Below are 230686 nucleotides of genomic sequence, written 5' to 3' on the forward strand. Positions count from 1 at the left end.
ACTCGCGAAGGTGTGCACGACCGGACGCATCCCGGTCAGGGCGAGTCCCGCGCCCGCCCCGACGAGGAGCTGCTCGCGGATGCCGACGTTGATCACCCGGTCGGGGTGCCGGAGCCGGGCGTCCGCGAAGCCGTCCTTGCCGATCTCGGCGAGCACGACCGCGACCCGCGGGTCCTCGTCGAGCAGCCGGGAGACGACCGGGGCGAGACGGTCACGCATGGTGTCCATGGAGAGCCTTTCTCGATGCGCTGGTGATGGGGAGGGACGATCAGGCGGACTTCGGCTCCACCCGGGCCACGACCACATGCGGTCGGCCGGGGTGCGGCGCGGTGAAGGCGGCGTGCAGCGCTTCGTGGTCGCGGCCGTCGACCGTCACCGCGGACCAGCCCGCGGCCTCGAAACGGGCGGCGATACCGCCGGGCCGGGCATGGCTGGCGGAGGAGTTGTCGACGACGACGGTGTGCAGCCGGTCCAGTCCGGACGGCCCGGCGAAGGCGATGGCCTCGTGGTTGCTGCCCTCGTCCAGTTCGGCGTCCCCGACCAGCACCCAGACCCGCGGTTCGATACGCCCCTGGGCACGCAGCCCGAGTGCCGTCCCGACGGCGATCGGCAGCCCGTGCCCCAGCGACCCGCTGCCGATCTCGGCGCCCGGCACCAGCACCCGGTCAGGATGGTGCCCGAGCGGCGAGTCGTAGGAGCCGAAGTCCGGGAGCCACTCCACCGGGACGAATCCCTTGGCGGCCAGCACGGCGTAGTAGGCCATGGGCCCGTGCCCCTTGGACAGCAGGAACCGGTCCCGCTCGGGGTCGTCCATCCGCTCCGGGCCGACCCGTAGCACCCGGTCGTAGAGCACCCACAGCACGTCCAGCGTCGAGGTCGCCGCCGGGCCGTGCTTCTCGTCGCCGGTCATCAGCCCCATGAGTCGGGGCAGGTCGCCGTGCGTGTACAGGCGGCTGTGTTCCGTGGTGGTCGTCGTCATGCGGACGATCGTGCAACCTCAACCAAACTTCAGGTCAAGCGGCGCGGGGGGAGTCGGGCGGAGGCGACCCAGGGCCCCGAATAAAGGCGTGCGCGATCACCGACGCGAGTGCGGTATTGTTTCCATGCGCGTTCAACCAGGGGAAACCCCAGGTCAGACGGGCAGCGGGACGTGGCGCAGCTTGGTAGCGCACTTGACTGGGGGTCAAGGGGTCGCAGGTTCAAATCCTGTCGTCCCGACTTTTCGAAGTCGCAGGTCAGAGGCCGTTTCAGAGGAGATCTGAAGCGGCCTCTTGGTCATTCCTGGGGGCCGTTTGGGGATCAGGGCGCTTGACGGGGGCTGTGGCGCGCCTCGACCCGGTCAAGGCGCGCCACAGCGCGGTCGGTAAGGCGCACAGCGGGCGGTTCGTGGAGGCGTCGCTGTCTTTCCGATGACGCACCATGCGGAGTGCGTTGCCATTCTTGAACCGGTCGTGAAGAGTTCCCTACCCCGATCTGATGGAGCGCCTGTCGTACTACTCGGAGCCTGGAGGAAGGCGGACGAGCGGGTGGCCGTGCTGATGCTGGCATGTGCGCCGGAGTCATTGCAGCGGGTCCTGCAAATGACCGGCGTCGATCAGGTCCTGCGGTCTGCGCGACCGTCACGGATGCAGAAGCCGTCTCCGGCTGAGCCACCCCATCCACAGCACGTTCAACGAGGTCGGGGGGTGACGAGGCTGGCTGGTGCTCCACCGGGTGCTGGACGGCCGGTTGAGGCTGAGGGCGTGGTCGCGCCGTCCGTCCGGTTGCCGCTGCGGATGGCCTGTGCCGCACCAGGGGCCGGTTTGCGTAACAGTTCCGGAATGCCGGCAGTTTATCCGGTGTCAGCGTCCTAGGCTGAGAACAGCCCTTCGGTATTCCTGGATGCGCCGAGAGGGATCATCCCGCAGCGGAGCGAGCCTGCGGCGCACCCACAAGCGCCGGGCTTGCCTTCCTCTCCCGCGGGGAAGTCGCCGACAGCCCGGCCTGTGCCTCCGGGCAACTTCGAGGCCGGACTGGTCCACGCCTCCGGCCGCCTGGATGGAGTGCTCCAGCGGCTTCGGGGCAGCCGCCTGGAAGAGGCACGCGGGCCGCCGTCCGAACGGCGGCCCGCCGACCGTTCAGTCGCAACGCCTCGTAGTACGGAACTCCGTACGTGCCACAACAGGACGTACACCGACCGCACCACGCGGCCGACTGGCCCATTCTCGATCGTGATGGCCGGCCGACCGTGGTCACAGTGGCTGTGACGTCCACGGGCAAGCGGCCATTTCATCTGAGGGCTCCACAGGTCACGGGTTCGATGGTGCACGAGTTGCCCCCCACCTGTGCCCGAGAAGCAGTCAGCGGCAGGGCCCGTCATTGTCGGCTCCTTTCCCGGGCCGGTGCTTAAGAAAAGCGGTGAACACGCTGGCCGTATAGTCCCTGCCGCAGTAGAGGATGACGGAGGCTTCCGGTCGGCCAGGGGCTGCGGGAAGCCCTGGTGTCACGACGTGCCGAATCCTGACCATGAGGAGTGACGATCCGCATGCCGCACGCGACGACGCCCGATGGGGTCGGTATCGCCTATCAGGTCCAAGGCGAGGGGGCGCCACCGCTGGTCCTGCTGGCGGGCCAGGCGAACAACCACCACTGGTGGGACGGGGTCCGCGATGATTTCCACGTCGACCGCAGCACCATCACGCTCGATTACCGCGGCACGGGGGAGAGTGACAAGCCCGACGAGCCCTACAGCACCGAGCTCTTTGCCCTGGACGTGATCGCGGTGCTCGACCACCTCGGTGTCGACCGGGCCGATGTGTATGGCACGTCCATGGGAGGTCGCGTGGCCCAGCAGCTCGCAGCCTGCCATCCTGACCGGGTGCGCGCTCTGGTGCTGGGGTGCACGTCGCCCGGCGGGCCGCACGCCGTCGAACGCACCAACGACGTGCGCAGGTCGCTGGTGCAGCCGCAACCGGGTGCGGCGCGGCAGGCTCTGCTGGAGCTGATGTACACCCCCGCCTGGCTGGCGGCGAACCCCGGCCCGTTCCAGACGCTCGGTGACCCGGGGATGCCCGCCCATGCGCAACGACGCCACCTGGCGGCCGGCAACCGGCACGACGCGTGGCAGCTCCTGCCGAGCATCGGCGCACCCACCCTGGTCGTCCATGGCACCGACGACCTGCTCAATCCCGCAGCCAACGCTCCCCTGCTCACGGACCGTATCCCCGGCGCGCGGCAGCACATGATCCCGGGAGCGCGGCACGCCTATTTCGAGGAGTACCGCGCTGTCGCGAGCCCGCTCGTCCTGGATTTCCTCACCACGAGCCGGACCACCTCCTGAGGATCGCCGCAACCGGCCTCGCGGCCTTGCCGTCCGATTGCGGAGCGCCGCCTGTCCACCTGGTCTGACATGGTGTCAAATGCCATGCGACGAGTGCGTGGAGTGCTGTCTCAGGCCCTCAGGTCGGGGGATCCGCGTGTCTCGTTCTACCGGGGGTGCCGGATGGGGGATCGGGCAGGTCGTTGGCCGTTGGTGGGACGCGGGCCGGAGCTGGACGCTTTCGCCGCAGCGTTGACGGACGGGGAATGCCGGGGGTTCGTGGTGGGCGGGCCGGCCGGGGTGGGCAAGTCCCGGCTGGGTGAGGAGTGCCTGGGCCGGGCCGCGGGGAAGGGTTTGCGGGTGGGTCGGGCCGCGGCGAGTGCCGCGGCGGGTGCGGTGCCGCTGGGGGCGATCGCGCATCTGCTGCCCGCGGGGGTGGACCTGTCCGACCCGGTGGCAGGGTTCGCTGCGGTTGCCAGGGGGCTGGCCGCGGAGCCGGGGCGGCAGTGGGTGCTGTTCGTCGACGACATGCATCTGCTGGACGCCTCCTCGGCCGTACTGCTGCGGCAGTTGATGGACACCGGCGCGCTCCTGCTGATCGGCACCGTGCGCACCGGTGAGCCGTACGGGGACGCTGTCGCGGCGCTGCGGGGAGGGGACTCGGTGTACCGGGTCGATCTGACCGTACTGAGCCCGCAGCAGGTCGATGCGCTGTTGCAGGCTGCGCTCGGCAGACCGGTCGCGCGAAGAACCCTGCACGAGTTGTCGGCCGCGAGCGGAGGAAACGTGCTGTACCTGCGCGAACTCGTCCTCGGTGCCCTCGCCACCGGGAATCTGACCGAGGACGGGGAGATCTGGCACCTGGTCGACGAACGGTTACCCGGCACCGCACGGCTGACCGAGATGATCTCGACGCGGCTGGCCGCCGCCGACCCCGCGGGACGCCCCGTACTCGAACTGCTGGCGCTGTGCGAGCCGTTGTCCCTGACGTACGCCGAAGCCCTCGCCCCACCGCAGGTGATCGCGGCCCTGGAGCAGGCGGGGCTGATCCGGGTCGCCCAGGACCGTCGGCGTACGACGGTGTCGCTGGCCCATCCCCTGTACGGCGAGGTGCTGCGCGCCGGACTGCCGCTGCTGCGGCGCCGTGCCCTGCTCCTGGACCAGGCCGCCCGCGTCCAGGCGCGCGGCGCCCGCCGACGTGGCGATCTGCTGCACATCGCCACCTGGCAACTGGCCGCCACCGGCACCGCCGACCCGACGCTTCTCGCCCAGGCCGCCGTACTGGCCCGGCACGCCCACGACTTACCCCAGACCGTCGCCCTCCTGAAAGCCCTGCCGGAAGAGCACCGGACCACCGCCACTGATCTGCGGCTCGGCGAGGCCCTGTTCGAGTTGGGCCGCTGGCAGCAGGCCGAGGCGACGCTCGCCGAGGCCAACGCCCTGGCCGTGGACGATCAGGACAAGCTCGCGGTCGCCCTGGTCCGGACGACGAGCCTGTTGTGGAGCAACGCCCCCGTCGCCGAGGCGCTCGCGGTCAACGACGCCGCCCGCGCCCAGCTCAGCAGCCCGGCCGACCGCCGCAAGCTCACGATCAACGAGGGCTTCCTGCGGGTCGTGGGCGGGCGACCGTCTGAGGGGCTGGCCCTGCTGGAGGATCTGGAGACCGACGTCGGCGACGCCCCCGACCTCAACGCCTGGCTGCGCGGCGCCTGGATGAAACCCGCCGCGCTGGCCCTGGTGGGCCGTACCGCCGAGGCCACCACCTGGGCCCGGCGCGCCCACGACGCGCACCGGCGGGTCCAAGAACACGCCCTCGCCGCCCACCCCGCCTTCCAGCGCATCCCGCTCGTCCTCGCGCTCACCGAAGCCGGTGCTCCGGCGGCCGAGATCTGCCGGGTGGGCGAGCCGGCCTACGCCGAACTCACCGCGGCCGGTTCCCGGGTGCGGATCTGGCTGGCCGTCCTCCTCGGCCGCGCCCACTGGCTGGCCGGACACCCCGTGACCGCCCGCCGCTGGTGGGCCGAGGCCGCCACCGTGTCCCGCGGCATCGACCATGCGATGGCGTTGCGGCCGGTGCTCGGCGGGCTCGCCGCGTGTGCGGCCGTACTGGGAGATCTCGACGCGGCCGAGGCGACGCTCACCGAGCACCGCGCGCTGCCGCCCGTGGAACCGGGTCTGTTGTCCGCAGGGGAGGAATTCCTGGGTGAAGCATGGCTGTTGGCCGCCCGTGGACACCTGAGGCGGGCCTGTTCCGTGCTCGTGGGTGCCGCGGCCACCGCCCGCGGGACCGGTCATGTCACCGGTGAGGCGCTGCTGCTGACCGATGTCGCCCGGCTCGGCGGAGCCGAACAGGTCACGGGTCGGCTCACCGCGCTCGCCCGGAGCTGCGACGGGGAACTCGCCCCCGCCCGCGTTCAGTTGGTGACGGCGCTGGCCGTCGACGACCCCGAGCGGCTCCTCCGGGCCGCCGACGCGTGCCAGGCCGTCGGTGCGGATCTGCTCGCCGCCGAGGCGTCCACCGCCGCCGCCGCGGCCGCCTGGCGCAGGGTGGGCCGGCCCCGCCGTGCCTCAGCAGCCGCCCACCGGGCCGCCACAGCCGGGGCCCGCTGCGAAGGCGCCCGTACGCCTCTGCTTGCCGTCGCCCAGGTCACCGCTGTGCTCACCACCCGCGAACGTGAGATCGCCTTGCTCGCCGCGGGCGGCAACACCAGCCAGGACATCGCCCGATCCCTGACCCTGTCCGTGCGCACCGTCGACAACCACCTCCAGCACGCCTATACGAAACTCGGCGTCACCACCCGGCGCGAACTGGCCCAGACCTTCGGGACTTCGTCACCCGGCGCACGTCCGCATCGTCCGTTGTAGACCACGACGCGTACCCTCCCACGCCCGTTCGGGCTCGATCTTCATCGCTCCTCGTCACGGACCACCGCGCCCCTCCCGCGGCTCTGCGCTGTGCCGAGACACATCAGGCCACGGCAGCGCCGCCCTCCGACACGACGACGCACGGCAGTGGCCGCGTCCGGGCAGCAGGGCCGGCCCGGCGGCTCGATGACCTGGGCGCGACGGACCGACGGCCTCCGGACACGGATGAGTACCGGTTACTCATGCCATGCCACGGTGGCACGGGCAATCTCTCGCATGGCGGCAACCTCGGTCTCCACGACGTTCGTTCAACGCTCCGGGGGCAGGGGCACGGGTCACCGGCCGCCGCGCTGACGGCAGCCGTATCGCGGGGTTCGCAGGGCACAGCGGTCCGGTGGCGTGCCTACTCAAATGAAGGAGACGCAATGGGGAATTCCCGCAGAGGCATACTCGCGGCGGCCGGGGCCGGAGTGATGGCAGCCGCCATCGACGTGGCCGGGCTGCGCAGCCCCGCCGGCGCCGCGACTCGGTCGGCCACCGGCGCCGCGCCCGATACCGCGCTCGCTTCCGCACCGCTGCTCGGCCCTAGGACCACGCCGATCACCGCGTTCGCCACCAGCTCCGATCGCATCGACGTGCTCGCCGTCGCCTCCGACGGGCGGATCGTGTCGACGTACTGGTCCGATGCGGGGGGTTGGGCCGGTGGTTGGTTCGGTATTTCCGGGGGTGTCGCGTCGCCCGGGTCGACGGTCACGGCGGTCTCGCGTGTCAGCACCCATCTGGACTTGTTCTCGGTGGGTACGGACAACGGGGTCTACAGCGCGTACTGGGACGAATCAACCGGCTGGTCCGGCTGGTTCGGCTTGTCCTCGGCGGCTTTTCCAGGTGGTCAGATCGGCGTCGTCAACCGCCTTCCCGACCATCTCGACCTGTTCACCGCCAGCGGCGAATCCCGCGACTACGGGTTGGTGGACACACTGCGGTGGGACGCGGCCGACAGCTGGCTGCTGCCCTGGTCTCCAGTGACAGGTCCTGACCCGCCGCTGACCGTCGGCATCGGCAGGAGCTCCGGGCCGTGTCGGCGACCACACCGGATGGCGACCAGCGCGAGGGCGCCCGGCTCCGCGCGCAGACAGAGGGGGAACCAACGTGATGAATTCCCGGTCCAAACGACGCAGCATGCTCGCGCTCGTCACCGCCGCACTGGCGGTGCTGACCATCACACTGACCGGCACACCCGCGCAGGCCACAAGCGGCGTCTCGATACACGTCTGGCACTCGAGCCACTGCCTCGACAACGACACCAGCAACTACGCGAGACTCGTCATGTACTCGTGCACCGGTAACCCTCAGCAGGTTTGGTACGAGGGGTACAACAGCCAGACCGGCCAGTTCACGTTCCTCAACCAGAACACGGGACGGTGCATCACCGCGCCGACCTCTGGGGGCGGGACGGTCACGATGGCGTACTGCGATGCGTCCGCGGTCAACCAGCAGTGGAACCTTTACGCCGTAGGCCCCGTCTCGGATTGGTACGCCGTCTGGCAGAGCGCGTCGACCGGGCTCTGCCTCACAACGGACAGCGTGGCAAACGGCACCCTCCCGTATGTGGGCACCTGCGATCCCTCCCACCAGTACGACGACTGGGCGGAGGGATAGCCATCGCTCCTGCCAAGCCGGGTGTGCCCACGGTCTTCGGGCACACCCGGAACCATCCGGGGGACCGTCACTGTGACGGCTCCCCGGACCGTTTCTCAGCTCATTGGTCGGCGAAGTCGCGCTTGAGACACCAGTGTTGGGGCGGGTGGAGAGTGAGGCGGTGAAGCCGCCGAAGGAGTGGCCGAACATGCCGACCTTGTCGAGACTCCACCCGCGCCTTCCCAGCTCGTCGAGGACGAACCGGGCATCGCCGAGGCGCGCTTCGGCCGCCTTGCAAGTGGGGTGCCGGGTATGAAGCGCACTGCACGAGGGTCATTCAGAGGTGTCGGAGCCTTGCGCATCACGCTGAATCTCTGGAGGATCTGGAGAGTTGACGCTCCATCAGATAGTTCCGGCCGGGCATCTTCCTGGGAGGAGTTCCATGGTGCCGGACACCACCGAGACAACCAGCGGCGAGGCCACGTTCCCGTTCCCGCCGGGACCTCATGGCAGTCCGCCCGGCGCGTACGAGAGCAGACGACGTGGCTGCCCACTGGCACCCGTGGTATTGCCCAGCGGCGACGAAGTCCTCCTGGCCACCACTTATGACGATGTGCGAGAGGTCTACGCGGACCCGCGCTTCAGCCGGAACCTGCGTTACGCCGGCGCTCCGCGCATGCTGCCTGACGCCGACTTCTCCGACGATCCGAACGCACTGGTCAACATGGACCCGCCGGATCATGCCCGGCTTCGGCGCATAGTGCAGGCGGCGTTCACTCCCCGGAGATCGGAGAGTTGGCGGCCCCGGATCCAAGCTGTCGCAGACCAACTGCTCACGGAGACGCATGGCGGGTCGCGTCCGGCGGACCTGATGGCCGTCTTCGCCTTTCCGCTACCGATCAACATCATCTGCGAATTGCTCGGTGTCCCGGCTGAGGACAGTCCTTACTTCCGCAGCTGGTCGGACACATTCCTGTCCACCAGCACCGCTTCCGCACCGGAGCGTTCGAAGACCGCCGCGGAGTTCATCACCTACATCGATGACCTCATCGCCGCGCGCCGCAGAAACCCAGGCGAAGATCTGCTGGACGACCTCATCAACGCACACGACGAGAACGACCGGCTCAGCTCGGACGAACTGGCCCGCATGGTACGGGGGTTGATTGTTGCGGGCCACGAGACCACCGGCAACGTCATCGGCCGCGGCATCCTCGCTCTCCTGCGGCATCCGAACCAACTTGCCGCAGTTCGCCACGATCCAGGACTCGTGCCTATCGCCGTAGAAGAGATCCTTCGCATGGAAGTCCCAGGCCACGGAGGGCTGTTGCGAGTGGCAACCGAAACCGTGTCGCTTCCCTCAGGGGCCACCGTTGAACAAGGCCAAGGTGTTCTCGCCCCTGTCGTGGCCGCGAACTTCGATCCGCGGCATTTTCCTGACCCCGATACGTTCGATATCCGCCGCGCCGACGACAAGCACCTCGCCTTCGGGCATGGCCCTCATTACTGCCTCGGAGCCAACCTTGCTCGTGTTGAGTTGCAAGTGGCCATCAGTTCGGTGATTCGGGAATTTCCTACCCTCGCACTCGCGGGTGCAGCGCAGGATCTCGCCTGGACCAACGGAAGTCGGGTGTGCGGTCTTTTGAGCCTCCCTGTCACCTGGTAGCGGAGAACTTGTGGGTCAGATTTGAAGGCCCGTCGGTGCAGAACTGACGGGCCTTCTCGGCTTGAGCGTGGGCTGAAAGAGCAGTTCCGGGCTGGGCGGCTGCAGCGGTGGTGATGTGCGTATTCGGTGCGCGTGAGGGATTTCCGTTCGACGTTGCATATGCGGCTGTCCATGTCGACATCTTTTTCTTCCTGTCCATTTTCTCGCCACCGAAGCGCCGACAGGCCCGCAAGCCGGATGGCGTCGCTGTCGTCGGGACGGACCCGAGAAGTAGCCTTCACTCCGCAGTACTGAGCGATCCGCTGGTGCTGCTCCAGGATCCAGGCCACGTCGAAGGCAAGTGGTGTTCCACCAGATCGCGAGCGCACCACCCTGACGCAGGACCCGCAGCGCCTCCGGGACCGAGCGGGTGGTGTCGGTCCACTGCCAGGACTGTGCGTAGGCGAGGAGGTCCTGGGAGGCGTCCGCGAGGGGGAGGGCGTTGCCGTCACCTCTGACGATCGGTACATCCGGGAGCACAGTGTGGAACTTGGCGGCCATGGTGTCGCCGGGCTCAACAGCGGTCACGTCAGCCCCGCGCCTGATCCAGCAGAGCAGTGGCGATTCCGGTGCCCGCGCCGATATCGGTGTCACGGGCACGCGCCAGGGGACGGCTCGCGAGCTGTTCGATGCAATCGAAGAGCGCGGGAGGATACGAAGGCCGGCTGGCCGCGTACTGGTCAGCCGCCGCGTTGAACGAATGGGCGCGTGAGCTGGTGGTCATCCGACATCATCCCCCAGCCCCACCAGCTACCCGCCACGGTGATCGTTTCCGGTCAGAGCACTGGAGAAGGTGCTCGCGGGATCGCCCGTGCGTCGTTCATGATCTACCACGAGGAGGCGAGCGGAGACAGCGACGGTCCCCCGTGCAGTGGTGCCGGGCCGGTCGCGAGTTCGCCGTCTCGCTGCGCTGCTGCGACCCGGCACAGGTTGCTCGGACGGCTTCCCCATGTGCCGGGGACGGCCGTGCGGCCGTCCCCGGCACCGAGATGGTCACGGCTTGCGCGCGACCGCCCCGTACATCGCGATGTCCTCATCGCGTATGTTCTGTTCGCCCGTGCCGTCCGGGTGCCACTTGTGGACCTGGACGATGCCGGGTTCGACCAGCTCCAGCCCGGCGAAGAACTCGTGGGCCTCGTCGATGGTGCGCAGCCGCATCGGCATGTCGCGGGCCGCGTACTCGCGGGCGACGCGGCCCACTTCCTGCGGCGCGAACTCGGCGGTGCCGATCGACATCGCGAGGTAACTGCCCGAGGGGAGAGGCTCCAGCAGGCGCCGTACGACGCCCACCGCGTCGTCCGCGTCGAGCATGAAGTGCACGATGGCGATCACCGTCAGCGCCACCGGCCGGGAGAGGTCCAGGGTCTCGCGCAGCTCCGGCGCGTCGAGGATCGTGGACGGTTCACGGAAGTCGGCCTCGATGTACGACGTCCTGCCCTCGGCCGTGCTGGAGAGCAGCCCCTGGGAGAGGGTGAGGACGATGGGGTCGTTGTCGACGTAGACCACCCGTGACTCCGGAGCCACCTGCTGGGCGATCTCGTGCAGGTTCGGGGAGGTGGGGATGCCGGTGCCGACGTCCAGGAACTGGCGCACGCCCGCCTCCTCGGCGAGCCAGCGCACGGCCCTGTTCATCCAGTCCCGGTTGGCGCGCATGTGGATCGGGAGCGCGGGCCACTCCCGGGACATGGCGTCGCCCGCCTCCTTGTCGGCGGGGTAGTAGTCCTTCCCGCCCATGATGTAGTCGTAGATCCGCGCGGAGTGCGCGTGTTCGGTGTCGATGCGGTCGGCCGGCCATCCGTTGTCGGGCAACGCCGTGTCTCCCATGCGAGTTGAAGGTTCGGGATGAACGCTCAGTAAAAACAATGGGGGTTCACAGAAGGAAGTCGGCGTCACCCGCCTTCACGCCCGTGACGAAGCTCGTCATCTCGCGGGGTGTGAAAACCAGCGCCGGGCCGTCGGGGTCGGTCGACTGACGTACGGCGACGCGTCCGTCGGCGAGCTTCTTCACTTCCACGCAGGCGCCCCCGGCGTCGTCGCTCCACGGCTTGGTCCAGCCGCGTGCGCCCAGGTTCCGGGACGGTATGCCGTTGCGTATGTGGTGGTGCACGTCAGAGCTCCTTGCGAATCGCACCGAGGAGGGCCTCGGTCTTGCGGGCGGGCGCCGCCTGGGCACCCAGCCGGTCCAGAGCCTCGCGATACACCACGACGTCGTCGCCCTTGTCCAGATAGACAGCGCCCACCAGGCCGTTGAGATAGACGACGTCGGGCAGTTCGGGCGCCCGGAACCGGAAGAGGTGGAACGCCCCGGCTCGCATGGCCGGGTGCGGGCCGTTGGCGAACGGCATGATCTGCAGAGTCACATGAGGCAGCCGGTTGACCTCGATCAAGTGGTCGATCTGGGCGCGCATCACAGCGGCACCCCCGACCGGCCACCTCAGCACCGTCTCGTCCATCACGACCCACACCCGCGGCGGCGCTTCGCGGGTCAGCAGTTCCTGGCGGCGCATGCGAAGGGCGACCCGGCGCTCCGTGGCCTCGGTGGGGGCGTGCGGGTTGCCCGCGCCGAGCAGGGCCCGTGCGTACTCCTCGGTCTGCAGCAGCCCGTGGACGAACTCGTTCTCGTAGGCGCGGACCTGCAGCGCTGCCTGCTCCAGGCTCAGATACGCGGCGAACCAGTCCGGCATGACGTCGCGGTACGTGTGCCACCAGCCGCGCTTGCTGGCCTCGCGGACCGACTTCAGGAAGGTGTCGATCTCCTGACGGTCCGTCACCCCATAGACCTGCAGCAGCTTTTCAGCGTCCGCCAGGCGCAGCCGGGCCACCTTGGCGGCCTCCATCCGGCGGATCGTGGAGTGGCTGACACCGATGGCCGCGCCCGCCTCCTCGTACGTGAGTCCTGCGCGGGTCCGCAGTTCCTCCAGCTGGCGGCCGAGGATCATGCGCAGGACGGAGGGGACGCCGCCCCAGTCGGTCTCTGCGGTCACGGTCTACCTCCCTTGCGCCTCCAGCTCCGGGCGGCAGTCTGGCAGGGTTTCGCTCTTCACCGACTCTTTCGATCACTTCCTGGCGGAAGCAGCATGCACTTCGCGACATGCAATTTTCAACTTGCCGGTTGCGATGGGTTGTTGGCAGGTGCCACAGTGAGCATGTCGTCACAGCTCGTCGAAGAGCGAGACGGCGCAGCCCAGTTGGGGGAAACAGGGTTGTGACCTGCGTTGGCCCGGCAGGGTCGCCATCCGCGCCTCGTGCGCGGCCGGTCGATGCGATACCGGCACCGCCCAGGGTGCGAAGGCACACGAAAGGCGTACGGCGATGGCTCCGCCCTCTGTCCCCCAGCCGTTGGACCGACCTCCCGGAGGCGAGCGCCCTGGCCGACTCCCTGGGCCCCAAGGCCCCGGCCGGCTCGTCTCCGGGAACCAACACCCCCGCCACAGCCATCTGTTCGGCCTGCCGGCGACCCCGGCGTCGGTCGGTCTGGCCCGCAGAACCGTGGAGGAACTGCTCATCGCGTGGGGCGTCCGCGAAGTCGTCCGGGACAACGCTGTCGTCGTGACCTCCGAACTCGTCACCAACGCGCTCACACACTCCGCGAGTGACTGGATCGTCTGCGAGGTGCGGAGCACGGACGGAGTCCTCCGGATCGAGGTCGAGGACCAGAACCGCGGTTCCACGCTCCCGGTACCCGGTCGGCCCGGCCCCGACGACCAGGGCGGGCGCGGTCTCCTGCTCGTCGCGGAGCTCAGCAGCGACTGGGGAACGGCGGACATCCCGCACCGGTCCGGGCGGATCGTCTGGGCCGAACTGGCCACGGACGCCGACGAACCTGTCCCGCCCTGACGCCCGCCTGGCCGGCCCCAGCTCCCCGCCCGGCCCATCCCCCCACTCGGCCGAAGGGTCCCTCCCATGTACCGATCGCGCAGCCGCGACCCGATCCCGTCCCCCTCCGAGCCGTTGGCTCACAGCTTCACTCCGCCCCCGAATCCCGCCGAGCCGCCGACGCACGACCGCATCCGGTCCGGACGCCTGGTGATCCCCGCGCCGTTACGCGCGAGCCTCGGATACGACGCCGTGGGCATGCCCCGGGAACACGGGGAACGCATCCTGGACCATCTGCGGCGTGTTGGCTGCGTCTTCGCCGACGCCCGGCGCTGGTGGTGGATCGTGCCGGCCGGCTCGCACATCGGCGTCATCTGGCCGCCGTCCATCAGCTATGCCATCGGCGCCCGGGTGGCCGACCCCTCCTGGACGAGCACCCGCCCGAAACCGGGCCTGGAGCATCCCCGCCTGATCCATTCCCCCGAGACCGGGCAGCCCTACACACCGCCGATACCCCTGTACTTCCTCACCTGCCGCGTCGCCGGCAGCACTCCGCTCTGGTCACTGGACGCGGCGAACTGACCAGCCGCATCCGGCAGTCGCGGCGATACGACTGAGGGGGGGTGCGGTATTCCTTGTTGTGCGAGAGGTGTGACCAGCGGCCCAGGGGAATTGACGTTGTTTCACATTCCCTTGGTTGGCAAGGTTTTGCATTCTTTTTCTTGGCCGTTGGCTGGCCGGGTGCGGGTTGAAATCGCGGACATCGATGGTTTATGAAATGGCCGGGGTGAGGGTGACGGTCTTGTACTCCACGTACTGTGCGAGCCCAACTGCCCCGTACTCGCGGCCGATTCCGCTGGCCTTGTAACCGCCGAAGGGGCCGTCGAAGGCGATGGGCGCCCCGTTCACGGTGACCGTGCCGGTGCGCAGGCGGCGGGCGACGGCGAGGGCGCGGGCCTGGTCGGCGGACCACACCCCGCCGGAGAGGCCGTACTCCGAGTCGTTGGCGATCCGGACGGCGTCGTCCTCGTCGTCGTAGGGGATGACGACGAGGACCGGTCCAAAGATCTCCTCCTGCGCGATCCGCATCGAGTTGTCCACGTCGGCGAAGACGGTCGGGGTGACGTAGTTGCCGCCTTCGAGGCCGGGCGGGACCTTGGGGCCGCCGGTGACGAGGCGGGCGCCCTCCTTGATGCCGAGTTCGATGTAGTCGCGTACACGCTGCTGTTGGTCGGGGCGGACCATCGGGCCGATGAACGTGTCGGGGTCGTTCGGGTCGCCGACCTTGAGGGACTCGACGAGGTTCTTGAGGGCGGTGACGATCTCGTCGTAGCGGCTGCGCGGTGCGAGGACGCGGGTCTGTGCGATACAGGCCTCGCCGTTGTTGAGCAGGGAGGCGAACTTCAGTCCCTGTACGGCCTGTTGGACGTCGGCGTCGTCCAGGATGACGGCGGCAGACTTGCCGCCCAACTCCAGGCTGACCCGCTTCAGTTGCTCGCCCGCGATGGACGCGATCCTGCGGCCGGCCCCGGTCGAGCCGGTGAACGCGATCTTGTCCACGTCGGGGTGCGACACGAGGTACTCGCTGGTCTCGCGGTCGGCGGGAAGGACGCTGATCACGCCCTCCGGCAGGCCGGACCGCTCCAGCAGTTCGGCGAGGAAGCCCATGCTGAGCGAGTTCTCGGGGGACACCTTGAGGACGACCGTGTTTCCGGCCAGCAGTGCGGGGATGACCTTGGCCAGGGCCGCGGAGAACGGGGAGTTCCACGGGATGACGGCGGCCACTACGCCGATGGGTTCGCGGCGCAGCACGCTTCGGGTGGGGGAGTCGGGGTCGGACGGCGTCAGGGTCTCCTCCCAGTCCAGTTCCTCGGCGGCCTTGAGGTAGGCGCCCGCCTGTCGGCCGAGCCCCGGTTGCCCGGCCAGCGTGAACCAGCCGGCCGAACCGTTCTCCGCCGAGATCAGCGCCGCGATCTTCTCGGCGTCGGCCTCGCGCAGGGCGTTCAGTCGTCGGATGACGGCGATGCGTTCCGCGGGTGCCGTGCGCGGCCAGGGGCCCTCGTCGAAGGCGGCGCGGGCGGCGGCCACCGCCCGGTCCACGTCGGCAGGGCGGGCCTGCGCGGCACGGCCGATCACCGTTCGGTCGTGCGGCGAGCGGATGTCGAGGAGTTCGGGGCTGCTTGGAGCGGTCCACGAACCCGCGATGAAGAGTCGGTCGTAGGTGATCATGTGCTCTCTCCTGGGGAGTTCAAGGGCGACCGGGTGCGACCATTTCCAGTAACTGTCACTTCAATGTAACACTTACCTGTGGCATCGCCCCAGGCGTGTGGTGATAGCGGGCTATACTTCGCTGCGTGAGAGCCGACGCCGTACGCAATCTCGAAGCCGTCCTGACGACCGGAGCGCGCATGCTCGCCGCCGATCCGGGCGCGAGCATCGCCGCCATCGCGGCCGAGGCCGGTGTCGACCGGCGGACCGTCTATCGGCGGTTCGCCTCCCGCGAGGAACTGCTGGCGGCCATCTATGAGGCTCGCGTCGAGGCCATCGAGCGGGCCGTCGAGGAGTCGAGGCTGCGCGAGGCTCCCGTCGCTGTCGCCCTGCACCGGTACGTCGAAGGGATCATCGGCGTCAATCGCAAGTGGCCCGTGGAGCTCACCCGGATGAAGGCCGACGAGACGATCCGCGGGAGGCGTGACGCCCTGATCCGCGAGGTTGACACCTTCCTGGAACGGTCCATCGGCGAGGGGCTGCTGTGCGCCAACACCCCTACCGCATGGGCGAGTTCACTGCTGCCGCAGCTCATGCACCTGGCCTCGCAGCAACTGCCCGAACTCACCGATGCCCAGGCCGCCGACATGGTCGTCGACACCTTTCTGCGGGGGCTCGGCGGCCGGTGACGTCAGCGGTGTGCGCCGGCCCGAATCCTTGACCCCCGTTCCGCCCTCCGTGATGCTGTGTTGCGGCACGCGCGAAGCGTGCCGTAATGAGCAACATTCTGCTCAGGTCTCCTACCAGCGGAGGAGTGGCCATGACGCATCAGGTCCGTGCTGTCGTCGCACGAGGCAAGGGTGCCCCCGTCAGCCTGGAGACGATCGTCGTCCCCGACCCAGGCCCGGGCGAGGCGCTGGTGAAGGTCGAGGCGTGCGGGGTCTGCCACACCGATCTGCACTATCGCGAGGGCGGTATCAACGACGACTTTCCGTTCCTGCTCGGGCACGAGGCCGCGGGCGTCGTGGAATCGGTGGGCGAGGGCGTCACCGATGTGGCCCCCGGCGACTTCGTGATCCTCAACTGGCGTGCCGTGTGCGGGAATTGCCGGGCCTGTCGACGCGGACGGCCGCAGTACTGCTTCAACACCCACAACGCCAAGCAGAAGATGACCCTCGCCTCGACCGGCCAGGAACTCTCCCCGGCCCTGGGCATCGGCGCCTTCGCCGACAAGACCCTGGTCGCCGCCGGACAGTGCACCAAGGTCGACCCGTCCGTCTCCCCGGCCGTCGCCGGGCTGTTGGGCTGTGGCGTCATGGCCGGCATTGGTGCGGCCATCAACACCGGCAACGTCGGACGCGGTGACACGGTCGCGGTGATCGGGTGCGGTGGTGTCGGTGACGCGGCGATCGCCGGGTCCCAACTCGCTGGTGCGGCGCGGATCATCGCCGTGGACATCGACGACCGCAAGCTGGAGAAGGCCCGCTCCATGGGGGCCACGCACACCGTCAACTCCAAGGCGAGCGACCCCGTCGAGGCCATCCGTGAACTCACCGGCGGCTTCGGTGCCGACGTCGTCATCGAGGCGGTCGGCCGCCCGGAGACGTACAAACAGGCCTTCTACGCGCGGGACTTGGCGGGCACGGTCGTCCTCGTAGGTGTCCCGACTCCGGAGATGAAGCTCGAACTCCCGCTCCTGGACGTCTTCGGGCGGGGCGGTTCACTCAAGTCGTCCTGGTACGGCGACTGCCTGCCCTCCCGTGACTTCCCGATGCTCATCGATCTGCATCAGCAAGGGCGCCTGGATCTGGACGCGTTCGTCACGGAGACCATCGCGCTGGAGGACGTCGAGAAGGCCTTCGAGCGGATGCACGGCGGCGACGTTCTGCGTTCGGTGGTGGAGCTGTGATGGCCGCCCGTATCGAACACCTCGTCACGGCAGGGCAGTTCACGCTCGACGGCGGCACCTGGGACGTCGACAACAACGTCTGGATCATCGGTGACGACCACGAGGTCGTCGTCATCGACGCCGCGCATGATGCCGACGTCATCGCGGAGGCGGTCGGCGACCGTCGACTCGTCGCCGTCATCTGTACCCACGCCCACAACGACCACATCGACGCGGCGCCCGACCTCGCCGACCGCACCGGCGCTCCGGTCCTGCTGCATGCCGACGACCTGCCTCTGTGGAAGCAGACCCACCCGGACCGGGCGCCCGACGGTGAACTGGCCGACGGGCAGGTCGTGGAGGTGGCGGGTGTCGAGGTGACCGTGCTGCACACGCCCGGGCACGCGCCCGGCGCCGTCTGTCTGTACCTGCCCGCGCTGAACGCCCTCTTCAGCGGGGACACGCTCTTCGCGGGCGGGCCGGGGGCCACGGGGCGGTCGTACTCCCACTTCCCGACCATCGTCGACTCGATCCGGGACCGGCTGCTCGGCCTGCCGGGGGACACCGTCGTATACACCGGGCATGGGGACACGACGACCGTCGGTGCCGAGGCTCCGCATCTTCAGGAGTGGATCGACCGCGGGTTCTGAGCTCTGCCGGGTGTTGCTGATGGCGCGCGATGTTGCGTGAAAAGCAACACTGGGTAAGGCCCTCGCGTGGCCTCTGAACACCTTGACAACGGTTTGGGGCCGCCCTCAAACTGACGTTGCGCTTACCGCAATCCGTTTCGCTATACGCACCGAGGTGTCATGATGATTCCCGCGTGCCTTCTCGTGGATCTGCCGCGAGGCGAGGCCTACCGGCTCGACATCGATCCGCCGGTTTCGGTGTTCCACACCGACGACGGCGAGGTCTTCGCCATCGACGACACGTGCACCCACCAGGACGCCTCGCTCGCGGACGGCTGGCTGGAGGGCTGCGAGGTGGAATGCCCGCTGCACGCTTCGAAGTTCGACCTGCGGACGGGTGCCGTGGACGCTCCGCCGGCCAAGCGCCCGGTGCGTACGCACGAGGTTCTGGTCCAGGACGGCATGATCTACGTCGTGCCGTCCACGGACGCCCCGAACCTGCCGCCCTGCGTCGCGGCCCGGCTCGCCGGAGGCCCCGCGTGAGGACCGTGGCCGTGGTGGGCGCCTCGCTGGCCGGGCTGTCGGCGGCGCGCTCGCTGCGGAAGCAGGGCTTCGAGGGGCGGCTCGTCGTCATCGGGGACGAGCCCCATCGCCCGTACGACAGACCGCCGTTGTCCAAGGAGTTCCTCGCCGGGACCGTCACCGAAGACGATCTCCTGCTGGAGATGGACGACGAGGACCTGCGGGCGGAGTGGCTGCTCGGTGCCCGTGCCGTCGGGCTCCAAGTCGATGGTACGGAGCGGGTGTTGCTCCTCGACGGCGGGCGGGAGGTCCGGGCCGACGGCGTCGTCGTCGCGACCGGCGCGGTGGCGCGGAACCTGCCCGGCACGGACGGACTGGCCGGGGTGCACACCCTGCGCACCCTGGACGACGCCCGCGCCCTGCGCGACGAACTCGCCCTGGGCGGACGGCTGGTGGTGATCGGCGGCGGGTTCATCGGCGCCGAGGTCGCTTCCACGGCGTACGCCCTCGGACTCGACGTGACGGTGATCGAGGCGGCACCGACCCCCCTCGCGGGCCCGCTCGGCGAGACCATGGGCCAGATCGTCTCCGCCCTCCACGAGGCCCACGGCGTACGGCTGTTGTGCGGAGTCGGGGTCAAAGGGCTGAGCGGGGAGGCCCGCGTCGACGCCGTGCTGCTGGAGGACGGGCGAACTGTCCCCGCCGACATGGTCGTTGTCGGTGTCGGTGCGCGGCCGTGCGTCGAGTGGCTGGAGGGTTCGGGGGTCGAGCTCGACAACGGCGTCAAGTGCGGCGCCGACGGCCGGACCAGTCTCGCCGGCGTGGTCGCCGTAGGAGACTGTGCCAACTGGTACGACCCGCGGGCGGGTTCGCACCGGCGGGTCGAGCACTGGACCGGGGCGCGGGAGCGGCCCGAGGCGGCCGTGGCCACGTTGTTGTCGTGGGGTGCGGTGGAGGCGGGGGCGTCGCGGCCGCCGTACTTCTGGTCGGACCAGTACGGCGTGAAGATCCAGTTCGCCGGTCATGCGGCCGGTGCCGACAGTGTGACCGTCGAGGAGGGCGCCACCGGCGACCGCAGTTTCCTCGCCGTCTACCGGTGTGCCGGGCAGCCGGTCGCCGTGCTCGCGATGAACCAGCCGCGGCTGTTCATGCGGTGGCGCAAACAGCTTGCCGCCACGGTGAGTTGACCGTAACTACGCCGTCCGGAGTCGTTCGTCCCGGCGCGTGAATGACCGACCCACGACGTTCTCCGAGGAGTGCTCTGTGACCTCGACCAGTCTGCCGGACAGCCTGATCGCCACCCTGCCCGGCTCCTCCTACACGGACCCGGACATCTTCGCCCAGGAGCAGGAGCGCATCTTCGAGACGATGTGGTTCTGCGCCGTGCGCTCCTCCGAACTCGCCAAGCCCGGCGCCTTCCGGACCGTCGACGTGGGCCGCGAGAGCATTCTCATCACACGCGCCCGCGACAGCTCGATACGCGCTTATTTCAACGTCTGCCGGCACCGCGGCGCCAAGCTCTGCACCGAGGAGGCCGGCGAGGTCAAACGCGCCTTCCAATGCCCGTACCACGCCTGGACGTACGACCTGAACGGCAAGCTCGTCGCGGCGCCCAACCTGACGAAGATGCCCGACGTCGGCCGCACCGAGTTCGGCCTGGTGAGCGTCGCCGTCCGCGAATGGCTCGGCTATGTGTGGGTCAACCTGGCGGAGAATCCACCGTCGTTCGACGAGGACGTCATCAGCGAGGTCGTCGCCCGGCTCGGCGACGTGGAGTCCCTCGACCACTACGACATCGACCACCTCTCGGTGGGCCGGCGCATCGTCTACGACGTCAGGGCCAACTGGAAACTCATCATCGAGAACTTCATGGAGTGCTACCACTGCGCCACGATCCACCCCGAACTCACCGAGGTGCTACCGGAGTTCGCCGACGGCTATGCCGCGCAGTACTACGTCGGCCACGGCGCCGAGTTCGGCGAGGAGGTCCAGGGATTCACCGTCGACGGCTCGGAAGGCCTCGACCGCATCCCCGGGGTGAGCGACGACCAGGACCGCCGCTACTACGCGATCACCGTCAAGCCGCAGGTGTTCATCAACCTCGTCCCCGACCACGTGATCTTCCACCGGATGTACCCGGTGGCCGTCGACCGCACGATCGTCGAGTGCGACTGGCTCTATCTCCCGCACGTCGTCGAGAGCGGCAAGGACGTCAGCCGGTCCGTGGAACTCTTCGACCGGGTCAACCGCCAGGACTTCGAGGCGTGCGAGCGCACGCAGCCCGGGATGAGCTCCCGGATGTACGCCAAGGGCGGGGTGCTGGTGCCGAGCGAGCACCACATTGGAGCGTTCCACGACTGGGTGAACGAGCGCCTGGGGATCAACCAGGGGTGAGCCAGGGGCATTTCAGCCCAGGTAACCCATACGGTGGCTGATCTCCTCGGCGCCCTTGACCAGGACCGGGGCGAGTTCGTGCAGGCGCTCCTCGGTGAACCGGTACGCCGGTCCCGAGGCGCTGACCGCCGCGATGACCTCGCCGTCGCGGTTGCGGACCGGGGCGGCCACGGCGTGCAGGCCGAGCTCCAACTCCTCCAGCGTCCAGGCGTATCCGCGCTCCCGGGCCTCGGCGAGGTTCTTCTCCAGCTTCGCCTTCGAGGTGATGGTGTGCGGGGTCACCTTCTTCAGGCCGGCCTCCGTCAACAGCGCGGTGCGCTCCTTGGCGGGCAGGTGGGCCAGCAGGGCCTTGCCGCTGGAGGTGGCGTGCAACGGGGTGAGTTCTCCTACCCAGTTGTGCGCGGTGACGGCGCCGGGGCCGCGGACCTCGTACAGGTTGATCGCGTACTGCTCCTGCATGACCGCGATGTTGACGGTCTCGCCGATCTCCTCGGCGAGGCGCTCGCAGACCGGGCGGCCCTGCTGGGTGATGTCGATGCGCCCGGTGACCGCGCCGGCCAGCCGCACGATCCCGAACCCGAGCCGGTACTTGCCGCGTTCGCCCGCCTGCTCCACCAACCCGCGCGCCTCCAGCGCCCCGAGCAGCCGGAACGCGGTCGACTTGTGAACCTCGATCTCGCCGGCCACCTCACTGACACCGGCCTCGCCACGCTGGGCCAGGATCTCCAGCACGCTGATGGCACGGTCCACGGACTGCACTCCGCCGGACTGCGAACCTGTCGTTTCAGTATCTGGACTGTAGTTGCTCACAGCGAAACTATACGCGTAGTGCGGTACAACCTGTTTACGATGCGGACTCTGATCAGGTCTTTTCGCCTGGTAGCTGCCGGTTCACGCGACGGGGGCATACCGCTTCCACCTGCGGGTTCCCGGGAGTTCCAGCGGATCTGTGCACAGGTTGTGCGCCAAGTGGATGCGCCGGCCCGGCCGGTGCTACGGCGAGGTGGGCGGGTGCGGGGAGCGGAGCACGAGCAGGGTGATCTCGCTGGGGGCGAAGACGCGGAACGGCGGGCCCCAGAAGCCGGTGCCGCGGCTGGTGTAGAGGAGCGTGCGGGTGCCGTGCCGGCTGAGACCGGCGAGGGCGGGCTGGTCGATGCGGACCAGGTGGTGGAAGGGTCAGATCTGACCGCCGTGGGTGTGGCCGGAGAGCTGGAGGTCGATGCCGGCGGCTGCCGCCCGGTCGACGAACTTGGGCTGGTGAGCGAGGAGCAGGACGGGCAGGTCGGGGTCCGCGCCGGTCAGGGCTCCGGCGAGGTGGGCGCGGTGGCCCGCCAGGCCTGAGGACTCGGCGGTTACGTCGTCCACGCCCGCGACCACGAGGGTGTCGCCGCCGCGTTCGAGCAGCAGATGGCGGTTACGCAGCGGCTCCCAGCCCAGCTCGCCCATCAGGTCGACCCAGCCCTGGGCCTCGCTGTAGTACTCGTGGTTGCCGGTGACGTACACCCGGGCCTGGGTGGCACGCACGGTACCGAGCGGGGCGGCCTGCGCGCGGCGGCGTTCGGCCGTGCCGTCCGCGATGTCGCCGGTGTGGCAGACCAAGTCGGCCTCCAGCGTGCTCACCGTCTCGCACACCCGCTCCGACCAGCGGACGCGGTCGAGCGGGCCGTAGTGGGTGTCGGTGATGAGGGCGACGCGGGTGCCGTCCAACCCGGCGCCCAGCCGCGGGAGTTGGACGTCGAGGCGGCGCACGCGGGGCACGCGGCGGGCTTCGGCGTACCCCCAGGCGAGCAGCACGGCGGTGGTGCCGAGGACGGCCCAGGTGACGATCCGGGCCCGGTCCTGGCCGTCGCCGACACCGGCCACGGTCAGGGCGAGCCGCAGCAGGACGCCGAGCAGCACGGACCAGGTGAACAGCACCCAGCTGCTGCCCAGGAGGGTGTCCCCGACGATCGCTGCCCAGTCCTGCTGACGTCGGCCGTGGCCACGCCCCATCGCGAGCGGCATGGTGACGAGGCCGAGGACGAACAGAGCGGTGCCGGCCAGCGCGACGGGCAACGGCCAGTGCTGGCCGGTGTACAGGAGCACCCAGCAGGGCACGGCCCACAGCAGCACGGGGGCGATCAGGGGGAGGTAGCGCATCAGGCGCTGCAGTCGGCTCCGCCGCGGAGCCTGCACTTCGCCGTCGGCGGAGCGGGTGTCGCTGGTGTCGGTCACGCTTCCCCTATCTGACCGGGCTGCCGTCTCGCGCACTGTATCCGGTCGTCCTCGGGCCGGCCGGACGGGTCATGGGCTGGCCGGGCGGGTGCTCATGGGTGCGACCCCATGGGGCGAAGGTTTCTCTGTGGGAGGGCAGGGCGACGCCGTAGACGTAAGACACCGCGAAGCGCTCCGGGTCTGCCGGCAGTGCCACTTGGTCGGCGTCCCGGGATGTTCAGCGCCGGCGGTCCGCCATGGTCGGCGCGTTCCTCTGCCTCACGCCTGAGGGTTCGACGCCCTGCGGGAGGACGGTAGTTGACCGACCGCCTGCTGCCAGGCGGACTCAACTGCCGTGCGCGCGTGCGCGGTTGCCTCGTCGATGTCGCCGGTGAGGTGGACGGGTTCGCCGACGTGGACGTGGAGGTCCGGGCGGCGCAGCGGCGCGGTGATGACACCGGCGATCTGCTTGACCCGCCCGCCGGAGACGATCCGGCGGGCACCGGCGTGTCCGAGCGGGACGACCGGCGCGCCGGTGGTGAGCGCGAGGCGGGCCAGACCGGTGCGGAAGGTACCGGGTCCGCGGTCGGCGGAGTCCCGGCGGCGGGGGAGTCCGCCTTCGGGGTAGATCACCACGATCCGGCCGGCGGCGAGGGCCTCGGCCGCCAGGTCCAGGGCCGCCGCCGCGCTACGGCTGCCCCGGTGCACCGGTATGTGGCCCTCGCGGGTGAGACGGCGGCCGAGTATGGGGACCTTCCACAGTCCCGCGGTGGCGAGGACGACCGGCTCGACGTCCAGCCGGTGCAGCGCGGCCAGGACGAGTCCGGGATCGGCGAGAGCGGTGTGGTTGGGCGCGACGATGCTGCCGGGCGCGATGGTGCGGACAGTCCCGGTGGTGGTCACCGTCAGACGGCCGAGGAGGGGGACGACGGTACGGGCGAAGGCGCTGAGCACGTGCTGCTGACTCTCTGATCTGCCGGTGATGCCCGGTGTGCGGACGATCTGTATCGTCACGCAGCCGGGTGGCAGGGGTCATGAGTACGCGTACTCACAACACCGGCAGCCCGCCGCCCCCGACTCGGCGCCTTGCTCCTGACCTGGTCAACCCCTAGGGTGAATGCGCTTACATCACTTGCTCACATCGCCTGCTTGCATCCCGTGCGGACATCGCGCGCCCACGCCGCTGTGCGCACCGACCACATGAGGGTTCCGTCCACATGAGCACCGTCCCCACCGTGTACGACGTGGCCAACCGGTCAGGCGTCTCGATCGCCACGGTGTCTCGCGTCTACCGCAACCCCGACTCGGTGCGGGCCCAGACCCGGGAGCGGGTTCTCGCCGCCGCGCGGGAACTCGGCTACGTACCTAGTGGCAACGCGCGCGGGCTAGCCAGCCGTACCACCGGTGTCCTGGGGCTGTGCTTCCCCGACTACTCCGATCCGGACGCGGAGGACACCGACGCCGAGGACGACGACGCGGCCATGCTCTACTCCGACCAGATCATCCGCGGCATGGAACGCACCGCCCGTCGGCACGGCTACGCGCTGCTGATCGCCGCCTCGCTGAAGGGCGGGCCGGAGAGTCTGGTGGCCAAGGTGGCGGGACGCGTCGACGGGTTCGCCGTCATGGCGCGCACCGTGCCGACCGAGGAGCTTGAGGTGATCTCCCGACGGCAGCCCGTGGTGATGCTCGCCGGACCCCGCGAGGGCGGCGACCACCTCGACCACCTGGACCACCTGGAGGTCGCCAACTCCGACGGCCAGCGCGAACTGACCCGGCACCTCATCGAGGACCACGGGCTGCGGCGCCTCGCGTACATCGGCTCGGTCGAGGAGTCGCCGGACGTGGAGGCTCGCTTCCGGGGCTTCTTGGAGGCGTGCGCCGCAGCGGACGTAGAAATAGCCGATGGACCGGTCCTACGGATGCCGATGATGAGGCAGGCCGACGGGGCCGACGCGGTGGACGCCCTGGCCGACCGCGACGGCCCGCTGCCCGAGGCGCTCGTCTTCGCCAACGACCAGATGGCCGTCGGTGCCCTGCACGCGTTGCAACGGCGGGGGCTGCGCGTCCCCGAGGACGTGGTGGTGACGGGCTTCGACGGCATCCCGCTCGGCCGGCTCGTGCGGCCGTCCCTGACGACGGTGCGTCAGCCCATGCTGCGGCTGGGGGAGCAGGCGGCGGAGCTTCTCGTGCAGCGACTCAGCGGAGCGCCCGACAAGGAACCGGTGTCGCTGATGCTTCCGGTCACCGTCGTACGCCGTGCGAGCTGTGGATGCGGCGAGGTTGAGGGAAGCGGAACTCAAGTGGGTTAGGTTCTGGACGAGTTGGCGAGATCTCCTGACGGATAGTCAGATGTTCGCGGGTGTGGCAGGCGGGTCGGAACGGGATCGGTTCACTGCCTTGTGAGCGGGAGTCCGAGAACTCCGCGGTCGTGTCCGACGATCACGTCGGAACCTGCGATGGCCAAGCAGGTGATGGTCACTTCCAGGGATATCTGCCGGACGGCGCCGGTCGCCGGTTCCCAGATCCGCAGGTCGTGCCCGCGCTTGGTGCCGGTGACCAGGACGGTGCGCCCGTCGTGCAGGGCGGCGGCCGTCATGACCGGTGGGCCTGCGGTGCCCGTCGCGGGAGAGAGGCCCTCGCCGACCGGCGTTCCGGTGGCCGGGTCCCACAGCATGACTACGCCGCGATCGTCGGCGGTGGCCAACAGGGGTCCGTCGGGCGTGGGCACCGCCGTGACAACTGCCACCCGGTGTCCGCCATCGCTGAGCGCGCGGTCCTTCAACTGCACGGCCGCACCCGGGTCCCAGGGGTCGTCGACGGCCGGGTCCCACATGTGGACGCCGCCCTGGGTGTCCGCGGCCGCGATCATGGTCCGGCCGCCGGCGACCGGGACGGTGGCGAGCGACCGGATCGGACGGCCGGAGGGGTTGAGCCGCCCGACAGGTTCACCCGTGGCCGGGTCCCTCAACCGGACCGCGCCTCGGGAGGTGGCGGTGACGAGCAGGGTCCGGCCGTCGGCGAGGGGCGCGGTGCACATCCCGGTCATCTCGCCGAGCCAGTTGGCGACGGGCTCGCGAACCGGCCGTCCGGTGACGGCGTCCCACAGGCCGATCGCCCCGCTGTCACCTCCGCTCGCCAGAAGGACGCGGCCATCGGCGAGGGGCAAGGCCGTCAACGCGCGGACCCGGTCGGGATGTCCTGCGAGCGGCCCATGGACGAGTCGACCGTCGGCCGCATCCCACAGACACACCACGCCCTTGTCTCCGGCGCCTGCACCGGCACCGGCCACGAGCGTCGTCCCACCGGCGAGGGACACCACCGTCAGTGAGTCGACGCCGCTGGACGAACCCGGCGCGGAATCGGAGACAGGGAACGCGGAATCGGAGAACGCTGTCATACGGCCCCAGGGCGTGCCGTCGGCCGCGAGCAGAGCGTTCCTGTCCTGCCGGAGACGGGTGGTTGCTTCGCTTGTTACGTCAGCTGTTGCTTTTCCTGTTGCTTCCCCTGTTGGTTCGAGTGCCGTGGGCTGAGCCGTCGTAGCCGAGTTGTCGGCGGCGTCCGTCGATGCCCGCGCGGGGCCGCTCTGGGGGTGGGCGCCGGCCGGGTTCTCGACCAGGCCGTCGGCGATCGTCCAGCTCTGTTCGCAGTTCCAGCAGCGGAAGTGCCCGGTGAGCAAGGCCAGTTGACGGGCCCATTCGCTGCCGGCCCATTGCGGGGTGCCCTTGGCCGCGACCATCCCGGCGACCAGGCACAGGACGGCAGGCCCCGGTGTTCCGACGGGCACCCCGGCCGCCGCGACCTCGCGTGCCACCCGAAGGAAGGGCTGCCACTCCTGCCCCAGTGTCTCCGCCTGCAAGGCGTCGGCGATTTCGCCCCAGGGGTGCTGCCCCTGACGGGCACGGTCCGGATCAGGCAACTCCGGTGCCTCGAACGGCGGATGCACCGGGTCCACGAAGAACTTGAGGATCTCGGTGTCGTTCCCGCACTCGGGACACACCAACTGAAGGTAACTTTCCCCGGGTTCGAGATCCCACAGTGCCGCGCCGATGTGGTGACCGGCGAAGGCGACGCAGCTCAGGGCGAGTTGGCCGCAGACCTTCGCGGGAGCACCGGCGTCCAGGAAGCTCCGTGCGGCCGCCTGCTCGGCCAGCCGGAGCGCGGCACTGAACCCCGCCTCCAGATCGGCCGGGACGGGAGGCCTGTCCTCCGCCGTCACGATGAAGCCCATGTCCACCCAGAAGTCCACCGACTGCTCCGGTGGCAACTCCGCTGCCGCCTCGACGAGATGGGGCAGGACCGCGTAGGCGCTGTTGGAGACGGTTCCGTCGGCAAGCAGGTCGTCGGTCATGTACGTCCAGGTCTGCCGCCAGTCAACGTCGGCGCCCGTGACGGCAGTTGAGGCCATGTGCTCCAGGAGCACTTGCACCTCCTCGGCCGTCACGCCATCAAGGTCACGCCAACGCGGGCTGTTCAGGGGCAACGTCTGAATCATGGAATGAGTCTCGCAGTCAGCAGTGACAAGGAGCGGAAGGAGAAGGAACGGAGGGAGGCATCGGGTCTTGGGTGTGGGGCGGGCACGTCACGCCTCGTCGCGCAGCAGCGCGTCGGCCTGATCGGCGACGGTCACCACCGCCCGGGGCGCGACCCGTTCCAGCAGGGGCAGGGCAGCCGGCCAGTCGTCGAGGACCATGACCTGTACGGCAAGCCTCCGGGCGCGAGGCGGATCGGACAGCTCCGCGAGTACGGCCAGTGCGCGGGCCCGTGTCGCGCGGTAGGCGATCGAGTGGGCGAGGGCTTCGGCGCGTTCCGGATCGCCGCGCCGGGCCAGTTCCCGCACCACTTCGATCAGCGCCCTGGTCTGCGCCTGGCGGTCGGTGATCCCGTACGCGAGGGCCTCGGCCCGGCCCGTGTCGCCGTAGCGGGCCAACTGCCCGACGATCTCCGCCTGTCGCCCCGCGCGCCACTCGGGGACGATCCGGTCGACGAGCGCGATGGCCCGCTCGACCTGCCCGCGCCGGGCCAGCAGAAGGGTCACGGTGCTCAGCAGAAGGTCGTGGTCAAAGCCGACGGCGGTGTCGAGCAGCGCCTCCGCCCGGTCTGCCAGGCCGAGGACCACGTCCTGGGCGCCGGTCTCGGCGACCGCGTCCAGCACGTAGGCCAGGTCCGAGGCGCGGAGGGGGGAACTGGGCACCGGCAGGTACTTGATGAGCATGTCCGGGTCCGGGTCACCATGGCGGGCCGTGTCCTGGCCGACGGGTTCGTCGCCGTCCAATGACCTCTCCGCGCTGCGGGCGCTGCTTGCAGCTCCGCTCCCGCTCCCGCTCCCGCTCCCGGTCCCGCTCCCGGTCCCGTTCCCGGCTCCGCTCCCGCCCCCGGTGCCGAGCCGCCCGCCCGCCCGGCAGGGCATCCACGCTGCCGGTTCCGCTCCCGCTGCCGGCTCCGGTCCCAGCTCCGGTCCGACCCCCGGCGCCGAGTGTCCGGCCCAGCAGAGCATCCACCCGGTCCAAGTCCCCCCTCAACGCCTCCCAGGCCAACACCACCGCCAGCGGCCCGTGTTGAGTCCACGGGCTCCGCTTGTGAGACCGCGCGAAGTCCTCGACGCGGTCGGCGAGCATGGCCGCCCGGACCTGGTCACCGGCGGCGTCGGCCACCTCCATGAGACGGGCGAGCACCTCTCCCGTCCCGTCGAAGCCGGCGGAACTCGCCTCGGCGTCGGCGCGATCGGCGAACTTGAGCGCGTCGAGGGTGTCACCGTCGTCCGCCGCCTTCCCGCCCGCCGGACTCCCCACCCCGGACGAGGAGACCACCCACGCGGTGATCGCCGCCCACCGGGCCGCCGTCAAGGCGGTGCGCTCGATCGACCCAGCCATCCAGGTCGGCTGGACGATCGCCAACCAGGTCTACCAGGCGCTGCCGGGCGCCGAGGACGTCACCGCCGCCTACCGTCACCCCCGCGAGGACGTCTTCATCGAGGCCGCCCGCGACGACGACTGGATCGGCGTCCAGTCCTACACGCGCACCAAGATCGGCGCCGACGGCCCGATCCCCGCGCCCGAGGATGCCGAACGCACTCCCACGCAATGGGAGTTCTACCCGGAGGCCGTCGGCCACGCCCTGCGCCACACCGCCGACGTCGTCGGCCCCGGCGTCCCGCTGATCGTCACCGAGAACGGCATCGCCACCGCCGACGACCACCGCCGTATCGACTACTACGCCGGAGCCCTGGACGCGGTCGCCGCCGCCCTCGAAGACGGCCTGAACATCGCCGGATACCTCGCCTGGAGCGCCCTCGACAACTACGAATGGGGCTCCTACCGGCCGACGTTCGGCCTGATCGCCGTGGACCCGGTCACCTTCGCCCGCACCGCCAAGCCATCCGCCGCCTGGCTCGGCGCCCTGGGCCGCACCCGCGAACTGCCGCGCACCACAGGCCGGAACGCGTAGGACCGCCCCAAGTCCCGGGAGCCGACGGGCCCCTGACATCCCGTCGGCTCCCGCCCCACCGCTGTCCCGCACGGGACACGACGACGCACGTACCCGTCCCTTGCTCGTCCCGCCCGCATTCCCCTGGGAGTTGGACCCGCATGAACCGTCGTACGTTCCTCACCACCGCCACGGCGGGAGCCGCAGCCCTCACCGCCGCGTCACCCCTCGCCTCCGCGTCGACCCGCGGCCGCCCCGCCCCCGACAGCGTGCCGCTGCGGACCTGGTTCGAGGCGACCTACCGCTCGATGACCGCCATGACCACCGAACTCGGTCTGACCGCCGACACGATGGACGTCTCCGGCACCGGCGCCCCCGTGCCCTCGACCCAGACCTCATCGACCAACATCGGCTGCGGCCTGTGGTCGACCGTCGCCGCGGCCGGCCTCGGTGTGATCTCCGGGTCCGTCATGCACCAGCGCCTGTCTCGCACGCTCGCGGCCGTCGAGAAGCTGGAGCGGGCGCACGGCTTCTGGTTCAACTGGTACGACGCGTACGACGGTTCGGTCCTCACCAGCTGGCCGGGGACGGGCGACCCGGTGCGCCCCTTCCTCTCCACCGTCGACAACGCCTGGCTGGTCACGGGACTGAAGATCGCCGCCGACGCCGACCCGGAACTGCGTCCGCGCGTCGCCCGGCTCCTCGCCGATGCCGACTGGTCGTACTACTACACCCCCTACGACCCGGCCGACCCGGTCGCCGGACCCGGTCAACTGCGCGGCGGCTTCTGGCCGGACAAACCCGGCAAGGGCGAACCCACCGGCCACCACTACGGCGCCTCAACACCGAACCCAGGATGGCGAGTTACCTCGGCATCGCCGACAACTCGCTGCCCACGGAGCACTACTGGCACCTGTTCCGCACCCTCCTGCCCGGCATGGGACAGGAACAGGAACCCGAGGGCTCCTACGTCACGATCGACGGCGTACGGGTGTGGGAGGGCCACTACACCTACCGCGGCCGCACGCTCGTGCCCACCTGGGGCGGTTCGATGTTCGAGGCGCTGATGGTCCCGCTGTTCGTGCCCGAGGCCGCCTGGTCGCCGTACTCGTGGGGCACCACCCACCAGTGCTATGTCCGCAGCCAGATCGAACACGGCCTGGACGAGGCGAAGTACGGCTACTGGGGCTTCTCGCCCGCCAACATCCCCGAGGGCGGCTACCGCGAGTACGGCGTGGACGCGATCGGCATGCAGGAGGACGGCTACAACTCCCTCGGCGTCGTCACCCCGCACGCCTCCTTCCTCGCGCTGCCGTTCGCCGCGCCCGAGGCTCTCGCCAACCTCACCGCACTGGCACGGGACTTCGGCGCCTACGACGACCGCTACGGCTTCCGAGACTCCGTCGACACCGCGAACGGCCGCGTCAGCGACTCCGTCCTCGCCCTCGATCAGGGAATGATCGCCGCCGCACTCGCCCAGCACCTGCGCCCCGGCCTCCTCCAGCAGCCCTTCCACACGGGCGGTTTCCGCACCCGGGTGCGCCCCCTGCTCGGCAGGGAGCGCTTCAGCATCTGAGGAACGGGCCGAACCGATCGGGACTCGGGCTGGGAAACAGGGACCCGGGCTGGGAAACAGTGCGGAAACCTGCGGCCCTCAGGTTGCGTGGCGCGCAACCTAGTGCGTATAGCGGTACTCGTATTAGCATGCCTCGCGTATCTACGGCGCGAGCGAGACGAGAGATCATGGCTCCCCTGCAATACGACTTCGTCATCGTCGGCGGTGGATCCGCCGGCAGCGCACTGGCGAACCGGCTCTCCGCGGACGCGGCCCACCAGGTGCTGGTCCTGGAGGCCGGACGGCCCGACTACCCGTGGGACGTCTTCATCCACATGCCGGCCGCGCTGACCTATCCCATCGGCAGCCGGTTCTACGACTGGAAGTACGAGTCGGAACCCGAGCCGCACATGGGGGACCGGCGCGTCTACCACGCCCGCGGCAAGGTGCTCGGCGGCTCCAGCAGTATCAACGGCATGATCTTCCAGCGCGGCAACCCCATGGACTACGAGCGCTGGGCCGCCGACGCCGGCATGGAGAGCTGGGACTACGCGCACTGTCTGCCGTACTTCCGGCGGATGGAGAACTGCCTCGCGGCCGATCCCGACGACGAGTTCCGGGGCCACGACGGCCCGCTCGTCCTCGAACGCGGGCCCGCCTCCAACCCGTTGTTCGGCGCGTTCCTCAACGCCGTGCAGGAAGCGGGCTATCCGCGCACCGACGACGTCAACGGCTACCAGCAGGAGGGCTTCGCGCCCTTCGACCGCAACGTCAGCCGGGGCCGCCGACTGTCCGCTTCCAAGGCCTACTTGAAGCCCGTGCGGAAGCGGCCCAATCTCACCGTCACCACCCGCGCGATGGTCACCCGTGTCCTCTTCGAGGGCAAGAAGGCCGTCGGCGTCGAGTACCGGCACCGCGGCAAGGTCCACCAGGTGCGTGCCCGCGAGGTCATCCTCTGCGGCGGCGCGATCAACTCCCCCCAGCTGCTTCAGCTTTCGGGCGTCGGCAAGGCGGAGGAGCTGACCGCGCTCGGCATCGACGTCGTCCACGACCTGCCGGGCGTCGGCGAGAACATGCAGGACCACCTGGAGGTGTACATCCAGTACGCCTGCAAGCAACCCGTCTCCATGCAGCCGTACATGGCGAAGTGGCGCGCCCCCTTCATCGGCCTGCAATGGCTCTTCCGCAAGGGGCCCGCCGCCACCAACCACTTCGAGGCCGGCGGCTTCGCCCGCAGCAACGAGGACGTCGACTACCCCAACCTGATGTTCCACTTCCTGCCGATCGCGGTCCGCTACGACGGCTCGTCGCCGGCCGGGGGCCATGGGTACCAGGTGCATGTCGGGCCCATGTACTCCGACGCGATCGGGTCGGTGAAGGTCAAGAGCAAGGATCCGCTGGAGCATCCCGCGCTGCGCTTCAACTACCTGTCCACGGAACAGGATCGGCGCGAGTGGGTCGAGTCGATCCGGGTCGCCCGCAAGCTCCTCAACCAGCCGGCGCTCGCTCCGTACAACGACGGGGAGATCTCGCCCGGGCCGTCCGTGGAGAGCGACGAGGAGATCCTCGCGTGGGTGGCCAAGGAGGGGGAGACGGCTCTGCATCCGTCGTGCACGTGCAAGATGGGCACGGATGAGATGGCCGTTGTCGACCCCGGCAGCATGCGGGTGCACGGGGTGGAGGGGCTGCGGGTCGTGGACGCGTCGGTGATGCCGTACGTGACCAACGGGAACATTTACGCGCCGGTGATGATGATCGCGGAGAAGGCGGCCGACCTCATCCTGGGCAAGGAGCCGCTGGCTCCGTCCTCGGCGGTGTATTACCGGCACCGAGGTGCGCAGCAGAAGCAGGCGGGGTAAGCGCGCCGGGCGTTGAGAGGCTGAGGGTGCCGGGGGTTCTGGGGGCGGCCGCCCCCAGGCCCCCGCTTCGGCCTGAACGGCCTCGTCCTCAAACGCCGGACGGGCTGATGGTGCGGGCCTGTGCTTCCAAGTCCCGCTACCGGAAGCCGTATACAGCGTGCCCCGCACCCATCCCCACCCTCACCGGAACACCACCGTCCGATTCCCGTACACCATCACCCTGCTCTCGCTGTGCCACTTCACCGCGTGCGCCAGCACCTGCGCCTCCACGTCCCGCCCCACCGTCACCAGCTCCTCCGGGTCGAGCGAGTGGTCGACCCGGACCACGTCCTGGTCGATGATCTGGCCCTCGTCCAGTTCCGGTGTCACATAGTGCGCCGTGGCGCCCACGAGCTTCACCCCTCGGTCGTACGCCTGCTGGTAGGGGCGGGCGCCCTTGAAGCTGGGGAGGAAGGAGTGGTGGATGTTGATGGCGTGGCCCTCCAACTGCTTGCAGAGGTCGTCGGAGAGGATCTGCATGTAGCGGGCCAGTACCACCAGGTCGATGTTCAAGTCCCGTACCAGTTCCAGGAGTTGGGCCTCCGCTTCGGCCTTCGTGTCCCTGGTCACCGGAATGTGGTGGAAGGGGATGCCGTACGTCTCCGCGAGGCCCTCGAAGTCCCGGTGGTTGGAGACGATCGCCGGGATCTCGATGTTGAGGGCGCCGGTGCGCTTGCGGAACAGCAGGTCGTTCAGGCAGTGGCCGAACTTGGACACCATGATCAGGGTCCGCGTCGGGGTGGCGGCGTCCCGGAGGGTCCAGGAGATGCGATATGCCTCGGCCACCGGGCCGAATCGGTAACGCAGTGTTTTCAGGTCGGCGTTTGGATCGGAAACGTCGAAGTGGACCCTCATGAAGAAGCGGCCCTTGAGCCGATCATCGAATTGCTGGCTCTCCAGGATGTTGCCGGAGTTCCGGACGAGAAAGCCGCTCACGGCATGGACCAGTCCGGCGCTGTCCGGACACGAGAGAGTGAGGACGAATTCGCGGCCAGGGTGCGGTCGAGGGGACATGAACGGCCTCCGTCGGTGCGTGTTGCGCAACATGGTGAGCGATACGCAACATGGTTGGGCCGGGCGCCGCTCGCGGTCAAGAGGCGGCCGGGCAATGGGAGGCATGGCGAAATCGTCATCTGCCAACCCCTTGACGTATGTCTGCACATTCGCCAGGGTGTTCCACCACAAGCAATACGGTGCACGATGCGCAACGGAATTCGCTCGAAGGGCTCCACACGTGGCAGACCTGTATGTGGACGGAGAATGGCGCGATGCGGTGGCCGGCGGTCACCGTGACATCCGCTGTCCCGCCGACGGCACGCTCACCGCGACCGTGTCCGAGGGAACGCGTCCCGACACCGAGGCCGCGATCGCCGCCGCCCGACGCGCCTTCGACGAAGGACCCTGGCCGCGTACCCCCGAGCGGGAGCGCGGCGCGCTGTTGCTGCGGACCGCCGATCTCATCGAGCGCGACGCCAAGGAGTTCGCCCGCGCCGAGTCGCTGGACACCGGCAAGCGGCTGGTGGAGAGCGAGTACGACATCGCCGATGTCGTCTCCTGCTTCCGTTACTACGGCGGGATCGGTGGCACCGACGCCGGACGGGTCATCGACACCGGACGCGACGACGCCGTAAGCCGGGTCGTCTACGAGCCCGTTGGCGTGTGCGGGCTGATCACGCCCTGGAACTACCCGCTGCTGCAGGCCAGTTGGAAGGTCGCTCCGGCGCTCCTCGCCGGGAACACGATCGTCCTCAAGCCGAGCGAGCTGACGCCCTCCACGTCCATCCTGCTGATGCGCGCGCTGGAAGAGGCCGGACTTCCCGCCGGTGCCGCCAATCTCGTGCTCGGCGCCGGGCCCGAGGCGGGCGCGCCGCTCTCCGAGGACCCCGCCGTCGACATGGTCTCCTTCACCGGGGGCCTGGAGACCGGCAAACGCATCATGGCCACCGCCTCCGCGACCGTGAAAAAGGTGGCGCTGGAGCTGGGCGGCAAGAACCCCAACGTCATCTTCGCCGACGCCGACTTCGAGACGGCCGTGGACTTCGCGCTCACGGCCGTCTTCCTGCACTCCGGCCAAGTCTGCTCCGCCGGCGCCCGGTTGATCGTCGAGGACTCGCTGCACGACCGGTTCGTCGACGAAGTCGTGCGCCGCGCACGGCAGATACGGCTCGGCGGGCCCTTCGATCCCGAGGCCGAGACTGGGGCGCTGATCTCCGCGCAGCACCTGGAGAAGGTCGAGGCGTACGTCGCGGCCGGCATCGCCGAGGGGGCCGTGCTGCGGTGCGGTGGTGAGCGGCCTGCCGAACTCGCCCTCGCCGACGGGCACTTCTACCCGCCGACCGTGCTCGACGCGTGCACGCAGGCCATGCGGGTGGTGCACGAGGAGTCCTTTGGACCGGTCCTGACCGTCGAGCGCTTCACCGACGAGGACGACGCCGTACGCATCGCCAACGACACCGAGTACGGACTCGCCGGCGCCGTCTGGACCCAGGACGCGGGGAAGGCCCAGCGGGTCGCCCGGCGGCTGCGGCACGGCACGGTGTGGATCAACGACTACCACCCCTACGTGCCGCAAGCGGAATGGGGTGGCTTCGGACACTCGGGCGTGGGCCGGGAGCTGGGACCGACCGGCCTGGACGAGTACCGAGAGCCCAAGCACATCTGGCAGAACATCCAACCCCGGCCGCAACACTGGTTCCGCGGCTGAACGCCGAAAAGAGGTCGATCGTGACCCCAGCACAGACCGAGGTGCCGCAGCGGCGCGGCACTCCCCAGGACTCGGCCCCCACCCCGGTCATATCCGTGCGCAAGCTGTGGAAGGTGTTCGGGCCGAAGGCAGAGCAGGTACCCGATTCCGAGGAACTGTGCGGGCTCACGCGCCGTGAGCTGATGGACCGCACCGGCTGCACGGCCGCCGTACGCGATGTGAACTTCGAGGTCTCGCCCGGCGAGGTCTTCGTCGTCATGGGGCTGTCCGGCTCCGGGAAGTCCACCCTGGTGCGATGTCTGACCCGGCTGATCGAACCCACCGCCGGTGAGATCGTCTTCGAGGGCGAGGACATCCGGGACGCGGACGCCAAGCGGCTGCGCGAGCTGCGGCGCCGTAAGTTCTCCATGGTCTTCCAGCACTTCGGGCTGCTGCCGCACCGCAGGGTCGTCGACAACGTGTCGTTCGGCCTGGAGATCCGCGGCATGAGCAAGGCCGAGCGCACCAAACGGGCCCTGGAAGTCGTCGAGTTGGTCGGACTCTCCGGGTACGAGAACTCCTACCCCGACCAACTCTCCGGCGGAATGCAGCAACGCGTCGGGCTCGCAAGGGCGTTGGCCGGCGACCCGGACGTGCTCCTCTTCGACGAACCGTTCTCCGCGCTCGACCCGCTGATCCGGCGTGACATGCAGAACGAGGTCATCCGGCTGCACCACGAGGTCGGCAAGACCATGGTGTTCATCACCCACGACCTGTCCGAGGCCCTCAAGTTGGGCGACCGTATCCTCATCATGCGCGACGGCAAGATGGTGCAGTGCGGTACGGGCGACGAACTGGTCGGCGCCCCCGCCGACGACTACGTACGCGAGTTCGTGAAGGACGTGCCGCGCGGTGACGTCCTCACCCTGCGCTGGATCATGCGCCCCGCCGTGGACGGAGACGCCCTGGACGGGCCCGAGTTGGGCCCGGACGTCGTGGTGCGGGAAGCCACCCGCGCCGTACTCGCGGCCGACAAGCCGGTCAAGGTCGTCGAGAACGGCAAGCTGCTCGGCATCGTCGGCGACGAGGAGATCCTCGCGGTCGTCGCCGGGCAGGAAGGCGACGCGTGATGACCGTCGCCGTGGAGAAACCGGAGCCCGCGCAGCAAGTCGCGGACGCCGCACCGGAGTTGAAGAACCCGCGACGCAAGATCACCCGGCCCATGATGGTCGGCGCGATCCTCGTCGTCTGGCTGGTGCTGTTCGCCGTGCTGCGCGGCAAGCAGACGCTGACGCTCGCGGCGGCCGATCTCACCGGACTGCACCGGTGGTTCAACGACCTCAACGACTCGGTCGGCGCCAACCGCAACTCCAACCCGCTCTTCCTCTACTTCTTCAACGAGATCCGCCTGGTCATCAACAACCTGGTGACCTTCGTCCAGGACCTGATCTCGCAGCCGAGCGGCGACCGCCCGCTGCCGCAGATCGGATGGCTCGGTGTCGTCGGCATCGCCGGCTTCGTCTCCTGGGCCGTGGGCAACTGGCGGGTCGCGCTTCTCGCCATGGCCGGCTTCGCCTTCTTCGGGCTGCAGGGGCTGTGGCAGGAGAGCATGGACACCCTGGCGCTCACCCTCTCCGCGGTCCTCGTCGCGCTGCTGTTCGCGATCCCGCTGGGGGTGTGGGCGGGGCTGTCCGACCGGTTCAACCGGATCATCACGCCCTTCCTGGACTTCATGCAGACGATGCCGACCTTCGTCTACCTGGCCCCGCTGACCCTGATCTTCCTCATCGGCCCGGCCTCCGCCGTGATCGCCACGGTGATCTACGCCGCCCCGCCCGCGATCCGCATCACCGCGCACGGCATCCGCAACGTCCCGGAGACGACCGTCGAGGCGGCCGACTCGATGGGCTCGACCCGCTGGCAGTCGCTGCTGAAGGTGCTGCTGCCGATGGCCAAGCGCACCGTGGTGATGGGCGTCAACCAGACCATCATGGCCGCCCTCGCGATGGTCACCATCGCGGCCCTGATCGACGCACCCGGCCTCGGCAAGACCGTCATGCAGGCACTGCAGACGCTCGACGTGGGTACGGCCTTCAACGCCGGCCTGGCCATCGTGATCATGGCCATCGTCCTCGACCGCGTCACGACGGCGTCGAGCACCCGCACGGAACAGGCCCGGAACTCGACCGGCCGCTTCCTCACGTGGCGCCGACCGCTGCTCGGAGCGGGCGCGGTGGGCGTCGTGGTCCTGATCTACCTCTCGCACACCTACCTGTGGGCGGCGCAGTTCCCCGGCGACGGCAGCACCGGCACCCACATCACGAGCGCCGCGAACAGCGTGACGACGTGGGTGCAGGACAACCTGTCGGGCGTCACCAACGCCTTCCGCAACGCACTCACCAACGGCCTGCTCAACCCGTTCCAGTCGCTCCTCACCGACTCCCCGTGGTGGCTCGTCGGAGCGGCGCTCGTCGGGATCGGTGTCGTGGTCGGCGGCTGGCGCTCCGGGGTCACAACTGCCGTGTGCGTAGGCCTACTTGTCGGCACCGGTGTGTGGTCGGACGCCATGACGACACTTGCCTCGACCGTCGTGGCGACCGTGATCGTGATGCTGTTCGGCATCGCCTTCGGCGTGTGGATGGGGCGCAGCGCGATGGTGGACCGGTTGCTGCGGCCCACGCTGGACGCGGCGCAGGTCATGCCGCCGTTCGTCTATCTCGTGCCGTTCCTCGCGCTGTTCGGCGCGACGCGCTTCACCGCGATCGTGGCTGCCGTCGTGTACGCGGTACCGGTCGCGATCAAGATCACCGCGGACGGGGTGCGGGCCGTGCCCGAGACCACCGTCGAGGCGGCCACCGCGGCCGGGTGCAACACCTGGCAGATCATCACCAAGGTTCAACTCCCGATGGCACGCAGCGCCTTGACCCTCGCGACCAACCAGGGCCTGATCTACGTGCTGTCGATGGTTGTTGTGGGCGGCCTGGTGGGAGCCGGCGCCCTCGGCTACGACGTCGTGGCCGGATTCTCGCAGGGCGAGCTGTACGGCAAGGGGCTGGCGGCGGGGCTCGCCATCGTCCTGCTCGGAGTCATGTTCGACCGGATCACTCAGGCGGCCGCGCGCCGAACCAGCGCTTAAAGGAGCACGACACCATGGCAAGACACTGGCGAACCGGCGCGGCCGGCCTGGCCGTCCTCGGCCTCACCCTCACCGCGTGCGGCGGGGCGAAGGTCGGCGACACCTCCTCGGGATCGAGCAGCAGCTCGGGCAAGTGCGGCACCTTCAACCTCGCGGTCAACCCGTGGGTGGGCTACGAGGCGGACGCGGCGGTCGTCGCGTACGTCGCGCAGCACCAACTCGGCTGTACGGTCGAGAAGAAGGACCTGAAGGAAGAGATCGCCTGGCAGGGCTTCGGCACCGGCGAGGTCGACGCGGTCCTGGAGAACTGGGGCCACGACGACCTGAAGAAGAAGTACATCACCGGCCAGAAGACAGCCGTCGAGGCAGGCCAGACCGGCAACAAAGGCATCATCGGCTGGTACGTACCGCCGTGGCTCGCGAAAGCCCACCCCGACATCCTCAACTACAAGAACCTCAACAAGTACGCGTCCAAGTTCAAGACCTCCGAGTCGGGCGGCAAGGGCCAACTCCTCGACGGCGACCCGTCGTACGTCACCAACGACGCCGCGCTGGTGAAGAACCTGAAGCTGGACTTCAAGGTGGTGTACGCGGGCAGCGAGACCGCGCTCATCCAGGCCTTCCGCACCGCCGAGAAGAACAAGCAGTGGGTCATCGGCTACTTCTACGAGCCGCAGTGGTTCCTGTCCGAGGTCGCGCTCAAGAAGGTCACCCTGCCCACGTACACGACGGGTTGTGACGCCGTCGCGTCGAAGATCGCCTGCGACTATCCGGTCTACGACCTCGACAAGATCGTCAGTGCGAAGCTCGCCAAGTCGGGCAGCCCCGCCTACAACCTGGTGAAGAACTTCAACTGGACGAACGACGACCAGAACACCGTGGCCAAGTACATAGCGCAGGACAAGCTGTCCGACGACGCCGCGGCGAAGAAGTGGGTCGACGCCAACCAGGCCAAGGTCGACGCCTGGCTCAAGTAGGCGGCGGACGAACCCGGTTGACCATGCCCGGTGGGCGGTGCGCGCAGATGCGTACCGCCCGTCGGGCATTGCCGTGTTCCGGCCGGTGACAGGGGCGTCGTCCGACGTCACGGGACCCCTTGACACCCGCTCCTCGCGCCGGGCACATTGAGTTGCGCAACCTGAAGCATGTTGCGCAGACAGCAACCGGATTGCTTTCTAGCCGGAGGTGCGGCGATGGCGGGACCCCGAGTGGTCATCATCGGAGCGGGCGTCGTGGGGGCGGCGCTCGCGGACGAGATCTCCGCGCGAGGCTGGACCGAAGTGACCGTGGTCGACCAGGGGCCGCTGCCCGCCACCGGCGGCTCGTCCTCGCACGCCCCGGGGTTGGTCTTCCAGACCAACTCCTCGAAGACCATGACCGAGTTGGCCCGCTACACGGTCGAGAAGTTCTGCTCCCTCGACGTCGACGGCAAGCCCTGCTTCCTCCAGGTCGGCGGCCTCGAAGTCGCCACCACCCCCGAGCGCGTCGCCGAGCTCCACCGCCGCCACGGCTGGATCACCGCCTGGGGCATCGAGGCCCGCCTCCTCACCCCCGAGGAGTGCGTCGAGCACCACCCGCTGGTGAACCCGGAGCGGGTCCTCGGCGGCCTCCTGGTCCCCACCGACGGCCTCGCGAAAGCCGTCCTCGCCGTCGAGGCGCAGATCCGCCGGGCGACCGAACGCGGCGTGACCTTCCTCGCCCGCCACGAAGTCCTCGACGTCCAGCGCGCCGACGGCCGCGTCACCGGCGTCCTCACCGACCAGGGCGAGATCCCGGCCGACATCGTCGTGTGCTGCGCCGGCATCTGGGGCCCGAAGATCGCCGGCATGGTCGGCATGAACCTCCCGCTGACCCCGCTCGGCCACCAACTCGCCTGGACCGGTCCAGTACCCGCCCTCGCAGGCCAGACCGAGGAGGCCGTCCGCCCGATCCTGCGCCACCAGGACGCCGACCTCTACTACCGCGACCGCTTCGACACCATCGGCATCGGCTACTACGGACACCGCCCCATGCCCATCTCGGCCGACGACATCCTCTCGGTCGGCGAGGCCGACGACATGCCCTCCGTCCTCAAGTTCACGGAGGACGACTTCGCGCCCGCCTGGACGGAGACGCAGTCCCTGCTCCCCGCGACACGGGACACGAAGGTCGAGGAGGGCATCAACGGTCTCTTCTCCTTCACCACCGACAACTTCCCGCTCCTCGGGGAGAGTTCGGAGGTCAAGGGCTTCTGGGTCGCCGAGGCGGTCTGGGTCACGCACTCGGCGGGCGTCGGCCGCGCGATGGCGGAGTGGCTGGTCGACGGCTACTGCTCGTCCTTCGACCTCCACGAGTGCGACGTCAACCGCTTCGAACAGCACCAGCTCGCCCCCGAGTACGTCCTGGCCCGCGACTGCCAGAACTTCGTCGAGGTCTATGACATCCTCCACCCCCTCCAGCCGTCCGGTGAGCCGCGTCCGATCCGCACCAGCCCCTTCCACACCCGCCAGCAGGAGCACGGCGCGGTCTTCCTGGAGGCCAACGGCTGGGAGCGCCCGCAGTGGTACGAGGCCAACTCGGCCCTGCTGGAAGGCCGTTCGATCCCCACCCCGAACGACTGGGCGGCGCAGTACTGGTCGCCCATCGTGGGCGCCGAGGCACAGGCCACCCGCGAGACCGTCGCGATGTACGACATGACGGCCCTCAAACGCCTGGAGGTGACCGGCCCCGGTGCCGCCGACTTCCTGGAGGCCCTGGTCACCGGCAAGGTGGCCAAGTCGGTCGGCTCGGTGACGTACACCCTCCTGCTGGACGAGGACGGCGGCATCCGCAGCGACGTCACCGTCGCCCGCCTGGCCCGCGACCGCTTCCAGGTCGGCGCCAACGGCAACCTGGACCTGGACTGGTTCACCCGCCACCTGCCCGCCGATGGAACGGTCCAGGTCCGCGACATCACCCCCGGCACCTGCTGCATAGGCCTGTGGGGCCCACTGGCCCGCAAGGTCCTCCAGCCCCTGACGGACGAGGACTTCACCAACGAAGGTCTCAAATACTTCCGCGCCAAAAACGCCTACATTGGCACGGTCCCGGTAACCGCCATGCGCCTGTCCTACGTCGGCGAACTCGGCTGGGAGCTGTACACCACCGCCGACCAGGGCCAGAAACTCTGGGACACTCTGTGGCAGGCGGCCAAGCCCCTCGGCGGTGTCATCGCGGGCCGCGGCGCCTTCAACAGCCTCCGCCTGGAGAAGGGCTACCGCTCCTTCGGCACCGACATGACCTACGAGCACGACCCCTACGAAGCTGGCGTCGGGTTCGCCGTCAAACTCGACAAGGGCGACTTCATCGGCAAGGCGGCACTGGAACGCCGAAAGACCGACGTACAAAGGCAGTTGACCTGCCTCACCATCGACAACCCGCGCTCCGTCGTCATGGGCAAGGAACCGGTCTACGACGGCGACCGCGCCGTCGGCTACGTCACCAGCGCCGCCTACGGCTACACGATCGGCAAGGGCATCGCCTACGCCTGGCTCCCGGCCGAACTAGCCACCCCCGGCACCCAGTTGCACATCGGCTACTTTGACCAGCGCGTCGAGGCGGTCGTGGCTGAGGAGCCGTTGTTCGACCCGACGATGTCCCGCCTCCGAGGCTAGCCGGAAGGACGAGAACTCCACATGAACGCGCTGAACACCCCGTTGGCGGAACTGGATCCCGAGGTCCACGCCGCGCTCCGCGCCGAACTGCACCGCCAGCAGTCCACGTTGGAGATGATCGCCTCCGAGAACTTCGCGCCCTCCGCCGTGCTGGAGGCGCAGGGCTCGGTCCTCACCAACAAATACGCGGAGGGCTACCCCGGCCGTCGCTACTACGGCGGCTGCGAACACGTCGACGTCACCGAGCGGTTGGCCATCGAGCGGGTCAAGTCGCTCTTCGGCGCGGGCTACGCGAACGTCCAGCCGCACTCGGGCGCACAGGCCAACACGGCGGTGTTCTTCGCCCTGTTGAAGCCCGGCGACACGATCCTCGGCCTCGACCTCGCGCACGGCGGACACCTCACCCACGGCATGCGCCTCAACTACAGCGGCAAGATGCTGAACGTGGTGCCGTACCACGTCTCCGAGACCGACAACCTGGTCGACATGGACGAGGTGGAGCGCCTCGCGAAGGAACACGGCCCCAAGATGATCATCGCGGGCTGGTCGGCGTATCCACGGCAGTTGGACTTCGCGGAGTTCCGGCGGATCGCCGACGAAGTGGGCGCGCTGCTGATGGTCGACATGGCGCACTTCGCGGGCCTGGTAGCCGCCGGGCTCCACCCGAACCCGGTCCCGCACGCACACGTGACCACGACGACGACACACAAAACCCTCGGCGGCCCACGCGGCGGAGTCATCCTCACCAACGAGGCCGACCTCGCCAAGAAGATCAACTCAGCGGTGTTTCCTGGGATGCAGGGCGGCCCCCTGGAGCATGTCATCGCCGCGAAGGCGGTGTCGTTCAAGGTCGCGGCGTCACCGGAGTTCGCGGAACGCCAGTCCCGCACGCTGGCCGGCTCCCGCATCCTCGCGGAACGCCTGACCCGAGCCGATGTAGCCGCGACCGGCGTGAAGGTCCTGACCGGCGGTACGGATGTGCACCTGGTCCTGGTGGACCTGCGCGACTCGGAGTTGGACGGCAGGCAGGCGGAAGACCTCCTCCACGAGATCGGCATCACCGTCAACCGCAATGCCGTGCCCTTCGACCCGCGCCCGCCCATGGTCACGTCGGGCCTGCGCATCGGCACACCGGCGCTGGCCACGCGAGGCCTCACGGAGGAGGACTTCGCGGAGGTTGCGGACGTGATCGCGCTGGCCCTCCAACCGGCCCCGAATATCGGCGACTTGCGCACCCGCACAGAGGCCCTGGCCGCGAAGCACCCGCTCTACCCGCACCTGTCCGAGGAGGACGCCCCCCGATGACCCCCCGCACCCCGGGCGCCGATCTCCCCGAACACCCCGACTGGCTCTGGCGCACACCCGAGCCGAAACGCTCGTACGACGTCGTCATCGTGGGCGGCGGCGGCCACGGCCTGGCGACCGCCCACTACTTGGCGAAGAACCACGGCATCACTAACGTCGCGGTGCTGGAGAAGGGTTGGCTGGCGGGCGGCAACATGGCCCGCAACACCACGATCATCCGTTCCAACTACCTGTGGGACGAGAGCGCGGGCATCTACGAGCACGCGCTCAAACTCTGGGAGGGACTGGAGGAGGAGCTGGACTACCCGATCCTCTTCTCCCAGCGCGGAGTCCTCAACCTCGCCCACAGCCTCCAGGACGTCCGCGACAGCGTGCGCCGAGTCGAGGCGAACCGCCTCAACGGCGTGGACGCGGAATGGCTCGACGAACGGCAGGTCAAGGAGGTCTGCCCGATCGTCAACACCTCACCGGACGTGCGCTATCCGGTGATGGGCGGCACCTACCAACCACGTGCTGGCATCGCCAAACACGACCACGTGGCGTGGGGCCTGGCCCGCTCCGCCGACGCGGCGGGCATCGACCTCATCCAGAACTGCGAGGTCACGGGCCTGGACGTAGTCGACGGCAGGGTGGTGGGCGTACAGACCACACTCGGCCCGATAGCGGCGGGCAAGGTGGCACTCTGCTCGGCAGGCCACACGTCGGTCCTGGCGGCGATGGCGGGCATCCAACTCCCGCTACAGAGCCACCCGTTGCAGGCACTGGTGTCAGAGCTCCTCGAACCCGTCCACCCCACGGTGGTCATGTCCAACGCGGTCCATGTGTACGTGAGCCAGGCGCACAAGGGCGAGTTGGTGATGGGCGCGGGCATCGACTCGTACAACTCCTACACCCAGCGTGGAGCGTTCCACATCATCGAGGAACAGATGGCGGCGGCCCTGGAGCTGTTCCCGGTCTTCGCCCGCGCGCATGTGCTGCGCACGTGGGGCGGCATCGTGGACGTGACCCCGGACGCGTCACCGATCGTAGGCCTGACTCCGGTGGACAACCTGTACCTCAACTGCGGCTGGGGAACCGGCGGTTTCAAGGCCACCCCGGGCGTCGGCTCGGTCTACGCCCACACCATCGCCCACGACACGCCTCACCACCTCAACGCCCCCTTCTCGCTCGACCGTTTCACCACCGGCGCGCTCGTCGACGAGCACGGCGCTGCCGCGGTGGCCCACTAGGGAGCCGAACCATGCTGCTGATCCCCTGCCCCTGGTGCGGGCCCCGCGACGAAGCCGAGTACCACTACGGCGGCCAGGCCCACGTCGCCTACCCGGAGACCCCGGCCGACCTGACCGACGAGGAGTGGGCACGCTACCTGTTCTTCCGCGACAACCCCAAGGGCCCCTTCGTGGAACGGTGGAACCATGCGGCGGGATGCCGCCGGTGGTTCAACGCGGTACGGGACACGGCGACGAACGAGATTCTGGGGGTGTACAGGGCGGGGGAGGAGCGGCCAACGCTGAGTGGGCGGGGGGCAGTTGCTGATTCGCCGGTGCTTTCTGAGCCACTTCCGACGTCCACTGTTCAGCGCGGGCCCGCAATTTCAGCCCGTCCGGCGTTTGAGGACGAGGCCCTTTCGGGGCCGACGGGGGTCCAGGGGGCGGAGCCCCCTGGGAACGGGGTCGAAGGGGCAGAGCCCCTGGAGGATGGGACGGGTAGGGGCGGCGGGGGCGCTGCATCCATCAGCGGCTCTGCCGCGGGCCAACCGTTCCGCCACCCCACCCGAGGCCGAATCCACCGAGACACCCCCCTCACCTTCACCTTCGACGGCACCGAATACCAGGGCTACAAAGGCGACACCCTCGCCTCCGCCCTCCTCGCAAACGGCGTCATCCAAACCGGCACCAGCATCAAACTCGGCCGCCCCCGAGGCATCTTCACGGCAGGCGTCGAAGAACCCAACGCCGTCATCCAGATCGAGGCCCCGTTCCCCGAGCCGATGCTCCCCGCGACAACGGTCGAGCTCTACGACGGCCTGGTCGCCACCGGCCTCCCCGGCCAGGGCCGCCTGGCCACGGAACCCGACCCGGCCCGCTACGACGCCGCCCACGCCCACTGCGACCTGCTCGTGGTCGGCGCAGGCCCAGCCGGTCTAGCAGCCGCGGCCGCCGCCGCCCGCACCGGAGCCCGCGTCATCCTCGCCGACGACCGCCCCGAACCAGGCGGCAGCCTCCTGGACACGGCCCAACACCTCGACTGGGTAAACGAGTTGAGCGAAGTGCTCACCGCCGCCCCCGACGTCCGCATCCTCCGCCGCACCACCGTCTTCGGCCACTACGACGACAACCACCTCCTGGCCGTGGAACGCCGCACCAACCACCTGGGCGCAGATGCCCCCACCCACGTCTCCCGAGAACGTGTCTGGCGCATCCGAGCCCGCCGAGTCGTCCTGGCAACCGGCGCCCACGAACGCTCTCTCGCCTTCCCGGACAACGACCGCCCCGGGGTAATGCTCGCCGCGTCGACCCGCGCGTACGTCAACCGTCAAGGCGTGCTCCCCGGTCGTAGGGCTGTCGTCTTCACCACCAACGACAGTGCGTACGCAGCCGCGTTGGACCTGGCGGCGGCAGGCGTGGAGATCGTGGCGATCGTGGACACCCGCCCGTCGGAGCCGGAGGAGTGGGCGAGCCGAGCCCGCGAGGCAGGCATCGAGGTACTGCCCGGACACGCAGTCGTAGGCACCGAGGGCGCCCCACGCCTGACCGCCGTAACTGTCGCCCCGTACGGCGAAACCCGTTACACGACAAGGCAGTTCACCGCAGACCTCCTCATGGTCTCCGGCGGCTGGAACCCGGTCGCCCACCTGTTCAGCCAGGCAGGCGGCAAGCTCCGCTACGACGACACCCTCGGCACCTTCGTCCCCGACACCTGCCGCCAGCTGGTGGAGGTCGCGGGCGGCGTGAACGGTGAATTCGACCTGGCCGGAGCCCTGTTGCAGGGCGCAGCCGCAGGCGCCCGAGCGATAGAGGCCGAGGGCTACACGGCCGAGACGCCTTCACTGCCCCAGGTGACCGCGGAACCGCACACCCCCGCGATGCAGGTCTTCGTCGTCCCCGGCCCCACCGACGCCCCCAGCTTCGTGGACCTCCAACGAGACGTCACCGTGGCCGACTTGACCCGCGCCACCGCCGCCGGCCTCAACTCGGTCGAACACACCAAGCGCTACACGACGGCCGGTACGGCCAACGACCAGGGCAAGACGTCAGGCGTCCTGGCGAGCGGAGTGGTCGCCGAACTCCTCGGCGTGGACGTGTCGTTGCTGGGCACGACGACATTCCGCCCGCCCTACACGCCCGTTTCCTTCGCCACCCTCGCCGGCCGCGACCGGGGCGCGCTGCACGACCCGATCCGTACGACCGCGCTGCACGACTGGCACGTCATGCAGGGCGCGTTGTTCGAGAACGTCGGCCAGTGGAAACGGCCTTGGTACTACCCGCGCGACGGCGAGGACATGGAGAGCGCCGTCCTGCGCGAGTGCGCGGCGGCCCGCGAGGGCGTCGCCTTCATGGACGGTTCCACCCTCGGAAAGATCGACGTACAGGGCCCGGACGCACCCGTCTTCCTCGACCGCCTCTACACCAACATGATGAGCAACCTGAAGGTCGGCATGATCCGTTACGGCGTCATGTGCCGCCCGGACGGCATGGTCTTCGACGACGGCACGGCCATCCGCCTCGCCCCGGACCGCTACCTGGTCACCACGACCACGGGCAACGCGGCCGCCGTACTGGACTGGATGGAGGAGTGGCACCAGACCGAGTGGCCCGAACTCCGCGTGCACTGCGCCTCGGTGACCGAGCAGTGGGCGACCGTCGCCCTGGTCGGCCCCCTCTCCCGCGAGGTGCTCGGCTCGCTCGCACCCCAACTCGCCGTAGGCCAGGACGACTTCCCGTTCATGGCCTGGCGGGACACGACCGTCGCCGGCATCGAGGCCAGGGTGTGCCGGATCAGCTTCTCCGGCGAACTCGCCTACGAGATCAACGTGTCACCGTGGGAGGCCCTCGCCCTGTGGGAGGCGCTGTACGAGGCCGGTTCCCCCTTCGGCATCACCCCGTACGGCACCGAGACCATGCACGTCCTGCGTGCCGAGAAGGGCTACCCGATCATCGGCCAGGACACCGACGGCACGGTAACTCCCCAGGATCTCGGCATGAGTTGGGCGGTCTCGAAGAAGAAGCCCGACTTCATCGGCAAGCGCTCCTACGCCCGCGCCGACGCCGTCCGCCCCGACCGCAAACACCTCGTCGGCCTGCTCCCCGACGACCCCGCCGCGTTCCTCCCCGAGGGCACCCAACTGATCGCGGACAGCGTGCTCCCCGCCCCGCCCGTCCCGATGCTCGGACACGTCACCTCCAGCTACCGCAGCGCCGCCCTCGGCCGCACCTTCGCCCTCGCCCTCATCAAGGGCGGCCGCGACCGCATCGGCGAACGCCTCTACGCCCCCGTGGGCGACCAGTTGATCCCGGTCACCGTCGCAAGCCCCGTCCTCTACGACCCCGAGGGAGCCCGCCGCGATGGCTGACACCGCCCTTTCCGTCCCGCGCCGCAGCCCCCTCGCGGGCGCCGCCGACCGGCTGGCGGCCACGACCCGCTCCTCCGGCGGCACGGTCCGGCTGGCCGAACTGCCCTTCCTGGCCCAGGTGAACCTCCGGCTCGACGCGAAGGGCGCGGCGGCGGACGCCGTAGGACTCGCGCTCGGTCTGTCCCTGCCCCTTGAGCCCAACACGGTCGTGCGGGCAGGGGAGTTGACGGTGCTGTGGCTCGGCCCGGACGAGTGGCTGGTGGTCGGACCGCCGGACACGCAGCGGGACGTGGAGCACCGGATCCGGGCGGCGGCCGGTGACGAACACATCGCCGTCACCGATGTCTCCGCCCAGCGCACCACCCTCCTCGTCTCCGGTGCCCGCGCCCGCGAACTGCTGGCCCACGGCTGCCCGTTGGACCTGCACCCGCGAGCCTTCGGCCCCGGACGCTGCGCCCAGACCACCCTGGCCCGCGCCCAGGTCGTCCTGGTCGCCCGGGACGAACCCGCCGCCGGATTCTGGGTGTTGGTCCGTTCGTCCTTCGCCGGGTATCTGACGGACTGGCTCCTGGACGCGGCGGCGGAGTACGTGCGGAACGACTGAACCGGCCGTACGCCGAAGGCCGTTCGCCCGTCACAGGCAGAACGGCCTTCCGCATGTCACTGGTTGTGCCGGTGGTGTCAGGCGACGGCCTGGCCGACCTCCACCTCGTCGAGGCGCTTGCTCCTGGGGATCAGAGCGACGAGCAGCGCGCCCGCGGCGACGCAACCGACCACCAGCCAGAGCCCGTTGGTGAAGCCGGCGTCGAGGTAGAACTGGGTGCCCTTGAGGACCGCCCCGTGCTGTGCCATCACGACGAAGGCCAGCTGGGAGACGACGATCTGGGCGACGCCCTGGCCGAGGGTCTGGACGCCGTTGGCGAGTGCCTGTTCCTCGGGGGTGACCACCTCGATGATCATGATGGGCACGATCGCCATCACGATGCCCGTACCCAGTCCCGCGATGACGCCCATCTCGATGATCTGCGGGGCGCTGTGGTGCAGATGGGTGCCGATGCCGTAGCCGAGGACCGCGAGCGCGGCTCCGGTACCCAGGAGGATGCGTGCGTCGACCCGGCGGGAGAGCAGGCCGGTACCGACGGCCCCCGCGATGATCATGGCGCTGATCGGGCTGGTGACGATGGCGTTGTGGGTTCCCGACCAGCCGAGGCCCGCCGAGATGGTGGGGATGTTGGGCATCAGGATCAGGAGCTGGATCACCACGCCGACGGCGCTGAGCGAGCCGGCCGCGATGGAGGTGGCGAGGAGAACGGTCCACACCGGGCGTCGTCGGGTCATGGAGAGCGGGAACAGGGGCTCCGCGACCCGGCGCTCCACGAGGACGAAGACGATCAGCGCGATCACCGCTCCGACGACGTAGCCGATGAACTTGGCGCTGCCCCAGCCCCAGTGCGTGCCCTGGCCGACGGCGTACACGATCGCCGTGACCCCGCCGCCGAGGAGGATTCCGCCGACCCAGTCCATCCGGCCGGCCGCCGCACGGATCGGGCTCTCCGGCACGAAGGCCGCCACCAGAGCGAAGCTGACGGCGGTGCTGATGGCCATGAACCACAGGACACCGCGGAAGCCGTAGTCGTCCAGCAGCCAGCCGGACAGGAACGGTCCACCGAACGCGACGAGACCGACACCCCCGGCCAGGATCCCGCTGGCGACCCCGACCCACTTGCGCGGGAACACGTCACGGGTGATGGCGTAGGCGAGCGGGGCGCTGGCGGCGTAGATGCCGGCGATGCCGCGGCCGATCAGCAGGGTGCGGTAGTCGGTGGCGACGGCGGCGAGCAGGTCGCCCACGAAGCCGAGGCCGATGGCGACGAGCAGGACGCGCTTCTTGCCGAAGATGGCCGCGGATTTGACCACGAACGGCAGGAAGAACGTCCCGGTCAGCAGGGTCATCAGGGTGAACCACGCGATCTCGGTGGTTCTGAAGTGGATCGCCACGTCGGCCTGCGCGATGCCGGACAACGCGGCGATGAGCGCGACCAGTTGGACGGTCCAAACGAGTGCGACGATCACGAGGACATTGCGTGATGTCGGTGGGGGACTCTCGTCGTCCAGCGGGGGAGTGAGCTGGGTCTGGGACATCGGCGGCCTTCCGTAAGTGAGCGGAGCGAAGGTCCAGAGAGCCGATAAATTAGACCTAACGGTCGGTACAATCAATGAGTTGCGCAAAAAGAAAGTTGACGTTGTGGCGGGCGTCGGCTCCGGGCCTGGTCAGCGATATCGGGCCAAAGTCTTCGACTAAATCGTCAACAATAGCGTCGACGCTATTGCTCACGGATCAACGGGCAGCTACGTTCCTCGCCGTGCCTGCACGACCCCGATCCGGCGATCGAACGGAGTACCCAGCATGCCCAAGCTGTTCAGATGGTGTCGGTGGAACTCGGCCACCTTCATGGCCACCCTCGCCGCAGCCGTCGCGCTGGTCACCGGTGCGGGCGTGGCGCTGGCCAACAGCACGACCGGCAGTGCGCAGGCCGCCAACTCGGCCTCGGCGAAGGCCGTTTCGGCGAGCACCACGACCTCGGGCATCGCACCGGCCATCTCGTGTTCCGCCGTCGCACAACTGGACCTGGCCGCCGCCGTCCCCGGCGTGCCCTTCGAGATCACCTCGGCCACCGAACTCGCCGCGAGCGCCAACACCCTGGGAAACTGGGCCGCTTGTGACGTCAAGGGCGTGATCGCCCCGCAACTCCACTTCGAGATCAAACTCCCCGAAACCGGCTGGCAGGCCAACTACCTCCAGGTCGGCTGCGGTGGCCTCTGCGGCAACACCAGCGTCACCAGCGCCCCCGCCTCGACCGGCTGCGTCCCGCTGACCACCGGCGCCTTCGCCGTCGCCTCCAGCGACGAGGGCCACTACCAGGGCGGCGGCCTCTTCTCCACCGACCCGACCCTGCGTGCCGACTTCGGCTACAAGTCCGACCACGAACTGGTCCAGGCGGCCAAGGCCGTCATCAAGCAGTACTACGGCCAGCCGGCCACCCACTCCTACTTCGACGGCTGCTCCCAGGGCGGCCACCAGGCCCTCACCGAGGCCCAGCGCTTCCCGACCGACTTCGACGGCATCATCGCCGGCGCCCCGGCCAACAACTTCACGGCGCTGAACACCTTCTCGCACGCCTGGACCGCCCAGTCCGTCTACCTCGACGGCGGCCCGGCCACGATCACCAACGCGGACCTCGCCGGCCTCCACAAGGCCGTGCTCAAGGGCTGCGACGCCCCCGCCGACGGCATCATCGCCGACCCGCTGAGCTGTACCTGGGACCCCGGCACCATCCAGTGCGAGTCCGGCCGGACCTCGACGCCCGACGCGTACTGCCTCACCGCGGACCAGGTCACCACCCTGCGCCGCATCTACGCCGGACCCACCGACGAACACGGCCAACTCCTCTACCCCGGCTACCAGTTGCGCGGCTCCGAGCTGAACTGGGCCGGGATCATCACCCCGGCCACCGCCACCGGCGCCAGCGGCGACATCAGCTTCGTTCGGGAGACCCTGCGCTATCAGATCTTCGACAGCCCGCAGCCGACCCTGACGTACAAGGACATCCAGTTCACGGCCGCCTACTACAAGAAGGTCATGAGGCTGGGCGAGGGCATGTACGACGCCACCGACCCCGACCTCACCGCGTTCAGGAAGGCAGGCGGCAAGCTGATCCTCTGGCACGGCCTGGGCGACCAGCACATCCCGGCCGTGGGAACGATGGCCTACTACAAGGCAGTTGAGAAGATCACGGGCGGCGAGACGGCCACCAAGACCTTCGCCCGCCTCTTCCTGCTCCCCGGCGTCGCACACTGCGGCGGCGGCCAGGGCCCGGACACCTTCGACGCGCTGACCGCGATCACCGACTGGGTCACGAAGGGCGACGCACCGGCAAGCCTGACGACCAAGTCGGTCGACAGCAGCGGGAACACCACCACCACCTCCCGCCCGGTCTACCCCTTCCCGTACTACGCCAAGAACACCACCGGCGGTTCGGCCACGGACGCGAGCAGCTACACCCCCGTCAAGTCCACCGCCGAGGCCACCCTCAAGCTCAACTGGCTCGGCTCCTTCCGCTCCGGCTACGAGACGGTCGGGAACTGGATGGGCGGCAAGTGGGTCGTCACCAAGGGCAGGAACTGACGTACAGCGAGGGTTGATTGAGATGGCGAGGCCCCCGGTTTCGAGCCGGGGGCCGCGTCGCCGGGATCAGAGTTCCGCAGCAGTTCCACGTGACGCGCCGTGACGGTCTCTGCGGCGCCCTTCGCGTACCGGGAGTTCATCGCCTCGTAGGTGATCCGCTCGTAACTCCCGGCGTCCGCCATGTACTTGGCGGCGCCGTTCACCATGGTGACCACGCAGGTGGCGGGGAACGGCGACGCGGCCTTGAGGTCGAGACCGGTGCCGGCGTTCAACTCGGCCTGGAGGCCCGCGAATACGGTGTTGCCGATGCGGGCCACGACGACCGCGGCCTCGGAGAATCCGTCGGGAGTGAAGTCGTAGTGGGTGGTGGGGCGGAGCGCGTGCAGGCTGCCCGCTTCATCGTCTCCATGACGTCCTGGCCGGCGATCCCCTGGATCCTCGTCCCGTTCTGGCTGCTGGTCGTCAACTCCCTCAAGACGGAGGGCGATGCGAGCGTCCTGCCGATGAGCTGGCAAGAGCGCTGGAGCGACGGGGCGAATTACCGCACGGTGATCGACAAGGACTCGTACCTCACCGGCCTGGGCGTACGCCCGTTCCGACTCGCGGACGCTGCGGTTCGCGTACTGCACGTCCGCGCTGTCGATCGTGCTGCCCCCGGCGATCATCCCGACGATCTACGTCCTCACCCAGCTCGGCCTCAACGGATCGCGTCTCGGCTACATACTGGTGATCGTCGGCACCCGGCTCGGGGTGGTGATCTTCCTGGCCACCGGCTTCGTACGGACCCTTCCGCACGACTTCGAGGAGGCCGCCCAGTTGGACGGGGCGAACAAGTGGCAGATCTACTGGCGGATCGTGCTGCCCGTGCTCACCCCGGTGCTCTTCACCGGCGCGGTCATGCTGATCATCTCGGTCTGGAAGGACTCCTACTTCGCCCTGTTCCCGCTGCGCGGCTCCCAAACGGCCACGCTGCCGCTGACGTTGTACTCCTTCGCCTCCTCGTCCACGCACGGTGTCAGCTGGAACCTGGTGTTCGCCCATGTGGTGCCGACCAGCCTGCCGCTCGTCCTCGTCCACCTCGTCCTGCAACGCCGCGTCCTCGCGGGCCTCACGGAAGGAGGTGTCACGGGCTGAGCACCCCCGTCAGGACACACAACCCACGTGCGCCAGCGCCTGCTTGAGCAACACCCCGTGCCCGCCCGGCATTTCGCTGCGCAGCGCCTCCGAGGCGGCCTCCTCGGGGCTGAACCAGACGAGGTCCAGGGCGTCTTGGCGGGGCCGGCAGTCGCCGGTGACCGGTACGACGTAAGCGAGGGACACCGCGTGCTGGCGGGGGTCGTGGTACGGCGTGACGCCGTGCGTCGGGAAGTACTCGGCGACGGTGAACGGCTGCAGCGAGGTCGGGATCCGGGGCAGCGCGACCGGGCCGAGGTCCTTCTCCAGATGACGCAGGAGGGCGTCGCGGACCCGCTCGTGGTGCAGTACGCGGCCGGAGACGAGGGTGCGGTTCACGGTGCCGTCGGGGCCGATGCGCAGCAGCAGTCCGATGCTGGTCACCTCCCCGTTGTCGTCGACGCGGACGGGCACCGCTTCGACGTAGAGGATCGGCATGCGGGCGCGTGCCTGTTCGAGGTCGTCGGCGGACAGCCAACCGGGCGTGGTATCGGTCATGTCAGACATTGCTTGATCATACTTTCAGTGTCCGTCGGATAGCCGGTAGACCCGGCGGGCATTGTCGGCCCCCGCCCAGCGTGCCAGCCGCAGCGCGTCGGGCAGGCCCAGTTCGTCGGCGTCCACCCGGTCCTGGAGCAGATCCCCAAGACCCCGGCGGAACGCCAGTGCTCCGAGCCCATAGAACTCCGCAAGACCATAGGCGTCAGAGCTGTACAAAAGTTTGCGGAACGGTGTGATCTCCATCGCCTCCGCCAGCACCGCCCGCGCCCGGACCGGTCCAACATGGTGCAGGGTGAGCCCCACGTCCAGGTACACCTGTTCGAAGACGGCCGCCAGGTATCCGGCCTGACGCTGATACGGCCAGCAGTGCAGAAGCAGCACCGGGATCGTGCCGGCGGTCAGGTGCAGCCAGTCCGTGAGCAGGGCCGGGTCGGTGCGGTGCAGCCGGATGTCGTTGTCGCCGAACCCCGTGTGGAGTTGGAGCGGGAGCCCCAGGTCGACCGCGGTCCACAGCAACTGCCGTACCAGGACCGGGTCTTCGAGCCGACCGCCACGGGCCAGCCAGACGCGGGCCGCCCGGGTCACCTCCGCGTCCGAGGGCCTGGCCGGGTCGAGATCGAACCCCGTCCGGTATGCGGCCACCGACTTCACCGCCACCACCCCCGGCCGCCGCACCGCGTCCAGCGCGGCGGTCCGGAACGCGTCCGCGTACCCGTCCGGCTCGACGCCCCGCGCGGCCACGGACTCCGCGACCGTCTCAAGCCGTACGACCTCATGCGCGACCGCGCCCGCCGCCTCCGCGAGTTCGGTGGGCGAGGTGATGTGGTGCGGCGCGAACCCCGTGTCGACGCAGAAGACACCGGTGCCTGCGACGGCCAGGAAGCGCCGGTTCACCTCGTGCGGGCCCAACTCGGTGCGCCGGGCGAGGTATTCGTCGGCTGGCGAGTGCCGCTCCAGGTCCAACATCGGTGCGCAGTAACGGCGTACGGCGATCCCGACCGGGCTGTCGAACGGCGAGATCCCGCTGCCGGGCCAGACGTCCCCCTCGGTGAGCAGCGACTCGAAGGCCGCCCGGTCCAGGTCCTCGGTGACGACTCCGTGGCAGTGGTGGTCCACCAACTCCAGCGCGGCGAGCGCCTCGTGGACCGGTCCAGTGGCCATCGTCAGTACTTCCAGCGGTACACGGCAGCCACTTGCTCGTCGTCCAGCTCCGCCACGGCCGCGATCTCGCCCTGTCGTACGGCGATCACCGCGTCGGCGAGGACCGGTCCAAGCGCGGCCCGTAGTTGCGCGTCCTTGCGGAACTCCGTGACGGCCTCGGCGAGGGAGGTCGGCAGTCGTCGTACGCCCCGGGCCTCGGCTTCCGAAGCGCCCAAGTGCGCGGGGTCGCCGGTGGTCTCCTCGGGCAGGGCGGCGGATGACGTCAGGCCGTCGAGGCCGGCGGCGATCAGGCAGCCGAGGGCGAGGTACGGATTGGCGGCCAGGTCGACCGGTTTGACCTCCAGGTTCGCCGCCTGGGCGCGTTGGCCCGCCGTGCCGGTGACGACGCGTACCGCGGCCTCGCGGGTCTCGCGGCCCCAGGCCGTGAACACCCCTGCCCACTGGGAGGGTTGGAGACGGAAGTAGCTCGCCGGGCTGGGCGCGGTGACGGCAGTGAGGGCCGGGAGGTGAGTGAGGACACCGGCCGCGAAGGACTCGGCGTCGGCCGTCATGCCGTAGCGACGGTCGCCCCCGGTGTGCAGGTTGGCGCCGTCGCGCCAGGCCGAGAGGTGGATGTGGCCGCCGTTGCCGACGCCCTGGGCGAAGACGGACGGTGTGAACGAGGCGCGCAGACCGTGCCGTCCGGACACCGCTCGGATCGTCTGCCGTACGAGGACGCTGCGGTCGGCCGCCGCGACCGGGTCGAGCGCGCCGATCGACAGCTCGAACTGCCCGGCCGCGTACTCGGGGTGGAACTGGTCCACATCGACACCCTGGGTCGCCAGGGCCGACAGCAACTCAGCGCCGTAGTCGCTGAGTTCGACCTGTCGGGTCGCGCCGTACGCCGGACCGGTAGTGGCGGGGACGAACGCGCCGTCGGGTGCCGTGGCCAGGCCGAGTGCCCACTCGATCTCGATGCCGGCCCGGAAAGTGAGCCCGTGGAGCCGCTGCGCGTCAACGACCGTACGGCGCAGGAAGGTTCGGCTGCAGCCGGGGTGCCGCTCGCCCTCCTGGGTGACGCGGTCGACCGGGGCCCAGGCCCAGCCTGGCTGCCCGGACAGGATGGCCAGGTGGTCGAGGTCGGGGTAGAGGCGCAGATCGCCGTCCGGGGAGCCGAGGACGTCGGTGGTGACGATGGAGTCGTTCGCGAGGAACGTGTCGAACACCGGGGACATGCCGACGCCCCAGGCCGCCGCCGAGGCGAGCTTCGAGGTCGGGACCGTCTTCACCCGGCCCACGCCCGCCGTGTCGACGTAGGCCAGGACGATCCCGTGCACACCCCGCCCGGTCAGCTCCGCGGCCAGCGCGATGGCGCGCTCGACCTCGCCGGGGCGGCCGCCGGGCAGGGGGTCGGCAAGGGTGGTCATACGTCCTCCACGGTGGCGTCCTGCACGGTCGGCGTCGCCGTCAGGGTTTCACGGCCACCGCGCCGAACTGCGGTACCACGGCCGGGGAGTCGGAGTCCGGGCGCCACCGCGAGCACGGCACCAGGCCCGGGTCGAGGAGGTCGAGCCCCTCGAAGAACGCGGCGACGTCCGCGCGGCTGCGGGCGGTGATCGGGGGAGTGGCGTTCTCGTTCCAGAACTCCATGGCCGGGACGTTGCCCTCACCGCCGAGGTCGGCGTCGAAGGTCGGGTGCGTCAGCACCAGGAAACTGCCCGAGGGGACCGCCGCCATGACCTTGCGTACGACCTCCCGGGCGTCCTCGGTGTCGAGGATGAAGTTGAGGATGCCCAGCATCATCACCGCGACGGGACGGTCGAAGTCCAGTGTGTCGGCGGCCTGTTGGACGATCGCCGCCGGATCGTGCACGTCCGCGTCGATGTAGTCGGTGACGCCCTCGGGCGTGCTGGTGAGCAGGGTGCGGGCGTGGATCAGCACCAGCGGGTCGTTGTCGACGTAGACGATACGGGCGTCGGGTGCGACGCGCTGGGCGATCTCGTGGGTGTTGTCGACCGTCGGCAGTCCGGTGCCGATGTCGAGGAACTGCCGTACTCCGCGCTCGGTGGCGAGGAAGCGCACCGCGCGGCCGAGGAAGTCCCGGTCGGCGCGCGCCACTTCACGGATCACCGGGAACATTCCGGCGACGTGCTCGCCGACCTGCTGGTCGATCTCGTAGTTGTCCTTGCCGCCGATCCAGTAGTTCCACACGCGGGCGTTGTGCGCCACACCGGTGTTGAGCCGGGTAGGTCCCTCTGCCGGGGTGTCGCTGTCACTCACGCTGTGGCTCCTTGTTCGCCCGTCTGGCCCGTCAACTCCATTGTGCCGCCAGGTGATCACTCGGCCCAAGGGTTCGCGACGATCGGGGCGAATGTTCTGGCGCGTGTTCTTCGGTAGCGGCGGACCCGGTGAACTGTCAGTCCAGGTTGTTGGGTTGGGCCGGAGGCGTCCGTCCCGCCAGGACGTCCTTCAGGTGTGAGGTGCCGTCCTGTACGGCGGCCTTGGTCGTGTCGGTCTCCGTGCCGTCGAGGCCGCCGGACGTTACCGTGATCGCGTCGGTGCCGACCCGGACGACGGCCAACTGCAGGGTGAGCGTGGTGGGTTCGTTGCCGCTCGTGCCCGTGACGGTGACCTGGAGACCCTGGCGGGCGTCGCCCACAGAGGACACCGGGTCCTCGATGACCTGAACCGTCCTATGACCGCCCTTGGAGTCGGTCGCGGTGAACTGGTCGCACTTCACCGGCAGCGTCTTCAGCCAGTTCAGGGAGGCACCGAGTTTGGCCCGGTCGTAGGCGGCGACCTGGTACAGCAGCCGGGAGTCGCCCTGCTCGAACCCGGTCAGCGCGGACGCGCCGGACGGCTTGCCGAGGAGGGTGTCGTCGTAGAGCGCGTCGAGCAGTTTCTGACAGTCGGCGGCGTTCGTCTTCGCGGTGAGGAAGTCGGCGACGTCGACCTTCCCGATGACCAGCTTGTCGCCCCAGCCGGCGGCGCCCTTGACCTGCGTCCAGTCGTCCTCAAGATCGGCCTCGGTGATGAGCGCGGACTTGGCTCCGGCCGGGGTGAGAGCGGGGGCGGCGGATTTCATGGCGCGGGGCGAGGCGGATTTCCCGGTACGGGGTGAGGCGAGCGGTGACTCGGCGGCGAGCGGAGAGGCGGCGACGTCCGAGGCGCTCCCGCGGTCCGCACCACTGCCCTCGCTGTCGCCTCCGCCGGAGCAGGCCGCGCAGGTCAACAGGGCGCCCGCCGCGAGGACCGAGGCGAGGACACGGACAGGACGGGCGGGTCGGGAGGGCGGGCGACGGTGCATGGCGGGGCCTCCGGGGGAGTGACAGGTGTGTCCCCAGCGCACCACCGGGGCGCCGGGGCCTCCAGTGCAGGGGGCCGTTCGGGTGAGTCACGCGGGGTAGGGGCGTGTCCTCGCAGGCGGGAGGCAGGTCAGGGTGGCGCACCCTTGCGGGTGGGAGACGGGTCGGGGTGGCCCGTCCTCCGGGTGGGGGAGTGTGCCTGGGCGCGCCGTCCACTGGAGTAGTGCTGGTGATTCGGGTGCCCGGCGCGTCAGCGTGTCTCGTCCTCCGGCGGGCCGGAATGCCGGTGCGGCAGATGCAGACGGTGCTCATGGGGCTCGTGCGGTGGCCGGGGTTCGTGTTCCGCGCGGCGAGCCCGCGCCGCGAGTCCCGCCTCCAGCACATGGACCGTGCGCCCGCCGCACTTGGGGCAGATCGCGTCGGCGAGGGGTGACCTGAGGGCCTTCCCCTCCTCGTCGACGTACTCCTGCGTGGTCAGGCCGGAGGCGTCCGTCGGGTTGGTGAAGAACATCACCTGGAAGGTGGCCTCCCAGCAGTGGCCGCAGTCACCACAGGTGAAGGCGAAGGTCTCCGGCACGGTTCGGGGTTCCGCGGTCATGGCAGGGGCCTCCGTCGTGTGGGGCGGTCGGGTCGAGCGGCGAAGCAGTGCCCCCAGCGCACAACGCCGCAGGTCGTACGGCAACTCGAACGCCCCGTCCGGCATGCCCGCACCCCCGCCCGCCCCGACACTGGCCCCAGGCCGGGACGAGCTCCGGCCGCCGGCCCGGCACCCTGACGCGAAGGAGTGACCATGCTGCCCGGATTCCTCACCAGGGCGGTCGAGTTGCTGCTCGGCAGGCAGGGCCGCTCGCTCCACCTGAAGGCGGCGGGCGGCGCGACGGCGGTCCTCGGCGTGGTGATGCTGGTCGGTTCCTGGGCGGTGGTCGCCGCCGAACAGGGAGCGCGCGGCGCCAATCTGACGACGTACCCGAAGGCCCTGTGGTGGTCGATCGAGACGGCGACCACCGTCGGATACGGCGACTTCTACCCCGTGACGCTGTGGGGCCGCGTCGTCGGCTCGGTGGTCATGGTCACCGGCATCACCACCTACGGACTTGTCACCGCGGCCCTGGCCACCTGGTTCGTCGGGCGGGAACAGCGGCGCCGGCATCATCTCGCGCACGGGGCCGAGGAGTTGGGCGAGGAGACCGTGCGGGCTCTGCATGAGCGCTTCGACCGGTTGGAGCGGATGGTGGCCGGGAAGGGCGAGGACCTGGGGGCGTGAGGTGACGGGGGAGGCGGGTGTACCGCCAGGCTCTCCGGGAAGAGGGACTGCGCATGCCCGCGCGACGCCGCCGACCGCAGCACCTCACCTCGCCGATCGAGGCCGCTTACTCGGATTACCCGGTCTGCTCGGCCAACGTCACCGCACCGAAGGCATACCCCTCCCACAGCCGCCGCGAGGCCTCCTCCGGATACGCCGTGACCACGGGCTCCGCGTCGAGCACCTGCACCGATCGCCGCTCGGTGTCGTACGCGGGCCACCCGGGGTCACCCGTCCGCGCGAACGCCGTCCAGGACGCCCGGAAACGGGACGACAGCGCCAACGCCTCGGGCGAGGGCACGACATCGGCGAACAGCAGATTGCCCAGGTCGGCGGTGAACGTGCCGAACAACAGCGGGATGTCGAGACCATGGCAGGCACCCAGTACTCCGCCCAACCCCGGCGCGGACCAGGTGAGTTCGTAGACGTGCACCCGTCCGCCCGCGGCGACCTGCGCGTCCGCCAGGTGCACGCAGGGCATGCGGAACACCCGGTCGGAGTGGACGAGTTCGTACAGCTCGCCCGGGGAGGCGTCCGGGAAGGCGGTGCGGTAGGACTGTTCGGCGTCGGGGCCCGGGCCGAACCAGCGCAGCGCGGATGCCGCGTCCTCCTCGGTGATCTTCCCGAGCTGGCCACCGAGCGCGGTGAACAGGCGGAACTCGTCCCGGTTGTGACCCAGGATCAGCTCCACGTCCCGGGCCGCGCCCGCCGCGACTCCCTGCCAGGGTGTGGTGGGCAGCACCTCGCCGTCGACGACGGGTGCGAAGGGGCTCAGCGTGTGGGCGAGGCCGCCCCACCGGTCCTCGTACTGGTGCATCTTGGTGGTCAACATCTCGCCCGCTGCGGGCAGTTGACGCGGGTCCACGGTCGCGAGGTCGGCGGCCGTGGGACGCAGTCCCGCCTCGGCGGCGATGGCGGACGCGATGTCCTTGGCCAGCGGGTCGGAGAAGATCGGGCTCGGCACGCTCTGCGCGATGGCCCGGCGGAACAGTCCGACGGCGCTCGGCATGACCAGCAGCGAGGCCACCGATCCGGCACCGGCCGACTCGCCGAAGACGGTGACCTGTTCGGGGTCGCCGCCGAACGCGGTGATGTTCTCCCGCACCCACTCCAGCGCGGCTACCTGGTCGAGCAGCCCGCGGTTGGCGGGGGCGCCGTCGATCCGGGCGAACCCCTCGATCCCGACACGGTAGTTGAAGGTCACGACCACCAAGTCGCCTTCCCGGGCGATGTGTTGGGCGTCGTATCCGGGGCTGCCCGCGTGTCCCAACTTGTAGGCGCCGCCGTAGATCCAGACCATGACCGGTCGGCGGGCCGCCGGATCGGGAGCGGGTGTCCACACGTTGACGGTCAGCCAGTCGTCGCCCGTCGCCGCCTCCAACACGCCCCGGCGGCCCTGGAATCCGGACTCCTGCGGGGGCGGCGGCCCGAAGTCATGGGCCTTGCGCACGCCGTCCCAGCCGCGCACCGGTCGCGGTGCCTGGAACCGGGCCTCCCCGACGGGCGGTTCGGCGAACGGGATGCCGCGGAAGACCGCCAGCCCGTCCTCCAGCCGCCCGCGCACCGCACCGGCGCCGCATCGCACCACGGGCGCGTCGGCCGAACCGGCCGCCGTGTCACGGGAGTTGGCTGTCGTCATCGTGGACTCCTCGCTGGGTGCCGGGGAAGTGCGGGTACGCGGAGGACGGTCGCCGTCCCGCATGACGCGGGACGGCGACCGCCGTGTGCTCGATGGCCAGAATGCCTTACGCCTTGGCCTCGGCGACCTCGGGAGCCGGGGTCGGCTCCCCGTCGGCCGGTGCCTCAACTGCCTTACGGGCCTTGGGGATCAGGCTCGCGAGGAAGAAGGCCAGCAACGCGGCTCCGGCACCGATCGCCATGACCACCTTGAAGCCGTTCTCCGAGGGGAGTGCGGAGCCGCCGAAGTCCGTGGTCATCTGGGCCAGGATCACACCGGCGATGGCGCTGGCGAAGGAGGTGCCCAGGGACCGCATCAGGGTGTTGAGGCTGTTCGCCGCGCCGGTCTGGGACGGGTCGACCGCGCCCATGATCAGGGCGGGCAGGGCGCCGTAGGTGAAGCCGACACCGGCACCGATGATGCAGGACACCAGGACGAGGTGCCAGACCTCGGACATCAGCAGGATGTTGAGGGCGTAGCCGGAGGACACGATCAGCGCGCCGATCATCAGGGTGACCTTCGGGCCCTTGGCCTTGGTGACGCGGGCGGACACGGCGGACATCGCCATCATGACCAGGCCCTGCGGGGCGAGCACCAGGCCGACCGCCAGCATCGACTTGCCCAGGCCGTAGCCGGTCTGCGTGGGCAGTTGCAGCAGCTGGGGGAGGACCAGGGACATCGCGAACATCGAGAAGCCGAGGGCGATCGAGGCCAGGTTGGTGAACAGCACCTGCGGCTTCGCGGTCGTCCGCAGGTCGACCAGCGGCTGCGGGCTGCGCAGCTCGTACCAGCCCCAGGAGAGCAGGATCGTCACGGCGGCGACGCCGAGGATCAGGGTCGTCGCGCTGGTCCAGCCCCAGTCGGAGCCCTTGGAGATCGCGAGCAGCAGGGAGATCAGTCCGGCGGACAGTCCGAGCGAGCCGACCAGGTCGAAGCGGCCGCCGGTGCGGACCTTGGACTCGGGCACGATCAGCAGGACCAGCAGGAAGGCGACGGCGCCGAGGACGGCGGAGACCCAGAAGAGGAGGTGCCAGTTGTAGTGGTCGGCGATGAAGGCGGCCGAGGGCAGACCCAGGGCGCCGCCGACGCCGAGCGAGGCGCTCATCAGGGCGGTGGAGCCGGCCAGCCGGTCGCTGGGCAGCACATCACGCATGATGCTGATGCCGAGCGGGACGACCGCGGCGGCCAGACCCTGCAGCGCGCGGCCGATGACCATCGGGACCAGCGAGTCGGCCAGGGCGCAGACGATCGAGCCCGCCACCAGCAGGATGATGCTGGTCAGCAGCATGCGGCGCTTGCCGAACATGTCGCCGAGGCGGCCCACGACCGGGGTGGCCACGGCGGCGGCCAGCAGCGTGGCGGTCACCGCCCACGCCGTGTTCGACGCGGAGGCGTTCAGGTACTTCGGCAGCTCCGGGATGATCGGGATGACCAGGGTCTGCATGAGCGAGACGACGATTCCGGCGAGGGCCAGCACCGCGACGACGGCGTTCGACCTCGGCGGAGCGGAGGAACCCGCTTCGGCGGGTCGGGCAAGGGCGTCGGACATGGCAGTGCCTCCATCTGGAACGAGCGTGACGATCTGGACGAGCCGACTTGCTTGACTCACTCAACCATAATGAGATTGATTGACTTACGCAAGTGAATTTTGGGTGTGGGGCAGCAGCGGCAGTTCGGTGACGACCTCGAAGCCGCCCTCGGGCCGATGCCCGGCCCGGAGCCGCCCGCCCGCGGACAGGGCGCGCTCGCGCATGCCGATCACGCCGTAGCCGTCGGCCGGAGCGGGGGAGGAAGGCGTCGCGGGGGAGGCGGGAGCCGTCGTGCCGCCGTGGTCGGTGACGGTGATGCCCAGCCGGTCGTGCGCGTAGCTGAGCCGTACCTCGGCCGAGCCGGTGCCCGCGTGCTTGGTCACGTTGGTGAGTGCTTCCTGCACGATCCGGTACGCCGTGAGATCTGCACCGGCGGACAACGGCCGTGGCCTGCCTTCGGTGTTGACGGTGACGGACAGCCCGGCGGGCTCGAACGAGGCGGCCAGCTCGGCGAGTTGGGCCAGTCCGGGCGCGGGCCCCGACGGAGTCTCGGAGTCGTCGGCGTGGCGCAACAGGCCGACGGTGGCCTTGAGTTCGCGTACGGCCGACAGGGTGGTGCCCGCGAGTTCGCCGGCGATCCGCTCGGCCTCCTCGGGCCGGCTGCGCATCAGCCGTACGACCGTGCCTGCCTGGAGGTTGGCCAGGACGAGGTGATGGGCGACGACGTCGTGGAGGTCTCGGGCGATCCGCATGCGTTCCTCGGTGACGCGGTGCCGTGCCTCCTTCTCCCGGGTCCGTTCCGCGTGGTCTGCGCGTGCCTGCACCGCATCCAGGTAGGCGGCGCGGAGTCGGGTCGTGGTGCCGAGGGAGGTCGGCAGCAGCAGCCAGAAGACCGACCCGGCCAGCTTCAGGACCAGCGGTTCGGTGGCGGGTCCCACGAGCAGGGACGTGCCCAGGAGCAGGGCGATGCCGGAGACGGTGAAGAGGTTCGCGGTGGTCCGGTCGGATCCGCGGGCCAGGGTGTAGAGCGCCATCATCAGCGGTCCGATCACCAGGACCGTGACGAGGTAGCCGAGCGCGGCCACGGCCATGGCACAGCCGAGGGTGACCACCACCGTGGTGCGGGGCAGGGTGCGCCGCCACAGCAGCGCGAAGGACGCGACACCCGCGGCCAACACGCCTGGCCACCAAGGGACTTCGAGGTCGCGGCCCGGGAGTGTCAGCACACTGCCCGGGAAGGAACAGGCGAAGAGCGCGGCGGCGATGACCAGGTCGACGGTGCGGGGATGGCAGCGCAGCAGCCGCTGCAGACGGTGGATCATGGCGTGGGGATCATGAGGTGGGGGTTCCTGTCCGAGAAGGCCGGCCGCGGTTCCCGCCGTCGACCGTGGCCGACGGCGGGAACCCGCGCGCCCGCGACTACTCGTCGAAGGTGACGACGATCTTCTCCGCCGCGCCCGGCGTCAGCGCCAGCTCGAAGGCCTGTCCGACCTCGGCGAAGGGCACACGGTGGCTGATCAGCTTGGCGAACCGCTCGTGGTGCTCGGCGATCTCCCGCGTGACCTCGAAGATCTCGGTGGGGTAGCCCTGCGAGGCGATCAGCGTCAGCTCGCTGCGCAGCATCCCGCCGAGGTCGATGTCGGCGCCCTTCTTCTGTACGGCGACCATCACCAGCTTCGCGCCCCACTTCGCGGAGTCGACCGTGGTGTTGACGACCGCGGCGACACCGGCGGCGTCGAAGTAGATGTCGGTGCCGGGGCGGGGCTGGCCGAGCGCGTTGGCGGCGTGGCCGTGCAGCTCGGTCAGCCGGGCGGTCACGTCCTCCTCGGCGGAGTTGATCACGGCGTCCGCGCCGACGGCGAGCGCCGTCTCCAGGCGCGAGGCGATGACGTCCGCGACGACGACGTGCTCGACCCCGCGCAGCTTCAGCCAGATCGCCGCGCCCAGCCCGATGGGCCCGGCGCCGAAGATGACGACCTTGTCGCCGGGCTTCGCCTCCGAACGGTTGACGGCGTGCCGGGCCACGGCCATCGGCTCGTTGAGCGCGGCGACGTCGAACGGCACGGTGTCGGGGAAGACGGTGACGCTCTTGCCGATCTCGCAGTCCTCAAGGATCAGGTAGTCGCTCATGGCGCCGTGCTTGCCGCCGCAGCCGATGATCCCGGTGGGCGAGCCCTGCGGGTTGACGACCACCCGGTCGCCGGCCTTCAGGCCCTCGACCTCGGCGCCGACCTCGACGATCTCGCCGGCCGGCTCGTGGCCCAGGGGGACCGGGGTCATGGCGCCGCCGGGCCCGAAGGGGCCGCCGCCGATGTGCAGGAAGAAGGTGTCGGTGCCGCAGATCCCGCAGGCGCGGATCTTCATGAGGGCGTCCTTGGGCCCGGGCACCGGACGCTCGACGTCCACCACGTCGATCTTGTCTACGGCGCCGGTCTGCACGGACTTCATCGTGGCCATGAGGGGACTCGCTTTCCATGTGCGTGAGGGGGTGTCACCGGCCCGGCGGCGGACGGGGGAGTACTCCGGTCGCCGGGCCGGTGACCGCGCCGTACTCCGTCCCCACGGCGTACGGCGCGACGGGGACACCTCCGCTCAGGCGGCCCCAGCTCTTGACTTGCTTGAGTTAGGCAACCATAAATGCGTTACTTAAGTCAAGCAACCGTTTCCGACCTTGCTTAACTCAGGCAAGTAGCTGTTACGGTGGACGCATGTCCACACTGCCACCCGTAACAGCGCCCGTTCCGGAGGACGTAGCCGAGATCGAGCGGGTCCTCACCCGTATCGCCTACCTGGCCGGACGGGCCCGGCAGCACGAGCGTCTGATGGCGCTGGCAGGGCTGCCGCTGGACCGGGCCGCCGTGGCGATCCTCCGCTACATCGCCGAGAGCGAGCCGCTGCGCCCCGGTGTGCTGGCGGTCCGGATGTCCGTGGAGGCATCCCATGTCACGCGCCAGCTAAGGCAGTTGGAGCAGCTCGGCCATGTGGTCCGCATCCCGGACCCCGACGACGGCCGCGCCCAGCGCGTCCAGCTCACCGACAGCGGCCTGGCCGCGGTCAACCGCATCCGGGACGCGAGCCGCCGCGGCATGGAGATGGCCCTGATCCACTGGTCCGCCGAGGACCTGCGGGAACTCGCGGGCCTCTTCCACCGGCTGGTCGACGACTTCGTCACCCATGCCGAGGCGGCCGTGGACATCGAGCCGTCCGCCTGACGGCTCGGGAACCCGGCCGTACCCGGGACAGCAGCCCCGTCGCGCAATCGATGTCCAGGACCCGCAGCCCGGCCACCTCTCCGGCCAGGTCCAGGATCGCGGGCCTGTCGTGCAGAGTGTTGAACGGGCTGACGGCACTGTGCTCGGCCTACGCCTCACCGAAGGTTTCGTAGTCGGACGACTTCATGCGCCGGTCCTCGCGCCGGGAGCGGGTGTCGGGACGACCGCTCGGCTTGGCCTCTCAGGCCTCTCACGCCTCTCAGGCCTTGAAGCCGACCCCGCCGTACAACGAGACCGGTCTCTCGCCGAGCGGGGTCTCGCCCTCCGCGAGTTCGGGATGCCACTCGGACACGGACACGATGCCGGGGTCCATCGGCTCAAGTCCCTTGAAGACGCTGCTCACTTCGGCGTGCGAGCGGGCCACCAGGGTCACCCCGCCCGCCGCGTAGGCGGCGATGCCCCGCTCGACCTTCTCCCGTTCGAGGTCGGCCGTCATCGCGGACAGGACGAGGCAACTGCCCGGCGCCAGCGCGTCGATGAGGGTCGCCATCAGCTCGTGGGCGCCGTCCTCGTCCGGGATGAAGTGCAGCAGGGCGATCAGGGACAGCGCGATCGGGCGGTCGAAGTCGAGGACGCGGGAAGCCTGTTGGAGGATGGTGAGCGGTTCGCGGGCGTCGGCCTGGATGTACTCCGTCGCACCCTCGGGCGTATCGCGCAGCAGCGCCGCCGCGTGGGCGAGGACGATCGGGTCGTTGTCGACGTACACGACCCGCGCGTCCGGCGCCGTGGACTGGGCGATCTGGTGGAGGTTGGGCGCGGTCGGTATGCCGGTGCCGACGTCCAGGAACTGGCGGATGCCCGACTCCCGGACGAGCATCCGCGTCGCCCGCTGCATGAACCAGCGGTTGGCACGCGCGGTCCGCGGGGCGCCGGGGTCAAGTGACGTGATCTGCCTGCCGAGTTGCTCGTCGACCGGGTAGTTGTCCTTGCCGCCGAGGAACCAGTCGTACACCCGCGCCGGATGCGGCTTCGACGTGTCGATCCGCTGGACGGCCGGCTCTGTCCCGGTCACGCGATGCTCCTCTGCTCGACTGTGCGCTACGACGACACCCACTGGGTGTGCGAGAAGTTTGGCACGGTCATGTCGACCGGGTGGTGGCGTTTTGGGTGGCGCTGTTCAACACCCCGTCCAGGAAACGGATCAGGTCCGCGAAGACCTCCGCCCGGTTCGTCTCGTGGAACACCTCGTGCCGGGCGCCCGGATACACGCACTCGGTCAACTCGCCGCCGCTCAACCGCTCCACGCCGACCCGGCTGCCGGCGAGCGGGACGAGCCGGTCCTCGCCGCCGTGCAGCCAGAGCAGGGGGAGTCCGCCGATGTCGCCCAACTCGCCTACGGTCTTGAGGGTTTGGGCGAAGGCCTCCAGCGTCGGCCGCTTCATCGGACCGTGCCAGACCAGCGGATCCGCCGCGTACGCCGTACCGACGCCGGGGTCGCGGGACAGCGAGGCCGGGCTGATCGGGATGTCAGGGATCTCGGGAAGGGCGAGCAGTCGGCCCGGCAGTTCCCAGGTGCCGATCACCGGTCCGGACAGCACGAGCGCGGCCAACTCGTCGTCGTAGCGCTGCGCGAAGCGGGATGCGATCAGGCCGCCCATGGAGTGGCCGATCAGGACGAGGGGGACGCCCGGGTGCGTGGCGCGGGCCAGGTCGGCGACGGCGTGCAGGTCGGTGACCACGTCCTCGAAGTCCTCGATCAGCACGCGCTCGCCGGCCGACGTGCCGTGGCCCTGGTGGTCGGGGCCGAAGACCGCCGCGCCGTTCGTCAGCAGTACGGCGGCCAACTCGGCGTAGCGGCCGATATGTTCGCCGTATCCGTGCGCGACGAGGGCGACGTACCGCGGGTGTTCGTGCGGCCACTCGTGTGCGGTGATCGTGCCCCGGGTGCCTGTGAGGGGGTGCTCGCGGGTGTCGGCCATGTGTCCTCCGGCGGTGTCGGGAAGGTCCTGGTCCCGGGTGATCTTCCCAGGTGGCCCCGCGGGTCGTCAGCACCGGGACGCGGCCGGCAGGGGCCATCTGACGAGACACTCCTTACGCTGCCAGATGTAAGGACATACCATCGGTCCTCGCATGAACACGATGACTCTCTGGCACATATCCGGCTGGGAATTCGCCGCCCTCGCCGCCGCGGCCCTGCTCGTCGGCTTCTCGAAGACCGCCGTGAGCGGGGCCAACACGGTCAGTCTGGCGATCTTCGCGGCCGTCCTGCCCGCCCGCGCCTCCACCGGCGTCCTGCTCCCGATCCTGATCGTCGGCGACGTCCTCGCCGTCCTCACCTACCGGCGGCACGCCCACTGGCCCACCCTGTGGCGGCTGTTCCCGGCGGTCGCGGCGGGAGTCGTGATCGGGACGCTGTTCCTGGTGTGGGCCGACGACGCGGTCGTACGGACGTCGATCGGGGCGATTCTGCTGTTCATGGCGGGGGTCACCCTGTGGCGCCGACGCAAGGCGGAGGCGGTGGCTGGGGATTCGGCAGGGGCTGCTGACGAGCCGGACTCCGTCACCACCAGGTCCGGGCGGGCGAAGGCGCGCTCGTACGGTGTGCTCGGCGGTTTCACCACGATGGTCGCCAACGCGGGCGGCCCGGTGATGTCGATGTACCTGCTCTCCGCGGGCTTCCGGAAACTGGGCTTTCTCGGCACGTCGGCGTTCTTCTTCCTGATCGTCAACGTGACCAAGGTGCCCTTCAGCGTGGGCCTCGGTCTGATCGACGGGCACTCGCTCCTGCTTGACGCGGCGCTCGCGGCGTTCGTCGTGCCCGGTGCGTTGATCGGCAAATGGGCTGTGAACCGAATCAACCAGCGATTGTTCGAGCAACTCGTGATCGCGGCGACGATCATCGGCGGCCTGCAACTGCTCCTCCGCTGACCCCTCCGCCCCGTGACCTCGTACGCTCGCCGCATGTCCCCGCACATCCTGATCCTCGGCGGCACCACCGAGGCACGTGAACTGGCCGCCGAGCTGACGGCACTTCCCGAGGTGAAGGTGACCACGTCCCTCGCCGGGCGGGTGTCACGGCCGGGCGCGCTGGCAGGGGACGTACGGATCGGCGGGTTCGGCGGAGCCGAGGGGCTGGCCGCATGGCTGCGGGAGCACCACGTGGACGCCGTCGTCGACGCCACCCACCCCTTCGCCGAGACGATCACCGCGAACGCGGCGCGGGCCGGTGCGGCGACCGGGCTGCCGGTGGTCGTGCTGCGCAGGCCGGGCTGGCAGCCGGGGCCCGGGGACCACTGGCACCCGGTCGCTTCCTTGAGCGAGGCCGCCGAGGCACTGCCCGCACTCGGGCGCCGGGTACTGCTCACCACCGGCCGCCTCGGACTGGCCGCCTTCGCCCATCTCGCCCAACTGCGCTTCGTCGTACGGTCGGTGGAGCCGCCCGAGCCTCCGATGCCGCCGGACGTCGAGGTGCTGCTGGCGCGCGGGCCCTTCACCGTCGCCGACGAGGCGGCGCTGCTCCGCGAACACCGGATCGACGTGGTCGTGACGAAGGACAGCGGGGGAGCGGCGACGGCGGCGAAACTCACGGCCGCGCGGGAGGCGGGCGTCCCGGTCGTGGTCGTACGACGGCCGCCGTTGCCGGACGGGGTGGGCGCGGTGCCTGATGTGGCCGGGGTGCTGGAGCGGCTGGGGCTCAGCCCGGGGCGATGACCGTGGCGCGGAGACGGTCCACCGCGCGCAGTATCTCGTCACGGTTCTTGGCGCTCTTCATCCAGGCCGGGAGGCGGGCGACCAGCGTCATCTTCTGCCCGGTGTCGTACCAGGGTGCGCGTTCGCGCAGGTCGGCGGCGACGAATCGCCTGATCGGATCGAGGTGCTCAAGGTTGTACGCCCAGAGGTGGCCGTGCCTGGTCTCGGTCTGCAGCCACAAGGGCGGTCGGAAGTACCGGTGCATGTCGATCCGGCACAGGCCGCAGGACCGGCAGATCACGCGGGACTCCCGGCACCTGCCGCCCTCCCCGTCGGCGGTGGTGCAGGGCCCTCGCCCGAAGTGCGCGATCCGCTCGCAGCGCGGGCAGCGGACCAGTATCGACGACGCGAAGTCGGCGAGCGTGGCGCGCGGGTCGTGGAAGCGCACGGGCGTCGGGGTCATGCCGCGAGTATGACCACCGTCCCTCTCACCGGGCACCCGGTTTTCACGGCGCCGAGCTCGACTCCAACTCCGCCGCGCGCTGTGGCAGTCCGGAGCTCAGGTCCTCCACGAGGAGCCGCTTGGCGATGGAGTCGACCGCGGCGCGCAGGTCCGTACCCGAGGGGCGGCCGATGTCCTGCTGGACGCGGTCCTCCAGCCAGCTGCCCCACGCCCTGCCGATGACCTCGGCCTCGCGTTCGCCGGCCGCGGTGTGGGAGAGGAGGTAGCCGTCGCGGGTCAGATAGCCCTCCTGGACCATGCGGTCGAAGACCGGGAGGAGCACCTCCGGAGGCATGTGGCGGCGGGCGGCGATCAGGCCGAGGCTCGCGTGGCCGACCATCCTGCCGAACAGTTCGACCTGCATCACGGCCCAGGCGCCGGCGACGTCCAGCCGGGTGTCGGAGTCCGTGATGATCCGCCGGGCGGTGTCCAGGTCCGTGCTGCCGATGACCTTGCCCACGGCCGTTTCGAGGAGCCGTTGCGAGTCGCCGCCGCGCGGTGACGCGAAGCCCTCGCCCATGTCGGTGGAGCCCTTCCGCGCGCTGTCGCGCAGTTCGACCTGCTTGAGGAAGAGGGCCACGACGAAGCCGATCACCGCGACCGGGACCGTCCACCGGAACACCGTGTGGATGGTGTCGGCGTACGCGTTGATGATCGGCGCGGCGGCGGCGTGCGGCAGCTTGTGCAGGCCCTCGGGGCTGGTCGCCGCCTTGGTGATCACGGCCGGGTTCAGCGCGCTGCTCTTCGCGGCGGAGGCGATCCCGTCCTTGAGGTTGGGGCCCAGGCTGTTGGCGTAGATCGTGCCGAAGACGGCCGTACCGAACGAACTGCCCAGCGTACGGAAGAAGGTGACGCCGGAGGTCGCGGTGCCGAGGTCGGTGTACTCGACGGTGTTCTGCACGGCGATCGTCAGCACCTGCATGCACAGGCCGATGCCGGTGCCGAGCACGAACATGTACACCGATTCCAGGAACGCGCCGGTGCCCGGGCCCATGAGGGACATCAGATACAGCCCGACGCCCATCACCGCGGAGCCGATGATCGGGAAGATGCGGTACTGGCCGGTCTTGCTGACCACGTTGCCGCTGAAGACGGACGCGATCAGCAGCCCGATCACCATGGGCAGCGTCCGCACCCCGGAGACGGTGGCCGAGTCGCCGTCGACGTACTGCAGATAGGTCGGCAGATACGTCAGCGCGCCGAGCATCGCGAAACCGACGATGAAGCTGAGGATCGAGCAGACCGTGAACACCGGGTTGGTGAACAGCCGCATGGGCAGCATGGGTTGTGCCGCCCGGGTCTCCACCCAGCAGAACAGGCCGAGCGCGATCACACCGCCCACGAACAGGCCGATGATGGTCGACGAACCCCACGCGTACTCGTTGCCGCCCCAACTCGTCGCCAGGATGAGCGAGCTCGCGCCGACCGCGACGAGCGCGATGCCCAGGTAGTCGATCACGGGCCGCATCGCCGACTTGACCACGGGGATGGTGCGGGCCGCCGCGATGACGACGACGATCGCGATGGGCACGTTGACGTAGAACGCCCAGCGCCAGGTGAGGTGGTCGGTGAACAGGCCGCCCAGGAGCGGTCCGATGACCGTGGCCACGCCGAACACCGCGCCGATCGCGCCCTGGTACTTGCCGCGTTCCCGCAGCGGGATGACGTCGGCGATCAGCGCCATCGCCGTCACCATCAGGCCGCCCGCGCCGATGCCCTGCACCGCGCGCCAGGCGATCAGCAGCGTCATGTTGGTGGAGAGACCGCACAGGAACGAGCCCGTGATGAACACGATCGCCGAGACCTGGAAGACCACCTTGCGGCCGAACAGGTCGCCGAACTTGCCGACCAGCACGGTCGCGACGGTCTCCGCGAGCAGATAGGCGGTGACCACCCATGACATGTGCTCGGCACCGCCCAGGTCGGACACGATCGTCGGCAGGGCCGTACCGACGATCGTCTGGTCGAGGGCCGCCAGCAGCATGCCCAGCATGATCGTCACGAAGACGACGTTGCGGCGGCGGGAGTCCAGCACAGGGGGCTGCTGCGCGGAAGGCAGCGCGGTTTCCTCGGCGACTGTCACGGGGTCACTTTCACACCGGTAGGCCCCTCCTGCATACGGGGCGGTCCACTCGGGTGCCCCGCCGCCCCCGCCCGCTACTCGTTCTTCGGGTGCCGGCGCAGCAGATACGTGTCCATGATCCAGCCCTTGCGCTCACGGGCCTCCGCGCGCAGCCGCTCGATGCGCGGGGCGGCCTCGGCTATCGGACCGGAGGCGAGGATCTCGTCCGGGGTGCCCAGGTACGCGCCCCAGTAGATGTCGATGTCCTGGTCGGCGTACCGCCGGAACGCCTGGTGCGCGTCCAGCATCACGACCACGTCGTCCACGTCTTCCGGGAACCCCTCGGACAGCCGTCGGCCCGTGGTGATCTGCACCGGGCGCGCGACCCGGTTCAACCCCGTGCGGTGCCGGGCGACGAGCGCCGAGACACTGCTGATGCCGGGCACGACGTCGTACTCGAACTCCACCGCACCCCGCTCCAGGATCTCCTCCAGGATGCCGAGCGTGCTGTCGTACAGCGAAGGATCGCCCCACACCAGGAACGCGCCGCTCTCGTCCTCGCCCAACTCCTCGGCGATGAGCCGCTCATAGATCTCCGCGCGGGCACTGCGCCAGTCCCCGACCGCGGGCGAGTACGCGGCACCCCCCGCCTTCCGGTCCCGCTCCGGGTCCCGCGCCTCGACCAGGCGGTACGTCCCCTCCGGTATGTGCGCGTCCAGCATGTCCCGGCGGAGCTGGGTGAGGTCCGACTTCACCTCGCCCTTGTCGAGGATGAAGAACACGTCCGTGCTCCGTAGCACCCTGACAGCCTGCAGGGTCAGCTGCTCGGGGTCGCCCGCGCCGATACCGATGACATGAATCTTTCGCACACCCCCGAGTCTGCCCCACGCCACTGACAGTCCGTACACCGCACCGGCACGCACCGATACAGAGCGGGTCAATCAGGGTCGAACCAAACATCGCTTCGGCTACGACGTCCCGCGCAGCCGAGGCGCCCGCGCCTCCGCGTCGACACTCCCGCCGCCGCGCTCCACGTCGTCCCCGAGCTCCCGCGCCCAGACCGCGACCCCCGCGAGATCCATCCCGTACGGTCGCTCCCGCCCCGACCGGGACGCCCACTCCTCGACGCCCCCGGCGCCGCGCCGCAGCAGCCGGGCCCCGCCGGTGACATTGCCCCGGGCCGCGTGCGTGAGACCCACGGCGAGCTGGGCGAGACCGCGCCACAGGGCACGTTCCTGGTCCGGCCCCGACTTCCAGGCGTCCTCGAAGACCTCGTGCGCGTGGAACGGCTTCCCCTCGTCGAGCAGCGCCTGCGCCTCGACGACGGTGTCCTCCGGCGCCCGCACGACCCCCTCGGGCTGCCGCGCCACACCGTCCGCGTCGTACGGCAACGGTCGCCCGAGCCCGTCCCGAGGCCGGGCATTGCGCGCCCGCCCCTCGCCGTCCCGGTCCCGCGCGCCGGCCGTACCGCCTGAGGTTGTGTCGCTCATACGACGATTGTCCCGCGCCCGGCACCGGCTTCGGCACACCCCTGGGCGTGGGGTAAAGTGCTGTTCGCGCGATCACACGGTTCTCCGTGGGAAGCGCACCGGGACGTGGCGCAGCTTGGTAGCGCACTTGACTGGGGGTCAAGGGGTCGCAGGTTCAAATCCTGTCGTCCCGACGGTGTGAAGGGTCTTCGCAGGCGAGAGCTTGCGGGGGCCCTTTTCGTATGGGGCGTTTCCCGTCCTCGGGGTGGAGCGCGCCGCCTGCCGCGCGGGCCGCGCCCACCAGTGCGGCGTCCCCCGCAGAGCTGGCAGGTCTGATCGCACGGGCTCCGGGAGGCAGCGGATCCGCGCAGGCGCGCGGGTCGTCCGGTGTCCAGCCCCCGGTCACGAGACCCGTGGACAGGGCGGGGGCGACGAGGTCCCAGGAGCGGGCCATGGAGCCTCCGACGACCAGGGCGGTCGCGCCGAAGCCCACCATGCGCGGGGCCAGCGCGATGCCCAGTCCGGTGAAGGCGTCGTCCAGTACCCGCCGGGCTCGCTCTTCCCCCGCTCTGGCACGTCCGGCGATGTCGTGCACATCGGCGGCGGGGTCGCCGTAGCGGGCGAGGATCGCCCTGCGGGAGACGGTGTCCTCCAGTGGTCGGCCGTCGATCTCGGTGAGGTCCATCCGGCCCTCGGGCGGTATGCCGGGACCGGTGTCGCAGATGCGGCCGTCGGCGAGGAACGCCGAGCCGACACCGGTGCCGAGCGTGATGCCCACGGCGCGGCGGTGCCCGCGGACGGTGCCTGCCGACCACTCGCCGGTCAGGAAGGCGTGGGCGTCGTTGAGGAACACGATGTCGCCGGGGCGCTGTCGCAGTCCGTGGAGGAGCGCTCGCCGCACGTCCATCCCGTAGAGGGCCTCGAACTTGCCCACGCCCCTGAAGAGGGCGATCCCCCTTGCGTAGTCGAACGGCCCGGGCACCGCCACGCCCCACCGCGCGCCAGGCGGCACCGGCAGTCCGTCGGCGCAGTCGCGTACGCGGCCGAGTATGGCTTCGGCGTCGCCGTCCGCGTCGAGCGGCGTGCGCGTACGGCTGGTGACGCGTCCGTCGCGCAGGTCGACGAGCGCCGCGGTGACGTGGCTGCCGCCGATCTCCAGGACAGGGATCAACGGACCAACGCCTTCACGACACACACCGGGCCGCCGGCTGCTGCTCGCAGGGTGTAGCGGCCGACCGCGGCCGGCACGGTGAGTGTTTCCGCGTAGGCCAGTTCGTGCCGGTCTCCGGCCGCCGTGTGCACCGTGACGCCTTCCCCTTCCACCACGTTCAGGATGTGGAACCGTCCCTGCGTGTCGTCGACCGCCTCGGCCCCGGCGTCGAGGACGAACCTCCTGACCTCGTAGAACATCTCGGGCAGCGCGCCGATGACCTCCTCCCGCCAACCGGCGCCCTCGCGCAGGGTGCGCGGTTCTTGGACCAGGTCACGGGCGACGGCCTCCCCGCGTCGTCCGGTCTCCAGGTTGGCGAATCCGTGCTCGTAAGGGAGGGGGCGCGGGTTGCCGTCGGCGCCGGGCCGCAGCCAGTCGTAGAACCTCAGGCTGTACAGATAGGGGGTGGCGCTGATCTCCAGGACGAGGTTGCCCGCGCCGCTGGCGTGCGGGGTGCCCGCCGGGATCATGAACAACTGGCCCTGTTCGGCGGGGAAGGCGAGGACGTGGTCCTCGGGGTCCATGGGTACTCCGTCGGTGATGGACCGTTCCACCTCCTTGCGGAAGACGTCCACGTCGGCGTCCTCGCGCAGGCCGAGAAACACCTTGGTGTCGGTGCTGCCGAGGGTCAGGTAGTACGTCTCGTGCTGGGTGTACGCCCAGCCGAAACGCTCGCGCATGTACGGCTCCTTCGGGTGGCAGTGCACGGAGAGGCTGCCGCCGCCGACGGTGTCCAGGTAGTCGAAGCGGATCGGGAAGGACGTGCCGAAGCGGGCGTGCACCTCTGCCCCCAGCACGCTCAACGGTTCCAGCACGCACAGGAGTTGGAACGGCACCTCGGCCTGGGCCTCCGGTCCGGTGCCGATGAGGATGCCGGCCTCGGGTGCGATCAGTTCGTAACCGAGGGCCGTATTACGAGAGTCGGGGTTGAAGCCGAGCTCGCGCTGGGCCCAATGGCCGCCCCAGGGAGTGGAGTTGAAGTACGGGCGGGTGCGGACCGGCTTGTGGGCCAGGGCTGCGTACGTGGCGCGCAGGCCCGCTCCGTCGATCCATGCGGGCTGGTCGGGGTGCTGTACGTCGAGCCAGGCGTCGAAGCGGTGGGCGAGCGCGTCGCGGTGCCGGTCGAGCATCGGCCAGTCGATGTAGAACAACCGCCTGAAGTCGGGCTTCTCGCCCGGCAGTCCGAGGTTGGCGCCCGGCTCACCCGCTCCGACGGCGGCCTCCGCGTAGCGCTTGGGCACATCGGCGTACCAGAGCAGGTCGTGCTCCACGAGGGCGGCGCCGGGGCCGTAGACGAGGAGGAGTCCTGCCTGTGGTGGTGCCGGTACCGGGAGGGTTTCGAAGAGGTCGTCGAGGGGGTTGTCGGCGAGCTTGCGGAAGTAGGGGTCGTCGGCGTCCGCCAGGCGTTCGGTACGACTCCTGATGTGTGTCGGCGGTGCGTAGTGGCTCCGGATGTCGAGCAGGGTGACGGGGGTGCCGCGGTCGGTCAGCTCGTGTTCGAGGCGGTCGGCGAGGAGGGGCCAGTCGACCGACGGGGGGCCGTCGATGGCCAACACCGTGGGGCCGGTGGGGAGTTGGGAGGCCACTGCCTGCCATCCGGTGTGGAGGACGGCCTGTGGGGCGGGGGCGTAGCGCGGATCGAGCTGGTACACGGGGTTTCCTTTCGCGGACAGGGCGCCGCTCATTCCTTGCTCGATCCGGCGAGCATCCCGGACACCAGGGTGCGCTGCGAGAAGAGGAAGAGCACCAGCACGGGCAGGATGGCGATGATGATGGCCAGGGCGAGTTCGGGGATGGTGATGTTCAGTCCCGCGCCGGCGACGGGGTTGAACGACGGTGTGGAGGTGAGCAGTTGGTTCAGGCCCACCTGGACGGGGAACTGCTCGCTGTTCGGCAACACGAGATACGGCAGGAAGAAGTTGTTCCAGTTGCCCACGAAGCTGAAGAACGCGACCAGTCCGACCACCGGCTTGGCGAGCGGGAGCGCGATGCGAGCGAAGAGCTGCCACTCCGTGCAGCCGTCGATGCGCGCGGCGGACAGCAGGTCCTTGGGGAGGCTGCTCCCGAAGTAGATGTAGACCAGGTACACGCCGAACGGATAGAAGGAGAAGGGGAGGATCAACGACCAGACGGTGCCGATGAGATGGAAGCGGTTGAGCTCCAGGAAGATCGGCAGCACCAGGGTGGCCTGCGGCATGATCATGGTGACCAGAGTGATCACGAGGAGCGTCTTGCGTCCCCGGAACTTCGTCAGCGCCAGCGCGTAGCCGGCCGGAACGCTGACGGCCAGCGTCAGGACGAGTGAACCGCCCGAGTAGATGGCCGAGTTGAGCAGCCACCTCGTCATGGCGCCGTCCTGGAAGGCGAACAAGTGCCGCCAGGCGGTGCCTATTTGATGGAACGAACCGAAGGAGAGCGGATTGTCCCGCACCACTTCGCCGGCGGTCTTCGACGGGGCCAGCAGCAGCCAGATCACCGGCAGCACGAAGAACACCAGGAGAAAGGCCAGGAGGAGTCCGACTACCAGGAAGGGGAGGCTCTTTGACAGGCGGACGCGTCGCCTCATGGCCGTCAGGGACAGAGTCGTCTGTGTCATTTCTCGTCCAACGTGAACAGGTTCGAGCGGGCGACCAGGAGACCGGCGGCGAGGAGGCCCACGGCGAGGAGGACGACGGAGATGGCGGCGGCGCCGTTGAAGTCGCCCTGCTGGAAGGCGTAGACGTACGCGAGTTGGTTCGGCGACCAGGTGGGACTGACCCTGCCGAGGCTGGCCGTCTGGAGGAGCTGGGGCTCCACGAACAACTGGGTGCCCGTCGCGAAGGCCATGATCGCCATGTAGACGATCCACTGCCGGATCATCGGGATCTGGATGTGCCAGGCGGTGCGCCACGGGCCCGCGCCGTCCATGCGGGCCGCTTCCAGCACCTCGTCGGGGATGTTGTTCAACGCCCCGTACATCACGACCATCCAGCCTCCGGCGCCGGTCCAGAAGGCGATCAGCATGAGGATCAGCGGCAGGTTGCCGGGCGCCAGGACGGCGGCGAACGTCTTGAACCCCAGGGCGGTGAGCAGCCGTGACACCGGGCTCACGTCGGGGTCCAGCATGAACAGCCAGACCAGCACGCTCGCCACTCCGGCGAGGGCGCCGGGGATGTAGTAGAGGAACCGGAAGAGCGCCGAGGTGCCCGGCCGCACGCGGCTGCGCAGGACCACGGCGGTCAGCACGACCAGGACGACGAGCGTCACCAGCCACATGACCAGATAGATCAGCATGTGGGTGAAGGCCGGGGCGAAGCGGTAGTCCTGGACGACCTTCGTGAACTGGTTGAGCCCGGTGAACTGGCCCCGGTCGTTGGTGAGTGACAGGTAGAACGCGTACCCGGTGGGGAAGACGCCGAACGCGAGCAGCAGGAGCGCGTAGCCGGCGACGAAGAAGTAGCCCGCGCGACCGCGGCCCGTGCGCCGCGGCGTGGTGCGGCGGCGCACGGGGGAGACGGCGACGCGCTCGGTCTCCAGCAGGGTCACTGATCGACCACCTTGTAGCCCTGGGTCTTCGCCTCGCCGGCGATCTCCTGCTGCCAGGCCGGCAGCGTCTCCAGCAGGCTCTTTCCGGCGGTCAGGGCCGGGAGCACGACGCTGGACCAGGCGGTGGAGTCCGAGAACCTGGTGTTCGACCAGCCGGTCCACACCTCGTTCGCGGCCTGCTCGAACGGCCCGCTCACGTCATTGGCGAAGTAGTCCTTGTTGGCCGGGTTCGCCAGCCATGCCTTCGCGGCCTGGGTGTACGCCGGGTAGGTGGGCGCGGTCGCCTGGTTCGCGTCGGAGGTGGTCAGCCAAGTCACCAGATCCGAGGACGCCTTGAGGTTGGCGCTGTGCGAGGACACCATCCACACGCCGCCGCCGACGTTGCCCGTGGCGGCCGTGCTCTCTCCCTTCCATGTCAGCGGAGGCGCCGCGGCGATCTGCTTGGCCGGAGTCTTGAAGCCGGCCTTGAAGAGGTACTGGCCGTACCACGAAGGGCCGTATGCCATAAGGACTTTGGAGCCGCTGTCCTTGGCGAAGCCCTGGCTGAAGAAGCCCTGGGTGGCGACGGCCTTGGCGCTGATCAGGTTGTCCAGCAGCTTCGCCATCCGGGTGCACTTCGGGTCCTGCAGATCGGTGCGCAGGGTGTCCGGCTTCGTCACGCTGAACGCCGGGCACTGGCCCGACCAGAAGTACGACTCATGGGAGTTGGTGTCACCGACCGAACCGACGAGGTAGCCGGGGTGCTCCTTGGCGACCTTCGTGCCGAGGGCCTCGTAGTCCTCCCAAGTGGTGGGGACCTGGTAACCCCACTTGTCCATGAGGGACTTGTTGTACCAGAGGACGACCTGCGCGATGTCGTTGCGCATGCAGTAGGTGTGGCCGTTGAACTGACAGGGCGTCAGGGAGCCCTTGGCGAAGCCGTCGAGCGTGCTCTGCGGGACGAGCTTCTCGTCCAGGGGCGCGGCGAACGGCTGCGCGCCGGGCTTGGTGGCCTCCGACGCCCAGGTCACGTCGGTCGGATTGCCGAACACCACGTCCGGCCAGCCGCTGCCGGTCCGGTCGAAGAGCTGCACCTTCGACTGGAGATACGTCGAACCGTCGGCGCCGCCGTCGTACGTGACGATCTTCATCTTCACGTCCGGGTGAGACTTCTGGTAGGCCTGCACCGACGGCAGCCGGGTCGAGTCGGCCCACACCGTGATCTGCGAACTCGCCTTCTGCGCAACCGGCTTGAACGCCGACTGCTTGGCGGAGGAAGGGGTGGTGTCGGCGCTGGCGCAGCCGGCCAGGGCGGCCGCGGTGGCCAGGGACAGCGTGACGGCCGCCGCGCGGAGCAGCGAGTGACGCCGGCCGGTTCTCCGAGATCGGGAAGACTCCATCGTCTTGCCTTGCCTTTCTGTTCTTGTGCCGCTCAGCGCGGTTGCTCGACGAACGGCAGGAGTTGGCTGCCGTAGCCGAAATCGAGGGGAAGGGCTATGCCGGGCCCCGTGGGGGCGTGCACCAGGCCCTGGTCGTCCACGTGGCGCTCCCGGACGACGTTCACCGAGGTCACCAGGGACTCGTAGTAGGTGGTGTTGGAGATGGCCATGCACAGGTGGTGGTTGGGGATGTCCGAACCGTGCACCTCGGCCCGCAGCCGGTAGGCGTCGGCGAGATGCGCGGTGCGCATGGCGCCGGTGACACCGCCCCGGAGCGTGGTGCCGGCCCGGACACCGAAGGTGGCGGCACCGGCCCGGATGAAGTCCGCCGCGTTCATGTGCGCACCGTCGGACGTCTCGGCCACCAGCAGCGGTACGTCCACGACCTCCGCCAGCTTCTGGTACGCGGAGATGCTGAACTCCCGCATCGGCTCCTCGTACCAGAGGTAGTCGGCCTCGGAGAGCGCCCGCCCCAGCCGGATCGCGTCGGGCAGGTCGAAGCCCGCCGAACCGTCGTACATCAGCGGGACGTCGGGACCGACGTGCTCGCGCAGGGCCAGGCACAGTTCCGCGTCACGGCGGGCGTCGCCCCAGGCGTGCAGCTTGATGCCTCGGTAGCCCAACTCCAGGCACTGGTCCGCCACGTCGAGGAACTCCGCGATACCGGCGAACGTCGAGGTGGAGGCGTAGGCGGGGATGGCGTCCCGGAAACCGCCGAGCAGGCGCCAGACCGGTTCGCCGTGGTAGCGGCCGGCCAGGTCCCACAGGGCGATGTCGATCAGGCCCAGGGCGGGGAGCGGGAGTTCGTGGATACGGTCCAGCTCCCACACCCGGTGCCACAGCCACTCCCGCTGGAACGGGTCGGCTCCCACCAGTTCCGCACGGAAGACCCGGTCCACCAGGTCCCGCAGCATGGAGTGGGCGCCGGGACGGGCGAACACCGCCACGCCCTCGGCTCCCTCGTCGGTCCCGATGTGCAGGACCGCGCCGTCGCCCACCGGAGCGCTGCCGCTCAGCCCGTCGCGCCAGCGGAAGGGCGGACTGGCTGCCGGAACATCGATCCGGTGCACTTCGACATGGGTGATCTTCATCCTGGCTTTCGTCTTCTGTAGGGAGAAAGGTTTCGGCTCGGACGCGGAGTATCCGGAATCCGAGTACTCCGCATCGGAGTGCTCAGAAGCCGCCGTACGCCTGGAGGGCGTAGATGCTGCCGCCGTTGCCGCTGGAACCGGTGACGGTCAGGCGCAGGAAGCGTGCGGTGACGGGGGTGCCGGCGAAGGCGTAGTTGGTCCGCGCAGTGGTGTTGTCGGCTGTGTGGTCCTCGAACGTCGACCAGTTCTGGCCGTCGGTGGAGTACTCCAGGCGGTACTTGTAGCCGCTCGTCAACTCGAAGGTGGTGACCACGGCGGAGACGGCGGTGTCCTTGCCGAGGTCGACCTGGAGCCAGGACGGGTCGGGCAGTCCCAGGCCCTGCGCCCAGCGGGTCGTCAGATCGCCGTCGACCGCCTTCGCCGGGGCGTAGCCCTCCGACTCGGAGGACGCGGTCGCCGTCCTGTTCAGGGCCAGGTCGTTGTCGGCCGGGGTGGTCACCACCGCCGCCGGGCTGGGCGCGGAGGCGTTGAGTTCGGCGTCGCGTGCCACGACGGTGAAGGTGTACTGGGTGGCGGCGGTCAGGCCGGAGACCCGCAGGGTCGTGGCGTCGGTGACAGCGATCCGCTTGCCGTCCTGGTAGACGACATAGCTGGTCACGCCGGTGTCGTCGGTGGACGCGGGCCAGCTCACATCCACCAGGCTGGGCAGCAGTGGCTTGACCGTGGGCTGTCCGGGGGCGGTCGGGGCCGTGTGGTCCGTGACGGTCCTCGGGGTGCCGTAGACCTGGAAGTCGTAGATGCTGCCGCCGTTCCAGCTGGAGCCGGTGACGGTCAGTCGTACGAAACGGCCCGCGACCGGGGTGTCCGTGTGGGCGTAGTCGGTCGCCGCCGTGGTGTTCGCGGCGGTGCGGTCCGCGAGGGTCTTCCAGTGGACCTCGTCGGGGGACACCTCGATGCGGTACTTGTAGCCGCTGGCCTTCTCGAAGGTCGTGATCGCGCCGTTCACGTCGTACGACGCACCGAGATCGACCTGGATCCAGGACGGATCGGGCAGGCCCAGGCCCTGGGCCCAGCGGGTGGAGAGGTCTCCGTCGACCGCCTTCTCCGGGGTGTTGGCCTCCGAGTACGACGAGGCGGTGATCGGCTTCTTCAGCGCGAGGTCGGAGCCGGACGGCATGGTGACCTTGAGCGCCTGGCTGGGCTGGGACTCGTTGCCGGCGGCGTCGCGGGCGGTGATCTTGAAGGTGTACGTCTTTCCGGCGGTCAGGCCCGGGAGGCGCACCGAGGTGCTGCCCGTGGCGCTGACGAGCTTGCCGTCGCGATAGACGGAGTAGCCGGTGACGGCGGTGTCGTCGGTGGACGCGGGCCAGGTGAGGTCCGCGATCGTCGGGAAGTCAGTAACCGCGCTCGGAGTGCCGGGGCTGCTGGGTGCCTGGTGGTCGGTGACGGCGGGGTCCGGGTCCAGGTGGCGGTAACTCGGTTGCAGGCCAGCGTTGTTGACGATGGATGCCGGCAGCTGGGCGCAGGAACCCACGGTGGTGTTGCCGCTGATCGTGCTGCCCGTGCTGTTGGCCTGGGTGGAGTAGGCGGGCTGGGTGGTGAAGTTGCCCGTGGCGTCGATGTCCATGCCGTGGTTGAGGAACAGCCACTGGTAGGCCACGTCGCACAGGGCGTTGCCGGTGTTCGTCCAGTACCGGCTGCCCTCGTCGTGGTAGATCGCGCCGTAGGCGGGCGGTGGTGTGCCGTGGATGTAGTTGCCGGACACCACACCGCCGGGGTTGGAGCTCAGCGTGTAGATGGCACCGCCGTCGGCCTGCGACTTCATGATGTCGTAGATCTCGTTGTCGGTGACCTCGGTGTCGCGGCTGGTCGTGGGGGTGTCCCAGATCGGAACGCCCAGGTTTCCCGGGTAGTTGGTGTCGCCGCCCTGGTCGGTCAGGCCCCAGCCCCAGCCGACGGAGATGCCGGTGTAGGGCAGGTCGTAGACCTTGTTGTGGGTGATGGTGGTGTGGTCGGTGTAGCCGGCCAGGATGCCGATGGAGCCGTTGTACTGGTCGGCGACCTTGGTGACCACGTTGTTGTCGACCCTGGTGTCCTTGGTGATGTCCCGGGGGTCGTCGGGGTGGGCGTCGATCACCTCGACCCCGCCTATCTGGATGCCGGTGGCGGCGATCTGGCGGAAGACGTTGCCCGTGATGTCGGTGCCCTGGGTACCGGTGTTCAAGTTCAGCCCGACCGCGCCGAGATGGGTGAAGGTGTTGCCCTCGAAGCCGATGCCGTGGCCGTAGCTGACATTGACCGCGCCGGGCGTCTTCTGCCACTTCAGGCGGGTCGCGTCAAAGGTCGGGTCGTTGCCGACCATCCGGAAACCGGCCTGGCCCTCGATGAGGCCCTCGGACGAACTGGGCGCGAGCCAGGTGGAGTTGGAGAAGGTGATGCCGCGGAAGGACACGTTGCTGACCGGGGCGGTCCTGGTGCCGTCGAGGTCGACCAGGTCCTGCACCAGCGGCACGGTGACGTTCGCGGTGGAGAGGTTCTGGCCGGCCTTGGGCATGTAGTAGATCTCGCCCGCGCCCTTGTCCAGGTACCACTCACCGGGGGTGTCCAGCAGCTCGCGGGCGTTCTCCAGCCAGGTGGGGTTCTGGATCTCCTGGCCCTGCTGGAGATGGGCGTTGTGCCAACAGGGCTGCTGCATCGTCATCTTGTTGTCGGCGATCGACTGCACGGGGCAGCGCATCAGCTTCCAGCCCCAGGAGCTGACGACCTCCAGGTCCGAGGGACGCTTGTACGCGTTGAGACTGGAGTCCGTGAAGGCGTAGCCGGTGGACGTCTGGCTGAACCCGGCGGGGTTCTTGCCGCTGCGCGCCCGGGTCTCCAACTCGCCGTCCACGTACAGCTGTCGGGTGTCGATGTCACCCACCTTGGCCTTGTAGACCTTCCCCGCCGAGTCGGCCGGGGTCCAGCCGGTGACCTGCTTGCCCCCGCTGATCACCGGGTGCGCGCCGGGCGCGGCCTCGTAGAAGATCCGGTGTCCGTCACGGCCGGAGTCCCGGGCGGTCAGGGCGAAGGTGCGGCTGAGCTGGTAGGTGCCGGACAGGAGCCGGACATGGATGTCGCCCTTGGCCTTCTGCTTGACGTCGCGTACGTAGTCCCGCGCGTGGTCGAGGGTCTTGAAGGGGTGGGCGGCGGTACCGGAGCCCACGTCCCGGCCGGTCGGGGAGACATAGACGTTCAGGTCCGGCGGTGGGGGAGCCGCCTGGGCCGGCACGGCGTTCAGCAGAGCGGCCACAACGGCGACCGAGCAGACGGCCGTGAAACTTCTTCGCAGCGGCACGGAGGCGCCCCTGCGCGCAGACGGATGAGACACACCTATCCAATCGCCTGAGGGAGGTTGATACCTGCAAGTCCCGGTCGTCCACCGGGACTTCAGGGCGTCGGGCGGCCCGATCGCTGTGCCGCGGCACATGCGGGGCCGGCCGGTCCACGGGGCTGCCGCCTTCGCGGACGGCGGTGGAGCCCCGGTGCTGCCACCTACTGAGAGGGCCCCGGAGGTCCCTCGGGGGCCGCGTGAGTGTCGGTACTGAACAGCCGGCCGCGAATCTTGTTCTCGAACTGGCTCTGGGTGGTGCCGATGTGCTCCACCATCAGCCGCTCGGCGAGATCGGCCGCCCCCGCGGCGACCGCCTCCGCTATGGCCACATGCTGGTGTGCGGCGACCTCCAGCGATCCGGGCACGTCACCGTGGAAGAGCAGCACGTCGGACTGGGACGCCAGGCGCCGCACGCCGGCGACGCTCGCCCTGAGGAACACGTTGTGCGCGGCGGCGCCCACCGAGTCGTGGAAGGCCGCGTCCGCCTTGGCGAAGGTGTCCACGTCGTTCATCGTGGCCGCCGTCAGGGAACTCTCCGCGCTCTCCCGGATGGCCCGGACCTCGATCGGGGTCGCGTGGGAGGCGGCACGGCGTGCTGTCTCCGACTCGATCACCTTGCGGTAGTCCAGGAGCATGCGGACGTCTTCCATGCTGGTCGGCCGGAAGTGCGAGAGTTCGTCGTCCAGCAGTCCGCCGACCGAGGCGGCGACGAAGATGCCGGCGCCCCGCCGCACGGTGAGCCGGCCGATGGCGGCCAGGACCTTCACGGCCTCGCGGGTGACGTTACGGGACGCTCCCAGGATCTGGGCCAGGCCCTGCTCCGTGGGGAGACGGTCGCCGGGTCGCAGGTTCTGCTGAGCGATGTACTCCAGCAGTTGTTCCGCGACCAGTTCGTACCCCGGACGGTAGGCCGGTGTTGAGTCACCCAAGGCGAACCCCTCTTGCGTCACGAATGAATCAGGTTCATTTTCCGTGGCCAATATGGCACTGCCGTTGCGAGTTGGGAAGAGATCGGACGGATCTCGGTATGCAGCCCTGCAAAGACGCTGACAAAAATGAATGAACTACGCATATCTGTCGAGGTGTTGCGTGAGATGGATCCCATCCTTAAGGTCCTGCCTGCCAGATGAAGCAGATCCTTCTCGATGCGGCGAGGGCCGTGGAAGCGGGAATCCCGTGAGGGCACGCCCACTCGGTCGTACGAGCGTCCAGGTCAGCACGCTGGGATTCGGTGCCGCCCCCATCGGCAATCTCCACAGCCCGATCGGCGACTCCCAGGCTCAGGCCACCCTCGATGCCGCCTGGGACGCAGGGGTGCGCTACTACGACACCGCCCCGCACTACGGCCTCGGCCTGTCCGAACGGCGGCTCGGCGACGCCCTCGCGCACCGCACACGGGCGGAGTTCACCATCTCCACCAAAGTCGGCCGGCTGCTGGAACCCCACCCGGCACCCACCGGATCCGACCTGACGGCGGGCGGCTTCGCCGTACCCGACACGCTGGTCCGCCGCCCCGACTACTCACGGGACGGCGTACTGCGAAGCCTCGAAGCCAGCCTGAAACGCCTGCGGTTGGACCATGTGGACATCGTCTACGTCCATGATCCCGACGATCATCTGGCCGCTGCCCTTGACCATGCGCTGCCGGCGTTGACCGCTCTGCGCGACCAAGGTGTCATCGGCGCCGTCGGTGTCGGCGCGAACACGGTCGCCCCGCTGCTGCGCGTAGTCGAGGAGGCGGAGGTCGACGCCGTGATGGTGGCCGGGCGGTGGACCCTCCTCGACCGCACCGCCCGCCCCTTGCTGGACGCGTGCGCCGGGCGGGGGGTCGCGGTGGTGGCCGCCGCCCCGTTCAACTCCGGTCTGCTCAGCCGTCCTTACCCTCCGAGTGACGCCACCTTCGACTACGGCCCCGCCTCGGAATCGGCACTGCGTCGTGCCCGGCTTCTTGCCGAGGCGTCCGGTCGACACGGCACCGTACTCCCGCACGCCGCCCTGCGGTTTCCGCTGCGCGACCCCGGCGTGGCCTGCGTGGTCGCGGGTTTCCGTACCCCGGAGGAGGTCGTGTCCGCTGCCCGCTGGACCGCCACCGAACTGACCGAGGAAGCCTGGCTGGACCTCGACACGGCAGCCGCGCGGGCGGCGGAGGTCCCGCCCGCGTAACGTCAGTGAGTTACGTACTTATGCAATAAATTTGCAGTGGCTTGCGTATTTAATTCTTTACTTCGTCGGAATCTAGCGGGGTCGATGGGGTCTCTGTACGGTCGGGGCGCCGGTCTCCCCCCACTCCGTGAAGGAGCCTCACATGCTGACGATCCTCAGACCCCGGCGACTGGCGGTGGCCGTCGTCGCCGCGGTCGGTGCGCTGTGCGTGTCCGCCTTACCGGCCGCCGCCACACAGCAGGCGCCGCCGACCAAGGCCGTCGCGAGCGCCGCGGTGGGTGCGACGACGCCGTTCTCGGTCTATGAGGCCGAGGGGGGAACTCCCGGCGCCGGCGCGGCAGTTCGGTCGCTGACCTCGGCGCCGACGACGCAGTACTCCAGCGCGGTCTTGGAGGCGTCCGGCCATTCCTATGTGCACCTGGGCGACACGGGCCAGTCGGTGCAGTGGACGAACACCACCGGGCAGCCGATCTCCTTCCTCAACGTCCGTGCCAGCATTCCGGATTCGGCGTCCGGCGGCGGTGTTACCGGCACCCTGGACCTGTACGTCAACGGAGTGTTCCGGCAGGCGCTGAACCTCAACTCCCGGCAGACCTGGGTGTACGAGGGCAGCGGCAACTACAACACGAGCGACGACCAGAACCCGGCCGACGGTGACCCGAGGGTCTTCTGGGACGAGTCGCACGCCTTCGTCACCGGGGCCCCGATCCCGGCGGGCGCCACGTTCTCGCTGCGGAAGGGCGCCGACAACAGCGCGTCCTTCTACGACGTGGACTCCGTCGACATCGAGAACCCGCCGGCCCCGCAGGCACAGCCCGCGAACTCGATCTCGATCACGAGCTGCGGCGCGGTGGCGGACGACACCCCGACCAACGGCGCGGCCGACAGCCAGGCCGTGGACAGCCGGGCCGCCATCCAGAGCTGCATCGACCAGGCCGAGCAGCAGGGAAAGATCCTCTGGATCCCGCAGGGCACCTTCTACGTGAAGGGCACCACGGGACTGGACGCACAGGGGATCACCATCGCGGGCGCGGGCCTCTGGTACAGCACGGTCTACCGTGACGTTCCCGTCCCCAACTCCACACCGCTGGCAGCCCTGTTCGACCTGACGTCCTGCACGGTGCGCAACTTCCACATCGACGCCAACGCCGTCAGCCGGAGCACCATCGGCGGGGACGGCGGCGCGATGGACACCACCGGCACCGGCTGGGTGGCCGACGGCATCTGGACCCAGCACACCATGTCCGGCTTCTGGGCCTCCGGCACCGGCGGGACGGTGAAGAACAGCAGGCTGACGTCGATCTGGGCCGACGGGATCAACGTCAACAACGTGTCGCTGAACGCGGACACCGGGAACGACCTGACGGTCACGAACAACTTCGTGCGCGGCACCGGGGACGACGCGATCGCCATCAACTCGGTGGCGTACAACACCAACAGCGACGGTTCCCAGACCCACTACAACCCGATGACCGATGTCACCGTCAGCAACAACACCTCGATCGCGCCCTGGGGCGGCAAGGGCATCGGGATCTACGGCGGCAGCGGCCACCAGGTCAAGGACAACTACATCAGCGACACGGCCCGTTACATCGGTCTGGGCGCCGGGCGCTTCGGTGTCAACGGGAGCGACCTGCTGTCCGCGACCGTCACCGGCAACACCGTGGTCCGCGCCGGCGGCAACGCCTACAGCCAGGGCCAGCCCGCCCTGCACATCGGCAACGGCGGCGACGGACAGAACACCGGGACCGTCGACAAGGTCACCGTGACCGGCAACACCGTCACCGACTCCCTCTACGACGGCATCGCCTTCTCCACCTCGACCAACACCCTGCTGCAGGACAACACCATCAGCAGTCCCGGCCGTAACGGCATCGCGATCTCGCCGCCCTTCTATCCCGCGCCCACCGGCTCCGCGACGATAACCGGCAACACCGTCACGGGACTTGGCTCCGGCACCTTGGCCTTCGTCAACAACTCCACCGGATTCGTGGCCACGTTGAGCGACAACCACTGGCCGCCACCCGCTCCCGAGGGCCCCTACGGCGGCACCCCGGCCGCCGTGCCTGGAACGGTCCAGGCGGAGGACTACGACACCGGTGGCCAGGGCGTCGCGTACAACGTCACCTCCGTCAACGGCAACGCCAACTCCTACCGCGCCGACGGCGTCGACCTGGACAACACCTCGGACACCGGCGGCGGTTACAACCTCGGCTGGACCGGCGCCGGACAGTGGTTCCGCTACACCGTGGACGTCGCCACGGCCGGCACCTACACCCTCGACCTCCGCGTCGCGGCCCCGTCCGCGGTGCCCGGCGCGCTGCACCTGTCGGACGCCTCCGGCACGAACCTCACCGGAGCCGTCGACCTGCCCGCCACCGGCGACTGGCAGGCCTGGGGCACCGCGACCACGCAGGTGACCCTGCCCGCAGGCCGACAGGTTCTGACGCTCGACCAGGACAGCGGCGGCTGGAACATCAACAACTTCGTCTTCGCTACGGGGAGTAGCGCACCGTCGGCCACCCTGACCGCGACTCCGGGATCACTGACCTTCGCCGACCAGACGGTGAACACGACCAGCGCCGCACAGACCGTCACGGTCACCAACTCCGGTACCGCCGCTGCCTCGTTGACCGGAATCACCGCCGGCGGTGACTTCGCCCAGACCGATACCTGCGGCAACTCCCTTGCCGTCGGGGCGAATTGCACGGTCTCCGTCACCTTCACTCCCACCGCCTCCGGCACTCGCACCGGCACCCTCACCCTGGCCGGCAACCATTCCAACAGCCCCACCACGGTGGCCCTTTCGGGCACCGGCACCGAGACCGTGAACTCCAACCTCGCCGCCAACAAGCCCACCGGCGAGTCCAGCCACACCGACGTGTACCCGTCGTCGAACGTGACGGACAGCAACCAGAACTCCTACTGGGAAAGTGCCAACAACGCGTTCCCGCAGTGGGTCCAGGTCGACCTCGGCTCGGCCCGCAGCGCCTCCTGCGTGGTGCTGCAACTGCCCGCCGCCTGGGGTGCCCGCACCCAGACCCTGACCCTGAGCGGCAGCACCGATGGCACCACCTTCACCACCCTGAAGTCCTCGGCGGCCCACACCTTCGACCCGGGCACCAAGAACACCGTGACGCTCACCTTCCCCGCCGCCGTCGAGCGCTACTACCGCGTCACCATCACCGCCAACACCGGCTGGCCCGCGGGCCAGTTGTCCGAATTCCAGGTCTGGAACGCCTGACCCCGCCCTCCTCCTGACCCCACCCTCCCCAAGGTGCCGCCGGACATCCCGTCCGGCGGCACCTTCGTGTTGTGCGGACACCTGAGATCTTGCGGGATACAAATTTGTTTGTTGCAAAGCCCTGTCGAGATATTGCGTGATCATGTCAACGATATTACGGTCCCCCATGCATCGCCACCGCCCCCTGTCTCCCCTCCCTCTCCGGCGGCACCAGCGCGACAGTTCCGGCATTTCATTACGTAAGGAGTGGCACGTGTTCCATTCCATCCGAGATCTGAGACGAGCCCTCGTCTGGGTGGTCAGCACCGTGATGCTGGCCGCCGTAGGCGTCTTCGCTCTGGCTGTCCCACCCGCCGCGGCGGCGTCCACCGCCACCGGCGGCAGCGGCGCGAGCCTGCCGTACGTCGAGGTGCAGGCGGAGAACTCCGCCACCAACGGCTCGGCCATCGGCCCGAGTTACACCGCGGGCCAGCTGGCCGACGAGGCGTCGTACCGCAAGGCGACGACGCTGCAGGGCACCGGCCAGTACGTCACGTTCACCACGCCGGTGGCGACCAACTCGATCAACTTCCGCTACAGCATCCCTGACACCTCGGGCGGCTCGGTCTACACCGCCGCGCTGTCGCTGTACGTCAACGGCGTCAAGCAGCCCGACTTCACCCTGACCAACGCCTACAGCTGGTACTACGGAAGCTACCCCTTCACCAACACCCCGGGCAGCAACCCGCACCACTTCTACGACGAGGCCCACCGCCTGTTCACCACCACCTATCCGGCGGGAACGACCTTCAAGCTCCAGGTCGACGCGGGCGACACCGCCTCCTCGTACACGATCGACTTCGCCGACTTCGAGCAGGTCGGCGCCGCCCTGACCGCACCCTCGGGCGCGGTGTCGGTGACCAGCAAGGGCGCCGACGCGACCGGAGTGGCTGACGCGACCAGCGCGTTCAACGCCGCGATCAGCTCCGCGGGCCCCGGCGGCACCGTGTGGATCCCGCCGGGCACCTTCAACATCCCCGGCCACATCAGCGTCAACAACGTCACGATCGCCGGCGCCGGCATGTGGTACTCGACCGTCACCGGCACGGCCCCCGGCTTCTACGGCAACTCCGCGCCCAACGCGAGCACCGACGTCCACCTGCAGAACTTCGCGATCTTCGGCAACGTGCAGGAACGCGACGACAGCGCGCAGGTCAACGGCATCGGCGGTGCGCTGAGCGACTCGACCGTCTCCAATCTGTGGATCGACCACATGAAGGTCGGCGCCTGGATGGACGGACCGATGGACGGCCTGACGTTCACCGGCATGCGTATCCGTGACACCACCGCCGACGGCATCAACTTCCATGGCGGGGTCACCAACTCGAAGGTGACCAACAGCGACATCCGCAACACCGGCGACGACGGCATCGCCACCTGGGCGGACTCCGGCATCGGCGCCGACGCCAACGACACGATCTCCAACAACACCGTGTCCCTGCAGATCCTCGCCAACGCCATCGCGATCTACGGCGGCCACGACAACACCGTCAGCGGCAACCGCGTGGTGGACACCGGCATCGCCCAGGGCGGCGGCATCCACGTGGGGCAGCGCTTCACGTCGACGCCGGTCGGCACCACCACGATCTCCGACAACACCATGGTCCGGGCCGGCAGCCTCGACCCCAACTGGCAGTTCGGCGTGGGTGCGTTGTGGTTCGACGGCAGCCAGGGCGCGATCACCGGCCCGATCAACGTGACCAACGCGCTGATCCAGCAGAGCCCTTACGAAGCGGTCCAGTGGGTCGAGGGCACCATCAGCGGGGTCAACCTCAACAACGTGACCATCGCCGGCACCGGCACCTTCGCCCTCCAGGAACAGACCGGCGGCGCCGCCAAGTTCACCAACGTCACGGCGACCGGTGTCGGTTACTCGTCCCCGGTGTACAACTGCTCGGGCGGCAACTTCGTCATCACCGACGGCGGCGGCAACTCCGGCATCAGCGGCACGCCGTACTGCGGCGGCTGGCCCGCTCCGGTCTACCCGCCCTACCCGTCCGAGGGCGTGACGGCCACGCCCGGCGCGCTCAACTTCGGTTCGGTGGCGACCGGTTCGACGAGCGCCGCGCAGACCGTGACGGTCTCCAACCCGACCAGCACCGCCGCGTCCGTCTCCTCGATCTCCACCAGCGGCGACTACGCCCAGACCAACACCTGCGGTTCGTCGATCGCGGCGAACGGCTCGTGCACCGTCAGCGTGAAGTTCTCGCCGACGGCGACCGGGAGCCGTAACGGCGCGCTCACCGTCAACGCGGGCGGGACCACCAGCACGGTCAGCCTCTCCGGTACCGGCACCGCTCCGGGCCCGGTGCTGAACACCGACCCGGCGAGCCTGTCCTTCCCCGCCACGGTGGTCGGCTCGTCGGCCACCGCGCAGACGGTGACGGTGACCAACTCGGGCACCGCGCCGGCGACCGTCTCGGCCGTCGCGGCGACCGGTGACTTCAGCCAGACCAACAACTGCTCCACCCTCGCGGTCGGCGCGTCCTGCACGGTGACCGTCGGCTTCAAGCCCACCACGGGCGGATCGCGCGCGGGCACCCTGACCGTCACCAGCAACGCCAACAACAGCCCAACTGCCGTATCCCTGACCGGCAGTGGCATCGACAGCACCACCAACATCGCCGCCGGGCGTCCCGCGTCGGCGAGTTCGAGCACGAGTCCCTACGTCGCCTCGAACCTCACCGACACGGACGCGTCGACGTACTGGGAGGGCACGGACGGTTCGTTCCCGCAGTGGGCCCAGGTCGACCTCGGCCAGAACTACGGCGTCGGCAAGGTCGTGCTCAAACTCCCGCCGGCGACGGCGTGGTCGGCCCGTACGCAGACCCTGTCGGTGCAGGGGTCCACGGACGGCTCCACCTTCTCCACCATCAAGGCCTCGGCCGGGTACACCTTCGACCCGAGCGCCAACGGCAACACCGTGACCATCACGTTCAGTTCGGCCACGGCGAGATACGTGCGGGTCAACATCACCGCCAACACGGGCTGGGACGCTGCCCAGTTGTCGGACTTCGAGGTGTTCCCGAGCAGCGGCGGCTCCTCACCGGCGACCCTGTCGGCCGACCCGACGTCATTGTCGTACGCCACTCAGGCGCTCAACACCTCCAGCGGCGCGAAGACGGTCACGGTGACCAACTCCGGTACGGCGGCGGCCACCGTCTCCGGTATCACCGTCACGGGCGACTTCGCGCAGACCAACACCTGCGGTTCGTCGATCGCGGCGGGCGCCTCCTGCACCGTGAGCGTCACGTTCACACCCACCGCGTCCGGCACCCGCGCCGGTGATCTCAGCATCGCCAGCAACGCGTCGAACGGCACAACCACGGTCGCGCTGACCGGAGTCGGCGCCGGCACGGTGAGCAGGAACCTGGCGGCCGGCGCGGCCACCACCGAGTCCAGCCACACCGACGTGTACGCGTCGTCGAACGTCACGGACGGCAACCAGGGCACCTACTGGGAGAGCGCCAACAACGCCTTCCCGCAGTGGGTCCAGGTGGACCTCGGTTCGGCACAGAGCGCGAGCTGGGTCGTCCTCCAGCTCCCCGCGACCTGGGGCGCCCGCAACCAGACGCTGTCCCTGTCGGGCAGCACCGACGGCTCCTCCTTCAGCACCCTCAAGTCGTCGGCGACGTACACCTTCGATCCCACCACCAACAACACGGTCACCCTCACGTTCAGCGCGACCACCCAGCGGTACCTCCGCGTGAACATTACGGCGAACAACGGCTGGCCGGCGGGTCAGATCTCGGAGTTCCAGGTCTGGAACACCTGATCCGACCCGAAGGTGCCGCCGAGCGCGAGCGTGAGCGCGCTCGGCGGCACCGCCCACCGAAGCGGAGCAAGCAGGCGTCAACAGGAGTCCGGAGGAGTCCAGATGGGTGTCACACGCAGAGTCTTCCTGAGAGCCGCGATCGCGACCACGGCCGTAGGAACGGTGGGAGCGACCGAGGCCGTGCTCGCCCCCGCCGCGTCGGCGGCCAGCGCGCCGGGCGACGTCGTCGGCAAGATCACCGTGGGCTACCAGGGCTGGTTCGCCTGCATCGGTGACAGCGCGCCCATCAACGGCTGGTGGCACTGGACCCAGAACTGGAGCCAGCCACCGTCCCCGACCAACACCGGCATCAGCTGCTGGCCCGACGTGCGGGAGTACACCAACACCTACCAGACGTCGTACGCCGCCCTGGGCAACGGCCAGCCCGCCAAGCTGTTCTCCTCCTACGACCAGCAGACGGTCAACACCCACTTCCTGTGGATGCAGCAGAACAACATCGACACGGCGGCCCTGCAACGCTTCAACCCCACCGGGGGAGAGGGCCCCACCCGCGACGCCATGGCGACCAAAGTACGCGCCGCCGCCGAGTCGTACGGGCGGAAGTTCTACGTCATGTACGACGTCTCCAACTGGACGAACATGCAGTCCGAGATCAAGACGGACTGGACGAACAAGATGTCCGCGCACACGGCGAGTTCGGCCTACGCGAAGCAGAACGGCAAGCCGGTCGTCTGCATCTGGGGCTTCGGCTTCAACGACCCCAACCACCCCTTCACCCCCGACGCCTGCCTCGACGTCGTCAACTGGTTCAAGAATCAGGGCTGTTACGTCATCGGCGGCGTCCCGCGCGAATGGCGGACGGGCACCGGGGGTTCACAACCCGGCTTCTCGGGCGTCTACCACGCCTTCAACATGATCTCGCCGTGGATGGTCGGCGCCATCGGCAACGTGACCGAGGCCGACAACGCCTACACCACCTACACCGTCCCCGACCAGGCCGACTGCAACGCCAACGGCATCGACTTCCAGCCCTGCGTCCTGCCCGGCGACGTCTCCGGCCGGCAGCGCGCGCACGGCGACTTCATGTGGCGGCAGTTCTACAACATGGTGCGGGCCGGGGTGCAGGGCATCTACATCTCCATGTTCGACGAGTTCAACGAGGGCAACCAGATCGCCAAGACGGCCGAGACCCAGGCCTGGGTGCCCACCAACTCCGGGTTCCTCGCCCTCGACGAGGACGGCACCGCCTGCTCCTCCGACTACTACCTGCGCCTCACCGGCGACGGCGGCCGCATGCTCAAGGGGCAGCTCGCACTGACCTCAACTCGCCCCACCCAGCCCGTAGTTCCGAACGGCGGCGACACCACACCGCCCGCCGCGCCGGGTGGGCTGACCGTCACCGGGCACACCAGCGACTCCGTCTCGCTGAGCTGGAACACGGCCACCGACAACGTCGGCGTGAGCGGCTACCGAGTCCTGCGGGTCTCCGGCTCGACCAGCACCCAGGTGGGTACGACCGGCTCAACCTCCTTCACCGTCAGCGGACTTGGCGCTTCCACCGCTTACACCTTCGACGTCGTCGCCTACGACGCTGCGGGCAACGTCTCGCAGCCCTCCAACCAGGTCACCGTCACGACCGACCCACCGTCCAGCACCACCAACCTGGCGCTCCACCAAGCGACTTCGGAGAGCAGTCACACCCAGACGTACGCCTCGGGCAACGCGACCGACGGCGACGCCAACACCTACTGGGAGTCCGCCAACAACGCCTTCCCGCAGTGGATCCAGGTCGACCTGGGCGCCGCGACCGGCGTCAAGCGGATCGTCCTGAAACTTCCCCCGGCCACCGCCTGGACCACCCGTACCCAGACGATCTCCGTCCAGGGCGGCACGGACGCCGGCACCTCCACCCTGCTGCTCGCCTCGGCGGGCTACACCTTCGACCCGGCGACCGGGAACACCGCGACCCTGACGCTTCCCTCCACCGTCACCACCCGCTACGTACGGCTCAACATCACCGCGAACAACGGCTGGCCGGCCGGGCAGGTATCGGAGTTCCAGGTCTTCGGCGCCTGACTCCCGCACGTCCGGTGGGGGTGTCGCCAGGACCACCCCCGATCCGGTCCTCAGGCCCAGGGACCGTGAGCGCCGTCGGCGGCAGGATTCAAGACGTACCGAATCCACCACACGGAACTCCGGGGGACCCCATGAACGAAATGTCGGCCAGGCGTCTGGCGGGCGGTGCGGGCATCGCCGCCGCCGTCGCTCTCATCGTCGAAGTGCCCCTGTACTTCGTCTACTCGGGCCCGCCGCCGGATGCCAACGTGCTGGCCCGGCTGCTGATCGGGATCGTCGCGCTGGCGTTCCTGCTCGTGTTCGTGACCGCGTTCCGCGAGCTGGTGAAGCGCGTGAATCCCGACTACGAGTGGGCCGGTTCGATGGCCTTCACGGCAGGGCTGGTCTACACGACGATCACGCTGGTCTCCAGCGGACTGGAGGCCGGCGCCGTCATCGCCGCCGACCACCCGATCGACCCGACGATCGACGTCAGCGGCACCTACATCCTCTACGGGTCGATCTCCCGGCTGATGCTGGCGTTCTTCCTGACCGCGCTGGGCTTCGCCGTCTCCCGCACGCGACTGCTGCCGCGCTGGACCAGCAGGTCGGCGTACGTGCTGGCCGGGATCAACCTCGCCTTCGTGCCGTCCCTGTTCTTCGGGAACACTCCCGCGCACTTCTACGCGGCGAACGGCTGGGGCACCACCGCCCTGATGGGCGCGATCCTCAGCTACTGGCTGCTGGCCCTGGGCATCTCCACCTACCGCAGCGCGAAGGCACCCGCGGTGGGGGCACTCACCTAGGTGCCCGGTGCGGGCCGGATACCCAGGGTGGGTATGGTGGCTCCATGGCCCGTCCCGAGCAGCCCGTAGGACCGCACCCTCGCGTGCGGTCCTACGGGCTGCTCGTCGCCGCCCTGCTGTTCGGCCTGCTCGGGATGCACGGGCTCGGGCCCGTTCCCATGGCCGAGCCCGCTCACGGGCACTCCATGGCGGCTACGACCGTAGCGACGGGCGAGAGGGCGTCGACGCCGGACGCCTGTGATCACGGCGCGGGCGACTGCGGCAGCCACATGGAACACGCCGACGCGACCTGCGCCTCCGCGTCCGTCGCCGGGGCACCGGCCGTGGTTCCGGTGCTGCAACCCGATGTGGCGGCCTGCGCCCAGGCGCCGGACGGTCGTACGTCCAGGACGGGCAGCGGTCCCGACGGGGGCCGGGCCCCGCCCTCCCTCGCCGAACTCCAACTCCTGCGGATCTAGAGCGGCCCGCGCGACACGTCACCGTGCGCGCACCGGGATGCCCTGAACGGATCCACACACCAGGAGTTCCCCCATGACCGCACAGCGCAGGTTCGTCCGTCGTACCGTTCTCGCCGTCACCGCCTCGGTGGCCGCCCTCATGCTCGCTGCGTGCGGCAACGACGGCGACAGCAAGGCGAGCGGCGGAACCGCGACCGCGTCCAGTACCGCGACCGGCGGCCACAACGCCGCGGACGTCTCGTTCTCGAAGGAGATGATCCAGCACCACCGCCAGGCCGTGGAGATGGCCGGACTGGCCGCCGGCCACGCCTCCTCGGCGCAGGTCAAGACCCTCGCCACGAAGATCGAGGGCGCCCAGGCCCCGGAGATCAAGACCATGTCCGGCTGGCTCACCTCGTGGGGCGAGCAGGTCCCCCAGGACATGTCCGGCATGGACTCCGGCATGAACCACGACATGTCGTCGTCCGCCACGCCCGGCATGATGAGCGACGCAGACATGGGCAAGCTGGAGAAGGCATCCGGCGCCGCCTTCGACACCATGTTCCTCAGCATGATGGTCGAGCACCATGAGGGCGCCATCTCCATGGCCAAGACCGAGAAGGCGGACGGGAGTTACGCCCCCGCCACCGAACTCGCGGCCGACGTGATCACGGCTCAGAGCGCCGAGATCACGCAGATGGACAAGATGCTCGGCAAGAGCTGACGCCAGAGGTGGAGGGTTGGGCCGACCGGTCCCACCCTCCACCCGGGCTCAGCCTTCTTCAGCGGCCTCGCGCCGTTTCCGCTGCTCCTCGAACAGCCGTAGGAACTCCTTCGCCTGTTCCTCCGCCACGCGGCGCTGCTCGGTCTCCTCCTCGTTCAGCACCCGGTACTCGTCGAACACGCCCTCCTCGCGGAGCTGCTTCTCCTGGACGGCGGTGGGGAGTTCGGGGTCGGGGTCGGAGGGGCGCGGGCCCTCGGGACCGTCCGGGCCGACGCGCACGAGGCGTTCTACGCGCACGATGCGCGTCCGGCAGCCGTCGATCACGATCTCGTCGCAGCGTTCGGCGTCGATCCGGTCGGCCAGCCGCCCGTACTCCGCCTTGGTCTCCTCGTCGAGCTGCTCCATGACCGGCGCCATCACGCGCAGATAGGAGGTGAGCGTGTCCCGTGATCCCTGCGGGCTGGCGTTCGTCATCTGCGTCGGCGCCCAGTGGCCGTCCGAGAACTCGGCCGCGGTGAACTCGGCGGGCAGCAGCACGCCCCCGGGATGCGTCTTCAGGGCGCGCCGCGAGTCCTTCCGTACGGCGGCGGGAGCCGTGCCCGGAGCGTGGACCAGTGCCAGCAGCTCCATCCGCAGGATGCCCTCGGACATCCCCGTCGGGGTGTACGGATCGATCACGAAACCCTTGGTACGGCCGCGGTATTCGTGACCGTGCCCCACCTTCGCCGGGTCGGGGTCGGACGGCCGGGGCGGTTCCGGCCCCGTCGGTCCCATCCGGATGAACTGGTCGCCCCGCACGATCCGGAACCGGCGCCCCAGCACCGTGAGTTCGTCCAGGGCCTCCCAGTCCAGCCGCTCCGCGTTCCGCAGCCACTCCTGCTGTGTCTCCGTGTCGCCCGCGTCCTCGGCGGCCCGCGCCCGTTCGCGGAAGGTCATGGCCATGGTGTCGCGTGCGCCCTGCGGATAGGGGGTGGAGAAGAGGGAGACGATTTTCCAGCCGCCGGTCTCGATCTCCTCGGCCACACCGAATATCGCGCCACCACCGCCGAGGACGTTCGGATAGGCCTTTCGGGCCTGCCACGCCTCCACGTCCGCGAGGGCCGCCGCCGGGGCGTCCGGCTGGGCCTCCATCCTGATCATCCGGTATCCGGGTACCTGATCACCGTGCTCAGACATGCTTCCAGCATGCCCGGGGCGGGGGACGGTTCGCGACGAATCAACGCAACCGGCCCACCAGTTGAACTCGCGGGGCACCGCTTTCGGCCATGCGCCCCCGACCCCGGGGTGATAGACGTCGGACATGAACAACTCGATCATCCCCACCCGCCCGGCCGGTGTCCGATGACCGCGGGCGCCGACACCCCCGACCGCCGGGGCCGCACCGGCCTGGACCGCACCGGCCTCGACCTGACCGGCAACCCGCGCGTCAAGGTCCGCGACGTGACCCTGCTGTCCAGTCACTGGTACGTCGAGCGCACCACGACCTTCGACTTCCAGCACGGCGACGGCACCTGGACCAGCCAGGAACGCGAGACCCACGACCGCGGCAACGGCGCGACCCTGCTCCTCTACGACGCCGAGCGTGAAATGGTCCTGCTCACCCGCCAGTTCCGCTTCCCCGTGTACGTCAACGGCCACCCTGACGGCATGCTCGTCGAGACCCCGGGCGGACTCCTCGACGACGATGACGAGCACCCGGAGGAGGCCGTACGCCGCGAGGTGGTGGAGGAGACGGGGCACACCGTGGGGGAGGTGGAGCACGTCTTCGACGTCTACATGAGCCCCGGCTCGGTCACCGAACGCATCGGCTTCTACGCCGCGTCCTACGGCCCCTCGACCCGCACCCACGAGGGCGGCGGTCTCCAGGAGGAGGGCGAGGACATCGAGATCCTCGAACTGCCCTTCCGCAGAGCCCTGGAGATGATCCGCACCGGCGAGATCGCCGACGCCAAGACCATCATGCTGCTCCAATGGGCCGCGCTGGACGGGCCGTTCGCCAAGTAGCCGCGCGGGGGCTTGACTTGAAGTGCGCTTCAAGAGGGAGACTCCCGTTCGTGCCCGGCCGACCCGGGTGCCAACGGGAGGGACCACTATGAAGTACCGCACGATAGGGGCCGATCCGGCGCACCGCCGTGAGGTGAGCGTGCTCGCGCTCGGCGCGATGCTGTTCGGCTCCCGCACCGACGAAGCGACCTCCTTCGCCGTGCTCGACCGCTATGTCGAGGCCGGCGGGAACTTCATCGACACGTCCGACAACTACGCGTTCTGGGTCGACGGAAGCCAGGGCGGCCAGAGCGAGAAACTGCTCGGCCGGTGGCGGCGCAGCCGCGGCATCGGCGACGAGATCGTGATCGCGACCAAGCTCGGCGCCCGCCCGCTGGCACCGGGCACGGGGTTCGTCGACAACCCGGAGGGCCTGTCCGCGAAGGTCATCCGCGAGTCGGCCGAGCGCAGCCGCGAACGCCTCGGTGTGGACAAGCTCGATGTGCTGTACGCGCACATCGAGGACCAGAGCGTTCCGCTGCAGGAGACCGTCGAGGGGTTCGCCGAGCTGGTCGCCGAGGGCACCGTCGGTCTCCTGGGCGTCAGCAACCACGCCGCCTGGCGCGTGGAACGGTCCCGCGCGCTCGCCGCCGCGGCCGGACTGCCCGGTTACGAGGTCCTCCAGTACCAGCACAGCTATCTGCGCCCCCGGACCGACGTACCCTCCGAGCTCTTCCCCGACGGCAGCCTCGGCAGTGCCGGCCCGGACCTGCTCGGTTATCTGCGCGCGGAGCCCGCCCTCACCCTGGTCGCCTACTCACCCCTGCTGGCCGGCGCCTACACGCGCAAGGACAAGCCCCTGGGCGCCGAGTACGACCACCCGGGCACCCCGGCCCGCCTCGCCGCGCTGCGGGAGGTGGCGAAGGAGACCGGGGCGAGTGTCAACCAGGTGGTGCTGGCCTGGCAGTTGGGCGGGCCGCTGCCGATCGTCCCGCTCGCGGGGGCGTCGTCGGTGGCCCAGTTGGAGGAGAACCTTGCTGCCGTGGACCTGGAGTTGACGGCGGAGCAGCGGGAACACCTCGACTCCGCCGTGTAGTTCAGGGCCTGACCAGCAGCTGGAAGTCGAACGCGTACCGCGACGCCCGGTAGATGTGCGTGCCGTACTCGACCGCCCGCCCCGTGTCGTCGTAGGCCGTGCGCTGCATGGTGAGCAGGGCGGCGCCCTCCTTCTCGTCGAGGCGGGTGGCCTCCGCGGGGGTGGCCGAGCGGGCGCCTATCGTCTGGCGGGCGCTGTGCAGGGTGATGCCGGCGGTGCGCAGCATCCGGTACAGGCCCGTCGACTCCAGCCGGGCGGTGTCGAGTTGGAGCAGGTTCGCCGGGAGGTAGTTGCAGAGGAACGCCACCGGCTGGCCGTGGGTGGAGCGCAGCCGTTCCAGGAGGGTGACCTCGCTGCCCTCCGGGACACCGAGGGCGGCCGCGACATCCGCGGTCGCGGGCACGCCCTCGTTGCGCAGCACCTCCGTGGTCGGGCCCTGTCCGGCCGACTCCAGGTCGTCGTAGAGGCTGCTGAGTTCCAGCGGTCTCTTGACCTGGCTGTGCACCACTTGCGTGCCGACCCCGCGCCGCCGGACCAACAGCCCCTTGTCCACGAGGGATTGGATGGCCTGGCGGACGGTGGGGCGGGACAGGCCGAGGCGTACGGACAGGTCGATCTCGTTGCCCAGGAGGTTGCCCGGCGCCAGAGTCCCGTGCTCGATCGCCGACTCCAGCTGCTGTGCGAGCTGGTAGTACAGCGGCACCGGACTGTTGCGGTCCAGGGCGAAATGCAGGGCATCGAGCGGGGACCCGTTCGCGGCACGCGCGTAGTCACCGGTCTTCGCCACAGGGGCACCTCCTCACGGATCGTGACGGACAGTCAGGAGTTGCTGGGGAAGCCGAGGTTGATGCCACCGTCGGCAGGGTCCGGCCAGCGGGTGGTGATGACCTTGCCCTGGGTGTAGAAGGCGACGCCGTCGTTGCCGTAGACGTGGAGGTCCCCGAAGAGGGAGTCCTTCCAGCCGCCGAAGGAGTGGTAGCCGACGGGCACCGGGATCGGCACGTTCACGCCGACCATGCCCGCCTTGACCTCCATCTGGAAGCGGCGGGCGGCGCCGCCGTCCCGGGTGAAGATGGCGGTGCCGTTGCCCCAACGGGAGCTGTTGATCAGGGTGATGGCCTCGTCGTACGACTCGGCGCGGACGACGACCAGGACCGGGCCGAAGATCTCGTCCTTGTACGCGTCCGCCGTCAGCGGCACCTTGTCGAGGAGGGAGACGCCGAGGAAGAAGCCGTCCTCGTGGCCCTCGACCGAGAGGCCGGTGCCGTCGACGACGACCTCGGCGCCCTGGGCCGCGGCCGAGGCGACGTACGACGCCACCTTGTCGCGGTGCTCGCGGGTGATGAGCGGGCCCATCTCGGACGCCGGGTCGTTGCCCGGGCCGATGCGCAGGTTGCCGGCGCGCTCGGCGATCTTGGCGACCAGCTCGTCGCCGGTGTCGCCGACCGCGACCACGACGGAGACGGCCATGCAGCGCTCGCCGGCCGAACCGTAGGCCGCGTTGATCGCCTGGTCGGCCGCGAAGTCCAGGTCGGCGTCGGGGAGGACGAGCATGTGGTTCTTGGCGCCGCCCAGGGCCTGCACGCGCTTGCCGTGCTCAACCGCCTTGAGCTGGATGTACTTCGCGATCGGCGTCGAGCCGACGAAGGAGACGGCCTCGACGTCCGGGTGCTCCAGGATGCGGTCGACGGCCACCTTGTCGCCCTGCACGACGTTCAGGACACCCTGGGGGAGGCCTGCCTCGGAGGCGAGTTCGGCCAGGCGGTACGACGCCGACGGGTCCTTCTCGCTGGGCTTGAGGACGAAGGTGTTGCCCGTCGCGATGGCCAGCGGGAACATCCACATCGGCACCATGGCGGGGAAGTTGAAGGGCGTGATACCCGCAACTACGCCCAGGGGCTGCCGAATTGAGGCCACGTCGACGCGCGTGGAGACCTGCGTCGACAGCTCGCCCTTCAGCTGCACGCTGATGCCGCAGGCGAGTTCGACGATCTCCATGCCGCGCGCGACCTCGCCGAGCGCGTCCGAGTGGACCTTGCCGTGCTCGGCGGTGATCAGCTCGGCGATCTCGTCGCGGTGCGCGTCCAGCAGCTCGCGGTACTTGAACAGGATCGCGGTGCGCTTGGCGAGCGAGGCGACGCCCCAGCTCTCGAACGCGGCCTTGGCGGAGGCGACGGCGGCGTCCACCTCGTCGACGGTCGCGAAGCCGACCTGCTTCTCCTGGGCGCCGGTCGCCGGGTTGTACACGGGGCCGAAGCGGCCCGAGGTGCTCTCGACGGGCTTGCCGTCGATCCAGTGGGTGATCGTCTTCATGGTGCAAAGGCCTTTCGGGGGAGGGGAGTTCAGAGGTGACGGCGACGGTCGGCGACCTGGCGGTCGTACTCCTCGCGGGCCTGTACGGCCGACTCGCGCGAGGCGGTCTCGGCGACCGGCACGTCCCACCAGGCCTCGGCCGGGGGAGCGGTCGGGGTGGCGGTGTCGGTCTCGACGTAGACGCAGGTCGGGCGGTCGGAGGCGCGGGCCGTGGCGAACGCCTCGCGCAGTTCGCGGACCGTCTTGGCGCGCAGGACGTCCATGCCGAGGCTGGCCGCGTTGGCGGCGAGGTCGACCGGGAGCGGGGCGCCGGAGAAGGTGCCGTCGGCGGCGCGGTAGCGGTAGGCGGTGCCGAAGCGCTCGCTGCCGACCGACTCGGAGAGGCCGCCGATGGAGGCGTATCCGTGGTTCTGGATCAGGACCAGGTTGACCGGGAGGCACTCCTGGACCGCCGTGACGATCTCGGTCGGCATCATCAGGTAGGTGCCGTCGCCGACCAGCGACCAGACGGGGGTGTCGGGGGCGGCCTGCTGGACGCCGATGCCGGCCGGGATCTCGTAGCCCATGCAGGAGTAGCCGTATTCGAGGTGGTACTGGCGCGGGCTGCGCGCTCGCCAGAGCTTGTGCAGGTCGCCGGGGAGGGAACCGGCCGCGTTGATCACTACGTCGTCGTCGCCCACTACCGCGTCGAGGGCGCCGAGGAGCTGGGTCTGGGTCGGTACGGCGTTCTCGTCGGGGGCGGTGAACGCGGTGTCAACAACCCGCTCCCAGCGCTCCTTGCCCTCGCGGTACTCGGCCTCGTAAACCGAGTTCACACGGTGATCGGCGAGTGCCTCGGTCAACGCGGTGAGTCCCGCCCTCGCGTCGCACACCAGGGTGCGCGCGGCCAGCTTGTGGGCGTCGAACGCGGTGATGTTGAGGTTGACGAACCGCACGTCCGGGTTCTGGAAGAGCGTGTTGGAGGCTGTCGTGAAGTCCGTGTAGCGGGTGCCGACGCCGATCACCAGGTCCGCGGTGCGCGCGATGTCGTCGCTGACCGCCGTGCCGGTGTGGCCGATGCCGCCCAGGTCCGCCGGGTGGTCGTAGCGGAGCGAGCCCTTGCCCGCCTGGGTGGAGGCGACCGGGATGCCGGTGGCGTCCACCAGCGCCTTCAGCGCCTCCTCGGCGCGGCTGTGGTGGATGCCGCCGCCCGCGACGATCAGCGGACGCTCGGCGGACCGGATGGCCTCGACGGCCTCCGCCAGCTCGAAGGGATCGGCCGCGGGACGCCGTACGTGCCACACGCGGTCGGCGAAGAACTCCTCCGGCCAGTCGTACGCCTCGGCCTGAACGTCCTGCGGCAGCGCGAGAGTTACGGCTCCCGTCTCCACCGGGTCGGCGAGGACGCGCATCGCGTTCAGCGCGGCCGGGATCAGGGCCTCGGGGCGCATGACGCGGTCGAAGTAGCGGGAGACCGGGCGCAGCGTGTCGTTGACCGAGAGGTCGGCCTCGACGGGGTGCTCCAGCTGCTGGAGCAGCGGGTCGGCGGCGCGGGTCGCGAAGTAGTCGCCGGGGAGGAGAAGCACCGGAAGGCGGTTGACCGTGGCCAGGGCGGCGCCCGTGACCAGGTTGGTGGCGCCCGGTCCGATGGACGTCGTGACGGCCTGCGCGGAGAGCCGGTCGAGCTGGCGCGCGTAACCGACTGCCGCGTGCACCATGGCCTGTTCGTTGCGGCCCTGGTGGAACGGCATCGTGTCCTCGCCCGCCTCAAGGAGCGCCTGGCCGAGTCCGGCGACGTTGCCGTGGCCGAAGATGCCCCAGGTGCCGGCGATCAGCCGGTGCCGTACGCCGTCGCGCTCGCTGTACTGGACCGACAGGAACTGCACCAGGGCCTGGGCGACGGTCAGGCGGCGGGTGGGGGTGCTCATCAGGACTTCTCCGGTGCCGTGTAGAGGGGGAGGCGGGGGTCGACGGGCTGCTCGGGCCACGTGCCGCGGACCCAGGCGTGATCGGGGTGGTCGCAGATCAGCCAGGAGCGGTCGTCCTCGGGACCCGCCATGACGTTGAGGTAGTACATGTGGTGACCGGGCACCGCCATCGAGGGCCCGTGCCAGCCGTCCGGGATCAACACGACGTCCCCGCCCCGCACTTCGGCCAGCACGTCCGTGTTACGGCCCTGCCCGGACGGGGAGACGCGCTGGTAGCCGAGACCGGGGGTGCCCTCGTGGTCGGCGAACTCGAAGTAGTAGACCTCTTCGAGGACGGACTCCTCGCCGGGCCGGTGCTCGTCGTGCTTGTGCGGCGGGAAGGACGACCAGTTCCCGCCGGGCGTGATCACCTCTACGGCGATGAGCTTGTCGCACTCGAAGACGCCGGCCGCGCCGAAGTTGTTGACCTGGCGTGAGCTGTTGCCGGTGCCGCGCAGCTCCACCGGCACCGACGAGGCCGGGCCGTAGCGGGCGGGCAGGCGGCGGGTGCAGCGGGCGCCGGTCAGCGCGAAGCGGCCACCGCCGGGCGACAAGATCGTCGTACGGGAATCGCGGGGCACGTACGCGAAGTCGCTCACGGCGGTGAACACGCTCTCGCGGCCGTGGAGCTCGAAGGTGTCGTGGCCGAAGTCGTCGGCGGCGGAGACCGTGCAGGCGCCGCTCAGCGGGACGACGATCCACTCGCTGTCGTCGGTGTCGAAGGTGTGGGTGCCGCCCGGCGGCAGCTCCAGGACCCGCAGGCTGGAGTAGCCCCAGGCCGCCGACTCGGGGGTGACGTCCACGACGTAGGGGCCGCCGAGGGCCTTGCCCGCGGGAAGGTGGTACGCGCTCGTCATGGTGTGCCTCCGGTTCACAACAGACCTACAGCGGTGTCCACCGCCGTCTCCACGCCGCCGTCGGCGGGGTAGAGCAGGGAGCGGCCCACGACCAGGCCCTGGACGGTGGGCAGGCGCAGCGTCTTGCGCCACTTCTCGTACGCGCCCTCCTGGTCGTCGCCGACCTCGCCGCCGAGCAGGACGACGGGCAGGGTCGACGTCTCCAGGACCTCGGCCATGTCGTCCGGGTCGTCGGTGACGGGCAGTTTCAGCCAGGTGTAGGCGGAGGTGCCGCCCAGACCCGAGGAGATCGCGATCGAACGGGTCACGGCCTCGGCGGACAGGTCGTTGCGGACCTTGCCGTCGACGCGGCGCGATATGAACGGCTCTACGAACAGGGGGAGTTGGCGCGCCGCCATGTCGTCTATCGCCCGCGCGGTGGACTCCAGGGTGGTGAGCGAGCCCGGGTCGTCGTAGTCGATGCGGAGCAGCAGTTTGCCCGCGTCGAGGCGGAGGCGGGCGATGTCCTCGGCGCGGTGGCCGGTGAACCGGTCGTCCATCTCGAAGGCAGCGCCGGACAGGCCGCCGCGGTTCATCGAGCCCATCACGACCTTGCCGTCCAGGACGCCGAGGAGGAGCAGGTCCTCCAGGATGTCGGCGGTGGCCAGCACCCCGTCGACGCCCGGCCGGGACAGCGCTATGCAGAGGCGTTCCAGCAGGTCGGCGCGGTTGGCCATGGCCGTGCGGCGGTCGCCGACGCCCAGGGCGCCGCGGGCCGGGTGGTCGGCGGCCACGATCATCAGGCGGCCGCTGTCGCCCAGCAGCGGGCGGCGCACCCGGCGGGCGGCCGCCTCGGCGATCGCCTCCGGATGCCGGGCTCTGACCGTGACCAGGTCGGGAATGCTGATGCTCAAGAGAAGCTCCGTTCAGGGGTGGCTGTGGCGGCCACGCGATCAGTCGCTCACTCGCGCGCCCACGAGGAGGTCCTCGACCTCGGACTCGGTGGGCATCGCGGTGGAGCAGGCGAGACGGGAGGCGACGAGGGCGCCGGCCGCGTTGGCGAACCGCATGGACCGTTCCAGGTCCCAGCCGGACAGCAGGCCGTGGCACAGGGAGCCGCCGAACGCGTCGCCCGCGCCGAGGCCGTTGAGCACCTCGACCGGGACCGGCGGTACCTCGGCGGTCGTGCCGTCGCGGTGCACGGCCAGGACGCCCTTGGGGCCCTGCTTGACCACGGCGAGTTCCACGCCCGCGTCGAGCAGTGCCTGGGCGCAGGCGCGGGGCTCGCGGACGCCGGTGGCGATCTCGCACTCGTCGAGGTTGCCGACCGCGACCGTCGCGTGGCGGAGGGCCTCGGCGTAGTACGGGCGGGCCTCCTCAGGGTCCTTCCAGAACATCGGGCGCCAGTCCAGGTCGAAGACCGTGGTGCCCGCCTTGTCGCGCGCCTTGAGGGCGGCGAGCGTGGCGGAGCGGCTCGGCTCCTCGCTGAGTCCGGTGCCGGTGATCCAGAAGACGCGGGCCTGGCGGATCGCGAAGTAGTCCAGTTCCTCGGTGCGGATCTCCAGGTCCGGCGCCTTCGGCTGCCGGTAGAAGTACAGCGGGAAGTCGTCCGGCGGGAAGATCTCGCAGAACGTCACCGGGGTCGGGTACTCCGCGACGGGCGTGACCCAGCGGTCGTCGACCCCGAAGCCCTTGAGGGCCTCGTGCAGATACGTCCCGAAGGGGTCGTCGCCGGTGCGGGTGATCACCGCGGTGGTCCGGCCGAGCCGGGCGGCGGCGACCGCCACATTGCTCGCGGAACCCCCGAGGAACTTGCCGAACGTCTCCACACGGGCCAGCGGTACGCCAGACTGCAGCGGGTAGAGATCGACCCCGATGCGGCCCATGGTGATGAGATCGAAGGACTGGGCTGACTCGGCCATGCGCGACACTCCTCTGAGCTGCTGGGGGTGGGCGGGTCCCAGGGGCCTGCCGCCTCCCAGGTGTAGGTCTCGGAGGGGCTCCGTGTCAATAGTTTGTACTTACATTCGGACCTGCTCGTGAAATGATGTCTTAACAAAGTATTGACAGCGGACGCGCCCAGGGATTTGATTCCGTCCCAGCGCAACAGCCGTGTTTCGCGGCAAACGACCCAGGGCCGACAGGCCCTGAGCCCGGATTTCTGCGATCATGACTCCCTTTCCCCTGAAGCACAGTGAGGTGCAGGAAAGATGGACCGTTCCACGTACTCCCGCTCGCGCAGAATGGCCCCCTTCGTGGCGGTGGCCGCGGCAGCGGCCCTGACCCTCGCCGGCTGTTCCAGCAGCTCGGGCGGCAAGAAGGCCACGGAGGACAGCTCCGGCGCCTCCGCGGGCAAGGCGAGCACTCCTCGGATGACGGTCGCCCTGGTCACGCACCAGGCTCCCGGCGACACGTTCTGGGACATCGTCCGCAAGGGCGCCCAGGCCGCCGCCGACAAGGACAACATCAAGCTCATCTACTCGGCCGACCCGAACGCGGGCAACCAGTCGAACCTGGTGCAGAACGCGATCGACCAGAAGGTCGACGGCATCGCGGTCACCCTCGCCAAGCCCGACGCCCTGAAGGACGTCATCGGCAAGGCGAAGTCCGCGAACATACCCGTCGTCGGGCTCAACTCCGGTCTCAGCGACTGGAAGAAGCTCGGACTGCTGGAGTTCTTCGGCCAGGACGAGACGGTGGCCGGCGAGGCGCTCGGCAAGCGGCTGAACACGGAAGGCGCCAAGAAGGCCGTCTGTGTCATCCAGGAGCAGGGCAACATCGGTCTGACGCAGCGCTGCGACGGTGTGAAGAAGACGTTCACCGGCACCACCGAGGTGCTCAACGTCAACGGCACGGACATGCCGTCGGTGAAGTCGACGATCACCGCCAAGCTCACGCAGGACAAGGCGATCGACTACGTCGTCACCCTGGGCGCCCCGTTCGCCATGACGGCCGTGCAGTCGCTGTCCGACGCGGGCAGCAAGGCGAAGGTCGCGACCTTCGACCTGAACAGCACCCTGACCGGCGCCATCAAGAAGGGCACCGTCCAGTTCGCGGTGGACCAGCAGCCGTACCTCCAGGGCTACTTGGCGATTGACTCCCTGTGGCTCTACAAGAACAACGGCAACTACAGCGGCGGTGGTGAGCAGCCCGTACTGACCGGCCCGGCCTTCGTCGACAAGACCAACGTCGACGCCGTCGCGAAGTACGCCGCCAACGGAACCCGGTGATGAGCATGACCCAGCACGCCGAGCCGGCGGTGACCTCACCGCCGGCCCCCGGCCCCAAGGAATCCGACGGCCGGACCGCTGAACGGCCCCTGGCGCTAAGGCTGTTGGCCCGCCCCGAGGTGGGTGTCTTCCTCGGCGCCGCCGCCGTGTACGTGTTCTTCCTGATCGCCGCTCCGCCCGTGCGGGACGGCGCCTCGATGGCGAACATCCTCTACAGCTCGTCGACGATCGGCATCATGGCGCTGCCGGTCGCCCTGCTGATGATCGGCGGCGAGTTCGACCTCTCCGCCGGTGTCGCCGTCATCACCTCCGCGCTCACCGCGAGCATGCTCAGCTACCAACTCACCATGAACGTGTGGGTCGGTGTGATCGTCGCGCTGCTGGTGTCGCTGGGGATCGGGTTCCTCAACGGGTGGATGGTCGTCAAGACCGGACTGCCCAGCTTCCTGGTCACCCTGGGCACCTTCCTGATCCTCCAGGGCGTCAACCTCGCCGTGACGAAACTGGTCACCGGCAACGTCGCCACCGACGACATCAGCAACATGGACGGCTTCGACCAGGCCAAGAAGGTCTTCGCGACGTCCTTCGACATCGGTGGCGTCGACGTCAAGATCACCATCATCTACTGGCTGGTGTTCGCGGCGATCGCCACCTGGGTCCTGCTGCGCACGAAGTACGGCAACTGGATCTTCGCGGTCGGCGGCAACAAGGACTCCGCCCGTGCCGTGGGTGTGCCGGTGGCGTTCACCAAGATCTCCCTGTTCATGCTGGTCGGTTTCGGCGCCTGGTTCATCGGCATGCACCAGCTGTTCACCTTCAACACCGTGCAGTCCGGCGAGGGTGTCGGCCAGGAGCTGATCTACATCTCCGCAGCCGTGATCGGCGGTTGTCTGCTGACCGGCGGCGCCGGCTCGGCGATCGGCCCGGTCTTCGGCGCGTTCATGTTCGGCATGGTGCAGCAGGGCATCGTCTACGCCGGCTGGAACCCCGACTGGTTCAAGGCGTTCCTCGGCGTGATGCTCCTCGGCGCCGTCCTCATCAATCTGTGGGTCCAGCGCACCGCGACCCGGAGGTGACCTTCATGGCAAGCAACGAATCCGGCACTCACGGCGCCATCCTCGAAGACAAGGCGCCGAGCGAAGCGGACGCTCCGATCGTCCAGCTCCGCAACGCGGGCAAGTCCTACGGCAACATCCGTGCCCTGCACGGTGTCGACCTCGCGGTCCGCCCGGGCCAGGTCACCTGCGTGCTGGGCGACAACGGCGCGGGCAAGTCGACCCTGATCAAAATCATCTCTGGCCTGCACCAGCACACCGAGGGCGAGTTCCTCGTCGACGGCGGGCCCGTGCACTTCACCACCCCGCGCCAGGCGTTGGACCGCGGCATCGCGACCGTCTACCAGGACCTGGCCGTCGTCCCCCTGATGCCGGTGTGGCGCAACTTCTTCCTCGGCTCCGAGATGACCAAGGGCCCCTGGCCGTTCCGCCGTCTCGACATCGAGAAGATGAAGAAGACCGCCGACGAGGAACTCCGCAACATGGGCATCGTCCTGGACAACCTCGACCAGCCCATCGGCACCCTCTCCGGCGGCCAGCGCCAGTGCGTCGCCATCGCCCGCGCCGTCTACTTCGGCGCCCGCGTCCTCATCCTGGACGAGCCGACCGCAGCCCTCGGCGTCAAGCAATCCGGCGTGGTCCTCAAGTACGTGGCCGCAGCTCGCGAACGCGGTCTCGGGGTCATCTTCATCACCCACAACCCGCACCACGCCTACATGGTCGGCGACCACTTCAGCGTCCTGCGCCTGGGCACCATGGAGTTGTCGGCGGAGCGCAGCGAGATCACGCTGGAAGAGCTGACCAACCACATGGCGGGCGGCACCGAACTCGCCGCACTCAAGCACGAGTTGTCCCAGGTACGCGGCGTCGACGTCGAAGAACTCCCCGACGAGAAGTCCCTGAAGGCGCCGGTGGCCGCGTCTCCCGAAGGGACCGCCTGACATGTCGGACCGTCCCTTCCTGGACCGCATCCGGGTCGGCTCCGCACCCGACTCGTGGGGCGTGTGGTTCCCGGACGACCCTCAACAGGTGCCGTGGCAACGGTTCCTGGACGAGGTCGCGCAGGCCGGCTACTCCTGGATCGAGCTGGGCCCGTACGGCTATCTGCCGACCGACCCGGCCCGGCTCACGGACGAGATCGCCCGGCGTGACCTGAAGGTCTCCGCGGGCACGGTCTTCACCGGCCTGCACCGGGGCCCGTCCGTCTGGGACGCGACATGGGAGCACGTCGGCCAAGTCGCCGCGCTCACCCAGGCGATGGGCGCGCGGCACCTGGTCGTCATCCCCTCCTTCTGGCGGGACGACAAGACCGCCGAGATCCTGGAGCCGCCGGAGCTGACCGGCGAGCAGTGGGCCCACCTCACCAAGGGCATGGAGCGGCTCGGGCACGAGGTCAAGGAGGCGTACGGGCTCGACATCGTCGTCCACCCGCACGCCGACACCCACCTCGACACCGAGGACCACGTCGAGCGCTTCCTCGACTCGACCGACTCCGAACTGGTCAACCTCTGCCTGGACACTGGGCATTACGCCTACTGCGGCGGCGACAGCGTCAAGCTGATCGAGGCGTACGGCGAACGCATCGGCTATCTGCACCTCAAGCAGGTCGACCCGGAGATCCTCGCCGACGTCGTCCGGAACGAGGTGCCGTTCGGGCCGGCCGTGGCGCGCGGAGTGATGTGTGAACCGCCGTCCGGCGTACCGGAGTTGGAGCCGGTGCTGATCGCGGCGCAGCGCCTGGGCGTGGAGCTGTTCGCGATCGTCGAGCAGGACATGTACCCGTGCGAGCCGGACAAGCCGCTCCCCATCGCGGAGCGCACCCGCAAGTTCCTCCGTTCCTGCGGTGCCTGACGACCCGAAAGGACGGCCGATGGCCATGAACCCGCGCGACCCGCTCGGAGTGGCAGTCGTCGGAACCGGAAAAATGGGCGCCGACCACGTCCGCAGGATCCAGGACGTGGTCAACGGAGCCCGGGTGAGCGCTGTCGTGGACATCGACGCCGAGCGCGCCAAACGGATCGCGTCCGGTGTCGACGGCTGCACCGCGTACACCGACCCGGCCGCCGCGATGGCGGCGGCCGACGTCGACGCGGTCCTGATCGCCTCACCGGGCCCCGCCCACGAGGCAGCTTTGCTGACGGCCTTCGAGCACGACCTCCCGGTCCTGTGCGAGAAGCCGCTCACGCCGGACGCGGCCTCGGCGCTACGGGTGATGGAGGCGGAGCTGCGCCTCGGCCACCGCCGGGTGCAGGTCGGCTTCATGCGGCGCTACGACGCCGAGTACATGAAGCTCAAGTCCCTTCTGGGAACAGGCCAGTTGGGCAGACCGCTGATGCTCCACAACCGGCACCGCAACGCCGCCAGCCCGCCCTTCTTCACCAGTTCCATGCTCATCAGCGACTCCGTGGCCCACGAGACGGACGCGACGCGCTGGCTGCTGGGCCACGAGATCACGGCCGTGACGGTGCTGCGCCCGCGCCCCACGGCGAGCGCCCCGGACGACCTCCAGGACCCGCAGTTCGTCGTCTTCGAGACCGACGGCGGCGCGATCGTCGACGTCGAGATGTTCGTCAACTGCGGCTTCGGCTACCAGGTTCAGGCCGAGATCGTCTGCGAACGCGGCACCGCCCGCATCGGCGACGGCCACGCCATGGTCACCAACATGGCCGGCCGCTGGGGCGGCACCATCGCCCAGGACTACGTCGAACGCTTCGCCGACGCCTACGACCGCGAGATCCAGACCTGGGTCGACGCGACCCGCCGCGGCGAGGTCACCGGCCCGAGCGTGTGGGACGGGTACGCGGCGGCGGCCGTGTGCGAGGCGGGGGTGCGGGCGTTGGAGGACGGCGTGCGGGTGGAGGTCGAGCTGGTGGAGCGGCCCGCGTTCTACCTGTGACCGACGTCGTCGGGGGCGGCGCGTGCGACCACGCGCCGCCCCCGACGTCTGTCCACCGCTACTGCGGAACCGACACGCGCGGCCTCGGTTCGAACTCCGCCGCGCGATAGGCCGCGTCGATCAGTGTCATCGTCGCCACCGCGTCGTCCGGGCCCAGCGGGAGAGGCGCGCCCTCCCTCAACCTGGCGGCGAACGCCTCCAGTTGATAGGTGTACGACGACCTCCTGCCCAGCCGCTCCGTGCGTTCGCCGTCCGTCGTGCGGATCACGATGCGGTCGTCCAACTGCGGCAGCACGAAGTTCGGCGCGAACGCCTCGCCCCGGCTGCCGATGATCCGGCAGCTCATGTCCAGCTTGTCGTACGCCATGTGGCAGCGGGCGGAGCCCGTGGCGCCGCTCGGGAAGGCGAGGTCGGCGTCCAGCCACTCGTCGACGCCCGGCGCGCCCACGTGTTCACCGCCGCGGGCCGAGACCAGCCGGGGCGCGCCGCCCGCCCAGGGGGCCAGCATGCGCTGGGCGTGCAGGCTGTAGCAGCCCAGGTCCATCGTGGCGCCGCCGGCCAGGTCCAGGGACCAGCGCGGATCGGTGTCCGCCGGGGCCGGGATCGCGACGAGCGTCTCGACGTGCCGCAGCTCGCCGAGTTCACCGGAGGCCAGCAGTTCGTGCAGGCGCCGGGTGACCGGGTGGAAGAGGTAGTGGAAGGCCTCCATGAAGACCGTCCCGGCTTTGGCGGCGGCCTCCTTCACCTCCGCCGCCTCCTCCGCGTTGCTCGCCGAGGGCTTCTCCGACAGGACGTGCTTGCCCGCCGCGAGCGCGGCGAGGTTCCACGGCCCGTGCAGGCCGTTGGCGAGCGGGTTGTAGACGACCTCCACCTCCGGGTCGGCGATCAGGTCGGCGTAGGAGTCCGCCACCCGTTCGACGCGGTGCGCGGCGGCGTACGCCTCGGCCCGGGACCGGTCGCGCGCGGCCACCGCGACAATGCGGTGACCGGTCGTCCGGGCGGGCCCGATCAGGGAGTTCTCGGTGATCCGAGCCGCTCCCAGTACTCCGATGCGCAGTGGTTCCCGGCCCGGACCGCTCATGCTTCGCGTACCTCCTGGATGGTGACGGGGCGGTGCTCGTGCAGCGACAGGGTGCAGGCGTCGGCGATCCAGCCGGCCTCCAGGGCATCCGCGACCGTGCACGGGGAGGTGCGGGTGCCGGCCACGACCTCGGTGAACGCGGTGAGTTCGGCGCGGTAGGCGGCCGTGAAGCGGTCCATGAAGAAGTCGTGCGGGACGCCCGCCGGGAACGTCACGCCCGGCTCGACCGAGCGCAGCGGCAGCTTGTCCTCCAGGCCCACCGCGATGGAGTCCGTGAAGCCGTGGATCTCCATGCGGACGTCGTAACCCCGGGCGTTGTGGCGGGAGTTGGACACCACCGCGATGGTGCCGTCGTCGAGGGTGAGGATCGCGCCGGTGGTGTCGGCGTCGCCCGCCTCCTTGATGTACTCGGCACCCCGGTTGCCGCCGACCGCGTACACCTCGGTGACCTCGCGGCCCGTCACCCAGCGGATGATGTCGAAGTCGTGGACCGAACAGTCGCGGAAGATGCCCCCGGACGCGGCGATGTACGCGGCGGGCGGCGGCGCCGGGTCCAGCGTGGTGGAGCGCACGGTGTGCAGCTTGCCCAGCTCGCCGGACTGTACGGCGGCGCGCGCGGCGACGAAGCCGGCGTCGAAGCGGCGGTTGTAGCCGATCTGGATCGGCACGCTGCTGCCCTCGACGGCCTTGAGGACCTTGACGCCCTCGGCCATCGTCTTGGCGACGGGCTTCTCGCAGAAGACGGGGATGCCCGCCTCGACGGCGGCCAGGATCAGGCCCGGGTGGGCGTCGGTCGCCGCGGCGATGACGACACCGTCGACCCCGGCGGCCAGCACGGCCTCGGGGGAGTCCGCGACCTCGGCACCGAACCGCTCGGCGGCCTTCTTCGCGGCCTCCGCGAACGGGTCGGCCACGACGAGGGACTCGACGACGTCGAGTCCGGACAGGGTCTCGGCGTGGAAGGCGCCGATGCGGCCGAGGCCGAGGATTCCGATGCGCATGAGGGCTCTTGCTTTCTTGAGAGGTGCGGGTGTGTCGCTTGTGCCGAAGGTCAGTCGAGGGCGCCGAGGACGTTCTGGTCCCAGTCGATCACCGAACCGGTGACCACTCCGGACCGGTCGGAGAGCAGGAACACCACGAAGTCGGCGATCTCGTCCGGCTGGCCGAGCTTGCCCATCGGCTGACGGGCGGCGGCCTCCTCGCGCCAGTCGTCGCCCGCGCCGTGGAAGGCGCGTTGGGTGGCGTCCTCGCCCTCGGTGTCGGTCCAGCCGATGTTGACGGTGTTGATCCGGATCCGGTCGAAGCGGTGCGCGTGGGCGGCGTTGCGGGTCAGGCCCGCGAGGCCGGCCTTGGCGGTGGAGTACGGGGCGAGGTAAGGCGGCCCGCCGTGGGCGCAGTTGGAGCCGATGTTGACGATCGTCCCGGGCGCCGAACGGGAGGTCATGTCGGCGACCGCGGCCTGCATGGCGAAGAACGGTGCCTTGAGGTTGATCGCCATGTGCTGGTCGAACAGTTCCGGCGTGGTGTCCAGCAGCGAGCCGCGTGAGGTCAGCCCCGCCGCGTTGACGAGGCAGTCGACGCGTCCGTGGATCTCGACGGCCTGTACGACGCTGTCGCGCGCCTGTGCCGGATCGGAGAGGTCCGCCCGCACGAAGCGGGCGCCGGTGTCCGCGGCGAGCTTCTCGCCCACGTCCGCGCGGCGGCCGGTGAAGACGACGGTCGCGCCTTCGCGCACCGCCGCCCGGACGATCGCGGCGCCCACGCCCTGGCTGCCGCCGTTGACGAGGAGGACCTTGTCGTCGAGGAGCCCCGTGAGCCCTGCACGTTCCGTTGATCCCATGCTGTTCCTCAGCTCTCTCGCCGCTCGGCACCGGCCCGCAGTTCCCCGCGGAGTGCCTGCGGGTCCCAGCCCTCACGCACCGCGCGGCGCACGAGGTCGGCCTGCGAAGGCGGGGCAAGACCCTCGACCGGCGGGTCGTTGTCGAGATTGGTCGGGAACGGATACCCCTCGGCACTCGCCGCGACGACCGTGTCCAGCCACTCCTCGCCCACGCCCTCGGCCTTGCGCCTGAGCAGGACCGGATAGACCGCGTTGCTGACGGCCTCGCGGTCCACCGTCTCCATCGCCCGCCCGAACGCGGACGACACCTGCAGCAGGTTGGCCATGCGCCGGACGTCCGCCGTGCGGTTGGTGCCGGCCGCGTGGAACAGCGCCGGGTTGAAGAACGCGGCATCGCCCTTGGCGAGCGGGAGTTGGATGTAGTTGGCCTCGAAGTAGGCCTGGAATTCCGGGAGTCGCCACGCCAGATAGCCGGGCCCGTACTTCTGGGAGTGCGGCAGGTACATCGTCGGCCCCGACTCGACCGGCATGTCGCAGTGCGCGACCGCCCCTTGGAGCGTGAGCACGGGGGAGAGGCGGTGCACGTGCGCCGGATACTCGGCGGCGACCTCGTTCGTGAGGAACCCGAGGTGGTAGTCACGGTGCACGGTCTGCGCTGCGCCGCCCGGATGGACCACGTTGATCTGCGAGGTGACCTGGTAGCCGGGGCCGAGCCACGCGACGGACACCAGGGCCAGGATGTCGTTCGCGTAGTAGTCGGCGAACGCCTCCGGGTCGTAGAGCGCGGCCTTCTCCAGAGCGTTCCACACCCGGTCGTTGGCCCCCGGCTTCGCGAAGTGGTCCCCGGCGCCCGCGCCCGACGCGCGCTGCTCGGCGATCAGGGCCTCGAACACCTCGGTGGAACGGTCCACCACCGACAGATCCGGGAAGGCGCCCTGGAGGACCACGATGCCGGGCCCCTCGGCGAACGCCCGCACCAGCTCGGCCTGCACCTCGCGGCGCTCGCCGGCCGCCACGGACTTGCGGAGCCGGTCGCTGTCGTAGACGAGGACGTTCCGCTCGACGGAGGACGCGTACGGGAAGTCGGCCAGGGCGGTCGGCTGCTCGACGAGTGTGCGGAAAACGTCGAGGTCGCAGTCCTGCTCGGTGAGCCAGGCGCGGGTTTCTGCTGATGTGAAGGACATCGTCGTCCCCTCGGATCACGGAGCGGTGCGGTCCTGTCATTCTTGTCAGTACAAACCCTTCGAACAACCAGCAGCAAGCCATCAAAAACCCCTCAAGGAGACGACCGGTGGGACACCCCTTCCCGATCCGGGAAATCGCACGTCAGGCCGGTCTCAGCGAGGCCACCGTGGACCGGGTGCTGAACGGCAGGGGCGGTGTGCGCGAGAGCACCGAGCGTGAGGTGCGCCAGGCCATCGCCGATCTCGACCGGCAGCGCACCCAGGTCAGACTCGTCGGCCGTACGTTCATGATCGACATCGTGATGCAGACGCCGGAGCGCTTCTCCACCGCCGTACGGAACGCGCTGGAGGCCGAGCTCCCCGACCTGCACCCGGCGGTCGTGCGCTCGCGTTTCCACTTCCGGGAGACCGCGCCGGTGAAGGAGCTGGTCGGGACCCTGGACAGGATCGTGCGGCGCGGCTCACAGGGCGTCATCCTCAAGGCGCCGGACGTCCCCGAGATCACCGCCGCCGTCGGACGGCTCGTCGCCGCCGGTATCCCGGTCGTCACCCTGGTCACCGACCTGCCCGCGAGCGCCCGCCTGGCCTACGTCGGCATAGACAACCGGGCGGCGGGCGCGACGGCCGCCTACCTGATGGGCCAGTGGCTCGGCGACCGCCCCGGCAACGTCCTCACCAGCCTGAGCAGCGGGTTCTTCCGCAACGAGGAAGAACGCGAGATGGGCTTCCGCAGCACCATGCGCGCCCGCTACCCGGAACGCGCGCTCGTCGAGATCACCGAGGGCCACGGCCTGGACGCCACCCAGTACGAGCTCGTCCGGGCCGCCCTGAAGCGCGACCCGGACATCCGCGCGGTCTACTCGATCGGCGGCGGCAACATCGCGACCCTGCGCGCCTTCGCCGACCTGGGCCGCGAGTGCGCCGTGTTCGTCGCGCACGACCTCGACCACGACAACACCCGGCTGCTGCACGAGCAGCAACTGTCCGCCGTCCTCCACCACGACCTGCGCCAGGACGTCCGCGAGGCCTGCCGCATCGTCATGCGCGCCCACGACGCGCTGCCGCCCGCGGGCCCGACCCTGCCGTCCGCGATCCAGGTCGTCACGCCCTACAACTTGCCTACGACACCGTCGCGTTGACCCCGTTCAGAGGTTGGGTCCGCTCAGAGGCTGATCGCGTACGCCTTGCGCAGCGTCTCGTGCACCGTCCACGTCGTACGGTCGCCCTCGCGCAGCACGGCCATGTCCCCGGGACCGACCGTCAGCGTCTCGCCGTCCTCGACCTCGATCGTGGCCGAACCGCTGATCACGACGAACAGCTCGTCCGCCTCCGTGTCGGTGACGACCCCCGGCGTGATCTGCCAGATCCCGCGGATCTGCTTGCCGTCCTCGGACTCCCACACGACCTTCCCGGTGACCTCGGGCGTACCGGAGACGATCTGCGCCGGATCGAGCGGCTCGGGTTCGAGCTCGGCGTCGGGGACACGGACTACGAAACTGTGCGTCATGCCGCGACCCTAGCGGGGGTGGACCGGTCCAGGCGTGGACACTGTGTGGGGTATCGGCCCAGGTCGGAGGACACTTCGTCGCGGAGTGGCGGCCCGGGCAGGGCCGGGTGATCGTGGAGGGCATGGCGCAGACCACGGTGGCCGTCCCCGAACCGCACCCGCACGCAACCCGGGAGAACATCCTCTTCGGAGGCGTCTACGGCTCCGTCCTCGCCTGCTCGATGGTCGCCGCGCTCACCCAGTACGGCCACACCGACAGGGCCAGCCGCCGCTACGACGCCCTGTGGCTGCTGGTGACCGCAGCCGCCTCGGCACTCGCCCACGGATACGCCCACTACATCGCCGAGCGCGCCCCGCACCGCCGCTGGGACGCCCTGCGCACCCTGCGCGACGAGTGGCCCCTGGTCGCCGCCGCGCTGCCGACCGTCCTGCTGCTCGCCGGGGCCGGCTGGGGCTGGTGGCCCGCGAACGGCGTCGAGTACGCGGCCTTCGTCCTCAACATCGCGCTGCTGTTCTGCCTGGGGTTGGTCACGGCCCGCTGGTCGGCGCGGAGCTGGGTGGCCGCCGTGGCCATCGGGGCGGTGGACGCGCTGCTGGGAGTGGTGGTCGTCGTGGCCAACGCCCTGATCAAGTAGGCCTGTTCAGCCTGTTCAGCCCGTTCACCAAACGGCACCCGCCTACGGGAAGCCCTACGGCACGTCCCGGTATCCGCGCAGCTTGCGGTACAGCGTCGCCCGGCCGATCCCCAACGCGGCAGCCGCCCGCGCCTTGTTGCCGCCGTGCCGGCGCAACGCGGCCAGGATCGCCGTGCGTTCGGCGTGCTCCATCGGGCTGAGCCGCCGGGCCGCAGGGCCCTCCCGCACGGGATCGGGCAGCTCGGCCCGCCGCACCGGCCCTGTGACCCGCCGGTGTTCCGCCAACGCCCTGACGACATGGGCGAGTTCGGTGACGTTCCCCGGCCAGGGGTGTTCCTCAAGGGCGCGCAACGCGTCCAGGGTCCAGGTGAGCGGCGGCTGCCCCGGCACCGGACGGGGTGCGAGGACCGGCAGCAACTCCCTTACGTCCTCCGGGCGTTCACGCAACGCGGGCACGGTCACCGAGCGGGCCGCCAAGGTGTCCAGGAGGCGCTGGAAGCACGGGCCCGGGGGAGTGCCGGGCGTGTAGGTGACCAGCAGACGGACGTCGGGGTGCTCGTCGAGCAGGGAGTTGAGCGCGGCGACGTCCGGCTGGGCCAGCCGTTCCGCGTGCCGCAGGAGGAGCGGGCGGCCGTCGGCCAACTCGCTGTACTTCACGCCCAGTTCGGGCGACTCGGCGGCATCGGCGACCAACGGCACGGTCCCGCCGAGCAGTTCACGGGCGAGCGCGGTCTTGCCGCTCCCGCGCTCACCGGTCAGCAGCAGCGGCTCATGGACCCGGGCCAGCTCGACCGCCCGGGCCACCGCGTGCCGCCAGGGCACCGAACCACCCGCGAGCGCCAGCGCGGGGCGAGGCACGAGACGCGGTACCGGCACCTCGGCGGCGCGCGCTTCCAGCACGGCGACGATCCCGAGGACGCGCCCCTCATGCCGTACGGGAGTGATCTCGGCGGTGCACCCGGCACCGTCGGGGAGCGTCAGGTCGTAGGCCTGCTCCTGCACCGGACGGCATCCGGTGTCGTAGGACCGTTCCACCACTGGACCGCTCCTGGCGTCGGCCGGCCGCTCCCGGCTCAGACCGCCCCCGGCGTCGTTGGACCGTTCCACCACCGAACCGCATCCGGTGCCCTGAGGTGGCCGTGAGTCCTGAGGTGGCCGTGAGTCGTGGGGCGGCCGTGCGCCGGAGGCTCGCTCGCTCGTGCTGGACCGTTCCAGCGCGGCCAGTACCTGAGGTGTCGCGAGCCGCACCGCCGCCTCGCTGACGATGCGGTTGCGGCCGTCGAGGGCGACGATCGCGCGGTTCGGGCCGTGGGCGGCTGCCCGGGTGTAGGCGTCGAGGAGCACTCGTTCGGCGGTGCGGGAGCGGGCGAGTAGTTCCGCTTCGACGGCTGTGGCCGTCGCCTCGGCGAGGGCGGCTCCCGGGTGCGGGCCGCACCCGCGGCACAGGGCGGACGCGACGGTTACCGTGCCCAGTACCTGCCCGGAATCCGGGGCGAGCAGGGGCACGCTGACGGCGGACACGTCCTGCCACACGTCGAGGAAGTGCTCGGGGCCGTGCACCTCGGCCCGGCGCCGGGTGCGCAGGGCGAGGGCCGCGCTGTTGTGGCCCACCTCCCGCTCGGACAGGTCACGGCACCGGTCGTCGCCGGGCACCTCGCCCGTGGTCCACAGCACCCGCAGACGCTCGTCCGTGAGGAGCAGGGCGGAGTGGCCGAGCGCCGGCGCGATGCGGTCCAGCACGGGCCGCGCCGCCTCCAACAGGGAGGATTCGGCGGGCAGTTCGGGTTCGTGGACCGGTCCATCGAGGTCGTGCCGTACGCCGAAGAAGCGGGCGCGGCGCCAGGCCGCGAGGACCTCGTCCGGGACGCCGTCGGGCAGCGGGCGGCCGCTCAGGAACCGCTCGCGTGCCTGGCGGAGCGGGGCGAGGGCGGGGGAGTGATCCAGGGTGGTCATGACGCCTCTCACCGTATCGGGCCCGTGGCGGCGGCCGCCGAGGGGCTGTAACTGTCTCGTAATGAGACACCCGCGCAGGTCCGGCCCGCATCATGATCGTGAAGAGTCGGTGCCTTTCTCACCTCTGCCTCACCCTGTCCCAAACTGCCCCACCTCCGTCGCACCCCTGCCTCACCCCTGGAGCGTCCCGCCGTGCACGTTGTCGAGACCGACGTATTGATCGTGGGCAGCGGCCCGGCCGGAGCATCCGCCGCGCTGGCGCTGAGCACCTACGGTGTGCCCCACATCGTCGTCACCCGCTACTCGCGCCTCACCAGGACGCCCCGCGCGCACATCACCAACCAGCGCACGATGGAGATCCTGCGCGACCTCGGCGTCGAGGACGAGGTGCTGGCCCAGGCGACACCGCAGAACCTGATGGGCAACACCACGTTCTGCACCAGCCTCGCCGGCGAGGAGCTGGGCCGGATCCGCTCCTGGGGCAACGACCCGCTCGTGCAGGCCGCCCACGAGCTGGCCAGCCCGACCCGCATGTGCGACATGCCGCAGCACCTGATGGAGCCGGTGCTCATCGACGCGGCGCTCGCGCGCGGCTCCAACGTCCGCTTCAGCACGGTCTACAAGTCCTTCGTCCAGGACGAGGACGGCGTCACGGTCACCGTCGAGGACCGGCTGCGCGGCGACGAGTACCAGATCCGCGCCAAGTACCTCATCGGCGCCGACGGCGGCCGATCGCAGGTCGCCGAGGACGCCGGGCTGCCGATGGGCGGCCAGATGGGGGTCGCGGGCAGCATCAACATCGTCTTCGACGCGGACCTGAGCAAGTACACCGCGCACCGCGCCTCCACCCTCTACTGGGTGCTCGCCCCGGGCGCCACCGTCGGTGGCATCGGCGCGGGCCTGGTGCGCTGCGTCAAGCCGTGGAACGAGTGGCTGATCGTGTGGGGCTACGACGTGAGCGCCGGGGCGCCCGACCTCACCGAGGAGTACGCCCTGTCCGTCGTACGGCAGTTGGTCGGCGACGACGAGATCCCGGTGACCATCAAGTCGTCCTCGGCGTGGACGGTCAACGAGATGTACGCCGAGACCTACGCCAACGGCCGTGTCCTGTGCGCCGGTGACGCCGTGCACCGCCACCCGCCGTCGAACGGGCTCGGCTCCAACACCTCGATCCAGGACGCCTACAACCTGGCGTGGAAGCTGAAGCTGGTCCTCGACGGCACCGCCACGCCGAAGCTCCTCGACACCTACGACGCCGAACGCGCCCCCGTCGGCAAGCAGATCGTCACCCGCGCCAACAAGTCCATCGGCGAGACCGCCCCGATCTTCGAGGCGCTGGACGGTCTTTCCCCGCAGACGCCCGAGCAGTTGTGGGCCAACATCGAGGCCCGCAAGGACGCCACCGAGCCCGCGGCCAAGCAGCGGGCCGCGCTGCGCGAGGCGATCGCCTTCAAGGTGTACGAGTTCAACGCGCACGGCGTCGACCTCAACCAGCGCTATTCCGCGGAGAGTTCGACCGCGGTCGTGCCCGACGGCACGCCTGACCCCGGCTTCGAACGCGACCGCGAGCTGTACCACCAGCCCAGCTCCCGCCCCGGCGCCAAGCTCCCGCACGCCTGGATCACCTCCGGCACCCGCACCGTCTCGACCCTAGACACGGTCGGCAAGGGCCGCTTCACCCTCCTCACCGGCATCGGCGGCGAGGCCTGGGTGCGCGCGGCGCAGGCGCAGTCCCTGGACATCGCCACGGTCGTGATCGGCCCCGGCCAGGAGTACGACGACCCGTACGGCGACTGGGCCCGGCTCAGCGAGGTGTCCGACGGGGGCGCGCTCCTCGTCCGTCCCGACGGGTATGTCGCTTTCCGCCACGCCGACGCGGCCGAGAACGCCGGACAGTTGCTCACGGACGCGTTGCGGCGCATCCTCGGGCACGGCTGACATTTCACACAGGGGCAGTTCGCACAGGGTAGGGAGCCGCAATGACCACTGACGTCACCGTCACGGACGAGGCCGTCGCCAGTCTGGAGGGGACGGCCGATCCCCGCCTGCATGAACTGCTGACCGGTCTGATCCGGCATCTCCACGCGTTCGCGCGGGAGACCCGCCTGACCCAGGCGGAGTGGGAGCGGGCGATCGGCTTCCTGACGGAGACCGGGAAGATGTGCACGGACACCCGGCAGGAGTTCATCCTCCTGTCGGACGTGCTCGGCCTGTCGATGCTGGTCGAGACGATCAACGGCGACCGGGCCGCCGGTTCCACCGAGTCGACGGTGCTGGGACCGTTCCACATGACCGAGTCCCCGGTCCGTGAACTCGGCGCGAACATCGACCTGGTGGGCGGCGGCGAGCCGTGCGTGGTCAGCGGCCGGATCGTGTCGGGGGACGGCACTCCGCTCCCCGGCGCGGTCCTCGACGTGTGGCAGGCGGACGGCAACGGCTTCTACGACGTGCAGCGCCCCGACTTCCAACCCCCGGGCAACGGACGGGGGTTGTTCACCGCGGACGCCGAGGGCCGCTTCTGGTTCCGCACCTGCGTCCCGAGCCCGTACCCCATCCCCACGGACGGCCCGGTCGGCGAACTCCTCAAGGCCACCGGCCGCCACCCCTACCGCCCCGCCCACATCCACTTCATCGCCTCGGCCGAGGGCCACTCCCCGGTCACCACCCACATCTTCGTGGCGGGCAGCGACTACCTCGACTCCGACGCCGTCTTCGCCGTCAAACAGAGCCTCGTCGAGGACTTCACCCCGACCGACGACCCCTCCCTGGCACGGGAGTTCGGCATCGCCAACCCCTTCCGCCACGCCCGCTTCGACCTCGTCCTGGACCGCGCGTGAAGGACTTCCTGGACTTCGCCTACGACGCCCAGCCCATGCGCGTCGTGTTCCGCCCCGGCGCCGCGCTGACCGCGACCGCCGGTGAGGCCGAACGGCTCGGTCTGCGACGGGTGTTGGTGCTCTCCGGCGCCCGCGGTGCGGACACCGCGCAGGCGGTCGCCGACTCGCTGGGGGAGGTGTGTGTCGGGGTGCACGCCGAGGCGAAGATGCACGTCCCGGTCGAAGTCGCCGACCGCGCGGTCGAGTTGGCCCGCACCCTGGGCGCCGACGGCTGCGTCGCGGTGGGCGGCGGTTCGGCGGTCGGCCTCGGCAAGGCGATCGCCCTGCGCACCGGCCTCCCGCTGATCGCCGTCCCCTCCACCTACGCCGGCTCCGAGATGACCCCGGTCTGGGGCCTCACCGAGAACGGCGCCAAACGCACCGGCCGCGACCCCGCCGTCCTGCCCCGCAGCGTCGTCTACGACCCCGAACTCACCCTGGAACTCCCCGTACCGCTCACGGTGACCAGCGGCATCAACGCGATCGCGCACGCCGTGGAAGCCCTGTACGCCCCGGACACCTCGCCCCTGATCGCCCTCATGGCGGAGGAGGGCGTAGGGGCGCTCGCGGGCGCACTGCCCCAACTGGCCGCTGAACCGCGGTCGTTGGCGGCTCGGGGCGGTGCCCTGTACGGGGCGTGGCTGTGCGGTTCCTGCCTCGGTGCCACGACCATGGGCCTGCACCACAAGCTGTGCCATGTCCTCGGCGGCACCTTCGGCCTGCCGCACGCGGAGACGCACACGGTGGTGCTGCCGTACGCGCTGGCGTACAACGCGCCCGCCGCACCGCAGGCGGCGTCCGTCGTGGCCCGCGCGCTGGACGCCGAGGACGCGCCGCGCGCCCTGTGGGACCTGGCGAGGCGGCTCGACGCACCGCGCTCGCTCGCCGAACTGGGCCTGAACGAGGGCGACTTGGTGACGGCGGCGGCGCAGGCGGTGAGCCAGGCGTACGCCAATCCCCGGCCGGTCACCGAGGACGGGGTGCTCGCGCTGCTGCGCGCGGCGTACGAGGGAACTCCCCCTACGTAAACGGCCGTTCGGTGGTCCGCGCGGTCAGTGGTTCGTGCGGACGCCGTCCAGTGCGATCGCCAGGACGCGGTCGCGCTGGGCGTCGTCCACGAACTTCGTCCCGGTGACCCCGGCCACCAGACGCAGCAGATCGCCGAAGTCCATGTCCGTGCGGGCCGCGCCCGCCTTCTGTGCGCGCTCGAACAGCGGACCGCCCGCCGAGAACATCGACTCGCGGCAGGTTCCGAAGATCTCCGAGTCGTTGTCCAGCGCCTCGCGCACTGCCTGCTTGGTCACCATGTAGCCCGCGAAGCGGTTCAGCCACGAGGCCAGCGCCTCCCACGGCTCCTGGTCGGCGACGGACAGGGCGACCTGGCACAGCGCGTTCACCTCGTCCGCGTAGACGCTCTCGAAGAGGGCCCGGCGGGTCGGGAAGTTGCGGTAGAGGGTGCCGATGCCGACGCCCGCGCGCCGCGCGATGTCCTCCAGTGAGGCCTCCGAGCCGTGCTCCGCGAAGGCCTCCCGGGCGGCGGCCAGCAGCGCGTCGTAGTTGCGGGCGGCGTCCTTGCGGTGGGGTCTCTGGGCCGCGACGATCTCGCTGACGGGGAACGGTGGGGCCGTCACGGGTGCCTCCCAGGGGCGGGCTCGGTTGAACCGGAGGTGTGCCTCCGCTATGGTGGAGGGGTACCTCCACTTTAGCAGTGTGGGCGCGTTCCGCCGTAGAGCAATGCGCGGGCGCACCCCCGTTCGCTTGTTCCGGAGAGGCTCTCGATGCCCCGCAAGTCCTCCCGCCTCACCTTCGCGGTCCTCGCGACCGGTGCGGGCGTGTTCTCCATGCTGCAGTCGCTGATCGCGCCGGCCCTGCCGACCGTCCAGCACGCGCTGCACACCTCGCAGTCCACCGCGACCTGGGTGATGACGGCCTATCTGCTGTCCGCCTCGGTCTTCACCCCCATACTCGGCCGCGTCGGCGACCTGGTCGGCAAGAAGCGCACCCTCGTCGCCGTCCTCCTGGCGGTGCTGGCCGGCTGTCTGGTCGCCGCGCTCGCCCCGAACATCGGCGTCCTGATCATCGCCCGGGTCGTCCAGGGCATCGGCGGCGCGCTGTTCCCGCTGTCCTTCGGCATCATCCGGGACGAGTTCCACGCGTCCCGGGTCCCGGGCAGCATCAGCAACCTGTCCGCCGTGATCGCCGCGGGCGGTGGCGTCGGCATGGTGGCCGCCGGTCCCATCGTGACCGCGCTCGACTACCGCTGGCTGTTCTGGTTCCCCGTCGGCATCGTCGCCGTCACCACCCTCATCGCCGTGCGCTACGTCCCCGAGTCGCCCAACCGCGCCCAGGGACACGTCAATTGGCTCGGCGCCGTACTCCTCTCGGGCTGGCTGGTCGCCCTGTTGCTCCCGCTGAGCCAGGCAAGCATCTGGGGCTGGGGCTCCGTGCGGGTCGTCGGCCTGTTCGCCGCGGCCGTCGTCCTCTTCGCGGCCTGGCTGCTCTCGGAGGCCCGCTCCCGCAGCCCGCTCATCGACCTGAAGGTGATGCGCCTGCCGTCCGTGTGGACCACCAACACCGCCGCGCTGCTGTTCGGCGCGGGCATGTACGCGATCTGGTCCTTCCTGCCCGGCTTCGTCCAGACCCCGTCGTCCGCCGGCTACGGCTTCGGCGCCAGCGTCACCGCGTCCGGACTCCTCATGCTCCCGATGCTGCTCGCGATGTTCGTCTCGGGCGTGCTCAGCGGCCGCCTGGAACCGATCGTCGGAGCCAAGGCCCTGCTCACCACCGGTGCCGCCCTCGGCGCGGTCGCCTGCGCGATCCTCGCCCTCTGGCACGACCAGCAGTGGCAAATCGCCCTCGTGGCAGGCATCTTCGGCCTCGGCATCGGACTCGCCTTCGCCTCCATGGCCAACCTCATCGTCGGCAGCGTCCCGCCCGAGCAGACCGGCGCCGCGACCGGCATGAACGCCAACATCCGCACCATCGGCGGCTCGATCGGCGCCGCGGTCACCAGCGTCCTGGTCACCGGCCACCTCCAGCCTTCCGGCCTGCCCTACGACTCCGGGTACACCCACGGGTTCACGCTGCTGGCGGTGCTGCTCCTCGGCGCCGCGCTGGCCGCGCTCCTGGTGCCGGCGCGCCGGTCCGGCCGTAGCGGAGGAAAGACCGTCGGCGGCTCCGAGTCGGCGCTCCTGAAGGCTGAGGAGGAGGCGTCGGTGATGGCTCCCGGCGCCCTCAACTGACCCGGCCGGTGTGCCAGCATGAACCGATGATCGAAGAGAGCGCGCGGCCCTTCCGCGCCGAACTCCTGGACGTCTACCGGCTCCGGTTCGCCGAGACCGCCGCTCCTCGGCTCACGCCCGAGGAGCGGCTGGCCATGAACGAGGTGTGGGACGCGAAGGTACGGGACAACCCGAGCTACTTCGACGGGCCGGTCCTGGTGTGCGCGGGCACGCGGCGGGAGGGGCCGGACGAGCTCGCCATCTCCTGGGTCAGGACGACCTACCGGCACTTCGCCCTGCGGCGCGTCCCGTTCTCGACCTCATGGCTGCCGTCGTTCTTCGTCGCCGTCCTCCAACCGGCCGACGACGGACGCCTGTTGGTGCGCCGGATGTCGAACTCCACAGCGGCGCCGGGACGTTGGCAGCTGCCGGGTGGCTCGCTCGAACCGCCCGAGGGCGACGAACCGCTCGACATGAGGGCCCTGCACCGCCACGCCGCACGGGAGTTGATCGAGGAGACCGGCATCGACGCCTCGCCCGACGACCTCACCTTCTGGAACGTCATCCGCGCCGGTAACGGCGGCATCGGCGTCCTCTTCCGCGCCCCGTCCCTCCCGGAGGCCAGACTGCGCGAGCGGTTCACGGCGATGGCAGAGGCGGAGCGGGCTCAAGGCCGCGAACCGGAGCTGGACAACATCTTCCTGATCCACTCGACGGCCCAACTCCCGCTCCTGATGGGCCCGCACGCGGACTACCTGGAGCCGATCGTCCGCCGTTACGCGGCATCGGCGGCGGAACGGGCGTAGCGGGTGTCTCGATATGAGACACCCGCTACGCGGCCGAAGCCTTCAAGATCGGCAGAGTACGACTGCTGTGAAGAAAGGTGATCACCATGGCCCTCGCACTGCTCAGGCGCTGGCGGCCCCAAGGCGCCTCCGCCACGGCGGCGGGCCTCTCGCTCCCCCTCCCACCCGGTGCGGGCGGCTTCGGCCGTGAGATCGTCGACCCGATGGGCGTGCCCATGGCCTCCGCCGACGTGACGGTGACGGCCCTGGACTCGCACCGCGTCACGGCCTCCGGTACGACCGACCCGTACGGCTTCTTCCTCGCGGCCCTGCCGCCCGGCCGCTACGGCCTCCTCGTCTCGGCCCAGGGACTCCAGCCGCACCAGGAGACGCTGGAGATCGTCGCCGGAGCCGCCGAGCCCACGGAACGCGTCTGGCTCCAGCCCGGCCGTGCCCAGGAACTCCCGCCGCCCGGCACCTGGCTCTTCGACCCGCCGCACACCGCGATCCGCTTCATCGCCAAGCACGTCGGCATGGCCCATGTGCACGGCCGGTTCGAGCGGTTCCAGGGCGGTATCCAGATCGCCCGGGAGATGACCGACTCCCAGGTTCACGTCCGCATCGACGCGTCCAGCATCACCACCGGCAACACCACGCGGGACAACCACCTGCGCTCCGGTGACTTCCTCGACGTGGAGCGCTACCCGTACATCGACTTCGCCAGCACCCGGTTCGCCTACCGTGGCGGCAGTAAATGGACGCTGCAGGGTTCCCTGACGATGCACGGCGTGAGCCGCTCGGTGAACCTGGACACCACCTACCTGGGCACGGTCAACGGCGGCTACGCCGAGGAACTCCGCTGCGCGGCCCTGGCCACGGCCGAACTGCATCGCGAGGACTACACGTTGAACTGGCGAAGCATGCTGGCCCGGGGCATCGCCGTCGTAGGCCCCACCGTCCAGCTGGAGTTGGACATCCAGGCGATGTACCGCACCCACGACACCCCGACGCCGCCGAAGTGACCTGTCACATGCGGTAGGGTTTTACCTGCGCGTTCACCCGACCGACCGGGTGCGGCGCGAGCGGGACGTGGCGCAGCTTGGTAGCGCACTTGACTGGGGGTCAAGGGGTCGCAGGTTCAAATCCTGTCGTCCCGACTCTATGGAGTCGCAGGTGAGGGGCGGTTTCGGAGGAATCCGAAACCGCCCCTTGATCATTCCTGGGGACCACGCGTACACCTACGGCGGGCTGCGTGTGGCGATCGTCCGCCCGGACCGCGGCGAGATCGACGCGGTGGCACTCAGCTTCGTGGAGCACGGCACGTACCACGGCCCCGGCCGGCCGCCGTGGGAAGGAGCCGTCACCACCGGGTTGCGCGACGCCATCGAGCAGTACACCGCCGGCTGGTTCCCCGGCGCCGTAGACCCGCGCACGGCATGGGTCTTCCCCTACGACGAGAGCCGGCCGTTCGCCCGGACCGACGACGGCGCGGCCGCCGCTTTCGGCCCGTGCCTGCGACTGCAGACCACCTGCGAGCCCCAGCCGGACAGGCCCGACAAGGGCGCGTGGACCGTCACCGCGCACCGGGCCCCGTTCACCGCTCCGGCCTGGCGGATCACCTTCGGCGCCACCACCCCGTCGACCTGCTCGACCTCTACCTCGAAGACCGCCACAGCGGCCAAGTCCGGTTGTTCCAGGACGAGACCGCGCCGCACGAGGCGTACGTGCAGCAGCTCCGAGGTGGCCCGGGCCCTTCGCTGACGCCGCGGTGACGCCTCCGTAACGGCTCCCCTGCCAACGTAGCCATCGCCGGACGGGCCTGGGCGGTCCGCCGGAACCGGACTACCAGCGGGGGAAACATGTCGGCATTCGGGGACCGGGCGCTGCTCGCGCTGAGTGACCCTGTCGCTCTGGGGGCGTTGCTGTCGCCCACCGGCGGTTCGGGTGACCAGCGGGTCCGCACGATGCTGGCCTCGGTCTACGACCTGTCGGCCGTCCGGCTCGACACGATCACCGGCGCACGGGTGCGGGAGATCGCCCTGCAACGGCCGCTGTTCCCGACCGGCCGCCAGGACGGGGCGTGGTCGCAACTCGTACCGTCCTACACCCGTACGGAACTGACCCTGACCGTGCCTGAGCCCACCCGGCCGGTCTGGATCGATCTGCGCGCCGCCATCGACGTCACGCTGGTCGCCGAGATCGACCCGGCCGGCGCGGAATCGGTGGTGAGCCGGGCGTTTGACGACTTCGCCACCTTCGACGAGTTCCGGGCGAGGTTCACGTTCTTCGATCTCGACGCCTTCCTCGCCGAGCACGGAATCAGCACGGTGGAGGAACTGAAGGACGCCTTCGACTACGTGGTCGCGGAGATACAGCTGCGCACACCCCCGCCCTTCGACCCCGACGACCCGGCGAACACGCACACGCTGCCGGTCACCCTGGCGGCCGTGGTCGTCGACCCGTTCGACCTCGCCGGCGGGCTGCGCGCCACCCGGCTCGTACGGGAGGCGGCGCGGCCCCTGACCGGCCCGGTCCCCGCCGGGCTCCCGGCCGAGGCCACCGAGGCCTACGCGACAGCCCTCGTCATCGCCGCCGACGGCCTGCCCGACGGGCTCGCCGCGGCGGACGTCGAACGGCTCTGTGCCGCCGAAGGCGTCGTCAGCCTCTTCCTGCCGGCCCCGTGAGGAAGCCGTCATGACAGCGACCGAGGAGCGGGCCGACCGGCCCGGGACCCGGCTCACCCGTACCTGCCACCGATCCGGCCTGACCGGCCCCGCCATGGAGGAGAACCCTGATGCCCGTTCGGTATATCCGGGTTGACCCGACCGTCAACCTGTTCGCACCGGCCGTCCGCGCGTTCGGCACGATCGCGATCGTGGGCCGCGTGACCACCCCGGCCCCCGCCCCGCCCGCGTCCGCGTCGGCCTCGGCCTCGGCCTCGGCCAAGAAGTCGGCCGCCGCGGAGGCGGCAGCGGCTGTGCCGCCCACACCGGTGGCGTTCACCAGCCCGGACAAGGCGGAGCAGACCTTCCCGGGAGAACTCGGCAAGGCACTCACGCTGGTGTTCAGGCAGAGCCCCGGCCCGACTCTCGTCTACGGCGTCCCCGTCGACGCCACCGCGCCGGACTGGAAGAGCGCGCTCGCGGTCGTCGCCGGCCTGAACGTCCAGCTCGTCGTGCTCGCCAACACCCCGATCGACGCCACCTCGAAGACCCCCGAAGGACCGATAGGCCTGCTCTCCGACCACGTCACCTCCGTGTCCCAAACGGGTGCCGACGGGATGGAGCGCATGGGTGTCGCGATGCTGCCCAAGGGCAGCACGGTCCCGAAGGTGATCCTGTCCAACGAGCGGATGGTCTACATCGCGCACAACAGTGACGAGGACGCGGCGGTGGCCGTGACCGGCACCATCGCGGGCTACGAACCCTTCGTGTCGCTGCTGCTCAAGAAGGTGAACATCGACAGCCCGCCGTTCAACCCCACCGACATCGACGCATTGAACGGACCGGCGGAGGTCTCCGGATCGGGCCCGACGGGAGCCGGTGTCAACTGGCTGACCAGTCCGGCGCTCATCCCCGGCAACGGCGTCTACATGGGCGAGGGCTACACCGGCGACCCCGGCAGTCCCAAGAAGTACATCGACGTCTGCCGCTTCGTCGACCACCTGTCCTTCCTGCTCAAGGCACAGCTCATCGGCTCGATCGGGAACGTGCGGATCAGCAGGTCCGGGCTGCGTGCCCTGATCGCGCAGATGGAGGCGGTACTCAGTCCCTTCGTCGACGCCGGCGTCCTCAACAGCTTCGAGATCGTCGTCCCCGTCCTCGTGCTCCTGGACAAGGACCCCGCCACGCTCACCCCCGACGAGGCGAACAGGATCCACACCGCCGAGGTGCAACGCCTCGTGCAGGTGCTGGCCGCCGTCGAGTACGCGGGCGCCGTGCACCGGATCTCCATCGACCTGAAGTTCGACTAGGGAACTCCGACCAGCCACGTCCGACTAGGAAGGCACACCTGATGGCCGACTGGAACACACGCCTCGAAGTGAAACTCGGGGACTCCACCATCACCCCCATCTCGACGTTCACCCCGACCTTCAACGCGCCGCACACCGTGCTGCACAGCATCGAGGCGGACAACGTCGGTTTCGTCCGCCAGCCCGCGACGTTCACGTTCACCATGGGCGTGCCCGCGGTCGCGACCGCGGTCGCCGACCTGACCCAACTGGCCACCGAGGGAACCGAGTTCCAGATCATCGTGGCCGAGAAGAAGGGGACGGACTGGGCCTTCAACTCGATGAAGTTCGCCCGCTGCGTCGTCACGTCGGCGAACCCCAGCAACGTGGTGATCGACGGCGTCCCGCAGGCGAGCTTCACCTGCCTCGCGCTGTCCGTCGGGGTCGAGGCGTAACCCGTGGACGGCGACCCGGACGAGGGTCAGGACGGCGTCGAGAGCGGTCCCGGTGGCCAGGACGTGTTCCCCGTACCGGGGTTCGCGGCCGGCGGCCGGGTGGAACGCACCGGGATCGCGCTGGTGCACGAGGGCGAGTACATCGTCCCGCAGGCCGGCAGCGAGGCGGTGATCTCGCCGGAGAGCGAGTCCGGGGTGATCCATTACTACTTCCCGGTCCAGGTGGAGGTCGTCGGGACGCTGCCGGACACCGAGGTCCAACGGGTGGCCGGTTACGTCTTCGACCAGCTCGACCGTGAACTGGCGACCCGGATCTGACGGGTGTGAAGGGGGAGGAACACGATGGCTGGTGCGGTGAACCTGCCTGTGCTGGTAGGCCCTGTGCAGCTGCTGTACGTGCAGAGCATGACCATCAACGAGGGCTACCGCATCGAGCGGATCATGGGCAGCCGGTTCTCCCAGGCCACCCAGCCCACGAACAAGACGATCGCGATCGAGGCCGTCCTGCTCGGCCCGCAGCGACTGGAGCAGAAGAAGGCCCTGGAGGCGCTCGCGCTCACCTCACGGCTGCTGGTCGCCGCCATCGCCCGAGGGGAGTCGACGGTCGGCATTCCCGTGGTGTCGGGCCTGACCATCAGCCTGAACATGCAGGTCACCGATCTGCGCTTCGTCCAGGGGGTGGCCAAGCGGGACGCCCTGGACGTGTCGATCACGCTCCAGCAGATCCCACCGGGCCGCTCGACCGCGGTGCTCGGCGAGATCGGCGACCTGGTCCTCGCCGTCGGCACCGCGGCCGTGCCCACCGGGCCGGCGGCCAGTCCCATCGCCCGGGTCCCGGGTGCCCTGTTGTGAGTCCGCGATGAACCCCGTCATGACCAAGGAGGCAGGATATGGCGGCCCTGAACTATCTCGCCCTGCCGATCGACCCGGCCGAGGGGTTTCCGCAGGCGTTCCGGCTGTCCCTGGCCGGTCGCTCGTACCAGTTCCGGCTGCACGCCAACGTGGCGGAGGACCTCCTCGACGACGCGTCGGGCGACCTGCTCGACCTGCCGGCCGAGCGCGCGTTCCTCGTGCTGTCGGTCGACCGCGAGGAGCCGGCCGGCCTGACCACGATCCTGCGGCGCAAGCTGGCACCGGGGGTGGAGTACCACGCGGCCGAACTGGCCCTGACGTTCCCCACGATGCTGCTGGACCCGCGCAATCTCAACGGTGCCGGCTCGTTCGGCTCCCGCGTCGTCGGAGGGGTGGCCCTGCGATGAACGGACGGGTCGACTCCCGCCGGGAGGTGGCGACATGAGCTTCGTCATCCGGTACGAGGTCGAGATATCCGCGCCCCTGGCACCCGGCGGGCTCGGGCTGCCGCTGACCGTGTCCAATGACGTGCTGGCCAGTTCCCTCGTGCTCGACGCCGACATCACCGTCACGATGACGGAGGGCGCCGCCACCGACACGTTCGAGGTCACGCTGATCAACCTGCCGACCGACGTGATCGACCTGATCCGCGCGATCCAGGCGCGGACCCCCGTCGAGGTCGCGATCCGGCTCGGCTATTTCGACGACCTGTCCACCAGGACGGGCGACGGCGGCCTCGTGCTGAAGGGGCGGGTCACCAAGGTCTCGGGCAGCGTCGGCCAGGACGGATACGCGCGCACGGTGCTCTACGGCCAGGAGAAGGCCGGCTATCTGCTGCGCAACACGCTCGCGGCCGTCGGCAGCCCGGCCGGGACGAGCGCGCAACTGTTCGCCCTCGAAATGCTCAAGGATCTGGTGCCGGTCGCGAAGGGGTCGACCCTGCCGGGAGACCTGAGCGGCTTCACGGTACGCAGCGGGTCCATGCTGGACGCGCTGAGGGCCCTGGCCGAACGGGGCGACGCGCCGCTGGTGGTCCGCGACGGCACGGTCTACCTCGGTGCCGCGGTCGGCGCCGCGAACGACACGGCGCCGGTGGCGCTCGACCCCGACACCAACATCGTGTGGCTGGACAGTTCCTACGGGGAGGACACCGCGGGGGAGTTGTCGCCGCCTCTGCGGGCCACCGTCGACCTGGCGGTGCTCGGCCATCCGCTGCTGCGCGTCGGCCAGCTCGCGAAGATCACCGGACTGTCCGGGGTGCCCGACGGCACGCTGCGGCTGTCCCGGGTGGTGCACCGGTTCACCACCGGCGGCGGATACACCACGGAGCTCGGCCTGATCGCGGCCGCCGCAGGCGAACGGGCCCAGGTCACCACCGGCGTCCAGGTGGTGGTGGACCGCTGGCGGGGCATGGTGGACCGGGCCCGCGACGACCACCCGGCCATCGACGTGGGTGAGGTCACCGAGTACGCCGCGGGCGCCGGCAAGCACCTGGCGTCCCTGCACTACGCCCAGGTCCCCGGCCCCGGCGTGGTCGCGCCCAGCGTGGCCAGCCCCGTCGACACCGGCGCGAGCATGCACGAGAAGCCGATCGCCTCGGTGTTCGCCTTCGACCGGACGGGCCTGGTCGTGCCGGTGTACCCCGGCATGCGCGCCCTCCTCGCCCACAACCGGGGGGCCGTCAACGACGCCGTACTGGCCGGGTTCCTCTGGCCGGACAACCCGGCGACGCGGCGCCCGGCCAACGAGGCCGGCGACTACTGGCTGGCGCTGCCCACCGCACTCGGCGACGACGGCCGGCCCACCGGCCCCGGCGCCAACGACCTCACCGACGCGGGCGGTCACCGGATCATCCAGACGACCGGCCTGCACATCGTGGTCGGCAAGGACCTGCTGCCCGAAGTGGGCACCCGTCCGAAGCCGCCGGACGACGACACGATCACCATCGAGCACCACAGCGGTACGACCATCACGGTCGGCGCCGACGGCGCCGTCACCATCAGCACGCAGAACCACCCGATCAAGCTGACCAACGGCACGGTCAGTCTGAACCTCGACGGTGCCGCCGTGGCGGTGTCGTGATGCCCGCCGTCCTCACCGCCGCGTCCACGCTCCAGTGCCCGCACCTCGCACCGCTCCTGATCGTGCCCGGCGGACATCTGCTCACCGTGGACGGCCAGCCCGTCCTCACCCGCGCCGACCTGCTCAGCGCGACCGTCCCGGCCTGTCCGAACAAACCGCCCTGCGGCGGGGTCCTCGCCATCGACAGCGGCCTCGCCACGACGCTGCGGGTCGGCGGCGAACCGGTGGTGCTGGAGACCGCACAGGGACCGACCCTGACGGCGTCGCCCTGGCAGGTCGTCTCGGCCGGCCAGACGAAATTGGAGGCAACATGACAACGCCGACGTCCCCGGACCCGTTCGGGCGCGGCCTGCGCGTGGACGACGGGGACCTCGTACTCGACGGCGGGGACCTGGCCGAGGTGAGCGGCATCGCCAACCTCACCCAGGCACTGACCCTGCGGGTCCTGACGCCCTTCGGCTCCGACCGGTTCAACACGGGCTACGGCCTGGACGTCACACAGGCGTTCACCGAGCCGAACGGCACCCGCGTCGTCAAGCAGCTCCTGAAGCTGAACCTCGTCGGCACGTTGGGCACGGACCCGCGGGTCAGCGAGGTCAGACAGGTCACCTTCGAGGACGATCCCGAACGACTGGCCGCCGGTCCCGGCGCCGTGGCACAGGCGCGCGCCGCGCAGGTCCGCCGCGCCTGGACGGTCGAGGCCGACCTGGAGACGGTGGCCGAGGTTCCGGTCACGCTGCGCGTGAACGTGGAGGTGTGACGACCGTGACCGATTACGGGGTGACTGCCGACGGGTTCGTCCTCAAGCCCGTCGACGTGATTCTCAGCGAGTCCTTCGACCGGGCCAGGGCGGCGTTCCCCGGAGCGGACCTGACCAGTACCAGCGCGCTGCGCAAGATCCTGGAGACGGCTGCCGCGGAGGACGGCGAACTGTGGAAGCGGCTGGAGGACCTGTACTACGCCAACTTCCTGTCCACGGCGGTCGGTGACGCCCTCGACCTGCTCGGCGAGGACACCGGCCTGGAACGCGCGTCGCTGGCGAGCACCGGCACCGTCAGTGTCACGCTCGACGACGGTGTGCAGGGCCGGAGTTACGTCCTGCCCCAAGGAGCCGTCCTGGTGACGGCCGACCCCGTCCGGGCGTTCGGCACGGTGGCACCCGTAGTGCTGGACCAGGGAACGCCCACCGCCGACGTCGGCGTGGTGGCCTTCGAGCCGGGACCCGGCGGCGACGTCGACGCCGACACGATCACCGGCATCGACCCGACGTACCGGTCCGTCTACCTGGCCGACTTCGGGCCCGCGGACTTCGACGTGACCAACAGGGCCGCGACGAGCGGCGGCACCAAGGACGAACCGGACGCGACCTACCGCGGCCGGCTCCTCGGGATCGCCCGCAACCTCTGGACGGTCGAAGCCGTCGCGCAGGCGGCCCTGAGGGTCGCCGGCGTCCTCGACGTCGTCCTGTCCGACCCGCTCGGCGGAGTCGACGTGTCGCAGAGCTACTTCGACCTGTTCAACTTCGACCAACGGGCGTTCAGCAGCGAACGCCGCGTCGGACAGCCGTACTTCTTCACCGTCGTGGTGGCGCACGACTTCCGCTGGCCCTGGCACACCACCGGGCCCGTGCCCGGCATCTTCGAGCGGGTGAGCACGGCGGTCGACGCGGTACGGCCGATCGGCATCCACGCCAACATCGTCGAGGCCGACCACATCGAGGTCGGGGTCCGGGCGACCCTCGTGATCGCACCCGGCTCGGACGGCGTCGCCCTGCTCTCCTCGGTCCGCCGGCGCCTGGCGACGGACATCGCGGCACTGCGCCTGGGCGGCGACGTCCTGTACGCGCAGGTGGTCAGCGCGTTCGTCGAGCAGCCGGGCGTGCTCGACGTCCAGGGGCTGCACCTGCGCAGGGCACCGGCCGCGTTCGGCCGGATCACCTTCGGCGACGTGCCGTTCCAACGCGTGCTCGCGGAGGGCGCGGTGGGCGAGAACCTGGTCATGGGCCCGACGGAACTGGCGACCTTCGTGGTCGACGGCAACGCCTTCGACGTGACGGTGGTGACCGGATGACCACCGAGGCCGTCACACCCGCGCCCACGCTCGCCGTCACCACGATGGCGCGCCGGCTGACCACACCGTTCGCCCGCGGCGCGGACACACTCGAGCTGCGTCTCCAGCTCTTCGGCAGCTCGCAGGCCGCGGTGGACAGCTACGACTTCGCCGACCACGAGGCCCGTTTCGGCGCGGCGCCCGAGCCCCGCTACGTCCTCACCACCACCCGGGACATCGACGTCGACACCACGGTGACGATCACCTACCAGGAGCCGGGCGCTCGGGCCGTGGACCGGCAACTGACCGTGCCCGCCGGGACGGTGACCGGCACCTCGTTCCTGCTGGAGCAGCCCATCACGGCGACCGCCCGGCTGGTCCTGCTCACCATGGCGCCGACGCCGTTCGACAACCGGCCCCAGGACTGCTGGACGCTGACCGCGCTGCTCGGCACCACGGCCAAACTGCTGTGGGTCACCGGCGCCGAACGCGACCGGCTGCGGCGGCACGCGGCCGTGACCCTGGCCCAGCGGCACCTGCCGTCCGCCCTGGGCCTCAGCCTCGACCTGATCGGCGCCGACCTCGGCGTACCGCGCTTCCCCGCGCTGCCCTACGGGTTCGACACCGACACCGTGGCGCTCCACCACCTCGACGACGCCCCCGGTGCCACTCCGCAGGTGGCGGACGTGACCGCCGCGTACCCGGGCCGGACCGCGCACCACGGTGTGCTCCAGGGCCCGGTGCAGGTGGGCCTCCCCGGGCGCTACGGCCGGGCGATGGGCTTCCGGTCGGCCGACGCGGCGATCGTGGTCGCCCCCGACGCCGCGTTCGACATCGGGGAGAGGGACGACGCGACCTTCGAGTGCTTCGTCCGCCCGGACCCGGCTCCCGACCCCGATCCGGCCCCTGACCCCAACGCCCACGACGGGCCGGTGCTCAGTCGGCGCGCCGACCCCGAAGTACGCGGCCCGGGCTGGGAGTTCGCGGTCGGCAACTTCGGCCGGGGCCTGGCCCGCAACGTGCGGTTCACGATCGGCGACGGCGACCCGGACCACGACGTGACCCTGTTCGCGGACACCACCCTGCCGACCGACGCGTTCACCCAGGTGGCGGCGGTGGTCGACAGGACCACCGGCCGGGTGGACCTGTACCTCGACGGACGGCTGCGGGACTGGCGGTTCCTGTACCCGCTCGGCGCGGTCGTGAACACCGCCCCACTGCGCATCGGCGCGGCCGGCGGCGGCTTCCGCGGGGTCGTCGACGAGGTGCGGATCAGCTCGGTGGCGCGGACCGGCTTCGCACCCGTGCTCGGCGAGGACGACGACCACTACCGCCGCCGGCTCGAACTGTTCCGCCGCTGGACCCTGCCGACCCCGGCGAACCTCACCGCCCTCCTCAACCGGCTCGCCGGACGGATCGCCGGGCAGCGCGACGCGCTGGTGGTCGACGACACGAACGCCACCCTGGTCCGCGGCACCCGGCTCGTGCACATCCGGCCGTACGCCCTGCTGCCCGGCGAGAGCGTCGACGTGACCGGACGGCGCCGTACGACCGAGGCGAGCGCGGTGGGCACCGCCGCCCAGGAGGACACCTTCGACCCAGCCTACCTGCTCCGCTACGACCACGCCGGGGTGGACTTCACCCCGGCGTCGGCCCCGGCCGACCCGCACCTGGTCCAGGTCGGGGTCGCCGAGTGTCTCGACCGGCTGGTCACCCTGGCCGGCGCCGAGACCGCACCGCCCGGCCGCCTGCTGGTCGACGCCGCCTACGACCCCCTGGCGGACGACCTGCGGGCAACAGGCCGGGCGGTGCTCCTCGGTCACAGTTCGGTGCCGCCGGGGCGGCTCGCGGCGCTGGCCCACCGGGCGGGCTTCGACTACGTCGCCTACCGGGCCGGAGCAGGGGAGGTCTACGCGGCGATCGCGCTGGGCGACTACTTCAGGATCGACGTCACGCCGGTCATTTTCACCTCAACTGCCGTCACTCCAAAGGCAGTTGGCCCGACGGGCGCTGTCCCGGCCGACTTGGACCAGGGCGCCGCGGTGACCCTGTCCCTGCGCCCCGCGCCCCCCGCGGACGCCTTCCTGAACTGGCTTGTGGTGCCCGGTGGTTCCGGGCGCGGCACGCTCACGCCGGAGAGCGGGGCCGGGTCCCGGCACCCGACCGCGTCGCTGGTGGCCACCGCCCCCGGGCAGTTGATCGTCAAGGCCGACGTGGCCCGGGGCAGACACACGGTCTCGGCGTCGGCGACCCGCACACTGCGGGTCGGCCTGGCCGGCCTCGACGACGGCGCCACGATCGCCGCGGACGGAACGCGCGGCGTGCCCGCGTCGAGCGTGGAGCGCCCGGGAACCTACTTCGACCGGGCGTTCCTGATCCGCCACGACGACACCCGGGTCGACTACGGCAGCGACGCCGCCCGTCTCATGCAACCCGCCGTCGCCGAACTCCTGGACGCCCTGCTCGCCGAACTGGCCCGCAGGTCGGTCGAGGGACGGCTCACGGTGACCGCCGCCTTCGACGACACCGGCGACCCTCCCGACCCGGCCGCCGCCGCGGGACGCCGGCTCGTCCTGCGGCACGGCTCCCTGGACGCCGGTGCGCTGGCCGGGGCCGCGTTCGCGGTCGGCTTCGGGTATCTCCGGCGCGGCGGCGACGAGTTGGAGGTGCGCCAGGCCCCCGGGCAACTCGTCGCCGTGCGCGGGCCCTCCGGCGTCGAACAGGGCGCCGTCATCGAACTGGACGAGGGCGCCACCATGGACCTCACCGCGACCCCGTCGCCCGCCACCCTCGCCGCCGCCGGTCTCATCGGCCAGTTCCCCGGCGAGGGACCGCGTCTGGGCTGGGCATCAGGGACGTACGACGACGCCGCGATCACGGTGGCGTCCAGCACCCGGCAGACCGTCACCCTGCGGGCCGACGCGGCCGGCACGGCCTGGGTGCAGGCGAGCTATCTGATCGGCGGGCAGGCGGTCCCGTACACCTTCCAGGTCCGGCTGCGGCCGGAGCTCGACACCGCGAAGACGGTCATCACCAAGGACCAGCACGACCTGATCATGAACATCCTCAACGTGCTGCATCCCGTCGGTGTGGAGGTCAACACCGCCGCGATCCGCGCCCACGTGGTCGAACTCCAGGGTGACCTCTCGCAGGCCAACCCCGACTACACCTACCCGAGGTTCCGTGTCCGCGGCCCGCTGCCGCCCCGAGCGAGGAGGCCCGCCGATGGCTGACATCGTCTTCCAACCCACCTTCGTCCACAAGGAGTTCGTGGACGGTCCCGACGGCGACAGGGTCAGGGCCGACGAACCGAACGGATTCAACGCCCGGTTCGGCGCAATCGAGAGCGATCTGCGTCAACTGTCCACCGTCGTCGGCCAGATCGACACCGCCCTGGACCGGCGCGGCACCGGGCCTGCCGGACATGTGCTCACTCTGGCGCCGCTGCTGCTGTGGGCCGAGGGGGACCCCCTCGCCTGGAGAATCACCGCCAGCGGTGCGGCCACGGCGTCGGGCGATGACGTCTTTTACGGACTGATGGAGGTGGCGCTCCCCGACAATGCCCTCCTGACGTCGTTCCGCGCGATGGGCCAGGTCGACAACAACGGGGAGGGGCTGGGCATCTCCCTGTCCCGGGTCAAGATCCCCGGCGGCACTCCGGAGGTACTGGCGTCGGTCGGCGGCGACACGGGCCCGTTCGACAGGTCCACGGACGTGGATCCGACGATGGCCGTGACCCAGACCGCGACGTACCGCTACATCATCCAGGCCGCCTTCAGGAGTGGTGGTGGCACCACGGTGACTCTCGCCGCCTTCCAGATCGCCTACACGAGCAGCTAGGAGACATCGTGGCCGACATCAGCTACACCCCGACGTTCCACCATGTCCCCTGGGAGGACCGCAAGGACCGGGTGGAGGCAGCCGGTCCGAACGGGTTCAACGTCCGCTTCAACGCGATCGCGAGCGACCTGGCCCACCTGTCCACTGTCGTCACCGGCATCGGCACGGCGATCGACACGTCGAACACCGCACCGGCCCCGCAGGCGCAGCGGCTCAGTTTCACCCCGACCCTGCGACCCACCGGACTGCTGTCAGGGGGCGCCTGGGGCTACGACGCGAACGGCGTGGTCCATGCCAACTCCGTCGCCATGACCGGGGTGGCCAACCTGACCCTGCCAAACGGGCTCCGGCTGACGTCGGTACGGGTCGTGGGCGCGCTGACGAGAGGCTCCTCCCACAGTGTCGGCGGCAGCATCTCGCTGGCGCGCACACCGCTCCGGCTGGTCTCCCCGCCCCCGGACCCCGAACCGCTGGCGGTCAACGACAACATCGTGGCCGTAGGGCCCCTCGACCTCCAGATACCGGTGTCGGTGCCACGCGCCCTGATCGACACCAGCGTCTTCCGTTACGTCCTCACGGCGACCTTCGAGACCGTCCTCTTCGGTGGCATGTCGATCGAGGCCGTCCATCTCACCTTCGCCCCGCCGTCCTGACCGGGAAGGGACACCTGTGACCGACATCAGCTACACCCCGACGTTCAAGCCGACCGACTGGATCGACAACGTCAGCCGCATCACCGCCGACGGACCGAACGGCTTCAACGTGCGGTTCGACGCGATCACGAGCGACCTCCACCAGGCGGCCGGCGTGGTCACCGAGATCGACACCGCGCTCGCCCAGCCCGTCGGCGCGCCGACCGGCCAGCAACTCCTCACGCCCGGCCTCGACTTCGTATCACTGCCGAGTACGGGTAACGGCTGGCTCTACGACGAGACCGGAGCGCTGTATCCGTCCGTCACCGCCGCCGACAGCGTCGCGGTGATGGGCCTCAGCCTGCCGTCGAACATCAGGCTGGTCTCGTTCCGCGCCATCGGCATCTGGCACGGCGTTCCGGCCACCTTCAGCATCGCCCTGATCAGGGCCCCGCTGGCCAACGCGAGCGCCGCTCCCGACAAGCTGGCCGAGATCGGCACCGCGACGTCCGCCATCACCAACCCGTACGACATCACCGTGCCCGTCGAGGCCGCGTTCGCCGCCGTGGATCTCCAGACGTACCGCTACTGCGTCGTGGCCACCGCATCGGCCATCCAGGTGGTCGTCGCCACCAGCCTCGCGACCGTCCAACTCGCCTACACCGCGAGCTGAGCCGGCGCCATGCGGATCGAGTGCCACGTCCCGATCACCCTGCGGATCGTCGGGGTGCCCACCGACGACCAACTGGAGGCGGCAGGACGGGCGTTGACCCGCGCGGTCGCGGCCCGCCTGACCGAGGCCGAACGCCTGCTGGCCGACCGGCACGGTCACCGCGGCGCCACGTCCGCGGAGATCCGGGACCCGTACGAACCGGGCCGGAACGGCGCCGGGGGATACGCCGTTCCCTCCTACGACGACAACGGTCACCCGGTCGCGGTCCCGGTGCGCGAGGGCGCGCGGACCCCGGCCCGGCGGCGGGCGCGGCTGTTCCGGCTGCGGGTGAGAGGCGTGATGTCGGCATCGGAACTGCTGCGTGAGTTCGTCCGGCAGTACTACCGGGCCACCGACGAAGCAGAGGTGAACCGGCGGCTGCCCCTGTGGCACTGGCAGAACGCGCGCGGACGGTCGGCGACCGTCCAGGACGCCGACCGGGGTTTCATCGAACTGCACGTCACCGACGTCACGCAGACCGCGTTGGACCGGCTGTCTGAGGCGGAGCGGGCCGAGATCAACGCGTCGGCGGACGACCGGTTCCGCCGGGACAACGGTCTCGCGCCCGACGCGAAGCTCGGCACCGGCCCCGAGGACGAAGTCCTGCGGGCCCGCTGGCTCGCGGCCCGCGCCGACGTCCTGCACGAGCACGGCCTGCGCCGGGACATCGCCGCCCTGCCCGACGACGTCAGGAAGATCCTCTTCGCGGGCGGCCGGCCGATGACCCCGAAGGACTACGGGACCGTACTCCGCCTGGCGCGGAGGCTGACCGGCCTGACCGAGGCCCAGCGCAAGGACTACCTGGCCCGGGTCGACTCGACGACGGACGACTGGGCCCGACTGGACGCCTCCGTGGACCGGTACCTGGAAGCCGAGCGGAAACACGGGTCGGACGCCCGCCACACCGACGAGGCGGCGAGCGCGCTCTTCGGATGCGAGGACCTGTACCTCCTCTGGGCCCGGAGGAACGAGCTGAGAGCGAGCACCGCGTACGCCGACGAGGCCGCCTCCTCCGTCGAGGCCGCCGCCCTCGTGGGCGAACTGATCGACGCGGAGGCCGGGTTGACGGCCGCGCTGGCACGCCACCGGTTCCCCCACGAGCGGGCGTTCCTCGACGCGATGGAGGCCTACCGGATCCGCTTCCGGAACGAGGCGGCCACCCTCGGCACCGACATCCTGGCCTACTACGACCACACCCTCCACGAGGAACGCGTCAGGCTCCAGGACATCCGCAACGTCGAGAAGATGCTCGCCGGCATCGCCAGAACCACGGCGGCCGGCGACTACGCGAACGCCGCCACGCAGTGGTCGCTCGCCGAGAACCTGCTGGAGCAGGCCGAGACACTGCCCGTCCAGGAACTGAAGGCCAACGCGGCCGAGACCGACCGCCTCCTCGTGCAGTCCGACGCCTCCTGGGCCTCGGCCGAACAGGCGGTGGTGACCGGCTCCGGCGGCGACCCGCTCGTGGACCCCAAGAGGCTCGGCCGGGACACCGACCGCAGGAGACTCACCGGACTCGACGCGCAGGCCGCCCAGCGCTACCTGCTCGACCTCGTCCAGAAACGGCTGTCGGACACGGCGACGGCCCGGGCGGAGTTCGAGCAGGACCGCGAGCGCGTCTTCAGCGAGCCGAAGCTCATCGAGGCGGCGAGGAAACACCAGGGTGTGCAGGACGACACCGTCTACGCCTGGATCATCCGCGACCACAAGCCGTCCGCGCACATCTTCTCGGCCGTCGTCCTCGGCATCCTCGCCCTGGTCCTCGCGGCACTCGTGCCCGGCGGCGGCTGGGTCGCCGCGGCGGCGCTGCTCGCGAACACGGCGCTGAGCACCTACCAGGCCGTGGAGGCGATCGACGAGTACCGGCAGCAGGCCGTCGAGTACCGGCTGTCGTTCGTCGACCAGGAGCCGTCGCTCGTCTGGGTCGGGATCGCCGTCGCGGCGGCGGCGCTCGACCTCAACAGCACGGTGGCCGCGCTGATGAAGGAATCGGCGAAGGGAATGGCCGCGCTGGAGGCGCCGCTGCGCGAGTTCGCCGCCGCCACCGACGCCGAGACCGCCGCGGCCCGGCTCAGGACGCTCACCGAACGGATCGACGCGGTCGAGGGGCTGCGACCCGAGGTGAGGGCCGCGCTCCGGGCGCACGCCGCGGCGGCACTCGACCTCAAGCGGGCGTTCGGCCAGGCCCTCGGCCGGGCCTTCGCGGGAGGGGACCCGACCGCACTGTTCAAGGCCCTTTACTACGCGGTCAGGACCGGCGCGCGAAGGTTCACCCAACTCCGCAAGGACGCCCGGCTGCTCGTGCTCCTGGGCGATGTGACAGGTCTGACCGGCGCCGAGCGCGCCGAACTCGAACTCGCCTTCCGGCGCGTGCGGGAGGTCGCCGACCTCGGCACGAAGCGCGGGATGGACGAGGCCACCCTCATGGGGTACATCGACCGGCTCGCCGCCCAACGGGCCGCCGGCGACGGCGCGTTCGAGGGGGTTCTGACGGAGATGCGGGCCTGGCGCCCTCCGGCACCCGGGCAGACCTCGGCCGAGAGGACGGCGGCGGAGTCCGTCGGCGGTCAAGCCGGGCCCCCGTCCGGTGGGTTGAGGACCGGCGGCGACGCCCCGCCCCACTGGCAGACCCGGCAGGAACTCGACGAGGCCGCCGCGACGGACCCGGAGGCAGGACGGACGAGCAAGTGGTACGAGACCGCGAGCGACGAGCAACTGAGCGCCCGCGAGGCTCACGACCCGGTCGCCGCCGAACACCTCGACGAACGCCAGGGCGGACGGCGCAGACCCTTCCGGCCCGAGCGTCCGACCGACCCCGCGATGCAGGATCGGCTTCGCCAGGACCTGGGCGAGGCACGCGCCGCCGTCGAGGCCGAGCGGCGGCGCCTGGAGGAGGCGGGCCTGCGCGAACCCTCCACCCGGGAGCGCGCCGGCTGGCGGATCCGCCGGACCAAGGCGGGCGAACAGAGCGTGCCACCGACCGCCAAGGCGGCGGCCGGATACGAGGGAACGATCGCGGTCGCCCGCTCGGACATCCCCGCGCTGAGCGGCGAACGCTTCTCCGGAGGGTCGCCCCGGGCCCTGGGCACCTACGACCCCGCACACGACATCAGGCCGCCGGAGGGCGTCGTCGTCCCGCAGGCGCACGGCCACGCGGAGCAGGCTCTCGGCCAGCAGTTGGACGCACGCCTGTCCCGCCTCACGGCCGCCGAGCGGGAGGCCGCGCACGGGAGGACCGTGCACATCCGCGTCGACCAGGAGGTCTGCTCGATCTGCGCGGCGGGGCTGGGCGGCGGCCCCCGGGCCGGAGTGCTGAGCCGGCTCAGCGCGCTCCACCCGGACATCGTCTTCGAGATCACCGCCGACGACACCAGCGCGGTCTACCGCCTGCGCGCCGGAGTGCGGATCCCATGAACAGCGAACCGATGCCCTGCCCACCCGGAGGTCGAAGGCCATGCGACGCCGCTACCACCTGCCCACCGACATCACGCTGCCGGAGGGCCTGTCGGCCCGGGACGGCCAGGGGCTGAGCGCCACGGTCCTGGCGGCGGTACGCCGTGCGGTGCGCGACATGGCGCCCGGGGAGATGCCGTCACCGCCGGGGCGTCACCGTCCCCGGCCCCGCGAGCGCGCCGCCGGGGACGACCGCGGCCTTCACGCCGTGCCGAGTTACGACAACGCCGGCGAAAAGGTCGGCATACCGGTGGCCTCCCCGTCGCCGGCCCCGGCCACCGGCCCCCGACCGTCGCCGCGCGATCCGGCGAACCCGCACAACATCCTTACGGCCGACGAGATGTACGACATCTGGATCGCGTACTGGACGACCCGTCACAACCGTGCCCACGAGCTCGCGGAGAAGATCAAGGAAGACATCTGGCGCAGGAATCCTCCCGCCTTCGTGCGCAAGCTGGACCGGTTCGAGAACGGACGACGGGACGCGCTCGGGCCCGCGCACGAGGCGGCCGCCAACGACCGGGACTCCTGCACCTTCATGGTCTCCGCGATGCCGGAGGTCCTTCGCTGGCTCAACGCCGAGCAGTCGCACGGCAGACCGGTCACGTTCGCACGGGTGAACGAGGTGGCCATCGAGTACGCACGGGCCCAGAGGGCCGTACAGACCTGGCTGGGGCCGCTCACCTTCGCCGCGCTGGCGGCATCCTTCCCGACGGCCGGCGGCCGGGCCCCCGCGCCCGAGGAGATTCCCGCCTCGCCCCGGCTCCCCGCCGCCGAAGTACCCCCGCCGGGGGCGCCGTCCGCCCCGGGCGGCATCCTAGGGTGGGCGCGGGCGTGGGCGCTGCGGGTCGGCGTGGACCGGGCGATGGTCGGCACGGACACGGCACTGCCCGCGACCAGAGTGGCGGCGTCCTCACCCGCGCCCGCCGAAACGAGCCCCTCGCCGGCCGCGCCGCCCCGCACGCAGGGGCCACGCCCGCCAGCGCCGGACCAGCAACCCGCGCCCATCACCCGCCGGTTCGACCTGACCGAGCCCACGCTCACCACCGACGCAGTGTTCGCGCAGATCAGCGACGAGCTGGCCAACCTGCCGGCGGCGGCACCGAGCGGCACCGGCCCGGCGGCTGCCGCGGCCGACGCGCGGGCGGCGGGGCTGACCGGTCCCCAGGGCGCGCCGGGCACGGCGGATCTCGCGGTGCAGCGGCACGCGGACGCGCCGGCGGTCCGGGGCGCGTACGGGGTGTCGGGCGCACAGGTCCAGTCGGCGCACGCCGGCCCGACCTCCTTCCTGCGGGACGTGCCCGGCTACAGCCGCCGGGACGCCCTCACCGCGCTGCTCCCCACCTGGGTCCACACGGCGTTCGACCAGCACTGGAAGAACTGGGCGATCGCACGGCGCCGGGCCGGCGACACCCAGGTGAGCACCGGGCAGCTGTACGCCGCGATGCTCGCGGCGATCGACCGGATCCCGCTCCTCGACCAGACCACACGGAACACCATCGCCTGGGTCATCCACCGTGAACTCTTCTACGACCTGGGACTCTCTCCCGGCGACCTCCTCACCCTCCCGTACCCCAACGTGCCGCCGAGCCCGTGACCCCACGGGCGGCCGACCAGGTCCGGTCCGATGAGCGGAACGGCATATGACAGACCCTGTCCCACCTCGCCACGCTGGTCGTCTCAGACCCGCGCCAACGGCGGCCTGAGCACACGGGGGCCGCTCAACCGGCGGTCGCCACACGGGGAGACGGGGACGGCGATGGCCTGGAACGAACTGACCGCGGAACCACGAAGACACGGCACGACGGAACAGCCCCCGGGGCTCGCCGTGCTGCGTCTGTTCGGCGCCTTCAGGCTGGAGGGCACCGAGGGGGGCATCGCCGTCCCGGCCAACGAGCAGCGGCTGCTGGCCTATCTCGGACTGCACCAGCGCGCGCCCCGATCGGTGGTCGCCGGGACCCTGTGGCCCGACGTCACCGAGGAGCACGCGCAGGGCAGCCTCCGTACGACGCTCTGGCGGCTGCGCCGGGTGCGGTACCCGGCGGTCGGCAGCGACGGCGACACCCTGTACCTCGCGGACGGCGTCTCCGTCGACGTCGACGACTTCACCCGGGCCGCCCTGCGCCTGACCGGCTGCGCGCACGATCCGGGCGACGCGCTGCCTCCGCTCGGCCTGCTGGCGAGAGGCGAACTGCTCCCCGGATGGGACGAGGAGTGGATCTGGTCCGAGCGCGAGCGGCTGCGCCAACTCCGCCTGCACGCACTCGAATCGCTGAGCGCGCGGCACACCCGGCGCGGCTGCTTCGCACTCGCGCTGGAGGCCGCCCTCACCTGCGTCGCGATCGAGCCCCTCCGCGAGAGCGCCCACTGCGCGGTGGTGACCGTGCATCTGGCCGAGAGCAATGTCGTGGAGGCGATCCGGCACTACGAGGCGTTCCGGCGGCTGCTCCGCGCGGAGCTGGGCATCGAACCCTCGGCACGCTTCGCCGGCATGATCCCGTACCGCGCCAGAGGCGCCGCCCGCACCCCGTCGCCCTTGGCCGCGACACCCGAGCGGCACGACCGCCCGGAATGACCGGGCCCGGTCCGTCGGCGTCGTGTTGACACGGCGGTGACGTCCCGGTCACGGGGTGCCTGCCATCGTTCCCACGACGAGCGAAAGCTCACGACCCGTAGAAGCCCGTGTTGAACCAACGGGTCCCGGGCGCGACGGCGGACCGCCGCCGGACCGGACCGGCCGGGTCGGCCTTCGGCCATCGGGCGAAGGCCGGCCGGGTCCGGCACACGGGCCGCCGACCGGACCCGGCCACCACCCACGCCGTACGACGACCCGAAAGGGGAATGCCGACATGGCCACATGCCGTGGCGTCGACGTCTCCACCTACCAGACAGCCCAGAACTGGACCGCCCGCAAGGCCGAAGGCGTCGTCTTCGCCTTCGCCAAGGCCAGCGAGGGCGAGCACACCCACGACACCCGCTTCGCCCAGCACATCACCGGCGTCATCGACGCCGGACTCGTCCCCGGCGCCTACCACTTCGGCTGGCCGAACCAGAGCGCCAACACCGAGGCGGCCAACTACGTGGCCGCCGTGAAAGCCCATGCCCGGCCAGGCTTCGTGCACTGGCTCGACCTGGAACGCCGGTCCGACGGAGCCAACTACGCGGGTGTCTCCGCGGCCGGGATCCTGTCCTACGCCGAGGCGTGGATCGAAGCGGTCCAGGCCGCGTTCCCCGGCCAGCGCGTCGGCGTCTACACCTCGGGCAGCGATCTGACCGCAGGCCACGCTCCCACCGACGCACCGCTGTGGTACCCGGCCTACCCCTGGTCCGGTGCCGCGACCTACGCACAGGCGGAGGCACACGCGCGGCCCGCCCCGGCCGGCCGTACGCCGCTGTTCTGGCAGTTCACCTCGACCCCGCTCGACCGATCCATCTGCTACCTGAGCGAGTCCGCGTTGCGCACGTGGGCCGCCGGAACGGAGACCGACATGCCGCTCACCGCCGCCGACATCACCAAGATCGCCACCGCTTCCGCGAAGGCGGTACTCACCATGGACGGCTTGATCGCCGCCCCGGCCGACGCCCCCGACGCGAAGACCAACCCCTTCTGGGAACTCCAGTCCTACGTCAAGGACACCAACCTCCGCCTGCGGGCCGTCCAGGCGACCGAGGCGGCGCAGAGCGCGGCCATCACCCAACTCGCCGCCGCCATCGCGAAGTTCGACAAGACCATCGACCCCGCCGCCCTGGTCTCGTCCATCACCGCGGCCATCGAGGCGGCCGTGGGCAAGGTCGTCGTACACCTCGACACCGCCCCTTGACGGCACCCGGAACCACGAGGCACGGAAAGGACTCTCCCGGTGAACCTCTTTGTCAGCTTCATGCGTACGGTCGTACCGATCGTCGCCGGACTCGTACTGACCCTGCTGGTCCGTATCGGTGTCACCTTCGACTCGACGGCGGTGGCCAGCGTGGTCACCGCGGTCCTGACGGGCGCCTACTACACCGTGTTCCGGCTCCTGGAGACCCTCGCGGCGAAAATCCACAACCACGCGCTCGCGACCATCGCCGGCATCCTGTTGGGCTGGGCGACTCCGCCGGACTACCCGGACACGGCCGCCGCGGGCACCGCGTAACGCGCCGGCGTCCCCGCCCTGCCGGACACGGCGTGGGTGCGTGAGGTCATCGCGGCGGGCGCTGCGCACGGCGTCGCCGACGGGCCGCGGCGCCGGCCCGCCGGCGGCTCCCCGACCGGGAACGGTCGACGACCAGCCGGGTGCACCGGGTGTCCGCAGGCTGTTCGTCGACGGGAACGACACTGCAGAGCGCGCATCGCTTCGTTGCGCACCCGGAAGCAACCGAGCGGATCGACCGGGCGGTCGACGACCTCGACACCACCATCGGAATCATCCGGTCCACGATCTTCGGTCCGCGGGCCTGTGCCTTTAAGACGGCGGAGCGGACGAAGTCGTGGCGGTGCAGAGCGAAGAGCGGCTCACACTGACCATCACCGACGACGGCGCCGGAATCGGCGAAGGCGGACACCGGGGCGGTGAACTCACCCTGGCCGCACCGCCCGAGAGCGGCACCCTTCTATGTCGGGGCGTACCGCTTCCCGACCGGCGCCGGCGCGGCCCTGCGGGATCACGCGTCCTCGTGAGACAGGGGAGCCACCCCGAGTTTCGCCAGAAGCCGCGGGATGTGGTTCTTCACGGTCTTCTCCGACAGATGGATACGCCTGCCGATCCGCCGATTGGTGAGACCCGCACCGATCAGATCCGGTATCAAACGGTCACGCACGGTCGGAGCGTCCAACTGCCCTACCTCTGAACCCGGTTGCCCGGAGGGCGCAGCGCCGGACCGCGGATCGGCGCCTGCGCGCTGGTTCCGGCCGCTCCTCGTCGATCCCGCTCCCGTGGGGGCCAGTTGGGGACGTACCGGCGAAGGCCGGTGACCGGCCATCGGATCCGCCACGGCGTTCGCGTGTGGCGATCCGATCGGCCTTTGCGGCACCACTGCGGGCAAACCCTGCCTCCTGAGGTGGGGTCGGACGGCTCGCGAGGAGTACGCCACGCAGGCATGTGAGTTGGCCGGTTGGGTACCCGACACGGTCGGGGTCGGTTTGCCTGGGCTTCGGACGCGTGCTGGTCGGTGCGCGCGATCTCGGCGTCGACGGCGACGGCCCGGTCGAGGTCGTCCTCGGCGTCTGCCTGCGCGAACAGGGCGATGAAGATCTGTTCCCGGGTGCCGTCGATCGGCGCCGGGACGCCTCGGGTTGCCGGTGCCGTCAGCTCGGACAACTCCCGCCGCCGCAGGGCGCAAGGCACGTTTTCCGTCACCAAGGCACCCGCAGGCGGTCGCCGATCTGTGGACCCGCCTGCAAATATTCAGCACAAAGTCCACACAGACCTCTCTTCAGGCGGGCGTAGATGGTCTAGATTGACCGTGCTTTCGCATGGTGGGACACCAAGCGACAAATGATGGTCTATGGGTCCGGCGGTGTAGACGGCCAGTAGCCGCGTCTCTCGCGCCTGACGTGGGGGTGAGCGGTACTTGGAGTCGTAGAGGGACTTGGGGCGTGGGGAGCATCCGGGGTTTCGACGGGTTTCCGCGTACCTCAGGAGCTTGGCAGGACCTGCGAGTTCGCTGTCGCCAGGGGGTTGACCACATAACTCTGAGACAGCCGGGATGCCATACGCCGGGGGCGGTGGCCTTCTGAGGGGAACAGCGCAGTGGGGGGCCTCCCGAGGGGAGGCACAGTGCGGGAGGCGGGGACCTTCCGCAGGGGGCGAAAACAGTGTGAGGCGGAGACGCCGAACCACTGGGGACCTTGGGGGGTTCTGTGCGGCAGGGGGGAATAGTCGGCCCTTTTCCGTCGGCGCGTGGGCGTCTGGCGGACGGGGCGATCAGCCAGCCCGCGACCGATTGGGAGCAGCGGTACCGCCGTACCGTGATCTTCAGCGACACCGTGGCCACCGCCTTCGTGGTGGCGGCGATCGGCGACTTCTTCGGGGCCCGGGACGCGGCCAACTGGCATGAGAAGTGGGGGATTCTCGCCTTCGGCACCCAGCTGCTCGTGCTGGGGGCGCTTGCGGTGAGCCGGTCGTGGGCTCCGGCCGTGCTCGGCCAGGGTGCCGAGGAATTCCGTCGGCTCGGACGCTCGCTGTTCACGGCGACCGTCGTGCTGGCGCTCGGCGGGATCGCCCTGACCTCGCGCAACATCAAGCTCTGGATCTTCGTCGCGATCCCCGCGATCGCGCTCGTCACCATGACCGAGCGGTATCTGCTCCGCCTCTGGCTGCACAAACAGCGCAACGAAGGACGGTGCCTGAGACCGGTGCTCGCCGCCGGGAGCCCGGCCACGGTGCGCGACCTGATCAACCGCACCCGCAAGTTCCCGCATCTCGGCTGGCGGGTGGAGGCTGTGTGCACGACGGACGGCCGTGGGATCGACGGCGAGCAAGGCGGCCTCGACGGTGACCAGTTGGACGGGGTGCCGGTCATAGGTCTGCTGGAGGACGTCGCCAAGCACGTCCGCCACGACGGCTACCGTGTCGTCGCCGTCACACCGGACCCGCACTGGTCACCGGACCGGCTGCAGCGGCTGGCCTGGAACCTCGAAGGCAGCGACGCCGAGATGATCGTCGCCCCCGTGCTGATGGAGGTGGCCGGCCCGCGCCTGCATGTCGACGCGGTGCTCGGGATCCCGCTGCTGCGGGTCAGCATGCCGACCTTCAGCGGGGGCCGCCGGGCGATCAAGGGGGTCGTCGACCGGATGGGTGCGGCGATCCTGCTGCTCGTGTTCGCGCCGCTGATGATCTTCGTCGCGTTGCTCGTGCTGACGGACAGCCGGGGCGGGGTGTTCTACCGCCAGCGCAGGGTCGGCAAGGACGGCCGGGAGTTCACCATGCTCAAGTTCCGCAGCATGGTCGTCGATGCCCACAAGGCACGTGCGGCGCTTGCCGACCGGAACGAGGGCGCGGGCCTGCTGTTCAAGCTCCGCCGGGATCCGCGGGTGACCCGGGTGGGAGCGGTGCTGCGCCGGTACTCGCTCGACGAGCTCCCACAGCTCTTCAACGTGCTCACCGGATCGATGTCGCTCGTCGGACCGCGGCCCCCGCTGCCGGAGGAGTCCGCCGCCTACGGCCCGGACATCCGGCGGCGGCTGCTGGTCAAGCCCGGGCTCACCGGCCTGTGGCAGATCAGCGGACGCAGCGACCTGTCGTGGGAGGAGGCGGTCCGCCTCGACCTGCGCTACGTGGAGGACTGGTCGCTCGCCCTGGACACGGTGATCTTGTGGAAGACGCTGCGTGCGGTGCTCTACGGGCAGGGGGCCTACTGATGCGCGGGGGTCGTCCGACCGACGCGCGGACCGCAGGCCGCAAGGGCCTGCCTGGGGGGAGAGACGGGGCATGAGAGTCAGCGTTTTCGGGCTCGGCTACGTGGGCTGTGTGTCGGCCGCGTGCCTGGCCAGCATGGGGCACGAGGTCATCGGGGTGGACGTCAACCAGGTGAAGGTCGACCTGGTCAACGACGGCAAGGCCCCGGTGGTGGAGGAACGTATCGGCGAGCTCATCGCCGAGGTCGTGCGGACCGGAGCGCTCCGCGCCACCGGCGATGTCCGCGAGGCGATCATGGGCAGTGAGGTGTCGCTGATCTGCGTGGGCACGCCGTCGGAGCCCAACGGCAGCCTGTGCACCACGTACTTGGAGCGGGTCACCGAACAGATCGGCGCCGCGCTCGCCGAGCGCGGCGGGCGCCAGACCGTCGTGTTCCGCAGCACCATGCTCCCGGGCACCTGCCTGAACCTGCTGGTGCCGATCCTGGAGAAGAACGTCGGCGGCACGGCCGGGGTGGACTTCGGGGTCGCGGTCAACCCGGAGTTCCTGCGCGAGGGCACGAGCGTGCAGGACTTCTTCGACCCGCCCAAGACCGTCATCGGCGAGCTCGACCCGGCGAGCGGCGACGCGCTGGCGGCACTGTACGACGGCCTGCCCGGCGAGGTGTTCCGGGTGCCGATCCCGACCGCCGAGGCGATCAAGTACGCGGACAACGCGTTCCACGGCCTCAAGATCGGCTTCGCGAATGAACTGGGCTCGGTGTGCCAGGCGCTCGGGGTGGACTCGCACCAGGTGATGGACGTGTTCCTGGCCGACCGCAAGCTGAACATCAGCCCCGCCTACCTGCGGCCCGGCTTCGCCTTCGGTGGCTCCTGCCTGCCCAAGGACCTGCGCAGCCTGGTCCACGCGGCGCAGCGGGCCGATGTCTCGGTGCCCATCCTCTCCCACGTGCTGGCCTCCAACTCCGACCACCTGCAGCGAGCGGTGGACCTGGTCGAGCGCACCGGCAAGCGCCGGGTGGGCCTGTTCGGGCTGTCCTTCAAACCCGGCACCGACGACCTCAGGGAGAGCCCGCTCGTCGAGCTGGCGGAGCGGCTCTTCGGCAAGGGCTACGACCTCAAGATCTACGACGCCAACGTGAGCCTCTCCCGGCTGCTCGGCGCGAACCGCGAGTACATCGAGAGCCGGCTGCCGCATCTCGCGCAACTGCTCGCCGACTCCGTCGACGAGGTGCTGGAGCACGCCGAGGTGTGCCTGGTGGGGACCAAGGATCCTGCCGTGGTGTCGGCGCTGCCCCATGCGGGCGGACCGATGATCGTCGACCTCATCCACCTTCCCGACGCCGACACGCGCCGGAACGAACCGGGGTACATGGGCCTTGCTTGGTAACGCAGTCAGCCGCGACGGGTCGAACCGCCGCGCGCTGATCCTGGTGGAGAACCTTTCGGTGCCGTTCGACCGGCGGGTGTGGCAGGAGTGCACCACGCTGCGCGACGCGGGCTGGGAGGTGCACGTCATCTGCCCCCAGGGGGAGAAACGGGACACGGAACCGGAAGCGGTGATCGACGGGGTGCGGATCCACCGCTACCCGTTGCGCGCGGCCACCGGAGGACCGGCCGGCTACCTGCGGGAGTACGGAACGGCGCTGTGGCACACGGTCCGGCTGGCCCGCAAGGTCGGCCCGGTCGACGTGGTCCACGCCTGCAACCCGCCCGACCTGCTGTTCCTCCCGGCCCTGTGGATGAAGCGGCGCGGCGCGCGCTTCGTCTTCGACCAGCACGACCTGGTACCCGAGCTGTACCTCTCCCGGTTCGACCGGGGCGAGGACCTGCTCTACCGCGCCGTGTGCGCGCTGGAGAGGCGGACCTACCGGGCCGCGGACATCGTGCTCGCCACGAACGAGAGCTACAAGGACGTCGCGCTGAGCCGTGGCGGCAAGCGGCCCGAGGACGTCTTCGTGGTGCGCAGCGCACCCGCGACCGACCGGTTCCAACCGGTGCCGCCGGAGCCGGAGTTGAAGCGCGGCAAGCCTCATCTGCTGTGCTACCTCGGCGTCATGGGCCCGCAGGACGGCGTCGACTACGCCCTGCGGGCCCTCGCGAAGCTGCGCGACGAACTCGGGCGGACCGACTGGCACGCGGTCTTCGTCGGCGCCGGCGACGCCTTCGACGCGATGGTGGAGCTGGCCCGGCGGCTCGGTCTCTCCGAGCAGGTGCAGTTTACCGGGCGCATCCCGGACGCCGACCTGGTGCGCTACCTGTGCACCGCGGACGTGTGCCTTTCCCCCGACCCGTGCAATCCGCTCAACGACGTGTCGACCATGAACAAGGTCCTGGAGTACATGGCGATGGGACGGCCGATCGTCTCGTTCGACCTCCGGGAGGCGCGCGTCTCCGCCGGTGACGCCGCCGTCTACGCGCCCGACGACGACGAGGCCCAGTTCGCCAAGCTCATCGCGCTGCTCCTCGACGATCCCGAGAAGCGGGCCCGGATGGGCAGGATCGGCCAGGAGCGGATCAGCGGGCCGCTGTCCTGGGAGAACTCGCAAGCGTCACTGCTCGCCGCCTATGCCGCCGCCTGCCGGGACCAAGCCCCGGTGTCCGCGGGTGGGCCGCTCCGTACGGGGAAGAGGCCGCACCATTGAATGACGACACGATCCGCCTGGTCACGATCGGACGGATTCTCCGTCGGCGGTGGCGGCTCCTCGCCGTCCTCGCCGTAGCGGGCGCGCTCTTCGGCTACGGCACCTCGGTGCTGCTGCTTCCGCCGCGCTACACGGCAGAGGCATCGGTGCTGCTGCCGGGCCAGTGGGAAGAACGCGAACTGCTGACCCAGGTGGACATCGCCACCAGTTCGGCGGTGGTCGACCGCGCGGCCGCCGCGCTCAACTGGACCGGGGTCAACGGCACCGAACTGCAGAAAGACGTCAGTGCCAAGGCGGACGACGGGAACATCATCAAGGTCTCCGGTACGGCCGACACCCCGGAGCGCGCGCAGCGGCTCTCCGACCAGCTGGCCCAGCAGTTCGTCACCTTCGCCACCCGTATCGCGGGCGGCAGCACCGACCCCGCGGCGGACACGGCGACCGAGGCGCTGCGGAAGCAGGTGGCCGAGACCAACCGCCGTATCACCGATCTGGCCGACTCGGCGGATCCGGGGCAGACCGTGGAGGGCGTGCAGGCCCGCACCGAGCTGGAGGGTCTGCGCACCGGGCTGCAGGACGCCATGAAGAAGCTGGAGGAGGCCAACCCGGCGAGCGCCAAGGCCAGCATGGTCGTCATGGGGCCGGCACCCCGGCCGACCGGAGCGGCGGCGCCGACGAGGACGCAGCTCATCGTCGCCGGGGCGCTGCTGTTCTTCGTGCTCGCGGTCGTCGGCCATCTCGCGGCCGCACGGGTGAGCCGCCGGCTGCGCGCCGAACCGGAGATCGCCGCGGCGCTCGGCTCGCCGTTCCTCGGCACCGTCGACGTGCCCGGTGAACGGCACGGCCACCGGCCCGAGAGCCACGGCTCGCGGGCCCGGCTCCGCCGCCTTCTCGGCATCGACACCCCGTGGGACACGCCGGCCCCGCAGCGGTCCGGCGACGAGGCCGAGCGGCGGATCCGCTACCGGCGGGTGTGCGCCCGCCTCCGGGACCAACTGCCCGCCCCCCGGCGGCTGCTGGTCGTCGTACCGGAAGGCGACGAGGTCGCCCGGCTGGCCGCCGGACAGCTCGTCGCCGAGGCCTCCGGTGACCCGCGGCTGCGGGTGGTGGAGGTCTCGGTGGACCGGCCGATCGTGCCGGACCGCGACACCGAGTCCGGTGCCCTCGCCGTCATCGGCGCCGGGAGCTGGACCGCCGGGGAACTCGCCGGCATCGCCGAGGCGTGCGCGGACGGCGGCCACGAGCTCGTCGGCGTCGTCGTCGCCGGCACGGTCCGCACCCGGCCGACGGAAACCGCCGACCGGCTTTCCGACGACGCCACTTTGACGTTCGCGGTACACGGCCACGCGACAGGAGATCCAGCGTGACGACGAGCACGATTTCGGAGTCGTCGGCCGCCACCCCGCTCCTCGACCTCCAGGCGCTGGTGGTCGCGGTGCGCAGACGCCGCCGTCTGTGGGGCGCCATGGCGCTCCTCGGCATGCTGGCCGGCGCGGCCGTGGCGGTCCTGCTGCCGCCCGCCCCGGCCGCCGTGACCAAGGTGCTGGTCGCGCATCAGGAGGACCAGCCGAACGACACCGGAACGCTGATCCGCACCGACGCCCAGCTGCTGGCGACCTCGCGGATCGCCGGTCAGGCCCTGCGAATCCTCAAGTCCCCGGAAAAACCCGAGGACTTCATGAAGGACTACCGGGGCACCGGACTGACCAACAACGTCCTTGAGATCGATGTGACGGGCAAGACCGACGCGGAAGCGGTGGCCCGGGCCAAGGCACTGGCCGAGGCGTTCGTCGCGGACCACGCCAAGCGCATCAACGACATCGCCAATGCCAACGCCCAGGGCCTGCTCGACCAGCGGGACCGTATGGAGGCGGAGCTCGCCGACGTCAACAAGTCGATCGGCGGCCGGTCGCCCGACTCCGACCCCAAGGACGCGGCGAACCTTGAGTCGCTCTTCGCCCGGCGGGCCGAACTCACCTCACAGATCTCCGACTTCGGCCAGCGCGCCGAGGAGGCCCGCGTCGGCGCGCCCCAGCTCGTCGCCGGCACGCAGATCGTGGACGCCCCGCGCGCGGTGCGGCACTCGCTGCCCAAGGCCCTCGTCACCGACGGCGTGATCGGACTCGTCCTCGGGCTCTTCCTCGGGCTCGCGCTGGCCGCGGTCGGCGTGGTGGTCGCGGACCGCCCCGTGCTGCGCCGGGACATCGCGGCGAACCTCGGCGCCTCGGTCATCGCCGAACTGCCGCGCCGCTCCGGCAGGTTGTGGCAGCGCAGGCGGACCCGGGTGGCACGCGAACGGCTCGCCACCACGCTGGCCCGCACCTCGCGCGGCTCGGCGGAGCCGCTGTCGCTGCTGGAACTCGGCTGCGCGCGCAGCACGGCCGTGATCGCCCTCGGTCTCGCCCGGGCACTGGGGGAGGACGGGCCGGTGACCGTCGTCGACGGACTCCCCGGCACGCAGCTCTCGGGGCGCCGCCCGAAACCGGGGGACCCCACCGTGGTCGGTGGCGAGAAGGCCGCCACCGTGTCCCCGCAGGAGCAGCGGATCGGCGTCGGCTCGGTGGCACCCGGCACGGCGTGGACCGACCTCCAGCACCTCGGCTCCCGGACCGTGCTCGTCGTGCGGGCCGGGCACGGCAGCGCCGCATGGCTGCACACCGTGGCGCGGCAGCTCGCGGACCAGCACATCCCGGTGATCGGTGTGGTGCTGATCGACCCCGATCCGCGCGACCGGACCGACGGCACGCTGTGGGACGGGCTGGCCAACGCGCTGCGCGGCAGCAGCGAGCGGCCGACCTGGCCGAACGCGACAGGCCGGCGGCTCACGGAACGGCAGCCGATACGGGCCGCACGGGTCCCGGACAACGACCAGGAGGTGCGGTAGACGTGTGTGGCATCGCGGGCACGTACCGATGGCCGGACGGAAAGGCCGTGACCGACCGGCTCACCGACACCCTCGCCCACCGCGGCCCGGACGGCGCGGGCCGCTACGGCCACCCCCTGGGTGACGGCGAAGTACAGCTCGGGCACCGCCGGTTGTCCATCATCGACCTGTCCGAGACCGGCGCCCAGCCGATGGTCTCGGACGGCCTCGCCCTGACGTACAACGGCGAGCTGTACAACGCGCCCGAACTCCGCGCCGAGTTGGAGGCCACCGGGGTGCGCTTCCGCGGCACCTCCGACACCGAGGTACTCCTGGAGGCCTGGCGGCGCTGGGGCACGGACTGCCTGCCCCGGCTGCGCGGCATGTTCGCGTTCGGCGTCTTCGACGAGCGGACCGGTGAACTGGTGCTCGTCCGCGACCAGTTGGGCATCAAGCCGCTGTTCCTGCTCCGGCGCGGCCAGGGCCTGATGTTCGCCTCCGAGCTCAAGGCGCTCGCCGCCGCGACCGGCAAGTCGCTGGAGGTGGACCAGGCGGCGCTGGTGGCGTCCCTCCTCTATTACTGGGTGCCGGACTCGCGCTGCGCGTTCCGCGAGGCGGAGAAGCTCCCGCCGGGGAGCTGGCTCAGGTGCCGGCCCGACGGCCGGGTGGAGCGCGGCAGTTTCTGGAACCTGAAGGACGTCGCCGCCGAGGGCCGGGACCGGGCGCTGGCCGGTGAACAGCCGGACCTCGACGCCGTCGTCGAGGAGTCGACCCGCCGCCACCTGCTGTCCGACGTACCCGTGGCGACCTTCCTCTCCGGCGGCCTCGACTCCAGCTATCTGACCGCGCTGGCGGCCCGCCACCAGCCCGGGATCTCCGCCTACACCATCGGATTCCGCGCCGAGGACGCCAAGTTCGAGGCGATGCCCGACGACCTGCGCTACGCCCGGCAGGTCGCCGAGCAGTTCGGCGTCGACCTGCACGAGATCGAGATCGCCCCGAACGTGCTCGACCTGCTGCCGCAGATGACGTACAGCCTGGACGAGCCGATCGGCGACCCCGCCGCGATCAACACGTACCTGATCTGCATGGCCGCCCGGGAGGCCGGCGTCAAGGTGATGCTCTCGGGGATGGGCGCCGACGAGCTGTTCGCGGGGTACCGCAAGCACTTCGCCAACCTGCTCGCGCTGCGCTACCAGCGCGTCCCCCGGCCCCTGCGGCGCGGGGTGTCCGGGGTCGTGGACCGGCTGCCGGTGGCCTCGGCCCGGCGCGGCTACCGGTCGGTGCGTTTCGCGAAGCGGTTCCTCTCCTTCGCCGATCTGCCCGAGGAGACCGCGTTCCGGCGCAGCTACACCATGTACGACCAGGACGAGCTGCTGGCCCTGCTCAACCCGGATCTGGCCGGGACGGTCGACGACGTCCTGACCGAGCACGCGGACGTCTACCAGGACAACGACCTAGACGACTTCGTCAACCGGATGTGCCTGACCGATGCCCGGATGTTCCTGCCGGGCCTGAACCTGGCCTACACGGACCGGTCGAGCATGGCCGCGTCGACCGAGGTGCGGGTGCCGTACGTGGACGTCGAGGTGGTCAAGGCGGCGTTCGCCGTGCCCGGCGACCGCAAGATCGTCGGACGGCAGGGCAAGGCCGCCCTCAAGGAGGCGGCCACCTCGATCCTGCCCCGGGAGATCGTGTACCGGCCCAAGGGCCTGTTCAGCGCCCCGCTGCGCGCCTGGATGAGCCGGGACCTGGCACCGCTGGTGCGCGAGGTGGTCAACGACGGCGTGCTCGTCAACTCCGGGCTCCTGCGCCGCGACGCGCTGGCGCGGATGGTCGCCGAGGACGCCGCCGGACAGGCGGACTACTCCAAGCATCTGTGGCACGTACTGACCCTTGAGTACTGGTATCGCGACGCGACCTCTGGCTCCGCCCAGAGCGCTCGGACGACGGCTTAGAAAACAGGAGTTCTGGTGAAGCAGGTTGTACAGAACTACAAGAGCGGCGAGCTGGCGGTGCTCGACGTTCCGGTACCGGGGTGCAAGCCGGGCGGGGTGCTGGTGCGCAGCGCCTACTCGCTGATATCCACCGGCACCGAGCTCATGAAGGTCTCCGAGGCCGGCATGTCGATGCTGGGCAAGGCCCGTTCACGGCCGGACCAGGTGGCCAAGGTCATGCAGAGCGTGGCCACCAACGGGGTGCCCGCCACCTACCGCAAGGTGATGGGCAAGCTGGACTCCTACACGCCGCTGGGCTACTCGCTGTGCGGGGTGGTCGAGCAGGTCGGCGCCGGGATCGACGACGTGAAGGTCGGCGACCTCGTGGCCTGCGCCGGCAACGAGCACGCGTTGCACGCCGAGCTGAACTGGGTGCCGAAGAACCTCTACGCCCCCGTCCCCGACGGTCTCGCGCCGCGGCACGCGGCCTTCGGCACCGTCGGCTCGATCGCGATGCAGGGCGTCCGCCAGGGCGAGCCGCAGCTCGGCGAGGTGGCCCTGGTCATCGGCCTCGGACTGATCGGGCAGCTGGTGGTGCAGCTGCTCACCGCCGCGGGAGTCCGCGTGGTCGGCGCCGACCCCGACCCGACGCGCTGCGAACTCGCCGAGCGCCTGGGCGCCGCGGCCTGCGGCGACCCCGCGTCCCCGGCCGTGGAGGCGGCCGTCGCCGAACTCACCGACGGCCACGGCGTGGACCAGGTGTTCCTGGCCGCAGGCGGCGGCAGCAACCAGCCCGTCGAGCTTGCCGCCCGGCTCGCACGGGACCGCGGCCGGGTCGTCGACATCGGCAAGTGCCGCCTGGACCTCCCCTGGAACGCGTACTACGAGAAGGAACTCGACGTCCGCTTCTCGCGCTCCTACGGCCCCGGGCGCTACGACCCGTCGTACGAGCTGGAGGGCCGCGACTACCCGATCGGCTACGTGCGCTGGACCGAGCGCCGCAACCTGGCGTGCTTCCTCGATCTCCTCGCCCGCGGCAGGGTCGACGTGGAACCCCTGGTCTCCCACATCGCGGACTTCGACGACGCCGTCGAGACGTACCAGCGCCTGAAGGACGGCGAACTGAAAGCCGTGGCCGTGCTGTTCCGCTACCCCGAACAGGCGGAGGAACAGGGGGAGTCGGCGGCCCCGGAGGTGTCCGTGCCCGAGGTGCGACGCACCGGCACGACCGTCGCCCCGGCCCGGTCCGCCAAGACTCCGGTGCGGCTCGCTTTCGTAGGCGCGGGGAACTACGCGACGTCGATGCTGCTGCCGCACCTGGCCCAGCGCGAAGGCGTCGAGCTGTCGACCGTCGTCACCACGACGGCGCTGTCCGCGGCCAACGCGCAGCGGAAGTTCGGCTTCGCCGAGGCGACCACCGACCTCGATGCCGTGCTCGGCGACAAGTCCATCGACGCGGTGTTCGTGGTCACCCGGCACAGCTCGCACGCCGAGCTGACCCGGCAGGCACTCCTGGCCGGCAAGACGGTGTTCGTGGAGAAGCCCCTGGCCCTCACCGAGGACGAGCTGGCCGGCGTACTCGCGGCGGTGGAGGAGTCCGGCAACGACCGGCTCCAGGTGGGCTTCAACCGCCGGTTCGCGCCGCTGCTCCAGGAGGCCAGGGAGCGGTTCGGCGCCCGGACCGGTCCGGCGAGCCTGCGCTACCTCGTCAACGCGGGCAAGCTCCAGCACGGCAGCTGGTACCTCCAACAGGGCGCCGAGGGCTCGCGGTTCGCCGGCGAGGGCGGCCACTTCATCGACACGGCGAGCTGGCTCCTCGACGCCGACCCGGTCTCGGTGTACGCGACAGCCGCGCCCGGCAACGAGGACCTCCAGGTCGTCCTGCGCTACCCGGACGGGTCCACCGCCACCATCAGCTACGTCACCACCGGCGCCTCCGGCTTCCCCAAGGAGACCCTGGACCTGGTCGGGGACGGCAAGGTGCTGCGGCTCGACGACTTCGTCCGTGCCTCGGTCTACGGCGGTAAGAAGTGGGTCAGTTCGCGGCTGCCCAAGGCCCGGGACAAGGGCCAGAACGCCGAACTGGCCGCGTTCATCAAGGCGGTTCGGACCGGCGGACCGATGCCGGTGCCGCTGGAGTCGCTGGTCGCCACCACGGCGGCCACCCTCGCCGTACAGGCCGGCCTGGCCGGCGGCGCGCCGGTGACGCTGGCGAGGACGCCATGACCATGAGCGCGGGCTGGTACCTGCGACGGCTGTCCCGGATGGGACCGGGAGAGGTCGCGGGCCGGGCGGGCGACGCCGTGCGCAGGCGGCGTTGGCGGTCGGCGCGGCCGGACTGCCCGAGCGTGACCGGCGCCCGGTTCACTGCGGTCCTGCCCGAAGGAGCGATCGCCTCGGTGCCGCCGGACGCCGCGAAACGGCTCGTCGCCGAGGCGGACCGGCTGATGTACGGGCACGTCGAGTTCTTCGGGGTGGTCCGCGACGACCTCGACGACCCGGACTGGTGGTGCGACCCGAAGACCGGACGCCGGGCTCCCTGGGGCTACGCCTTCGACGTGCCGTACCGGAACGAGGACGCGGTCGGGGACATCAAGCAGATCTGGGAGCTGTCCCGGCATCAGTACCTCACCGTGCTCGCCGCCGCCTACGCGGTCACCGGGAACGAGCGGTATGCCGAGCGGGTGGCCGATCACCTGCGGTCGTGGTGGACGGCCAACCCACCGCTTCGCGGCGTGCACTGGATCAGCGGGATCGAGCTGGGCATCCGGCTGCTGTCCTGGGTGTGGATCCGGCGGCTCCTCGACGGCTGGCCGGGCGCGGCCGATCTGTTCGAGGACAACCCGGTGGCGCAGAACCAGATCTGGCACCACCAGCGCTGGCTGGCCGCCTTCCCCAGCCGGGGGTCCTCGGCGAACAACCACGTCATCGCCGAGGCCGCCGGACAGTTCGCCGCGTCCTGCGCGTTCAACTGGTTCCCCTCCTCGGCGAGTTGGCGGTCCGGTGCGCTGCGGTCGCTGGAGCGGCACCTGCGTGCCAACACCTTCGACTCCGGCCTCAACCGCGAGCTGGCCACCGAATACCACGGACTCGTGCTGGAACTCGGCCTGGCCGCGGTGGCCGAGGCGGACGCCGCCGACGTGCCGGTCCCCGCGTCGATCCGGCTGGTACTGCTGCGGATGACCGACGCGCTCGCGGCCGTCGTGGACAACCGGCTGCGGCCACCGCGCCAGGGGGACGCGGACGACGGCCACGGTCTGGTCGTGGACGGCGCGGGCACCGACCGCTGGGCCTCGCTGCTCGCCACCGGGGACGCCGTGTTCGGCCGGCTCGCCTGGTGGCCGACGGTGACCGGCACCGATGTGCGCACCCCGCTGCTGGCCGCGCTTATCCGGCCGTACGCGAAGGACGGAACCGCCCGCCCGGCGACCAGGCCCGCCCACTTCGCCGACGCGGGGCTCACCGTCCTGCGCGGTCCTGAGCAGATCTGGTGCCGCTGCGACGGCGGTCCGCACGGCTTCCTGTCCATCGCCGCGCACGCCCACGCCGACGCGCTGTCCGTGGAGGTCCGGCACGACGGGGTGGACGTGCTCGCCGACCCGGGGACGTACTGCTACCACGGGCAGCCCGCGTGGCGGCAGTACTTCCGCTCGACCCTCGGCCACAACACCCTGCAACTGGACGGCGGTGACCAGTCCGTCTCCGGCGGCCCGTTCCTGTGGACCCGGCACGCCCGCAGCCGCGTCCTGGACGTTGACAACTCCGGTGAAGGTGTGGCCCGTTGGGCCGCCGAGCACGACGGCTACCAGGGCTCGGTGCACCGCCGCCGGGTGGAGCTGACGGTCGAGAGCCAGGAGCTGAGGATCGTCGACGAGGTCAGCGGCCGACAAAGCCCGCGCCGGGACGTGCAGTTGGCGTTCCACCTCGGCCCGGCGATCGCCGCTGACCTGGTCGGGCACCGGGCCGTGCTCACCTGGACCCGGGACGGTGAGGAGCGTTCCGCGGTGCTCGACCTGCCCGGGCAGTTGTCCTGGCAGGCGCATCGCGGCGAGACGGACCCGCCGCTGGGCTGGTACTCCGCCGGATTCGGGCGCAGGGAGCCCACCACCACGCTGATCGGCACCGGCTTCGCCGACGGCGCGGACGGGTTCACCACCGTGCTCGGGTTCCGCGGCCAGGGGGGCGCGTGAGGATCAAGAGGCGGCACTGGGCGTCGGCGGCGGCACCGCTGGTGCTGGCCCTGCTGACGGTCACCGGCTGCGACAGCACGTCGAGCGCCCCGGCCGCGACGAAGCCCAGTGCCGCGCCGTCCACGGCGACGTCCGCCGCCCGGTCCGTGGCCCGGGTGTGCGCCAACCCCGCCGTCGGACCGGCGAAGGCGCCGGCGGGCGCGGTCACCGTCGACCCCAAGGTGGTCGGCGACCTGGCGGCGAAGACTAAGAAGAGCCCCCCGAACACCACGTTCTGGCTCAAGCCGGGCACGCACAAGCTGGAGCGGGACCGCTACGCCCAGGTCATCCCCAAGAAGGGGGACCACTACATCGGCGCGCCGGGCGCGGTGTTCGACGGCCGGAAGGTCAACCAGTACGCCTTCACCGGCAACGCCGCCGATGTCACCATCCGCTATCTGACCGTGCGGGGATTCGTCGCGCCGCAGGACGAGGGCGTCGTCAACCACGACTCGGCCGACGGGTGGGTCATCGAACACTCGACGATCAAGGACAACTCCGGCGCAGGACTGATGGCCGGTGCCCGCCAGCAGGTCCGCGCCGACTGCCTGCGCGACAACGGCCAGTACGGCATGAACGCCTACAAGGGCAACGGCCGTATCACCGGCCTGGTGGTCGAGGGCAACGAGATCACGGGCAACAACACCGGTGACTGGGAGCGGCGCAAGGAGGGCTGCGGCTGCACCGGAGGCATCAAGTTCTGGGAGGTCGACGGCGCCGACATCAGCGGGAACTGGGTGCACGACAACCGCGGCACCGGGCTGTGGGCGGACACCAACAACAACGACTTCCGCATCGAGAACAACGTGATCGAGGCCAACGACGGTGCCGCGCTGATCTACGAGACCAGCTACAACGCGGTCATCCGGGACAACACGATCCGGCGGAACAACTGGGTCGAGGGCCGCAAGGCGGCCGACGGCGGCGACAACTTCCCGTACGCGACCGTCTACCTGTCCGAGTCCGGCGGCGAACCACGGATCAAGGCCCGCACCGACAAGATCGAGATCTACCGGAACGTGCTGGAGAACAACTGGAACGGGATCACCCTCTGGGAGAACGCCGACCGGTTCTGCAACAGCCCGGCCAACACCTCGTCCGGTGACTGCACGCTGCTGGTGAAGAAGACGAGCAGGTGCGTCCGACCGGCGATCGCCAAGGCACCGCTCTACTCGGACTGCCGGTGGAAGACCCAGCGGGTGGACATCCACGACAACCGCTTCGTGCTCGACGAGTCCGTCGTCAAGTGCACGGAGATGTGCGACCGCATGGCCGTGCTGTCCAACTACGGCACCTACCCGGACTGGTCGCCGTACAAGGGCGAGCAGGTGGCCGACGACATCACCCAGAAGCAGCACAACCGCTGGCACGACAACGTCTACGTCGGACCGTGGAAGTTCGACGCCGAGGACCAGAGCAAGGTGCTCGACTTCGGGCAGTGGCAGGCGACGCCGTACCAGCAGGACAAGGGCAGCACCCTCGACCTACAGGCCGGTGGTTGAGATGGGGGAGAACCTGACACGCGGACCGGACACGGTCGGCACGCAGCCGGGCGCCGAGCCGCGCCCGGCCGGCACACCGAAGACCGTCGGCATCGTGTGGGGACTGCTGGTCCTCAACACGCTCGGCTCCGCCGGGGCGAAGACCATCGTCCCGCTGCCCCGCTCCCTCATCCAGATGGTCACCATGGGCTCGCTGGTCGCCGCGTTCGCGCTGGCCCTCTTGGTCAACCAACGGGTGCGCATCAGGGCCAGCGCCTATGTACTGCTGCTCTCCCTGCTGCTGGTGTCCAGCGTGATCTCCAGCGCGAGCCTGGAGTCCGGGATGGGCGCGCTGTTCCGCTGCTTCCGGCTGACTCTCTTCGTCGGCACACTGTGGCTGCTCAGCCGCTGGTGGGACGGCAGCCTCACGTTCGTCCGCTACCACATCCGGGCCTACTTCGCGGTCCTCGGCTCGGTGGCCCTCGGCCTGGCCGTCTCCCCGGGCAAGGCCCTGCCCGGCCTCTACGGCGGACGCCTCGTCGGCGCGCTGTGGCCGCTCACCCCGCCGCAGATCGGGCAGTACGCGGCGGTGATCATCGGGCTCACCGCGCTGCTCGTCATCGGCAAGCGGACCGACCGGACCAGCGCCGTGCTGGTCATCGTGCCGTCGCTGGTACTGCTCGCGCTGACCCACACCCGGACGGCCACGCTCGGCCTGCTCCTCGGGCTGGCGCTGGCGATCGGCTCGCTCATCCTGACCAGCGCCGCGGCCCGCCGCTTCTTCACCTGGGCCGTGCTGATCTCCGTGGTGGCCGCGGTCGGCTTCGCCTCCGCGCTGCAGACCTGGTTCCTGCGCGGACAGAGCCAGGAGAACTTCTCCAGTCTCACCGGCCGGGCCAAGGTCTGGAACGCCCTGCTGGCCGAGCCCCGGTCCGCCGCGCAGCAGGCGTTCGGCGTGGGCCTGGGCGACAAGTCCTTCGGCGGGCTGCCGATCGACAACAGCTGGCTGGCCGTCTACAACGAGCAGGGTCTGATCGGCGTCACCCTCGTCGCGTTGATCATCGTCGTGCTGGGCGGCGTCGCGCTGCTGCGCCCGCCGTCGCTGCAGCGGGCCTGCGCGATCTTCCTGATCAGCTACTGCGCGATCGCCTCGTACACCGAGGCCGGCCTCGGCGACGCCTCGCCGTATCTGCTCCATCTGGCCCTGGCCGCCTCGCTGTTGGCGGCACCCGCCCAGGCCGTTCCGCTCGCGCTGCCCGAGGCCCCCCGACGGCACATCCCGCGCTGGGCCCGTAGATCGGAGGTGCACTGAGCATGCACGTTCTCGTGGTGCACAACCGCTACAACTCGGCGCAGCCGAGCGGGGAGAACAAGGTCGTCGACCAGGAGGTGGAGCTGCTGCGCGCGGCCGGCCACCGGGTCGAGACGTTCGAGCGGCGCAGCGACGACATCGGCGCCCGCTCCCTCCTCGGCAAGGTCGCGGTACCGCTCCTGGTGCCGTGGAACCCGGCGGTGCGCACGGAACTCGCCGCCAGACTGCGCGCCGAGCGGCCGGACGTCGTGCACGTCCACAACGTCTTCCCGCTCCTGTCGCCCGCCGTGCTCGCCGCCTGCGCCGACGCCGATGTGCCCGCCGTCGCCACGCTGCACAACTACACCCAGGTCTGCCCGCCCGGCACGCTCCAGCGGGACGGCCGACCGTGCACCGAGTGCGTCGGCTCGACGCCGCTGCCCGCCGTCCGGCACGGCTGCTACCGCAACTCCCGGCTGGCGACCGTGCCGCTCGCGGTCAGCCTGTCGGTCAACCGGCGGCGGTGGTGGACCGGCGTGGAGCGGTTCCTCTGCATCTCCGCGGCGCAGCGTGACGTCCTGGTGCGCTCCGGCATGCCGGCCGAGCGGCTGGCGGTGAAGCACAACTTCGTGCCGGAGCCGGGCAGTCGCCGAACGGGTGACGGCGAGCACGTGCTGTATCTCGGCCGGCTCGCGGAGGCCAAGGGCGTGCGGCTGCTCATGACCGCGTGGGACGAGATCGCGGCGGGCGGCGGTGTGGGCGTACCGCTCGTGATCGCCGGCACCGGTCCGCTGGAGCCGGAGGTGACCGCCTGGGCCGCGGGCCGGGACGACGTGCGCTACGTCGGCCTGTTGGACACGGCGGAGTGCCGGGAAGCCATCGCGCGGTCGGTCGCCGTGGTGGCTCCCTCGACCTGGCTGGAGGCGTTCGGCCTGGTGGTCGTGGAGGCGATGGCGGCCGGGGTCCCGACCGTCGCCGCGGGCCACGGCGCCTTCGTCGAACTCGTCGAGGACGGCGTCACCGGGCTGCTGCACCGGCCGGGCGAGCCCGCCTCGCTCGCGACCTGCATACGCCGGATCGCGGCCGAGCCGGCCCGCAACCGGGAGATGGGGCAGGCGGCCCGGCACCGCTACGAGCAGGGATTCAGCCCGGCCGTCGGCCTGGAGCGCCTGCTGGAGGAGTACCGCACCGCGATCGCGGGTCGGTCAGCACTGGCTCGCGGTGGGGACACCCGCGCGAGCAGGGGGGATGGGGACAGCAGATGACACGATGCCGACTCTGCGGCTCGGAAGCGACGACGAGCGTCGTCGATCTTGGGGCGACACCACCATGTGAGAGCTTTCTCGCCGCGGACCAACTGGACCGGCCGGAGCAGACGTACCCGCTGAACCTGCGGGTCTGCACCGACTGCTGGCTCGCGCAGATCCCGCCGCTGATCACGCCGGAGGAGACGTTCAAGGAGTACGCGTACTTCTCCTCGTTCTCGACCTCCTGGGTGGAGCACGCGCGCACGTTCGTCGACGGCGCGGTGGACCGCCTCGGCCTCGGGTCCGACGCCTTCGTGGTCGAGGTCGCGAGCAACGACGGGTACCTGCTGAGACATGTGGTGGACCGGGGGATCCGCTGCCTGGGCATCGAGCCCTCGGTGAACGTCGGTGCCGCGGCGCGGGAGGCGGGGGTGCCCACGTTCACCGACTTCCTGAGCCCCGACACCGGCTCCGCCGTCCGCGCCGAGCACGGCCCGGCGGACCTGGTCGTGGCCAACAACGTGTACGCGCACATCCCCGACGTCGTCGGGTTCACCCAGGGGCTGCGCGCGCTGGTCGCCGACGACGGCTGGGTCTCCATCGAGGTGCAGCACCTGCTGACCCTGATCGAGGAGAACCAGTACGACACGATCTACCACGAGCACTTCCAGTACTACACGGTCGCCTCCGCGATCCGGGCCCTCGCGAGCGGCGGACTCGCCCTCGTGGACGTCGAGTTGCTGCCCACCCACGGCGGCTCCATCCGGCTGTGGGCCCGCCCGGCCGAGGTCGCGGGGGAGCCCTCGCAGCGGGTGGCCGACGTACTGGCCCGCGAGAAGGCCGCAGGCCTCCAGGAGCTGGCCGGGTACACCGAGTTCTCCGCCCGGGTGGCCAAGGTGCGCCGGGATCTGCTGCGGTTCCTCATCGAGGCGGCCGAGCGCGGCGAGACGGTCGTCGGCTACGGCGCCCCGGGCAAGGGCAACACCCTGCTCAACCACTGCGGCATCCGGCCCGACCTGCTCGCGTACACGGTCGACCGCAATCCGTACAAGCACGGCAGGTTCACCCCGGGCACCCGCATCCCGATCCTGCCGCCCGAGCAGATAGCCGCCGACAAGCCGGACTACGTCCTCGTCCTCCCGTGGAACCTGCGGGCCGAGCTGACCGAGCAGCTGTCGTTCGTGCACGAGTGGGGCGGCCGGCTGGTCTTCCCGATCCCGGAACTGAGCGTTGTCGAGGGCGTCTTGAAGGAGGTCACGGCATGAAGGTCGTCCTGTTCTGCGGCGGTTACGGGATGCGCATGCGCAACGGAACCTCCGACGACGTGCCCAAGCCGATGGCGATGGTCGGGCCGCGCCCGCTGATCTGGCACGTCATGCGCTACTACGCGCACTTCGGGCACAAGGAGTTCATCCTCTGCCTCGGCTACGGGGCCCACCACATCAAGGACTTCTTCCTCAACTACGAGGAGACGGCGTCCAACGACTTCGTCCTGCGGGGCGGGCGGACCGAGTTGCTGTCCACCGACATCGCCGACTGGACGATCACGTTCGCGCAGACCGGCATCGAGTCACCGATCGGGGAGCGGCTGCGCCGGGTGCGGCACCACCTGGACGGCGACGAGATGTTCCTCGCCAACTACGCCGACGTGCTCACCGACGCCCCGCTGCCCGAGATGATCGACCGGTTCGCCCAGCGCGACGCGGGCGCGTCGATGATGGTCGTGCCGCCTCAATCGTCGTTCCACTGTGTGGAGTTGGGCGAGGACGGCCTGGTGGGCGGCATCACCGCGGTGAGCGACATGCCGCTGTGGGAGAACGGCGGCTACTTCGTGCTCCGCCAGGAGGTCTTCGACCACATACCGGAGAACGGTGACCTGGTCGCCGACGGATGTGCCCAACTGGCCAAGCGGGGGCGGCTGGTGGCGCATCAGCACCGCGGCTTCTGGAAGCCGACGGACACCGTGAAGGAGCGGGCCGCGCTCGACGAGGCCTACACGCGGGGCCACCGCCCGTGGGCCGTGTGGGAGCGGGACAGCGCGGAGGTGCGTGCGTGATCAGGCTCGGAGCCGGTCCTCTCGACCGGATCGTCGTCGTGGGCGCGCACTGCGACGACATCGCCATCGGCGCCGGTGGCACCCTGCTGACGCTGTGCCAGGCGCGGCCCGGCATCCGTGTCGACGCCCTGGTGCTCTCCGGCGGCGGCACCGAGCGGGAGCAGGAGGAGCAGGCAGCGCTCACCGCCTTCTGCCCGGGCGCCGACCTGCGGCTGACCGTGCACAAACTGCCCGACGGCCGGCTGCCCACGCACTGGGACGAGGCCAAGGCCGCGGTCGAGGAACTGCGCGAGCGGACCGACCCGGACCTGGTCCTGGCCCCGCGTACCGACGACGCCCACCAGGACCACCGCGGCCTGGCACAGCTGATACCCACCGCGTTCCGCGACCACCTCGTGCTCGGCTACGAGATCGTCAAGTGGGACGGCGATCTCGGCCGCATGGCGGCGTACCAGCCGCTGTCGCCGGAGACCGCCGAACAGAAGGTACGGCTGCTGCAGGAGCACTACCCCTCGCAGCGACACCGGGCCTGGTACGACCGGGAGGCCTTCCTGGGCCTGGCCCGGATCCGCGGTATCGAATGCCACGCGCGCTACGCCGAGGCCTTCGCCGTCACCAAACTCACGCTCAACCTGGGGGGTTGAACAACCTTGCGCGTACTACTGACCGGACACCAGGGATATCTGGGCACCGTGATGGCACCCGTCCTCACCGCCGCCGGACACGAGGTCGTCGGCCTCGACTCCGGCCTGTTCGCCGACTCCGTCCTCGGCCCGCAGCCCGCCGACCCGCCCGGGGTGCGGGTGGACCTGCGCGACATCACCGCCGAGCACGTGGCCGGGGTGGACGCCGTGATCCACCTGGCCGCGCTGTCCAACGACCCGCTCGGATCGCTGGCCCCGGAACTCACCTACGACATCAACCACCACGCGTCCGTACGGCTGGCCCGACTCGCCCGCGACGCCGGCGTGCAGCGCTTCCTGTACGCGTCGACCTGCTCCGTCTACGGCGCCTCCGGCGGCGACGGCCTGGTGACCGAGGACGCCCCGCTGCGCCCGGTGACGCCGTACGCGGAGTCGAAGGTGCGGGTCGAGGACGACCTGCACGCGCTCGCCGACGGCGACTTCACCCCGGTGTTCATGCGCAACGCCACCGCCTTCGGCTACTCGCCCCGGCTGCGTGCCGACATCGTGCTGAACAACCTGGTGGGCCACGCGCTCCTGTCCGGCGAGGTCCTTGTCCTCTCCGACGGCACCCCTTGGCGCCCGCTGGTGCACGCCGCCGACATCGCCCGCGCCTTCACGGCCGCGCTGACCGCGCCGCGCGAAGCGGTGCACGACCGGGCGTTCAACATCGGCAGCGAGATCAACAACGTCACGGTCGCCGAGATCGCCGACCAGGTCGCCGAGGCGGTGGCCGGCGCGAAGGTGGTGATCACCGGGGAGAACGGCGCCGACCCGCGGTCCTACCGGGTGGACTTCTCCCGCTTCCGCAATGCGATCCCCGGCTTCGACTGCGAGTGGACGGTGAAGCAGGGCGCGCTCGAACTCGCCGACGCCTACCGGAAGTTCGACCTGACCCGGGAGGCTTTCGAGCAGCGCTTCACCCGCCTCGCCGTGCTGCGCGCGGCGACCGACGCCGGCACCGTCGACGACACCCTGCGGTGGCGCCGATGACCGACGTGGGCGAGGAAATGTACGGCCTGGTGGAGCGGATGTATCCGCTCTGCCGGAGCATCACGGGGGACGGTGTGCGCGCCACCCTGGACATCGTCGGCGAGTACCTCCCGCTCCAGGTGCACGAGGTGCCGACCGGGACACAGGTCCTCGATTGGACCGTTCCACAGGAGTGGAACATCCGGGACGCGTACATCGCCGACAGCACCGGCCGGCGGGTCGTCGACTTCGCCGCGTCCAGCCTGCACGTGCTCGGCTACAGCGTGCCGGTGGCGAGGACCATGCCCCTGTCCGAGCTGCGGGCGCACCTGCACACCCTGCCGGACCAGCCCAACTGGGTTCCGTACCGCACCAGTTACTACAAGCCGGAGTGGGGCTTCTGCCTGGCCCAGGACACCCTGGACGCGCTGCCCGACGGCGACTACGAGGTGCGGATCGACTCCACCCTCGCGGACGGCCACCTCACCTACGCCGAGCACGTGGTCCCCGGGCAGGTCGCCGACGAGGTGATCGTCTCCTGCCACACCTGTCACCCGTCGCTGGCCAACGACAACCTGGCCGGCATCGCGGTGGCGACGTTCCTCGCCCGGGAGCTGGCGCGGCAGACGCCGTACTACACCTACCGGTTCATCTACGCGCCCGGCACCATCGGGGCGATCACCTGGCTGGCCCGCAACGCGGAGCGGATCGAACGGGTCAAGCACGGCCTCGTGCTGGCCTGCGCCGGGGACCCGGGACAGGTGACGTACAAGCAGAGCAGGCGCGGCGACGCGGAGATCGACCGGGTGCTGCGGCACGTGCTGGCGGCGTCCGAACGCCCGCACCGCGTCAATGAGTTCACCCCGTACGGCTACGACGAGCGGCAGTACTGCTCGCCCGGCTTCAACCTGGGTGTGGGCTCGCTCACCCGGACCCCGTACGCGGGCTACCCCGAGTACCACACCTCGGCGGACAACCTGGACTACGTCTCCCCGACGGCGATGGCGGACACCCTCGCCGTCTGCCGCGAGGCGTTCGCCGTTCTCGACCGCAACCGGCGGTACCTCAACCTCAGCCCCTACGGCGAACCCCAGCTGGGCCGACGCGGGTTGTACGACGCGCTCGGTGGCCGCAGCGACACCAAGCAGGCGCAGATGGCGATGCTCTGGGTGCTCAACCTGTCCGACGGCGAGCACAGTCTGCTCGACGTCGCCGAGCGGTCCGGGCTGCCGTTCGACACCGTCGCCGGCGCGGCCGGCGCTCTGCACGAGGCCGGGCTGATCAAGACATGACGCCGATGACCACCGACGGGGAGAATCCGCCGACAAAGGCGAGACCCGCCCGGTCCGCCAAGCGGGCCCTCGTCGGCCGGCTCTCCTGGGGACTGGCCGACCAGGCGGCCTCCAGCATCAGCAACTTCGCGGTGGGCATCTACGTGGCTCGCTCCCTCGGGGTCACCGCGTTCGGCGTGTTCAGCCTCGCCTGGGTGACCTACGGCGTGGTGCTCAACGTCTCCCGCGGCCTGGCCACCGACCCGCTCGTGGTGCGCTTCAGCGGGGTGCCGGAGCCGTCCTGGCGCGGGGCGGTGGCCCGCTCGACGGGTACCGCGCTCTGCGTCGGCACGGCCCTCGGAGTGGTGTGTCTGGCGGCCGGGCTCGGGCTCGGCGGCCGGGTGGGGCCCGCGTTCGCCGCCCTCGGTCTCATGATGCCGGGGCTGCTGCTCCAGGACGCCTGGCGGTTCTCGTTCTTCGCCGCAGGCGACGGACGGAAGGCGTTCGTCAACGACATCGTGTGGGGCATCGCGCTCATCCCCGCCATGGTGGTGGCGGCCCATGTCGGCACCGTGGCCGCCTTCGTGCTCGCGTGGGGCGCGTCCGCCACGGTGGCGGCGGCGTACGGCTGCGTCCAGTCCGGCATCCGGCCCCGCACGGCACAGGCCCGCGGCTGGCTGCGCGAACAGCGCGACCTCGGCTACCGGTACCTGGTCGAGAACGTCAGCCTCAGCGGCGCGAGCCAGCTCCGGGCGTACGGCCTCGGCGCGATCGTCGGAGTCAGCGCGGTCGGCGCGGTACGGGGCGCCGAACTCCTCCTCGGCCCCTTCCTCGCCGTACTGATGGGGCTGTCCCTGGTCACCGTCCCCGAGGCGGCACGCGTGCTGCGGCAGGCGCCGCATCGACTGGGCAGGTTCTGCCTCCTCCTCGGCGGGGGACAGGCCACCGGAGCGCTGCTCTGGGGCTCGGCGCTGCTGCTGATGCCGGGCCGGCTCGGCGAGTTGGCGCTCGGCGACGTCTGGCACTCCTCCTCGCACCTCATCGTGCAGATCACCCTCAGCGTCGCGGGAGCGGGCCTCGGCACCGGAGCGGCGGCCGGGCTGCGCGCGCTCGGCGCCGCCCGGCGCAGCCTGAAATGCCAGCTGTTCGCCTCCGCCTGCTACGTCGGCGGCGGGCTCGGCGGGGCGGCCCTCGCCGGTACGGCCGGCTCGGCCTGGGGCGTCGCCGCCGCGACCATCAGCGGCTCGGCCGTGTGGTGGCTGCAACTGCGCTCCGCCCTGCGCGAGCGCCACCGCGATCCCATCCCCGAAGTGAGGACCTCATGACCGACCGACCGAGGCTGAGCATCGGCCTGCCCGTGTACAACGGCGAGGAGTACCTGGCCGAGTCGTTCGACGCCCTGCTCGGCCAGACCTACGAGGACTTCGAGCTGGTCGTCTCCGACAACGCCTCGACCGACGCCACCGAGGACATCTGCCGCAAGTACGCCGCACAGGACTCCCGCATCCGCTACCTCCGGCTGCCCCGCAACATCGGCGCCACCCCGAACCACAACCACGTCTTCGCCGAGTCCCGCGGCGAGCTCTTCAAGTGGGCCTCGCACGACGACCTCTACGGCCGCGACCTGCTGACGCGCTGCATAGAAGCACTGGACGAGCGGCCGGACGTCATCCTCGCCCACACCGACCAGGCGGTCATCGACGGCGACGGCCAGGTGACGGTGCCCTACGACTACACGCTCGCCACCGACTCCCCGCACGCACCCGACCGCTTCCGCAGCCTGCTGTTCGAGCCGGGCGGCGACGACTTCTACGGAGTCATGCGGGCCGACATGCTGCGCCGGGTGAAACCGATGGACAGCTACCACCACGCGGACCGCACGTTCGTCGCCGAGATCACCCTGCACGGACGCTTCCACCAGGTCCCGGAACTGCTGTACTTCCGACGCGACCACCCCACCCGCGCCGAGCGGGCCAACCCCTCCAAGCGCGCCCGCTGCGTCAACCTGGATCCGCGCCGGGCAGGCGCGCTGCACCCGACGCCCCGGCTGCTCGCCGAGTACATCTGGGGCTTCGCCTCTGCGATCCGGCGGGCGCCGCTCTCCCCGGCCGACCGGCGCGCGTGCTACCGCCACCTGGCGTCCTGGATGACCAGCCGGGTCCGGCCGGGCGCCGGCGAGCGCGTCGAGGACCGCGCCCCGGTCGACCCGGCCCAGCTCACGGTCTCCGTCGACGCCCTTGTCGCCGGCCGCGAGGGGAGGCGCGCATGACGTCAACGCCCGAACTTCCGGTACGCGTCGGGGTGTTCGGCCTGCTCGGCTCCGGCAACCTCGGCAACGACGGGTCGCTCGAAGCCGTCCTCGGCTACCTCCGCGCCGATCACCCGGACGCGGTCGTGGACGCCCTGTGCGGCGGACCCGAGGCCGTGACGGCCCGGTTCGGCATCCCCGCCACCCGGATGCACTGGAACCGCGCCGAGTACCGGACCGCGTCACGCGCCGGCGCGATCGTGTCCAAGGGGCTGGGCAAGTTCGTCGACATCTTCCGCACCGCCGCCTGGGTACGCCGCCACGACGTGGTGATCGTGCCGGGCATGGGCGTCCTGGAGGCCACCCTGCCGCTACGGCCGTGGGGCTTCCCGTACTCACTGTTCCTGCTCTGCGCGAGCGGCCGACTGACGCGCACCCAGGTCGCGCTGGTCAGCGTCGGCGCCGCCGAGATCCGCAACCGGCCCACCCGGGCGCTGGTCCGCTGGTCGGGGCGGCTGGCCGCCTACCGGTCGTACCGGGACGCCCAGTCCCGTGACGCGATGCGGGCGATGGGCGTGGACACCACGCGCGACGAGGTCTACCCGGACCTCGCGTTCTCCCTGCCGGCGCCGCGGACGAGCACGCCCTCGGGCCCGCCCGGCACGGTCTGCGTCGGCGTCATGGACTTCCACGGCGGCAACGACGACCGCGCCCGGGCCGACGAGATATACCGGCGCTACCTCGACGGGACGATCCGGTTCGTCCGCACGCTGGTCCAGGAGGGCAGGCCGGTCCGGCTGCTCACCGGCGACAGGTGCGACGCCACAGTGGTCGCCGCGATCCTCGACGCGGTCGACTCACCACTGGTCACCGCCGCCGAACCGACCTCCCTGGACGACCTGATGAACGAGATGGTCGCCGCCGACACCGTCGTGGCGGTGCGCTACCACAACCTGATCTGCGCGCTGAAGACCGGCACACCGGTGCTCGCCCTCAGCTACGCGGCGAAGAGCGACGCGCTCATGGACCGGATGGGTCTCGGCGCGTACTGCCACCCGGCGCGCGAGGTCGACGCCGACCGGTTGCTGGAGCAATTCCGGGCGCTGGAGAAGCGATCGCCCGAACTGCGGCAGACCCTCGCCGAGCGGAACCTGGCCGCCGCCCGCCAACTGCAGGACCAGTTCAGCTCGTTGACCGCGGCCGTGTTCCCCGCGACCGGCCACACCCACGCCCACGCTCGGCAGGAGTCTCCATGAAAGCGACCGAAGTCCCGGAGATCGCCGGTGCGTTCCTCTTCGAGCCGACGCCGTACGCCGACGAACGCGGCTTCTTCTGCCGCACCTTCGACGCCGACGTGGTCCGCTCGGTGGGCCTCGACCCGGACGCCTTCGTCCAGGACAGCCTGTCCCGCTCGGTGCGGGGCGTGGTGCGCGGCCTGCACCTGCGATCCGGCGCGGGCGAGGCCAAGTTGGTGCGGTGCTCGTACGGGCGGGTCTTCGACGTCGTCGTGGATCTGCGCGCGGATTCCCCGACCTACCGCCATTGGGTTTCCTTTGAACTCACAGGAGAATCACAACCAACTCTTTACATTCCCGCGGGATGCGCGCACGGTTTTCAGGCACTGACCGATATCGCCGACACCTCGTACCGGATCGACCGCCCGCACGATCCGGCCGAGGACGTCACCATCGCGTTCGACGACCCGGAGCTCGCCGTTCCCTGGCCGCTGCCGGTTGCACTGATGTCCCAACGGGACCGGGAGGCGCCGAGCCTCGCCGAGGTCCTGAAGCACAGAGAAAGTTGAGGTCCCCGTGGACACCGAAGTGCTTGACCTGCCCCTGTCGCGGACAGCCAACGAGCGGCTGCACGCCATGATCCCCGGGGGCGCTCACACCTACGCCAAGGGCGACGACCAGTACCCCGAGAACCTGGCCCCGGTCATCAGCCACGGCAACGGTGCCCACGTGTGGGACGTCGACGGCAACCGCTACATCGAGTACGGCTCCGGCCTGCGGTCGGTCAGCCTCGGCCACGCCCACCCACGCGTGATCGAGGCGGTACGGCGGGAACTCGACCGCGGCAGCAACTTCGTCCGGCCGTCCATCGTGGAGGTCGAGGCCGCGGAGCGCTTCCTGGCCACGGTGCCGACCGCCGAGATGGTGAAGTTCGCGAAGAACGGCTCCGACGCCACTACCGCCGCCGTGCGCCTGGCCCGCGCCGCCACCGGGCGCCCACGGGTGGCCCTCTGCGGCGACCATCCGTTCTTCTCCGTCGACGACTGGTTCATCGGCACCACGCCGATGTCCGCCGGAATTCCGGCGGCGACCAACGAACTCACCGTCGCGTTCCCCTACGGAGACCTGGCCGCCACGGAGCAGCTGCTCACCCGGTACCAGGACGAGATCGCCTGCCTGATCCTCGAACCCGCCACCCACACCGATCCGCCGCCCGGGTACCTCGCCGGCCTGCGCGACCTGGCCGACCGGCACGGCTGCGTACTGGTCTTCGACGAGATGATCACCGGCTTCCGCTGGTCCGAGGCCGGCGCCCAGGGCCTGTACGGCGTCGTCCCCGACCTCTCCACGTTCGGCAAGGCGCTGGGCAACGGATTCGCCGTCTCCGCGCTGGCCGGGCGCCGCGATCTGATGGAGCGGGGCGGACTGCGTCACTCCGGCGACCGGGTGTTCCTGCTGTCCACCACGCACGGTGCGGAAACGCACTCCCTGGCAGCGGCGATGGCCGTGCAGACCACCTACGTCGAAGAGGGTGTCACCGCGCGGCTGCACACCCTCGGCGAGCGGTTGGCCGCCGGGGTCCGCGAGGCCGCGGCCGGCATGGGCGTCGGCGACCACGTCGTCGTCAAGGGCCGGGCCAGCAACCTGGTCTTCGCCACCCTCGACGAGAACCTGCAGCCGTCGCAGCAGTACCGCACGCTGTTCCTGCGCCGGCTCCTCGCGGGCGGAGTGCTGGCCCCCTCCTTCGTGGTGAGCAGCGCACTCGACGACGAGGACATCGACCGTACCGTCGACGTGGTGGCCGAGGCATGTGCCGTGTACCGGAAGGCACTTGACGCCGCCGACCCCACCCCCTGGCTGGCCGGGCGACCCGTGCGGCCCGTGTTCCGCCGCTCGGCGTGACGAGACGTCAGCGGTGATCTCGCCGACCGGGTTCGGCTATCCGGTCGGCGATCCGGTCGACCAGCCACGCGGTCGCCGGAATCACCGCCAGCGCGGTGCACCAGCCGCCGAGGACGTCGGTCGCGTAGTGCGCGCCGAGGGCGACCTCGGCCCAGCCCATGGCGGCGCCGGCCGCCAGCCCCGCCGCGAGCACGAGTGACGTACCGGCCGTCCTGCCGAGGCCGAGCCGGTCCGTCGCGAACAGCGCCGCCATGAGGGCGAGCGCGGTGGCGAAGGCGGTGTGCCCACTCGGGTAGGACAGGTTGCCGGGGCCGTGGATGGTACGTCCCACCAGATGCTTGATGAGCGTGGTTGCCCCCACGGTCGTGCCGACGCCGACCACGACCAGCACCGCCGCGCGGGGACGCCGAAGCAGCAGACAGCCCACCACGCCGGCCACGATCAGCATCGCCGACCCCGCGGGTTCCCCCAGGAAGTCCAGGGCCAGGGCGACATGGCGCCACGGCGGACGCACACTGTCCGCCGTGGGCGGGATGATCCAGCGGTCCACCGTGCCGGGTTCGCTGTGACCGGAGTACAGGACCCCGAGCGCGACGACCACCAGCGCGGCGAGGACCGCGATCAGCCCGAGCCACGGGCGCAGCGACGGGGGCAGCACCGATGGCGCCGGCCGGCCGGTCACGCTCACCGCGTCCGGTCGACCTGGGGTGGTGACCCTGTTCCGCTGCCGCCCGCCCTTGTCCAACCCGAGCCCCCGTCGTGTCCGACCGATTCACTCTCCAGCGACCATGACCCCGTGAGCCGTCAGCACCCTAGCCGCAATCCGGTGGAGATGGCGTAAGGGTTCGACCTGGCCCGGGGGTTGGGATCAGCACGATGACCCGTTCTGACCGACGTCGGGCCGGTCGGGGTCGAAGTCCCGCCCGAGACCGCCGTACACCTGGCAGAGGCAATACGATTCCCAACCCGTGGACCCGCCCCGACCACGCCTGAACGGCAGGGTCCGTGGAGAGCCCGGTGCACGGAGAAACGGACCAGTGGCAACACCGGCACCGCGCCGACCGATTGAAGCAGGGCTTTCTGGCGGGGTGAAGCAGAGCTTGCTTCCTCGTTCGCGGGTCGGTCGGCACAGTGGAGCGGTCCGCCCCACCAACCCGCCCGCCTTGCCCAGGAGCCGTCATGCCCCAATAGCCCGCCACGTCGGCAGCCCGGGCCGATGACGACTCCTCCGCCGTTGCCCCCCAGGGCTGACCTTGCTCCCGCTGCCGGTACCGGGCACGTTCGAGACCCTGGTCCTGCACCGCCTGACCGCCCCCGGTCAGATCTCCGCACCGGTGGCCGCCGTACTGACACGCCTGGCCGAGGTGACCCTCGAAGTGGCCGAGGAACTGTCGCGGAGCAGCTCGCTCCCCACATCAATCTGAAGCGGCCCCTTGAACGTTCCAGGGGACTGGCCGGGGACCCGGGGTCGGCCCCGCTCCCGCTACCCCAGCATCCAGCCCTCCGCCCGTCGTGCCGTGGCGCGGATGTTCTTGCGTGCGCCGGGTGGCAGGCGGCGCAGTACCTCGCGGACGCCGTGGCGGAGGCGGTGGTCGGCGGTGGTCCGGAGCAGGACGCGGCGGGTGGTGCCGATCCGGCCGGGTTCGCCGACGGTGAGCCGGAGTTGGCCGCCCGGGCCTGCCCAGGTGGGGGAGACGAGGCGTGGGGGTGTGCCGACGGCGACGGTGCCGAGGAGGATGCGGGTGCTGCCCGGGGCGGCTGCCAGCCGGGGGCGTCGGCCGACACCCAACAGCTGTGCGCTGGCCCAGACTTGATAGGCGCCGGCGTTCATGGGCGCGTCACCGGTGAGGGTCAGCGGGTCGATGACCGTCTCGCCGGAGACGACGACCCGGTGTCGGTCTCCGCCGAGCGGTTCCAGGGTCGGCGTCAACTCCCCGTGGGGGTACCACCAGTGATTGTCGGCGGTGTCGTGCACGATGAGTTCCCCGTACGCGTGCGAGAAGGGGTCGGGGACCTCCCAGTTCTCCGCTCCCCTTATGCCGTCGAGGAGTTGGGGGTCGAGCAGCATCCGGCCGCCGCGCTCCACGACGGTCAGCGGCTCGCCGTCGCCCCGGACCATGCCGACCCGGGACCGGATCACCAGCTTGTCGTTGCGCCAGCGCAGGTCGTCCACCTCGACCTGCGCCCTGATCTGCTCGGTACGGCGGGCGAGTTCGACCAGGGAGTCCAGCCGGCCCTGCACGAGCAGCTCCGCCCGCAGCCGGCTGATCGCCGGGAGACCTTCGCTCACCCCCGGCGGATAACTCGTCATCGCCATCCGGCGGACGGTGGTGAAGTACTCCTCCAAGTCCTTGCCGGTGCGCCGCAGTACGCGCGGTTCGCTCACCGGCCGTAGCAACTCGACGCGGTACGAACGGCGCAGCAGCCGGTCCTGGAGGTCGCCCGGCGGGGTGCCCTCCTTGATCGCCTCCACGACCTTGTCGAGGTGGCCGTAGTAGTCGTCGGCGGTGATCCGGCGGCTGCTGTTGTTGCCGCCGTCCTCGCGCCGATTCCATTGGTAGCAGGGGTAGTTGCCGAGTATCGAAACCGTCTTGGCCCGTACGTAGGTGCGCGCCATGAACAGCTGGTCCTCCAGCCTGACCCGCCCCTCCGGGAAGCGGATCCCGTGTTCGCGCAGGAAGTCCCGGCGGAACATCTTGTGCGGTGTCAGGCTCTCGAAGAGCGGGGCGTCGGCGGCCGTGCACCGCTCGACCGTCCGCTTGAACACATTGCTGGGCCCCTGCATCGTCCCGTGCACCTTGCCCAGCACGATGTCCGACCCGTTGCGCTCCGCCAGCGCGTACAGCCGCTCCAGCGCCTCGTACGACAACTCGTCGTCCTGGTCCACGAATTGGACGTACTTCCCCTTGGACCGGTCCACCCCCACGTTCCGCGGCTTGCCCGGCCAGCCGGAGTTCTCCTGCCGGTACACCCGGACGTGCGCGTGCGCCTCGGCCAGCCGACCCAGGCGTTCGGCGGAGTCGTCCGTCGACCCGTCGTCGACGTACACGACCTCGTACGCGTCCGCCCCCAGGCTCTGGTTGACCAGCGACGGCGCACAACGGTCAATGTAGGAACCGGCGTTGTACACGGGTACGACAACGCTTACCTTGATCAAAATATCCCCCCCGGGACAGGTGTTGTTGCCCTACGAAACACCTGTTGTTGGGGATTAGTTGTACGACCCTTGGGGTGCGCCTTACCGAATGTGCGAAGGCCCGGACGGCCGGGACCGCCGCGCTACGCGGATTCCCTGATCACCAGTTCCGTCGGCAGGATGAGCGGCGTCGGCTCCTCGCCTGCCAGTACGCGCACCAGCATCCGCGTCATTTCGCTGCCGAGGGCCACGATGGGCTGACGGATCGTCGTCAGGGCGGGCTGGGTGTGCCGGGCGGTGAGGATGTCGTTGAAGCCGACGACCGCGACGTCCCCGGGGACGGACCGGCCGCGCTCGCGCAGGACGTGCAGGGCGCCCGCCGCCATGGCGTCCGAGGCGACGAACACCGCGTCCAGGTCCGGGTGTTCGTCGAGGAGACGGGCGGTCGCCGTGGCCCCGCCCAGCTCGCTGAAGTCGGCGTGCGCCACGCGGTGGTCCGCCAGGCCGGCCAGGGCGACCGCCTCGCGGAAGCCCAGGTAGCGGGCGACACCCGCGTGCATGTCGAGCGGGCCGGTGACGGTGCCGATGGCACGGCGGCCCGTCGAGATCAGGTACTCCACGGCCTCGCGGGCCCCGCCCCGGTTGTCGGCGTCCACGTACCAGCGCGGGGGCCGTTCCAGGGAGCGGCCTCCGTGCACGACGGGGACGTTCCCCGCCTCGGCGACCTTCGCCAGCGGATCGTTCTCGCGCAGGGCCAGCAGCATGACGCCGTCCGCACCCCGGGACTGAAGGATGCGGGTGAGTCGGTCCCGGCCCCGCTCGCCCGCGGCCAGGATCAGCAGGAGTTCGAGGTCCGTCTCCTCCATCACCGCGTTCACCCCGGTGATGACCTCGGCGAAGAAGAGGTTGGCGAACAGCGCCGGGTCGTCGCTGGAGATCGCCAGCACCACCGCACCGCGCCGCTGCGAGGCGAGCGAACGGGCCGCCACGTTCGGCACATAACCCAGCTCCGCCACGGCACTCTCCACCGCCTGCCGCGCCTTCTGGCTGACGTGCCGACGGTTGTTGATCACACGCGAGACGGTTCCGACGGACACCCCGGCGCGCAGCGCCACCTCGTCGAGCGTCGGCGGCCGTGTGGTCATGTGGGGCGGCTCCCGTTCGTACGGAGTGCGGAGGGGGTGGGCAGTAGCAGCACTGTAAGCGCTGACGGCGTCACAGGCCGCCGCGCCGGATGACCTCGGCGTACCAGTGCGCACTGTCCTTCGGCGTACGGCGCTGGGTCGCGTAGTCGACGTGCACGATGCCGAAGCGGGGTCCGTAGCCGAAGGACCACTCGAAGTTGTCGAGGAACGACCAGACGAAGTAGCCCTTGAGCGGCACACCGCGGTCGATCGCCCGTGCGCAGGAACGGAGATGGCCGTCGAGGTAGGCGATCCGGTCCGCGTCGTGCACCACCTCGTGCACCCCGTCCTGCTCGACCACGTCGTCGAAGGCGGCGCCGTTCTCCGTGATGTACAGGGGTACGGCCGGATAGTCGGCCTTGAGGCGCAGGAGGAGGTCCAGGAGTCCCCGCTCGTCGATCTCCCAGCCCATCGCGGTCCTCGGCCGGCCGCCGTCGGCGACCCGGGCGAACGGCGAGCCCACGTAGGCGGATTGGACGGATGTCGCGCTGCCCGCGACCAGCATCGGCGCGTAGTAGTTGATGCCCAGGTGGTCCAGCGGAGCCCCGATCCGCTTCAGGTCGCCGTCGCGGATGTGGCCGGTGCCGGTGACCTCGCGGAGGTCGTCGAGCACGTCGTCGGGGTACGCGCCGCGCAGCAGCGGGTCGAGGAAGAGGCGGTTCTGCATGCCGTCGACACGGCGGGCCGCGTCCAGGTCGGCGGGCTCGGTGCTGAGCGGGGTGACGTGGGTGAGGTTGAGCGTGATGCCGATGTGCGAGTCGCCCTCCCGTATCGCCTCGGCCGCCAACCCGTGGGCGAGCAGCAGGTGGTGGGCGGCGCGTACGGCGGCGTCCGGTTCGTGGCGGCCGGGGGCATGGCGGCCCGTGGCATAGCCGAGGAAGGCCGAGCACCACGGCTCGTTGAGGGTGGTCCAGTGGGCGATGCGGTCGCCCAGCGCCTCATGCGCGAGGGCCGCGTACTCGGCGAACCGCTCGGCCGTGTCCCGCACCGGCCAGCCGCCCGCGTCCTCCAGCGGCTGGGGCAGGTCCCAGTGGTAGAGGGTGGGCCAAGGCTGGATGCCATGGTCGAGGAGGGTGTCCGTGAGACGGCGGTAGAAGTCCAGGCCGCGCTGGTTCACCGGGCCGGAGCCGGTGGGCTGGATCCGGGGCCACGCGAGCGAGAACCGGTAGGCGCGCAGGCCGAGTTGGGCCATCAGCGCGATGTCCCCGGGGAAGCGGTGGTAGTGGTCGGCCGCGACGGCTCCGGTGTCACCGCCCCGGACGGCGCCCGGAGTTGCTGCGAAGGTGTCCCAGATGGAGGGCCCCCGGCCGTCCTCCGCGACCGCGCCCTCGATCTGATAGCTCGACGTGGCGGCGCCCCACAGGAAGCCGGGATCGAACGTGCTCACTGCCTCGACCTCACTGACTTGAACCTCCGTCTACGGGATTTTCCGAGAGCGATGACAATCGGAGCGCCCTCGTCCTCAATGCGAATATCGCTTCTGAGCTGGGATGGAACTGGGTTGACGCCACAGCCCGGCCGGTTCCTGTGCGATGCCTCCGTAAGAAACTGGAAGCGCTAACAGTCGCAGACTAAGAGCGGAACGTTCGGTCTGTGAAGGGTCCGGACGCGGAAAGACCGTGGAAGCGGCTGTGGAAGTGGCTCCTGTGTGTGAAGTCTTGACAGCCTCGCCGCCCCCACCCACCATCTGGCACTGACGCCGCACCGAGCCGGGAACCCTGTCACCGAGAAGGGCCCGGTATGTTCCGCAGCACCAGATTCCGTAGAACCGAATTCCGCAGGACCAGATGGGGCGCGGTCCTCCTCGCGCCCGCCCTGACCGTCGCCACCCTGGCCGCGACCCCCGTGCTTTCCGTGACGTCCGCGCACGCCGCCGACGCGCCCTACGAACGGGTGCTCAACGGCACGTTCGACAACGGCAAGACCTCCTGGTGGAGCAGCGGCAACACGCCGTCCACCGTCAACTCGGGCCGCCTGTGCGCCGATGTCCCCGGCGGGACGGTCAACGTGTGGGACTCGATGATCGGCCAGAACGACATCCCGCTGGAGGCCGGCCAGCCCTACACGCTGCGCTTCACTGCCTCCGCCACCCGGGACGTGTCGATCCACGCCGTACTGCAGCTGCCCGCCGCCCCGTTCACGACCACCCTGAACAAGACCGCCGCCGTCACCACCACACCGAAGACCTTCCAGTTCACCGGCAACTCCACCGCGGCCGATCTGCACGCCCAACTCTCCTTCCAACAGGGCGGCGCCGTCCAGCCGTTCACCCTCTGCCTCGACGACGTCTCCCTCACCGGCGGCGCGATACCCCCGGGCGGCGGACGCGACTTCGGCTCCCCGGTACGGACGAACCAGTACGGCTACGCGGTCCACGGCCCCAAGAAGGCGTCGATCGTCAACGCCTCGACGAAGCCCGTGAGTTGGCGCCTGCTCGACGCCTCGGGCGCGGTCGTGAAGGCAGGACGCACCCACGTCCAGGGCACGGACGCCGCCTCCGGCGACCATGTGCACATCGCCGACTTCAGCTCGGTGCGCAAGGCCGGCACGGGATACACGCTCGTCGTCGGCGACGCGACCAGCCATCCGTTCGCCATCGCGGAGAACCCCTATACCTCCCTGCGCAAAGACGCGTTGGGGTACTTCTACGACGTCCGCAGCGGCACGCCCGTCGAGGCGCAGTACGCGGGCGACGCCTACGCCCGGCCCGCCGGACACGTCGGCGTGGCCCCCAACAAGGGCGACACCAACGTGCCCTGCCTGCCCGGCACTTGCGACTACTCCCTTGACGTCCAGGGCGGTTGGTACGACGCGGGAGACCAAGGCAAGTACGTCGTCAACGGGGCCCTCGCGGACTGGCAGTTGATGGACTCCTACGAACGCTCGCGCGCCGAGGGCGACACCGCCGGGCTGCGCGACGGACTGCTGAGCATCCCCGAGAACCACAACGGCGTCCCGGACGTCCTCGACGAGTCCCGCTGGGAGACGGAGTTCCTGCTGAGCATGCAGGTGCCCGCGGGCGAACCACTGGCCGGCATGGTCCACCACAAGGTCCACGACCTGGCCTGGACCGCCCTGCCCACCCGGCCCGACCAGGACTCCCAACCCCGTTACCTGCACGCCCCGTCCACGGCCGCGACCCTCAACCTGGCCGCCGCGGGCGCCCAGTGCGCCCGGGTGTGGGCCCGCTACGACGCCGCCTTCGCGCACACGTGCCTGACCGCCGCCGAGACCGCCTGGAAGGCCGCGCTCGCCCACCCCGACATGTACGCCCCGGGCAGTGACAGCGTCGGCGGCGGAGCGTACGCCGACACGGACGTGACCGACGAATTCTCCTGGGCCGCAACGGAGTTGTACGCCACCACGCACGACCGCGCCTACCTGTCCCGCATCGACACGGAGATCACCCCGGCCGGTTTCTCCTGGCGGGACACCGGTGCGCTGGCCGACCTCACCGTCGTCCGACTGCCGAGCCGCTTCCCCGCCCGCATGGTCGCCGCCGCCCGCAAACGGGTCCTCGCCGTCGCCGACGGCTTCGTACGCGACGAGCGGTCACAGGGCTACCCGAACCCCAACCTCCCCACCGACGGCACCTACGTGTGGGGCTCCAACAGCGTCACCGCGAACAACGCCATGGTCATCGCGACCGCCTACGACCTCACCCACCGGGACAGCTACCGCAGCGCCGTCCTGGAGTCGCTGGACTACCTCCTCGGCCGCAACGCCCTGAACCAGTCCTTCGTCACCGGCTACGGCACCCAGTTCAGCCACAACCAGCACAACCGCATCTGGGCCCACCAGATCGACGCCAACTTGCCGAGCCCACCCGCCGGTTCACTCGCCGGCGGCCCCGACTCGGCCCTCCAGGACCCGGTCGCGCAACAGAACCTGGTCGGCTGCGCCCCCGCCACCTGCTACATCGACGACATCTACTCGTACTCGACCAACGAGATCGCCATCAACTGGAACTCCGCGCTCGCCTGGGTGGCGACCTTCGCCGCCGACTCCGCGCGCTGAGCGCCGCGGCCTGAACGCACCAACCGCCGTGGCCCCGCCCGCGCTTGGACGAGCGCGGGCGAGAGCCGAGCCGAGGGGCCCGCGGCAGCCCCGCCCCGAGAGATAGGGACGCACCATGCGCTGGAAAGCCCTGCTCAAAACAGACCCCCTGGGGACCGTCTCGTCGAAAACCGCCTCGCTCAACACTGGCCCGCACAAGACCACCTCGCTCAAAACGGTCTCGCTCCGAACTGCCCTGATCTGTCTGCTCGTTGCACCGCTGTCCCTCGTGGCGACCGGCTCGGCAGCCGCCGCCAGCCCGGTCTCCCTGACGAGCGGCTTCTACTCCAACCCCGACTCGGGCCCGGCCGTCTGGGTCCGCAACAACCCCTCCGACTCCCGCGCCGCGCGCATCCAGTCGGCGATCGCGTCCCAGCCGATCGCCCGCTGGTTCGCGAACGAGAGCGCGGGGATCGGACCGGCCGTGTCCGGCTACGTCGGCGCCGCCGACAGCCACGACAAACTGCCGGTCCTGGTGGCGTACAACATCCCGGGCCGGGACGCGTGCGGCGGCGAGTCGTCGGGCGGCGCGGGCAGCGTGGCCGCCTACCGCACCTGGATCTCCACCTTCGCGGCGGCCGTCGGCACCCACCCCGCCGTCGTCGTCATCGAGCCGGACGCCCTGTCCGACTTCAGCTGTCTGACCAGCGCACAGATCAGCGACCGCCTCGCGATGCTCTCCTACGCCACCCAGATGTTCCAGCAGAAGGCACCCAACACCTGGGCCTACCTCGATGCCGGACACACCAACTGGGTCGACCCGGCGACCATGGCGAGCCGACTGAGGTCGGCGGGCGTGGCCAACATCCGCGGCTTCTCCCTGAACGTCTCGAACTTCTACACCACCCCGTCCTCGGAGACCTACGGCAACTCGATCAACTCGGCGCTCGGCGGCACCTCCCACTTCGCCGTCGACACCAGCCGCAACGGCAACGGCTCCAACGGCGAATGGTGCAACCCCGCCGGACGGAAACTCGGCGTCACTCCACGAGTGGGCGGCGCCGAGGACCTGCTGCTGTGGGTCAAGACACCGGGCAACTCCGACGGGCAGTGCGGCGTCGCACCGACCGTGCCCGCCGGGCAGTTCAGTCCCGATCTCGCCGTCAGGCTCATCGACGGCACGTGATCGCGGTGTGGGGCGCGGGCCCCTGACAGCCCGCGTCCCACGCCGTCCCGTTCATCAACTCGGCGGCTCCAGACGGACGTTGTCCGCCGTTCCGTCGGGCCAGGTGACGGAGGCGAGGGCGGTGCCGTCACCGTCGTAACAGACCTCCAGTCGTACGGCGTCGGCGGCACCCGGCCCCGCGACCACCCCGGAGAGACAGACCAACGCGGCGTAGACCGTGCCCAGTTGGACCTCCGCGGTGGTGGCGAGCCAGGGTGTCGCCGAGTGCGGCCCGAGGGCGTTGGCGTCCCGCGCGGTGGCGATGCCCGCCTCGTCGAAACCGCGTAGCCCAACCACTGTGCTGGACAGGCCGGTTGGGCGGTGCGCCCATGCGGCCGGCTGGGGCTCCAGGTGCATCGCCGGCGGTTCGGCGTCGGCCAGGCAGTAGCCGCCGAGGCGCAGTCGCAGCGGTTCCTGGACCGGGCCGTCGACGCGCGCGAGCCGCACCTCCAGCGGGCCGTTCAGCACGGACGCCGTCGTGATCCACGGACCTGTACGGAAGTCGGGCGCGGGATTGTGGGCGTACGGAGCGGGCACCGGGCTGACCGGCCAGTGCGCGCGATGGCGGGAGACAGCCGTACGCACACCCAGGTGCAGGCGGGTCAGCGGTCGGCGGTGGGAAGGGCGTCCGTCGGCGTCGAGCAGCGCGATGTGCGAGTCGATCGGGTCGTTCAGGCTCGACTCCGTGCTGTCGGGGGCGGCGTGGGAGGCGTAGGCGAGGCGGCTGTACACCGGGTCGTCCGCCTCGGGGGCGGTGCCGTCACCGAAGGCGTGGTCGCTGCCGTGGTTGACGACGCGTACGACTCCGTCCGCCGCCGTGCCGGAGACGAGCCACCCCGGGGCGGTCAACGTCCGCCGCACGTCCCGGGTTTCGATCGGCAGGGCCTCTTCCTTCTCCGTCCACACCGGGTGTTCCGCCGACAGCACCAGCCCGGCGAAGCCCTTGCTCGACCAGTACGGCGAGCCGGGCCCCGAGTACGGCTGCCGGATGGCCGTGAACTCCCCGTGCCAGCCCAGCGGTTGGAGCCCGCGCCCGTCGAAGCAGCCGGCCTCGGTGAAGTGCCGTAGGACTCCGCTCGCGAGGCGGCGGGTACGGCCCGCCGGCAGGGGAGTGGCGTCGAAGACGGCGCCCGCCCACAGCGGGCAGAGCGTCGCGTAGCGGTAGGTGAGGGAGCGGCCCTGGAACAGCGGGGCGCCGTCCGCCGCCACCAGGTGCTGGGCGTCGGCCAAGTAGCGGCGCAGGCGGGCCCGGTAGCGGGGGAGGAGGGCGGGGTCCGCGTCGGCGCCGGAGATGCGGCAGTACCAGAGCGGGTAATAGTGCATCGCCCAGCCCGAGTAGTGGTCGAAGTGGCGCAACGGGCCGCCGGTGCCGCCTCCGTCGGAGTACCAGCCCTCGCCCGCGTACCAGGACTCCGTGCGCGCGATCGCGTGGTCGATGTCGGGTGCGCTCCACGGGGCGCCGACCGAGCGCAGGAACGCGGACGTGATCGCCCTGAACCAGACCCAGTTGTTGTCGGGGACCTCACTGCCGAGCAGGTCCGTCATCCAGGCGACGATCCGTTGCCGTACGCCGTCGTCGAGCCGGTCCCAGATCCAGGGCCGGGTCTCGTGCAGCGCGATCGCCACCGACGCGCACTCCACCTTGGCCTGCCCGCACTCGCGCATGCTCGGCCAGTGTTCCGGCGCGTGCGGGTCCGTGCCGGCGGTCAGGCCCTCGGCGTACCAACCGGCGTGGTCGTACGGGTCGTTGTCGCCGGAGTGGGCCAGGCGGAAGCCCGCGAGGAGGAAGGTGCGGGCGAAGCCTTCGAGGCCGTCGCTGTGCCGGCCGTTGCGGCTGGCGGGGCCCGGGAGATGGAGCAGGGCGTGCCGGTCGGTGGAATACGGGCGGACGGCGGTCAGTTGGGCGTCGGCCAGGGCCTCCCAGTGGGTACGCGTCCAGCCGGTGTGCGGGGAGAGGAGCCGGTCCTCCGGTATCAACTGTCCACCTTTCCAACGGGGTTGAGGCGGGCCGGGGGCGCTACCGACTGCCGTACGACGACGTGCGAGCCGAGCACCACACGGCGGCTCGGCGGGTCCATGGGGCGGCGGTGCAGGGCCAAGCGGGTCGCGGAGCGGCCGAGTTCCTGCTGCGGGACGTGCACGGTGGTCAGCCGGGGGTAGAGGTCCTCGGCGAGCGGGATGTCGTCGAAGCCGACCACGGAGAGGTCGTCCGGGACCGAGCGGCCCAGGTCGCGGGCGGCGGCGATGGCACCGGCCGCGCTCATGTCGCTCGCGCAGAAGACCGCGGTGGCGTCGGTGTCGGTGAGGAGGCGGCAGGCCGCCTCGTAGCCGGACTCCCGTGTCATGTCGCTCTCGGCGACGAGCGCCGGGTCGGGCTTGACGCCGTGTGCGCGCAGCGCCCGTTCGTACCCTTCGAGGCGCTGGCCCGCCACGCTGAACTCGTGCGGGCCCGCCAGATGGGCCACCCGGGTGTGGCCGGCGGAGAGCAGATGGCTGGTGGCGGCGAAGGCGCCGCTCTCCATGTCGCACTCCACCACGTCCACCGGCGCCTTCGCGCCGCCCTTCCACGGCCGGGCGCAGAGCACCAGACGGGAGCCCGCCCGCTCCAACCCCTCGGCGGCGGCGGTGAGTTGGGCGAGATGCTCCTCGGTCTCGGCCATGCCGCCGACCAGGATGACCGCCTCCGCGCCGCGCTGGCGCATCAGGTCGATCACCGACAGCTCCCGCTCCGGGACGCCCTGCGTGGAACAGACCAGGCAGACTCGGCCGTCGGCGACCGCCTGCTCCTCCACCCCGGAGGCGACGTTCATGAAGAACGGCGAGGTGATGTCGTTGACCACCATCGCGATCAGCCCCGAAGTCGTGTTCAGGGAGCGGGCGTTGGCGTTGACCACGTAGTCGAGGTCCTGCACGGCCTGCATGACCCGCTCGTGCGTCGCCGGGGGAGCGGTGTACGCCCCGCTGAGAATCCGCGACACGGTGGCGACGGACACGCCCGCGCGCGATGCCACGTCACGGATCGTCGCCCGTCCTGCGGAACCCCGACCTTGAGCCATGCTCTGCTTCTCCTCGCCCCGGTGAACAGCCGATGTAAGTAACAACGATGAAAAAGTTACACAACCGGCGAGGGTTTCTCTACGGCCCGGGTGCAGGTACCTGTCGGAGTTTCCCCAGCATTGTCAAACCTCTTGACGGCTGTGAGTCGTCCCCATAACGTCCCAGTTCCTGTAACCGGTTAAGTGAACGTTACACGCCTCGGAGGAACACCAGATGACTTCGTCGAACGTCTCCAGACGCGGCCTCCTGCGCACCGCCGCACTCGGTGCCGGCACCCTCGCCCTGGGCGGCGGCCTGAGCGCGTGCGGCTCCGGCTCCCCCTCCTCGTCGGCGGACGCGCTCACCTACTGGGACTGGTACGTCACCCAAGCCCCCTGGGTGGACAAGGAGATCGAGCTCTTCGAGAAGGGCCACAGCGGCGTCAGCGTCAAGAAGACCACCCAACAGAACGCCAAGTACCCGGACTTGGTCGCGCTCGCCAACCGCAGCGGCAACCCGCCGGACGTCTTCATGATCCCGCAGGTCCCCAGCGTCGCCGAGCAGGTCGCCAAGGGCTGGCTGCACCCGCTCGACGAGTGGGCGACCCCGGCGTGGCAGTCGCGCTTTCCCGAGGGCACCTTCCTGGAAGGCGCCAACGTCTTCGACGGCAAGGTCTACTCGGCCCCGCTGAAGGGCTCCGGCCCGCAGCTCCAGCTCTACATCCACCACGGCGTCTTCAAGTCCGCCGGCCTGACGAACCCCGACGGCAGCGTCAAGATCCCCCGCACCTGGGACGAGGTCACCAGCGCCGCCCAGACGATCACCAAGAAGAGCGGCGGCAAGTCGTACGGCTTCGGCTTCGGCAACGCCGACGGCATCGGGGTCCTCGCCTGGTGGCTGGACCTCTTCGTGCGTGGCGCGGGCGCACCGGGCGGCGCCCCCACCGTGCCCGGCACCGGCATGGACTACCGCGTCGGCAAGTGGACGTTCGGCACCGACCGTTCGTACGCCGACTTCCTGGAGCTGTTCGTCGAGTGGAAGAAGCGCGGCTTCTTCCACCCCAACTCCGTGAGCCTGTCGGACGAAGCGGCCCGCGCGTTCTTCGAGCGCGGCAAGTTCGGCATGACCGTCGGCGGTGTGTGGAACCAACCCGAGTGGACCCAGCACAAGTTCACGGACTACAGCCTGGTCACCCTGCCCTCGCCGACCGCGACCCCGAAGGGCTTCTACTACGCCGACCCGGTCGGCAACGGCACCTTCGCCGCGGTCTCCGCCAAGAGCAAGAAGGCGCACGAGGGGTTCCAGTGGCTCGACGCGCTGACGTCCCCCGCCGCCGGGCGCCGCTGGGTCGAGGACCTCAACGGCGTCTCGGCCCACCCCGCGGACAACGACCCGGACGGCATCGACTCCAAGCCCTTCGCCGCCTTCATCGGCATGACCGAGCAGGTACTGCGCGGCCCGGTGCCCCTCGTACGCAACCCGGAACTGGCCGGTGTCGCGCCCGGCGTCCCCAAGCCGGACATCAGCGATGTGGTCACCGGCGTCTACACGGGTCAAATCAAGGACGTCCAGGGCGCGTTGAGCAGCCTGGCCGACAAGAAGTTCCAGCTCCTGTCCGACGCGGTCGCCGCGGTGGCCAAGCAGGGCAAGAAGGTCAGCACGTCCGACTACGTCTTCGCGGACTGGGACCCGACCAAGCCGTACACCACGAAGAAGAAGGCGTGAGCCGACACCATGTCACTCCTCGACACCCGCCAGCGCCGGCGAACGCCCCCGACTCCACCCACGGTCGCCGCCCGCCCGAGCCTCGGCCGCCGCATCCGCGCCGCCAAGTGGTCGTACCTCTACCTCGCCCCCATGGCCGTACTCCTGCTGGCCTTTGTGGTCTACCCGATCTTCGCGTCCTTCGGCTACACCTTCTACCGCTGGAACGGCATCGGCGCACCCGGTAACTACGTGGGCCTCGCCAACTTCCGGCAGATCCTGAGCGACAGCATCTTCTGGGGCGCGGTCGAGCACACCTTCGTCTACGCCTTCGTCCTCGTCCCGGTGCAGCTCCTGCTGGCGTTGGCGCTCGCGCTGGTGCTGAACAACCCGAAGCTCAAGTTCGCGCTGTTCTTCCGGACCGTCTACTTCATCCCCGTCGTCACCTCGGCCGCGGTCGTCGGCGTCGTCATCCAGCTCATGCTCGCCAACTTCGGTGATTCGGCGGGGAGTCTGCTCGCCAAGACCGGAGTGACGGACGGGCACATCGACTGGCTCGGCGATCCGCACACGGCGCTCGCCGTGATCATCGCGATCGGCATCTGGCACACGCTGGGCTACAACCTCGTCTACTTCCTCGCCGGACTGCAGACCATCCCGGCCGAGTTGTACGAAGCGGCGAAGCTCGACGGCTGCGGGCCTGTGCAGTCCTTCTTCCGCATCACCATCCCGATGCTGCGCCAAGTCGGCGTCGTCATCGTGGTGTTGGCGTTCATCGGCAGCTTCCAGGTCTTCGACCTGGTGCAGGTCCTCACCGGCGGCGGCCCGTACTTCGCCACCGAGGTCGTCAACACGTACATCTACCACCTGGCCTTCGGCGGCTCCGCCGGCGCCGCCGCCCAGCCCGACATCGGCCTGGCCTCCGCCGCCTCGTTCCTCTACGGACTGCTGCTCATCGTCTTCTCCGCGCTCCAGGTCCTCGCCCTGCGCGGGATCAGCCGCCGGCGCACGGCCGCCAACCAATAAGCCAGCCGATCAACGGCCGCCAACCAGCAAAGGGTCACGTCGATGTCCACACTGTCCCAACGCCCGCGCCCGCGAACGCGGTTGAGCCTGCGCCGAGGCCGACGCGGTCTGCTCTATCTCGCGCTGCTCGGCGGCGGCCTCGTCTGGCTCTACCCGTTCCTGTGGGCGCTCGGCAGTTCACTCAAGAGCACCGACGGCTTCTTCTCCGGCGGGCTCAACCCGATCCCGTCCGAGTTCCACTGGTCCAACTACAGCGAGGCCTGGACCCAGGCGGACTTCAGCAAGTTCTTCGTGAACACGGTCCTGTTCGCGACCGGCACGGTCATCGTCACCCTGCTCGCCACCTCGATGGCAGGCTACGTCCTCGCCCGCACCGACTTCCCCGGCAAGAAGATCTGGCTCGGTCTGGTCGGCGTGACGCTCTTCCTGCCGCACGGTTACACGATCATCCCGGTCTTCGACCTCATCCAGCGCCTCCATCTCCTCAACACCCTCTGGTCGGTGGTCATCGTCCAGTCGGCGGGCGGGATGGTCTTCGGCACCTTCCTCTTCATGGGCTACTTCACGACGATCGACCGGGGGCTGGAGGACGCGGCCCGCGTGGACGGCGCGAACTTCCACCAGATCTTCTGGCGGATCATGCTCCCGCTGTCCGGGCCGATGCTGGCGACCGTCGGCCTGTTCGCCTGCATCAACGCCTGGAACAGCTTCTTCATCCCGCTCGTCTTCACCCTCTCCCGCCCCGAACTCCACACCCTGTCCGTGGGCATGTTCAACTTCATCGGCCAGAACTCCACCGCGTGGACCCTGGTGTGCGCGGGGTCGGTCATCACGCTGCTGCCCATCGTCCTGATCTTCATCGTGCTGCAGCGCTTCTTCATCAACGGGCTGGCGGGCGCGGTCAAGCAGTAACGAGGAGCGGCCGCTGAGCAGTTGAGAGCGGCGGCGGCCGGGTCATCCGCCGCCGTCGAGGTCGACGCACTGCCGCAGCACCCGCACCTCATCGCCGACGATGTCCATCTCGTACAGCTTCCCGCGCGCGTTCTCGAACGGCCGGTGCAGGATCATCGTCAACCGGCCCTCGAACGTCCGGAACAGCATCCCGTGCCCGCTGTCCTCCCGCACCAGCGGCCGCTCCTGCCGCCAGGGCCCGGTGATCTCACCGGACTTGGAGACGGCGTAGGTCTGGACGTAACCACCGGTGAGGCTGCCGTCCGCGCCGAGCACGTTCTTCTCGTACGTCGACCACAGCATGAGCAGGGAGCCGTCGGGGGCGCGGTACAGCTGCGGGCCGTCCGTGACGTAGGGCGGGAGCTGGTGCGGTGCGCCGGCTGGGATCTCCTCGCCGATCCAGGGCGCGTCCGAGGCATTGAAGAGGAAGACCGGGTCGCCGGTCGTCCCGGTCAGGTCCGGGGTCAGCCGGATGGCCTCCATCGTGCCGTCGACGGTCTGCAGCCACTCGTGCGCGTACACCATCCATGGCTGCCCGGACGGGTCGACGTACAGCGTGCCGTCCAGGGTCATGAGGTGCTCGGGCGGGGTGGGGCGCGCGGGGTCGACCGACGTGAAGGGGCCCAGCAGGGATTCGGACACGGCCGTGATCGTGCCCCGCCGATGGTTCGCGAGCTAAAACGGCGTGCCCCAGCGGCCGGTTGGGGGTACGGGAAGCGGACTGTCTTCGTCGTGCAGCGTGGTGAACAGGTAGTACCTGCCGTCCCAGGCGTGCACCTCCGGCGCCCAACCGCCGTCGCTCGCCCAGAGTTTGGGCTGCTCCGCCGCCAGGAACACCACCACGGGACGCGACCAGTCGCGCAGGTCACGGCTGCGGTAGGCCATCGTGCCGACGCCTTCCACGCCCGACACGGAAGGGTCGTTGGACGTGTAGAGGTAATACGTGCGGGTCGTGTCGTCGGCCACGATGAACGGATCGTGCAACGGCATGTCGGGAAGCCGCATCGGCTCGCCCACGGGATCGGTCGCCATGGTGTCACCGTAGAGCCCGCAAACCCCGTGCGCATCACAGCTGTTGAGGGAAAAACGCTTGGACCGCACGGGTGTCGACGCGGGACACTGCCACTTCCGGCCTGCCCCTTCACCGGGCTGCCGTCGACTCCACGGGGTGGGAATGGGATCGCCTGAATCGCGCGACGTCGGGCCGCGCAAAGGCTCGGTGTTACTCGCACTTCGGTACTACGGACGGGAGTTGGCCCGCCTCCGTCGCTGGACCGCGCCCGCCACACTGCTGCCCGCAGTGGGCAACATCGGCATCAACTACATCGCGCCGCTGATCGTCGCCAAGCTCGTCGGCCGTATCGCCGGAGACGCGGACATCAGCGTCCGCACGACGCTGCCGTACGTTCTCGGGTTCGCCGGAGTGCTGCTGCTCGCCGAGGTGTTCTGGCGCCTCGGACTGCACTGTCTGAACCGGCTGGACGCGCTCGGCATCGAGCACCTGTACGTGATCGGCATGGACGAGCTCTTCGCCAAGGACGCCGCGTTCTTCCACGACAACTTCGCCGGGTCGCTCACCAAACGGGTGTTGAGCTTCGCCTCCCGCTTCGAGGAGTTCGTCGACACGATGACCTTCCAGGTGGTGGGCAGTCTGGTCCCGCTGCTGTTCGGCTCCGTCGTGCTGTGGCGCTACGAACCGCTGCTCGTCGTGGGCCTGTTGGCGATGATCGCGCTCACCGGCCTGGTCGTCGCGCCCCTCATCCGGCGCCGCCAGGCACTCGTCGACCTGCGCGAGGAGGCCATCGCCCGGGTGTCCGGCCATGTCGCCGACAGCCTGATGAACATGGACACGGTCCGCGCGTTCGCCGCCGAGGAACGCGAGGCCGCCGAACACCGCTCCCGCGTCGCCCAGTCGAGGCGCCTGACCCTCCGCTCCTGGGACTACGGCAACCTGCGCATCGACACCCTGGTCGCACCGCTTTCCGTGCTCACCAACGCGCTGGGCCTGCTCCTCGCGGTGGCCCTCGGCGGCGGCGAACACGGCGTCGAGGCGGTCGTGGTCGCGTTCACGTACTACACGAACGCGACCCGGATCATGTTCGAGTTCAACCAGATCTACCGGCGCCTGGAAAGCTCGATGACCGAAGCCGCCCAGTTCACCGAGCTGTTGATGGCACCGCCCAGCGTGGTCGACCCGGCCTCGCCGGAGCCGTTGCTGCCTCGTCCCGCGTCCGTCCGCTTCGAGAACGTGACCTTCGCCCACGCTGGCGCCGACACCCTCTTCGACGGACTCGACCTGACCGTGCCCAGCGGCACGAAGATCGGCCTCGTCGGCCGGTCCGGCGGCGGCAAGACCACGCTCAGCCGGCTGCTCCTGCGGATGACGGACATCGACGCCGGCCGCATCCTGATCGGCGGCCAGGACATCAGCAAGCTGCGCCAGGCCGACCTGCGCAGCCTGATCGCCTACGTCCCGCAGGACCCGGCGATGTTCCACCGCACCCTGCGCGAGAACCTCACCTTCGCCCGGCCCGACGCCACCGACGCCGAGGTCCGGCGGGCCGCCGAGGCCGCGCACGTCACGGAGTTCGCCGACGCGTTGCCGGACGGCTTCGAGACGATGGTGGGAGAGCGCGGGATCAAGCTCTCCGGCGGCCAGCGCCAACGCGTCGCCCTCGCCCGCGCGATCCTGCGCGACGCTCCGATCCTGCTGCTCGACGAGGCGACCAGCGCGCTCGACTCCGAGAGCGAGATCCTCGTCCAGGAAGCCCTGTGGCGGCTCATGGAGGGCCGGACCGCACTCGTCGTCGCGCACCGGTTGAGCACCGTCGCCGGCATGGACCGGCTCGTCGTCCTCGACCGCGGCCGGATCGTCGAACAGGGTGCGCATCAGGAGCTGTTGGCCGCGGACGGCGCCTACGCGAAGCTCTGGCGGCACCAGTCGGGCGGCTTCCTCGACGACACCCCCGAGCAGGCCGCCGACCTGCACTGACGGCCCGAACACCGGCCGGATTCCCGGGACTTGACCCATCGGATTCCCGGGACTTCGGCCGCGCCTGGCGGACAACCGGTTTCTAGCCGACCGTGTTCCAGCGCCGTCTCGCCGGGGTTACCCAGTCTTTTCGAAAGTTCGCCCAAGGTCTTGACGCCGTTTCCGAGCCGGAAGAAGCTCTGCCCCAACGCGTGACAACCGGTTTCTATTGGAGGTGGTGCGGTCATGCCCCCACGTGCTGGTGCGCCTCTGAGCCGCCGACGATTTCTCGCCCTCTCGGCAACCGGTGCCGCGACCGGCGCGGCGGCGCTGAACGGCTGCGCCCTCCAGGTGTCGACCGGAGTGAGCGGAGCGGGCGAGACCGTCACGGCGATGGTCAAGGACGGCGACATCACCACCGACCAGATCACGCAGGCCCACAAGGACCTCGGCATCAAGATCCACCTGGTGCGCTACGACCTCACCAAGCTCATCGCGATGATGACCACCGGCGCCCCGCCGGATCTGGTGCGCGGCGTCGGCGCCGTGGACGCTCCGTACTTCGTGGCCCGGGACGTCGCCGAGAACCTCGACCCGTACTTCGCCGGGAGCACCGTCCTCAAGGCCGACGACCTCGACCCGGTCAACGACCTGTGGCGCTACGACGGCCACACCCAGGGCAAGGGCCCGCGCTACGGCATGGCGAAGGACTTCTCCCAGGACTCCATGTACTGGTACAACACCGCACACTTCGACACAGCGGGCGTCGCCTACCCGCCGGAGACCCAACCGGTCACCTACGAACAGTGGTTGGCGGACGCCAAGCGCCTCACCCAGCGCAAGAACGGGCAGACGACCGTCTTCGGCGGCAGCTACAACGGGCTCAACGCCCCAGGTCTGCTGGCCGGGTTGACGGCCGCAGCCGGTGGCAGCCTGTTCGGCGACGACTTCTCCCGCGTCGACTTCACCACCCCCGAGGCCCGCAAGGCACTGGCCTGGTACATCGACTACTGCCGGGCCAAGGTCGGCCCGAGCCTGATCCAGCCCGACCCCAACGGCTGGGACGGGCCCACCTATCAGGCCGGCCGGATGGCCATGACGGGCAGCGGCTACTGGCTCGGCGGCATGATCGACACCGACAAGAAGCTGGCCCGGGTGTCCCGGCTCGCCCCCGCCCCGGTCTTCGCGGGCGGCTCACGCCTGAGCCCCTGCCAGGGCGGCACCGGCCTGTGGATGCCGAAGATGGCCCCCAACAAGGACGCCGCGTGGCGGGTCTTCGAGTGGTTCTTCGGCGAGGCACCGGCCAAGGAGCGCGCGTCGAGCGGCTGGGGCATCCCGAGCCTGAAGTCCCTGCGGCCCCTGATGCCTGCTCAGGAGCCGTATCAGAAGCGGGTGTTGAGGGTGCAGGAGGCCGAGCTGAAGCACTTCTCGGTGACCGCCTTCACACCGTACGCCTCGGCCGACGCGCTCGCCGCCCTCTTCAACCAGGCCGCCCCCGCCGCCATGTCGGGCGGGATCTCCGTCGACACCCTCGCGGGCCGGCTGAACTCGTCCATGAACGAGCAGCTCAAGCGCGGTAAGGAGCAAGTGGGATGACGGTCGATCAGATCACCACCGTCACGGGTCGCCCCGGCTCGGCCGCGAGCGGTGAACGGACGCGGGCGGCACGGCAGCCGCGGACCACCGCGACCGGGCGCAGACACCGCGCGTTCTACATGTTCACCTCGCCCTGGATCATCGGCTTCCTGCTGCTGACCATCGTCCCCATGGCGTACGCGCTGTGGCTGAGCTTCACCACGTTCGACGGCATCTCCCCGCACTGGCGCTACGTCGGCCTCGGCAACTACCGCGAGCTGTTCTCCGACTCGGTGACCTGGGCCGCGCTCGGCCGCACGGGACTGTTCGCGATGACCTCCGTGCCGTTGTCGATCGCGGCGGGGCTCGGGCTCGCGGTCCTGGTCAACCGTCCGCTGAAAGCACGCGGGCTGTTCCGCACCCTGCTCTATCTGCCCGCCGTGGTGCCGCCGGTCGGCGCGGGCATCGCCTTCAAGCAGCTCTTCGACCAGAACTCCGGTGCCGCGAACGGGGTGTTGAACACCTTCGGCATCAACGCTCTTGGCTGGCTGGCCGATCCGTACGCCCGCTACGTGCTGCTGATGAGCGTGCTGTGGACCGCCGGAAACATCATGATCATCTCGCTGGCCGGGCTCCAGGACGTACCCCGCGAACTCCACGAGGCGGCCCGCATCGACGGCGCGAGCGCCTGGCGGACCTTCCGCAGCATCACCGTGCCGCTGCTGTCCCCGGTCCTGCTCTTCCAGACCGTGACCGGCGTGATCGCCTCCGTGCAGACCATCATGCCGCTGCTGCTGGCGCCCGACGGCACCACGGGCGGCGTCACCGCCATCCCGCAGTCCAACTACCTCTACATGATGCACGTGTTCGCGGAGTACTTCGCGCTCGGCCGCTACGGCTACGCCTCCGCACTGCTGTGGGTGCTCTTCGTCCTGATCCTCGTCGTGACCGGACTCATCTTCAGGTTCACGTCCGGCGTGGTCTTCTACAACGTCGACCCGGAGGCCAACAAGTGAGCGCCGTCAGCCCGTTGGCGAAGTCCCCGGTCCGGGTGCGGGCGGGCCGACTGGCCCTCTACACCGTCCTCGTCGCCGTCACGGGCCTGTTCCTCGGCCCCTTCGGCTGGCTCGTCCTCGCCGGTCTGAAGACCCCGGCCGAACTCGCCGCCTCGCCCGTGCACTGGCTGCCCCAGCACATCCAGTGGCACAACTTCGCCGACGCCTACCAGCTCATCGACTTCCTCGGCTACGCCCGCAACTCCCTGATCATCGCGACGATTTACGCCACCCTCGTCACCCTCAGCTCCGCCTGGGTGGGCTTCGGTTTCGCCCGCCTCTCCGCCCCCGGCGAGAAGACCCTGTTCGGCATCCTGCTCGGCTCGATGATGCTGCCCCAGATGATCACCCTGTTGCCGACCTACCTGATCTTCGCGAAGCTCGGCATGGTCGACACCTACTGGCCGTGGGTGCTGTGGGGGCTGGCCGCGGCGCCGTATCTCGTCTTCCTCTTCCGGCAGTTCTTCGCGGGCCTGCCAAGGGAGTTGGAGGAGGCCGCGATCGTCGATGGCTGCGGCTGGGCCACCATCTTCTGGCGGATCTTCCTGCCGCAGTCCTGGCCGGTCCTGAGCGCGAGCTTCGTGATCGCCTTCACCTGGACCTGGGGCGACTACATAGCCCCGCAACTCCTCCTGTCCACCGACCGCACCACCCTCGCGGTCGCCGTCATGTCCACCTACGTCACCTCGGCCGGCACCCCGGTCGCCGACCTCCAGGCCGCGGCCTCGGTGATGTACGTCGTCCCGATCCTCCTGATCTTCCTCGTCGCCCAGCGCGGGTTCGTGGCCGGGATGTCGACGAGCGGCCTCAAGTGAGCCCGGCAAGCCGCCTCAAGTAAGCCTTCCTCCCCGCCTGTTGCAAGGAGTCGCACCATGAACACACCCCTGTCCCGTCGTACGGCCCTCCAGGCGGCCGGTGCCACCGCGCTCGCCGCCGGCATCTCCGGCCTGACCGCGACGGCGGCCCACGCGTCCGGCGGCCACAACTCCCGCCCCAAGCTGGTCACTTACCCGCGCCCGACGACCATGCCGACCAACACCAGCTTCCAGGTGCGGGTCCGCAGCACCCCCGACGGCACCTGGCAGACCCTCGACATCTACCGGCCGCAGTTCGAGGAGATCAACGCCACCACCGGGTCGGGCAAGGTCTACAACTCGTCGATGGCGTACTTCGACTTCAACGGCTCGGTCGAGGTCGAGGTGACCTACCTCAAGGGCGGCACCACCAAGGCCCGGGTGAGGCCCGACGCGCTGGGCATCACGCCCGAACTCCTCGGCGACACCCTGCGGTTCACCCTCGACGAGCCGAAGGACGTCGTCGTACAGATCAACGACGAGATATTCGACGCCCTGCACCTCATCACCAACCGCGTCGAGCACCACGTCCCGTCCGCCGACGACCCGAACGTCCTCTACTTCGGCCCCGGCGTCCACACGGTCACCGGCAACGTCCTCACCGTCCCCAGCGGCAAGACCGTCTACCTCGCGGGCGGCGCCGTCCTCACCGCGCAGGTCTACTTCAAGGACGTAGAAAAGTCCCGCCTGATCGGGCGCGGGGTGCTCTACAACAACCCCGGTGGCGCGATCCTCAGCGAGGGCAGCAAGAACATCCGCATCGAGGACGTCATCATCCTCAACCCGGCAGGCTACGCGGGCACGTTCGCGGAGAGCCAGAACGTCCACATCACCAAGGCGCGCGCGTTCAGTTCGAGGGGCAACGGCGACGGCTTCGACGTCTTCTCCTCCACCGGGATCACCTTCGACGGCTGCTTCATGCGCAACTCCGACGACTGCATCGCCATTTACTGCCACCGCTGGGACTACTACGGCGACACCCGCGACATCACCGTCAAGAACTGCACCCTGTGGGCCGACGTCGCCCACCCGATCAACGTCGGCACGCACGGCAACACCGACGCCCCCGAGACGATCGAGAACCTCGTCATCAAGAACATCGACATCCTCGACCACCGCGAACCCCAGATGAACTACCAGGGCTGCATCGCCCTCAACCCCGGCGACTCCAACCTCATCAAGAACGTGCGCATCGAGGACGTCCGGATCGAGGACTTCCGCTGGGGTCAGGTCATCTACATGAAGGTCATGTACAACACGAAGTACAACACCTCGGTCGGCCGCGGCATCGAGGACGTGTACGTCAAGAACCTCAGCTACACGGGCACCCGCGCCAACCCGTCCCTCTTCCTCGGCTACGACGCCGAACACGCCATCAACAACGTCACGTTCGAGAACCTGGTGATCAACGGCCTGGTCGTCGCCGACTCGATGAAGAAGCCCACCTGGTACTACACCACGGACGAGATCCAGTGGTTCTACAACGAGCACGTGACGAACCTGAAGTTCCTCACGACCGCCGAGGCCGAGGCGGCCGCAACGTCATGAAAACCCCTGCACCGAGCCGCCGAGGTTTCCTCGGCGGCACCGCGGCCCTGCTCCTGGCATCGGGTGCGAGTGGACTCCTCGCGCCCGGTGCAGCCCGTGCCGCCGAGAACAGCACCGGTTCGGAGACCTTCACTCACCCCGGACTACTGCACACCGCCGACGACCTCGCCCGCATGAAAGCGGCGGTCGCCGCCAAGCAACCCCCGGTCTACGACGGCTACTTGGCACTCGCGGCCCACGCCCGCTCCTCCGCGTCGTACGCCGTGCAGAACACCGGCCAGATCACCAGCTGGGGCCGCGGCCCCGCCAACTACCAGAACCAGGCCGTCGCCGACTCGGCCGCCGCCTACCAGAACGCCCTCATCTGGGCCGTCACCGGCGACACCGCACACGCCGACAAGGCGCGCGACATCCTCAATGCCTGGTCCGCCTCGCTCACCGCCATCACCGGAGCGGACGGCCCCCTCGGTGCGGGCCTCCAGGCCTTCAAGTTCGTCAACGCCGCCGAACTCCTCCGCCACACCGGCTACGACGGCTGGAGCGCCGCCGACATCGCCCGCTGCGAGGACTCCTTCCTCCACGTCTGGTATCCCGCCCTGTCCTGCTACATGCCCTACGCCAACGGCAACTGGGACCTGACGTCCCTTCAATCCCTGCTCGCCATAGGCGTGTTCTGCGAGGAACCCACCCTCTTCTACGACGCGCTCCGCTTCGCCGCGGCCGGCGCCGGCAACGGCAGCGTCCTCCACCGCATCGTCACCGACGCCGGCCAGGGCCAGGAGAGCGGCCGCGACCAGGGCCACGAACAGCTCGCGGTCGGCCTGTTGGCGGATGCCGCGCAGGTCGCCTGGAACCAGGGCGTCGATCTCTGGGGCTTCGACGACAACCGCATCCTCGCCAACGTCGAGTACGCCGCCCGCTACAACCTCGGCGGCGACGTCCCCTTCGTCCCCGACCTCGACCGCACCGGCAAGTACATCAAGCTGGCCGTCTCGGCCACGTCACGAGGCAGCCTTCCGCCCATCTACGAGATGGCGTACGCGCATTACGCCGGTGTGCGCGGCCTCGACGCCCCCTACACGAAGAACGCCGTCTTTCGGGGCACCGGCGGCACTCGGGTCGTCGAGGGCAGCAACGACGACCTGCCGAGCTGGGGCACCTTCGCCTACGCGGGTGCTACGACTCCGTCTCCGGGCGTTCCTTCACCACCGGCCGGTGTTACCGCGATCGGCAACGACCGTTCCGTCACGGTGACTTGGCTGCCGTCTACCTGGGCCGACGCCTACACGGTCCTTCGGGCCACCGACGTGGACGGCCGCTACGAGAAGATCGCGTCCGGCGTCGACCGACCGACGTACACCGACCGGAACGTGCACGCCGGGCGGACGTACTACTACACAGTCACGGCCTCGAACGCCCTTGGCAGGAGCGGCAGTTCACCGTGGGCGGCCGCCTCCGCCGGTCTCCCCTCGCCCTGGTCGACCCGGGACGTGGGAGACGTGAAGATCCCCGGTTCCGCCGCGTTCGACGGCGAGCGCTTCGTCCTGGAAGCGAGTGGCACCGACGACACCTACCGTCTCGTCCACCTCCCACTGCGCGGCGACGGCACAGTCACCGCGCGGATCGTGTGGCCGCTCAGCTCCCAGTACTCCAAGATCGGCGTCACCGTCCGCGCCTCCCTCGACGCGGACGCGGCGCACGCCTCGATGCTGATCCAGGGGCTGCCGCTGCACACCTGGAGTGGGGTGTGGACGGTACGCCCGTCGACCGGTGCGGACATCTCCGCGACCGGCAGCACACCCGTACCGCCCTCCCAGCAGCAGGCGATCACGGTGAACGCCGCCTTCCCGATCTCGAACCTCGGCACGCTGCCCGAGTCCGCGACCCCGCTGGAGGCGCCGTACGTCGAGGGCGCGGGCGACGGTTACCGACTGCGGAAGCCCTACTGGGTGCGGATGACCCGGAAGGGCACACGCTGCACCGGCGCCATCTCCCCGGACGGCGTCCACTGGACCGAAGTCGGCTCCACGGACGTCGAGTTGGGCCGCACTGCATACGCCGGGCTCGCCCTCACCTCCTGCCTCGGCGTCGACGAGGACTACGCCGAGACCGGCACCGGCGCCTTCGACAACGTCACCGTGACCTCGTCGTCCGGCGCGGTCTGGCGCGTGCCCCGCCCAGCCCGTACCGCCACCGACCTACGGGCCCAAACCGGCCCCGATGCCGTCGAGTTGGCCTGGACCGACCCGGACCTCTCCGCCGAGTACACGGTGCTTCGCGGCACCCGGACGAGCGGGCCGTACGAGACCCTCGCCACCCGCGTCGGCCCCGTCGGCTTCGGCACCCGCATCCGGTACACCGACGCGACGGGGACGCCGGGAACGACGTACCACTACACGGTCGCGAAGACCAACGCCGGTGGACGCGGGCCGCGTTCGACGCCGGCGCAGGCCGTGATGCCGAACCCGACACAACCCCAACTCACCTCGGCCAGCGCCGCGTTCGCGAACCAGGGTGCCGCCTTCCGGTATCTGCTGCGGGCCTCGCACGAGCCCGTACGGTTCACCGCCGACGGGCTGCCCCGCGGCCTCCGCATCGACCGGCGCACCGGCCTGGTCTCCGGAACCCCCACGGAGACAGGCGAGTTCACGGTCGCGACGACCGCGGCCAACGCCTCCGGAACCGCGACCGGCACCCTCGCCCTCACGGTCGGCACCGCGCCGCCCGCGCCGTGGACGTACGGTGATCTCGGCGACACCGTGCTCGACGACCGTGCCTTCGGGACGCTGGGCGTGGTGGCGATCAGCACGCCCGGGAGCACGTCGTACGACGGCGGGACCTTCACCGTGCGGGGCGCGGGCGTCGACCTCAACGCCAACGGCCAGGGAATGACGGGGCAGTTCGTGCGTCGGCCCGTCAGCGGTGACTGTGAGGTCGTCGCCCGGATCGTCTCCCGCAGTGGCGTGAGCACCGACCGGGTCGGGCTGCTCATGGCGAAGTCGCTGTCGCCGTTCGACCAGGCCGCCGGAGCGATCGTCACCGGCGGGACCAGTGCCCAGCTCATGCTGCGCAAGACCGTGGCCGGTGCCTCCGCCTTCACCGGCGGTGCCGCTGTCGCCCTCCCCGCGCTGCTGCGGCTGAAGCGCGTCGGGACCGCCTTCAGCGCCGCCCTGTCCACCGATGACGGTGCCACCTGGACCCCCCTCGCCGACGGAGATATCCCCGGCTTCGGTGACGCCCCCTACTACGTGGGCCTGGTGGTCTGCTCGCGCGGCCAACTGGTCCGCTGCACCACCGAGTTCGACGAGGTGAGCATCACGCCCACCTGATCCACCACGGATTGGAGATGCACAACGATGAGCCGCACTTCCCCCCACGAGCACCTCCCCGGAACCGAGTTGAGCCGCCGCGGTCTGCTGAAGACCGCCGGAGGTCTCACCGCCGCCCTCGCCCTCGGCGGCTCCGCGGCCGCCCTGACGGGCACCACCGCCAGCGCGGCCCCCGCGACCTTCGCCCACCCCGGCGCGCTGCACAACGCCGGAGACATCAACCGGGCGAAGGTCAGGGTCGCGGCGGGCACCGACCCCTGGCTGTCCGGCTGGAACAAGCTGACCGCCAACTCCCACTCGCAGTCCACCTGGACCCCCAACCCCCAGGCGACGATCATCCGAGGCGGCACCGGCGAGAACTACGGCACGCTGTACAACGACATCGCCGCCGCCTACCAGAACGCCCTGCGCTGGCGGGTCGGCGGCACCGAGGCGAACGCCGCGTGCGCCGCGAAGATCCTCAACGCCTGGTCGTCGACACTGACCACGGTCACCGGCAACGCGGACCGGTTCCTCGCCGCCGGCATCTACGGCTGGGGGTTCGCCAACGCGGCCGAACTCATGCGGGACTACGACGCGTTCGACCTCGCCGCGTTCCAGCAGATGATGGTCGACGTCTTCTACCCGATCAACAACAACTTCCTGACCGTCCACAACGGCGCGTGCATCACCAACTACTGGGCCAACTGGGACCTGTGCAACATGGCCTCGATCATGGCCATCGGCATCCTCTGTGACGACGGCGCCAAGTACGACCAGGCCGTCACGTACTTCAAGTCGGGTGCGGGCAACGGCTCCATCGCGCACGCGGTGCCGTTCCTTTACACCGACTCGGACGGCTACGCGCTGGGCCAGTGGCAGGAGTCCGGCCGCGACCAGGGCCACACCATGATGGGCATGGGCCAGATGGGCGCGATCTGCGAGATGGCCTGGAACCAGGGCGACGACCTGTACTCGTACGACAGCCGACGCTTCATGAAGGCCGCCCAGTACGTCGCGAAGTACAACCTCGGCAGCGACGTGCCCTACACCACCTACAGCTGGGGGACCGGCCAGACCTGTTCCTACAGCGAGCAGACCGTCATCGCCTCCGGCTCCAGGGGCCAGGTCCGCCCGGTGTGGGCGATGCTCCACTACCACTACAACCGGCGCCTGTACCTCGACGACAAGTACATCTCCGCGATGGCCTACTCGGTCGCCCCCGAGGGCGGAGGGGGTGACTACGGCTCCACCAGCGGCGGCTACGACCAGCTCGGCTTCGGCACCCTGATGTACGCGAAGTAGCGGCCCGGCGCGTCCACGGGTCGGGCATCCGTGCCCGACCCGTGGACGCCCTCTTGACCCCGGGCGACGGCGGATCGACACTCCAGTAGGGAATCCTAGTGAACAGGTAGGGAAACAATGGGGCGCCTTGAGCCGGTCACCACCAGCCGCGTGGACCGTTCGCCTCTTCTGACCTCCCGCCGTCACATCGACCTGCTGCGGGTCTGCAGCGCGCTGAACCCCCCGCGCTGAGCCCCCGTCCTCCGCTCGACGACGCTTCCGCCGCGCGTACGTCCACGCGCCCGTACCCGGGGAGTCCCATGTCCAGCACGTCCAGCACGCCTCTCGCCGCCGTCCCCGCACCCCGCTCCGCCCCCACCTTCCGGGGCCGGATCGGCAGTGACGCGCGCAGCGGGCACTACGCCGTGCCGCGCCGCTACCGCCTCCATCTGTCCACCGCCTGCGCCGACGGCCTCCGCATCGCCGTCACGCACAGCCTGCTCGGCCTCGACGAGAGCTGTCCGGCCGTGTTCCTGTCCGCCGTACCCGACTGTCCGAGTGGTGGACACTCCGCGCTGCGCCCGCTCTACGAGGCGAGCGCGCACCGCTACTCAGGACCGGCCACCGCGCCGGTGCTCAGCGACGACTGGTCCGGCCGGATCGTCAGCACCCACGCTCCCGACATCATGCGCGACCTCGCCCGGCACTTCGGCGAGGGCGGACCCCAGCTGTACCCCTGCGGCGCCGAGTCGGAGATCGAGGCCGTCGAGCGGCTGTGCGCGGAAGGCATCGAGGACGCCGCGCAGCGCGCCGGTGCGGCCGGTGTCGAGCAGGAGGAGCGCGACGCGGCGGTCGGCCGACTGCTGGAGACGCTGGGTTCGCTGGACCGGTGGCTGGACGGCCGCGAGCACATGCTCCGCGACGAACTCACCGCCGCCGACGTCGAGTTGTGGGTGTCGCTGGTGCAGCTCGACACCGTGCACCGCAATCACCTGGACGCCGCCGCCGTGCAGCGCATCGCCGACCACCCCCACCTGTGGGCCTACGCCCGTCGGCTGGCCGCCCACCCGGCCTTCGGCACCCACCTCGACCTCGACGGCATCGCCCGCCGCCACCACGCCCGCTGCCGGGGCCTGGAGGCCGCCGGCGCGGCTGTCCAGATCCTGGACTGGGCGGCCCACGCGGCGGACGAAACAGGAGCTTGCCGCAGCTGAGCGCGGTCTGTGCCGTCCAGTTGATGGACAGCCATTGACATGCGTTCGGACAATTGTCTTAACTTGCGACCCAGAACGGTCATGAGTGTCAGCGACAAGCCCTGGCTTGCTGACCGGCAACCCTCGCACGCGGTGGGGTGCCCCAGGTGACGACCGGACCGGATGACGTTCGGTAAGCGCGAGGCCCCGCGGGGCCGGAACAGTGACAGGTGACGCCATGTACGCAGCTCCCAGGACGGCCACATGCCGCCCGCAGGGCTGCGTACTGTCGTACGCCAACCTGTTCGTCGCCGACCGCGCTGTCGATCTGCTCCGGGTCAGCAGCGCACTGTGTACCGCCTCGGGCCGCGCCCGCTGTCGGGCCTGACGACCAGTCGGCCGACGCACCTCTGACGCACACCCGATCCCGTCGGTGTGCCTGCCCCCTCCCCGCCCCCGGTCCCGTGCACCCGCGCGTGCCGTCCGCCGTCGCGCGTCCACCGCCACGGACCGGGGTCTGTGAACCTGCCGGAGCCCACCATGAGTGAACCCCCAGGCACCACCGTGTCCCTGGCCGACGCCCCGTCCACTGATGCACCGTCAAAACCCCTGACAGCACAGCGAGTTCAGCCGCTGCGCCGGCCCGGCCGGTGGATCGTCACCCTGGTCGTGCTGGTGCTGGTCGCCCAGTTCATCCACGGACTGGTCACCAACTCCTTCTACCAGTGGGACCGCTTCGGCTACTGGTTCCTGCGTCCGACGATCCTCGACGGACTCGTCATCACCCTCGAAGTGGCCGCACTGAGCGCGGTGTTGGGCCTCCTCGGCGGCATCCTGCTCGCCCTGGCCCGGCTCTCCAAGAGCCCGGTACTGCGCGCGGCGAGTTGGACCTACGTATGGGCCTTGCGCTCGATCCCGCTCATCGTGGTGCTGATCTTCCTCTACAACTTCAGCGCCCTCTACCAGACGCTCAGCATCGGCGTCCCCTTCGGCCCCGCCTTCTTCTCCTTCGACGAGTCGAAGCTCGCCACCGACATGGCCGTCGCCGTCGTCGGCCTCAGCCTCAACGAGGCGGCCTACGCGGCGGAAGTGGTCCGCGGCGGCATCCTCTCCGTCGACCAGGGCCAGCACGAGGCGGCCTCCGCCCTCGGCCTGCCCAAGGGCTACCAGTTCCGCAGAATCGTCTTCCCGCAGGCCCTGCGCTCCATCACCCCGAACTACGTCAACCAGCTGATCGGCCTGATCAAGAGCACCTCACTGGTCTTCTACGTCTCGCTGCTCGACCTGTTCGGCTCCGCGCAGACGATGGGCTCCACCTACCCCGGTGACATCGTGCCGCTGCTCCTGGTCGTCACCGTCTGGTACCTGATCCTCACCAGCGTCGTGTCCGTCATCCAGTTCTACGTCGAGCGGCACTACGCCCGGGGCGCCACCCGCTCCCTGCCGCCGACCCCGATCCAGAAACTCCGCACCGGTGTCACCGACCTGCGGGCCCGCATCCGCAGGGAGGCCGCCGTATGACCACCAACACCGTCGAACCGCTGGCGGACATCACACCCGCCGCCGTAGAGGTGCACGACGTGCACAAGTGGTACGGCGCGCACCGGGTGTTGGACGGCGTCGACCTGACCGTGCGGCCCGGCGAGGTCACCGTGATCCTCGGCCCGTCCGGCTCCGGGAAGTCCACGCTGCTGCGGGTCATCAACCACCTGGAGAAGCCCGAGATCGGCTACGTCAGCGTCAACGGCGAGCTGATCGGGGTGCGGCAACAGGGCGGCAGGCTCAAGGAGTTGAGCGAGCGGGCCATCCTCGCGCAGCGCAGCCGGATCGGGTTCGTCTTCCAGAACTTCAACCTCTTCCCGCACCTGACCGTCCTCGACAACGTCGCCGCCGCACCCGTTGCCACCGGCAGGCTCGGCAAGCCCGAAGCCCTGGAACTGGCAAGGGAGTTGCTCGGCCGCGTCGGTCTCGCCGAGAAGACCGGCGCCTACCCGAGGCAGCTCTCCGGCGGCCAGCAGCAGCGTGTGGCCATCGCACGGGCCCTCGCCCTGCGTCCCGGCGTCATCCTCTTCGACGAGCCGACCTCCGCCCTCGACCCCGAACTCGTCGGTGAAGTCCTCGCCGTCATCAAGGACTTGGCGACCAGCGGCACCACCCTCGTCATCGTCACCCACGAGATCGGCTTCGCCCGCGAGGTCGCCGACCGGGTCGTCTTCATCGACGGCGGAAAGATCGTCGAACAGGGCCCGCCCCACGAGGTCCTCGACAAGCCACAGCACGAACGGACCCGGGACTTCCTCAGCAAGGTCCTCTGAACCACCCGCACTTAGCCCTTCAGCTGCCCCGCACTCCCACCTTCACCAGCCCCGAACACCGAGCCTAGGAACAGCCATGTCTACGTCTAGCCTTCGCGGCAGAATCACTCGCGGTCTCACCGCGGGAACCGTCCTCGCTTCCCTCGCCGGCGGGCTCGCGGCCTGCGGCGGCGACAGCGACGCGGCCACCACCTCCGGCAGCGCCGCCTCCGGCACGGTCACCGTGGGCGCTCTCTCCAACGGTGCCGCCAAGGAAACGACGCTCAAGGTCGCCGAAGTGAAGTCGATCAGCGCCGAGTTGCCCAAGTCCGTGGCAAAGAGCGGCACGTTGGAGATCGGCGTCGGCTTCCTGCCCGCAGGATCCCCGCCGCTCGGCTACGTCGGCTCCGACCAGAAGACCCTCACCGGCTCCGAGACCGACATCGCCCGCCTGGTCGCCGCCGTCCTCGGTCTCAAGCCAGAGCTGAAGAACTCCACTTGGGAGAACCTCTTCATCGGCCTGGACAGCGGCAAGGTCGACGTTGCCTTCTCCAACGTCACCGACACCGAGGAGCGCAAGGCGAAGTACGAGTTCGCCTCCTACCGGGAGGACAACCTCGGCTTCGCGGTGAAGGCGAGCAACTCCTGGAACTTCGGCGGCGATTACGAGAACCTCGCCGGCAAGACCGTCGCCGTGGGCGCGGGCACCAACCAGGAGCGGATCCTCCTGGAGTGGAAGAAGAAGCTGGCCGCCGAGGGCAAGAAGGCGCTCACCGTCAAGTACTTCCAGGACAACAACAGCACCTACCTCGCGCTGGCCTCCGGGAAGATCGACGCCTACCTCGCCCCGAACCCCTCGGTCGCCTACCAGGTCTCCTCGACCAAGGGCACGGCGAAGGCGGTCCGCAACGCCGGCACCTACTCCGGCGCCGGATCCTCCCTCCAGGGCCTGATCGCGGCCACCGCGAAGAAGGACAGCGGCCTCGCCAAGCCCCTCGCGGACGCCATCAACTACCTGATCAAGAACGGGCAGTACGCCAAGTGGCTGGCCGCCTGGAACCTCTCCAACGAGGCCGTCGCCAAGTCCGAGGTCAACCCGCCCGGACTGCCGCTCAGCGACTCCTGACCCACCCTCTCGGCCAGGGGACCCCGCCACGTGACGGCGGGGTCCCCACCCGCGCGACCAGTACTGGAGCCGTCACCCGATGTCTTCCACCGCCAGTATCGAAACCACCACCTCCACGTCCCACGTTCTGGACAACCCCGCCTGGGCCGCGCTCACCGGCCCGCACGCCCACTTCGCCGAGCGCGTCGGCCGCGCCGCCCGCTACCCCGTGGACGTGGCCGGCTTCAACGCCATCACCGACAACGACGACCCGCGCGCCTGGGCGGACCTGGCCACCCTCGTCGGCCCCGGCGGCACCGCCGCCGTGCGCGGGGTGAGCGAGACCCCGGCCGGCTGGGAGATCGTCCGCTCCGGACAGGGTGTCCAACTCGTGGACACCGGCCTGCGGGCCGAGCCCGACCCCGAAGCCGTACGCCTGGGCCCCGACGACGTTCCCGAGATCCTCGACCTGGTCGCCCGCACCGAACCCGGCCCTTACCTGCCCCGCACCGTCGAACTGGGCACCTACCTCGGCATCCGCCAGGAGGGCCGCCTGATCGCCCTGGCCGGCGAACGCCTCCACCCGCCCGGCTGGACCGAGATCAGCGCCGTGTGCACCGACCCCGACCACCGCGGCCGGGGCCTGGCCACCCGCCTGGTCCGCGCGGTCGCCGCCGGCATCAAGGAACGCGGCGAGCACCCCTTCCTGCACGCCGCGGCCACCAACACCGGCGCGATCCGGCTGTACGAGTCGATCGGCTTCACGCTGCGCGCCCGTACGGTCTTCTCGCTCGTCCGGCGCACCGGCCCGATTGCCGCCGCCGATCCGGAAGAAACGGCATAGCCGTGCCGTTGCCCCTTATGAAGCCGGATTCCATGGAGGTGGAGCACATGTGTGGCGCATCCATCGTCCATGTGCGTCTCACCACGCGGCCCCACATCGACCTGCTGCGCACGGCCGGCGCGCTCTGTTGCTCCTGACCCGTTGCCCCAGCCGCTGCACCCGCATCTGACCGGGTCGGCGATCTCGTACGGATCTCCAGGAAGGCACCACCGTGTCCCCAACCAGCTCCACCCCCCTCCATCTCGCCGTCGCCCTCGACGGCACCGGCTGGCACCCGGCCTCCTGGCGTGAGCCGGTGGCCCGGCCCCGGGACCTGTTCACCGCCGCGTACTGGGCCGACCTGGTCGCCGAGGCGGAGCGCGGCCTGCTCGACTTCGTGACCTTCGAGGACGGCCTCGGCCTCCAGTCCTCGCACTACGGCGAACTGGACGGCCGTACCGACCAGGTCCGCGGCCGCCTCGACGCCGTGCTCGTCGCGGCCCGCATCGCACCGCTCACCAGCCACATAGGTCTGGTCCCGACGGTGGTGTCCACGCACACGGAGCCGTTCCACATATCCAAGGCGATCGCCACCCTCGACTACGTCAGCGCCGGCCGCGCGGGCCTTCGCGTGCAGCTCTCCGCCCGCCCGCACGAGGCGGACCACTTCGGACGGCGCACCTTCGAGCCGATCAGCCTGGAGAGCCTGCGCACCGAGGCCGGACAGGAGCGCCTCGCCGAGCACTTCGACGAGGCCGCCGACTACATCGAGGTCGTGCGCCGCCTCTGGGACAGCTGGGAGGACGACGCCGAGATCCGGGACATCGCCACCGGCCGCTTCGTCGACCGCGACAAGCTGCACTACGTCGACTTCGAGGGCCGGCACTTCAGCGTCAAGGGCCCCTCCATCACCCCCCGGCCGCCGCAGGGCCAGCCGATCGTCAGCTCCCTGGCCCACCAGACCATCCCGTACCGGCTGGTCGCCCGCGCCACCGACGTCGGCTACATCACGCCGCACGACACCGACGACGCCCGCGCGATCGTCGCGGAGATCCGCGCCGAGCAGCAGACCGCGGGCCGCGCCGACGAACTCCTGCACATCTTCGGCGACTTGGTGGTCTTCCTCGACGACGACGAGGCCACGGCGGTGGCCCGCCGCGAACGACTCGACGCCCTCGCGGGGGAGCCGTATACCAGTGACGCCCGCATCTTCACCGGTACGCCCGCCCAACTCGCCGATCTCCTCAAGGAGTTGCAGGCGACAGGCCTGACCGGCTTCCGGCTGCGGCCCGCCGTCGCGGGGCACGACCTCCCGGCGATCACCCAGGGCCTGGTCCCCGAACTCCAGCGCCGGGGCGCCTTCCGCCAGGCCTACGAGGCCGACACCCTGCGCGGACTGCTGGGGCTCGCCCGCCCCGCCAACCGCTACGCCGCTGCCGCAGCCACCGCCTGAGCCGGAGGGACCGTACGACATGAGCAAGCCCCTGAAGCAGATCCACCTGGCCGCCCACTTCCCCGGCGTCAACAACACCACCGTGTGGAGCGACCCCGCGGCCGGCAGCCACATCGAGTTCAGCTCCTTCGCGCACTTCGCCCGCACCGCCGAGCGCGCCAAGTTCGACTTCCTCTTCCTCGCCGAGGGCCTGCGCCTGCGCGAACAGGGCGGCAAAATCTACGACTTGGACGTCGTCGGCCGCCCCGACACCTTCACGATCCTCGCCGCGCTCGCCGCCGTCACCGAACACCTCGGCCTGACCGGCACCATCAACTCCACCTTCAACGAGCCCTACGAGGTGGCCCGCCAGTTCGCCAGCCTGGACCACCTCTCCGACGGCCGCGCGGCCTGGAACGTCGTCACTTCCTGGGACGCGTTCACCGGCGAGAACTTCCGCCGCGGCGGCTTCCTGCCGCAGGACGAGCGCTACTCCCGGGCCAAGGAGTTCCTCGCCACCACCAACGAACTCTTCGACTCCTGGCGAGGGGACGAGGTCGTCGCCGACCAGGCGACCGGCACCTTCCTGAGCGACGCCAAGGCCGGAGCCTTCGTCCACCAGGGCCAACACTTCGACATCCAGGGCCAGTTCAACGTCCCGCGCTCCCCGCAGGGCCGCCCGGTGATCTTCCAGGCGGGCGACTCCGACGAGGGCCGGGAGTTCGCGGCGTCCAGTGCGGACGCCATCTTCAGCCGGTACAGCACCCTCGACGAGGGCCGGGCCTTCTACACCGACGTCAAGTCCCGCCTCGCCAAGTACGGCCGCAGGTCCGACCAGTTGCTGATTCTCCCGGCCGCGACCTTCGTGCTCGGCGACACCGACGCCGAAGCCGAGGACCTGGCCAAGGAAGTACGCCGCCAGCAGGTCAGCGGTGCCACGGCCATCAAGCACCTGGAGTTCGTCTGGAACCGGGACCTCTCGTCCTACGACCCCGAGGGCCCGCTGCCCGACATCGACCCGGACGTCAGCGACAACCACATCTCCAAGGGCCGGGCCCAAGTCCGCATGTACCGCGACCCGTTGGCCACAGCCCGTGAATGGCGCGAGCGGGCGGAGGCGAACAACTGGTCCATCCGTGACCTGGTCATCGAGACCGGCAACCGGCAGGCCTTCATCGGCTCCCCGTCCACGGTCGCGAAGACCATCAACGACTTCGTGCAGGCCGACGCCAGCGACGGCTTCATCCTCGTCCCGCACATCACCCCGACCGGCCTCGACCCGTTCGCGGACAAGGTCGTCCCGCTCCTCCAGGAACAGGGCGTCTTCCGCACCGAGTACGAGGGCCCGACCCTGCGCGACCACCTCGGCCTCACCCACCCGGACGACGTGCGCGAGGAACGGGCGGCATCGTGAAGTTCCTCGCGATCACCCTCATCGTCCACCGCCCGGACCCGACGACCGGCGTACAGAAGTCGACGCACGAACGCTTCCGCGAAGTCCTCGACAACGCCCTGCTGGCCGAGGAGTTGGGCTTCGACGGCTTCGGCGTGGGGGAGCGGCACGAGCGACCCTTCATCTCCTCCTCGCCGACGGTGGTCCTCAGCCACATCGCCGCGCTGACCCGCCGCATCCGCCTCTTCACGGCGGTCACCACGCTGAGCCTCCTCGACCCGGTCAGGGCCTACGAGGACTACGCCACGCTCGACCATCTCTCCGGCGGACGCCTCGACTTGATCATCGGGAAGGGCAACGGCACCGCCCAGCGCGAGCTGTTCCACGTGACGCCCGAGGACCAGTGGGAGCGCAACGCCGAGAGCTACGAGGTGTTCCGGCAACTGTGGCGACAGGGCAAGGTGACGGCGAGGACCAGGTTCCGTCCGGAGTTGAAGGACGCGGAGGTGTGGCCGCGGCCGTACCAGCACCCCATCCGGGTCTGGCACGGCAGCGCCACCAGCAAGGAGAGCGTCGACCTCGCCGCCCGCTACGGCGACCCGCTGTTCTCCGCGAACGTCACCAACCCCATAGAGCCCTATGCCGAGTTGATCCGCTACTACCGTGAGCGCTGGGAGCACTACGGCCACGACCCGGCGGACATCGCGGTGGGCGCGGGCACGGCAGGCCTCTACGTCGCTCCGACGACCCAGGAGGCGCTGGCCGTCTACCGGCCGATCTTCGAGAGCAACCTCGCCTTCCAGAAGCAGGTGGGCCTGCCGATCGTCTTCGAGACCCTGGAGGACTACGTCGAGCGCAGCTCCGCGCTGATCGGCAGTCCGCAGCAGGTCATCGACAAGGTGCACCGCTACCACGAGCAGTTCGGCCACACCGTGCTCCATCTCCACGCCGATGCCAGTGGCTTGACGGACCGTCAACACAAGGAATCGCTCGAACTGTTCCAGTCGGCCGTGACTCCCGTGCTGCGCAAGGACATTCCGGACCCGCCGTTCGACTGGGGGCCGGTCCTGCCCGAGCCCGCCCCCGCCGACCACTGAGGATGGAGTGAGCACATGTCCCCCGGCATCCCCCTCGGCGTCCTCGACCTGGTCCCGATCTCCTCCGGCTCCACCGCGCCCGAGGCCCTGCGCAACTCCATCGAACTCGCGCGCAGAGCCGAGGAGTTCGGGTACGCCCGCTACTGGTTCGCCGAGCACCACCTCAACCCGGGCGTCGCGGGCACGTCCCCCGCGGTCGTCCTGGCGCTGACGGCTTCCGCGACCTCCACGATCCGGCTCGGCTCCGGCGCCGTACAACTCGGCCACCGCACCGCGCTGTCCACGGTCGAGGAGTTCGGCCTGATCGACGCGTTGCACCCCGGCCGCTTCGACCTGGGCCTGGGCCGCTCCGGCGGCCGCCCGACGCCCCCGCTCCCGGCGGCGACCCCGATCGTCGACGGCCGAGCGCCCAACGGCCTGCGCATCCCGCCCCGTTTCTCCTTCGAGCGCCTCCTCGGCTCACCCAGAATCGCCCTCCAGCGCAGACTGCTCCTGCTGCCCGACGCCAAGTCCCAGGACTACGGCGACCAGATCGACGACGTCCTCGCCCTGCTGGCCGGCACCTACCGTTCCCCGGAGGGCATCGAGGCGCACGTCGTGCCGGGCGAGGGCGCCGATGTCGAGGTGTGGATCCTGGGCAGCAGCGGCGGTACGAGCGCCGAGGTCGCGGGCCGCAACGGCCTGCGCTTCGCGGCGAATTACCACGTCAGCCCCGCCACCGTCCTTGAGGCGGCGGACAGTTACCGCGCCGCGTTTCAGCCCTCCGACGTCCTCGACAAGCCGTACGTCACCGTCTCAGCCGATGTCGTCGTCGCCGAGGACGACGCCATGGCACGCGAACTCGCCACCGGCTATGGCCTGTGGGTGCGCTCCATCCGTACGGCGGAGGGCGCCATCCAGTTCCCGACGCCGGACGAGGCACGCGCCCACCTCTGGACCGACGAGGACCGCGAGCTGGTCCAGGACCGCGTCGACACCCAGTTCGTCGGCTCGCCCGGCCGGGTCGCCGACCAACTGGAACAACTCCAAGAGGCCGCGGGCGCCGACGAGTTGCTCATCACGACTATCACCCACGATCACGCGGACCGGGTGCGCTCGTACGAGCTGCTCGCGCAGGAATGGCGGCGACGGGGTCACTCCTCCCAGTCGAGCTGATGCTCCGGGGTCCCCACCGACCGCCCGTACGCGACCGCTTCGGCGCGGCCGGCCTCGTCGCCGCGCCGATAGCGGAACACTTTCCCGGCGAAGACGACCACCCGCTCATCCCCAACGGCGAAGTCGGCGTACCAGCCGTTGGACGGTTCCAAAGCGGCGGCGAGCCCCTCCGCGATCGGACCCGACGCGCTGTCGTCGTCTGTCTCCCACTCGATGAACGTCCAGGCATCGGGCTGCCCGGCCGTCGCGCTCGCCGAGTTGTCGACCCGCTCGACCTTCCGGATGCGCAGTCCGTGCGGCGCGAACACAGCACCGGGGCGCAGGCTTTCACCGAGAACGTAACCCGTGATCATGACCCGTCTCCTTCTCGACTCCGTACGGCTCTCTGCCATGATCGATGCCATGGACGTCCGTATCGAACCCGCCGATGTCACCGACCTCCACCAGGTGTTGGAGGACCACGTACGCTACTGGGGAGAGCGTGACCTTCGTGCTCTCCATCTCACCGCGCTGGTGCAGGAGTTCGGGTCCACCTGTCTGGTCGCCCGCGCCGACGACGGCATCCGCGGGTATCTCTTCGGGTTCGTCACGCCTGACCGCCTCGGGTACGTGCACCTGGTGGCCACCCGGGACGACGCACGCGGCACCGGCCTCGGCCGCAGCCTGTACTCGGCCTTCATCGAGGCGGCCTGGCGGCAGGGCGCGGTCCGTCTCAAGGCCATCACCTCGGTCACCAACGAGGGTTCGATCGCCTTCCACCGCACCCTCGGCTTCGACGCGCGCACCGTGGAGGACTACGACGGCCCGGGCAGACCACGTGTTGTCTTCACCCGTGAGCTGCTGCCCCGCTAGCGCCGCACAGGTCCAGCAGGCGTCGCCCGCTCTCCCCGGCGAACCACTCCGCGTGGCCCACGTAGTACTCGTACGCCAGCCGGGTGTTCTCGGCCGACCGCGTCACGCCGTGGAAGTAGCCCAGCTCGGAGAGCGCGAACTCGGCGTGTACCAGAGGGAGTAGCGCTGGGAGCGCCTTCGACTCGGTGGGGCTGAGTGGTCGTACGGACCGGTAGCCGTCGAGGAGCGCGAGCGCGTCCGCCTCGCGGACCGGGAAGCCGGGCTGGAGCCACTGGACGGTGTTGCGTTCGATGGCGGTTGCCAGGTCGTGCACGGCTGTCGTGCGGTCGCTCATGCCGAAGTCGAGGGCCGTCGCGACCGAACCGTCCTCGTTCCAGAGGAGGTTGGAGGCGTGCCAGTCGTTGTGGGTCCAGAGAGGGGTGAGGCCCGGGAGGTGCGGCGCCAGTTCCTCGTACAGCGGGAGCAGGGCGCGGCGCGTGTCCTCCCGCCAGGGGAAGTCCGCCAGCCCCTTTGCGAGTTGAGGGCGCTCCTCTACGTACCGCTCCAGCTCCGCTTGCGGGTCGTCCGAGGCGAACACCGTGAACGACGCGACCAGCGGCTGCACTTGGCGGCGCGGTGCGTCGAAGCCCTCCGCCGCCAGGTGCAGGCGGGCCAGCGCCTCGCCGGCCGCCCTCGCGTGGGCGGGGGAGCGGAAGGGGGACCAGGACAGGGCGTCGCGGTAGAGGTCGGTGCCGACTCCGGCCGAGTGCACCTCGTACGTCCACTCGCCGCGCGTCGCCGCGTCCAGCACCTCGACGACCGGGGCGCCGCGCAGTCGCAGGTGTCGTAGGAAGGCGTGTTCCTCGGCCAGGCCCTCTGGCGTGCGGACGGAGGCGTGGTGGCGTTTCACGAAGAGGCGGCGGTTGGACCGTTCCACGACGGCCGCCGCGGACAAGGGGCGCGGGCTGCGCCAGATCACCCGGGCCGGGCCCACGATGTCCGTGACCTCGGTGTCCGTCAGGGGTGGCCAGTCGGGTTCGACCGGGTCGGTGCCCAGGCCGTGGGCGAGGTGTGAACTCACGCTGTCCGCACCGCCGTTGTACCGCGCAGGGCGTCCAGGACGCGGCGCTCGGTCGTCGCGAAGTCCGGGTTCGTGAAGTCGTCGGCGCCGCGTGGGCGGGCCAGCGGCACCTCGACGCGGTCGACGATCGTGGCCGGGCGCGGGGACAGGACGTGGACCGTGTCCGCGAGCAGGACCGCCTCGCGGATGTCGTGGGTGACCAGGACCACGGTCCAGCGGTGGCGTTGCCACATGCCGGCCAGCCACAGCTGCATCTCGGTGCGGGTGAGGGAGTCGAGCGCGCCGAACGGTTCGTCGAGCAGCAGCACCGGTCGCTCCAGAACTACCGTGCGCAGCAAGGCTGCTCGTTGCCGCATACCGCCGCTGAGTTGGGACGGGTACGCCTTCTGGAAGCCGTCCAGGCCGAAGTCCACGAACAGCGCGTCGGCCCGTCGCCGTGCCTCCTTCTTCCCAACTCCCTGTGCCTCAAGGCCCAGTGCTGTGTTGTCGAGGACGGTCCGCCACGGGAAGAGGAGGTCTTTCTGTGGCATGTAGGCCACCTTGCCCGACTCCACCCCGGCCGGTTCGCCCTCCACCAACACCTGGCCGGTCGTGGGCCGGTCCAGCCCGGAGACCAGGTTGAACAGGGTGCTCTTGCCGCTGCCGCTCGGGCCGATGACCGCCGCGAACTCGCCCGGCTCCACGGCGAGTTGGAGGCCCCGCAGCACCTCCAACTGCCCGAAGGACTTGCCGACGCCCTCGATACGCAGACTGCTCATGACGACGTGTCCTCCTTCAACGCCCGCTCCCACGGGAGTACCAGCCGTTGCAGCAGATAGGTCGCCCCGAACAGGGCGATGCTCAGCGCCGCCGTCACCGCGACCGCCGCGAACACCAAGTCGGTGCGGAACGCGCTCTTCTGGGCCTGCATATAGATGCCGAGGCCCGCCTCCGCGCCCGCGTACTCGGCGAAGACGGCGCCGACGACGGCGTAGGTGATGCTCACGCGCAGCCCGGCGAAGAAGTACGGCATCGCGCTCGGCACCCGGACCAGCCGGAACGTCCGCCAGCGGCCCGCGCCCAGGGAACGCAGCAGCCGCATCGCCTCGCGGTCGGTCGCCGCGAAGCCGGCGGCGAGGTTGGCGGCGAGCGGGAAGAACGTCGTCAGGGTCACCACCAGCATCTTCGGCAGCAGCCCGAAGCCGAACCAGATGATCAACAGCGGTGCCACGGCCACGATCGGGATGGTTTGCGAGGCGACGAGCAGCGGGTACAGGCCGCGGCGGGCCGCCGAGGAGAAGTCGAGGAGGACGGCGACCAGCCAGGCCGCCGCGAACGACAGCGCGAAGCCGAGCAGGGTCTCCTGGAGGGTGGGGAGCGTCTGGTCCCACAGGTCCTGGCGGTTCAGCCAGCCCTGCTCCACGACCCGGGCGGGGGAGGGGAGCGTCGTGGGATCGACGCCGGCAGCGGTGACGTACAGCTGCCAGCCGCCGAGGACCACGGTCAGGACGAGGAGCGGCGGCCACAACGACCGCAGGAGCGGCCTCACTTGGCGTCCGGGAGATAGGCGTTGGTGAAGAAGGTCGACGCCTTCGGGGCGGACGTCAGCTTCTTGCCGTTGGCGTCGACGAGCAGGCCCGCCTTGTACTCGAAGTCCGCGAAGGCCTGCCAGCGTGCGGCGCTCTGCGTGCCGATCGAACCGTCCGTGCCCTTGTAGTACTCCTTGGCCAGCAGCGCCTCGCTCTCCTTCACCAGCTCGGTGTTGGTGAGGACGCTCTTGTTGGCGGAGATGAGCAAGTCGGCCGCCTGGGCGGGGTGTTCGGCGGCGTAGCGGTAGCCCTTGTCGACCGCGGCCAGGAACTTCTTCGCGACCTCCGGGTTCTTCTTCAGGAACTGGTCCGAGGACGCGACGAGTGTCGAGTAGATCGCCGGGAAGCCGTAGTCGGAGAGCTGGAAGTTCTTCAGCGGCTTGCCGCTCAGCTTCGCCTCCAGCCCTTCCCAGGTCGGCATCGGCATCGCGAAGTCCGCCTGGCCCGCGTAAAGAGCCGCGTACGCCGAGGTGTTGAGGGTGACCTGCTTGAAGTCGCCCTTGCCGCCCGCGTTCTGGATCACTTTCTGAAGCAGCGGCTTCTCGTACGGGGCGCCGAAACCGGCGTACGTCTTGCCGTCCAGGTCCTTCGGCGTGGTGATGTCGTCCCGGTCGGCGCGCACCGCGATCGTCACGTCCGTCTTCTGCGTCACCGCGTAGACGGAGGTGATGTCCTGGCCCGCCGCACGCGCGGTGGTGATGCCCTCCTGGTACGAAATCCCGAAGTCCGCCTTGTGGTTGGCGATCAGCGTCTCGGGCGCGGTCGAACCGTACGGCACGATCTTGACGTTGATCCCGGCGGCCTTGAACCAGCCCTTGGCCTGGGCGACGTAGATGCCGGTGTGGTTGGTGTTGGGCGTCCAGTCCAGGGCCAGGGTGACGGTCGTGGTGCCGTCCTTCGTGGCGGCCGTGGAGTCGGCGGAGCAGCCGGTGACGGTCACGGTGGCGAGAGCGGCGGCCGTGGCTATGGCGGAGAGGGCGGTACGGCGTTGCATGTCGGGTCCTTCGAGGGGTGGGAGGGCTGGCGGGTCGGTCCGGTCAGGGCCGACACAGCGCGCTGCCCACCCGCATGAAGTCGACGGCGAGGCGCCGGGTCAGCGTCCGCGCCTGGCAGGCCAGGGCTCTCATGTGGCCACGTCCAGCAGGCCGTTGGTGAAGGACCTCGCCCAGTCGCGGTCGTCCGGGATGGCGCCGTTCTCGGCGAGCCAGTGGGCGTACGGGCCCATCCGGCCCTCGTCGATCACACCCCAACGGCCGTCCGTGTCCGTCCAGGTGGGCGCGATCAGGGCCAGGGAACGGGCGATCAGCGGGCGCGGGAAGTACGGGATGACCTGCTCCAGCAACTCCAGGGTGGCGTCCGGCTCTTGGGCGGCGGCCGCGTAGCCGCGTGCCGTCACGGCGAGGAAGTCCCGTACCAGAGAAGGGTGTTGGGTGAGCAGTTCCTCGTTCGTGCCGAGCAGGTAGCTGTGGTAGCGCGGGGCGCCGATCTCGTCGACCGGCCAGGTCAGCCGCTGCTCCTCGGGCAGGTCGCCGCGCAGCGCGTCCCAGGACCAGTAGTTGCCGAAGGTGGCGTCCGCCTCGCCCGCCACGATGTCGTCGACGGTCAGCTCGCGGCTGCCCGCGTCCACGCCGATCACGGCGTCCGGGTCGCCGCCGTCGGCCGCCACCAGGTGGCGCACCATGGCCCGGCCGCGCGGGGTCGGGTTGTAGGCGATACGGCGGCCGGCCAGCTCGCGGGGGCGGGTGATCCCGGTCGACGTGGTGGTCTGGATCGCCTCCAGGCCCCGGTGGTTGATCGCGGCCACGGCGATCAGTGGCTGGCCGTGCTCCGCGCGCCGGGCCAGCAGGCGGTTCGGCGGGAATATGCCGAAGTCCACCTCGCCCCGGGCCAGGTACTCCAGCGTGTCCCCGCGCCCCGGATCCTGGACCACCAGCTCGACATCCAGACCGGCCTCGGCGTACCAGCGGCGGGCGCGGGCGACGTACAGACCGGCTGAATTAGGCCAGGGGTGGAAATAGTCGAGCATGACCCGTATGTGCGGCATGGGGGTACTCCGGGAGGTGCGCAGGCGTGACGGCGCCTGAAGGGAGGGGAAGGAGGAGGGTGCGCGGAGGCGGTGGATCAGTGCGTGCGACAACAACAGGAGCGGCGCGCACGGGTGTTGACCACCGGATGCCGAGGCTCGACTGCTGCAGACACGTGAACTCCTACGCGGGCGCTGAGGCGCGAGTGGTGCGGTCGGCGTCCCCATGGGGGCCGGACTCTCGACGAGCCGGTCCCAGACGCCCTCTCAGCCCAACCGGGTAGGGGCTCCCGCGTAGATGGCCGAACGATAACCGCACTACCCGGATTCTGTGCAAGCGTGGTCCGGAATATGGGACGAGTGTGCCCGAGGAGTGAGACGCCCAGCTTGCGGGCGTACGATCGGCCGCCATGACCACCTCCCTGCTGCCCGGCCCGCTGGTCGACGACACCTGGCTCGCCGCGCATCTCGACGACCCCCGGCTGGTCGTCCTCGACGCCACCGCGCTGCTGCCCTCACCCCGCGAGGACGGCGACTACCGCTCCGCGAGCGGGCGCGGGACATGGGCCGAACGGCACCTGCGCGGGTCGCGACACGCCGACCTGACCGGCGATTTCTCCGACCACGACGCGCCGTACCACTTCGCCGTGCCGTCCCCCGAGGCCCTCGCCGCCGCACTGGCCCGGCTGGGCGTGGGGGAGGGCAGCGAGGTCGTCTCGTACGACAGCGGCGGCTGCATCTGGGCCGCGCGGCTGTGGTGGATGCTCCGGGCGATCGGCGTACCGGCGGCGGTACTGGACGGCGGTCTCGAAGTGTGGGAAACAGCCGGCCGTCCGCTGGCCTCCGGGGACGACACCGACCCGGTTCCGGCCGTCCGGCCCGTGACACCCGTCGTACGTCCGGATCTGTGGGCCGGTATCGAGGACGTGGCCGCCATCAGCCGCGGTGAGCGCCCCGGCACCCTCGTCTGCGCCCTGCCCACCGGCGGCTACGACGGCTCGGCCCCGACGCGCTACAGCCGCCGCGGCCACATCCCCGCCAGCCGCAGCCTCCCGGGCCGGGGTCTCCTCGATGCGTCCGGACACGTGCTGCCCGCCGACGAGCTCGCGGCGCGGATCGGCGCGGTCCTCGGCACCGACGACTCACCGGTCGTCCTGTACTGCGGTGGCGGCATCTCGGCGGCGGGCGCCGCCCTCGCGCTCACGCTGCTCGGGCGTAAGGACGTGTCGGTGTACGACGGTTCGCTGGAGGAGTGGTCCAAGGACCCTGCGCGCCCACTGGAGTTGGGGTCCTAGAGCGCAAATGCCCCGCCGGGTCACGGGTGTTGGGCGGCTCGACCCTGAACATGGCGGCGTGGCCGAGAAAACGTCTCCCTCCCCCGAAGGAGACGTTTTCTCGGCCGCTTCCCCCGGCGCCGGACAGTGGTCCGTCCGTCCGCGTGCGGCTGTACCCATGCTGTTACCAGCACATCAGCGCGGTGTCCCCCGACCCCCACGTGGAGTACAGGCGCACACGGACGAAGTAGCGGCGGCCCTTGACGAGCCGAACCTTGAATGTGGCGTTGTGCGGCGTGCCCCCGTCGTCCTGCCCGGTGAGGAAGCGCGGTTCGCCGTCCCGTTCCTCGAAGACCACGACGACCGTGTCGCTGTCCCCGAAGGCACCGACGGCGTACTCGCGTGTCTGTGTCGGCTCGACCGCGAAGTCGGCCTGCTCGCCCGGTCCCAGACGCAACGGCGCCGACCGGAACGGCACCAGCTCGGTCGGCCGGGGAGGGCCGGCGGGCGGGTACCAGCGCAGGACGAACTCCTTGTCGGAGGGGGAGAGGCTGCCGTGCGGGTGCAGACCCGTGCGGTACTCCTCCGGCTCCAGGATCAGTCCCGACGCGAACGGGAACTCCATGACCGACTGCGGGTCCCAGACGGAGCCGTTGACCTCGTCCGGGTCGAGCTTGCGCAGGATGTTGAAGCGGGTCCTGTCCCGGCTCCAGAAGTTCGGCGCGCCCGCCAACTCGGCGTAGACGGCCTCGTCGTCCCAGTGGATACCGGCGAACGGGCTCTGGTGCTCGTGCAGCAGCCCCAGGGCGTGCCCGATCTCGTGCAGGGCCGTACCGCGCCGTCCCGGTGCGGTCAGGTCCCAGCCGAAGTTCATGGTGCGGTCGGACACTCCGACCGTGAGCGCGTCGCGGCCGATCGTCGACCAGGAGCCGTCACCGGGCTGGAACCCGATGCGCAGCTCCGCCTCCGAACGGTCCCCCACCTCGGCGAAGTCGACACCGATACCGAGGCCCTGCCACTCACGGAAGCACTCGCGTACGACGTCCTGCTGCTCCTTGGCGCCGCCCCACGGCACCCGCCGCATCTCGCCCGTCCCGGGAACCGGGATGACGGAGGTGTCGGTGGCGGCCGCGTTGTCGGCGTCGAAGAAGTAGTAGTGCAGGACAGTCCCGTTGACCCACATGCGGCTTCCGCCGATGAGCGCACCGCGTCGCTCGGCGGTCAGTCCCGGTGCGAACTCCGGGGCCGACTGCTGCGCGAGGGAGCAGTAGCGGGTGGTCATGCGACCAGATTGCCGTTGACCGTTCCCGGGCGCCTGAGTCGAGGGCTACTCAAGTCACCCTGTATCAGGGGTGAGTAGCCGGGCTCATATCTGTGTGATGACTTTCGAACAGGACGCGAAGACCCTGGAACTGCCCTGGCCGTTCACCGGCCGGGAGGACGAACTTGATCTGATCCGCGGTTCCTTGACGGCCGGGCGGCACGGCATCGTGGTGACCGGTCCGGCCGGCCGCGGCAAGACCCGGTTGGTGACCGAGGCCGTCCGGGGCAGCGACTGCGCCAAGGTCACCGGGACGCCCGAGACCCGCCTGCTCCCCTTCGCGGCGTTCGCGCACCTGCTCCCCGAGAGCGTCTCCCTGCACCGCGCGGTCCAACTCCTGTCCGGCGTCCGACTGTTGCTGGTGGACGACGCCCATCTGCTCGACGACTCCTCGGCCGCGCTCGTCCACCAGCTCGCCGTCCACGGCCGGACCCGGCTGGTGGTCGTGGTGGCCGACGGCCACCCGGTGCCCGGTGCGGTGTCCCGCCTGTGGACGGGCGAGCTGCTGCCGCGCCTCGCGCTGGAGCCACTGCCCCGCGAGGAGACGGCCCAGTTGCTGGCCCTGGGTGCGGGTGGCCCGCTGGAACCCCTCACCGTGAACCGCCTGTTCGGCCTCACCCGAGGTGATCTGCGGCTGCTGCGCGACCTGTTCGGCGCGGTGCGCGAACGCGGGCTGCTGACCCGGGCGACCGACTCCGGCGAGTGGACGTGGCGCGGCCCGGTGCCGGTCACCGCGACGGTCCGCGAACGTACCGCGCAGGTCCTCGCCCGCACCGGCCCCGAAGAGCGCGAGAGCCTCGAACGCCTCGCGTTCGCCGAGCCGTTGGCGTCCTCGCTGGACGACTTCGACCTCGACGTCCTCGAACGCCTGGAGACCGAGGCCCTGATCAGCGTCGACGACCAAGGTGCCGTCCGCCTCGCCCACCCCCTGCACGGCCCCGCGCTGCGCGCCGCGGCCGGCCGGCTCCGGGCCCGCCGACTGGCCCGCACCCCGGACCAGTGCGTCCCGGCCCTCGCGGCCGAACGCTCCGCCCTGACCGACCGCATCGACCGCACTGACGTACGCCCGCTGCCGACGCCCGTGGGGGAGTGGCTGGTGGCGGAGGGCTCACCGGTACCGGCCGGGTACGCCGCCGTCCGCGCACGGTTCGCGCGACTCCGGGGCGAGCTGCGCGAGGCGGCGGCCTGGGCGCGGGAAGGGTTGCGCGAAACCTCGGGCAGCCGCGCGTGCGCGGCCGAACTCGCCCTGGCCGCCGCCCAGTCGGGCGACGTCCCGGCCACCGACGAGGCCCTCGCCCACCGCCCCGAGTCCGACGATGCGGGCAGCTGGCTGGCGGCGGCACGCGGCGACGTGGAGGCGGCCCGCGAGATCGCCGACGACAGGTGGCGAGAGGGCGAGGAGCCCCGCAGCCTCACCTCCGAGGACGGCAGGCCCGCCGCGTACGTCCTCTACGACGCCGTACGCCTCGGCGCTCCCGAACGCGTCGCCGTCCGCCTTGCCAAACTGCCCGGCGACGGCCCGGCCGTCCTCGCGCGGCACGCGGAGGCGTTGGTCGACGGCGACGGCCCCGCGCTGGACAAGGTGGCCGGAGAGCTGGAGCAACGCGGCTTCCTGCTCTTCGCGGCCGAGGCACACGCCCAAGCGGTCCGCGCCCACCGCGACCCCCGCGCGGCCCGCATGTCCCGCACCCGAGCGGTCGCCCTGGCCCGCCGCTGCCAGGGAGCCCGCACCCCGGCCCTGTCCGGTCTGGTCCTGGGCGAACTCACCGCCCGCCAACGGCAGATCGTCACCCTCGCCGCCGCGGGCCTCAGCAACCGCCAGATCGCCGACCGCCTCACCCTCTCCATCCGCACCGTCGGCAACCACCTCTACAGCGCCTACGCCCGCCTCGGAGCGAGCGACCGCGGCGCACTCCCGTGGCTGGTCGAACTGCCTGCGGCGCAGTCGGCGTAAGAGGACAGCGCCGCTGGGCCTGACCGGTGACCATCACGGCTCGGGCCCGACCCGGCCGGTCGACACGTAACTGCCCTGCCTGTCGTGGCGGTTGCTCGCTGCGCTTCACCGCCGACCGGGCAAGGCGGGGCGGCCCGGGCGAGGATCTGTCGGTTCGGCCTGACCGGTCGAGGGGGCTGGCCAGGCCGAACCGACAGGCACTCGGGGCGGCATCGGTACGTGTGCGAGACGCGGGGTGGTCCTAGCGGGGCCGGGCAGGCTCCGCCGGACAGCTCGCGTCGCATCCGGGCCCCACCGCCGAGGCCGAGCCACGCCGCTGATCGCTCAGCCACCGGGAGTCTGACAACCGCCCAGCCCCGGGCTTCGTCGACTGCCAGGCCACCCAGGTTCCGCCTATCGCTCAGCCCCTGGCTCCGCCAACCGCCCGGCCTCGGCCGACCGCCCAGCCCCCGAGCTCCGCCAACCGCCCCGCTACCCGGCCTCCGCCGACCACCCAACCATCTCTCTTCCCCCCGCCCCCTCAAGCCGCCCCGAACGCCGAGAACGCCCACCCCGTCGCCTGATGCACCGCATCACCCGGCAGCGACGCCCGCGCATCGCGCAGCGCCTCTGCCAAGGACAGGCCGGCGCGTAGGCCCTTGTGGAGGGCGAGCATCAGTGGGACGACCGCCGCGTCGTTGACGGGGGCGCTGCTCGCGATGACGCCTGCCGTGCCGAGGGGGAGCAACGCCGTGACCAGGCCTAGGAGTTCGTCCGCGCCGACCGAGGCGAGGCGGGCCGTGTCGCAGCTGGAGAGGATGATGCGGTACGGGCTGCGGGCGAGGCGTTCGAAGTCGTGGACGATGAGCGGGCCGTCGGCCATGCGTAGGGACGAGAACAAGGGGCTGTCCGCGCGGAAGGTGCCGTGGGCCGCGATGTGGGCCAGGGTCGCACCGTCCAACTCGGCCAGTACGCGGGGGACTTCGGCGTCGTCGTGTTCCAGGACCGTGGGCCTGACATAGCGGTCGGCGAGGTCCGGGACCTCGGCGCCGCCGGTCGCGAGGCCCGGGCCGCGCACCAGGATGTGCCGGTCGCCGGGCGGCGGTTCGGTGTCGAGGGCGCGCAGCCAACTGCCCGCCGACGGCGACACACTGAGCACGCGATCACGCAGCGAGGGCAGCAACGCCCAAGGCACGCGGTGGAGTCGGCCCGGCGGGACCACCACCACCGGGCCAGAGCCGAGGTGTTGGGCCGCCTCGCCGAGGAGGAGTTCCTCAAGGCGTCGGCCCGCCGCCTCCACCACCGGGAGCCTCGCCTCCGCTCCGGGGTGCGCCAGGCGCCGTAGACCCGCCTGTACGTGTTCCGCCTCGGCCATCGCCTCCGCGAGGAGGCCCGCCTCGAAGCGGCGTACCCGGCCGTCACCGCAGAGCAGGGCGTGCACCCGGCCGTCCACCACGGCCAGTTCGACCAGGCGTCCCT

General features: G+C 70.2%; 186 protein-coding genes, 3 tRNA genes, 6 pseudogenes and 1 riboswitch (2 of these 196 running past the window's edge). Of the genes and pseudogenes, 125 read left to right on the top strand and 70 right to left on the bottom strand.

Features of this window, described 5'->3' with window-relative positions:
* Positions 1–228: the beginning of a transketolase family protein gene (locus OG496_RS46560; protein WP_405975195.1), read on the bottom strand. Its footprint begins 699 nt before the window's first position; only the first 228 of its 927 coding nucleotides appear in the window; its start codon is at positions 226–228; the stop codon falls past the left edge of the window.
* 40 nt (positions 229–268) lie between these two features.
* Entirely contained in the window at positions 269–979 is a 711-nt protein-coding gene (locus tag OG496_RS46565; RefSeq protein WP_405975196.1) for a transketolase, read from the bottom strand.
* Positions 980–1144: 165 nt separating this feature from the next.
* On the opposite strand from OG496_RS46565, the gene OG496_RS46570 reads away from it, so the two are divergent.
* The 5 genes from OG496_RS46570 (at position 1145) to OG496_RS46590 (ending at position 9464) form a co-directional block, all read left to right on the top strand.
* Positions 1145–1218 (top strand) — tRNA-Pro (locus OG496_RS46570).
* Between the two features lie 1306 nt (positions 1219–2524).
* The gene (locus OG496_RS46575) at positions 2525–3319 is read left to right on the top strand and encodes an alpha/beta fold hydrolase (protein WP_366492014.1); all 795 of its coding nucleotides are present in this window, start codon (positions 2525–2527) and stop codon (positions 3317–3319) included.
* A gap of 192 nt (positions 3320–3511) precedes the next feature.
* On the top strand, positions 3512–6163 hold the full coding sequence (locus tag OG496_RS46580) for a LuxR C-terminal-related transcriptional regulator (RefSeq protein ID WP_405975197.1): 2652 nt from the start codon (positions 3512–3514) through the stop codon (positions 6161–6163).
* Positions 6164–7315: 1152 nt separating this feature from the next.
* Positions 7316–7822: an RICIN domain-containing protein gene (locus OG496_RS46585; protein WP_366492154.1), complete on the top strand. Its 507-nt coding sequence runs from the start codon at positions 7316–7318 to the stop codon at positions 7820–7822.
* 421 nt (positions 7823–8243) lie between these two features.
* Positions 8244–9464, top strand: a complete 1221-nt coding sequence (locus OG496_RS46590) for a cytochrome P450 (RefSeq protein ID WP_399388980.1) — start codon at positions 8244–8246, stop codon at positions 9462–9464.
* A 202-nt stretch (positions 9465–9666) separates the two neighbouring features.
* On the opposite strand, the pseudogene OG496_RS46595 reads toward OG496_RS46590, so the two are convergent.
* From OG496_RS46595 to OG496_RS46610, 4 genes and pseudogenes are all read right to left on the bottom strand, one after another.
* Positions 9667–10227 (bottom strand): annotated as a pseudogene (locus OG496_RS46595) (class I SAM-dependent methyltransferase); the annotation flags it as partial.
* A 269-nt stretch (positions 10228–10496) separates the two neighbouring features.
* The gene (locus OG496_RS46600) at positions 10497–11312 is read right to left on the bottom strand and encodes an SAM-dependent methyltransferase (protein WP_405976839.1); all 816 of its coding nucleotides are present in this window, start codon (positions 11310–11312) and stop codon (positions 10497–10499) included.
* A 61-nt stretch (positions 11313–11373) separates the two neighbouring features.
* Positions 11374–11610 carry a DUF397 domain-containing protein gene (locus OG496_RS46605; RefSeq protein ID WP_366492011.1) on the bottom strand — a complete coding sequence of 79 codons (237 nt, stop codon included), beginning with the start codon at positions 11608–11610 and terminating at the stop codon, positions 11374–11376.
* A gap of 1 nt (position 11611) precedes the next feature.
* Positions 11612–12487: a helix-turn-helix domain-containing protein gene (locus OG496_RS46610; RefSeq protein WP_399388977.1), complete on the bottom strand. Its 876-nt coding sequence runs from the start codon at positions 12485–12487 to the stop codon at positions 11612–11614.
* 328 nt (positions 12488–12815) lie between these two features.
* Between OG496_RS46610 and OG496_RS46615 the strand changes: the two genes are divergently transcribed.
* Together OG496_RS46615 and OG496_RS46620 are read left to right on the top strand one after the other, a co-directional pair.
* Complete coding sequence (locus OG496_RS46615; RefSeq protein ID WP_366492009.1) at positions 12816–13340, top strand: ATP-binding protein; 525 nt, start codon at positions 12816–12818, stop codon at positions 13338–13340.
* 66 nt (positions 13341–13406) lie between these two features.
* The gene (locus OG496_RS46620; protein WP_405975198.1) at positions 13407–13901 is read left to right on the top strand and encodes a hypothetical protein; all 495 of its coding nucleotides are present in this window, start codon (positions 13407–13409) and stop codon (positions 13899–13901) included.
* Positions 13902–14090: 189 nt separating this feature from the next.
* On the opposite strand, the gene OG496_RS46625 is transcribed toward OG496_RS46620, so the two are convergent.
* Positions 14091–15548: an aldehyde dehydrogenase gene (locus tag OG496_RS46625; RefSeq protein ID WP_405975199.1), complete on the bottom strand. Its 1458-nt coding sequence runs from the start codon at positions 15546–15548 to the stop codon at positions 14091–14093.
* Between the two features lie 179 nt (positions 15549–15727).
* Between OG496_RS46625 and OG496_RS46630 the strand changes: the two genes are divergently transcribed.
* The 6 genes from OG496_RS46630 to OG496_RS46655 all read left to right on the top strand — a co-directional run bounded on the left by OG496_RS46630 (position 15728) and on the right by OG496_RS46655 (position 20960).
* Positions 15728–16216, top strand: coding sequence for a TetR/AcrR family transcriptional regulator (locus OG496_RS46630; RefSeq protein ID WP_405976840.1), 489 nt, complete (start codon positions 15728–15730; stop codon positions 16214–16216).
* Between the two features lie 131 nt (positions 16217–16347).
* Entirely contained in the window at positions 16348–17436 is a 1089-nt protein-coding gene (locus OG496_RS46635) for an S-(hydroxymethyl)mycothiol dehydrogenase (protein ID WP_405975200.1), read from the top strand.
* Positions 17436–18065 (top strand): MBL fold metallo-hydrolase, encoded by a 630-nt coding sequence (locus OG496_RS46640; RefSeq protein WP_405975201.1) that lies wholly within the window; start codon positions 17436–17438, stop codon positions 18063–18065. Before OG496_RS46635 ends, OG496_RS46640 begins: the two co-directional genes overlap by 1 nt.
* A 159-nt stretch (positions 18066–18224) precedes the next feature.
* Positions 18225–18587, top strand: coding sequence for a bifunctional 3-phenylpropionate/cinnamic acid dioxygenase ferredoxin subunit (locus OG496_RS46645; protein ID WP_266766476.1), 363 nt, complete (start codon positions 18225–18227; stop codon positions 18585–18587).
* Complete coding sequence (locus tag OG496_RS46650; protein WP_405975202.1) at positions 18584–19753, top strand: NAD(P)/FAD-dependent oxidoreductase; 1170 nt, start codon at positions 18584–18586, stop codon at positions 19751–19753. The genes OG496_RS46645 and OG496_RS46650 overlap by 4 nt, the downstream gene beginning before the upstream one ends.
* Positions 19754–19829: 76 nt before the next feature.
* A complete protein-coding gene (locus OG496_RS46655) occupies positions 19830–20960 on the top strand; it encodes an aromatic ring-hydroxylating dioxygenase subunit alpha (RefSeq protein WP_405975203.1) in 1131 nt (376 codons plus the stop codon).
* Positions 20961–20972: 12 nt separating this feature from the next.
* Here OG496_RS46655 and OG496_RS46660 read toward each other — a convergent pair whose 3' ends face one another.
* The 3 genes and pseudogenes from OG496_RS46660 to OG496_RS46670 all read right to left on the bottom strand — a co-directional run bounded on the left by OG496_RS46660 (position 20973) and on the right by OG496_RS46670 (position 24107).
* Positions 20973–21719, bottom strand: coding sequence for an IclR family transcriptional regulator (locus tag OG496_RS46660; RefSeq protein WP_405976841.1), 747 nt, complete (start codon positions 21717–21719; stop codon positions 20973–20975).
* 234 nt (positions 21720–21953) lie between these two features.
* Positions 21954–23174, bottom strand: a pseudogene (locus tag OG496_RS46665) (metallophosphoesterase).
* Between the two features lie 258 nt (positions 23175–23432).
* Positions 23433–24107 carry a lysophospholipid acyltransferase family protein gene (locus tag OG496_RS46670; protein ID WP_405976842.1) on the bottom strand — a complete coding sequence of 225 codons (675 nt, stop codon included), beginning with the start codon at positions 24105–24107 and terminating at the stop codon, positions 23433–23435.
* 263 nt (positions 24108–24370) lie between these two features.
* On the opposite strand from OG496_RS46670, the gene OG496_RS46675 reads away from it, so the two are divergent.
* Positions 24371–25465, top strand: coding sequence for a LacI family DNA-binding transcriptional regulator (locus OG496_RS46675; protein WP_405975204.1), 1095 nt, complete (start codon positions 24371–24373; stop codon positions 25463–25465).
* An 80-nt stretch (positions 25466–25545) separates the two neighbouring features.
* On the opposite strand, the gene OG496_RS46680 is transcribed toward OG496_RS46675, so the two are convergent.
* The 3 genes from OG496_RS46680 to OG496_RS46690 form a co-directional block, all read right to left on the bottom strand.
* Positions 25546–27597, bottom strand: coding sequence for a WD40 repeat domain-containing protein (locus OG496_RS46680; protein WP_405975205.1), 2052 nt, complete (start codon positions 27595–27597; stop codon positions 25546–25548).
* A 138-nt stretch (positions 27598–27735) separates the two neighbouring features.
* On the bottom strand, positions 27736–28428 hold the full coding sequence (locus tag OG496_RS46685; RefSeq protein ID WP_405975206.1) for a hypothetical protein: 693 nt from the start codon (positions 28426–28428) through the stop codon (positions 27736–27738).
* The gene (locus tag OG496_RS46690; protein WP_405976897.1) at positions 28382–28999 is read right to left on the bottom strand and encodes a hypothetical protein; all 618 of its coding nucleotides are present in this window, start codon (positions 28997–28999) and stop codon (positions 28382–28384) included. Before OG496_RS46690 ends, OG496_RS46685 begins: the two co-directional genes overlap by 47 nt.
* Here OG496_RS46690 and OG496_RS46695 point away from each other — a divergent pair.
* From OG496_RS46695 to betA, 3 genes and pseudogenes are all read left to right on the top strand, one after another.
* Positions 28920–29600: pseudogene (locus OG496_RS46695) on the top strand (family 1 glycosylhydrolase); the annotation flags it as partial. The gene OG496_RS46690 and the pseudogene OG496_RS46695 sit on opposite strands and share 80 nt — an antisense overlap.
* Positions 29601–29740: 140 nt before the next feature.
* Positions 29741–31155: pseudogene (locus OG496_RS46700) on the top strand (glucoamylase family protein).
* A 167-nt stretch (positions 31156–31322) separates the two neighbouring features.
* Entirely contained in the window at positions 31323–32993 is a 1671-nt protein-coding gene (gene betA, locus OG496_RS46705) for a choline dehydrogenase (protein ID WP_405975207.1), read from the top strand.
* A 180-nt stretch (positions 32994–33173) separates the two neighbouring features.
* On the opposite strand, the gene purU is transcribed toward betA, so the two are convergent.
* Positions 33174–34046 (bottom strand): formyltetrahydrofolate deformylase, encoded by an 873-nt coding sequence (purU, locus tag OG496_RS46710; protein WP_366491996.1) that lies wholly within the window; start codon positions 34044–34046, stop codon positions 33174–33176.
* 220 nt (positions 34047–34266) lie between these two features.
* On the opposite strand from purU, the gene OG496_RS46715 reads away from it, so the two are divergent.
* From OG496_RS46715 to OG496_RS46755, 9 genes are all read left to right on the top strand, one after another.
* Positions 34267–35736, top strand: a complete 1470-nt coding sequence (locus OG496_RS46715) for an aldehyde dehydrogenase family protein (RefSeq protein WP_405975208.1) — start codon at positions 34267–34269, stop codon at positions 35734–35736.
* Positions 35737–35756: 20 nt separating this feature from the next.
* Positions 35757–36845 carry a glycine betaine/L-proline ABC transporter ATP-binding protein gene (locus OG496_RS46720; RefSeq protein WP_366491994.1) on the top strand — a complete coding sequence of 363 codons (1089 nt, stop codon included), beginning with the start codon at positions 35757–35759 and terminating at the stop codon, positions 36843–36845.
* The gene (locus OG496_RS46725; RefSeq protein WP_399388952.1) at positions 36845–38851 is read left to right on the top strand and encodes an ABC transporter permease; all 2007 of its coding nucleotides are present in this window, start codon (positions 36845–36847) and stop codon (positions 38849–38851) included. The genes OG496_RS46720 and OG496_RS46725 overlap by 1 nt, the downstream gene beginning before the upstream one ends.
* Positions 38852–38865: 14 nt before the next feature.
* On the top strand, positions 38866–39828 hold the full coding sequence (locus OG496_RS46730) for an ABC transporter substrate-binding protein (protein WP_405975209.1): 963 nt from the start codon (positions 38866–38868) through the stop codon (positions 39826–39828).
* Between the two features lie 216 nt (positions 39829–40044).
* Positions 40045–42483, top strand: a complete 2439-nt coding sequence (locus OG496_RS46735) for an FAD-dependent oxidoreductase (protein ID WP_405975210.1) — start codon at positions 40045–40047, stop codon at positions 42481–42483.
* 21 nt (positions 42484–42504) lie between these two features.
* Complete coding sequence (gene glyA / locus OG496_RS46740) at positions 42505–43788, top strand: serine hydroxymethyltransferase (RefSeq protein WP_405975211.1); 1284 nt, start codon at positions 42505–42507, stop codon at positions 43786–43788.
* Positions 43785–45017 carry a sarcosine oxidase subunit beta family protein gene (locus OG496_RS46745; RefSeq protein ID WP_405975212.1) on the top strand — a complete coding sequence of 411 codons (1233 nt, stop codon included), beginning with the start codon at positions 43785–43787 and terminating at the stop codon, positions 45015–45017. Before glyA ends, OG496_RS46745 begins: the two co-directional genes overlap by 4 nt.
* Positions 45018–45028: 11 nt before the next feature.
* Positions 45029–48361 (top strand): sarcosine oxidase subunit delta family protein, encoded by a 3333-nt coding sequence (locus tag OG496_RS46750; protein WP_405975213.1) that lies wholly within the window; start codon positions 45029–45031, stop codon positions 48359–48361.
* Positions 48354–48965: a sarcosine oxidase subunit gamma gene (locus OG496_RS46755; protein ID WP_405975214.1), complete on the top strand. Its 612-nt coding sequence runs from the start codon at positions 48354–48356 to the stop codon at positions 48963–48965. Before OG496_RS46750 ends, OG496_RS46755 begins: the two co-directional genes overlap by 8 nt.
* A 77-nt stretch (positions 48966–49042) precedes the next feature.
* On the opposite strand, the gene OG496_RS46760 is transcribed toward OG496_RS46755, so the two are convergent.
* On the bottom strand, positions 49043–50503 hold the full coding sequence (locus OG496_RS46760) for an MFS transporter (RefSeq protein ID WP_366491986.1): 1461 nt from the start codon (positions 50501–50503) through the stop codon (positions 49043–49045).
* Positions 50504–50768: 265 nt separating this feature from the next.
* Between OG496_RS46760 and OG496_RS46765 the strand changes: the two genes are divergently transcribed.
* Positions 50769–52547, top strand: coding sequence for a tannase/feruloyl esterase family alpha/beta hydrolase (locus tag OG496_RS46765; protein ID WP_405975215.1), 1779 nt, complete (start codon positions 50769–50771; stop codon positions 52545–52547).
* On the opposite strand, the gene OG496_RS46770 is transcribed toward OG496_RS46765, so the two are convergent.
* Entirely contained in the window at positions 52487–53212 is a 726-nt protein-coding gene (locus tag OG496_RS46770; protein WP_405975216.1) for a hypothetical protein, read from the bottom strand. The two genes, OG496_RS46765 and OG496_RS46770, sit on opposite strands and share 61 nt — an antisense overlap.
* On the opposite strand from OG496_RS46770, the gene OG496_RS46775 reads away from it, so the two are divergent.
* Positions 53193–53681 carry a carbohydrate ABC transporter permease gene (locus OG496_RS46775; protein ID WP_405975217.1) on the top strand — a complete coding sequence of 163 codons (489 nt, stop codon included), beginning with the start codon at positions 53193–53195 and terminating at the stop codon, positions 53679–53681. The genes OG496_RS46770 and OG496_RS46775 overlap by 20 nt on opposite strands.
* 9 nt (positions 53682–53690) lie before the next feature.
* Here OG496_RS46775 and OG496_RS46780 read toward each other — a convergent pair whose 3' ends face one another.
* From OG496_RS46780 to OG496_RS46805, 6 genes are all read right to left on the bottom strand, one after another.
* Positions 53691–54218 carry an NUDIX hydrolase family protein gene (locus tag OG496_RS46780; RefSeq protein ID WP_318020245.1) on the bottom strand — a complete coding sequence of 176 codons (528 nt, stop codon included), beginning with the start codon at positions 54216–54218 and terminating at the stop codon, positions 53691–53693.
* Positions 54219–54242: 24 nt separating this feature from the next.
* Complete coding sequence (locus tag OG496_RS46785) at positions 54243–55382, bottom strand: amidohydrolase family protein (RefSeq protein ID WP_405975218.1); 1140 nt, start codon at positions 55380–55382, stop codon at positions 54243–54245.
* A gap of 2 nt (positions 55383–55384) precedes the next feature.
* Positions 55385–56788, bottom strand: a complete 1404-nt coding sequence (locus OG496_RS46790) for a glutamine synthetase family protein (RefSeq protein WP_405975219.1) — start codon at positions 56786–56788, stop codon at positions 55385–55387.
* A 40-nt stretch (positions 56789–56828) separates the two neighbouring features.
* Positions 56829–57641 (bottom strand): SAM-dependent methyltransferase, encoded by an 813-nt coding sequence (locus tag OG496_RS46795; protein ID WP_366491980.1) that lies wholly within the window; start codon positions 57639–57641, stop codon positions 56829–56831.
* 136 nt (positions 57642–57777) lie between these two features.
* On the bottom strand, positions 57778–58668 hold the full coding sequence (locus tag OG496_RS46800; RefSeq protein ID WP_405975220.1) for a hypothetical protein: 891 nt from the start codon (positions 58666–58668) through the stop codon (positions 57778–57780).
* Between the two features lie 248 nt (positions 58669–58916).
* Entirely contained in the window at positions 58917–59264 is a 348-nt protein-coding gene (locus tag OG496_RS46805) for a hypothetical protein (RefSeq protein ID WP_366491978.1), read from the bottom strand.
* Positions 59265–59456: 192 nt separating this feature from the next.
* On the opposite strand from OG496_RS46805, the gene OG496_RS46810 reads away from it, so the two are divergent.
* On the top strand, positions 59457–59930 hold the full coding sequence (locus OG496_RS46810; protein ID WP_405975221.1) for a potassium channel family protein: 474 nt from the start codon (positions 59457–59459) through the stop codon (positions 59928–59930).
* Between the two features lie 115 nt (positions 59931–60045).
* Here OG496_RS46810 and OG496_RS46815 read toward each other — a convergent pair whose 3' ends face one another.
* The 4 genes from OG496_RS46815 to OG496_RS46830 form a co-directional block, all read right to left on the bottom strand.
* Complete coding sequence (locus tag OG496_RS46815; RefSeq protein ID WP_405975222.1) at positions 60046–61608, bottom strand: carboxylesterase/lipase family protein; 1563 nt, start codon at positions 61606–61608, stop codon at positions 60046–60048.
* Positions 61609–61714: 106 nt separating this feature from the next.
* The gene (locus OG496_RS46820) at positions 61715–63196 is read right to left on the bottom strand and encodes an MFS transporter (RefSeq protein ID WP_366491975.1); all 1482 of its coding nucleotides are present in this window, start codon (positions 63194–63196) and stop codon (positions 61715–61717) included.
* Positions 63197–63280: 84 nt separating this feature from the next.
* Positions 63281–64498, bottom strand: a complete 1218-nt coding sequence (locus tag OG496_RS46825) for a sensor histidine kinase (RefSeq protein ID WP_405975223.1) — start codon at positions 64496–64498, stop codon at positions 63281–63283.
* A gap of 97 nt (positions 64499–64595) precedes the next feature.
* Positions 64596–65633 (bottom strand): zinc-binding dehydrogenase, encoded by a 1038-nt coding sequence (locus OG496_RS46830; RefSeq protein WP_405975224.1) that lies wholly within the window; start codon positions 65631–65633, stop codon positions 64596–64598.
* A gap of 251 nt (positions 65634–65884) precedes the next feature.
* Here OG496_RS46830 and OG496_RS46835 point away from each other — a divergent pair, with 251 nt between their 5' ends.
* A complete protein-coding gene (locus OG496_RS46835) occupies positions 65885–66388 on the top strand; it encodes a MarR family transcriptional regulator (protein ID WP_366491972.1) in 504 nt (167 codons plus the stop codon).
* Positions 66389–66647: 259 nt separating this feature from the next.
* On the opposite strand, the gene OG496_RS46840 is transcribed toward OG496_RS46835, so the two are convergent.
* Entirely contained in the window at positions 66648–67460 is an 813-nt protein-coding gene (locus OG496_RS46840) for an SAM-dependent methyltransferase (RefSeq protein WP_405975225.1), read from the bottom strand.
* Between the two features lie 67 nt (positions 67461–67527).
* Positions 67528–68367 carry an alpha/beta hydrolase gene (locus tag OG496_RS46845; RefSeq protein ID WP_405975226.1) on the bottom strand — a complete coding sequence of 280 codons (840 nt, stop codon included), beginning with the start codon at positions 68365–68367 and terminating at the stop codon, positions 67528–67530.
* 151 nt (positions 68368–68518) lie between these two features.
* Between OG496_RS46845 and OG496_RS46850 the strand changes: the two genes are divergently transcribed.
* Both OG496_RS46850 and OG496_RS46855 read left to right on the top strand, forming a co-directional pair.
* Positions 68519–69316: a sulfite exporter TauE/SafE family protein gene (locus OG496_RS46850; RefSeq protein ID WP_399388919.1), complete on the top strand. Its 798-nt coding sequence runs from the start codon at positions 68519–68521 to the stop codon at positions 69314–69316.
* Between the two features lie 33 nt (positions 69317–69349).
* Positions 69350–70099, top strand: coding sequence for a cobalt-precorrin-6A reductase (locus tag OG496_RS46855; RefSeq protein WP_405975227.1), 750 nt, complete (start codon positions 69350–69352; stop codon positions 70097–70099).
* On the opposite strand, the gene OG496_RS46860 is transcribed toward OG496_RS46855, so the two are convergent.
* The 4 genes from OG496_RS46860 to OG496_RS46875 form a co-directional block, all read right to left on the bottom strand.
* Positions 70083–70541 carry a hypothetical protein gene (locus OG496_RS46860; protein WP_405975228.1) on the bottom strand — a complete coding sequence of 153 codons (459 nt, stop codon included), beginning with the start codon at positions 70539–70541 and terminating at the stop codon, positions 70083–70085. The genes OG496_RS46855 and OG496_RS46860 overlap by 17 nt on opposite strands.
* A 43-nt stretch (positions 70542–70584) precedes the next feature.
* Entirely contained in the window at positions 70585–72663 is a 2079-nt protein-coding gene (locus OG496_RS46865) for an MDR family MFS transporter (RefSeq protein WP_405975229.1), read from the bottom strand.
* Positions 72664–72737: 74 nt separating this feature from the next.
* Entirely contained in the window at positions 72738–73511 is a 774-nt protein-coding gene (gene cobF / locus OG496_RS46870; RefSeq protein WP_405975230.1) for a precorrin-6A synthase (deacetylating), read from the bottom strand.
* Between the two features lie 99 nt (positions 73512–73610).
* Complete coding sequence (locus OG496_RS46875; protein WP_405975231.1) at positions 73611–74132, bottom strand: DUF309 domain-containing protein; 522 nt, start codon at positions 74130–74132, stop codon at positions 73611–73613.
* Positions 74133–74231: 99 nt separating this feature from the next.
* Between OG496_RS46875 and OG496_RS46880 the strand changes: the two genes are divergently transcribed.
* A tRNA-Pro gene (locus tag OG496_RS46880) sits at positions 74232–74305 on the top strand.
* Here the strand turns inward: OG496_RS46880 and OG496_RS46885 are convergent.
* From OG496_RS46885 to OG496_RS46920, 8 genes are all read right to left on the bottom strand, one after another.
* Positions 74287–75282 (bottom strand): ROK family protein, encoded by a 996-nt coding sequence (locus OG496_RS46885; protein WP_405975232.1) that lies wholly within the window; start codon positions 75280–75282, stop codon positions 74287–74289. The two genes, OG496_RS46880 and OG496_RS46885, sit on opposite strands and share 19 nt — an antisense overlap.
* On the bottom strand, positions 75279–76973 hold the full coding sequence (locus tag OG496_RS46890) for a class I mannose-6-phosphate isomerase (RefSeq protein ID WP_405975233.1): 1695 nt from the start codon (positions 76971–76973) through the stop codon (positions 75279–75281). The genes OG496_RS46885 and OG496_RS46890 overlap by 4 nt, the downstream gene beginning before the upstream one ends.
* Positions 76974–77002: 29 nt before the next feature.
* Complete coding sequence (locus OG496_RS46895; protein WP_366491961.1) at positions 77003–77917, bottom strand: carbohydrate ABC transporter permease; 915 nt, start codon at positions 77915–77917, stop codon at positions 77003–77005.
* Positions 77914–78846: a sugar ABC transporter permease gene (locus OG496_RS46900; protein ID WP_366491960.1), complete on the bottom strand. Its 933-nt coding sequence runs from the start codon at positions 78844–78846 to the stop codon at positions 77914–77916. The genes OG496_RS46895 and OG496_RS46900 overlap by 4 nt, the downstream gene beginning before the upstream one ends.
* Complete coding sequence (locus OG496_RS46905) at positions 78843–80225, bottom strand: extracellular solute-binding protein (RefSeq protein ID WP_366491959.1); 1383 nt, start codon at positions 80223–80225, stop codon at positions 78843–78845. The genes OG496_RS46900 and OG496_RS46905 overlap by 4 nt, the downstream gene beginning before the upstream one ends.
* A 32-nt stretch (positions 80226–80257) precedes the next feature.
* Positions 80258–81355, bottom strand: coding sequence for an enolase C-terminal domain-like protein (locus OG496_RS46910; protein WP_405975234.1), 1098 nt, complete (start codon positions 81353–81355; stop codon positions 80258–80260).
* 82 nt (positions 81356–81437) lie between these two features.
* Complete coding sequence (locus OG496_RS46915; RefSeq protein ID WP_405976843.1) at positions 81438–84683, bottom strand: discoidin domain-containing protein; 3246 nt, start codon at positions 84681–84683, stop codon at positions 81438–81440.
* A 203-nt stretch (positions 84684–84886) separates the two neighbouring features.
* Entirely contained in the window at positions 84887–85654 is a 768-nt protein-coding gene (locus tag OG496_RS46920; RefSeq protein ID WP_405975235.1) for a FadR/GntR family transcriptional regulator, read from the bottom strand.
* Between the two features lie 247 nt (positions 85655–85901).
* Between OG496_RS46920 and OG496_RS46925 the strand changes: the two genes are divergently transcribed.
* From OG496_RS46925 to OG496_RS46955, 7 genes are all read left to right on the top strand, one after another.
* A complete protein-coding gene (locus tag OG496_RS46925; protein WP_405975236.1) occupies positions 85902–86888 on the top strand; it encodes an aldo/keto reductase in 987 nt (328 codons plus the stop codon).
* Between the two features lie 142 nt (positions 86889–87030).
* Positions 87031–90132 carry a carbohydrate-binding protein gene (locus OG496_RS46930; RefSeq protein WP_405975237.1) on the top strand — a complete coding sequence of 1034 codons (3102 nt, stop codon included), beginning with the start codon at positions 87031–87033 and terminating at the stop codon, positions 90130–90132.
* 253 nt (positions 90133–90385) lie between these two features.
* Complete coding sequence (locus tag OG496_RS46935) at positions 90386–93946, top strand: choice-of-anchor D domain-containing protein (RefSeq protein WP_405975238.1); 3561 nt, start codon at positions 90386–90388, stop codon at positions 93944–93946.
* Positions 93947–94048: 102 nt separating this feature from the next.
* Positions 94049–96022, top strand: a complete 1974-nt coding sequence (locus OG496_RS46940; RefSeq protein ID WP_405975239.1) for a discoidin domain-containing protein — start codon at positions 94049–94051, stop codon at positions 96020–96022.
* A gap of 131 nt (positions 96023–96153) precedes the next feature.
* Positions 96154–96807: a hypothetical protein gene (locus OG496_RS46945; protein ID WP_405975240.1), complete on the top strand. Its 654-nt coding sequence runs from the start codon at positions 96154–96156 to the stop codon at positions 96805–96807.
* Positions 96808–96851: 44 nt separating this feature from the next.
* Positions 96852–97265, top strand: a complete 414-nt coding sequence (locus OG496_RS46950) for a DUF6153 family protein (protein WP_405975241.1) — start codon at positions 96852–96854, stop codon at positions 97263–97265.
* A gap of 73 nt (positions 97266–97338) precedes the next feature.
* Complete coding sequence (locus OG496_RS46955; protein ID WP_405975242.1) at positions 97339–97968, top strand: DUF305 domain-containing protein; 630 nt, start codon at positions 97339–97341, stop codon at positions 97966–97968.
* Between the two features lie 48 nt (positions 97969–98016).
* Here OG496_RS46955 and OG496_RS46960 read toward each other — a convergent pair whose 3' ends face one another.
* A complete protein-coding gene (locus OG496_RS46960) occupies positions 98017–99144 on the bottom strand; it encodes a DUF5954 family protein (RefSeq protein ID WP_399388890.1) in 1128 nt (375 codons plus the stop codon).
* A 165-nt stretch (positions 99145–99309) separates the two neighbouring features.
* On the opposite strand from OG496_RS46960, the gene OG496_RS46965 reads away from it, so the two are divergent.
* Positions 99310–99972, top strand: a complete 663-nt coding sequence (locus OG496_RS46965; RefSeq protein WP_405975243.1) for an NUDIX domain-containing protein — start codon at positions 99310–99312, stop codon at positions 99970–99972.
* An 88-nt stretch (positions 99973–100060) separates the two neighbouring features.
* On the top strand, positions 100061–101047 hold the full coding sequence (locus tag OG496_RS46970; RefSeq protein ID WP_405975244.1) for an aldo/keto reductase: 987 nt from the start codon (positions 100061–100063) through the stop codon (positions 101045–101047).
* A 1-nt stretch (position 101048) separates the two neighbouring features.
* Here the strand turns inward: OG496_RS46970 and OG496_RS46975 are convergent, their stop codons facing one another.
* The 6 genes from OG496_RS46975 to iolC are packed head-to-tail and all read right to left on the bottom strand — an operon-like array spanning position 101049 to position 108064.
* Positions 101049–101834: a GntR family transcriptional regulator gene (locus OG496_RS46975; RefSeq protein WP_366491946.1), complete on the bottom strand. Its 786-nt coding sequence runs from the start codon at positions 101832–101834 to the stop codon at positions 101049–101051.
* 32 nt (positions 101835–101866) lie between these two features.
* Positions 101867–103360 carry a CoA-acylating methylmalonate-semialdehyde dehydrogenase gene (locus OG496_RS46980; RefSeq protein WP_366491945.1) on the bottom strand — a complete coding sequence of 498 codons (1494 nt, stop codon included), beginning with the start codon at positions 103358–103360 and terminating at the stop codon, positions 101867–101869.
* A 29-nt stretch (positions 103361–103389) separates the two neighbouring features.
* Positions 103390–105267, bottom strand: a complete 1878-nt coding sequence (gene iolD, locus OG496_RS46985; RefSeq protein ID WP_405975245.1) for a 3D-(3,5/4)-trihydroxycyclohexane-1,2-dione acylhydrolase (decyclizing) — start codon at positions 105265–105267, stop codon at positions 103390–103392.
* Complete coding sequence (gene iolB, locus OG496_RS46990) at positions 105267–106163, bottom strand: 5-deoxy-glucuronate isomerase (RefSeq protein ID WP_327399679.1); 897 nt, start codon at positions 106161–106163, stop codon at positions 105267–105269. Before iolB ends, iolD begins: the two co-directional genes overlap by 1 nt.
* Before the next feature lie 14 nt (positions 106164–106177).
* Positions 106178–107056, bottom strand: coding sequence for a deoxyribose-phosphate aldolase (locus OG496_RS46995; protein ID WP_366491943.1), 879 nt, complete (start codon positions 107054–107056; stop codon positions 106178–106180).
* Between the two features lie 39 nt (positions 107057–107095).
* The gene (gene iolC / locus OG496_RS47000) at positions 107096–108064 is read right to left on the bottom strand and encodes a 5-dehydro-2-deoxygluconokinase (RefSeq protein WP_366491942.1); all 969 of its coding nucleotides are present in this window, start codon (positions 108062–108064) and stop codon (positions 107096–107098) included.
* Between the two features lie 288 nt (positions 108065–108352).
* On the opposite strand from iolC, the gene OG496_RS47005 reads away from it, so the two are divergent.
* The 5 genes from OG496_RS47005 to OG496_RS47025 are packed head-to-tail and all read left to right on the top strand — an operon-like array spanning position 108353 to position 113323.
* Entirely contained in the window at positions 108353–109372 is a 1020-nt protein-coding gene (locus tag OG496_RS47005) for a sugar ABC transporter substrate-binding protein (protein WP_366491941.1), read from the top strand.
* Entirely contained in the window at positions 109372–110448 is a 1077-nt protein-coding gene (locus OG496_RS47010) for an ABC transporter permease (protein ID WP_405975246.1), read from the top strand. Before OG496_RS47005 ends, OG496_RS47010 begins: the two co-directional genes overlap by 1 nt.
* Positions 110449–110453: 5 nt before the next feature.
* A complete protein-coding gene (locus tag OG496_RS47015; protein WP_399388884.1) occupies positions 110454–111368 on the top strand; it encodes an ATP-binding cassette domain-containing protein in 915 nt (304 codons plus the stop codon).
* Position 111369: 1 nt separating this feature from the next.
* Positions 111370–112278 carry a sugar phosphate isomerase/epimerase family protein gene (locus OG496_RS47020; RefSeq protein WP_405975247.1) on the top strand — a complete coding sequence of 303 codons (909 nt, stop codon included), beginning with the start codon at positions 111370–111372 and terminating at the stop codon, positions 112276–112278.
* Positions 112279–112303: 25 nt separating this feature from the next.
* Positions 112304–113323, top strand: coding sequence for a Gfo/Idh/MocA family oxidoreductase (locus OG496_RS47025; RefSeq protein ID WP_366492148.1), 1020 nt, complete (start codon positions 112304–112306; stop codon positions 113321–113323).
* A gap of 58 nt (positions 113324–113381) precedes the next feature.
* On the opposite strand, the gene OG496_RS47030 is transcribed toward OG496_RS47025, so the two are convergent.
* The 4 genes from OG496_RS47030 to OG496_RS47045 are packed head-to-tail and all read right to left on the bottom strand — an operon-like array spanning position 113382 to position 117428.
* Positions 113382–114404, bottom strand: coding sequence for a Gfo/Idh/MocA family protein (locus tag OG496_RS47030; RefSeq protein ID WP_405975248.1), 1023 nt, complete (start codon positions 114402–114404; stop codon positions 113382–113384).
* The gene (locus OG496_RS47035) at positions 114401–115405 is read right to left on the bottom strand and encodes a Gfo/Idh/MocA family oxidoreductase (RefSeq protein ID WP_365298903.1); all 1005 of its coding nucleotides are present in this window, start codon (positions 115403–115405) and stop codon (positions 114401–114403) included. The genes OG496_RS47030 and OG496_RS47035 overlap by 4 nt, the downstream gene beginning before the upstream one ends.
* Positions 115406–115455: 50 nt before the next feature.
* Positions 115456–116244, bottom strand: coding sequence for an SDR family oxidoreductase (locus OG496_RS47040; RefSeq protein WP_405975249.1), 789 nt, complete (start codon positions 116242–116244; stop codon positions 115456–115458).
* Positions 116245–116252: 8 nt separating this feature from the next.
* Positions 116253–117428 carry a phytanoyl-CoA dioxygenase family protein gene (locus tag OG496_RS47045; RefSeq protein WP_405975250.1) on the bottom strand — a complete coding sequence of 392 codons (1176 nt, stop codon included), beginning with the start codon at positions 117426–117428 and terminating at the stop codon, positions 116253–116255.
* 107 nt (positions 117429–117535) lie between these two features.
* Between OG496_RS47045 and OG496_RS47050 the strand changes: the two genes are divergently transcribed.
* The gene (locus OG496_RS47050) at positions 117536–118567 is read left to right on the top strand and encodes a LacI family DNA-binding transcriptional regulator (protein WP_405975251.1); all 1032 of its coding nucleotides are present in this window, start codon (positions 117536–117538) and stop codon (positions 118565–118567) included.
* A 23-nt stretch (positions 118568–118590) separates the two neighbouring features.
* Here OG496_RS47050 and OG496_RS47055 read toward each other — a convergent pair whose 3' ends face one another.
* Complete coding sequence (locus OG496_RS47055) at positions 118591–118935, bottom strand: cupin domain-containing protein (protein ID WP_405975252.1); 345 nt, start codon at positions 118933–118935, stop codon at positions 118591–118593.
* Positions 118936–119057: 122 nt separating this feature from the next.
* Here OG496_RS47055 and OG496_RS47060 point away from each other — a divergent pair, with 122 nt between their 5' ends.
* The gene (locus tag OG496_RS47060) at positions 119058–119570 is read left to right on the top strand and encodes a hypothetical protein (protein WP_399390614.1); all 513 of its coding nucleotides are present in this window, start codon (positions 119058–119060) and stop codon (positions 119568–119570) included.
* A gap of 54 nt (positions 119571–119624) precedes the next feature.
* Here OG496_RS47060 and OG496_RS47065 read toward each other — a convergent pair whose 3' ends face one another.
* Positions 119625–121523, bottom strand: coding sequence for a helix-turn-helix domain-containing protein (locus tag OG496_RS47065; RefSeq protein WP_405975253.1), 1899 nt, complete (start codon positions 121521–121523; stop codon positions 119625–119627).
* Between the two features lie 192 nt (positions 121524–121715).
* Between OG496_RS47065 and OG496_RS47070 the strand changes: the two genes are divergently transcribed.
* From OG496_RS47070 to OG496_RS47080, 3 genes are read left to right on the top strand one after another with little or no spacing between them, the layout of a single operon-like run.
* Positions 121716–123461 carry an FAD-dependent oxidoreductase gene (locus tag OG496_RS47070; RefSeq protein WP_405975254.1) on the top strand — a complete coding sequence of 582 codons (1746 nt, stop codon included), beginning with the start codon at positions 121716–121718 and terminating at the stop codon, positions 123459–123461.
* A gap of 41 nt (positions 123462–123502) precedes the next feature.
* Positions 123503–124360 carry an intradiol ring-cleavage dioxygenase gene (locus OG496_RS47075; protein ID WP_405975255.1) on the top strand — a complete coding sequence of 286 codons (858 nt, stop codon included), beginning with the start codon at positions 123503–123505 and terminating at the stop codon, positions 124358–124360.
* Positions 124357–125427, top strand: a complete 1071-nt coding sequence (locus tag OG496_RS47080) for a maleylacetate reductase (protein ID WP_405975256.1) — start codon at positions 124357–124359, stop codon at positions 125425–125427. Before OG496_RS47075 ends, OG496_RS47080 begins: the two co-directional genes overlap by 4 nt.
* Before the next feature lie 24 nt (positions 125428–125451).
* On the opposite strand, the gene OG496_RS47085 is transcribed toward OG496_RS47080, so the two are convergent.
* Positions 125452–126030 (bottom strand): helix-turn-helix domain-containing protein, encoded by a 579-nt coding sequence (locus OG496_RS47085; RefSeq protein WP_366491925.1) that lies wholly within the window; start codon positions 126028–126030, stop codon positions 125452–125454.
* Positions 126031–126177: 147 nt separating this feature from the next.
* On the opposite strand from OG496_RS47085, the gene OG496_RS47090 reads away from it, so the two are divergent.
* The 25 genes from OG496_RS47090 to OG496_RS47210 all read left to right on the top strand — a co-directional run bounded on the left by OG496_RS47090 (position 126178) and on the right by OG496_RS47210 (position 150568).
* Positions 126178–127641, top strand: coding sequence for an MFS transporter (locus tag OG496_RS47090; protein ID WP_405975257.1), 1464 nt, complete (start codon positions 126178–126180; stop codon positions 127639–127641).
* Between the two features lie 26 nt (positions 127642–127667).
* Positions 127668–128426 (top strand): NUDIX domain-containing protein, encoded by a 759-nt coding sequence (locus OG496_RS47095; protein WP_405975258.1) that lies wholly within the window; start codon positions 127668–127670, stop codon positions 128424–128426.
* A gap of 86 nt (positions 128427–128512) precedes the next feature.
* The gene (locus tag OG496_RS47100; RefSeq protein WP_366491922.1) at positions 128513–129427 is read left to right on the top strand and encodes a YceI family protein; all 915 of its coding nucleotides are present in this window, start codon (positions 128513–128515) and stop codon (positions 129425–129427) included.
* Between the two features lie 61 nt (positions 129428–129488).
* Positions 129489–129562: transfer RNA gene (locus OG496_RS47105), tRNA-Pro, on the top strand.
* Between the two features lie 52 nt (positions 129563–129614).
* Positions 129615–130166: a DUF317 domain-containing protein gene (locus tag OG496_RS47110; RefSeq protein WP_405975259.1), complete on the top strand. Its 552-nt coding sequence runs from the start codon at positions 129615–129617 to the stop codon at positions 130164–130166.
* Positions 130167–130264: 98 nt separating this feature from the next.
* Positions 130265–131089 (top strand): hypothetical protein, encoded by an 825-nt coding sequence (locus OG496_RS47115; protein ID WP_405975260.1) that lies wholly within the window; start codon positions 130265–130267, stop codon positions 131087–131089.
* Between the two features lie 10 nt (positions 131090–131099).
* On the top strand, positions 131100–131225 hold the full coding sequence (locus tag OG496_RS47120; RefSeq protein WP_399390591.1) for a hypothetical protein: 126 nt from the start codon (positions 131100–131102) through the stop codon (positions 131223–131225).
* Positions 131200–132378 (top strand): hypothetical protein, encoded by a 1179-nt coding sequence (locus OG496_RS47125; protein ID WP_405975261.1) that lies wholly within the window; start codon positions 131200–131202, stop codon positions 132376–132378. The genes OG496_RS47120 and OG496_RS47125 overlap by 26 nt, the downstream gene beginning before the upstream one ends.
* A gap of 41 nt (positions 132379–132419) precedes the next feature.
* On the top strand, positions 132420–132812 hold the full coding sequence (locus tag OG496_RS47130; RefSeq protein ID WP_043686931.1) for a hypothetical protein: 393 nt from the start codon (positions 132420–132422) through the stop codon (positions 132810–132812).
* A gap of 3 nt (positions 132813–132815) precedes the next feature.
* Positions 132816–133130 carry a hypothetical protein gene (locus OG496_RS47135; protein WP_405975262.1) on the top strand — a complete coding sequence of 105 codons (315 nt, stop codon included), beginning with the start codon at positions 132816–132818 and terminating at the stop codon, positions 133128–133130.
* A gap of 24 nt (positions 133131–133154) precedes the next feature.
* Entirely contained in the window at positions 133155–133664 is a 510-nt protein-coding gene (locus OG496_RS47140; protein WP_405975263.1) for a hypothetical protein, read from the top strand.
* A 38-nt stretch (positions 133665–133702) separates the two neighbouring features.
* Positions 133703–134071: a hypothetical protein gene (locus tag OG496_RS47145; RefSeq protein ID WP_366491916.1), complete on the top strand. Its 369-nt coding sequence runs from the start codon at positions 133703–133705 to the stop codon at positions 134069–134071.
* 34 nt (positions 134072–134105) lie between these two features.
* Positions 134106–135746 carry a hypothetical protein gene (locus OG496_RS47150; RefSeq protein ID WP_405975264.1) on the top strand — a complete coding sequence of 547 codons (1641 nt, stop codon included), beginning with the start codon at positions 134106–134108 and terminating at the stop codon, positions 135744–135746.
* Positions 135746–136060: a hypothetical protein gene (locus tag OG496_RS47155; protein WP_366491914.1), complete on the top strand. Its 315-nt coding sequence runs from the start codon at positions 135746–135748 to the stop codon at positions 136058–136060. Before OG496_RS47150 ends, OG496_RS47155 begins: the two co-directional genes overlap by 1 nt.
* Entirely contained in the window at positions 136057–136506 is a 450-nt protein-coding gene (locus OG496_RS47160; protein WP_405975265.1) for a hypothetical protein, read from the top strand. The genes OG496_RS47155 and OG496_RS47160 overlap by 4 nt, the downstream gene beginning before the upstream one ends.
* 5 nt (positions 136507–136511) lie before the next feature.
* The gene (locus OG496_RS47165; RefSeq protein ID WP_405975266.1) at positions 136512–137816 is read left to right on the top strand and encodes a baseplate J/gp47 family protein; all 1305 of its coding nucleotides are present in this window, start codon (positions 136512–136514) and stop codon (positions 137814–137816) included.
* Complete coding sequence (locus tag OG496_RS47170; RefSeq protein ID WP_405975267.1) at positions 137813–141028, top strand: LamG-like jellyroll fold domain-containing protein; 3216 nt, start codon at positions 137813–137815, stop codon at positions 141026–141028. Before OG496_RS47165 ends, OG496_RS47170 begins: the two co-directional genes overlap by 4 nt.
* Positions 141021–141635, top strand: a complete 615-nt coding sequence (locus tag OG496_RS47175) for a hypothetical protein (RefSeq protein ID WP_405975268.1) — start codon at positions 141021–141023, stop codon at positions 141633–141635. Before OG496_RS47170 ends, OG496_RS47175 begins: the two co-directional genes overlap by 8 nt.
* A gap of 8 nt (positions 141636–141643) precedes the next feature.
* Positions 141644–142288: a hypothetical protein gene (locus OG496_RS47180; protein WP_405975269.1), complete on the top strand. Its 645-nt coding sequence runs from the start codon at positions 141644–141646 to the stop codon at positions 142286–142288.
* Between the two features lie 16 nt (positions 142289–142304).
* Positions 142305–142940 carry a hypothetical protein gene (locus tag OG496_RS47185; RefSeq protein ID WP_405975270.1) on the top strand — a complete coding sequence of 212 codons (636 nt, stop codon included), beginning with the start codon at positions 142305–142307 and terminating at the stop codon, positions 142938–142940.
* A 9-nt stretch (positions 142941–142949) separates the two neighbouring features.
* Entirely contained in the window at positions 142950–146393 is a 3444-nt protein-coding gene (locus OG496_RS47190) for a hypothetical protein (protein WP_405975271.1), read from the top strand.
* A 40-nt stretch (positions 146394–146433) separates the two neighbouring features.
* Complete coding sequence (locus tag OG496_RS47195; RefSeq protein WP_405975272.1) at positions 146434–148029, top strand: hypothetical protein; 1596 nt, start codon at positions 146434–146436, stop codon at positions 148027–148029.
* A gap of 162 nt (positions 148030–148191) precedes the next feature.
* Complete coding sequence (locus OG496_RS47200) at positions 148192–149007, top strand: BTAD domain-containing putative transcriptional regulator (RefSeq protein ID WP_405975273.1); 816 nt, start codon at positions 148192–148194, stop codon at positions 149005–149007.
* 274 nt (positions 149008–149281) lie between these two features.
* Positions 149282–150253 (top strand): glycoside hydrolase family 25 protein, encoded by a 972-nt coding sequence (locus OG496_RS47205; protein WP_405975274.1) that lies wholly within the window; start codon positions 149282–149284, stop codon positions 150251–150253.
* 39 nt (positions 150254–150292) lie between these two features.
* Entirely contained in the window at positions 150293–150568 is a 276-nt protein-coding gene (locus OG496_RS47210; RefSeq protein WP_405975275.1) for a hypothetical protein, read from the top strand.
* Positions 150569–151076: 508 nt separating this feature from the next.
* Here OG496_RS47210 and OG496_RS47215 read toward each other — a convergent pair.
* Positions 151077–151235, bottom strand: a pseudogene (locus tag OG496_RS47215) (LuxR C-terminal-related transcriptional regulator); the annotation flags it as partial.
* Between the two features lie 1039 nt (positions 151236–152274).
* Between OG496_RS47215 and OG496_RS47220 the strand changes: the two are divergent.
* The 21 genes from OG496_RS47220 to OG496_RS47320 all read left to right on the top strand — a co-directional run bounded on the left by OG496_RS47220 (position 152275) and on the right by OG496_RS47320 (position 179831).
* Positions 152275–153774, top strand: coding sequence for a sugar transferase (locus OG496_RS47220; RefSeq protein WP_366491902.1), 1500 nt, complete (start codon positions 152275–152277; stop codon positions 153772–153774).
* Between the two features lie 70 nt (positions 153775–153844).
* The gene (locus tag OG496_RS47225; RefSeq protein ID WP_405975276.1) at positions 153845–155161 is read left to right on the top strand and encodes a nucleotide sugar dehydrogenase; all 1317 of its coding nucleotides are present in this window, start codon (positions 153845–153847) and stop codon (positions 155159–155161) included.
* On the top strand, positions 155151–156416 hold the full coding sequence (locus tag OG496_RS47230) for a glycosyltransferase family 4 protein (RefSeq protein ID WP_405975277.1): 1266 nt from the start codon (positions 155151–155153) through the stop codon (positions 156414–156416). The genes OG496_RS47225 and OG496_RS47230 overlap by 11 nt, the downstream gene beginning before the upstream one ends.
* Entirely contained in the window at positions 156413–157783 is a 1371-nt protein-coding gene (locus OG496_RS47235) for a Wzz/FepE/Etk N-terminal domain-containing protein (protein WP_405975278.1), read from the top strand. Before OG496_RS47230 ends, OG496_RS47235 begins: the two co-directional genes overlap by 4 nt.
* A complete protein-coding gene (locus tag OG496_RS47240; protein ID WP_405975279.1) occupies positions 157780–159300 on the top strand; it encodes a Wzz/FepE/Etk N-terminal domain-containing protein in 1521 nt (506 codons plus the stop codon). Before OG496_RS47235 ends, OG496_RS47240 begins: the two co-directional genes overlap by 4 nt.
* Positions 159301–159302: 2 nt before the next feature.
* Entirely contained in the window at positions 159303–161237 is a 1935-nt protein-coding gene (asnB, locus tag OG496_RS47245) for an asparagine synthase (glutamine-hydrolyzing) (RefSeq protein WP_405975280.1), read from the top strand.
* Between the two features lie 15 nt (positions 161238–161252).
* Entirely contained in the window at positions 161253–163442 is a 2190-nt protein-coding gene (locus OG496_RS47250) for a bi-domain-containing oxidoreductase (RefSeq protein ID WP_405975281.1), read from the top strand.
* Complete coding sequence (locus OG496_RS47255) at positions 163439–165406, top strand: alginate lyase family protein (protein ID WP_405975282.1); 1968 nt, start codon at positions 163439–163441, stop codon at positions 165404–165406. The genes OG496_RS47250 and OG496_RS47255 overlap by 4 nt, the downstream gene beginning before the upstream one ends.
* Positions 165403–166947 (top strand): right-handed parallel beta-helix repeat-containing protein, encoded by a 1545-nt coding sequence (locus OG496_RS47260; protein ID WP_405975283.1) that lies wholly within the window; start codon positions 165403–165405, stop codon positions 166945–166947. The genes OG496_RS47255 and OG496_RS47260 overlap by 4 nt, the downstream gene beginning before the upstream one ends.
* 1 nt (position 166948) lies before the next feature.
* Positions 166949–168238: an O-antigen ligase domain-containing protein gene (locus OG496_RS47265; RefSeq protein ID WP_399390557.1), complete on the top strand. Its 1290-nt coding sequence runs from the start codon at positions 166949–166951 to the stop codon at positions 168236–168238.
* Between the two features lie 2 nt (positions 168239–168240).
* The gene (locus OG496_RS47270; RefSeq protein WP_405975284.1) at positions 168241–169482 is read left to right on the top strand and encodes a glycosyltransferase; all 1242 of its coding nucleotides are present in this window, start codon (positions 168241–168243) and stop codon (positions 169480–169482) included.
* Entirely contained in the window at positions 169479–170729 is a 1251-nt protein-coding gene (locus tag OG496_RS47275) for a methyltransferase domain-containing protein (protein ID WP_405975285.1), read from the top strand. The genes OG496_RS47270 and OG496_RS47275 overlap by 4 nt, the downstream gene beginning before the upstream one ends.
* Positions 170726–171520 (top strand): sugar phosphate nucleotidyltransferase, encoded by a 795-nt coding sequence (locus OG496_RS47280; RefSeq protein ID WP_366491890.1) that lies wholly within the window; start codon positions 170726–170728, stop codon positions 171518–171520. Before OG496_RS47275 ends, OG496_RS47280 begins: the two co-directional genes overlap by 4 nt.
* The gene (locus OG496_RS47285) at positions 171517–172164 is read left to right on the top strand and encodes a PIG-L deacetylase family protein (RefSeq protein WP_405975286.1); all 648 of its coding nucleotides are present in this window, start codon (positions 171517–171519) and stop codon (positions 172162–172164) included. The genes OG496_RS47280 and OG496_RS47285 overlap by 4 nt, the downstream gene beginning before the upstream one ends.
* A gap of 6 nt (positions 172165–172170) precedes the next feature.
* Complete coding sequence (locus OG496_RS47290) at positions 172171–173196, top strand: NAD-dependent epimerase/dehydratase family protein (protein ID WP_405975287.1); 1026 nt, start codon at positions 172171–172173, stop codon at positions 173194–173196.
* Positions 173193–174467, top strand: a complete 1275-nt coding sequence (locus OG496_RS47295) for a DUF4910 domain-containing protein (RefSeq protein WP_405975288.1) — start codon at positions 173193–173195, stop codon at positions 174465–174467. The genes OG496_RS47290 and OG496_RS47295 overlap by 4 nt, the downstream gene beginning before the upstream one ends.
* Positions 174464–175771, top strand: a complete 1308-nt coding sequence (locus OG496_RS47300) for a hypothetical protein (protein ID WP_405975289.1) — start codon at positions 174464–174466, stop codon at positions 175769–175771. The genes OG496_RS47295 and OG496_RS47300 overlap by 4 nt, the downstream gene beginning before the upstream one ends.
* Positions 175768–176715, top strand: a complete 948-nt coding sequence (locus OG496_RS47305) for a glycosyltransferase family 2 protein (protein WP_366491886.1) — start codon at positions 175768–175770, stop codon at positions 176713–176715. Before OG496_RS47300 ends, OG496_RS47305 begins: the two co-directional genes overlap by 4 nt.
* Positions 176712–177950: a polysaccharide pyruvyl transferase family protein gene (locus OG496_RS47310; RefSeq protein WP_405975290.1), complete on the top strand. Its 1239-nt coding sequence runs from the start codon at positions 176712–176714 to the stop codon at positions 177948–177950. Before OG496_RS47305 ends, OG496_RS47310 begins: the two co-directional genes overlap by 4 nt.
* On the top strand, positions 177947–178498 hold the full coding sequence (gene rfbC / locus OG496_RS47315; RefSeq protein WP_405975291.1) for a dTDP-4-dehydrorhamnose 3,5-epimerase: 552 nt from the start codon (positions 177947–177949) through the stop codon (positions 178496–178498). Before OG496_RS47310 ends, rfbC begins: the two co-directional genes overlap by 4 nt.
* Positions 178499–178505: 7 nt before the next feature.
* Positions 178506–179831, top strand: coding sequence for a glutamate-1-semialdehyde 2,1-aminomutase (locus tag OG496_RS47320; RefSeq protein ID WP_405975292.1), 1326 nt, complete (start codon positions 178506–178508; stop codon positions 179829–179831).
* Positions 179832–179838: 7 nt separating this feature from the next.
* Here OG496_RS47320 and OG496_RS47325 read toward each other — a convergent pair whose 3' ends face one another.
* Entirely contained in the window at positions 179839–180513 is a 675-nt protein-coding gene (locus OG496_RS47325; RefSeq protein WP_405975293.1) for a phosphatase PAP2 family protein, read from the bottom strand.
* Between the two features lie 571 nt (positions 180514–181084).
* Between OG496_RS47325 and OG496_RS47330 the strand changes: the two genes are divergently transcribed.
* The gene (locus OG496_RS47330) at positions 181085–181255 is read left to right on the top strand and encodes a hypothetical protein (RefSeq protein WP_405975294.1); all 171 of its coding nucleotides are present in this window, start codon (positions 181085–181087) and stop codon (positions 181253–181255) included.
* 59 nt (positions 181256–181314) lie between these two features.
* On the opposite strand, the gene OG496_RS47335 is transcribed toward OG496_RS47330, so the two are convergent.
* The 3 genes from OG496_RS47335 to OG496_RS47345 all read right to left on the bottom strand — a co-directional run bounded on the left by OG496_RS47335 (position 181315) and on the right by OG496_RS47345 (position 185538).
* Complete coding sequence (locus tag OG496_RS47335) at positions 181315–182988, bottom strand: glycosyltransferase (protein WP_405975295.1); 1674 nt, start codon at positions 182986–182988, stop codon at positions 181315–181317.
* Positions 182989–183110: 122 nt separating this feature from the next.
* Positions 183111–184112 (bottom strand): LacI family DNA-binding transcriptional regulator, encoded by a 1002-nt coding sequence (locus OG496_RS47340; protein ID WP_405975296.1) that lies wholly within the window; start codon positions 184110–184112, stop codon positions 183111–183113.
* A gap of 70 nt (positions 184113–184182) precedes the next feature.
* Positions 184183–185538: a GH1 family beta-glucosidase gene (locus tag OG496_RS47345; RefSeq protein ID WP_405975297.1), complete on the bottom strand. Its 1356-nt coding sequence runs from the start codon at positions 185536–185538 to the stop codon at positions 184183–184185.
* 353 nt (positions 185539–185891) lie between these two features.
* On the opposite strand from OG496_RS47345, the gene OG496_RS47350 reads away from it, so the two are divergent.
* Both OG496_RS47350 and OG496_RS47355 read left to right on the top strand, forming a co-directional pair.
* A complete protein-coding gene (locus OG496_RS47350; protein ID WP_405975298.1) occupies positions 185892–188168 on the top strand; it encodes a glycoside hydrolase family 9 protein in 2277 nt (758 codons plus the stop codon).
* Positions 188169–188283: 115 nt separating this feature from the next.
* Complete coding sequence (locus OG496_RS47355; RefSeq protein ID WP_405975299.1) at positions 188284–189333, top strand: glycoside hydrolase family 6 protein; 1050 nt, start codon at positions 188284–188286, stop codon at positions 189331–189333.
* A 54-nt stretch (positions 189334–189387) separates the two neighbouring features.
* On the opposite strand, the gene OG496_RS47360 is transcribed toward OG496_RS47355, so the two are convergent.
* Together OG496_RS47360 and OG496_RS47365 are read right to left on the bottom strand one after the other, a co-directional pair.
* A complete protein-coding gene (locus OG496_RS47360; protein ID WP_405975300.1) occupies positions 189388–191349 on the bottom strand; it encodes a DUF2264 domain-containing protein in 1962 nt (653 codons plus the stop codon).
* Positions 191346–192383, bottom strand: a complete 1038-nt coding sequence (locus tag OG496_RS47365; protein WP_366491873.1) for a LacI family DNA-binding transcriptional regulator — start codon at positions 192381–192383, stop codon at positions 191346–191348. Before OG496_RS47365 ends, OG496_RS47360 begins: the two co-directional genes overlap by 4 nt.
* 259 nt (positions 192384–192642) lie before the next feature.
* Here OG496_RS47365 and OG496_RS47370 point away from each other — a divergent pair, with 259 nt between their 5' ends.
* Genes OG496_RS47370 through OG496_RS47380 form a run of 3 tightly spaced genes read left to right on the top strand, consistent with a single transcriptional unit; the run spans position 192643 to position 196050 of the window.
* Positions 192643–194133, top strand: a complete 1491-nt coding sequence (locus OG496_RS47370; RefSeq protein WP_405975301.1) for an ABC transporter substrate-binding protein — start codon at positions 192643–192645, stop codon at positions 194131–194133.
* A 9-nt stretch (positions 194134–194142) separates the two neighbouring features.
* Positions 194143–195138, top strand: coding sequence for a carbohydrate ABC transporter permease (locus tag OG496_RS47375; protein ID WP_405975302.1), 996 nt, complete (start codon positions 194143–194145; stop codon positions 195136–195138).
* Positions 195139–195180: 42 nt separating this feature from the next.
* Positions 195181–196050, top strand: coding sequence for a carbohydrate ABC transporter permease (locus OG496_RS47380; protein WP_399390530.1), 870 nt, complete (start codon positions 195181–195183; stop codon positions 196048–196050).
* Between the two features lie 42 nt (positions 196051–196092).
* Here OG496_RS47380 and OG496_RS47385 read toward each other — a convergent pair.
* Positions 196093–197121 (bottom strand): annotated as a pseudogene (locus OG496_RS47385) (glycoside hydrolase family 43 protein).
* A 142-nt stretch (positions 197122–197263) separates the two neighbouring features.
* On the opposite strand from OG496_RS47385, the gene OG496_RS47390 reads away from it, so the two are divergent.
* The 18 genes from OG496_RS47390 to OG496_RS47475 all read left to right on the top strand — a co-directional run bounded on the left by OG496_RS47390 (position 197264) and on the right by OG496_RS47475 (position 219176).
* A complete protein-coding gene (locus OG496_RS47390) occupies positions 197264–199081 on the top strand; it encodes an ABC transporter ATP-binding protein (protein ID WP_399390526.1) in 1818 nt (605 codons plus the stop codon).
* A gap of 225 nt (positions 199082–199306) precedes the next feature.
* On the top strand, positions 199307–200656 hold the full coding sequence (locus OG496_RS47395) for an extracellular solute-binding protein (protein ID WP_405975303.1): 1350 nt from the start codon (positions 199307–199309) through the stop codon (positions 200654–200656).
* Positions 200653–201651, top strand: a complete 999-nt coding sequence (locus OG496_RS47400) for a carbohydrate ABC transporter permease (RefSeq protein WP_405975304.1) — start codon at positions 200653–200655, stop codon at positions 201649–201651. The genes OG496_RS47395 and OG496_RS47400 overlap by 4 nt, the downstream gene beginning before the upstream one ends.
* Positions 201648–202505, top strand: a complete 858-nt coding sequence (locus tag OG496_RS47405; protein WP_405975305.1) for a carbohydrate ABC transporter permease — start codon at positions 201648–201650, stop codon at positions 202503–202505. Before OG496_RS47400 ends, OG496_RS47405 begins: the two co-directional genes overlap by 4 nt.
* A 57-nt stretch (positions 202506–202562) precedes the next feature.
* The gene (locus tag OG496_RS47410) at positions 202563–204092 is read left to right on the top strand and encodes a glycosyl hydrolase family 28 protein (protein ID WP_405975306.1); all 1530 of its coding nucleotides are present in this window, start codon (positions 202563–202565) and stop codon (positions 204090–204092) included.
* Positions 204089–207421: an alginate lyase family protein gene (locus OG496_RS47415; RefSeq protein WP_405975307.1), complete on the top strand. Its 3333-nt coding sequence runs from the start codon at positions 204089–204091 to the stop codon at positions 207419–207421. The genes OG496_RS47410 and OG496_RS47415 overlap by 4 nt, the downstream gene beginning before the upstream one ends.
* 27 nt (positions 207422–207448) lie before the next feature.
* Positions 207449–208705 carry an alginate lyase family protein gene (locus OG496_RS47420; RefSeq protein WP_399390516.1) on the top strand — a complete coding sequence of 419 codons (1257 nt, stop codon included), beginning with the start codon at positions 207449–207451 and terminating at the stop codon, positions 208703–208705.
* A 117-nt stretch (positions 208706–208822) separates the two neighbouring features.
* On the top strand, positions 208823–208936 hold the full coding sequence (locus tag OG496_RS47425) for a putative leader peptide (protein ID WP_366491860.1): 114 nt from the start codon (positions 208823–208825) through the stop codon (positions 208934–208936).
* Between the two features lie 68 nt (positions 208937–209004).
* Positions 209005–209898 (top strand): glutathione S-transferase C-terminal domain-containing protein, encoded by an 894-nt coding sequence (locus tag OG496_RS47430; RefSeq protein WP_405975308.1) that lies wholly within the window; start codon positions 209005–209007, stop codon positions 209896–209898.
* A 77-nt stretch (positions 209899–209975) separates the two neighbouring features.
* Positions 209976–210083: riboswitch (SAM riboswitch) on the top strand.
* Positions 210084–210417: 334 nt separating this feature from the next.
* Positions 210418–211398, top strand: coding sequence for an amino acid ABC transporter permease (locus OG496_RS47435; protein WP_366491858.1), 981 nt, complete (start codon positions 210418–210420; stop codon positions 211396–211398).
* The gene (locus OG496_RS47440; RefSeq protein WP_199810880.1) at positions 211395–212192 is read left to right on the top strand and encodes an amino acid ABC transporter ATP-binding protein; all 798 of its coding nucleotides are present in this window, start codon (positions 211395–211397) and stop codon (positions 212190–212192) included. Before OG496_RS47435 ends, OG496_RS47440 begins: the two co-directional genes overlap by 4 nt.
* Before the next feature lie 76 nt (positions 212193–212268).
* Positions 212269–213297: an ABC transporter substrate-binding protein gene (locus tag OG496_RS47445; protein ID WP_405975309.1), complete on the top strand. Its 1029-nt coding sequence runs from the start codon at positions 212269–212271 to the stop codon at positions 213295–213297.
* A 79-nt stretch (positions 213298–213376) separates the two neighbouring features.
* The gene (locus tag OG496_RS47450) at positions 213377–214120 is read left to right on the top strand and encodes a GNAT family N-acetyltransferase (protein WP_405975310.1); all 744 of its coding nucleotides are present in this window, start codon (positions 213377–213379) and stop codon (positions 214118–214120) included.
* Between the two features lie 47 nt (positions 214121–214167).
* The gene (locus OG496_RS47455) at positions 214168–214257 is read left to right on the top strand and encodes a putative leader peptide (protein WP_403586951.1); all 90 of its coding nucleotides are present in this window, start codon (positions 214168–214170) and stop codon (positions 214255–214257) included.
* Positions 214258–214331: 74 nt separating this feature from the next.
* Positions 214332–215552 carry an LLM class flavin-dependent oxidoreductase gene (locus tag OG496_RS47460; RefSeq protein WP_405975311.1) on the top strand — a complete coding sequence of 407 codons (1221 nt, stop codon included), beginning with the start codon at positions 214332–214334 and terminating at the stop codon, positions 215550–215552.
* A 19-nt stretch (positions 215553–215571) separates the two neighbouring features.
* A complete protein-coding gene (locus OG496_RS47465) occupies positions 215572–216945 on the top strand; it encodes an NtaA/DmoA family FMN-dependent monooxygenase (protein WP_405975312.1) in 1374 nt (457 codons plus the stop codon).
* Positions 216942–218021, top strand: coding sequence for an LLM class flavin-dependent oxidoreductase (locus OG496_RS47470; RefSeq protein WP_405975313.1), 1080 nt, complete (start codon positions 216942–216944; stop codon positions 218019–218021). Before OG496_RS47465 ends, OG496_RS47470 begins: the two co-directional genes overlap by 4 nt.
* Before the next feature lie 15 nt (positions 218022–218036).
* Positions 218037–219176 carry an LLM class flavin-dependent oxidoreductase gene (locus tag OG496_RS47475; RefSeq protein ID WP_405975314.1) on the top strand — a complete coding sequence of 380 codons (1140 nt, stop codon included), beginning with the start codon at positions 218037–218039 and terminating at the stop codon, positions 219174–219176.
* Here the strand turns inward: OG496_RS47475 and OG496_RS47480 are convergent.
* The gene (locus OG496_RS47480) at positions 219155–219529 is read right to left on the bottom strand and encodes a hypothetical protein (RefSeq protein ID WP_366491851.1); all 375 of its coding nucleotides are present in this window, start codon (positions 219527–219529) and stop codon (positions 219155–219157) included. The genes OG496_RS47475 and OG496_RS47480 overlap by 22 nt on opposite strands.
* Positions 219530–219578: 49 nt before the next feature.
* On the opposite strand from OG496_RS47480, the gene OG496_RS47485 reads away from it, so the two are divergent.
* Entirely contained in the window at positions 219579–220028 is a 450-nt protein-coding gene (locus OG496_RS47485; protein WP_405976844.1) for a GNAT family N-acetyltransferase, read from the top strand.
* On the opposite strand, the gene OG496_RS47490 is transcribed toward OG496_RS47485, so the two are convergent.
* The 5 genes from OG496_RS47490 to OG496_RS47510 all read right to left on the bottom strand — a co-directional run bounded on the left by OG496_RS47490 (position 220003) and on the right by OG496_RS47510 (position 224700).
* On the bottom strand, positions 220003–221088 hold the full coding sequence (locus OG496_RS47490; RefSeq protein WP_405975315.1) for a phosphotransferase enzyme family protein: 1086 nt from the start codon (positions 221086–221088) through the stop codon (positions 220003–220005). The genes OG496_RS47485 and OG496_RS47490 overlap by 26 nt on opposite strands.
* Positions 221085–221846: an ABC transporter ATP-binding protein gene (locus tag OG496_RS47495; RefSeq protein WP_405975316.1), complete on the bottom strand. Its 762-nt coding sequence runs from the start codon at positions 221844–221846 to the stop codon at positions 221085–221087. Before OG496_RS47495 ends, OG496_RS47490 begins: the two co-directional genes overlap by 4 nt.
* Positions 221843–222616 (bottom strand): ABC transporter permease, encoded by a 774-nt coding sequence (locus OG496_RS47500; protein WP_327399625.1) that lies wholly within the window; start codon positions 222614–222616, stop codon positions 221843–221845. Before OG496_RS47500 ends, OG496_RS47495 begins: the two co-directional genes overlap by 4 nt.
* Complete coding sequence (locus OG496_RS47505) at positions 222613–223650, bottom strand: ABC transporter substrate-binding protein (protein WP_405975317.1); 1038 nt, start codon at positions 223648–223650, stop codon at positions 222613–222615. The genes OG496_RS47500 and OG496_RS47505 overlap by 4 nt, the downstream gene beginning before the upstream one ends.
* A 129-nt stretch (positions 223651–223779) precedes the next feature.
* A complete protein-coding gene (locus OG496_RS47510; protein ID WP_405975318.1) occupies positions 223780–224700 on the bottom strand; it encodes an ABC transporter substrate-binding protein in 921 nt (306 codons plus the stop codon).
* Between the two features lie 389 nt (positions 224701–225089).
* On the opposite strand from OG496_RS47510, the gene OG496_RS47515 reads away from it, so the two are divergent.
* Complete coding sequence (locus tag OG496_RS47515) at positions 225090–225974, top strand: sulfurtransferase (protein WP_405975319.1); 885 nt, start codon at positions 225090–225092, stop codon at positions 225972–225974.
* A 163-nt stretch (positions 225975–226137) separates the two neighbouring features.
* Here OG496_RS47515 and OG496_RS47520 read toward each other — a convergent pair whose 3' ends face one another.
* Positions 226138–227235 (bottom strand): M12 family metallopeptidase, encoded by a 1098-nt coding sequence (locus OG496_RS47520; protein WP_405975320.1) that lies wholly within the window; start codon positions 227233–227235, stop codon positions 226138–226140.
* Between the two features lie 97 nt (positions 227236–227332).
* Here OG496_RS47520 and OG496_RS47525 point away from each other — a divergent pair, with 97 nt between their 5' ends.
* Positions 227333–229228, top strand: coding sequence for a LuxR C-terminal-related transcriptional regulator (locus tag OG496_RS47525; RefSeq protein ID WP_405975321.1), 1896 nt, complete (start codon positions 227333–227335; stop codon positions 229226–229228).
* A 520-nt stretch (positions 229229–229748) separates the two neighbouring features.
* Here OG496_RS47525 and OG496_RS47530 read toward each other — a convergent pair.
* On the bottom strand, positions 229749–230686 hold the 3' portion of the coding sequence (locus tag OG496_RS47530) for a CHAT domain-containing protein (protein WP_405975322.1). Its footprint extends 1666 nt past the window's final position; 938 of the gene's 2604 nt are visible here — the last part of the coding sequence; its start codon lies beyond the right edge, outside the window; it ends in the stop codon at positions 229749–229751.

This window comes from Streptomyces sp. NBC_00988 (assembly GCF_045162645.1).
GTDB lineage: Bacteria > Actinomycetota > Actinomycetes > Streptomycetales > Streptomycetaceae > Streptomyces.

What these genes read in the sequence shown, in the direction of transcription:
- OG496_RS46955 (WP_405975242.1), top strand. Translation starts at nt 97,339, where the DNA reads ATGACCGCACAGCGCAGGTTCGTCCGTCGTACCGTTCTCGCCGTCACC.
- OG496_RS47205 (WP_405975274.1), top strand. Translation starts at nt 149,282, where the DNA reads ATGGCCACATGCCGTGGCGTCGACGTCTCCACCTACCAGACAGCCCAG.
- iolB (WP_327399679.1), bottom strand. Translation starts at nt 106,163, where the DNA reads ATGACGAGCGCGTACCACCTTCCCGCGGGCAAGGCCCTCGGCGGCCCC.
- OG496_RS46960 (WP_399388890.1), bottom strand. Translation starts at nt 99,144, where the DNA reads ATGTCTGAGCACGGTGATCAGGTACCCGGATACCGGATGATCAGGATG.
- OG496_RS47410 (WP_405975306.1), top strand. Translation starts at nt 202,563, where the DNA reads ATGAACACACCCCTGTCCCGTCGTACGGCCCTCCAGGCGGCCGGTGCC.
- OG496_RS46770 (WP_405975216.1), bottom strand. Translation starts at nt 53,212, where the DNA reads ATGATCGCCGGGGGCAGCACGATCGACAGCGCGGACGTGCAGTACGCG.
- OG496_RS47305 (WP_366491886.1), top strand. Translation starts at nt 175,768, where the DNA reads ATGACCGACCGACCGAGGCTGAGCATCGGCCTGCCCGTGTACAACGGC.
- OG496_RS46675 (WP_405975204.1), top strand. Translation starts at nt 24,371, where the DNA reads ATGAGCACCGTCCCCACCGTGTACGACGTGGCCAACCGGTCAGGCGTC.
- OG496_RS47475 (WP_405975314.1), top strand. Translation starts at nt 218,037, where the DNA reads ATGTCCCCCGGCATCCCCCTCGGCGTCCTCGACCTGGTCCCGATCTCC.
- OG496_RS47425 (WP_366491860.1), top strand. Translation starts at nt 208,823, where the DNA reads ATGGGGCGCCTTGAGCCGGTCACCACCAGCCGCGTGGACCGTTCGCCT.
- OG496_RS46930 (WP_405975237.1), top strand. Translation starts at nt 87,031, where the DNA reads ATGCTGACGATCCTCAGACCCCGGCGACTGGCGGTGGCCGTCGTCGCC.
- glyA (WP_405975211.1), top strand. Translation starts at nt 42,505, where the DNA reads ATGAACGCGCTGAACACCCCGTTGGCGGAACTGGATCCCGAGGTCCAC.
- iolD (WP_405975245.1), bottom strand. Translation starts at nt 105,267, where the DNA reads ATGAGCACCCCCACCCGCCGCCTGACCGTCGCCCAGGCCCTGGTGCAG.
- OG496_RS47155 (WP_366491914.1), top strand. Translation starts at nt 135,746, where the DNA reads ATGCCCGCCGTCCTCACCGCCGCGTCCACGCTCCAGTGCCCGCACCTC.
- OG496_RS47035 (WP_365298903.1), bottom strand. Translation starts at nt 115,405, where the DNA reads ATGCGCATCGGAATCCTCGGCCTCGGCCGCATCGGCGCCTTCCACGCC.
- OG496_RS46780 (WP_318020245.1), bottom strand. Translation starts at nt 54,218, where the DNA reads ATGACCGATACCACGCCCGGTTGGCTGTCCGCCGACGACCTCGAACAG.
- OG496_RS47065 (WP_405975253.1), bottom strand. Translation starts at nt 121,523, where the DNA reads ATGACCACCCTGGATCACTCCCCCGCCCTCGCCCCGCTCCGCCAGGCA.
- OG496_RS46630 (WP_405976840.1), top strand. Translation starts at nt 15,728, where the DNA reads ATGCTCGCCGCCGATCCGGGCGCGAGCATCGCCGCCATCGCGGCCGAG.
- OG496_RS46970 (WP_405975244.1), top strand. Translation starts at nt 100,061, where the DNA reads ATGAAGTACCGCACGATAGGGGCCGATCCGGCGCACCGCCGTGAGGTG.
- OG496_RS47095 (WP_405975258.1), top strand. Translation starts at nt 127,668, where the DNA reads ATGATCGAAGAGAGCGCGCGGCCCTTCCGCGCCGAACTCCTGGACGTC.
- OG496_RS47075 (WP_405975255.1), top strand. Translation starts at nt 123,503, where the DNA reads ATGACCACTGACGTCACCGTCACGGACGAGGCCGTCGCCAGTCTGGAG.
- OG496_RS46585 (WP_366492154.1), top strand. Translation starts at nt 7,316, where the DNA reads ATGAATTCCCGGTCCAAACGACGCAGCATGCTCGCGCTCGTCACCGCC.
- OG496_RS46640 (WP_405975201.1), top strand. Translation starts at nt 17,436, where the DNA reads ATGGCCGCCCGTATCGAACACCTCGTCACGGCAGGGCAGTTCACGCTC.
- OG496_RS46785 (WP_405975218.1), bottom strand. Translation starts at nt 55,382, where the DNA reads ATGGCCACTGGACCGGTCCACGAGGCGCTCGCCGCGCTGGAGTTGGTG.
- OG496_RS47140 (WP_405975263.1), top strand. Translation starts at nt 133,155, where the DNA reads ATGGCTGGTGCGGTGAACCTGCCTGTGCTGGTAGGCCCTGTGCAGCTG.
- OG496_RS47055 (WP_405975252.1), bottom strand. Translation starts at nt 118,935, where the DNA reads ATGACGCACAGTTTCGTAGTCCGTGTCCCCGACGCCGAGCTCGAACCC.
- OG496_RS47020 (WP_405975247.1), top strand. Translation starts at nt 111,370, where the DNA reads ATGTCGGACCGTCCCTTCCTGGACCGCATCCGGGTCGGCTCCGCACCC.
- OG496_RS47090 (WP_405975257.1), top strand. Translation starts at nt 126,178, where the DNA reads ATGCCCCGCAAGTCCTCCCGCCTCACCTTCGCGGTCCTCGCGACCGGT.
- OG496_RS47115 (WP_405975260.1), top strand. Translation starts at nt 130,265, where the DNA reads ATGTCGGCATTCGGGGACCGGGCGCTGCTCGCGCTGAGTGACCCTGTC.
- OG496_RS47030 (WP_405975248.1), bottom strand. Translation starts at nt 114,404, where the DNA reads ATGAGCGGTCCGGGCCGGGAACCACTGCGCATCGGAGTACTGGGAGCG.
- OG496_RS46760 (WP_366491986.1), bottom strand. Translation starts at nt 50,503, where the DNA reads ATGTCCCAGACCCAGCTCACTCCCCCGCTGGACGACGAGAGTCCCCCA.
- rfbC (WP_405975291.1), top strand. Translation starts at nt 177,947, where the DNA reads ATGAAAGCGACCGAAGTCCCGGAGATCGCCGGTGCGTTCCTCTTCGAG.
- OG496_RS47010 (WP_405975246.1), top strand. Translation starts at nt 109,372, where the DNA reads ATGAGCATGACCCAGCACGCCGAGCCGGCGGTGACCTCACCGCCGGCC.
- OG496_RS47225 (WP_405975276.1), top strand. Translation starts at nt 153,845, where the DNA reads ATGAGAGTCAGCGTTTTCGGGCTCGGCTACGTGGGCTGTGTGTCGGCC.
- OG496_RS47380 (WP_399390530.1), top strand. Translation starts at nt 195,181, where the DNA reads ATGTCCACACTGTCCCAACGCCCGCGCCCGCGAACGCGGTTGAGCCTG.
- OG496_RS47150 (WP_405975264.1), top strand. Translation starts at nt 134,106, where the DNA reads ATGAGCTTCGTCATCCGGTACGAGGTCGAGATATCCGCGCCCCTGGCA.
- OG496_RS46800 (WP_405975220.1), bottom strand. Translation starts at nt 58,668, where the DNA reads ATGCACCGTCGCCCGCCCTCCCGACCCGCCCGTCCTGTCCGTGTCCTC.
- OG496_RS46950 (WP_405975241.1), top strand. Translation starts at nt 96,852, where the DNA reads ATGGCCCGTCCCGAGCAGCCCGTAGGACCGCACCCTCGCGTGCGGTCC.
- OG496_RS47370 (WP_405975301.1), top strand. Translation starts at nt 192,643, where the DNA reads ATGACTTCGTCGAACGTCTCCAGACGCGGCCTCCTGCGCACCGCCGCA.
- OG496_RS46945 (WP_405975240.1), top strand. Translation starts at nt 96,154, where the DNA reads ATGAACGAAATGTCGGCCAGGCGTCTGGCGGGCGGTGCGGGCATCGCC.
- OG496_RS46765 (WP_405975215.1), top strand. Translation starts at nt 50,769, where the DNA reads ATGCCCAAGCTGTTCAGATGGTGTCGGTGGAACTCGGCCACCTTCATG.
- OG496_RS47060 (WP_399390614.1), top strand. Translation starts at nt 119,058, where the DNA reads ATGGCGCAGACCACGGTGGCCGTCCCCGAACCGCACCCGCACGCAACC.
- OG496_RS47160 (WP_405975265.1), top strand. Translation starts at nt 136,057, where the DNA reads ATGACAACGCCGACGTCCCCGGACCCGTTCGGGCGCGGCCTGCGCGTG.
- OG496_RS46590 (WP_399388980.1), top strand. Translation starts at nt 8,244, where the DNA reads ATGGTGCCGGACACCACCGAGACAACCAGCGGCGAGGCCACGTTCCCG.
- OG496_RS47375 (WP_405975302.1), top strand. Translation starts at nt 194,143, where the DNA reads ATGTCACTCCTCGACACCCGCCAGCGCCGGCGAACGCCCCCGACTCCA.
- OG496_RS47515 (WP_405975319.1), top strand. Translation starts at nt 225,090, where the DNA reads ATGACCACCTCCCTGCTGCCCGGCCCGCTGGTCGACGACACCTGGCTC.
- OG496_RS47280 (WP_366491890.1), top strand. Translation starts at nt 170,726, where the DNA reads ATGAAGGTCGTCCTGTTCTGCGGCGGTTACGGGATGCGCATGCGCAAC.
- OG496_RS46830 (WP_405975224.1), bottom strand. Translation starts at nt 65,633, where the DNA reads ATGGCCACGATGAAGTCCGTGCAGACCGGCGCCGTAGACAAGATCGAC.
- OG496_RS46815 (WP_405975222.1), bottom strand. Translation starts at nt 61,608, where the DNA reads ATGACGACAGCCAACTCCCGTGACACGGCGGCCGGTTCGGCCGACGCG.
- OG496_RS46980 (WP_366491945.1), bottom strand. Translation starts at nt 103,360, where the DNA reads ATGAAGACGATCACCCACTGGATCGACGGCAAGCCCGTCGAGAGCACC.
- OG496_RS47045 (WP_405975250.1), bottom strand. Translation starts at nt 117,428, where the DNA reads ATGTCCTTCACATCAGCAGAAACCCGCGCCTGGCTCACCGAGCAGGAC.
- OG496_RS47270 (WP_405975284.1), top strand. Translation starts at nt 168,241, where the DNA reads ATGCACGTTCTCGTGGTGCACAACCGCTACAACTCGGCGCAGCCGAGC.
- OG496_RS47255 (WP_405975282.1), top strand. Translation starts at nt 163,439, where the DNA reads ATGACCATGAGCGCGGGCTGGTACCTGCGACGGCTGTCCCGGATGGGA.
- OG496_RS46575 (WP_366492014.1), top strand. Translation starts at nt 2,525, where the DNA reads ATGCCGCACGCGACGACGCCCGATGGGGTCGGTATCGCCTATCAGGTC.
- OG496_RS46790 (WP_405975219.1), bottom strand. Translation starts at nt 56,788, where the DNA reads ATGACCACCCTTGCCGACCCCCTGCCCGGCGGCCGCCCCGGCGAGGTC.
- OG496_RS47400 (WP_405975304.1), top strand. Translation starts at nt 200,653, where the DNA reads ATGACGGTCGATCAGATCACCACCGTCACGGGTCGCCCCGGCTCGGCC.
- OG496_RS47455 (WP_403586951.1), top strand. Translation starts at nt 214,168, where the DNA reads ATGTGTGGCGCATCCATCGTCCATGTGCGTCTCACCACGCGGCCCCAC.
- OG496_RS47145 (WP_366491916.1), top strand. Translation starts at nt 133,703, where the DNA reads ATGGCGGCCCTGAACTATCTCGCCCTGCCGATCGACCCGGCCGAGGGG.
- OG496_RS46625 (WP_405975199.1), bottom strand. Translation starts at nt 15,548, where the DNA reads ATGATCACCTACGACCGACTCTTCATCGCGGGTTCGTGGACCGCTCCA.
- iolC (WP_366491942.1), bottom strand. Translation starts at nt 108,064, where the DNA reads ATGGCCGAGTCAGCCCAGTCCTTCGATCTCATCACCATGGGCCGCATC.
- OG496_RS47125 (WP_405975261.1), top strand. Translation starts at nt 131,200, where the DNA reads ATGCCCGTTCGGTATATCCGGGTTGACCCGACCGTCAACCTGTTCGCA.
- OG496_RS47190 (WP_405975271.1), top strand. Translation starts at nt 142,950, where the DNA reads ATGCGGATCGAGTGCCACGTCCCGATCACCCTGCGGATCGTCGGGGTG.
- OG496_RS46565 (WP_405975196.1), bottom strand. Translation starts at nt 979, where the DNA reads ATGACGACGACCACCACGGAACACAGCCGCCTGTACACGCACGGCGAC.
- OG496_RS46645 (WP_266766476.1), top strand. Translation starts at nt 18,225, where the DNA reads ATGATGATTCCCGCGTGCCTTCTCGTGGATCTGCCGCGAGGCGAGGCC.
- OG496_RS46965 (WP_405975243.1), top strand. Translation starts at nt 99,310, where the DNA reads ATGACCGCGGGCGCCGACACCCCCGACCGCCGGGGCCGCACCGGCCTG.
- OG496_RS47395 (WP_405975303.1), top strand. Translation starts at nt 199,307, where the DNA reads ATGCCCCCACGTGCTGGTGCGCCTCTGAGCCGCCGACGATTTCTCGCC.
- OG496_RS46940 (WP_405975239.1), top strand. Translation starts at nt 94,049, where the DNA reads ATGGGTGTCACACGCAGAGTCTTCCTGAGAGCCGCGATCGCGACCACG.
- OG496_RS46810 (WP_405975221.1), top strand. Translation starts at nt 59,457, where the DNA reads ATGCTGCCCGGATTCCTCACCAGGGCGGTCGAGTTGCTGCTCGGCAGG.
- OG496_RS47355 (WP_405975299.1), top strand. Translation starts at nt 188,284, where the DNA reads ATGCGCTGGAAAGCCCTGCTCAAAACAGACCCCCTGGGGACCGTCTCG.
- OG496_RS47295 (WP_405975288.1), top strand. Translation starts at nt 173,193, where the DNA reads ATGACCGACGTGGGCGAGGAAATGTACGGCCTGGTGGAGCGGATGTAT.
- OG496_RS46755 (WP_405975214.1), top strand. Translation starts at nt 48,354, where the DNA reads ATGGCTGACACCGCCCTTTCCGTCCCGCGCCGCAGCCCCCTCGCGGGC.
- OG496_RS46860 (WP_405975228.1), bottom strand. Translation starts at nt 70,541, where the DNA reads ATGACCCCGACGCCCGTGCGCTTCCACGACCCGCGCGCCACGCTCGCC.
- OG496_RS47130 (WP_043686931.1), top strand. Translation starts at nt 132,420, where the DNA reads ATGGCCGACTGGAACACACGCCTCGAAGTGAAACTCGGGGACTCCACC.
- purU (WP_366491996.1), bottom strand. Translation starts at nt 34,046, where the DNA reads ATGTCCCCTCGACCGCACCCTGGCCGCGAATTCGTCCTCACTCTCTCG.
- OG496_RS47310 (WP_405975290.1), top strand. Translation starts at nt 176,712, where the DNA reads ATGACGTCAACGCCCGAACTTCCGGTACGCGTCGGGGTGTTCGGCCTG.
- OG496_RS46615 (WP_366492009.1), top strand. Translation starts at nt 12,816, where the DNA reads ATGGCTCCGCCCTCTGTCCCCCAGCCGTTGGACCGACCTCCCGGAGGC.
- OG496_RS46620 (WP_405975198.1), top strand. Translation starts at nt 13,407, where the DNA reads ATGTACCGATCGCGCAGCCGCGACCCGATCCCGTCCCCCTCCGAGCCG.
- OG496_RS47300 (WP_405975289.1), top strand. Translation starts at nt 174,464, where the DNA reads ATGACGCCGATGACCACCGACGGGGAGAATCCGCCGACAAAGGCGAGA.
- OG496_RS46835 (WP_366491972.1), top strand. Translation starts at nt 65,885, where the DNA reads ATGTCCACACTGCCACCCGTAACAGCGCCCGTTCCGGAGGACGTAGCC.
- OG496_RS46855 (WP_405975227.1), top strand. Translation starts at nt 69,350, where the DNA reads ATGTCCCCGCACATCCTGATCCTCGGCGGCACCACCGAGGCACGTGAA.
- OG496_RS47340 (WP_405975296.1), bottom strand. Translation starts at nt 184,112, where the DNA reads ATGACCACACGGCCGCCGACGCTCGACGAGGTGGCGCTGCGCGCCGGG.
- OG496_RS46635 (WP_405975200.1), top strand. Translation starts at nt 16,348, where the DNA reads ATGACGCATCAGGTCCGTGCTGTCGTCGCACGAGGCAAGGGTGCCCCC.
- OG496_RS46745 (WP_405975212.1), top strand. Translation starts at nt 43,785, where the DNA reads ATGACCCCCCGCACCCCGGGCGCCGATCTCCCCGAACACCCCGACTGG.
- OG496_RS47430 (WP_405975308.1), top strand. Translation starts at nt 209,005, where the DNA reads ATGTCCAGCACGTCCAGCACGCCTCTCGCCGCCGTCCCCGCACCCCGC.
- OG496_RS47170 (WP_405975267.1), top strand. Translation starts at nt 137,813, where the DNA reads ATGACCACCGAGGCCGTCACACCCGCGCCCACGCTCGCCGTCACCACG.
- OG496_RS46910 (WP_405975234.1), bottom strand. Translation starts at nt 81,355, where the DNA reads ATGAAGATCACCCATGTCGAAGTGCACCGGATCGATGTTCCGGCAGCC.
- OG496_RS47200 (WP_405975273.1), top strand. Translation starts at nt 148,192, where the DNA reads ATGGCCTGGAACGAACTGACCGCGGAACCACGAAGACACGGCACGACG.
- OG496_RS47510 (WP_405975318.1), bottom strand. Translation starts at nt 224,700, where the DNA reads ATGCCGCACATACGGGTCATGCTCGACTATTTCCACCCCTGGCCTAAT.
- OG496_RS46825 (WP_405975223.1), bottom strand. Translation starts at nt 64,498, where the DNA reads ATGATCCACCGTCTGCAGCGGCTGCTGCGCTGCCATCCCCGCACCGTC.
- OG496_RS47015 (WP_399388884.1), top strand. Translation starts at nt 110,454, where the DNA reads ATGGCAAGCAACGAATCCGGCACTCACGGCGCCATCCTCGAAGACAAG.
- OG496_RS47525 (WP_405975321.1), top strand. Translation starts at nt 227,333, where the DNA reads ATGACTTTCGAACAGGACGCGAAGACCCTGGAACTGCCCTGGCCGTTC.
- OG496_RS47350 (WP_405975298.1), top strand. Translation starts at nt 185,892, where the DNA reads ATGTTCCGCAGCACCAGATTCCGTAGAACCGAATTCCGCAGGACCAGA.
- OG496_RS46725 (WP_399388952.1), top strand. Translation starts at nt 36,845, where the DNA reads ATGACCGTCGCCGTGGAGAAACCGGAGCCCGCGCAGCAAGTCGCGGAC.
- OG496_RS47445 (WP_405975309.1), top strand. Translation starts at nt 212,269, where the DNA reads ATGTCTACGTCTAGCCTTCGCGGCAGAATCACTCGCGGTCTCACCGCG.
- OG496_RS47275 (WP_405975285.1), top strand. Translation starts at nt 169,479, where the DNA reads ATGACACGATGCCGACTCTGCGGCTCGGAAGCGACGACGAGCGTCGTC.
- OG496_RS47505 (WP_405975317.1), bottom strand. Translation starts at nt 223,650, where the DNA reads ATGCAACGCCGTACCGCCCTCTCCGCCATAGCCACGGCCGCCGCTCTC.
- OG496_RS47495 (WP_405975316.1), bottom strand. Translation starts at nt 221,846, where the DNA reads ATGAGCAGTCTGCGTATCGAGGGCGTCGGCAAGTCCTTCGGGCAGTTG.
- OG496_RS47480 (WP_366491851.1), bottom strand. Translation starts at nt 219,529, where the DNA reads ATGATCACGGGTTACGTTCTCGGTGAAAGCCTGCGCCCCGGTGCTGTG.
- OG496_RS47450 (WP_405975310.1), top strand. Translation starts at nt 213,377, where the DNA reads ATGTCTTCCACCGCCAGTATCGAAACCACCACCTCCACGTCCCACGTT.
- OG496_RS47420 (WP_399390516.1), top strand. Translation starts at nt 207,449, where the DNA reads ATGAGCCGCACTTCCCCCCACGAGCACCTCCCCGGAACCGAGTTGAGC.
- OG496_RS47120 (WP_399390591.1), top strand. Translation starts at nt 131,100, where the DNA reads ATGACAGCGACCGAGGAGCGGGCCGACCGGCCCGGGACCCGGCTCACC.
- OG496_RS47005 (WP_366491941.1), top strand. Translation starts at nt 108,353, where the DNA reads ATGGACCGTTCCACGTACTCCCGCTCGCGCAGAATGGCCCCCTTCGTG.
- OG496_RS47265 (WP_399390557.1), top strand. Translation starts at nt 166,949, where the DNA reads ATGGGGGAGAACCTGACACGCGGACCGGACACGGTCGGCACGCAGCCG.
- OG496_RS47485 (WP_405976844.1), top strand. Translation starts at nt 219,579, where the DNA reads ATGGACGTCCGTATCGAACCCGCCGATGTCACCGACCTCCACCAGGTG.
- OG496_RS47040 (WP_405975249.1), bottom strand. Translation starts at nt 116,244, where the DNA reads ATGGGATCAACGGAACGTGCAGGGCTCACGGGGCTCCTCGACGACAAG.
- OG496_RS47175 (WP_405975268.1), top strand. Translation starts at nt 141,021, where the DNA reads ATGGCTGACATCGTCTTCCAACCCACCTTCGTCCACAAGGAGTTCGTG.
- OG496_RS47195 (WP_405975272.1), top strand. Translation starts at nt 146,434, where the DNA reads ATGCGACGCCGCTACCACCTGCCCACCGACATCACGCTGCCGGAGGGC.
- OG496_RS47435 (WP_366491858.1), top strand. Translation starts at nt 210,418, where the DNA reads ATGAGTGAACCCCCAGGCACCACCGTGTCCCTGGCCGACGCCCCGTCC.
- OG496_RS46820 (WP_366491975.1), bottom strand. Translation starts at nt 63,196, where the DNA reads ATGTCCGACGCCCTTGCCCGACCCGCCGAAGCGGGTTCCTCCGCTCCG.
- OG496_RS46805 (WP_366491978.1), bottom strand. Translation starts at nt 59,264, where the DNA reads ATGACCGCGGAACCCCGAACCGTGCCGGAGACCTTCGCCTTCACCTGT.
- OG496_RS47415 (WP_405975307.1), top strand. Translation starts at nt 204,089, where the DNA reads ATGAAAACCCCTGCACCGAGCCGCCGAGGTTTCCTCGGCGGCACCGCG.
- OG496_RS46730 (WP_405975209.1), top strand. Translation starts at nt 38,866, where the DNA reads ATGGCAAGACACTGGCGAACCGGCGCGGCCGGCCTGGCCGTCCTCGGC.
- OG496_RS46735 (WP_405975210.1), top strand. Translation starts at nt 40,045, where the DNA reads ATGGCGGGACCCCGAGTGGTCATCATCGGAGCGGGCGTCGTGGGGGCG.
- OG496_RS47390 (WP_399390526.1), top strand. Translation starts at nt 197,264, where the DNA reads ATGGGATCGCCTGAATCGCGCGACGTCGGGCCGCGCAAAGGCTCGGTG.
- OG496_RS46750 (WP_405975213.1), top strand. Translation starts at nt 45,029, where the DNA reads ATGCTGCTGATCCCCTGCCCCTGGTGCGGGCCCCGCGACGAAGCCGAG.
- OG496_RS46905 (WP_366491959.1), bottom strand. Translation starts at nt 80,225, where the DNA reads ATGGAGTCTTCCCGATCTCGGAGAACCGGCCGGCGTCACTCGCTGCTC.
- betA (WP_405975207.1), top strand. Translation starts at nt 31,323, where the DNA reads ATGGCTCCCCTGCAATACGACTTCGTCATCGTCGGCGGTGGATCCGCC.
- OG496_RS47465 (WP_405975312.1), top strand. Translation starts at nt 215,572, where the DNA reads ATGAGCAAGCCCCTGAAGCAGATCCACCTGGCCGCCCACTTCCCCGGC.
- OG496_RS46875 (WP_405975231.1), bottom strand. Translation starts at nt 74,132, where the DNA reads ATGAGCGACACAACCTCAGGCGGTACGGCCGGCGCGCGGGACCGGGAC.
- OG496_RS46845 (WP_405975226.1), bottom strand. Translation starts at nt 68,367, where the DNA reads ATGGCCGACACCCGCGAGCACCCCCTCACAGGCACCCGGGGCACGATC.
- OG496_RS46850 (WP_399388919.1), top strand. Translation starts at nt 68,519, where the DNA reads ATGAACACGATGACTCTCTGGCACATATCCGGCTGGGAATTCGCCGCC.
- OG496_RS46895 (WP_366491961.1), bottom strand. Translation starts at nt 77,917, where the DNA reads ATGACACAGACGACTCTGTCCCTGACGGCCATGAGGCGACGCGTCCGC.
- OG496_RS47025 (WP_366492148.1), top strand. Translation starts at nt 112,304, where the DNA reads ATGAACCCGCGCGACCCGCTCGGAGTGGCAGTCGTCGGAACCGGAAAA.
- OG496_RS47440 (WP_199810880.1), top strand. Translation starts at nt 211,395, where the DNA reads ATGACCACCAACACCGTCGAACCGCTGGCGGACATCACACCCGCCGCC.
- OG496_RS47520 (WP_405975320.1), bottom strand. Translation starts at nt 227,235, where the DNA reads ATGACCACCCGCTACTGCTCCCTCGCGCAGCAGTCGGCCCCGGAGTTC.
- OG496_RS47100 (WP_366491922.1), top strand. Translation starts at nt 128,513, where the DNA reads ATGGCCCTCGCACTGCTCAGGCGCTGGCGGCCCCAAGGCGCCTCCGCC.